Below are 167,844 nucleotides of genomic sequence, written 5' to 3' on the forward strand. Positions count from 1 at the left end.
CCCAGGGTCGCCGCGGCGAACGCGTAGATCACCACGCCCGCCATCATGTTGGGCTCGAGGAACAGCAGCGGCGCCGACAGCACGCCCGACACCGCCCCGACCAGTGCGGCCAGACCCCAACCCAGTGCCAGCACCGTGCCGACTCGAATGCCGACCAGCTTGGCGGACTGCGGATTACACGCCACCGCCCGCATCGCCAGCCCGATCCGGGTGTACCGGAACAGCAGATACAGCAGCGCCATGACCAGCGCGACCACGATCAGAATGCCGAGGCTGCCGTAACCGATGCTCAGGCCGCCGCCGCGTAATGCGCCCTCGGGGAAGGGATTCGGGAACGACTTGGTCTGATACGACCAGATCCAACCCGCGATGGCGTTGATGGTGAAGAACAAGCCGATGGTCACGATCACCAGGGTGATCTCGGGTGCGCCCTCGACCGGGCGGATGACCACCCGTTCGATCAGCATGCCGCCGGCGAACGAGATCACCAGGGTCAGCGGCAGGGCCGCCCAGAACGGCATGACCTGGCTCAGTTGCCAGGCCAGGAACGCCGAGAACATGGCCAGCTCGCCCTGGGCGAAGTTGACGATGCCGGTGAACCGGTAGATCAGGACCAGCGCCAGTGCCAGGCCCGCGTAGATGGCGCCCGCGGACAGGCCCTCCACGAGTTGCTGCAGGAATTCGATCACGGCTTCACCGTGATGCCCAGGTAGGAGCGGGTGACCTGCTCATCGGCGCGGATCTGCTCGGCGGTGCCCGACAACACGATGCGTCCGGTTTCCAGGACGTGCGCTTGCTGGGCCACACTCAGGGCCAGGTGGGCGTTTTGTTCGACGACGATCACCGTGGTGCGTTCCTCTTCGTTGATGGTGCGAACGATCCCGAACAGCTCCTGGGTGACCAGCGGCGACAAACCCAGCGAGGGCTCGTCCAGCAGCAACATGCGGGGGCGCAGCATCAGGGCTCGGCCGATGGCCAGCATCTGCTGCTGGCCGCCGGACAGGCCGCCTGCCGCGTCGCGCTGTTTGTCGCGCAGGATCGGGAAGTAGTCGTAGACGCGAGCCAGGTCGGTTTCCACCGCGGCACGATCGCGTCGGGGATAGGCGCCCAGGCGCAGGTTCTCTTCGACCGTGAGCGGGGCGAAGGTGCCGCGGCCCTCGGGGACATGGGCAACGCCCATGCGCGCCATGGCTTCTGGAGCGCGACCGGACACTTCGTCGCCGTCCAGCAGCAGGCTGCCGCGGACTTTGATCATCCCGCACAGCGCGCGCAGCAAGGTGGTCTTGCCCGCGCCGTTGGGGCCCAGGATCGCGCAGACGGTGCCCTTGTCGACCGAAAAGCTCACGCCATGCAGGACTTTCGCGGCGCCGTAGCCGGCGTGCAGGTCGGTGATCTTCAAGAACTCGCTCATGCCGCAGCCCCTAGATACGCACGGATAACGGCCGGATTCTGTTGAACCTCTTCGGGTTTGCCCTCGGCGATGACCTGGCCGAACTCCAGGCAGATCACCCGGTCGCAGGTGCCCATCACGAAGCCCATGTGGTGTTCGACCACGATCACGGTCAGTTTCAGGTCGGCCTGCAGGGCACGCAGGCGCTGCGCGAATTCGTCGACTTCGCCGTGGCTCAGGCCGTTGACCGGCTCGTCCAGCAGCAGCAGTTTCGGCCGCACCGCCAGCGCCCTGGCCAACTCGATGCGCTTGAGCGTGCCGAACGGCAGCCCGGCGGCGGGGTGGTCGGCGACCGCGGTCAGGTCGAGGCGTTCGAGCAGTTCGTCGGCTTCGGCGCGCAGCAGTTTCTCCTCGCGGCGCACCTTGGGCAGCCGCAGGCCCGCCGACACGAATCCCGCGCAGGCCCGATGGTGGGCGCCGATGAGCACGTTGTCACGCACCGACAGGCGCTGGAACAGGCCCAGGTTCTGGAAGGTGCGCGCGATGCCGAGGCCTGCCAGCGCATCGGGGCGCACGCTGCCCAGGTCGGTGTCGAGGTAGCGCATGGTGCCCGAGGTCGGGCGGTTGCGGCGGGTCATGCAGTTGAACAGCGTGGTCTTTCCCGCGCCGTTGGGTCCTATCAGGCCCACCATCTCGCCGGGCGCGACCGTGAACCCGACGTCCTGCAACGCGGTGATGCCGCCGAAGCGCACCGTCAGGTTGGATATCTCGAGCATGGCGCCAATATTAAATTTGCAGGTCACAGCCCACATTGGACGCTGTGGACCAAGTTTTGCGGCAGGGATCGTCCGCTGCGGACAGTGTGACGTAGTTGACACTCTGAGTGGTGTCATGCACACTCCCCGACTATGTCGCCTGGGTCACAATTGCCTTTTTTGTCCGAATCTGAATCGGTGCAGGCAGAGCGGCAACGGATCGCCGGGTGCGCCTATGACGACGCCGAGGTGATCGCCGACGATGTGATGGCCAAGATCCGCGTGCAGCTGCCCGGATACGCCACCGCCGACCCGGTCGTACTCCAGGATGTGCACGATCAGCTGGCCCGGCTGAGCCGCACGGGTCTGGGTGCGCTGCTCGAACATCGCCGGATCTGTCCGTCCGATATCGCGTATGCCCGTCGGGCTGCCGCGCGCCGCGCTCGCGCCGGGCTGCCGCTGTCGGACTACATCGCGGCGTTTCGCTTGGGCCAGCAGGCCATTTGGAAATCGCTGCTGCGGCACGCCGGTGACACCGAGGCCGGGCGCGAGGCGGTGCTGTCGATGGCGGGGCCGCTGGCCCGCTACACCGACCTGGTCAGCAGTCAGGCCACCGACGCGTACCTGGACTTCCAGCAGTATGTGGCCGCGGAATCCGGGCGCGACAGTCAGGCGCTGATGAACGCGCTGCTCGACGGTGCGTTGCCCGCCAGCGGTCCGCATCTGTCGGTGGCCACCGCGCACGGCATCGGCGCCGAACGGGTCGCGCCCGTGGTTGTGGTGACCGCGGTGGTGCTCGATACCGCCGAACACAGCGGCGACACCGCCGAAAAGCTCGGTGAGGCACGGCAATTGGTCGCGGCGGCGGTGGCGCGCTGCACGGTCAACGGGTTGCGGACGATGTCGGTGGTGCGCGGGTCGGAGATCGTGGCCGTGCCCGCCCTGATGAAAGACGGGCCGGCCGACGGGCTGTGCGAGCGGTTGCGCGAACTGCGCGACAAGCTGGCCGCCGAGGGCGTCACCCTGGCGATCGGGGTGAGCACCGCCGTCACCGAAGTCGCGCAGATTCCGCGCGCCTACCGGCAGGCGCAAGCGGCGTTGGCCCTGCTGCCCGAAGGCGGGGGAGTGCTCGCGCTGCCGCAGCTCACCCCCTTCAAATACCTGCTGTTGCGCGCCGACGAGACCACCCGGCAACTGGTGGACCCGCGAATCAGCAGCGCCCTGGCCGAAGATCGCGCGCGGTGCGGCTCGCTGGCCGAGACCATCCGCGCGTTCGCCGCCGCGGACATGAACCTGCGCGAAGCCGCCGACGCGCTGCACATCCACCTCAATACCGCCAAATACCGGCTGGGGCGCATCCAGGAACTCACCGGCCGCAATGTACGCAGCGTCAACGACCTCGTCGAACTGCTGGTGGCCATCGAACTGCAGACTGTTATAAACGAGGCATGAGCCTTGACCCCGCAATCGCCGACCGCCTCAAGCGCACCGAGGACGGACTGATCGCCGCGATCGCGCAGGAGAAGGCCACCGGCGACGTGCTGATGATGGCGTGGATGGACGACGAAGCCCTCGCCCGCACGCTGGAAACCCGTAAGGCGACCTACTTTTCGCGATCGCGTCAGCAGTACTGGGTCAAGGGCGAAACCTCCGGGCATACCCAGTACGTGCACGAGGTGCGCTTGGATTGCGACGGCGACACGCTGCTGCTGATCGTGGATCAGGAAGGCGCGGCCTGTCACACCGGCACCCACACCTGCTTCGACACCGACGTGCTACTGGCCGCGAACTAGTCGTCGTCGACCAGGATCCGATTCAACCGTTCGGACATGGTCTCGCCGAGTACGGCCAGTTGCGCGGTCTGCTTGTCGGACAGCCCGTCCAGGACCAGCCCGCGCACCGCGGCCACATAGCCCGGCGCCGCGGCGATCACCTTCTCGAAACCGTCGTCGGTGAGCACCGCGTACACCCCGCGTCGGCCCGCGGCGGTGTCGCGTCGCGCCCAGCCCAGACGTTCCAGCTTCGACACCACATGCGACAGCCGCGATAGCGACGCGTTTGCTTTATGGGCCAGGTCACTGAGCTGTAGGCGATGGCCCGCCTCCTCCGAGAGGATGCTCAGCACCCGGAACTCGAAATGGGTCAGGCCGGACTCGCGCTGCAGGCGGGTGTCCAACGCGCCCGGAATCCGGGTCATGAGCGCCACGATCGCCTGCCATGCGCGCTGTTCGACGGGGTCGAGCCACTGGGTCATCGCCGGAACTGCCTCGCGGCGCGGCGACGGATAACAGGGAGTGGGGCGCGCACCTCACCGAGTTTGCCACGACGTCGCTGTGACGTCCGCCAGATCGCGACGGTCGTGAGCTCACTCACACCGTCGCGCGGCTGTGCGGTGGTGCTAGCGGTCGCCGGTCATCGGCGGGGTGGAGCGCTGCGGCGGCTGCTGCGCGGCCTCGGCGGCCTTGGCGGCCTTGTGACGGCTGAGTCCACGCTTGCCCATCAGGCCCAGCACCAGCGCGAACAACAGCGCGGCGATGATCGCGCCGACCAGATTGGCACCGCGGAAAGCGGGGGCGTCGACGTCGAGAATGCGTTCGCCCGCGTGTGCGGCATTGTTGCCACCGAACACGATCGTCAACGTCATCAGATTCGGCAGCGCGCACACCAATGCCACGATCGCCGCCGCGCCCGCGAGGAACTTGCCGCCCTTCTTCTTCCACACCCGCACCGCGAAGATCAGCAGCAGCAACGGCACCAACGTGAACACGATGCCGTACACCAGGCCCCACCAGATGCCCGAACTGAAACTGCCGTGCACGGTGTTGGCCAGGCGCTGCGCCCACCATCGCGGAATGAACGAGGCCAGGATGAAGTAGGCGGCCACCAGCACCACGAGCGTGGCCACCACCATGATCGCCCGGTTACGCCACACGATGGCGGTGGACTTCTGACCGTTCGACTGCACCTCGCCGGTTGTCATTGCCCCAGGGTAAAGGCGTGCGGGGTGCCGGGCGTCGATCCGTGGCCCGGCGTTTCGCCGACGGTGCTACTCGGGGGTGGTGGTGCGTTCGCGCAGGAACGCCAGCGCCTCGTCGGCGTGCACGTTCGCGCGGATCTCGCCGGTGACGATCTTCAAGATCGTGCGATCGGTGTCGATGACGAAGGTGTGCCGTTTGACCGGGGCGATCTTGCCCAGCAGGCCACGCTTCACACCGAACGCGGCGGCCACGGCACCGTCGACATCGGACAGCACCGGGTAATCCAGGCGCTGCTTGGTGGCGAATCCGGCCTGTACCTCGGTGCTGTCGGTGCTGATGCCGACGCACGTGGCGCCCAACGCGGCGAACTCGCCACTGAGATCACGGAAGTGGCAGGCCTCCGCCGTGCACACGGGGGTGTTGGCGGCGGGGTAGAAGAACAGCACGACCGGGCCGTCGGCGAGCAAGCCGTCCAGCGAACGGAGTTGTGCGGACTGGTCGGGGAGCTCGAACTGCGGAGCGGGCTGGCCTGGCTGCATACCCCGACCCTAGCGGGTGAAAAGGGCCCCCGTCCGCGCGTGCGAAGAAGGGCCCTTCCCTGCACCTACTGCGAGAACAGCGCCGCGATATCGGGATTGCGGATCTGCATCACGTCGAGAATGCCGTGCGCGCGCAACAACGGTTCCAGCTCCCGGAGGCGGTCGCTGTGCCCGGCGTACTCGTCGGGGAAGGTCTTCTTGTCCAGATCCTGAATCGCCTTGGCGTAGGTGACGAACGAATTGAGCGCGCTGCGGGCCGACTGCTGGCCGGGACCGTAGTGCTGCTGCGACGGGACGACCACACGGCCGTCCTGTGCGCCCTGGTGCGAGGGGTACAACATTGCTCCTCTCGGGAAGGGGATAGCGCATTCGACATGGAACGCGCGCGAGTGTAGTGAGCCCGGTCACGCCGCGATTGCGCGCGGGGTCGGGTCCGCGCGCACCGAGCGCGGCACGCCTGGGATGATGGGCGCATGCAGGGCGCGTCGACACCAACCACCACGACCCGCGAACAGTTCCGGCTGCTCGCCGCCGAGCACCGGGTCGTCCCGGTGACCCGAAAAGTGCTGGCGGACTCCGAAACTCCGCTGTCGGCCTATTCGAAGCTGGCCGGTGACCGGCCCGGCACCTTCCTGTTCGAATCCGCCGAGAACGGACGGTCGTGGTCGCGCTGGTCGTTCATCGGCGCCGGCAGCCCGTCGGCGTTGACCGTGATCGACGGCGAAGCGGCCTGGTTGGGTGCGGTGCCCGCCGACGCACCCACCGGCGGCGACCCGCTGCGCGTACTGCACGAGACCCTCGAACTGTTGCGCACCGAACGGCTGCCCGGCCTGCCGCCGCTGACCGGCGGCATGGTCGGCTACCTCGGTTACGACGCGGTGCGCCGCATCGAACGGCTGCCCGAACTGGCCGCCGACGATCTGCGGCTACCCGAACTGGTGCTGATGCTGGCCACCGATCTGGCCGCGTTCGACCACCACGAGGGCGCGATCACGCTCATCGCCAACGCGGTGAACTGGGACGGCACCGACTCCAACGTCGACGCCGCCTACGACGACGCGGTCGCGCGCCTGGACAAGATGACCGCCGCATTGGCCACCCCCGCGCCGTCGACGGTGGCGGTGTTCGACCAGCCCGAACCGCAGTTTCTGCGCAGGCGCACCACCGAGGAATTCGGTGCGGGCGTGCGTCGTCTGATCAAGGAGATCGAGGCGGGCGAGGCGTTCCAGGTGGTGCTGTCGCAGCGCTTCGAAATGGATTACACCGGGTCGCCGCTGGCCGTGTACCGGATGCTGCGGGCGTCGAATCCCAGTCCGTACATGTACTTGATGCACATTCCCGACGGGCAGGGTGGCACCGCGTTCTCGATCGTGGGGTCCAGTCCTGAATCGCTGGTGACCGTGAAAGATGGTGTGGCCACGACACATCCGATCGCGGGCACGCGGTGGCGAGGACAGACCGCCGAGGACGACATCCTGCTCGAGAAGGATCTGCTTGCCGACGACAAGGAGAACGCCGAGCATCTGATGCTGGTGGACCTGGGGCGCAACGATCTGGGGCGGGTGTGTCAGCCTGGCACGGTCAAGGTCACCCAGTACCGGCACGTCGAGCGGTACAGCCACGTGATGCACCTGGTGTCGACGGTGTCCGGGCACCTGGCGAAGGGCAAGGTCGCGCTCGACGCGGTGCGGGCCTGCTTCCCGGCGGGGACGCTGTCGGGGGCGCCGAAGGTGCGGGCGATGGAACTGATCGAGGAACTGGAACCGACCCGGCGCGGGATCTACGGCGGGGTCGTGGGCTACCTCGACTTCGCCGGTGACGCCGACACGGCCATCGCTATTCGCACGGCGCTGCTCAAGGACGGGACCGCGTATGTGCAGGCGGGTGCGGGGGTGGTCGCGGATTCCGATCCGATCGCCGAAGACACCGAGGCCCGGAACAAGGCCATGGCGGTGTTGAAGGCGATCGCCGCGGCGCAGACGCTGCGGACCTATGAGGGTGGCGAGCTATGACAGACGCGCCCGCAAGGTCTACCGCAGCCAAGCCGGTCGTCCCTGTCGTGCTGTTGGCATTGGCCGCAGGCGGTTTGTGGGCGGCCTCGCGGATGACGTGGGTGACCGTGCACTCCGCCGACGGGCTCACCGAACCGCGCACCGACAACCTCAACGGTGGCGTGTGGTTCGGCGCGCTCACCCCGCTCGCACTGGTGCTGCTGGCCTCGATCGCGGCCGCGTTCGCGGTCAAAGGCGTGGTCAGGCAACTGCTCGGGGTCGTGATCGCGGTGATCGCGGCGGTGGCCGCGGTGCCGGGGTTCGCGCTGACCGTCGGCGCGGGCAGAACCGCCGAGCGGGCGGGCACCCTGGCCGAGCTGCCGGTGCGCGCGGTCGTGGACAGCGCGCAGGCGCACCTCGGTCCCGCGCTGCTGTCGATCGCCGCCGCGTGTTGCGCCTTGGCCGCGGGCATACTGCTCACCCGTCGCACCGACGAACGCGCCGCCGACACCGGCAAGTACGACAACCCGGTGTTCCGTCGCGCCGACGCCAGCGCCGCGGTGGGCAAGCAGACCACCGCCGCACCGCTTTCCGACCGGGTGCTGTGGGATGCCCTGGACGCGGGCACCGACCCCACCGACCCCGCGCCCGAAACCAGCGACAACAGCAAGCCCGGCGACCACAGACCGTGACCCGGCGACAGTGACCCCCGGCACCCCCGCCGCATCCACACGTGCGGGCGACCCTTATTCTTGATCAGCATCGGTGAGACAGCGCCTGAGGGGACTCTCAGGCGAGAAGTGCGTCTCCCCAGAAAGGATTCGAGCCAGATGACGGTACTCGACTCGATTCTCGACGGGGTCCGGGCGGATGTTGCCGCTCGCGAAGCCCTCCTCGATTTTCAAGCGATCAAAGCTGCTGCCGCCGCGGTCAAAGGACCGCTGGACGCACACGCCGCGCTGCACGAGGACGGTATCGGCGTGATCGCCGAGGTGAAGCGTGCCAGCCCGTCCAAGGGTGCGCTCGCCGATATCCCCGATCCCGCCGTGCTCGCCAAGGCCTATGAAGAGGGTGGCGCGCGGATCATCAGCGTGCTCACCGAGGGCCGCCGCTTCGGTGGCTCGCTCGACGATCTCGACGCCGTGCGCGCCGCGGTGAACATCCCGGTGCTGCGCAAGGACTTCGTCGTCGGCCCGTACCAGATCCACGAGGCCCGTGCCCACGGCGCCGACGTGATCCTGCTGATCGTGGCAGCGCTCGAGCAGGACGTGCTCGCGTCGCTGATCGACCGCACCGAATCGCTGGGCATGACCGCCCTGGTGGAAGTGCACACCGAAGAAGAGGCCGACCGCGCGCTGGAAGCCGGCGCCTCGGTGATCGGCATCAACGCACGCAACCTCAAGACCCTCGAGGTCGACCGCGACGTGTTCGCGCGGATCGCGCCCGGCCTGCCCTCGGAGGTCATCCGGGTGGCCGAGTCCGGCATCCGCGGCACCGCCGACCTGCTGGCCTACGCCGGTGCGGGCGCCGACGCCGTGCTCGTGGGCGAAGGCCTGGTCACCAGCGGCAACCCGCGTGCGGCGGTGTCAGAGCTGGCCACCGCCGGTGCGCACCCGTCCTGCCCGAAGCCCGCGCGCCGGAGCATTCGGTGACGGTGCTGCCCCCGGCGAGCGCCGGTGTCGCCGAGTACTCCGACTACGAACCCGACGCGGGCGGCCACTTCGGCGTCTACGGCGGACGGCACGTGCCCGAAGCGCTGATGGCCGTGATCGAAGAGGTCACCGCCGAGTACGACAAGATCCGCACCGACCGCGGCTTCCTCGACGAACTCGACCGGCTGCAGCGCGACTACTCCGGCCGCCCCTCGCCGGTGTTCGAATGCACCCGGCTGGCCGAACATGCCGGTGGCGCAAGGATCTTCCTCAAGCGCGAAGACCTCAACCACACCGGTTCGCACAAGATCAACAATGTGCTGGGCCAGGCCCTGCTGGCCAAGCGGATGGGCAAGACCCGCGTCATCGCCGAGACCGGGGCAGGCCAGCACGGCGTGGCCACCGCGACCGCGTGCGCGCTGCTGGGCCTGGACTGCGTGATCTACATGGGCGCGGTCGACACCGCCCGCCAGGCTCTGAACGTGGCCCGGATGCGGTTGCTCGGCGCGAAGGTGATCCCGGTGACCTCGGGTTCGCAGACGCTCAAGGACGCGATCAACGAGGCGCTGCGCGACTGGGTCAGCAACGCCGACGACACGTTCTACTGCTTCGGCACCGCCGCCGGACCGCACCCGTTCCCGCTGCTGGTGCGCGACTTCCAGCGCGTGATCGGCCTCGAGGCGCGCGAGCAGATCCAGCTCCCGCACCAGGCCGGCAGGCTGCCCGACGCCGTCGTGGCGTGTGTGGGCGGTGGGTCCAATGCCATCGGCATCTTCCACGCGTTCATCCCCGATGCCGCCGTTCGCCTCGTCGGTTTCGAAGCCGCGGGCGACGGTGTCGAAACCGGAAGGCACGCAGCCACTTTCACCGGTGGCACGCCAGGCGCGTTCCAGGGCGCCTACTCGTACCTGCTGCAGGACGAAGACGGCCAGACCATCGAATCGCATTCGATCTCGGCCGGTCTGGACTACCCGGGTGTTGGCCCCGAGCACGCCCATCTCAAGGACATCGGCCGCGCCGAATACCGGCCCATCACCGACACCGAGGCCATGGACGCGCTGCTGCTGCTGTCGCGCACCGAGGGCATCATCCCCGCCATCGAGTCCGCGCACGCTGTCGCGGGCGCGTTGAAGCTGGGTAAGGAACTGGGCGAGGGTTCGGTCATCCTGGTCAACCTGTCCGGTCGTGGCGACAAGGACATGGACACCGCCGGGCGCTGGTTCGGTCTGTTCGATGACGACGCACAGGAGCACAACCAGTGAGCCCGCAGTCCCGCCTCGCCAACACCTTCGCTACCGCGCGCAGTGAAGGCCGGGCCGCCCTGATCGGCTACCTGCCCGCGGGCTTCCCCGACCTCGCCGGTTCCATCGCGGCGTGCCGTGCCCTGGTCGAATCCGGTTGTGACATCGTCGAAGTCGGCGTCGCCTACTCCGACCCGGTGATGGACGGCCCAGTCATCCAGGCCGCCGCCGAGCAGGCGCTGCGCAGCGGCGTGCGCGTGCGCGACGTGTTCTCCGTGGTCTCCGCGATCGCCGACGCCGGTGGTCAGGCCGTGGTGATGAGCTACTGGAACCCGGTGCTCAAATACGGCGTGGACACCTTCGCGCGTGACCTGGCCGCCGCCGGTGGCGCGGGCATGATCACCCCGAACCTGATCCCCGACGAAGCCGACGACTGGTTCGTCGCCTCGGCGACGCACAACCTGGACCGCATCTTCCTGGTCGCCCCGTCCTCGACCGAAGAGCGTCTGGTCAAGACCCTCGGAGCCTCGAGCGGCTTCATCTACGCGGCCTCGACCATGGGCGTCACCGGCGCCCGCGACGCGGTCTCCTCGGCCGCCCCCGCCCTGTGCTCGCGCATCCGCGCCCACTCCGACATCCCGATCGGCGTCGGCCTCGGCGTCCGCTCAGGAGCCCAGGCCGCCGAGATCGCCGCCTACGCCGACGGCGTGATCGTCGGATCCGCCCTGGTCTCGGCCGTGCCCGAGGGCCTCGACGCGGTACGCGCCCTGACCGCGGAACTCGCCGAAGGCGTCCGTTCGGCGACCGTCCGGTCATAGTCTGACCAACGATGCCCCCGCCGCCGATGCGCGGTCGGGTCTACCGGCCGTACGCGCGGCTCGTCCCGTTGGACGGTTGATCACCACGCTCTGGTCGTGGACCCTTCTCGGGCGATGCTCTGCTGAGAGCGTGGTGATCATTCGTCCAGAACGGGTGTCGTCATGTTTTCGACCTGGATGGTTCGGGCCACGGTCACGCGTTGGTACGCCACTGAACCAACGTGAATTGCCGATACTTCTTCGGTTAGCTGACACATATCTTTCGAGCTGACCGACGGCGGAAGCTGCGCCAAATCCACTCGCCATCAACCTAACTCATCGAAGCTTCCGGCAACCTTCATATCGAAATGTCCTCTCATTCTGTAATTAGCAGAAACACTCGCCAGTAGCCTTCATTCGGTCTCGCTGATTGCGGGCCGGGTCCATCGATCGTTCTCGATCCGGCAGCTCCAGGTCCGCGACCGCGCCCTCGAATTTGGGCAATTTTCACGCCACCAGTGATTCGTGTGCGACCTTATTGCTTGTGCCCGCCTGCGTGCTTCACAAGTTGTAGATCTTTTCCTGCATTTCATCGCTGATGCTGTCCAGTTGATCATCCGGAACTGAGGGCACCTCATATCCGAACTCGGAGATTCTGTTCATGAACTCGATAGGAAGAATGACGTGGTATCGAGAGAAGTAGTATTGAAGATCAGATCGCCATATCCATTCGCCGTCGGTGTAAATCGAACTTGCACCCGGAATGCTCACGTCTGAGTTGAATATATCTCGCGGCGCATCCATAATTGCTGAGATCATGTGCCCGTTGGTGAGGTATCGAAATATTTTTTCTGAGTGCACAACTGGCTCGCTCGCAACGCTATTTCGGATGGATCTGATCGGTGAAACGCTGAGCGGCCAAAATTCTGTAAAATTCCCTGCTATATACATCGTTGCGGGTGGTCGACTCAGGCCAGTCGCAGCTTGTCGATTGGTATGCGAACAGTGATCGAGGAGCCCGGATTTATTCTGAGAAGAATACCATCCGGAAGTGCGTGCAGCAAGGATGGGAATGCAATCTCATCGATCTCGGGACTGCCGACTATAGCAGCTTCCATATTAGTAAATACATCTACAAATGAGGAATCGGCGTCGGTATATATCGGCAACTGTTGAGGTGCGGTGGTCCTGACGAATACAGTGGCATTCATCAGGGCTCGGTTCACCTCACGATCGGATCCGTATCCCGTTGCGGATAGCTGCATCGCAGCCTCAACTGGATCGCGGGGAGCTGGCATCGCGAGCGTTATTGGTGACGGTTTGTAATTTTTGTTTACATGAAAATGGTCGATCACGCATCCGTCGTCGTCGACCTTCCATGCACCCTCGATTCCGTATGGTGGAACGTTGTCCTTAGATTCGAAATACGGATCTAAGGCATATATCCACCCCCCTGGCCTGGTTAGGGCTTCGGCCCGAATCTCGTCGGTAATGATCCTCTCGGGGGATCGGTCATTTCCCATTTCTCAGGCCCCTAATTCTCGCGGTAAACTCGCGCTGTGCGGATGTGGTTGCGAGACGTCCATACTCCCCTTCGGGCACGTCTGCGAATATTTCAACCACGGTTGGCCGAGGACCGCCGGTCCACCGGTATGCACGAATTCCGCCGACCATATTGAGCTGTAGTCCGCTCGGGTATACATCAATGCAGGCACCCTCTATCGCGGGCTCTAAACCCTCGGGCTCCAGGTTATCTCGCACATCGGACAATGCCTCGAATGCGCTGACAGCCGTGCGCGCGTAGGTACGTCCTGCGGCTGTGATGCTCACAGTGTAATCCGTCCCGTTTAGAACGCAGACCGCGCGGCCCTTGACGGGAGAATTTCGACCAATAAGGACGATGTCCCGTTCGCGAACAGGAATTTTGCTGTGGCTATCCACTCACGCTCCTCGGGTCATAGTTCGGATTCCTCACAAAATCGCCCAGCTCCCCTGTTGAATAATTGTACGGTCGTGCGCCAAGTATGTCCTCGCGGGGTATGCCGCCAGGGAAGGCGATTTCTTGCTCGTATGAGGAAATGTGAGGTCCCAATGTTTGATTGACATCAATACCTCCGGGTGATTCTATTTCGTAAGTGTAATGTCCTCCGAATTCTTCGCCGATATCATCCCTTCGTGATGTCCCAACAAAGACGGAAGACGTGTCGTTTTCGACATAGTCTACAAGGTCTGTATGTGAAGCGTCCCTCGGCTGGAAACCTTCCTCGAAGATTACGTCCGGGGGGCGGTTGTCACTACGGTATAGACGCTCATTGGTTGTTCGATTGTGCACATCGATGCCATACGGCTGCGGATCGCTGTCCACTTCTGCGCACGGTTCAGCGGCGGACAGATCGTCGGGGTCGCTCGGCTGGTTAGATCCCACCGCTCCTCGACTGATCGCACCATTTGAATCGAAGTCCGCCGACTCCGATTGGATAGGCGATCCGCCTTGCGGATCGGAGGCTGTAGTGGCCCCGTTCGGGTGGTGGGTTTGCCATTGGCCGTCGGGGGGAATGCGTGGACGGCGAGTGTTGTCTGGGTTGGTGATAGCGGAAGCGCTGAAGACGTTTCCGTTGGCATCGGTCCAGGCAGCTTGGGTCGGCGCGAGGACTTCTACGCCCAGGTGTTGGGCGAGTCGGTCGGCGAAGCCGTTGGTGGAGGCGTCGCAGCCGATGAGGCGGATGGGGGTGACGCCGTCCCAGTTGGAGCGGCGGAGTAGGTCGCCGTATTGCTCGGGGGTCAGGGTTTGGCCGCCGATGATGGCGTGGCCGTCGGGGGTGATGTGGGTGTCGGCGGTGAAGCGGGTGGGGTCGGCGGGGACTCGGTGGGGGAGGTCGCCCATGGTGGGGTCGCCGCGGTGGTGGGAGATGCCGGCGGGGGTTTGTTCGGCGTGGTTGTTGTGGATGGCGTCGAGGTCGACGGTGGGTTCGGTGGTGGCGGACTCGGCAGGGGTTTCTGGGGTGGTGGCGTGCTGGTCGGCCCATGATGGTTGTTGACCGCCGGTCATGGTGGCGCGGTCGATGTCGGCTGCCAGTTGTTGGATGTCGGTGGGGGTGAGTCCAGGGGTGTTTTGGGTTGGGAGGCCGAGGTTTTGGCGGATGGTGTTCGCGAGGTCGGTGGTGGGGGTGTTGCTGAGGTCGAGGTGGATATCGGCCTCGGCGGGGTTGGTGACGGGGACGACGTCGACCATTACCCAGTCGCCGTTGGGGAATCGGTGGCCTTGGTTGAGGGCGTGGTCGATGGTTTGTTGGGCGCTGTCGGTGATCGCGTCGAGGGCAGTTTGGGGTAGGTCGGGGTCGCCGGTGATGTGGGCGGTGACGCGGATGACCTGGATGGGTTGGCCGAATGCGTTGGGATAGCGGGCGACTTGATACGAACGTCCGCCGTAGGGGTTCACGCGGGTCGATCGGTCGTTTTCGGGGGTTCGAGGGCGCAGGGATTCTCGGGCTTGCCGGGTCTGGTCGGCGTTGGCGATTTCCTGCGGGGTGAGGCTTGTGCCGGCGATGGGGCTGTTCGAGTCCGGCGTGCCGGCTAGACCTCGAACGTCTCCGTTGTCGGCCACGTGCCGTTGCGCTGCTGACTCCACGCCGCCCTCGCGGCCACCATCGGTGCCAGGGGTGTGTACGGAGTGGTTTCCAAGGTCGCTTTGTTGATGGTCAGATGCAGGTTCTCCGTTGACGGCGGGGTTGTCGTTGTCGACTCGACTGTCACCAGGTACTCGATCGTCTCCTGGTCTTGCCGGAGCTGTTGCAGTGTCAGCCGATTCAGTGGTGGGTAGACCTGTTCGGCTCGCAGCGGATTCCCCGTTTCGATCGCCGTGTCGTACATTTCCCCGATCGTCTCCAACGCCAGGCTCGGCTGGGTGGTAACCACCCCGGTCTCCTTGTCCACTACGTAGCTCGCCAGGCCTAGACCCATCCCCTTCTCGACCTCCGCCGGGGTCAGAATCTCGCGGCAGATCCATGCGTGTCGGCTCTGGAGCACGCTGAATTCCCGTGTCGGGAATATTCGTGCCAGGTACTGCCGCAGTTGTTCCGCTGTTCGGAGTTGTAGCGGTTCCATTCGCTGCTCCCTGCTGGTCGACCGTCATGAAAGTGAACGAAGTGGACTGAGAAGTCAGGCTCGCCGGGGGTGTGTCGGAGAATGTCGACTGCTGCGGATCCCACCAGACAGGTCCGCTGGCACCGATCGGATAGACGATAGTGGTTGCGTGCGACCCGCCTGCCTGCCACGAGTTGATGACCAGCGCCGACGAACCGGGCCCCATCTGGCTGATCCAGTCATGAAGAGCTTGAAATTGTTGAGGGACAGATTGATTCGGACTCGCGAAGGTCTGCCATTGACCGCCGAGCCACGCTTCGGCACGCCTCGGACCGTGTTCTTCTCCTCGCCGGCTGACTGTTCCGTCGGCATCCAGATCGATGGTTCGGGGCGCGGCGACTTCTGGCCTGCCGTTGAACGATGACAGTGCGGACAGGGACGCGTCCAGGCAGTTGATGTTGCGGCCGGGGACATGTGGCCCACCGTCGTTGATCAGGCCCCCGTAGGGGTTTGTTCTCGGGTCGGCACCGATCATGAACCGGTTTCCGTCGCGGAGGGCGTCTTCGACCGCGTGCTGGTACTGGGGTATCTCGACGCCGCGCAGGTAACCGGGGGCGAATACGCGCGTGCGTGGCATATCGGGCAGTGGGGATGGCGTGTTGGCTCGGGCGATGTCGTTGCTGATCGCGCGGAGGTCGTCGGGGCTCAGAGGCGTATCGGGGGTGCTCCGTGGCAAGCCCATGTGCTCGCGGAGGTCGTTGGAAAGGTCGAACGGATGTTGCTGCAAGTTCAGCCGCAGATCGGCGGCATCCGGGTCGGTCGTCAGCTCGAGATCTACCAGGAATTGGTCGCCGCTGCGGAGCTCCTGGGCGTGATTGAACGCGGAATCCACTGCGCGCTGGGCAAATTCGATCTCCAGGCTCAGCTCGGCCGCAGTCATCAGGTGCGCGTTGGGGATGTGGGCGCGGATGGTAGCTACCGAGACCCAGCGGCTGCCGACCTGGTAGCGGCGAATTCGGTAGGAGGGGCGTGGGTGGGTCGGTGTCTGATTCGCGTCGACGGTGGTGGTGCGGCCGTCGTGGGGTGGTTGAGTACGCAACGCATCGCGCAAGGGGCGGGCGTCGGGGCTGTAGCCGGGGTCGGGGGGTTGGTGAGCGGGCGTCGGTGTCGGAGTTGTTGTGGCCGTGACCGTTTGGGTGAGGTTGACGGTCGGAGTGGAGGTCGACTGCTGGTTAGGGCTGGTTGCAGGGGGTGTCTCGCGGTCCGCTGGCGTGGTTGTTCGCCGAGGCGGGGGCGCAGTCCGATCGGACGGCGCAGTCGAGGTTGCACCGTTTGGTGTTGTACGCACCGGCGGAGGTGTAGTTGACCGCGGGGAAAGCGGCGGTTGGGTGATCGGGGGTGGGGAGGTCGGCGCAGTGCTGGGCGGTGTGGGAGTTGTTGTGGGCGTGGGGAGTGCAGTTTGAGGTGGGGGAGCAGTTGCTGTGGTGGCGGTCGCCGTTGAAGTGTCTGTGGAGGTCGGGCGGGTGGTTTCGGGAGGGGTGGTGCTGGGGTCGTTTTGGGTGGTCTGGGATGGGTTCTGTTGTGCGGTGGGTGGAGTGGCTGGGTTGTTGTCGGTCGCAGGACTTTGGGGTGCGGGGTCCTGGGAAGGGAGATCCAGCGATGAGGTGGGGGCGTTGGGCGTTTCGGTTGTTGGGGTGGTCGCTGTAGGGGTATCGCTGGGAGACTGTGGGCTGGGGTTGGTGGGGGTTGAGGGTGCGGTCTCGGTAGGGCTTTGGGTTTCGGTGGGGGCGTTGCTATTCGGGGTCGACTGAGTTGCGTCGCCCGTTGGCGTGGGGCCGTTGGAGTTCGGGCTGGTTGGGGTGGTGTCGCCTGGCGTGGATGCCGGTTCTGCGGGGTTGGGGGTATTCGTGTTCGGTGATGCCGGGTCGCCAGTGGGGGAAGTTCCGTTCGCGCCGTTGTTATTTGGGGCTTCGGAGGAAGGGGTTCCCGCTGTCGGGGCCTCGGGTGTGCCGTTCTGTGGGGAGGGTGCCCCGTTGGTCGGCGAGCCCTGGTCACCTGGGGGTGTCGAGGGGGATCCGGTGTCGGTGCCGGCAGGTGTGGTGGGGGCGACGTTGGTTGGGTTGCCGGTGTCGGTGCCGGCGGGAGTGGTCGGTTCGCCGCCATTGGCTGCGCTGCCGTTGTCGGGGCTGGCTGGTGGTCGGCCGCCGCCTTCTGGCGGCGCCTCAGTGCCCGAAGGTGTTGTTATATCGGGTGTTTCGGTGTCGAGCCCGGGAACTGTCGGGGCCGTGGCCGTTCCGCCGTGACCGCCTGATTCCAGCGCGGTCTGTACACCTCCGGCACCGGCACTGGTGAAGGTATCGACACCGAAGTCGAGCTGGAATTCCCGATCGTACAAAGCCGCGCCAGCGCCCGCGGCGGCTACCTGGGCGGACACATCAGCGCCGAGTTCGGTGACCGTGCCGCCCACTATCTTGCCCGCGACTTTTCCCGCGGTCGAGGACGCGACGTCGCCCAGAGCGCCCGTGCCACCACCCAAAACCCCGCCGACCGCGCCGCCGACCGCGCCTCCGATAGTCGCCAGACTGAAGTCCTGCCAACCGAACTTGTCTGCAGTGCGGTCACCGTTGGAGACCTGGATCATTCGCGCGGCCAGATCGAGGCCACCTTCTTCCAACGCTTCGAAAGCCGCGCCACGCAACGCTAATCGCGCGGCGGCTTTCGCGGCGGCACGGGAGAGCATGCGGGCGATGAGTTGTTTGATCGCCATCCGGATCGTGACCTGCGCGGCGACTCGTGCGGCGACCCCCGCGACCGCACCGACACCGGTCCACGAAAAGGCAATCGCGGCACCGATTTCGACCGCGGTGACAATCATCGTGCCGATGATCACCAGCTTGGTGTGCTCGATGTCGTTGGCGCCATCGTCGAGCAGCTCGGCCTGAGCTTCACACCATTTACGGACCGCGGCGAACGTTGCCTGGTCTCCAGACAGCAGTTTGTCGCGAAGAGTCGCGATGGAAGTATGGGTTTCGCCTTCGGAGATCGCCGAAAGCACGACATTCAAAACTTTCGCGGCATCGTCGTCGACGGTGTCGAGTGTGTTGGCCATCGCGGTCCAACCGTCAGCGACCCTGCGCATCGCGGTCTCGTCGCCGTCGGGCCAATCACCGGCTCCGAGAACATATTGCGCGATCCACTGCAGTTCATCGGGGATATTGATGCCCATTTACAGCGAACCCGCCGCCTGGCCGATTTCGCCCGCGTGGTTGGTGTCTTGGGCTTGGAAAGCGTTGGCGATGGTGACCATGTTCTCGCCCAGTTGGGTCATCGTCGTCGCTAAACCGGTTACCGCTTTCTGGCCGGGTTCTACGCCGGGGGTGTAGTTCTTCGCGAACGCGGCACCGACCTCGTCACCGCCCCAACACTCACCCTCGGCGGCGATGACCGCGGCCAATGCTCGAGCCGCAGTGGTGATCGTGGACGCGACCGACGCGAACCCGGGTTGGGTGTTGCGCAGGCCGTCGGGGTCGACGTCGACCGAGCTCATCGCAGGTAGCTGCGGTTGCGGAAATAGTCGCCTTCTTCGTCGTCGGAATCATCGACGAGAGTTTCCGGCGCCTGCACCACGGGTTCGGGCATCGGCGGTGGGGGCGGGGTCAGGCTGGCGATGAGGGTTTTTATGCTCGGAGCGCCGGGGACCAGGTCGGATAGGTCGGGCATCGACGCGGAAAGCGGTGCGAGAGCTTGTGTTTGGGCCTGTGTGGTTTGGCGGGTCAGTTCCGTGAGGGCTTCGGTGACCGAACGGCCCAACGATTCCGGTGTCGTGCGTTTGAACGCGTCGGCGGCGATGTGGACTTCCGAGACGCCCGCGATCGTGCCCGACGCACGGACCAGGCCGTCCTGCGACCACACGCTCACCAGCGCCGAGGCTTGGGCTTGGGCGTCGAGCAGGGCGGACTTCTCGGAGTTGAAGGTGTCCAACATCGAATCGATCTGCGCGCGCAACGCGTCGTTCTCCGCCCGAGTGGGGGCCGACCAGTCGTTCATGAAGCCTCGATCCGATAGACAGCACGTTCACGATATTGGACGCACGAAACCAGAATCCGGTTGCATGTTGTGACGGGGATCTCACTAGCCGGCCGCCGTGCAACATCGTTGGCGCGTAGGTCACTTCGGGCCGCAACCGCCATCTCGACGTGCCGGGTAGGGTGATCGCCACGTGATTTCGAGATCGGTGGGAACCGGTAGGCCGCCCGGTGCGTCCAAGAGGTAGACGGGATGTCCTGGAGGGTTCGGCGAGGGAGAGCTGTGCGAAGAGGTCAGATGGTTTCGGCTGTCATGGGCGCGGTCGTGACGTTGCCGATGCTGGTCGGTTGCGGTGGTTCGACAGGTGGGTCGGCTGAGCCGACTACTCGCAATATCGACGAGATCATCGTCTACAACGTGTGCCGGGATCCGGGGATCAGCGATGAGGCGTTGCGGGCGGCGGGGCTGGACCCGGCAACGAAACGGGTGTTCACCGATCCGCCGACTGGAGTGTCGAGCTTCCGGGCATGCAATTGGAAGCCACTCGATGAACGATACGGACCCGTGAACTACCTCGCGTACGTGTACTCGACCAGTCATACGTTGCAGGAGCTGCGCGAGAAGGAAAGCTCGACCGTGCTGGGTGAGACCACCGTCAACGGTCGACCGGGGTTGATCAGCAAGGAACGCAGCAACCCTGAGGGGTGCTACGTCAACTTCAATGCCGAACAAGGCATGTTTCAAGTCAGCGTCAATTGGCTCAGTGAGTACAAGTCTCGCGAAGGTGACACCTGTGCGATCGCGGCCCGTCACGCCGAGGCTATAGAACCGTCCTTGCCGAAGTAGGCTGTCGGGAGTTCGGGGAAAGGGAGAATCGTATGGGTGGGGTCGAAGACCAGCATGCCTACTGGACACAGCTTGGGCAGCAGGCCGTCGCCGGGGTGTTTCGGATGGAACCCGAGCTCGGGGAGGCGCTCCGCGCCGCAGCCAAGGTCTACGCCGAAGGATTGGAAATGGCTAAGATTGACACGGCCGAGTTGGCCAATCTGACGGGTTGGGGTTCGTTGCCGTCGGCGAAGGCCTTGCGCGTCAAATTCGAACAGAAGGGCGTCGGTGGTGGTTCCGACCCCAATGACAATGCCGCGCAACGCATTCAGGACCACATAGACATCGCGTGGCTACAACACGACACGTTCGCCGCCGCGATCGGAAAGCTCGAGCTCGTCGACGAGGAGCGTGCGGCACAGTTGCGGGCTGCGGGAGAGGGCGTCTGATGGGGTGGGGTTGGGAGGAAACCATCGGACTTATCCCTATCGTTGGTGGCATCCTTCCGAGCGGCATCGGCGGGTTTCGGGAATCGCACGAGGCCGCGACCGAGCGTGGCCGACTGGGCGATGCTGCCTCGGATCGATGGGCTCCAGACCGCGCCATCATCAACGACGAATACCAGCGGCTCGGCGGCAACTTCGCGGGAACGCCCGCAGGGAAAGTTGTGGAGCCGGAAGGCTTCGGAACCTGGCCACACTGGATGATCTACAACAAGCTCAACGCGGCGGATGGCGATCCCGGAGTTTCGGCCGCCGATATCAACGCCGGTGCCGACGCCTGGCGTCGGTTGACCACCACGGTCGACGAACTGGTCACGACCTACGATGCCACGATCGCGCGGGTGATCGGCGACATGTGGTCGGGTCAGGCCGCCAACGCCGCCGTCGACGGCGTGCGGGAGTACGCCACCCAGGCCAAGCAACTGCCGACCGCGTTCCAGCTCGTCGCCAATGGGATCGATCTGATGGAGGGCTACCTCACCCAGGCGAAGATGGCTATCCCCGAGCCCGAGGAGCTCAGCACCTGGGACAAGATCGCGGGAACCATTCCGGGCGCTGGGCTGCTCAAGAGCGACAGGCATCAATACAACGAAGCCGAGGCCGCAGCCCAACAGATCATGACCACTGTTTATTCGCCGGGATCGGTGCAGGTCGACGGACAGACCCCGTTCTTGCCGGTCGCCAAGAACACCCTCGGCGAACTCGGCGACGGTGACCGAAATGGCGGCGGCCCTGGAACGTCCCAACCAGGTGGTGGCGATACCGGCGCACCGACAAACCCGGCGACCGCGGCCGCGCCCACCACACAGGACCCGGGCACGGGCGCTCCGGAAACCGCCGAACCGAACTCGGAGATTCCGACTGACGCCGGTGGCGACGGCACGACACCGGCATCGACCACACCGGAAACAACACCGACCACCCCGGCAGGTACGCCGGTTGCCACTCCGAGCGGCGGCACACCGGTCGGTTCGGGTGCACCCGGTTCGGGGTCGCCGTCGGGTGGTACCCCCGGTGCCGGGATTCCCGGCGCGGGCAGCCCTGTCGCCGGTGTTGCGCAGCCGGGTAAGCCTGGCGCCGGATCAGCGGCCGGGGTAGGCAATTCGGCTGCTGCCCGAAGCGCTGGCGCGGGAACGCGCGGAATGTCAGGAATGCCAGGAATGATGGGTGGCGGCGGGCGCGGCAAAGGTGGCGACGACGAGACCGAGCACAAGATTCCCGACTACCTCATTCACGAGCGTGAGTCGGAGTTGATCGGTCAACTTCCGGCGGTCTTGCCGCCCGGCGGGGTCATCGGTTGACCGACAATCTCGCTCCCGGCCTGCGATACCAGTTCGACGGTCTCACCTTCGAGCTCGCACTCCAAGCCAATCGCCGCGACCGGTTCCCGTACCCGCTCAGCTACCGGCGTGAGTTCGCCGAATATCGAGCTGACGACGAGCGTCGACGTGGTGAGGCGGGAATGCGCCTGCGCCGGATCTACGACGAACAGATGCACGCCATGTTCCAGGTCCTGCTGGAACCGCAGGCGCGGGTAGAAATCGAAGGCGTGCACGGGCCGCAGTCTCGAGTTCTGCGCGTCTACGTCGGTATCGCGGGTCCGATCGCGGTGCTGGCAGCCCAACAGCCCGGACCCACCCATGCCCACGGCGGCGACATTGTCGTCTCGACGCATCGCAGCACCGGCATCGCCGCTGACATCACCGCCCGGTTGCCACGCTTGCATGCTGGTGGCCAATCCCGCTTCGATGGCAGACGTGGCGACCTCGATACCCCGGTTTACGCCCGCCACCCCACGCAGTTGTCCCCGACCGAACACCTACGCCGCTTCTTCCACCGCCCGCGCGTCGGCGGCGGCGAGATCACTGTCTATCCCGGCTTCCAGATCGATGCCCGCCCGACTGATGACGGGCGCGCGTTCTGCTGGCTCGACTACCCCGACGACGGCCGTTACCTGCTGCAAAATCACGACAGCGAGAACTTCACCGTAATCCCTGGTGGACCAGAAGAACTCGTGCGCCAGATCGGAACTCGCATCGACATCGTCAGCCGCCCATCGATGACCGCGTGGTAATCGACCAGGGGTTCTGGGCGTTGTCGTCATGTGGGGGACCACGGCCGTTCGGGTCACGGTCACGCATTGGCACGGCTCTGAACTAACGTGGTGGCCGTGAACTCAGTCCTGGCTTACATTCCGAGTCCGCCCCAGGGGGTCTGGCAACTCGGACCCTTCCCGCTTCGGGCGTACGCGCTGTTCATCATCCTCGGCATTGTCGTGGCCATCTGGTGGGGTGAGCGCCGGTGGCGCGAGCGTGGTGGGCAGCCGGGGGCGATTCTCGATGTCGCGATGTTCGCGGTGCCGTTCGGGCTGGTCGGCGGCCGGATCTACCACGTGGCCACCGACTGGCACAAGTACTTCGGCGAGGGCAAGCATCCCATCGAAGCGCTCTACATTTGGCAGGGCGGCCTCGGTATCTGGGGTGCGGTGGCCTTCGGTGCAGTCGGTGCGTGGATCGGATGCCGGATGTACAAGATCCCGCTGCCCGCGCTGGGCGACGCGGTCGCACCCGGTGTGCTGCTGGCCCAGGCGATCGGCCGACTCGGCAACTACTTCAACCAGGAGCTCTACGGGCGCCCCACCGATGTGCCGTGGGGTCTGGAGATCTACGAGCGGTTCGATCCCGAAACCGGGGCGCGCGACATGATGAACGGGGTGTCGACCGGGCGGGTGCTCGAGGTCGTGCAGCCCACGTTCCTGTACGAGCTGGTCTGGAACGTGCTGATCGTCGTGCTGCTGGTGCAGGTGGACAAGCGCTTCAAGATCGGCCACGGCCGACTGTTCGCGCTCTACGTCGCCGGCTACAGCTTCGGCCGGTTCTTCGTGGAACTGCTGCGCAGCGACGAGGCCACTCACATCCTCGGCATCAGGATCAACTCGTTCACCGCGGCGCTGGTATTCCTCGGTGCCATGGCCTATTTCGCGTTGGCGACGAAGGGGCGCGAGACACCCGCGCAGCTGCAACCCGACGGTGAGCCGCGCCCGTGGCCGTGGCAGCTCTCCGCGCTGCGTGCCGCCGGCGCGGCCGACAACGCGGCCGCTGACTCGGATTCGACCGCCGTCGACGTCACGAAAAAGGCGGATTCGGCTGCGCCCGAGTGTGATTCGACCAAGTTCGGCGAGGCGACCGCGCATGTTGCGAAGCGCGCTGGCGGCGAGGAATTGACGCAGACGGCCGAGGTTGATGCTGATACCGCTCGTGACCAGGCCGAACAGGGCGAAGGTGGGGACGTGACGCAGTCGCTGAAGAAGGGCTGACCTCGCGACGGGTGGCGGTATCGACGGGCGTCGGGCAACATAGCCGACGCCCGCGATTTATCGATCGAGTGTCGCGGACAGTCAAGGCGGAACCTGAGAAGACAACGGCCGGTCGAGATAACCACGACTGACCGTAATCGCCGTGGTTGCACCGCCGTTCGGCCGTTGCATTGGCCGGGGGTGCGACGGGATCTCGCGCGAATGTCGGGGAGAAGTGCGGCGGGACCTGTCGTTCACGGCGAAACAGCAGACGATGAGTGAAAAACTAATGTTGTACCATCTCACCTATGGCCTCGAGGGTGGTGAAGCGGGCTTACAAGTACCGCTTCTATCCGACGAGCGAGCAGGCAGACCAGCTCGCTCGTACTTTCGGCTGCGTCCGCTACGTGTACAACCGGGCCCTGGCCGAGCGTTCTCGAGCCTGGACCTGCGAGCAGCGTCGTATCAACTATGTCGACACGAGCAGGATGCTTACGGGGTGGAAGCGCGACCAGGAAACCAGTTGGCTCACCGAGCCGTCGAAGGGGCCACTGCAGGTCGCGCTCCAGCATCTGCAAGGTGCTTTCGACATGTTCTGGCGCAAGCGGGCCGCATATCCAAGATTCAAGAGGAAGGGCAAATCGAAGGATTCAGCCACCTACTTCTCGAACTGTTTCACGTTCCGGGATGGCCAGATCCGGCTCGCCAAGCAGGCCGAACCGCTGGATATCCACTGGTCGCGTCCGCTGCCGTGCGGGGCGGTGCCGTCTCAGGTGACGGTATCGAAGGACTCGGCGGGCCGCTACCACATCGCAATTCTGGTCGAGGAGACGATGCCCTCGCTAGCCGCGTCGAGTCGAACGGTGGGGGTGGATGCCGGGATTACGTCGCTGTACGCGTTCTCGACCGGGGAGAAGGTGCCCAATCCGAGGTACGAGAAGAAGGATCGAGCCCGCCTCGCGAGGGCGCAAAGAGTGTTCGCCAGGAAGGGGAAGGGTTCGGCGAACCGGGCAAAAGCCCGAGTGAAGGTCGCCCGAATTCATGCGCGGATCGCGGACCGTCGTCGCGATCATCTGCACAAGCTCTCGACTCGGTTGGTACGCGAAAACCAAGTGATCGCGATCGAGGATTTGAGTGTGCGGAACATGGTCCGGAATCGTCGCCTAGCTCGCGCGATCTCGGATGCATCATGGTCGCAATTTCGGTCGATGCTGGAGTACAAGGCGGAATGGTACGGGCGCACTGTTGTCGCGGTCGACCGGTTCTATCCGTCGAGCAAGACATGTTCGGAGTGCGGTCGAATCAACGATGCGATGCCGCTGCAGCTTCGGCAATGGACCTGCGTTTGCGGCGTGTCCCACGACCGGGATGTAAACGCCGCCAAGAACATACGGGCCGCTGGGCTGGCGGTCTTGGCCTGCGGAGATGGTGTGAGACCGTCCCGCGGCTGACGCGGGAAGGCTGCTATCGATGAAACAGGAACCCTCTGCTGTGAGGCAGATACCCGGCCCTTCATGGGCTGGGAAAGTCAAGGAGGACATGAGTGACCGACCCCTATAACCCCAATCCCCAGTACGGCCCCGACCTGAACAAGCGACCCGACTCCGGTTCGCAGCCGCAGTACGGTCAGCCCGCCTACGGTCAGCCCTCGGACCCGTACGCGCAGCAACCGGGTTTCGGCCAGCCCGCCGACCCCTACGCTCAGCAGCCACAGCCCGGCTACGGCCAGCCCCAGTACGGCGCCCCGCAGCCCCAATACGGCCAGCCCGTCGACCCGTACGCGCAGCCGGGCTACGGTCAGTCGTACGGCGGCATGTCGCACGGCTACAACCCGAACGATCCAGAGGCGCCTTACGGCCGCGACATCTACGGCGTGCCGTTCTCGGACAAGCAGAAGTTGATGGCCGGCCTGCTGCAGATCTTCCTCGGCGGTTTCGGCGTCGGCCGCTTCTACCTCGGCTATACCGGTATCGGCATCGCCCAACTCGCGATCACCATCGTGTCGCTGGGTTGCCTGGGCTGGATCTGGCCGCTGATCGACGGCATCTTGATCCTCACCGGCAAAGTGCCCGACGTGGAGGGTCGTCCGCTGCGCGACTGAGGCCGGCCGGGCCGACGGCCGTCGACGATCAGGGTGGCCGATCGGGTGACAGCAGGTCTGTGTTGTGACGACAATGGGCGGGGATCGGCACGGGCACAGTCCCGTTCAGTCGATCGAGATCGCGGGGGGCCACGATGGGAGCCCGCACGAGTGGTGGAGGACGCGAGTGACCGATCCCTATAACCCTGGCCCCCAATACGGTCCCGACCTGAACAAGTCACACGACACGGGCGGACAACCGCAGTACGGTCAGCCTGCGCCCGACCCCTACGGGCCGCAGCCGGGTAACGGTCAGTCGTCGCACCAATACAGCCAGCCGCAATACCCCCAGGCGCCCTACGGCCAGCCACTCAACCCGTACGCGCAGCCGATGGGGCCCGGGTTCGGTGGGCCCGCGACGCCGAACACAGGTGTCCCACTGGTGACGATCGGCGATATCGCGGTCGTCGACGGATTCGTTGTCACACCAGCGGGTTCGTTTCCGGTGCGAGGCGCGACCTGGACCGCGACCGATATGTCGCAAACCTCGGAGAGCATGCCGGCCTACGCCGTCGTGTTGGCCATTCTCTTCATCTGGATGTGCTTCCTGAGCTTGCTCTTCCTGCTGATCAAGCAGCGCACGGTCACCGGGTACGTCCAGGTGACCGTGACCGGTACCGACGGTCGATTCCACTCGACGATGATTCCGGTACAGGACCAGTTCACCTTCCCCGCCATCATGCACAAGGTGAATTACGCGCGTTCGCTCAGCGCGATGTGATCGTGCGAGTTCGTGGCGACGTCGGCTCACGCGAGTTTCGATCATGATGAGCGATACTCTGTGTCGGTCCGTGGCGGCGCCGTAGCGTCGCTGAGCCTGCGCGTGCTGATACGCGCAGCGGAGAAAGGGATTGTCCGTGCGCAAATTTGTTGCCGCCGCTGTACTCGCTGTCGTTGCCGCGACGGGTCTGTCGGCCTGCTCGTCCGCGTCCGACCCCAACGTGTTGAAGGTGGGTACCGAGGGCACGTACGCGCCGTTCAGCTACCAGGAGAACGGCACGCTGACCGGCTATGACGTCGAGGTGGCGCGCGCGGTCGGTGAGAAGCTGGGCAAGAAGGTCGAATTCGTGCAGACGCCGTGGGACTCGATCTTCGCGGGGCTGGAGTCCAAGCGGTTCGATCTGGTCGCCAACCAGGTCACGGTGAACCCTGAGCGTGCGGCGAAATACTCGCTGTCGCAGCCGTATACGACGTCGGAGGGTGTGATCGTGACCAAGTCCGACAACACCTCCATCACGTCGCTGGCAAGTCTGGCGGGCAAGACCACCGCGCAGTCGGCCACCAGCAACTGGAGCAAGGTCGCCTCGGGCGCGGGTGCGAAGGTCGAGGCGGTGGAAGGTTTCGTGCAGGCCGTGCAGCTGCTCAAGGCCGGTCGCGTGGACGCCACGGTCAACGACACCCTCGCGGTGGGCGAGTACACCAAGAAGACTGGTGACACCGGCATCAAGATCGCCGCGCAGACCGGCGAGACCAGCAAGCAGGCTTTCGCCGCCCGCAAGGACGACACGAAACTGACCGCCGACGTCGACAAGGCGCTCGAGGAACTGCGTGCCGACGGCACCCTGGCGAAACTGTCGGAGAAGTACTTCGGCACCGACGTCAGCAAATAGCGGATGGATCCCGCTACCTGGGAGCTGATCCGGCACAACCTGGTGCCGATGCTGAAGGCCACGGTGACGATGACGTTGCCGCTCACCGCCATCAGCTTCGTCATCGGCCTGGCCATCGCGGTCGGGGTGGCGTTGGCGCGGATGTCGTCGCGGCGGGCACTGTCGGTGCCCGCCCGCTGCTACATCTCGATCATCCGCGGCACCCCGCTGCTGGTGCAGCTGTTCATCGTGTTCTACGCGCTGCCGCAGTTCGGGATCGTCATCGACCCGTTCCCGGCGGCGGTGATCGCGTTCAGCCTCAATGTCGGCGGATACGCCGCGGAGGTGGTGCGCTCGTCGATTCTGAGCGTGGCGCACGGGCAGTGGGAAGCCGCGGAATCGCTGGGCATGAATTACGTGCAGACCCTGTGGTACATCGTGTTCCCGCAGGCCGCGCGCATCGCCGTGCCCCCGCTGTCGAACACGCTGATCTCCCTGGTCAAGGACACCTCGCTGGCCTCGACCATCCTGGTCACCGAACTGCTGCGCACCGCCCAACTCGCGGCCGCGCCCACGTTCGACTTCTTCGCCCTCTACGGCGTCGCGGCGATCTACTACTGGGTGATCTGCCTGATCCTCGGCTTCGGCCAAACCCGCCTGGAAACAAGACTTTCCAGACATGTCGCTGTTCGGTGACGCGTGTTCTCGTGAACAGAAGTAGAATGAAACGTTCAACCCCCTAGGCGAAAAGACTCGGCGGTTCCCGAGTACTAGGGTGGGGGGCGTGATGCGACGGACGAAGATTGTGTGCACCCTGGGGCCGGCCACTGCCACCCAGGATCGTATTCGGGAGCTCGTCGAAAGCGGCATGGATGTGGCGCGGCTGAACTTCAGCCACGGCGACCACGCCGACCACGCCGACAACTACAAGATGGTCCGCGCGGCGTCGGACGAGACCGGCCGCGCGGTCGGCATCCTCGCCGACCTGCAGGGCCCCAAGATCCGGCTGGGCCGTTTCACCGACGGCAAGACCGTGTGGGCCACCGGCGAGCAGGTGCGGATCACCGTCGACGAGGTCGACGGCACCCACGATCGCGTGTCCACGACCTACAAGGAACTCGCGCAGGACGCCAAACCCGGCGACCGGCTGCTCGTGGACGACGGCAAGGTCGGCCTCACCGTGGAAGCGGTGGACGGCAACGACGTGGTGTGTCGGGTCACCGAGGGCGGGCCGGTCAGCAACAACAAGGGCCTGTCGCTGCCGGGCATGAACGTGTCGGTGCCCGCGCTGTCGGAAAAGGACATCGCCGACCTGGAATTCGCGCTGGCGCTGGGCGTGGACTTCATCGCGCTGTCGTTCGTGCGCTCGCCGTCGGACATCGAGCTCGTGCACGACATCATGGACCGCGTGGGTCGTCGCGTCCCGGTGATCGCCAAGCTGGAGAAGCCCGAGGCGATCGAGAACCTCGAGGCGATCGTGCTGGCGTTCGACGCGGTGATGGTCGCGCGCGGTGACCTCGGTGTCGAGCTGCCGCTGGAACAGGTGCCGCTGGTGCAGAAGCGCGCGATCCAGATGGCGCGCGAGAACGCCAAGCCGGTCATCGTGGCCACCCAGATGCTCGAGTCGATGATCGAGAACTCGCGCCCCACCCGCGCGGAAGCCTCCGATGTGGCCAACGCGGTGCTCGACGGCGCCGACGCGGTGATGCTGTCGGGCGAGACGTCGGTGGGCGCCTGGCCGATCGACGCGGTGCGCACCATGGCCCGCATCGTGACCGCGGTGGAATCGGAAACGTCACGGGTACCACCGCTGACCCACGTGCCGCGCACCAAGCGCGGCGTGATCTCCTACGCCGCCCGCGACATCGGCGAGCGCCTCAACGCCAAGGCCCTGGTCGCGTTCACCCAGTCCGGTGACACCGTGCGTCGCCTGGCGCGGCTGCACACCCCGCTGCCGCTGCTGGCGTTCACGCCGATCCCCGAGGTGCGCAGCCAGCTCACGCTGACCTGGGGCACCGAGACGTTCATCGTGCCGATGGTGGACACCACCGACGCGATGATCCACCAGGTGGACCAGGCGCTGCTGTCGCTGGAGCGTTATCGCAAGGGTGACCTGGTGGTCATCGTCGCCGGTTCGCCTCCGGGTACCGTCGGTTCCACCAACCTGATCCACGTGCACCGCATCGGCGAAGAGGACCACTAGTAGTGAACAGCTCGATCGAACTCGAAACCACCCAGGGCGAGCCGACACCCGATCTGCGGGTGTTGCTCGACCTGCTCGATCTCGAGTCGATCGGCGAGGACACCTTCTTGGGCAACCATCCCGAGAAGGTGTGGAGTCGCACCTTCGGCGGGCAGCTGGTGTCACAGGCGATCGTGGCGGCCGGCCGCACGGCGGGGGAGCGGCCGCTGCACGCGGTCAACGCGCATTTCGTGCGCGGCGGCGATGTGAAGAAGCCGATCGAGTACCACGTGCAACGGCACCGCGACGGTCGCGCGCTGGCCAACCGCACGGTCACCGCCAGCCAGGACGGCCAGGAACTGTTCGTGATGCTGGCCGCGTTCCAGGACTTCGGCAAGGGCCTGGAACACTCCCACGACGGCCCCGACGTGCCCGATCCCGAAACGCTGCCGCGGATCGAGGAGAGCTTCGTTGGCTTCGAGGACAAGCTCGAGATGTTCATCAACGCCCCGCACCCGATCGACATGCGCTACACCAACGACCCGGCATGGATTCTCAAGGGCACCGGCGAGAAGCTCAACCACAACCGGGTCTGGATGCGCACCGACGGAATGCTGTCCGACGATCCGCTGCTGCACACCGCGGCACTGGGCTATTCGTCGGACACCACCGTGCTGGATTCGATCATCACCACCCACGGTTTGTCTTGGGGGCTGGACCGAATTCTCGCGGCGACGGTGAATCACTCGATCTGGTTCCATCGCCCGTTCCGCTTCGACGAGTGGGTGCTGTACTGCACCGAATCGCCGGTGGCGGCGGGCTCGCGGGGACTGGCCACGGGCCGGTTCTATTCGCGCACAGGCGAATTGATCGCCACCACCGTGCAAGAGGGTGTCATCCGGCACTTCCCGGCTCGCGGCTGAACAGGGCCGTACGGGCCGCAGTCCTACCGGCTCAACGCAATTCGTGGTCCAGCTGCGGGACGACCACGTCGGTGCGTTGATGCGCGCGCAAGAGGAACGGCACGCCGTGGCCGGGTTGTGGTGGGGTGGCGCCGTATACGGCCAGCGCGAGACCGTGTTCGAGGTCGGCGATGTCGGCGTCGGTGAGATCGTCGGGTGCACCGACCAGACTCAGCGCGATCTCGTACGTACTCTGCGCGCCGGGGTCGAGGCCGGGATGGCTACCGCGCCACTGTGATTCGAGGTCGTGATGGACCGGATCGTTCGCGTCGACGGGCAGGGTGAACCGCCAAGCGTACACGTCGCGGTCCTGGACGTGGTCGTGCACCGCTGTGCGGACATCGGCGACGATGCGGTCCAGGGTCTCCGGCGTCACGTACACGTGCAGCGAAACATCCGAAATGCGTTTCGGCAAGTCTGTCGTCCCGTCGTGTGTCGAACCTGCAAGGGGTAACCGCCACGTTCGCGCCGAAGTGTAATCCCTGCGCGCCGTGGCGAACAGGCCTTCGTCAGCGCCTGCGCTGGGCGGCGAGGAACGCCGACAGCGGTCCCTGCTGATCGGGTCCTATCACCAGGCCGCCGCGATCGTCGCCGCCGGACAGTTTCGTCTGTTCGTGCGGGGCCAGCGCACCCAGCACGGGAAACAACAATTCGGCGATGCGATCGCCCACCTCGAGAAAGGCCTGCGGGGAAAGTCCGATCGGGTCGGCGATGTTCTCCCGGCTCACATAAGCCAGGTTGTCGCGCGCGTGATGCAGCGCGGCAATGGATTTCGCGCCGGTGACTTTGGCGATGCGGTGCGCCTCGGCCAGCGTGAAGGTGCGCGGTCCGGTACCGAACGCCATTTCGCCGACTTGATCGCGCAGCGAATCGGTCATCGTCAGCACCAGGTCGGCGCGATCGACCATCTCCGGCTTGAGTTTTCGCGCCTTGAAACCGGTGGTGTCGCCGCCCAGGCCCGCGATGGTCTCGGTGGCCAGCGGCTCGGGCGGAAAGCCCACCAGCGCACGGGTACCCGCGCTCTCCGCGGTGAGGCCGGGTAATCCGTGCTCCGCCGCGAACGCCACGGTGAGCCGTTCGGCGATCACGGAACGGCAGACATTGGAGTTGCAGACGAACAGCACGTGCATACCGCTACCGTAATCGGGTCGATTGTCACGCAGTAGGTCGGAATTGTAACCATCACAAGCGCGGTACTACTTATTCACCTTTCGGTTGGATGCCGTACATGAATCGTGATGCGCAAATCTGTTGTGTGTGACCGTGATACCCGTGAGATATGGTCTGGAAACCTCGAAGTGATATGTGTTGGTCGTCACTTCTTCCGATCGCGATAATGCTATTCGGTAATAACTGCCGACGCGACCGTGGGAGGGTGGCGCCGGAGACCGTGGGCTGGGTGCGCGACGGGGCCGTCGAACGGCTCCGTTCGCCGCGCGGAGCAGGCGGTTCGCGTCTCGGCGCGTCGGCACGCTATAGTGACCGCGGTGCGCCGGGTTGGCGGAATTGGCAGACGCGACGGTCTCAAAAACCGTTGTCCGAAAGGACGTGTGGGTTCGATTCCCACACTCGGCACCAAGGGCGGAAGCGCGGGATCTGCTCCGCGCTCCGCGGGGGAGTAGCCCGCGCCCAGTGTGCGCGATCTCATCGCAGGCGCAGTCTGAAGCGCGGTCGCGAAAGGTACTGTTTACAACGCCCGGTCGTGGTGTGATCGACGGGCATCTCCAATCCAGAGGGGTCGAACCTATGAGCACCAGTGCAGCCGGCGCCACCCGTGAGGCCGCGGCCAAGCGGGTCGTCGTCGCGGAGGACGAGGCCTTGATCCGGATGGATCTGGTCGAGATGCTCAAAGAAGAGGGCTACGACGTCGTCGGTGAAGCGGGCGACGGACAGCAAGCCGTCGAGCTCGCCGAGGAACTTCGCCCCGATCTGGTCATCATGGACGTGAAGATGCCGCGCCGTGACGGCATCGACGCCGCCGCCGAGATCGCGTCCAAACGTGTTGCGCCCGTGGTGATTCTGACCGCGTTCAGTCAGCGCGATCTGGTCGAGCGGGCCCGCGACGCCGGTGCGATGGCGTACCTGGTGAAGCCGTTCACCAAATCCGATCTGGTGCCCGCGATCGAACTGGCCGCGAGCCGTTTTCACGAAATCACCGCGCTGGAAACAGAAGTCGCGAATCTGTCAGACCGTTTGGAGACGCGCAAACTGGTCGAGCGGGCCAAGGGCGTGCTCATGCAGACCCAGGGATTGTCGGAACCGCAGGCGTTCAAGTGGATTCAGCGCACCGCGATGGATCGCCGCACCACCATGAAGGCGGTCGCGGAGGTCGTGTTGGAGAACCTCACCCCGCAGTAACGCGCTTCTGCTCTTACTGCCGCAGGGTCCGAAAGCAGAAAATGTTTACGTAAACGAAACAATAACGTTAACTATTGCTGGACACGAAGCGTCCGACATGATGCGAATGTTATGCGGATCTAACACAGCGGCGATATGTTCTCTGCGGGCTGAACGTGGTCAGCCCCCCCGGCGAACCCGGGGAGCACAGGACATAGAGGTGAGACGTGCTCAGTTCGACATGGCGCAGTCGTTCGACGCGAGGAGTTCTGGTAATCGGAGCTGCCGCGTCGTTGGTGTTGTCCGGATGTAGTGACAAGTCGTCCGATGGTGGCGGTGGCGGCAACACCGATCTCTCGATCCAGTCGGTTGTACAGCTCGATACCAAGGGCAAGGCCGTCGCGACGGGCGACGCCGGTACCGCCGCGGATCCCGCAGGCGATGGCAAGGCCAAGTGCGCGCCGGTGAACCTGGCCATGGCGGGCCCGCTGACCGGCGGTAACGCCGCGCTCGGCCTCAACATCATCATGGGCGTGAAGGTTGCGCTGGACAAGCACAACAAGGCCAACCCGGATTGCCAGGTCTCGGTGAAGCAGTTCGACACCGAGGGCAAGCCGCAGGTCGCGACCAATGTGATCCCGTCCATCGTCGCCGACCCCAGCATCGTCGCGCTGATCGGCCCGACCTTCTCGGGTGAGACCAAGGCGACCGGCCAGATCCTCAGCGAAGCGGGCATGCCCACGCTGACGGCGTCGGCCACCAACCCCTCGTTGACCACCAACGGCTGGAAGACCTTCTTCCGTGGCCTGGGCAACGACGACTCGCAGGGTCCGGCCGTGGCCAACTACCTGACCGGCGAAAAGGGCTTCAAGAAGATCTGCGTCGTGCAGGACAACACCGATTACGGTGTCGGCCTGGCCAAGGCGTTCACCACCGCCGCGGGTTCCGCGGTCGACCCCTCGTGCGCGACCAACATCAAGGAAGGTGACAAGGACTTCTCCGCAGCGGTTTCCCAGCTGTCCGCGGCCAAGCCTGACGCCATCTTCTTCGCCGGCTACTACGCCGAGGGTGCGCCCTTCGTGCAGCAGCTGCGTTCGGGCGGCGTGACCGCGACGTTCGTGTCCGCCGACGGCACCAACGACCCCGAGTTCGTCCGGCAGGCGGGTGCTTCCTCGAAGGACGCGCTGCTGTCTTGCCCGTGCAGCCCGGCGCCGGAGAAGTTCGCCGCCGATTACAAGGCGCTCAACGGTCAGGCGCCCGGCGTCTACTCCGTCGAGGGCTACGACCTGGCCACGATTCTGCTCAAGGGCATCGACTCGGGTAAGGTCACGCGCGCTGAGCTCGTCGACTACGTCCGTAGCTACAGCGGCACCGGCCTCGCCCGCAACTACAAGTGGAGCGAAACCGGCGAACTGGACAACATCCAGATCTGGATGTACCAGGTCAAGTAGTACATACGACGTGTGCACCGGTGCGCGTGGCAGCAATGCCGCGCGCACCGTTGTCCTGACGCGAGAGAAATCATGACATCAGCGGCTTCGCTCGGTGTGGCCCTGTTAGCCGAGGGCTCCATCGATTTCAACGTCACCGGGGTGATCGACCAATTCTGGCGATTGACCGTTGACGGCCTTACCTACGGCTCGATCTACGCCTTGGTCGCGGTGGGCTACACCCTGGTCTACGGCGTGCTTCGCCTGATCAACTTCGCCCACTCCGAGATCTTCATGCTCGGCATGTTCGGCACCTATGTGGGCCTGGAACTGTTGGGCTTCGCGCCCAGCGGCAACGTGTATTCCCAAGGTGTCCTGCTCACCGTGCTCTATCTGGGCGTGGCGATGCTGTTCGGCATGATGGTCTCCGGCATCGCCGCGGTGGGCCTCGAGCGAATCGCCTACCGACCGCTGCGCAAGCGCGGCGCGAAGCCGCTGGCGTTCCTGATCACCGCGATCGGTATGTCGTTCGTGATCCAGGAGTTCGTGCACTACATCCTGCCCAAGATCAAGCCGGGCCTGGGCGGTTCCAACGCGCAGACCGGTATTCGTCTGGTGGAGCCGAAGGTGCAGTTCAGCTTCCTCGGTGCGCAGGTCACCAACGTCGCGCTGGTGATCTTCGCCTCGGCGATCGTGCTCGCGGTGACCACCGAGATCGTCATCAACCGCACCAAGTTCGGCCGGGCCATCCGCGCGGTGGCCCAGGATCCCGACACCGCGACCCTGATGGGTGTCTCGCGGGAGAAGGTCATCGTGTTGACCTTCCTCATCGGCGGTCTGCTCGCCGGTGCGGCGGCGATGCTGTACACGCTCTACATTCCCACCGGCATCGTCTTCTCGGGCGGCTTCATCCTCGGCATCAAGGCGTTCAGCGCCGCGGTGCTCGGCGGCATCGGCAACCTGCGCGGCGCGCTGCTGGGCGGGCTGATCCTCGGTGTGTCCGAGCAGTACGGGCAGATCCTGTTCGGCACCGAATGGCGTGACGTGGTCGCCTTCGTGCTGCTGGTGACCGTGCTGATGTTCCGACCGACCGGCATCCTCGGCGAGAGCCTGGGGAGGGCACGCGCATGACCGACCTGACAAAAGACTCGAAAACCCCGGAAGCCCCGAAAGCTCCTGTGGCACAACAGGATCGACGTGGCCTCGGCGACGCGCTGCGCGTGTGGTGGGACGGACTGTCGCGTCCGGCCCAGTGGGCTGTGGGCGTACCGATCCTGGCGGTGCTCGCGCTGCTGCCGCTGTTCCCGCCCCCGCTGCTGGACACCCCCGGTGTGAGTTTCGGCGGCGTGATGGCGCAGTTCGCCATGTACGCGCTGATCGCCATCGGCCTGAACGTGGTGGTCGGCCAAGCCGGTCTGCTCGACCTGGGCTACGTCGGCTTCTATGCCGTGGGTGCCTACACGGTCGGCCTGCTGACCAGCCCGAACAGCCCGTGGAACCAGACCGACGCCAATGGTTGGCTCACCTCGGGCTGGGCCTGGCTCGCCTGCTTGCCGATCGCGGTCGCGCTCACCGCGCTTGCCGGTCTGATCCTGGGCGCGCCGACCCTGCGCCTGCGCGGTGACTACCTGGCGATCGTGACGCTGGGCTTCGGCGAGATCGTGCGGCTGATGGCCGACAACCTCGGCGACCTGACCAACGGCAGCCTCGGGCTGTCCAAGATCGCCTACCCGGAGGTCGGTGAATCCGAGAAGCACCCCGGCGGGTTCTTCTCGCCCGGCAACCTCGGCGACCCCAGCAGCTGGAACCCCCTCGACCGGGCGAGCAACGGCACCTGGTGGTTCTGGCTCGGCATGGTCCTGGTGATCGTGGTGCTGCTGATCGTGGGCAACCTCGAGCGCAGCCGCGTCGGCCGCTCCTGGGTCGCCATTCGCGAAGACGAGGACGCCGCCGAGATCATGGGCGTGCCGACCTTCAAGTTCAAGCTGTGGGCGTTCGTGATCGGCGCCTCGGTCGGCGGTCTGTCGGGTGCGATGTACGCCGGTCAGGTCACCTACGTGAACCCCCGGCAGTTCGACGTCGTGCTGTCGATGCTGTTCCTGTGCGCGGTCGTGCTCGGCGGTTCGGGCAACAAGCTCGGTGTGATCGTGGGCGCGTTCCTCGTGGCCTACCTGCCGATGCGCTTGCAGTCGGTGCAGCTGGTGTCCAACGAGTCGACCGGCTACCTGCTGCTCGGCCTCGATGTGGCGCTGCTGGTCGGGCTGTGGCTGCTGTGGCGCTGGCGCAAGGACGTGCTCGGCGTGTGGGCCAAACGCTCGGTGGTCGGCGCGATGGTCGCCGCGGCGATCTTCGGCCTGCTGCTGCTGGGCAGTGTGCTGCTGTTCCGCAAGGGCGGCGCGCAGAACCTCGGTGACCTGAAGTACCTCTACTTCGGCATCGCGCTCGTGGTGATGATGATTCTGCGGCCACAGGGTTTGTTCCCTGTGCGGCAGAAGCTGCTCGCTTACGGCAGACAGGTGTACCAGGCCGTCGTGCGTAAGCCGGCGACCGAATCGATCGGAGCAGGGCAATGACGGGGCCGGGCGCGGGAGACGCGCTGTACGACAACGACGACATGGCGGCGGGCTACCAGCCCCCGCCCGAGGTCGAGCCCGTGGGCGAGGTCGACGTCACCGCGGTGATGCCCGAGCTCGCCGATGCCGAGACCGTGGCCGAGGTGGTCGCGCCGCATCGTGCGATCTCCACCGCCGTGGGCGAGCCGCTGCTGCGCACCGACGGTCTGACGGTGAAGTTCGGCGGTCTGACCGCGTTGGACGACGTCAGCTTCGAGATCCGCCGCGGCGAGATCCTGGGCCTGATCGGCCCCAACGGCGCGGGCAAGACCACCTGCTTCAACGCGATCACCGGCGTCTACAAGCCGTCGGGCGGCACGGTGACCTTCGACGGTCAGCCGTTGGCCAAGACCAAGCGCAACGAGATCACCCGCATGGGTATCGCGCGCACGTTCCAGAACGTGCGGCTGTTCGGCGAGATGACCGCGCTCGAGAACGTGGTCGTCGGTACCGACGCGCGCCACACCACCTCGGTGCCCGGCGCGGTGTTCCGTACGCCGAAGTTCAAGCGTGAGGAGCGTGATGCCATCGAACGCGGCATGGCGCTGCTCGAGTTCGTCGGCATCGCACCGCGCGCGGTGGAGAAGGCCCGCAACCTGTCGTACGGCGATCAGCGCAGGCTCGAGATCGCGCGTGCGCTGGCCACCGAGCCCAAACTGCTGTGCCTGGACGAGCCGGCCGCCGGATTCAACCCCAGCGAGAAGTCGGCGCTGATGGACCTGATCCGCAAGATCCGCGACGACGGCTACACCGTGCTGCTCATCGAGCACGACATGCGCCTGGTCATGGGCGTGACCGACCGGATCGTGGTGCTGGAATTCGGCCGCAAGATCGCCGACGGCCTGCCCGCCGAGGTGCGCGAGGACCCGGCCGTGATCGCGGCCTACCTCGGCGTGCCCGACGCGGACACCATCGAAGAGGTGCGCGAGGAATCCGTCACCGCCGCCGAAGAGGGCGCTACCCCGCCGCCGATTCCGGCGACCGTGGTGGTGGAGACGGCCAAGGATGAGGTCGTCGTCGAGAAGCCGGTGCCGCTGCTCGAGGTGCAGGACATGGTCGTGAACTACGGCCGTATCGAAGCGCTGCACGGCATTTCGCTGTCGGTGGCCGAAGGCGAACTGGTGACCCTGCTGGGTGCCAACGGCGCGGGCAAGACCACCACCATGCGGGCACTGTCGGGTCTGCTGCCGTTGACCTCGGGACGAATCCTGTTCCAGGGCAAGGACATCTCCGCGATGAAGGCGCACGACCGGGTGGTCGAGGGTCTGATCCAGGCGCCGGAGGGTCGCGGTGTGTTCCCCGGTATGACCGTGGCGGAGAACCTCGACATGGGTTGCTACGGCAGGCCTTTCGAGACGAAGGCCGAGTACCAGCAGACGTTGGACTGGGTCTTCGAACTGTTCCCCCGTCTGGCCGAACGGCGCAAGCAGGTCGGCGGCACCATGTCGGGCGGCGAGCAGCAGATGCTCGCGATCGGCCGTGCGCTGATGGCGCGTCCGAAGCTGCTGCTGCTGGACGAACCGTCGATGGGCCTGGCGCCCATGGTGATTCAGCAGATCTTCCGGATCATCAGCGAGATCAACCGCCAGGGCACCACGGTGCTGCTGGTGGAGCAGAACGCCCAGCAGGCGCTTACGCGCAGCGATCGCGCGTACATCCTGGAAACCGGCGAGGTCACCAAGACCGGCCCGGGTGCGGCGCTGCTGACCGACCCCGCGGTGATGTCGGCCTACCTCGGCGTCGACTGATCTTTCCGCAGATCCACCGTTCCGGCCCCGTACTGCTCATCGAGTGGTGCGGGGCCGGAACTGTATTCGGTGCTTGTGCGCGCTGTGTCCGCGTGCTAATTTAAGTGTATGCACATACAGATACCTACCGGGAGGTGACACGGTGAGCCGTGAAGTGAGCGCGGATTGGTCCCGAGTGGCAGCCTTTGCGGCCGCGGTGGACGTGAGTCTGGGCAAGTGGCTGGCGGATCAGCACGGCATCGGACTGACCGAGTATCGCGCCGTCGCGCACCTGAGTGCCGCCGCCGACAAAGAGTTGCGGGTCAACGACCTCGCCGTGCAGGTCGGGCTGAATCAGAGTTCGGTCACCCGTCTCGTCTCGCGGCTCGAGGCCAAGGGGCTGGCGATTCGGGACCTGTGTCCCGACGACCGTCGCGGGGTGTACGCGGTCATCACCGAAAAGGGGGAGTCGCTGCTCCACGATTCCCGCGCCGCCTATGACGAGCAGGTTCGCGAGCTGCTGGGCAACGCGGGCAAGCACTTTCCGCACTTCGACCTGATCCAACTGCGTCGGTCGCTGGCCGCCGTCGGTGACTTGATTCCCTGATCGGCCTCATGCCGATCCCCGCCGGGAACTCCTACCCATATACATGCATGTACATACAGTAACTAGAGAGGAAATCATCATGAGCTGGATCTACCTGGGCATCGCCGTGATCTTCGAAGTCATGGTCGCCCTGGCCGCGAGCAACGCCAAAGGCTTCACCCGCGTCGGCTGGACCGTGGCCACGCTGATCAGCGGCTCGATCGCCACCTTCTTCCTCAGCCTGGCGCTGCTGACCTTCGACGTCGGCGTCGGCTACGCCCTGTGGACCTCGATCGCGGGCGTCGGAATCGTCGTGGTCGGCACCCTGTTTCTCGGGCAACGGCTGGACTGGAAGAAGCTGCTCGGCATCGCGATCGTCGTCGGCGGCGTCGTGGGCCTGCAACTCAGCGGCGCAGCGTAAAGCACCCCTCATACTCCCGATTCCAGCGATAGGACACCTCTCATGACTACTTCCACGAACAACAACACCGGCGCCTGGCTGATGATGCTGCTGGCGGGCGTGTTCGAAGTCGGCTACGCCCTCAGCGTCGGTGGCAGCGAGGGATTCACCGTGCTGCCCTGGTCGATCTCGGCAGGCATCTTCTTCCTGCTGACCCTGTTCGCCCTGAGCGTGGGCCTGAAAACGATCGACGTCGGCATCGGCTACGCGGTCTGGGCCGGCATCGGTGCGGTCGGCGCCGCCCTGCTCGGGCCGGTCTTCTTCGATGAAACCCTGACCCCGATGCGCGCGTTCTGGCTGGCGGTCATCGTCGGCGGGGTGGTCTGGCTCAAACTCGCCGACAGCATCGGACAGTCCGACGACATCGGCGTCCAGGCCGAGCCCGCGCTCGCGGCACGATAGCCGCTGCACGGCAGCATCCCAGGTCAGGCCACGGAGCCGACCTGGGATCGTGCCGTTGGACCTGCCGCGCCACACGTTCTGTCAGTGGTGGTCCCTACACTCATTCCCGTGAGTTCACCGACGACTGCGCAGGCATCGACAACGACCACTGCTCCCGACGGCGAGCGGCCCACGCTGCTGCTGCTGGACGGACATTCGATCGCCTATCGCGCGTTCTTCGCGCTACCGGCGGAGAACTTCAAAACCGTCACCGGCCAGACCACCAACGCGGTGTACGGGTTCACCTCGATGCTGATCAATCTGCTGCGCGACGAGAAGCCCAGCCACGTGGCCGCGGCATTCGACGTGTCCCGCAAGACCTTCCGCACCGAGGCCTACCCGGAGTACAAGGCCAACCGCAGTGCCACCCCCGATGAATTCCGTGGACAGGTCGAACTCACCAAAGACGTGCTCGGCGCGATGGGCATCCCCGTGATGGCCATCGACAACTACGAAGCCGACGACGTGATCGCCACCCTCACCACCCAGGCGATGGCCCAGGGCTATCGGGTCCTGATCGTCACCGGCGACCGCGACGCGATCCAGCTGGTCAACGACGACGTGACCGTGCTCTACCCGAAGAAGGGCGTCTCGGACCTGACCCGGTTCACCCCGGCGGAGGTGGAGTCCAAGTACGGCCTGACGCCCGCGCAGTACCCCGACTACGCGGCCCTGCGCGGCGACCCCAGCGACAACCTGCCCGGCATTCCCGGGGTGGGGGAGAAGACCGCCGCCAAGTGGATCCGCGAATACGGTGACCTGGCGACCCTGGTGGACCGCGTGGATCAGGTGAAGGGCAAGGTCGGCGACTCGCTGCGCGCGAACCTGTCCAGCGTGGTGCTCAACCGTCAGCTCACCGAGATGGTGCGCGAGGTGCCACTGCCGTACACCCCCGACCAGCTGGCCAAGGCGCCCTGGGATCGCGACAAGATCCACCAGCTGTTCGACGACCTCGAATTCCGGGTGCTGCGCGACCGACTGTTCGACACCCTCGGTTCCCCCGAGCCCGAAGCCGAATCAGGTTTCGAGATCAGCGGTGCGGCGCTGTTACCGGGCACGGTCGCAGACTGGCTGGCTGAACACGCCAAAGCTGGTGCGCGCCACGGACTTTCGATCGTCGGAACCGGCACGCCCGTGCACGGCGACACCCGCGCGGTGGCCATCGCGGCCGCCGACGGGGAAGGCGCCTACATCGACCTGACCACGCTGACCCCGGAAGACGAAACAGCGCTGGCCGCGTGGCTGGCCGACCCCGCCGTCGGCAAGGCCTTACACGAGGCCAAGTCCGCGGGCCATGCCCTGCGCGGGCGCGGCTTCACCCTGGGCGGCCTGGTCACCGACACCGCCCTGTCGGCCTACCTGGTGCGCCCCGGCCAGCGCAGCTTCAACCTCGACGACCTGTCGCTGCGGTACCTCAAGCGCGAACTGCGTGTGGAAACCGGTGACACGGGCCAGATGTCGCTGCTGGACGACGAGGACACCCTCGCCGCCGATGTCGCCCGCGAGGAAATGCTGCGCGCCCGCGCGGTCGCCGACCTGGCCGTGGCGCTGGACACCGAACTGGCCGCCATCGAATCCACCCCGCTGCTCGAGGAGATGGAGCTGCCGCTGCTGGGCGTGCTCGGCCAACTCGAGGAAGCCGGCATCGCCGTCGATGTGGCCCAGCTGGAAAATCTGCAGCAACAGTTCGCTGACCGCGTCGCCGAGGCCGCCAATTCCGCCTACGACGTGATCGGCAAACAGATCAACCTCGGCTCGCCCAAACAGCTGCAAGTGGTGCTGTTCGACGAACTGGATATGCCCAAAACCAAGCGCACCAAAACCGGGTACACCACCGACGCCGACGCGCTGGAATCGCTGTTCGAGAAAACCGGCCACGCCTTCCTCGAACACCTGCTCGCCCACCGCGACGCCACCCGCCTCAAGGTCACCGTCGACGGCCTGCTCAAGTCGGTATCCGACGACGGCCGCGTGCACACCACGTTCAACCAGACCATCGCCGCCACCGGTCGCCTGTCCTCCACCGAGCCGAACCTGCAGAACATCCCGATCCGCACCGACACCGGCCGCCAGATCCGCGACACGTTCGTCGTGGGCCCCGGCTTCGCCGAACTCATGACCGCGGATTACAGCCAGATCGAAATGCGCATCATGGCGCACCTGTCCGGCGACGCGGGCCTGATCGAAGCGTTCAACTCCGGCGAGGACCTGCACACCTTCGTCGCGTCCAAGGCCTTCGACATCCCCATCGCCGAGGTGAGCCCGGAGCTGCGCCGTCGCATCAAAGCCATGTCCTACGGCCTGGCCTACGGTCTGAGCTCCTACGGCCTCAGTGCCCAGCTGAAAATCAGCACCGCCGAGGCCAAAGAGCAGATGGACGTGTACTTCGACCGTTTCGGCGGCATCCGCGACTACCTGGCCGACGTGGTCGACCAGGCCCGCAAGGTCGGCTACACCCAGACCCTGTTCGGCCGCCGCCGCTACCTGCCCGACCTGGACTCGAGCAACCGTCAGCGCCGCGAATCCGCCGAACGCATGGCACTGAACGCCCCCATCCAGGGCACCGCCGCCGACATCATCAAGGTCGCGATGATCAACGTGCAGAACGCGATTCGTGAAGCCGGCCTGCAGTCGCGCATGTTGCTGCAGATCCACGACGAACTCGTATTCGAGGTGGTCGACGGCGAACGCGAAGCATTGGAAGCCCTTGCCCGCGAACAGATGTCGGCCGCGATCGACCTGTCGGTCCCGCTGACCGTTTCGGTGGGTACCGGCCGCAGCTGGGACGCCGCCGCGCACTAGCGCTGGACACAACGATGGGCACCACCCTGAAAAGGGTTGGTGCCCATCGTCGTCAGGTAACGCGGATTACGCGTTGACAGTCACCGCGACCGCGTCGTCGGCGATCGAGTAGCTGATCGAGCCGTTCTCGAAGTGGCTGATCTTGCCGCCTTCGATGTCCTGCTCGTCGGAGGTCGGGTAGCCCAGACGGCCGCCCGCGCCGCCTTCGGCTTCCCAGGCCTGGCGGATGGCGCCGTAGACGATCCAGGTGCCGGTCGGGAGCGAGAAGTAGATGACGCCGCCGGTGAACTCCTGGAACTTGCCGCCGTTGGGGGCGTCCTGCTCGGCCGAGATCGGCTCACCCAGAGGGCTGGACGCGCCACCGGCTTCGTTGTAGTGATCGCCGATGGTCCCCGTGACTTCAAATGCCATGTCGAACAATTCCTTTCACGCAGAAACAAGTGGTCTAACGGCCGCGACCGTACCGCGCGAAAGCCCGTTCGTGGCGGCGACGCGCGGGAGATTCACGATATGGTCACATTGTGTTAGCCACGCGGTTGCTCCACGCGAAAAGTGGCACCACCGCACCATTCAGCTACCTACCAGCGTGTATTGCCTTGTCGCTCAGGCGTTTCGCATGCTGACGATGTCGCCCGCCAAAGCTGCTACGGCACCGATGATTTCGGCCACCAGCTCCTCGGGAACGCCAGCGTCGGTCAGTGCCGCGACCAGATGTCCGGCCACCCGATCGAAGTCGTCCTGCGAAATGCGCAGTCCCGCATGGGCGGCCCGCATCGGCTTGCCGGTGTAGGCCGCGGGACCACCCAGCGCTTCGGCGAAGAACGCCACCTGCTGCTTGGTGATGTGGTCGTTGTCCACCTCGGTGAAGAACCCCCGCAATACCTCGTCGGCCAGGATGCGCGCGTACAGATCGTCGACCACGGTCACCAGGGCCGCCTCGCCGCCGATCTGCTCATAGATGCTGGTCATGGAAATCTCCTCCCGCGGAACCCATCCCACTGGGCCCCAGACCATTCACGCTAGGGCGCAAGCGAACTCGCGCACGGCGGGGAGATCCGAACGTGTCCGGGACGTGATCGGACAGACGCTGGTCCACGCACAGCGGTGCGCCGGTGGACAACCTTCGCCACGGACAACCGATCCGATGCCCGCAACTGTGATCTGAACAGGGTTGCGGGCACCTCCCAGCGACCGCGCGCAACTGTGGCAGCATCGGGCCGATGACCGCCCCCGTCATCGCGACCCCACTGCCCGACTGCCTCGACATCGAGCAGGCCTTCGCGAGGTCGTGGCCGGTGCGCCTGGGCGATACCGGCGGCGACGACCGTCTGCGCCTGGACGCGGTCGCGCGCTACCTGCAGGACATCGGCTTCGACCACCTCGACGCGGTGGCGGACGGCGACACCCATCAGGCGTGGATCGTGCGCCGCACCGTTATCGACGTGTACGAACCGATCATGTTCGGCGACCGTGTGCAGCTGCGCCGCTGGTGCGACGCGCTGTCGAATCGCTGGTGCGACATGCGCATTCAGCTCCGCGGCGAGAACAGCGGCCACATCGAGGCCGCCACGTTCCTCATTCACATCGACCCCGTCGCGGGCCGCCCCGCCCGCATGAGCGACGCGTTCATGGCGCCCATGCTGGCCAGCACCACCGAACACCGCCTGCGCTGGAAAGCGGCACTGTCCGAACTCGACGATCCCGACACCGAGGTCGTGGCCTTCCCGCTGCGCGTCACCGACGTCGACCGACTGGGTCACGTCAACAACGCCGTGTACTGGGAGGCGGTCGAGGAGGCACTGTCCGCGCACCCGGACCGCCACCGGCTCCCGTACCGGGCGATCGTGGAGCATGTGGGCCCGGTGATGATCAGCGACAAGGTCGAGTTGCGTACCCGGCGTGGACCCGACGGGTTGCGACTGCAACTGGACGTGGACTCCTCGGCGCGCGCACTGGGTTCGGTGCACCCGCTGCCCTGAGGTGCTCGCCGCCCCGTGAACCGATCCTGAGCTGCGGTGATGGTACTCACGAGTAGACACGGCGTAGAGGGAACAAGGTTGCGGTTTCGCGACGATCGCCCTATCCTCGACAGCGTGCCGAATCCCGCCCGCTTTGCCGCGTCGCTAGTCGCTGACCGCGACCGCGCGGTCGCTGCTGCGCAGACCGCGCCGGCAGCCGCACGGCAGATTCTCGTAGTACTTCGCCGTAGCGGGGTCTGATTCGGACCAGCCCCTACGCTGCGGGCTGATTTTTCATCGTTTAGCTGGTCCCATCCTGCCAACGAAGACATCTTCGGGAAGACCTCACCTGCAATGACGCTGACACTGGACCATGCCCTGCTCGCCGCCGCCCCCAAGGGCCTGCGCACCGAGCTCCTCGACCTCGACCCCGCCGCCTTCCAGGACCGGTACACCCGCACCGACGGACCCATCACCCTCGGTGAATGGTCTTGCTCGGGAACGGATTTCACCGCCACCCTGGAACTGGCCGACCACCTGCGCACCGTCATCGCCACCGGAAGCCCGGTGGCGGCGATGACGTCGGCGCTGTACGACGAGGGCTACCCCCTCGAGATCCTGCACTTCCACCAGCGCCCGACCGCCGACGGCACCGCCACGTTCGTGCAGTGCGAGGTCAACGGCCGTCGCCGCTGGGCGGTGGCCACCGCCGCCACCGGCGCGGAGTCGACCGTGCGCGCGATGATCGCCGGTGTCAACCTGCTCGCGGGCTGACACCCGCACCAATGCACGCAGGGCCCGTTCACCTCGAAAGGTGAACGGGCCCTTGAAGTTTCGCGAGCGCTGTGTTACTCGGCGGGTGTGGATTCCGCCTGCTCGGCGATCTGCTTGCGCACCTGCTCCATGTCCAGGCCCTTGATCTGCGTGACCAGATCCTCGAGCGCGGCGGGCGGCAGCGCACCCGGCTGCGCGAACACGAGCACGCCCTCGCGGAAGGCCATGATGGTCGGGATCGACTGGATGTTGGCGGCGGCGGCGAGTCCCTGCTCGGCCTCGGTGTCGACCTTGCCGTAGACGACGTCGGGGTGCTTCTCCGACGAGGTCTCGAAGGTCGGCGCGAAACTCTTGCACGGGCCGCACCAGGCGGCCCAGAAATCGACGAGGACCACGTCGTTTCCGGTGATGACTTCGTCGAAGTTCTGCTGGGTCAGCGTCTGGGTAGCCATGACGTCCTCTCCTTGTCGGTGTCCTCGGCTGTAACGCCGCGGCGTGCCTCTATCTTCCCCCGATCACCACGTGCTGCGACTTCCCCACTGCGCGCAGTCGGCGAATCCCCACTACAACGGCCGGAAATTAGCGAACGGCCGCGTGTCAACTGCCCCGCGCGACCGCCGTCCACGGCGCAGGCGCGAAGATGATCGGGTGAACGCGACGAGCCTGCGGCTGGGAGTCATCGACGGCGACGGCATCGGCCCCGAAGTGGTGGCCGCGACCCGAGCGGTCGTCGACGAGGCCATGGGCGCGGCCGGACTGTCCCCGGTGACGTGGGTGCCGCTGCTGATCGGCCACGACGCCATCGCCGCCTACGGCAGCCCGCTGCCCGAACAGACCCTGGTCGCTCTCGAAGACCTCGATGCCTGGATTCTCGGCCCGCACGACAACGCGTCCTACCCCACGGACATGCGCGTGGCACCGGGCGGCGCGATCCGCAAACGCCTCGGGCTCTACGCCAACATCCGCCCCGCCGCCGCGTTCGCCGGGGTGCGCGCGCTGTCACCCGCCATCGACCTGGTGATCGTGCGCGAGAACAGCGAGGGCTTCTACGCCGACCGCAATATGTTCGCCGGATCGGGGGAGTTCCGCCCCACCGAGGACGTGGCGATGGCGGTCGCGGTGATCACCCGCAAGGCCTGCGAACGGATCGCGCACCAGGCCCTGCGGCTGGCGCGGGGTCGACGCAAGCGGGTCACGATCGTGCACAAGGCCAATGTGCTGCCCATGACAACGGGGCTGTTCCGTGATGTCTGTTACGAAGTCGCGGCCCAGTATCCGGATGTGACGGTGGACGACGAACACGTCGACGCGATGGCCGCGCACCTGGTCCGCGACGCGAGCGGGTTCGACGTGATCGTCACCGAGAACCTGTTCGGCGACATCCTGTCCGATCTGGCCGGTGAACTCAGCGGCTCGCTGGGCATGGCCGCCTCGCTGAACTGTTCCGACACGCGCGCGATGGCACAGGCCGTGCACGGCGCGGCGCCGGGTCTGGCCGGACGCAACCGCGCCAACCCCGCGGCACTGCAACTGTCGGCGGCAATGTTGTTGCGGTGGTTGGCCGTTCGCGACAACGACCGACCGCTGCACGATGCCGCCGACCGCATTACCCGCGCGGTTGCTGCGACGCTGCAGGCCGGGATCGCGACCGCGGATCTGGGCGGTCTTGCTTCCACCAGCGAGTTCACCGAGCAGGTCAGGGCGCGCGTACACCGTAGGTGAAACGACCCCTTTCACATTCGCTGATTAATCTTCGGTTACTGTCGCACCACGCTGTGTCCGGTTCGCATACATTGCCAAACAGGCGCTGACACGTGGCCGGCGTCGACGTGAAATGTGGAGGCTCCTTTGTCTGTTCGTACTGTCCTCGGCCGTAGCGCCGTGCGGCTGATGTGTACCATCGCCGGCGGTGCTCTGTTGTTGACCGGTTGCACCCAGAACACCGAGGGTGACGGCACCACGGTGGAAACGGTGTCGGCGGAGAAGGTCGACGCGCTGGCCGCGGCGGTCCCCGACAAGGTGAAGCAGGCAGGCAAGTTGGTCGTGGGCGTGAACGTGCCGTACCAGCCCAACGAGTACAAGGACGCCAGCGGCAAGATCGTCGGCTTCGACGTCGACCTGCTCAACGCCGTCGCCGCGACCCTGGGTCTGACCGTGGACTACGTCGAGTCCTCGTTCGAGAAGATCATCCCCGCCATCCAGGCAGGCACCTACGACGTGGGCATGTCCTCGATCACCGATTCCAAGGAACGCGAGCAGCAGGTCGATTTCACGACCTACTTCTCCGCGGGCATCCAGTGGGCCCAGCAGTCCGGTAAGGCGATCGACCCGAACAACGCGTGCGGCAAGAAGGTCGCCGTGCAGTCCACCACGGTCGAGCACACCGAGGAGATCCCCGCCAAGAGCGCCAAGTGCGTGGCCGAGGGCAAGCCCGCCATCGACATGAAGGCCTTCGACGAGCAGAGCGCCGCGACCAACGCGCTGGTGCTGGGCCAGGTCGACGCGATGTCGGCCGACTCCCCGGTGACCGCGTACGCGATCAAGCAGAGCGGCGGCAAGATCGAGTCCGCGGGCCCGCTGTTCGACTCCGCGCCCTACGGCTGGGCCGTGCAGAAGTCCTCGCCGCTGGCGGTGTCGCTGCAGAAGGCGCTGCAGCACCTGATCGACAACGGCAAGTACGGCGAGATCACCACCAACTGGGGTGTGCAGGACGGTCAGATCAAGACCTCGGTGATCAACGGTGCAGTGAGCTGACGTGACCGACAGGAAAGACACGGGGCAGGTGCCCGGACCGGGCACCGAACCCGAACCGATCAAAGCGGTCCCGCTGCGCAGGCCGGGCCGCTGGATCGCGGCGGCCCTCATCCTGATCCTGGTGGGGTTGTTCGTCTACGGTGCTGCCACCAATCCCGCCTACCGGTGGGACACCTACGGCAAGTACCTGTTCGACAGCCGCATCACCCAGGGCGCGATCGTCACCCTGGAACTCACCGTGCTCGCGATGGCGATCGCGGTGGGTCTGGGCACGGTCCTCGCGGTGATGCGTCTGTCGCCGAACCCCGTGCTGCGGACCGCGGCGTGGGTGTACCTGTGGGTCTTCCGCGGCACCCCGGTCTATGTGCAGTTGGTGTTCTGGGGCCTGGTGCCCTCGATCTACAAGCAGATCGACCTGGGCGTGCCGTTCGGCCCGCAGTTCTTCCACTTCGACGTGCAGAACCTGCAGGCCGCGTTCCTGTTCGCGGTGATCGGCCTCGGCCTCAACGAGGCCGCGTACATGGCCGAGATCGTGCGCGCGGGCATCAATTCGGTGGGCGAGGGTCAGCGCGAAGCGTCGGTGGCCCTTGGCATGTCGTGGACGCAGACCATGCGCCGCACGGTGTTGCCGCAGGCCATGCGGGTGATCATCCCGCCCACCGGCAACGAACTGATCGGCATGCTCAAGACCACTTCGCTGGTCACCGCGATTCCGCTGAGCACCGACCTGTTCGGCCGTGCGCGTGACATCTACGGCGTGAACTTCCAGCCGATTCCGCTGCTGCTGGTCTGTGCCACCTGGTACCTGGCGATCACCAGCATTCTCATGGTCGGCCAGTACTACTTGGAACGCCATTACTCGCGCGGTGCCACCCGGCAGCTCACGGCCAAGCAGCTGCAGGAACTGGCCACGGCGCAGGCGGCGGTGAAGGCGAAATGACCGAACCACAAGTGCTCGTCCCGCCGATGGTGCTCGCGGACCGGGTGTGCAAGAACTTCGGCGCGCTGCAGGTCCTCAAGGGCATCTCCCTGGAAGTACAGCGCGGCAAGGTACTCACCCTGGTCGGGCCGTCGGGCTCGGGCAAGTCCACCTTCCTGCGGTGCATCAACCACCTCGAGCAGGTCAACGCCGGACGGCTGTACGTCGACGGCGACCTGGTGGGCTACCGGGAGAAGAACGGCAAGCTGTACGAAATGCACGAACGCGACGCCGCGCTGCAGCGTCGCGATATCGGCATGGTGTTCCAGCATTTCAACCTGTTCCCGCACCGCACGGCCCTCGAGAACGTGATCGAGGCGCCGATCCAGGTGCGCGGGCTGCCCAAGGCCGAGGCGATCGCCCGGGCCGAGGAACTGCTCGAGCGGGTCGGTCTGTCGGCCAAGCGCAACGCCTACCCGGCGCAGCTGTCGGGCGGTCAGCAGCAGCGGGTGGCCATCGCGCGTGCGTTGGCGATGGACCCCAAGCTGATGCTGTTCGACGAGCCGACCTCGGCACTGGACCCCGAACTGGTCGGTGAAGTGCTCGCGGTGATGCGCGAGCTGGCCGATTCGGGCATGACGATGGTGGTGGTGACCCATGAGATGGGGTTCGCCCGCGAGGTCGCCGATGAGCTGGTGTTCATGGATGCCGGTGTTGTCGTGGAGTCGGGTCCGCCGCGTGAGCTGCTGGCCAATCCGCAGCACGAACGGACGCAGGCTTTCTTGTCTCGTCTGCTCTGAGATCTCGGCTATGACAAGACGGCCTCGCGAATCGGCGGATTCGCGGGGCCGTCTTGGCGTTCACGAGGTGGGTTTCAGCCGGTCCATAGAAGCCTGTGCCTGGGCGATGCGGCGGATGATGGCCAGCGCGGTGTCGCCCAGGACCGTGAGCACGACGACCGCGTCGACGATATCGTCGCGGTCGCCGGCCGACAGCGCGGCCGCCACGTCGTTCTCCGCGATCACCCGCGCACCGTCGAAATAGGTCGGCATGGCGGTGGTGGCCCAGTCGCGGTAGCCCAGTTGTGCCAGGCGAACGAGCACGCTGGCGAGGTTGTCGACAGCTTCGAGGCTGTGGTGCCGGCTCCAGCCGCGCCGGTCCATCTCCGCGCACACGGTCTGGTGCGCGCGATCCCATTCGGCGTCGTGCACGGCGGGCACGGGGGGCGATACGCTGTCCTGCGCCACTCCGAGCACGCGGAACAGCGGTGTCTCCGGGGAGTCGATCGCGTCGAGGACGTCGGCGACGGTGGCGACCGGAATTCCGCCCACCTCGATCAACGCGCGGATCAGGCGCAGTCGGCGCAGGTGCTCTTCGCCGTAACTGGCCTGGTTGGGGCTGGTGCGTTCACCCGGTGGCAGCAGGCCCTCACGCAGGTAGTACTTGATGGTTGCCACCGCGATGCCGCTGCGTTCGCTCAACTCCGAGATCCGCACTGTCGCCTTTCGATTCGGTTCCTACCCCTTGCCTACGCCACCCATAGCGGATAGTCTAGCTATCCATAGCGGATAGTAAAACTATCTACATAGGGGAGATTCGCATGTCCGTCCTGACTGCCGCCGATCCATTGCCCAGCCGACGTGCGCCGATGCACCGGCCGCTGCTCTACTTCGCCGCCGCCAATGCCGTGCTGCTGGTGGTCGCGCTGGTCGGGATGCTGGTCGACGACCGGATGATCGCCGGGTCCACCGCCTGGTTCAAGCCGGCCAAGTTCGCGATGTCGTTCGTGCTCTACAGCGTCGCGCTGGCGTGGTTGCTCTCGTTGCGGCCCAAGCCTTCTCGGCTCGCCTCTGGGATGGCCACGGTGATCGTGATCGTCGGGGTGATCGAACAGGTGATCATCTTCGGGCAGGTCATCCGCGGGACGCGCAGCCACTACAACACGACCACGACGTTCGATGGGGTGCTCTGGGTGATCATGGGCTCGTCCATCGTGGTGCTGTTCCTGGCGACCTTGGTGATCGCCGTCGGCCTCGCACGCGGCCGGATCGGTGATGTCGCGGCCACCTGGTCGATTCGGCTCGGCCTCGCGATCACGTTGGTCGGGCTGGCGCTGGGCTTTCTGATGCCACAGCAGGAGTCCGGGGTCGAGGGAATCGAGGGCGCGCACACCGTCGGCGCACCGGACGGAACCGCAGGCATGCCGTTGACCGGGTGGAGCACCACCGACGGTGACCTGCGGATTCCGCACTTCGTCGGCATGCACGCGCTGCAGTTGCTGCCGTTGTTCGCGGCGCTGCTGGTGGTGCTCGCGCCACGGATTCCGTTGCTGCGGGAGGTGCGGGTTCGGCTAGGGTTGATCATCACCGCGTCGGCGGGGTACGCGGCGCTGGTCGCGCTGGTCACCTGGCAGGCGCTGCGTGGTCAGTCGCTGATCCACCCTGATCAGGCCACGCTGACTGCCGCGGCGGTGATCGTCACCGGAGTCGTTGTCGGAGTGTTGATCTCGGTCGCGAGTGCGGCCGGTGTTCGAAAGGTGGCCACCGTATGAGCGCGCTGTTCGATCTGGTCTTCTTTGTCACGGTGCCGTTCTGGGCGCTGATGATCTTCGCTCCGACTTGGCGCTGGACCCGCACCATCATCTCGTCGCCGTGGATTGTGTTGGTGCCCTTGGTGATCTGGGCCATCGTAGCGATCCCGGTCTTCGGACCGATCTGGTCGTTGGTCACCTCGCCGTCGCTGGACGCGATCACCGACGCCGCCGCGGATCCCGCCGTGCTCACCGCACTGTGGGCGCAGATCATCGCCTGGGATCTGTTCCTGGGGCGGTGGATCTACCTCGACAGTCGGGAACGCGCCGTGCATCCGCTGTTGATGGGGCCGGTGCTGGTCGGCACGATTCTGTTGTCGCCCATCGTGTTTCCGGTCTACCTGCTGATCCGCGAATTCGCTCGGCGATCGACACCGAGTGCGTCTGCGACACAAGGTGTTCCGGTCAGTACCTGAAAAGTGGCCGGATCGCCGACCCCGCGGGTCGGGACGTGAGCCGGACTTCCGAGTCCGGCTCACGTCTGCGAGTGGCTCAGCCCTCGTCGAAAGTCGTATCGCGCGAAACCTTTTCCCAGGCGACTACATCCGCACGCACGGCATCGAGATGATCGAGCACGGCATCCACCGAGTCCGAGCCCAACGGCAGTCGCAACGGCGTCTTCTCCGCGGCCAGCGCGGCGCGAATGGCGGCAGCGGCCTTGGCCGGGTCGCCGGGCTGGGTGCCGTCGCCGCCCTCGACCATGCGCCGAGTGGCACCCGCGGTCTCGGCGTAGACATCGGACTCGGGGCTGAACGCGGCCGCACCCGGCCCGAACAGCCCCGTGCGGAAGGCGCCCGGTTCCACGATCAACACCTTGATTCCGAACGGTTCCACCTCGGCGGCCAACGCCTCTGACAGCCCTTCCAGCGCGAATTTCGTCGCGCTGTACGCGGAGAATCCGGCGAACGACAGCTGCCCGCCGACGCTGCTCATCTGCACGATCGCACCGCCGCGCTGTTCGCGCATGTGCGGCAGGACCGCGCGGGTCAGGGCGGCGGGGCCGAACAGGTGCAGGTCGAACAGGGCGCGCAGTTCGGCCTCGGTGGTCTCCTCGACGGCACCGACATGCGTGCGGCCCGCGTTGTTGACCAGCACGTCGATGCGACCGTGCCGGGCCACGACATCGGCCACGACCTCGTCGATCCGCGCGATGTCGGTGACATCGAGGGCGATCGCCTCGAGCTGATCGGGGTGCGCGGCGACCAGATCGTCGAGGGCGGCGGTGCGGCGGGCGACGGCGACGACGATGTCGCCCGCGTCGATCGCCGCCTGCGCGATGGCCCGGCCGAAGCCGCTGCTCGCACCGGTGACCAGCCAGATCTGCGGGACGCTCATCAGGTTCTCCTTGTGTCCGTTGAGGTTTCGTCTTCGATCCTGCCGTCGCGTCGACGTGCCGTCCAAGACCCTGTGTGATAACCATCAGTTATGGATGTGCACGGGCGAGACCTGCGGTACTTCGTCGCGGTGGCCGACCACCTGAGCTTCACCGCCGCCGCCGAAGCCCTGTACATCTCCCAGCCCGCGCTGAGCAAACAGATCCGTGCACTCGAAAGACAGGTGGGCGCTGAGCTTTTCGTGCGAGACTCGCGCACGGTCGCGCTGAGCCCCGTCGGCACCGCACTGCTTCCGCACGCGCTGCGTCTGCTCGCCACCTGGGAAATGGCCGAGCTCGCTGTGGAATCGGCCAAAGCCACCCAAGGTGCGGCACTGGCGATCGGCATCAGCACCAGTCCCGGACGTGGACTGCTCCCCGCCGTCCGCTCCCGCTTCACCACCGCCTTCCCCGACGCGAAACCAGTTCTGCGACTGGTGGGTTGGGACGATCCGACCGCCGGACTGGCCGACGAATCCGCCGACGTCGCGTTCGTATGGCTCCCACTGGTCGACAGCGACCGCTACCACTGCCTCGTGGTCGCGACCGAACCCCGCGTGGTCGCCCTGCCGCAGTCGCACCACCTCGCCGACCGCGAGCACCTCGACTTCACCGACCTGCTCGACGAACCCTTCCTCGCGCTCCCGACATCGGCGGGCGTGCTGCGCGACTACTGGCTCGCCCTGGACGCACGTGCCGGCCGCGCACCGATCATCGGCGCCGAGGTGTCCAGCACCGAGGAAACTTACGAGGCGCTGGTCAACGGCGACGGCATCGTGCTGCTCGCCACCGGCAACGCACCCCTGGTGACCCGCGACGGCGTGGTGACCAGGCCAGTGCACGGCGTGCCCCCGTGCGAACTGGCATTGGCCTGGCGGCGTGACGACAAGCGCCCACTGGTGCGCGGCTATGCGCAGGCGTGCGCGCTCGTCGTCGGCGAACGGGCGCCTACAACGGCATGAGGTGGTGTTTGCACGGCGCTTGCTCGACGTGCTTGTCGCCCAACAGCCGCAACGCCTTTCGCAGTTCCAGCCGGGTACTGGACGGTTCGATGACCGCGTCGATGTACCCGCGCTCGGCGGCGATCCACGGGGTCGCGATCGCGGCATTGTAGAAATCGACCATCTGCTGCCGCACCGCCGGACGTTGCGCCTCCGGAACGGCCGCGAGTTGCTTGCGCTGCGTCAAACCCACCGCGGCCTCGGCACCCATCACGGCGATCCGCGCGGTCGGCCAGGCCAGATTGATATCGCCGCCCAGTTGCTTGCAGCCCATCACCGCATAGCCGCCGCCGTACGCCTTGCGCACCACCACGGTCACGATCGGCACGGTGGCCTCGACCACCGCGTAGAAGAACCGGCCACCGCGCTTGATGACACCGATCTTCTCCTCCTCGACACCTGGCAGCACGCCCGGCGTGTCGACGATGAACACCAGCGGAATGTCGAACGCGTCGCACAGGCGGATGAAATGCGCGGCCTTGTCCGAACAGCGTGCGTCGATCGCGCCACTGGACACCAGCGGTTGATTGGCGATCACGCCGACGCTGCGCCCGTCGATCCTGGCGAACCCGGTGATCAGGTTGCGGGCGGCGCCGTCGCCGATCTCGTGGAATTCCCCGTCGTCGAAGATCCGCAGCAGCACGTCGTACATGTCGTACCCGGTGCGGTCGGAATCGGGGATGAGCGTGTCGAGTTCGCGATCGGACTCGGTGAGTTCCGGTTCCAGACCCGGGTTCACCAGCGGTGCCCGCTCGAAACAGTTCGACGGCATGAAACTCAAATACGTGCGCACCCACTCGAACGCGGCCTTCTCATCCGCGGCCACGTGATGGATATTGCCGTTGTGCGCCTGGTTGAACGCGCCGCCCAGCTCGTCGAGGGTGACCTCCTCGCCGGTGGTCTCGCGAATGACCTCGGGCCCGGTCACGAACATGTACGCCGACTCGGTAGCCACCAGCACATCGGTGTTGATCGGCGAATACACTGCGCCCGCAGCACATTTGCCCAACATCACCGACACCTGCGGCACCACCCCCGACAGCCGCCGCTGCCGCCTGCTCATCTCCGCGTACCAGGCCAGCGACGTCACCGCGTCCTGCACCCGCGCGCCGCCGGAGTCGTTGATCGCCACGAACGGGCACCCGATATCGGCCGCGCGATCCATGGCCATGGCGACCTTGCGCCCGAACATCTCACCCACCGAACCTCCGAACACGGTCTGGTCGTGGGCGATCACCACCACCGGCCGCCCATCGATGCGCCCGTGCCCGGTCACCACACCGTCGCCATACAGCGCGTCGGCCGCACCGGGCTGTTTCACCAGCGCGCCGATTTCGATGAAACTGTGCTGGTCCAGCAGTATTTCGATGCGTTCGCGCGGACTCGGAATCCCTTTCGCCGCCCGCTTGGCGACCCCCGCACCCCCCGCCGGTTCCCGCGCCGCCGCCAGATTGTCCCGCAGCTCTTGCAGTTTCGCAGCAGTCGTCGACTCCACCACGCACGCCCTTCCCTCGTCCTGGTCGAGCTCTCCTTCATCGGTTAGCCACAGCGTAACCCGATGGTGTGACAGCAATCACCGGCACCGTGATCCTGACGCTGCGGCGTGCTCAGGAATTGCCGTCCGGATCCGATTCGTGGGAGCCGAAGGCAAGGCGGAATTGGCCGAGCAGCACCTTGGCGGCGGGGCTCAGGGGGCGGTCGATGCGCCAGGCCAGGGCCAGTCGACCGTGGATCGCAGGCTCGACGATGTCGAGGGTCCGGACGCCGAAGGCGGCGGCCTCGGCCGGTGTGAGGGCCGGGACGATGGCGGTGCCCAGACCACGGGCGGCGAGTTCGAGCAGCAACGGGGGAGCGGCGGCTTCGAAAGCGACAGTCGGCGTGAAACCCGCTGCGGCACAGGACTGTTCGAACACACCGCGGATGCCGGTGCCCTTCGTGAGGCAGATCAACCGGCGGTCGACCAAGGACGCCAAAGCGATCGTGCCCGCGGACTCCGCCGGATCGACCGGTGCGTCGCAGGCGACAGCGGCGACCAACGGCGTCTGCAGAACCACCTGCACACCGATGCCGGAACCCAGTGGCGCACCGGTCAATCCGGTCAGGGCGATATCGAGCTCATCGTGTTCGACTGCGGCCAGCATCGTTTCGGCCGTGTCCTCGGTGAGACTGATCCCGACCTGCGGATGATCATGATGGAAATCGGCCAACACCCCCGCGACATCGAACGTCTCCGACGCGGCCCCCGAGATCATGCCCACCCGAACATGCCCCCGCAGCAACCCGGTGAACTCCTGCACCGTGTCCCCGATCCGTTCCGCGGCGACCAACGCGGCCCGCGCGTGCTCGAGCACCGCGGCACCGACCTCGGTGAGCGTCACCGCGCGAGCACCCCGATCGAGAAGACGCTGCCCGAGCTCACGTTCGAGCTGCCGGATCTGGGTGCTGAGCCCCGGCTGCGTCAAGTGCAACCGCTCCGCGGCCTTCGTGAACCCGCCCTCGTCGACGACCGTCACGAAGTACCGCAGCTGCCGCAATTCCATAACTGTCAATTATAAGGAGTAGAAGATCTATCTCTTGGACTTATCGCATGAGCCCGCGCAGAGTCGAAGGCATGACGAATACCGCACTGCAGTCGAACTTCGCCGGGCCCGTGTTCACTCCGGGCGATGCCGGATATGCCGAGGAAGTCGCCGGGTTTCAAACCGCGTACACCCACCGTCCTGCGTTCGTGGTCGGCGCCCTGCACGCCGAGGATGTGCGGTCGGCGGTGGAATTCGCTGGACGGCAAGGGCTTCCGGTTGCCGTGCAGGCGACCGGACACGGGTTATCGGTGGCCGTCGAAGGTGGAGTGCTCATCACGACCGGGCGGATGGACGTCATCGCCATCGACCCGGGGGCACGGACCGCGCGCGTGGGTGCCGGTGTGCGGGCGGGAGCGTTGGTCGAGGCTGCCGCTGGATACGGGTTGGCGCCGTTGAACGGGTCGTCGCCGTCGGTGGGGGTGGTGGGGTATGTGCTCGGGGGTGGGATGGGGTTGTTGGCGCGCGAATTCGGTTATGCCGCAGATCATGTGCGGTCGATCGACCTGGTCACCGCTGACGGCAGAATGCGCACGCTGCACCCGGAAGACGAATTGTTCGGGGCGGTACTGGGTTCGGGCGGCAACTTCGGGGTGGTGACCGGACTGGAACTGGACTTGATGCCCGTCGCCGAAATCTACGGCGGGCAACTGGTTTTCGACACGCCGCTGGTCGACGCTGCCCTGGAAACCTGGCGCCGGTGGACCGCCACCGTGCCGAGCGAGCTGACCTCCACGATCGCGGTGGTGACCTACCCCGACATCCCGCCGGTCCCGGAATCGTTGCGCGGCCGCCACGTTGCCTCGATCCGGGTCGCCTTCGACGGGTCGGACGAGGAAGGCGAACGATTGGTGGCCCCGCTGCGCGCGATCGGGGATCGGCTGCGCGACGACCTGTGCACCATGCCCTACGCCGAATCGCACACCATTCACAGCGACCCGCCCTTCCCACACGCCTACGCCGCGACCAACGCGCTGCTGTCGGAGTTGACCCCGCAGGCGCTGGCTGCGCTGCGAGCCCTGACCGCTCCCGGCGGACCGGTTTCCGCGGTGATCGACATCCGCCACCTCGGCGCGGCGCTGCGCCACGGCGGGCCCGCCTCGATCGACCATCGCGACGCCGAATACATCGTGCGGGTAATCACCGATCCGGGCGAGGCAGACGCTGCGCCCGAAGGGCTGGCGATGGTACGAAATGCCTTGGCGCCCTGGACAATCGGACACAACCTTGCCTTCCTTTACGGTGCGGGCGGGGCAGCCGACCCGGCCCAAACCGCCGCCGGGTACTCGCCCGACACCTACCGGTGGCTGACATCGGCGAAAGCGAAGTACGACCCGCACAACATGTTCCGTGCCAACCGCAACATCGTTCCGGCCACCTGAGATCCATTGCCGAGCTCGCCGACATCTACTATCGTGGTGATATCACTGAGATATCGGAGGATGTCATGGAGCTACGGTCCGCGTTCCGCGTCAACGGGTTCGTTGTGTTACTGGGGTGGCTGGTGTTCATCGTGCTGTTCGGGGTCGCCACCGTCCTCGCGTTCATCTCCGCTACCGAGCACGGCGGTGGCGCACTCGCCTGGGCCGGTGCGATCGCGGCCGTCGTCGCGATGCTGGTTGTGTCGTTGCTCGCCACCGGGCTGACCATCGTCAACCCCAACGAGGCGAAGGTCGTCACCTTCTTCGGCCGGTACATCGGCTCGGTCAGCGACCCCGGCTTCTTCTCGGTGGTCCCCCTGGCCGACCGTAAATCCATCTCCCTGCGGGTGCGCAACTTCGAAACCCAGAAGCTCAAGGTCAACGACGCCGACGGCAACCCCGTCGAGATCGCGGCCGTGGTCGTCTACAAGGTCGTCGACAGTTTCAAAGCCGCTTTCGCCGTGGACGATTACGAGGAATACGTCGCCACCCAGTCCGAAGCCGCCGTGCGCCACCTGGCCACCACCCACCCCTACGACGCCCACGACGCCACCCGCACCAGCCTGCGCGACGGCGCCGAGGTAGCTGAAGAACTCACCGTCGAACTGGGCGAACGCACCCTCACCGCCGGCATCGAAGTCATCGAAGCCCGCATCACCCACCTGGCCTACGCCCCCGAAATCGCCCAGGCCATGCTCGTACGCCAACAGGCCGCCCAGGTCGTGGCTGCCCGCACCCAGATCGTCGAAGGCGCCGTCGGCATGGTCGCTTTGGCCCTGGACCGCCTCGCCGAACAGGGCACCGTCGAACTCGACGAGGAACGCAAAGCCAACATGGTCTCCAACCTGCTGGTGGTCCTGTGCGGCGACCGCGCCGTCCAACCCGTGGTCAACACCGGATCCCTCTACGCCTGAGCCACCCCATGACCCCGCCGAAGAAGGACCCCAAAAAGATCCTGCTGCGGCTCGACCCGGCCGTCCACGAAGCCCTGGCCAAGTGGGCGGCCGACGACCTACGCAGCGTCAACTCCCAAATCGAATACGCCCTACGCCTCGCCCTGGAGCAGGCGGGCCGAAAACCCAAGCGCGACTAGCGGATCAGCCGACGCCGAGCACGCGCGACAGCAGACGCTGGCGGGTTCGGGTGTCGGACTTGGCGAGCACGGCTTTGACGTGGTCGTTGATCGTGTGTTCGGACAGGAACAGTTCGGCCGCCAGTTCGTGGGAGTCCAGGCCGGTCGCGAGCAGGGTCAGGACCTGGGATTCTCGGGTGGACAGGGCGTGGGCTCGGGCGAACAGGTCGAGGCGTTCGATGGCGGTGCTCGGCTCGAGGGCTACGGCGATGTCGGTGCCGAGACGGTCGGCTTTCACGGTGAGCCAGCGGTTGCCGCCCAGGTGGACACGGGAGGTGGCGGGGCCGAGCGGGGTGCCCGCCTCGGTGGCGAGCAGGGCGGCGGCCGCGTTGTAGACCGAGGCGGGCACTGGTGGGATCGGTTCGTCCGGGGGGAGCAGGCGCAGCAGGGAATCGGCGGCGGCCGCGGTCTGGGACCGCACCCGCAAGGTGTTGTCGAGGAGCACGACAGCGGGGCCCAATGATGGGAGTCGGTCGTCGGATTCGACGAAGGTGGCTCCGACTGCACGGCGCAGACCGGCGGTGACGGGGGTTGTGAGCGTGCCGATCACGTCGAGTTCTGCTGTGGTGAAAGGGGATTCGGTGTAGCGGAGCAGTTCGAGAAAGCCCCAGCAGCCGTAGCGGTCGGCGAAAGTGACAATGGCGGAATCGGTGATGCCGAGTTCGCGTTGCGCGGTACGCCACAGCAGCGAGCGGTCGGGGTCGCCCTCGGTGGCCCCCAGCAGCGAGTGGGCGCCGCTGCCGCGCACTGTGTCCCAGCGATTCAGCGGGGTGAGATAGCGGGCTCGGATCAAGTCCGGCAGGAGACCGAAGTCCAGGCCGGGCACATCGGCCAGCGGCGCCGTCGCGACCGCGGTGACGGGGTCGGTGAGCGCGAAGACATGACCGGTGAACGGGATCGTCGTGCGGATCTCGGCCAGGACGAGTTCGCGCAGTCGTTTGGCGGAGTGCGCGGTCTGGCACACACGGCCGATCCGGTCGGCCAAAGAACTCGGCACCCGTCCAGCCTACGGCGGAAAACCCCCAGGATCAGGGATGTCGGTGGTACCCGTGACCGGCCGATGATCGAGGTACCCCATCGGCACGACTACGGAGGCCATCATGACCGTCACCCTGCACATCGACAACACCGTTCGCGACTACGACGAGTGGAAGTCCGCGTTCGACCAGTACGAGCGGTTCCGCGCCGACAACGGCGTGCGCACCTACCGCGTCGGTCGCGTCGACGGCACCCCGGAGCGGATCCTGGTCGACCTCGATTTCGACGACCGTCCCACCGCCGAGGCGTTTCGCACCGCCCTGGCCACCGTGTTGGCCACCCCGCGCAGCCGCGCAATGGTGACCAGTCACCAATCCTGGCTCGTCGACTTGGTCGAGGAGCGCGTACCCGCCTGATCGACGCGCCAAACGACCCAGCGGCACAACCGAACTCGACACCGCCGGTAAATTGGTTCGGTGCCCATCTCGTTCGACATTCCTGGAATGCAACAGTTGGACGACACGACCTGGGGGAATCCGGCCACTCGTGACGTCGTCGCGTTGAACTATGTCAACGGCGCGCCCGATCTTCCCGCGCGACTGGATGATCTGAAGCGGCTGCGCCGGCGGCTGTCGGAGCACCACGCGCGCACCGGATGTCTGATCGAGGCGTTCGTGGTGTGGGTGGATCGGTTGCCCGCGTTGTTGCGGGTGGAGAAGACCCAAATGCCCGGGCCGCGGGGGGAATTGGTGTTCGCGGCATCGATCGTGGTGCCCAAGGACCGGTGTTCGGCGGTGTTCCAGATCATCTGCCCGGAGACCGGAGTGCCGGGGGCGCGGGAGACCGCGGTGGGGCGGCGGTTCCGGCGCGACCAGATGACGCCGCCGCACCCGTACGCGCCAGGCCTGCGCGGGCGGCTGCCCTTTCTGCTGTCCGACGACGTCCGCTTCGACGCCGAATTCCCCCAGCACGCGCTGACCAGGGCCCGCCGCTGGGTCGCCGACACGGTGCCCAGCGTGCGGGTCGACCCGTCGTTCGCGGCGCTGCCGCCGTTCTAGGGCTTCTCGGCGATGAAGATGGCGGTGCCGGGGAAGATCTGCCCGCGCAGCGGCGACCACTGACCCCATTCGCGATCGAGCCACTCCGGCCAATCCGGTTCGACGATGTCGACCAGGTGCAGGCCGGCGCCGACGATCTCGCGGACCCGGTCACCGATCGTGCGATGGTGCTCGGCGTACGTCGGCACGCCGTCGGCGTCCACCTCTACATAAGGAGTGCGGTCGAAGTACGGGATCGTGGCGGTGAGCCCGGCCTCGCCCGGATCATCGGGGAAAATCCAGCGCATCGGATGGTTCACCGAGAACACCCAGCGCCCACCGGGCCGCAGAACTCGCGCCACCTCGCGCATCACCAACGCCGAATCGGCCACGAACGGCACCCCGCCGAACGCCGAACAGGCCAGATCGAACGACGCGTCCGCGAACGGCAACGCCTCGGCCCCGGCCTGAACCAGCGGAACCCGCGGCCCGCCCCGCTCCATCGCGGCCACGCCACGCTCGAGCATCCCCCTCGACACATCCAGCCCGACCGGCAACGCCCCGTGCCCGGCCAACCACCGCGAACACGGCGCCGAACCACAGCCGATCTCGAGCACGGTCTTGCCGACGATGTCACCGAGAAACCCCATGTCACCCTCGTGCAGCCCCTCCGGACACCACACGAACTCACCACCGGGGGAGTCCACCCCGAGGAAGTCGGCGTGCGTCTGGTGATACTGCTCGGCATCGGCGTCCCACCAGCGCCGATTCGCCCGCTCGCTGTCGCGCGAGTCGATCTTGGTACGGGCGATCGCTGAAGTACCCAGCAGCGCGTTGGCCTGCGCGTGGCGTTCGTCGTCGGACACGGCCCAAGCCTAGCGAGGCCCGAGACAACCGATTCGACCGCCGAACCCGAACGAATCGCCGTACGATTCAGGCGAAGTAGCAAGGTTCGGGGGATCGCGTGATGACCAGTCAACCGCTGTCGACCGACGGGACCCTGGCCGCGCGGATTCACGCCGTAGCCGATCGGGCGGGTCTCGGCGCGCAAAGGTCCATACACCGGGCCGCGCCCCCGTCGCTGTGGCGCATCGCGAAGTTCGCCCTGCCGTTCATCGCGCTCGGCGCGTTGGCGATCTACCTGTACTTATACGGCCCCGAGGGCTCGTTCTGGGTGATGGGGTTGTTCTTGATGACACCCTGGCTGGCTTGTGGTGCCGTGGTCGTCACCCTGGGGCATCGGCGCCTGACCTATGGGTCGAACTCACGACTGGACCTGTTCGACCAAGGCGTCGTGCACTGCCTGCGAGGTCAGCCCCGAGCGGTTCGGTATGACGCGACCCGACTGTTCGAGCGGACCCAGCCTCGACGGCACTCGACGACGGGCGAAAAGGTCGTCACCCTCACTCTCACCGGCAGCGATGGCGACGAGATCGAGGTGACCGAGATGTACGAAGGGCAGCGAGCATGGGCGCCCGCCATCCGGGCCGCGGTGTTGGTCAGTCAACTGCCGACCGCCCTCGCGGCGATCGAATCGGGCCGTCGGGTGGAGTTCGGGGATCTGTGGCTGACCGCGACCGAGGTCGGCGACCGCAAGAAACGAGTGCCTATCGCCGAGCTCACGGCGACGTCGGTAATCCTCGACGACATCCTCTTCATCGAGGCCGGCCGGCGGAAGTTGAACGGCTCGGTCATCAGCAAGACGCCCAACTACGTGGTGTTCCGTGCCCTGCTCAACCACTTGCACGGCGGCCCGATCTAGCGGTCGCGCGTCGTGTCGGTGTGGCGTGGGGGGTGGTTTGCCCGTGTCCGCGACGGTCGCGTACGCTGATGCACGCTGAGTTGATCTAGCGGCAAGTGCGGCGGTCCGTGCGATACTTACCCGTATCCCTATCGTCGCATCATCGCGGTGATCTCGCAGCGTACCGAAAGTTCCAATGTCCGCAACCGACCACAATCCGTCCGGAGCAAACCCACATATGCCCACCACCGTCACCTCGCCGCAGGTAGCCATTAACGACATTGGCTCCGCCGAGGACTTCCTGGCCGCCATCGACGCAACGATCAAGTACTTCAACGATGGTGACATCGTCGAAGGCACCATCGTCAAGGTCGATCGTGACGAGGTCCTGCTGGACATCGGTTACAAGACCGAAGGCGTCATCCCCTCCCGCGAGCTCTCCATCAAGCACGACGTCGACCCCAACGAGGTCGTTTCCGTGGGCGACGCGGTCGAGGCCCTGGTCCTCACCAAGGAGGACAAGGAAGGCCGCCTGATCCTGTCCAAGAAGCGGGCGCAGTACGAGCGCGCGTGGGGCACGATCGAGGAGCTCAAGGAGAAGGACGAGGCCGTCAAGGGCACCGTCATCGAGGTCGTCAAGGGCGGCCTGATCCTTGACATCGGCCTCCGTGGCTTCCTGCCCGCCTCGCTCGTCGAGATGCGTCGTGTCCGCGACCTCCAGCCGTACGTCGGCAAGGAGATCGAGGCCAAGATCATCGAGCTCGACAAGAACCGCAACAACGTGGTTCTGTCGCGTCGCGCCTGGCTCGAGCAGACCCAGTCCGAGGTTCGCTCCGAGTTCCTGCACCAGCTCCAGAAGGGCCAGGTCCGCAAGGGCGTCGTGTCCTCCATCGTCAACTTCGGTGCCTTCGTGGACCTGGGTGGCGTCGACGGCCTGGTGCACGTCTCCGAGCTGTCCTGGAAGCACATCGACCACCCGTCCGAGGTTGTCGAGGTCGGCAACGAGGTCACCGTCGAGGTTCTCGACGTCGATCTGGACCGCGAGCGCGTCTCCCTGTCGCTCAAGGCGACCCAGGAAGACCCGTGGCGTCAGTTCGCCCGGACCCACGCGATCGGTCAGATCGTGCCCGGCAAGGTCACCAAGCTGGTTCCCTTCGGTGCCTTCGTGCGCGTCGAAGAGGGCATCGAGGGCCTGGTCCACATCTCCGAGCTGGCCGAGCGCCACGTCGAGGTCCCGGACCAGGTTGTGGCCGTCGGCGACGACGCCATGGTCAAGGTCATCGACATCGACCTCGAGCGTCGTCGTATCTCGCTGTCGCTGAAGCAGGCGAACGAGGACTACAACGCCGAGTTCGACCCGTCGAAGTACGGCATGGCCGACAGCTACGACGATGCGGGCAACTACATCTTCCCCGAAGGCTTCGACCCCGACACCAACGAGTGGCTCGACGGGTTCGACAAGCAGCGTGAAGAGTGGGAAGGCCGTTACGCCGAGGCCGAGCGTCGCCACAAGATGCACACTGCTCAGATGGAGAAGATGGCAGCCGACGCTGCCGCCGAGGCCGCCGCTGGTGGTCCCGTCGCGGGCAACTACTCCTCCGAGACCGGTGGCGCCGCTCCTGCGTCCACCTCCGGTCCGGCCGAGACCACGGGCGGCTCGCTGGCCAGCGATGCCCAGCTCGCGGCTCTGCGGGAGAAGCTCTCCGGCAACGCCTGATTCAGGCTCTAGCAGTACACCGAAGGCCCCGATCCGATTGGATCGGGGCCTTCGGCCTTTGTGTAAGAAAGCCTTTGTGTAAGAAACGTGTGGCGGGATCAGTTCGCGGCGGCGGGGGCCCAATACACCGAGGCCAGATAGGGCCGCTTGCGCATCGCGGCGAAACTGTGTCGGGCGGGGGAGAGCAGGGTACTGAACCAAGACCGGCGGTACTGCGCCAAAGTCGTTGCCACCGCGGGGTATTCGATGCAGTGCACACCGCCCGGCATACCGAGGCGGTGGCGAGCCGTCCGCTGATTCCTGGTACCCATGATCATCCCGTCGGTAGTCGTGCGGCCTTGACGCCTGGGCCGAAGATTAATCCACGCGACGCGCCCGAGTGGGGACCTGCGCCGTTGTGCGCGTGGGCGTGTCGAGGTAGGTGCCCCGGCGTGGGCGGCGGGATGCGAGACTGGGGACCATGTTGCGGATCGGCCTCACCGGAGGCATGGGAGCGGGTAAATCCACAGTGGCGCGGGCCCTGGTCGACCTCGGGGCGGTGCTCATCGACGCCGACGCGATCGCCCGCGAAGTCGTCGCGCCCGGCACCCCCGGACTGGCCGCGCTGGTCGAGGCGTTCGGCGAGCAGATCCTGTGCGCCGACGGCAGTCTGGACCGGCCCGCGCTGGCGGCGGTCGCCTTCGCCGACGATGTGTCGCGCGGCAAACTCAACGCCATCACCCACCCGCTGGTCGGCGCCCGCACCGCGGAGCTGATCGGTGACGCCGCCGCCGATGCCATTGTGGTGCAGGATATTCCGTTGCTGGTGGAGAACGGGCTCGCGCCGCTGATGCAGCTGGTCGTGGTGGTCGGTGCCGAAGAACAGACCCGGCTGCGCAGGCTGGTCGAGCATCGCGGGGTCGACGAAGCCGACGCGCGCGCCAGGATCGCCGCGCAGGCCACCGACGATCAGCGGCGCGCGGTGGCCGATGTGTGGCTGGACAACAACGGCGCACCGGAAGTGATCAAGGCGCAAGTGCGGAACCTGTGGGAACAGCGGTTGGTGCCCTTCGAACGCAACCAGCGCGACGGTGTGCGCGCACGGGCTGCGTACGAACTGGTCACCGATCCGGAATGGGATGTGCAGGCGCGCAGGCTCATCGCCCGGTTGCACCTGGCCTGCGGGGCCGCCGCGGTGCGCATCGATCACGTCGGCTCGACCGCGGTGCACGGCCTGCCCGCCAAGGACATCATCGACATCCAGGTCACGGTGCCCGATCTCGCCACCGCCGAATCGCTGACCGGCACACTGACCGCGGCCGGTTTCCCGCTGGCGGCAAACGTGACCCACGACAATCCCAAGCCGGGCCCCGACGATCCCGACGGCACCGACCTGGACCGGTGGGGGAAACGCCTGCACGGCAACGCCGATCCGGGCCGACCCGCCAATATTCATCTGCGCGTACAGGATTCACCGGGACAGCGGTTCGCCCTGGACCTGCGCGATTGGCTGCGCGCCGACGACAGCGCGCGTGCCGAGTACCTGGCGGTCAAGCGCGGCGCCGAACTCGCGGCGGCCGGACTGGACGTCGACGCGGCCGGTGCAGCCTATTACGGTGTCAAGGAGCCGTGGTTCGACGCGGTGTATCCGGTGGTGACCCAGTGGGCTCGCGCCCGCGCGTGAACCACCCGCACATCTGTTAAACATCAATGTTTCGGAAAACGTCCGCACGCGTCGCGCGCTGTGTAAGTTGTGCGAAGTCACTAAACGGTGACTCGATTCACAGGGGAAGTTGTAGCGCGTATGACAACACAACACCGTCAGTTCGGCCGTGCGGGCTTCGGCATCACCGCCCTCGGTGCCGTCGCCGCCAGCATCGTGCTGGCCGCTCCGCAGGCCTCGGCCTGGGTGGGCAACCTCGGCGTGGCCGGAACCGACCACAAGGTCGGTTGTAGCTACAAGCTGACCGCCGCGGTCGAGGTGGACCGGCTGACCTCGGTGAAGTTCACCGACAACGGCGTGGACATCCCGGGCAGCCCGGTGTCGCCGTCGGTGCTGTCGGGCACGGTGAGCATCACCTGGGAGCCGACCACCGCGGGCCAGCACAAGCTCGAGGCGCGTCAGCTGCTGATCAGTGACTCGATCACGGTCACCGTCGGCGAAGCGGCTGCCACGGGCAGCGCGGGCTGCGGCGGCGGCCTGGCCGACCTGCTCGGCAACCTGTCCTGAGCTAGTACCTTCGCACCGCCCGGACCCCGCGTGGGTTCGGGCGGTTCGTCGTTTCAACGCCAGGTCAGGTTCATGCCGAGGGTGGCCAGCCAGTCCTCGAAGCTGTAGTTGTGCGCGGCGATGCCGTCCACCGCGGCGGTCGCGTGTTCGATCGCGGCCTGGCAGTCCGCGGTGTCGAGCAGGCCGGTGGAATGCGCGACCAGCAATTCGTCCACGTCCACGAGCCGGACATCGCGGTGGGTGCGCACCAGCAGGTCCAGGTAGTGATCGACCCCACGGATGAGCGTGGGCGACTCCCAGGTGAACGAGCCGACGTCGACGTAGACGTCCTGCCACTGCTCCACGCCCGGGTTGTAGTGCAGTTTCGACGCCCGCAACGACAGTTCCGGCAGCACCCACGACTCGAGGTAGTGGAAGCTGGCGTGATCGGAGTGGCGACCCATATACAGCCCCCACGGCAGTTCCCGGTAGATCTCCACCGGTCGCACGAAGCCCTTGGGGTCGGTGTTGGTCCGCGCGGCGACGTCGAAGTACTCGACCTTCGGTGGATGCACGGTGGCTGCCTGCGTCATGAGCGCAGAATCTACCGGCTGACCGCCCGTGCAGCGCGCTCGGTGAGTGCGGGGGAATCGTCGGCACTCAGAATGTGTCAGTGGTCGCGCCTAAGCTTGGTCCATGGCATTCGCAACCGAGATCCCGGCGGAAGGGTACGAAGAGCGGGGTCACCCGATCGCCCATTCCGAGCACCGTCCTGTCGGCGACATCGAGCGCGCGGGCAACAAGTTCGAGGTGGTCAGTGAGTACAAGCCCGCGGGCGACCAGCCCGCGGCCATCGCCGAGCTCGAGAAGCGGCTGAACGCGGGCGAGAAGGACGTAGTCCTGCTGGGTGCCACCGGTACCGGTAAATCCGCGACCACGGCCTGGCTGATCGAGAAGTTGCAGCGCCCCACGCTGGTGATGGCACCGAACAAGACCCTGGCCGCCCAGCTGGCCAACGAGTTGCGCGAGATGCTGCCCAACAACGCGGTCGAGTACTTCGTGTCGTACTACGACTACTACCAGCCCGAGGCGTATATCGCCCAGACCGATACCTACATCGAGAAGGACAGCTCGATCAACGACGACGTCGAGCGGCTGCGGCACTCGGCGACCTCGAGTCTGCTGTCGCGTCGCGATGTCGTGGTGGTCGCGTCGGTGTCGTGCATCTATGGCCTGGGCACCCCGCAGTCGTACCTGGATCGGTCGGTGCAGCTGGAAGTCGGCGGCGAGATCGACCGCGACGCGCTGCTGCGTCTGCTGGTGGACGTGCAGTACACCCGCAACGACATGTCGTTCACCCGCGGCTCGTTCCGGGTGCGCGGCGACACCGTCGAGATCATCCCGTCCTACGAGGAGCTGGCGATCCGCATCGAGTTCTTCGGTGACGAGATCGAAGCGCTGTACTACCTGCACCCGCTCACCGGAGATGTTGTGCGACAGGTGGATTCGGCGCGCATCTTCCCGGCCACGCACTATGTGGCGGGACCCGAGCGGATGGAGCGCGCGGTCGCCGACATCGAGGCCGAACTGGCCGTGCGGCTCGAGGAACTGGAACGGCAGGGCAAGCTGCTCGAAGCGCAGCGGTTGCGGATGCGCACCGAGTACGACCTGGAGATGATCCGTCAGGTCGGGTTCTGCTCGGGCATCGAGAACTACTCGCGGCACATCGATGGTCGGCCGGCCGGTTCGGCGGGCGCGACGTTGATCGACTACTTCCCCGACGACTTCCTGCTGGTGATCGACGAATCGCATGTCACGGTGCCGCAGATCGGTGGCATGTTCGAAGCGGACATGTCGCGCAAGCGCAACCTGGTCGACTTCGGCTTCCGGCTACCGTCTGCCATCGACAACCGCCCGCTGACCTGGGAAGAGTTCGCTGGGCGGATCGGTCAGGCGGTGTATCTGTCGGCGACGCCGGGCAAGTACGAGCTCGGGCAGGTCGGTGGCGAGGTCGTCGAACAGGTCATCCGCCCGACCGGGTTGGTCGACCCGAAGATCGTGATCAAGCCGACCAAGGGCCAGATCGACGACCTGGTACACGAGATCCGCGAACGGGCCGAACGCAACGAGCGCGTGCTGGTCACCACGTTGACCAAGAAGATGTCCGAGGACCTCACCGACTACCTGCTCGGTCTGGGCATCAAGGTTCGCTACCTGCACTCCGAGATCGACACCCTGCGCCGCGTGGAACTGCTGCGCGAACTGCGCCTGGGCGAATTCGACGTACTCGTGGGCATCAACCTGCTGCGCGAGGGCCTCGATCTGCCCGAGGTGTCGCTGGTCGCGATCCTGGACGCCGACAAGGAAGGCTTCCTGCGATCGAGCACCAGCTTGATCCAGACCATCGGCCGCGCGGCCCGCAACGTGTCCGGCGAAGTGCACATGTACGCGGACAAGATCACCGACTCCATGCAGCACGCGATCGAGGAAACCGACCGTCGCCGCGCCAAACAGGTCGCCTACAACGAAGAGCACGGTCTCGACCCGCAACCGCTGCGCAAGAAGATCGCCGACATCATGGACCAGGTGTACCGCGAGGCCGAAGACGAAGTGGCCGTGGGCGGTTCGGGCCGCAACGCCAGCCGCGGCCGACGCGCGCAGGGCGAGCCGGGCCGCGCCAGCGCGGGCATCTACGCCGATCGCGACGTGAAGTCGATGCCGCGCGCCGAACTGGCCGCCCTGGTCACCGAACTCACCGCGCAGATGATGAACGCCGCGCGCGAACTGCAATTCGAGTTGGCTGGTCGATTACGCGACGAGATCGCCGACTTGAAGAAGGAGTTGCGCGGCATGGACGCCGCGGGGCTGAGCTGACGTTCGATGCCGAACCCGACCCCGCGGCGCTGTCAGCCCTGCTCCGCCATCCAGACGGCGACGCGGCGGTCGGCCTCTTCCCTGGAGACGTCCTCGACACGGGTGATCACTGCCCAACGGTGGCCGAACGGGTCGATCACCACGCCGAAGCGGTCACCGGTGACAAAGGTCTGCGGTTCCTCGGCGCTGCGGGCACCGTGCTCGAGGGCCAGGGCGATCACCGCGTCCACGTCGGGGCAGTAGTGCACGATGGAGGTGTGCACCCAGTCCTCGGGGGCGCGAACGTTGTTGTCGGGGATCGGCATTCCCACCTGCAGGGTGGAATCGCCGATGAGCAGTTCAGCGTGCGCGGGCTGCCCGTCGGGCCGATCGGCGCGGCTCAGTACCTTCGCGCCGAAGACCGCGCAGTAGAAGTCGATGGCCGCGTTGCCGTCGGGCACGGCCAGGAAACAGGTGATGGAGTGGTAGTCGTCCGGAATGGGGGCAACGTGATCGGTCATGACTATGCACCAGCACCCGCACCGGTGGATTCGTCAACGGGGTGTGCACCAACCCGCACTACGCGCTGGTGACCCGGAGCCGACGATCCGGACCTGGCAATTCTGGCCGTGAACTCGGCTATTTCGACCAGGCCCATTTCAGCCGCGAATTCGCCGCCGAGATCGGCATGCCACCACTGGAATACGCCCGCACGGCACAGGCGTCGCGGGCGATCCCCGCCGCCCGCTGATTCCGCGTCCACAACCTCGAAATGCCGGAAACGCCGCCTGTGGATTGCCCCGCTTTTCCGGGTGATGTGACCGAAGTCCCAGTCGCGCAGCATCGTTGATCGTGTTGTGATAGGCCACAGTTTTTCCGGTAACCGGACATGTTGTCGCAGGTACGTCTGTTCGCTGGTGGCCGAGATCGCGCGGACAGTGCACAGTGTGGTCGACACTCCCGATGTGATCTGTTGCGATTTCTGATAAATCGGCCCGAATTGGCGTTAGGGTCGAGCCGATTGCCGCGCTGACGCTCGATTCCCGAGTGCCGCAGTGGGGCACTGACCAGTTGGAGGAGAGATGACCGCCTACCGGACCATTGTCGTCGGTACTGATGGCTCGGATTCGTCGTACGTGGCAGTGGAAAAGGCCGCGGCTCTGGCCGGGGACGCGGACGCGACTCTCGTGCTGGCCTGCGCCTACTTCCCGACCGACGACCGCGATGTCGCAGCCGCCGCCGATGTGCTCAAGGACGAGGCCTACCAGGTCCGTGGCTCGGCCCCGACCAACGAGATCCTGATCGTCGCTCGGGAGAAGGCCATTGCCGCCGGTGCGAAGAACATCGTCGACCGCGCGATTGTCGGCGAGCCGGTCGATTCGCTGCTCGACCTCGTCAACGAGGTCAAGGCAGACCTGCTCGTGGTCGGTAACCGAGGCCTGAACACCCTCACCGGCCGCCTGCTGGGCTCCGTCCCCTCGGACGTGGCCCGCAAGTCCCGCTCGGACGTGCTGATCGTGCACACCGTACGGTAACCGCCTCCCCGCGCCTCTAGGCCAGACCTAGGTGGAAGTCGAGACCGTAGGCGGCTGGAGGTAGGGCGAGGGGAAGGTCGGCCAGTCCCCGGTGAGTTACCCATGTGCTCGCGAAATCAGGGGAGACTCGCACAAAGAGTGTGGCGTCGCGGATCAGCGCGACGCCACATTCTTTATGTGGCGAAGTGCGCGGCGAGGCTCTCGGGCAGCTTGTCGGTGTGCACGACGGACAGTCGCTGCGTGGCGCGCGTCAACGCGACGTACAGATCGTTGAGCCCGCGCGGTGACTCGTCCAGGATCGCCTGCGGCTCCACCAGATACACGCGGTCGAACTCGAGCCCCTTCGCATCGTGCACGGTGAGCACCTGCACGGATTCGCCTGCCAGCGAAGACAATTCGGGAACCAGGGCAGCAGGCGCGAGAACCGCGCTGGTGCCGGGACCGTGTTCGTCTTCGATCAACCGAGCCAGCCGACCGGCAACCTCGGCGGCCGAAACCTTATATGCGCGTGGGGGATTGCCGGTCTCACGCACCGAACGCGGCACCGAGGTGTCGGGATCGATCGCGGCGAGCACATCGGCCGCCACTGCCATGATCTCGGCGGGCGTGCGGTAGTTGACCGTGAGCTCCGTGAGCTTCCACCGTTTGGCCACATAGGGTTCCAGCACGTGCTGCCAGGACGACGCGCCCGCCGGGTCACCGGTCTGCGCCACGTCGCCGACCACGGTGATCCATCGATTGGGGATGCGCCGCATCACCATTCGCCACGCCATCTCCGAAAGTTCCTGTGCCTCATCGACGATCACGTGCCCGTAGGTCCACGTGCGGTCGCCCGCGGCGCGTTCGGCGGTGGTCTGCCGGTTGCTGAACTCCTGGCGCTGGGCCAGCTGGGAGGCGTCGATCAGGTCGTAGGCCATCAGGATCTCGGGGTCCAGTTCGTCCTCGATGTCCTGCGGCGCGGAACCGGTGAGGATGTCCAGTGCGTCCTGGGCCTCCTCGATCTGGGCCCGCCAGCGCCGCCGTGACCGTTCGCGTTCCTCGGTGTCGTCCACGCCCAACAGTTCGGCCAGCTCGTCCAGCAGCGGGGCGTCGGCCGCGCCGAAAGTGCCGTCGTCGGACCGCACCAGCTCCGCGCGATCTTCCGGGCTCAGTGTCTTGGCGGCGCGGTCCAGCCGCGCGGGGTCGGCGAGCAGATCGGCGAGCACATCCTGGGGTGACAGGACCGGCCACAGCGCGCTGATCGCCGCCTGCACCTGCGGGTCGGCGCGCATCTCGTCGCCGATCTCGGTGAGGTCCGCGGAGCTGAGCAGGCTGGTCCCGCCCGACAGATCCGACCCCATCGTGGCGGCGAGCTGGTCGGTGAGCGCGTCGATCACCGACGACGCGAAGATCGGCCGCGCCAGGTTGTGCGGGCGCCGCGACGACCGCGCCCGGCCACGCGCGCGAGTGGCGATCTTGCGATCCAGCAGCACCGGATACCCGTCGAAACTCAGCCGAATCGGTTCCGTTGGCACTTCCTGTCGGTCGCGCACCGCTTGCTTGAGCACCTCGAGCATGTCGAGGGAGCCCTTGATCTGTCCGGCGCGCAGCGAATCCTCGCGCACCGCTTTCACGCCCGGATACAGGTCGCCGATGGTCGACAGCAGCACACCGGTCTCGCCGAGCGAGGGCAGCACCTGGCCGATGTAGTCGAGGAAGGTGGCGTTGGGGCCGATGATCAACACGCCGGCCTTGGCCAGCTGCTGCCGGTAGGTGTAGAGCAGGAACGCCGCGCGATGCAGCGCGACCGCGGTCTTGCCCGTGCCCGGCCCACCCTGCACCACGAGCACGCTCTTGTGCTCGGACCGGATGATCGCGTCCTGCTCGCTCTGGATCGTCTCGACGATGTCGTTCATGTGCCCGGTGCGCGCGGCATTGAGCGCCGACAGCAGCGCGCTCTCGCCACCCACCCCGTCGTCGGTGCCCACCACCCCGTCGCGTTCGGCGGTGTCGAGATCGAGGTACTCGTCGTTGATCGCGGTCACCGACCGGTTGCGCGAACGGATGTGCCTGCGCCGGGTGACGTTCTCGGGGTTGGCGGTGGTGGCCAGGTAGAACGGGCGGGCCAGGGGAGCGCGCCAGTCCAGCAGCAGCGGCTCGTAGTCGTTGTCCTCGTCGAGGATGCCGAGTCGACCGATGTAGCGCGCGTCGTCGTCGGTGTTCTCCAGGTCGATGCGGCCGAAGCACAGCCCGTGTTCGGCGGCGTCGTATTTGGCCAGGTCCTCGTTGTAGAGCTGGCTGAACGACTCACGCTCACTGCGCGCCTGCGGGGTGCCACCCGATTCCAGCAGCACCGTTTTCAGCCGGTTCTGGGCGTAGCCACGCATGGCGTCCAGGCGGTCGTAGAGCACCGAAAGGTGCTGCTGCTCCTGTTCGATCTCGCGGTTGTGCGCGCCGGGTGTGGCGGCGGCACGATCTTCGGCGAGGCGGTCGGGCAAAACAGGACTCCTTTATTCGCCGGCATGTCACCGCGTTGAGAACAGAGTTGTCGAGTCTACGTGTCCGCGGCAGCGTCGGGTGCTACCGGGAAGACTTCGTCGCCCAGGATCGGCGTGAAGTGCTCGACCACCGGGAAGGGCTCATAGAAGTGATGCAACAGCGCACGCCAGCGCAGATATTCCGGCGACTGTCGAAATCCCACGGTGTGGTCGGCCAACCGCTCCCACCGCACCAGCAGCAGGTAGGTATCGGGCCGTTCGACGCATCGCGACAACGACAACCCGCCGAAACCGGGCATCGCGGCGATGATCGGATACGCCTGCGCGAAGGCCGCTTCGAAGGCGGCGTCGGCACCGGGGCGAACGGGCAGCAGCGCGTGTTCGACGATCACGCCGACCAGTCTGTCAGGAGGCGTGGGTGTTGTTCGCGCGTCGATTCGCACCGAGACCCAGCTCACGGTGCGCCGACGGTTTGTCGCGGTACATCGCCAGGTCGGCGTCGTGCAGCACCGCCTCGGGGGTACGGTTCTCGTGCGGTCCCAGTTCGGTGATGCCCACCGACGCGCTGACTTCCAGGCGATGGCCCTTGGCGATGATCGGCTCCGACATCGTGACCCGCAGCCGTTCCACCAGCGCGGGCAGATCGGCGCGATCGGGATGACCCGCGAGCAGTACCAGGAATTCGTCGCCGCCCAGCCGCCCGACCAGATCCTCGCTGCGCAACGCCTGCTGCAATCGCTGCGCCACGATCTGTAGGACCATGTCGCCGATGGCGTGCCCGAGGGTGTCGTTGATGGCCTTGAAACCGTCGAGGTCGATGAACAGCACCGTGGTGACCAGGGTGCCGCCCTCATCGGCCAGCGCCGCCGACAGCTGCGACAGGATCAGCGAACGGTTCGCCAACCCCGTGAGCGCGTCGTGGGTGGCCTGGTATTCGAGTTGGCGCCTGCTGGCCCGGAACGCGGTGATGTCGGCGAACGACGACACCCCCGCCGACTCCGGACTGTCGGGAGTGAGCAGTCGACAGTTGCACGACAGCCACACCTGTTGCCCGTCGGCGCGATCGACACCGAACACGAACTGGGTCACCGCCTCGCCGGTGGCCAGGGTGTGCGCCATCGGGTGCTTGCCCGGCGACAGCGGCTTGCCCTCCCGGTCGATCATCGTCGCCGGCAATTCGTTGATGTGCAGGCCCAGCACCGGCTCGTTCTCGTCGATGCCGAGGATGCGCCGACCCGCGGGGTTCAGCGATTCCAGGCGACCGTGCTGGTCGACCACCAGCACCCCTTCTTCCAGCTGCGACACCACGGTCGTGAAATACGCTTCGGCCTGCCGCGCGGACGCTTCGGCGGCGCGTTGCGCGGTGAGATCGTGCACCACCACCTGGAACGCGAGTTTTTCCTGCCACACCGTGAGCACCGACACCGTCTGCACCGGCACCGTGCGCCCGTCGACGCGAATGAGATCCATTTCGGTGGGTGGGGACGCCGAGCCCGCCGCGGTGAGCTGGTTGATCCGTTCGAGCATGGGCGCCACAGAATCGGGATGAACAAACGTGGTGATAGACAGCCCGAGCAGCTCCTGCGCCGACCGTGCGTGCAGCAGGCGAACCATGGCCGGGTTCACGTAGACGATGGTGCCGGATTCGTGCACGCAGATCGCGTCGGGAGTGTGTTCGACCAGCGACCGATAGCGCATCGCGAGCTGTTCGGCGCTCGCCGCGTCGGTCATGTCTTCTCCCACTGCGAAAACCCCCGTTCTGGGCCTGGTCTGCGTACGGCATCCCGGACTAGTCTGGTGATCCTTCATGAAGATCCGCGAGGAGCGATGTGAAACCGGATGTGCTCACAGGCGGCATGGCCCACCGACCCGATTCTATGTCGATCGCGGGGATCGGTGTCGTGTCCGGTTACGGGTGGGGTCGCGAGTACCTGTGGCAGGGACTCATGGGGGTCAAACCGGCCGCCCGTTTGTACCCCGGTTACGGGCCTGGACGCGATGAACACGCCTGGGTCGGGCGCATTCCCGACGGCGGCGACCCGGCGCACGGGACCGGCCTGTTCGGGCGTGCCGTGTACGCCGCGGCCAGTGAGGCGATCGCCGACGCGCACGCGCGCGGCTGGCGTGACCAGGGCCGCACCGTCGGTCTGATCCACGCGTTCACCTTGGGCGATGTGGCGGATTGGCGAGATTTCTACCTGCTCGACGACGGCCATCGCCGGTCCCGCGACTACCTGCGAATGCTGCCGTCCACGCCGATCTCGGTGGTGATGCAGGAGTTCGGTTTCCACGGCCCCGCGATGAACGTGTCCGCGGCGTGTAGTTCCGGCAATGTCGCGCTGCTGACGGCGAAAATGTGGCGTGACACGGGTGTGGTCGACGATGTGTTGTGCATCACGACCGACCTGTCCGCCACCCCGGACATGCTCGAACACTTCGTCGGCATGGGTGCCGCGGTCGCGGACGCGGACCCGTTCACCGCGTGCAGGCCCTTCCAGGACGACACCCTCGGATTCACCATGTCGGAGGCGTCGGTGGGGTTGCTGCTCACCGACGCGGTCGACCGGCCGTATGCCCGCGTGCTGGGCGGCGCGATGACCAACGACGCCTTCCACGTGGTGTCGGTGGATCCCTCCCACGCCCAGATCATCGCCTGCGTGCGACGCGCACTGGAGGTGACCGGGATCGACCCCGCCGACGTGGCGTACTTCAACGCGCACGGCACCGGCACCCGGCAGTGCGATGCCGCCGAACGCGACGTGATGACCACGGTGTTCGACGACCGCCCGGCCATCACCGCCCTCAAACCGCTGGCGGGACACTGCCAGGGCGCTTCGGCGGCGATCGAGGTCGCCGCGGTGGCGATGTCGTACGAGCGGGGAATCGTCGCCTCGGCCCCGATCGTGGCGCCCGCGCACCCGCGTCTGCTCGACGGTCCGACCCCGATGAACGACGGTCTCACGCTGAAGCTGTCGATGGGAATGGGCGGTAACAACGCGGCGGTCGTGTTGGCCCCGGCCTGAGCAGTGTCCGTCGCCTGAGCGGTCTCGGTCCTCGCGTGAGCGCTGTCAGTCCTCGGCGGCGTCGGGTCCGGCGGCGAGGGCGAACCCGCCGATCGTCGGTGTGTCTTGCGGCAGCGGCACCGCCCACCGCAGCTGGGTGCCCGTCATCTCCGGGTGCTTGCCGTCGGCGTCGGGATGCGCCGCCGGACCGACCTCGAAGTAGCCGCCCGCCTCCTGCGCGCGCTGCTCCAGATTGCGCAGCCCGCTGCGGATGACGTGGTTGGGAATGCCCCACCCGTTGTCGGACACCATGATCACCAGATCGTCGGCCACCTCGATCACGATCGCGACGGTATCGGCCCCGGAGTGGCGCACCGCGTTGCTCACCGCCTCGCGCACCACCGCCTCGGCGTGGTCGGCCAGTTGCGGATCCAGCACCGACAGCGGGCCCGACACCTGGATCGTGGCGCGCAGCGCGATGTCGGCGGTCTGCCGTCGAATCGCCACCTCGAGGCGCTGCTGCAACCCTTCGCTGTGGCCGGGGCCGCTGGCGTGCAGGTCGAAGATGGAGGTGCGGATCTCCTGTACGACTTCCTGCAGATCCATGATCACCGTCGAAAGTCGTTGTCGCACATCGGGAACCACGGCTTTTGGCATGGTCGCTTGCAGGGTCAGGCCGATCGCGAACAGGCGCTGGATCACGTGGTCGTGCAGGTCGCGCGCGATCCGGTCGCGGTCGGCGACGATGTCGAGTTCGCGCATGCGTCGTTGCGCGTCGGCAAGACGAACGGCCAGCGCCGCCTGATCGCAGAAAGCCGCTGTCAGCTCCAGCATTTCGTCGGTGTACGGCGCGAAACCCGGCGGACGCACCGTCACCAGCACACCGAGCGTGGCGTCGGAGGTGCACAGCGGCAACACCAGAACCGGTCCCGCACCGAAGGATTCGGCACCGGGGATCTCCACGCCCAAGGTCACCGTCGCGGCATCGTCGTAGCGCAGCGGGGTGCGTCTGCTGAACGCCTCGCCCATGGCCGTGCCCGCGATCGGCACGGTCTGCCAGTCCTGCCCGGCATCGGGTCCTGTCCACTGCGTGATCACCAATTCGGTGATCTCCCCGGGCAATTCGTCGGGCACGGGCACCGACGCCAGAAACGCCTGATGCGAGCCGGTCAGCTTGCGCGCGTGGTCCACGACATGGGCGAGCACCCGATCGGATTCGGTGCCTGCCAGGAACTCGGTCGCGATATCGCGGGTGGCCTCGATCCACGCCTGCCGGGTGCGGGCCTGCTCGTAGAGCTGCGCGTTGTCGACCGCGATGCCCGCCGCCGCGGCCAACGCCAGCACCAGGACCTCGTCCTCCTCGGTGAACGGCTGCCCGTCGACCTTCTCAGTGAGGTAGAGGCTGCCGAACACCTTGTCCCGAATGCGTACCGGCACACCGAGAAACGTGTGCATGCGCGGATGACCCGCGGGAAAACCGGCGGCCGCGGGATGGGTGGTGACGTCGTCCAGGCGCAGCGGCGCGTTCTCGGCCAGGATCGGGTCGAGCACGCCGTGCCCGACCGGCACCTCCTTGATCAGGTGCCGCAGGTGTTCGGGAATGCCCTCGTCGATGAACTGCGCGACCTGCTGATCATGTCCGCGCACGGCAAGCCCGCCGTACCGCGCGTCGACCAGATTCATCGCCGTGCGCACGATCGAGCGCAGCGTTTCGTCCAGGTCGAGCCCCGCGGTGACGGTGAGCATGGCCTCCACGAGGCCGTCCATCCGATCGTGCGAACCGATCATCACATCGACTCGATCGGCCACCTCGCCGAGCAGTGTCCGTAATCGCTGCTCCGATACGGTGCGGCCCACCGAATTGCGGCCGTTGCGACCGTCATTCGTCATCGCCGTTTCCCGTCGCCACTTTCTCGTCGAAACAAGTTATCGCGAAGTCTAGTCCGCGCGGCGTTGCGGCACCGGCGGTGTGTGAAGCTGCGAAGGCCCGCACGGGTTCAGTGACTTTCGGCCCTTCACCGGGCGGTTCAACAGTGGTGGCATTGGGCACCGGGAATTGGATCGAGAAGTGGGGCACATGATGAATTCGTTGTCGAGCACCCAGCACTGGACGACCGCCGCGGACCCGGAGCTTGCCGTGACCACGCGTGGCGAAGTGCCGGCCCAGGATGTCACCCGTGCTGTTCGCGCTATCACCCGTGTCATGCGCAGGCACCACCTCGACAGTCCGGCCAGGGTGCGCGTCACCGCGCCGGAGGGTTGCGAGGAGCAGACCCTCGTGCAGGCCAACATCCGCACCAACGACACGTTGACCCGCGTGCAGGTCACCGGCCCCGGCGGTTTCGCGGTCACCTTCGCCGCCGAACGCCTGGACCGTCAGCTGGCCCGTCGCGCGGGCAAGGAATCGCGCGGCGCGTGGCCCGATCCGGCGCGTCGCCCGTTGGCCCAGGTCACCGAGACCCGCTCGATCATCCGTCGCAAGGACTGCGCCCTGATGACCGGCACCCCGCTGGAAGCCAGCACCGTGCTCGACGCGATGGACTACGACGCCTACCTGTTCATCGACGCCGACACCGGCGAGGACGCCATCGTCACCTGGGCCGACCCGCACGGTGTCGCCCTGGCCAGGCAGCGCCACACCGCCGCGGCCTTCGGTTCGGTGGATTTGCCGCTGACCGCGAGCGCGATGCCGGTGCGGGTGGTCCAGGACGCGGCGCCGGTGTACGCCGAGGACGAAGCGTCCAACGCGCTGTGCACCGCCGGGCTGCCCTACCTGTTCTTCACCGACAGCCACACCGGTCGCGGCAACCTGCTCTACCGCCGCTACGACGGGGACCTGACCATCGTCGTCCCGTCCTGATTCACGGCTCGCGCAGTTTGGTCGCCAGCACCGCGGCCTGGGTGCGACGTTCCACCCCCAGTTTCGCCAGCAGTCGCGAGACGTAGTTCTTCACCGTTTTCTCCGCCAGGAACATCCGCGCGGCGATCTGCCGGTTGGTCAGGCCCTCGCCCAGCAGTTCCAGCAGTCGGCGTTCCTGGTCGGTGAGCCCGGCCAACGGCCCGGACGGCTCGGCGCTGCGGCGCAGCCGGGCGCGCAGGGCGTCGGCGGCGCGGGTGTCGAGCAGGGAATGGCCCGCGCCGACCTGTTTGATCGCGTCGGCCAGCTTCATCCCGTCGATGTTCTTGACCACGTACCCGCTGGCCCCGGCCAGAATCGCGTCGAGCATGGCGTGCTCGTCGGAGAACGAGGTCAGGATCAGACAGTGCAGGTCGTCGAACTCCGCGAGCAGGTTGCGGCACAGTTCGATGCCGTTGCCGTCGGGCAGCCGGACATCGAGGACCGCGACGTCGGGGCGGGTTTCGCGAATGCGCACCATCGCCTCGGCGACGCCGCCTGCCTGACCGATCACAGTGAGTTCTGGATCACCCTCGAGTAGGTCGATCAACCCACGCCGCACGATCTCGTGGTCGTCGACCAGAAACACCTCGAGCACACCGGCTCCTTCATCATGTCGAACGATCCACCCTTGTGGTCCAACATAATCCGCGCATCCGGGTTGTGGGGGGTGGTCGGCGAACGCGGTTCCACTCGAGCTCCGCGCGCATGTCCGGTTCACGGGGCTTCACGTTCGCGTACCGAAACTTGTCAGACCCTCGGCCTAGCATTGTCGGCGGGGGAATATGTCCGGTCGGCGGATGACGATGGAGAAGGGATTCACCAGGTGGCGGAACGCCTCACTGTGCGCGGAGCTCGGGAACACAACCTGAAAGGTGTGGACCTGGATTTGCCGCGCGACAGCCTGATCGTGTTCACCGGTCTGTCCGGTTCCGGGAAGTCGAGCCTGGCGTTCGACACGATCTTCGCCGAGGGGCAGCGCCGCTATGTCGAATCGCTGTCGGCCTACGCGCGACAGTTCCTCGGACAGATGGACAAGCCCGATGTCGACTTCATCGAGGGCCTGTCGCCCGCGGTGTCGATCGACCAGAAGTCGACCAACCGCAACCCGCGGTCCACGGTCGGCACCATCACCGAGGTCTACGACTACCTGCGCCTGCTCTACGCCCGCGCCGGTACGCCGCACTGCCCGGTGTGTCACGAGCTGATCGCCAAGCAGAGCCCGCAGCAGATCGTCGACCAGGTCCTCGCCATGGACGAGGGCCTGAAATTCCAGGTCCTTGCGCCGGTGGTGCGTACTCGCAAGGGCGAGTTCGTCGACCTGTTCGACCAGCTCAAGACCCAGGGCTACTCGCGAGTGCGGGTCGACGGCGTGGTGTACCCGCTGTCGGATCCGCCGAAGCTGAAGAAGCAGGAGAAACACGACGTCGAGGTGGTCGTCGACCGTCTGTCGGTCAAGGCCGCCTCCAAGCAGCGCCTCACCGACTCGATCGAAACCGCCCTGCGCCTGGCCGACGGCATCGTCGTGCTCGATTTCGTCGACCGCGACGAACACGCGCACGACCGCGAGCGCCGCTTCTCCGAACGCCTGGCCTGCCCCAACGGCCACCCCCTCGACATCGAGGACCTCGAGCCCCGCTCGTTCTCCTTCAACTCGCCGTACGGCGCCTGCCCCGACTGCACAGGTCTGGGCATCCGCAAGGAGGTCGACCCGGAACTGGTCGTGCCCGACCCGGACCTGAGCCTGGCCGAGGGAGCGATCGCCCCGTGGTCGCGCGGTCAGACCGCCGAGTACTTCAACCGGTTGCTGTCGGGTCTGGCCGAAGCGGTCGGCTTCTCGATGGACAAGCCGTGGCGCGAACTGCCCGCCAAGGCCCGCAAGGCGGTCCTGGAAGGCAGCTCCGACCAGGTCCACGTGTCCTACACCAACCGTTACGGCCGCAAGCGCTCCTATTACGCCGATTTCGAAGGCGTGATGCCGTTCCTGCAGCGGCGCATGGACAACACCGAGTCCGAGCAGATGAAAGAGCACTACGACGGCTACATGCGCGACGTGGCCTGCCCGGTCTGCGACGGTTCGCGCCTGCGCCCGGAGATCCTGGCCGTCACCCTGGCCGCGGACGGCACCGACAAGTCGATCGCCGAGGTCAGCGAACTGTCCATCGGCGACTGCGCGCACTTCCTGAACTCGCTGACCCTGGGGGAGCGGCAGACCGCGATCGCCGGTCAGGTGCTCAAGGAAATCCAGGCACGTCTGGGCTTCCTGCTCGACGTCGGCCTGGAATACCTGACCCTGTCCCGCGCCGCCGCGACCCTGTCCGGCGGTGAGGCCCAGCGCATCCGCCTGGCCACCCAGATCGGTTCGGGCCTGGTCGGCGTCCTGTATGTCCTGGACGAACCGTCGATCGGCCTGCACCAGCGCGACAACCGCAGGCTCATCGAAACCCTGCTGCGTTTGAAGAAGCTGGGCAACACCTTGATCGTGGTCGAACACGACGAGGACACCATCCGCGCCTCGGACTGGGTGGTCGACATCGGCCCCCTGGCCGGCGAACACGGTGGCCGCGTGGTGCACAGCGGGCCGTACGAGGATCTGCTCAACGAGCCCGAATCCCTCACCGGCGCATACCTTTCCGGCCGCGAGCAGATCGAGTTGCCGCTGGTGCGCCGGGCGATCGACAAGAAGCGCAAGCTCACCGTCGTCGGCGCCACCGAGCACAACCTGCAGAACGTGGACGTGGCGTTCCCGCTCGGCGTGCTCACCGCGGTCACCGGTGTCTCGGGCTCGGGCAAGTCGACCCTGGTCAACGACATCCTGGCCACCGTCCTGGCGAACAAGCTCAACGGTGCCCGTCAGGTGCCCGGCAGGCACACCCGGATCAACGGCCTCGACAACCTCGACAAGCTGGTCCAGGTCGACCAGTCGCCGATCGGTCGCACCCCGCGCTCGAACCCGGCCACCTACACCGGCGTCTTCGACAAGATCCGCACCCTGTTCGCCTCCACCACCGAGGCCAAGGTGCGCGGCTACCAGCCGGGCCGGTTCTCGTTCAACGTCAAGGGCGGCCGCTGCGAGGCCTGCTCGGGCGACGGCACGCTCAAGATCGAGATGAACTTCCTGCCCGACGTGTACGTCCCGTGCGAGGTCTGCCACGGCGCCCGCTACAACCGGGAAACCCTCGAGGTGCACTACAAGGGCAAGACCATCGCCGAAGTCCTGGACATGCCGATCGACGAGGCCGCGGACTTCTTCGAGGCGATCGGCTCGATCCACCGCTACCTCAAGACCCTGGTCGAGGTGGGCCTTGGCTACGTGCGCCTGGGCCAAAGCGCGCCGACCCTGTCCGGTGGTGAGGCGCAGCGCGTGAAACTGGCCGCCGAACTACAGAAACGCTCCGCCGGGCGCACCATCTACATCCTCGACGAGCCGACCACCGGCCTGCACTTCGAAGACATCCGCAAGCTGCTCAAGGTGATCAACGGACTGGTCGACAAGGGCAACACCGTGATCGTGATCGAGCACAACCTCGATGTGATCAAGACCGCCGATTGGGTCATCGACATGGGCCCCGAGGGCGGCTCGGGCGGTGGCACCGTGGTCGCCACCGGCACCCCGGAGGACATCGCAGCGGTGTCGGACAGCTACACCGGACAGTTCCTCAAGGAGGTCCTTGCCGCACCGGCGCCGAAGAAGCCCGCCGCGAAAAAGGTAGCCAAGAAGGCCGCCCCCGCGGCGAAGAAGGCACCCGCCGAAACCGCTGCGGCCAAGCGTGCGTCGCGAAAGGCGGCCGCGCTGCGCTGAGTCGGGCTACGGTTGGCGGTGATCTTGTCGAAACCGCTACGAACTGAAACACCGGTGGGTAACATTGCGCGCACCGTCCCCGGAGCACCGGACAGTAGCGGTTTGTCGACGGCTCGATCGTCGTGTAGTTCGAAAGGAACGTCCTCATGGATGAAGCCACCACGGCGCTCATCGGCCAGATTCTCGGTTTCCTCGCAGGCGGGTCTTCGTTGGCTTACGAGCCGACCAAGCCCACCGCCTGATTTCCACGCTCGAAAGGAAACGCCTGTAATGGATACCGGAAGCGCGGCGCTGTTCACCGCACTCGCCAACATGATCTCCTCCGGCTCGGCCGTGTCGGTCACCCCCGGTGGCCCCGCCCCGGCCCCGGTCCCCGTGGTCTGAGTCGCGACCTCGCGGCTATAAGCGAAGATCCGCCGACGCACACCCAGCGTCGGCGGATCTTTTCGTTGAACAGGACTCAGTGCACCGGACCGGTGTACTTCTCGCCCGGACCCTGGCCCGGCGCGTCCGGCGTCGAGGACGCCTCGCGGAACGCGCGCTGCAGCGACTGCAGTCCGTCGCGGATCGGACCCGCGTGCGGACCCAGGTACTCCACCGACGCCGTGACCAGCCCGGCCAGTGCGGTGATCACCCGACGCGCCTCGTCCAGGTCCACGTTGGTGCCCGCACCGGGGCGCTCCTCGGCCAGGCCCAACTTCTCCGCGGCCGAACTCATCAGCATCACCGCGGCCCGGCTGATCACCTCCACAGCGGGGATGTCGGCCAGGTCGCGCACAGGAGGATCGAGCTCGTCAGTCATGCTGATCAGGCTATATCGACGCCGATCACGCGGGCCAACGCCGGGCCGATTCGGTGATAGCCGCACACCATGCTAGACTTTTCGCTGACGACCGCCCCTGGATGTGTCATGCATCCGTGGGGCAGATAAGTGGAGCCCGACTCCCACCGTTACCGGCGAGCAATCGTACTGGATAAACGGTCCCGGTCACCCGTTCATTGTGACGGGTTTCCCGTGTGCCTCGGCATGTGGGGGTCGATGATCGAGCCCAGCAGGGCACGGTTGTCGGCGATCGGTCGACATCGGGCCCCGTAGTGGAGAAATCCGCGACGGGGCTTTCGTGTTGAAACAGGGGTTGCAGTTATTGCGTGCGGTCGTTAAGACGACACCGCTTGACCTAGGAGGCCCCATCAGCACTGAGACCCGCATCAACGATCGCATCCGAGTTCCCGAGGTTCGTCTCATCGGACCCGGCGGCGAACAGGTTGGGATCGTGCGTGTTGAAGATGCACTACGCGTCGCGCTCGAAGCCGATCTCGACCTCGTCGAGGTAGCACCCGATGCCCGTCCGCCGGTCTGCAAGATCATGGACTACGGCAAGTTCAAGTACGAGACCGCGCAGAAGGCGCGCGAGTCCCGTAAGAACCAGGTCCAGACCGTGATCAAGGAGCAGAAGCTCCGTCCCAAGATCGACGACCACGACTACGAGACCAAGAAGCGCAACGTCGTTCGCTTCCTCGAAGCCGGGTCCAAGGTCAAGGTCACGATCATGTTCCGTGGTCGCGAGCAGTCGCGTCCCGAACTCGGCTTCCGGTTGCTTCAGCGTCTGGGCTCCGACGTGGCAGAACTCGGCTTCGTCGAGACCTCGGCCAAGCAGGACGGCCGCAACATGACCATGGTCCTCGCCCCGCACAAGGGCGCGAAGACGCGGGTGAAGGCTCAGCAGGACTCTTCGGCGCCGGCGGCAGTACGCCAGCCGCTGCCGACCGGTCCCGTCAGTGCCGAACCGGCCGCGCTGGTCGAGTCCGCACCGGTCGAGCAGGCCGCGCCTGCCGAGCAGGTTGCGCCGGCCGACCCGCAGTAAAACGATTTCAACGACTAGATAGAGGAATCCATGCCGAAGAACAAGACCCACAGCGGCGCCAAGAAGCGATTCAAGGTGACCGGCCGGGGCAAGCTGCTTCGCGAGCAGGCGAACCGTCGCCACCTCCTGGAGCACAAGTCCTCTCGCCGGACTCGTCGTCTGGAAGGCACGGAGTCCGTCGCTTCCGTCGACGTCCCCCGCGTGAAGCGGCTGCTCGGTCTCGCCTGATTTTCAGGCTGTAGACCGTCGCAACCCGACGATTGCGCGGCCGGGATAACCGGACGCCGACAACTACCGAATTCGGGCGCCGCCGCGCCCCCCAATGATCAAGGACTACCACAGTGGCACGCGTCAAAAGGGCCGTAAACGCTCAGAAGAAGCGCCGTTCCATCCTCGAGGCCTCCAAGGGCTACCGGGGTCAGCGTTCGCGTCTGTACCGCAAGGCCAAGGAACAGCAGCTCCACTCGCTGACCTACGCCTACCGTGACCGTAAGGCACGCAAGGGTGATTTCCGCAAGCTGTGGATCGCTCGTATCAACGCCGCCGCGCGTCTGAACGACATCACCTACAACCGCTTCATCCAGGGCCTCAAGGCCGCTGGTGTCGAGGTGGACCGCAAGATCCTCGCCGAGCTCGCTGTCTCCGACGCCGAGGCCTTCGCCGGCCTGGTGGCTGTCGCCAAGGCTGCGCTGCCCGCCGATGTCAACGCCCCGGCCACCGCTGCCTGAGGTTGACAACACACAGTGATCTGTCGGAACGACCCGTGGACGCGCTCTCCGAGCGCAATCCGCGGGTCGTTTCCGCTGTCAAGCTCCAGCGCGCGGCCCAGCGCCGCAAATCCGGCCTCTTCCTGGCCGAGGGTGCCAACGCCGTCTCCGCCGCTCTGGAGACCGGCCGAGTCCGCGAGATCTTCTATTCGCTGGCCGCCGCCGGACGCGACAACGCGCTGATCGCCGGCGCCACCGCCGACGGCGTTCGCACCACCCTGGTCACCGATCGCGCCGCCGAACACCTCGGCGAAACCGTGACGGCGCCGGGTCTGGTCGCGGTCTGCGAGACCCTGGACGTGCCGCTGGGTGAGATCCTCGACCGCGGCCCGCGCATGCTCGCCGTCCCCGTCGAAATCGCCGAACCCGGCAATGCGGGCACCCTGATCCGGGTCGCCGACGCGGTCGGAGCCGACGGCGTGGTGCTGGCGGGGGAGACCGTCGACCCGCACAACGGCAAGTGCGTGCGTGCCAGCGCGGGCTCGCTGTTCCACGTCCCGGTCGCCCGCAGCCGCGATATCACCGCGACCCTCGACGCCCTGTCCGCGGCAGGCATCACCATTCTCGCCACCGCGGCCAACGGTGAAGTCGACCTCGAAGACGCCGACGAAATCCTCGCGGGCCCGGTCGCCTGGTTGTTCGGCAACGAGGCCCACGGCCTCGACCCCGCCGTCGCCGCGCGGGCCGACCACCGCATTCGCATCCCCATCCACGGCCGCGCCGAAAGCCTGAATCTCGCTGCGGCAGCGGCGATCTGCCTCTACGCGAGCGCGCGCGTGCAGCACGCGAAGTAGGTCGCGCCCGGCTGGCGCCGCTCAGTCGGGTGCGGCGACGCCGCGAAGATCGGTGAGGATTTCGGTGGCCCACGGCAGGGGGATCGCGTTGCTGCCCGCGACCTGCATCGCGGTCATGATGGTCAGCAGCATCCCGGTGGCGACGAACTCGCGGCAGGCCGCGGTGTCGGCGCCGGTGAGGTCACCGATCAGCTGATACATGCGCCCGAATCGCTCGCGCATGTGGTCGCCGATGATCGGATCGGCGCTGGCGGCCACGCCGTGCAACAGCACAAGGGGAAGTTCGCGTTCGGCCAGGAAGACCTCGAAGCCCTTGCCCAGAGCGTGCAGTGCCTGCGTGGGATCGGCATCGGGGGCGATCTCCGCGCCACGGAACACCTCTTCGATGCGGGCGCAGACCTCGAGCAGGCAGGCGACGAACAGTTGCTGCTTGGTGCCGAACAGTCGGATCACGTACGGCTGCGAGACGCCCGCGAGCCGGGCGATCTCATCGGTTTTCGTTGCGGCGTAACCGGATTCGGAAAACGCCTGGATCGCCGCTTCGAGCACTTGCGCGCTGCGTTGCGACGCGGTCATCCGGGTTCTCGTCACGCGGTCTCCACCTCCTCGATCGATTGCCTCTTGACATGTTATCAGTCGATGCATAACTATGGGCAGGGTAGTTATCAGTCAATAACAACTTAGGGCTGGACATGACGCAAACACTCGAATCCGGCGACGCTGCCGCAGTAGCGCCGATCTCCGGGGCGAAGGCCAAGCCGCTGGGCGCGGTCATCGCCGCCGTCGGCATCCCGATGTTCATGGTGACGCTGGACAACCTGGTGGTCACGAACGCCCTCCCGGTGATCAAAGCCGAACTGGGAGCATCACTGTCGGACCTGCAGTGGTTCATCAACGCCTACACGTTGTCTTTCGCGGCCCTGCTGCTGTCGGCGTCCGCGCTGGGTGACCGGATCGGCCGTCGGCGCGTTTTCCTGGCCGGAATCGGCATCTTCGTCGTCGCCTCCGCCGCCTGCGCGCTGGCCACCGAACCGTGGATGTTGATCGCGGCCCGCGCGGTGCAGGGCGTCGGTGGCGCGGCGGTGATGCCGCTGTCGCTGACCCTGCTCGCCGCCGCGGTTCCCGCGAAGATGCGCAGTGCCGCGATCGGCATCTGGGGTGGCATCGCGGGCCTGGGTGTCGCGGTCGGTCCGGTGGTCGGTGGGGCAGTGGTCGACGGTCTGAACTGGCAGTGGATCTTCTGGCTCAATGTGCCGATCGGCCTGCTGGCATTGCCCTTCGCCGCCCGGATGCTCACCGAATCACGCGGTGCCGCAAGGAAACTCGACTACCTCGGCGTGCTGCTGTCCGCCGGTGGTGTGCTCGCGCTGGTGTGGGGCGTCATCCACGGCGCCGACGACGGTTGGACCGCACCGCAGGTACTCACCGCGCTGATCGGCGGTGCCGCGCTGCTAGTGGCGTTCGTCGTCTGGGAAACCTACGTCACCGACCCGATGCTCCCGCTGCGCCTGTTCACATCCCGCGGCTTGAGCCTGAGTTTCATCGTGTCGTTCGGTTTCTCCTCGGGCGTGTTCGGTTCGATCTTCCTGCTGGCCCAGTTCTTCCAGGTGGTTCAGGGCTATTCGCCGCTGGAATCCGGCATCCGCACGATGCCGTGGACGATGGTCCCGATGGTCGTCGCACCGCTGGCCGGCCTGATCGTCGACCGGGTCGGTGCCCGCACGCTCATCGCGACCGGCCAACTCTGCCTTGCGATTTCGCTGGCCTGGATGGCGATGATCACCACCGCCGACGTCCCGTACCTGGCCTTCGTCGCCCCCTTCGTGCTCGGCGGCATCGGCATGGGCCTGACCTTCGCCCCCTCCTCGACCATCGTCATGGCCAGCGCTTCCCCCGCCGACCAGGGCATGGCCTCGGGAATCAGCAGCACCGTGCGCGAAGTGGGTGTGGCCATGGGCATCGCCGTGCTGGCCTCGGTCTTCGCCTCCTATGGCTCCTACACCGACCCGCAGGCCTACGTCGACGGCCTGGTCCCCGCGGTCTGGGTGGGTGCCGGGCTGGTCGCCTGCGCGGCGGTGGTGGCGGCGTTCCTTCCCCGGCACAACAAGCCCGCGGAATAGCCGCTGACCGGTTCCCGCAGCAGGTGGTTGTCGCGCAACGGCACGACAACCACCTGCTGCGCATCCTCATAGATAACGTCCCCCGGCACCGCGGATTCCACCCGCTCCCACGCCACCCCGTGCGCATCGAGAATCGCGAGATACCCCGCCACCCGCTCGATCATTCCCACCGCACTCGCCTTGAACCACGAGGCCGCACCCGGATGCAATTCCCGGTCGTACACCCGAGGATCCACCTCGCTCGGATCCACCAAATGCTCACTGAACCAATCATTTCCGAGCCGACGAAACCGCACTTCTTCCGCACTAAGCTGCCCCCGCGCCCACAACCCGTTCACCATCCCGAACACCCCCGGAAACCGGCCATGCCGATCGGCCCGCGCAGCCTGGAACCGAACAAACAGTCGGTCACCACGCGATTCGCCCCCACGGCCGTTCATCCGACACTATCCGGATGCTGCCCCTGCTCCGGAGCCGCCTGCTGCCCGGGCCGCTGCGCACACAACCCCGCCGCCCGCTGCAAAGGCCGCCGCCCCGCAGGCCGAATCCCGTACCCACACAACGCAAGCCCGCTCCCCGCCACGGTAAGCCGACCACGCCGCCCCTGCGGCGACGTCGAATCGCAAGTCTGTTCAGCCATCGAGTCATCCTGTTCTCGAGTCGAACACGCTGGTGCATTTGCTCATTAGGACGCACCCCAACCCCATTCGGTTCCCTCGATTTCCGAATACTTTTCGATTGCCCCGAGAATCGGTCGATTTCGGGCACAAAGCCGGGCCTTGCGCGTGTGCGCGGACGGACGTGCCAGTCGACGCGGTGGGTTGTGGCGTCGGCACCTCGCCGAGATGAGTTGGTCGATCACCGGTCCGGCCAGGTCGCGGTATCGTTGACCACGGCAGTCCGCACGAATGGAGCTAGGCGCATGTCCCTTCCCGCGATGCATCCCCGGCCCGGCAACCTCCGCGAGGTCGCCGAGGAGATCGAGCGCGCGACCGGTCTGCGCGTCGAGATTCTGGGAGGGGCGCTCGTGATGTCACCGACCCCGCGTGGGAAACACGCGGGTTCCATCCGTCGACTGCGTCAGCAGTTGGAAGCATCGATGCCCGACGGGCTGGCCGCGTACGAGGTCACCTCGATTGCGATGCCCGATGATTTCGACGACTACTGCACCCCTGACCTGGTAGTCCTTCCCGACACCTGGGACAACGACGATGACTGGCTCGCCGACCCGCTCGATGTCGAACTCGCCGTCGAAGTGATCTCGAAGTCGGAGCGGGCGGCGCAGATCAACGGCAAGAACGGCTGGTACGCCGCAGCGGGCGTGCGGGCGCTGCTGGTGATCGACCCTCGTGTCGGTCGGTGGGCACTGTTCGCCGGGCCCGCCGCAGGAGGCTACGCCGAACTGATCGAAGGCGAGTTCGGCGATCCGATCGCTCTTCTCGGTCCGTTGACGATGGCGCTCGACACCGCTTGTTTGCCTCGATACGACCAGTAGTCGGCCCTCGTGGCCCCACCGGCGTGCGGAGGCCGAACCCGATTCACCCGGACCGGTCAGTCCACATCCAGACCCCGTCGACCTGCGCTGATCCCCCCGCGAGTAATCCGGATGAATCGCGCGAACCCCATCCCATAGGATTTACGCAGCACCGATGCGGGATGGCAATGACGCGCCCGCGAACCGATCCCCAGGGGAGAGTCGAACAATCGTGGCCGACGACAACAGTGGAGTCGAGCAGAGTGCCTCTTTGACCGAGGAGGCGCTGGCAGCAGCGGCGGCCGAGGCGGAGAAGGCGTTCGCGGCGGCGGGCGACCTGGATGCGCTGGCGGTCGCCAAGACCGACTACATCGGCGGTAAGTCGCCGATCGCGTTGGCGCAGCGTGGGCTGGGCAGTGTGCCCAAGGAAGAGAAGGCCGAGGCCGGTAAGCGGGTCAACGTCGCGCGGAAGCGGGTCTCCGACGCGTTCGAGGCACGCCGTGCCGCGCTACTGGAAGAGCGCGATCAGGCCGTGCTGGTGTCGGAGAAGATCGACGTCACCCTGCCCGCTCGCCGCGCACCCGTGGGCGCACGGCACCCGATCACCGTGATCTCCGAGCAGATCGCCGATTTCTTCATCGGCATGGGCTGGGAGGTCGCCGAGGGTCCCGAGGTCGAGACCGAGCACTTCAACTTCGACGCGCTGAACTTCCTGCCCGATCACCCGGCGCGCACCATGCAGGACACCTTCCACATCGCCCCCGAGGGTTCGCGCCAGGTGTTGCGCACCCACACCTCCCCGGTGCAGGTGCGTTCGATGCTCGAGCGCGACGTGCCGATCTACATCGCGTGCCCCGGCCGCACCTTCCGCACCGACGAGCTCGACGCCACTCACACCCCGGTGTTCTCCCAGGTGGAGGGTCTGGCCATCGACAAGGGCCTGACCATGGCGCACCTGCGCGGCACCTTGGACGCGTTCGCGCGCGCCATGTTCGGGCCCGACACGCGAACTCGTATGCGCCCCAACTACTTCCCGTTCACCGAACCGTCGGCCGAGGTCGACGTGTGGTTCCCGAACAAGAAGGGCGGCGCGGGCTGGATCGAGTGGGGTGGCTGCGGCATGGTCAACCCGAAGGTGCTCATCGCCAGCGGTATCGACCCCGAGGTGTATTCCGGGTTCGCGTTCGGCATGGGCATGGAGCGCACCCTGCAGTTCCAGACCACGATCTCCGACATGCGCGACATCGTCGAGGGTGACGTGCGGTTCACCCTGCCGTTCGGCATCCGGTCCTGAAGAGAGAGCGAAACGTCAAGTGCGAGTAGCGCAGTCCTGGCTGACCGAGATCCTGCAGCGCACCACTCCCGAGTGGTCGGTGTCCGCGGAAGAGCTCGACGCGGGCTTCGTCCGGGTGGGTTTGGAAGTCGAAGAGGTCGACAAGCTCGAGCCGATCGGTGGCAGTATCGACAAGCCGCTGGTGGTCGGCCGTGTCGCCGAGATCACCGAACTGACCGAGTTCAAGAAGCCGATCCGCTTCTGCAAGGTCGACGTCGGCAACCCCGACTTGCAGGAAATCGTGTGCGGTGCACGTAATTTCGCGGTCGGTGACCTCGTGGTCGTGGTGCTGCCCGGCGGTGAACTGCCCGGCGGTTTCAAGATCTCGTCGCGAAAGACGTACGGGCACACCTCGAATGGCATGATCTGCTCGGTCGCCGAACTGGGCATCGGCAAGGATCACGACGGCATCCTGGTGCTCGAGCCCGGTTCCGCGCAGCCCGGCGACGACGCGAATGTGCTGCTGGGCACCGATGACACGATCATCGAGCTCAACATCACCCCCGATCGTGGTTACTGCTTCTCCGTGCGCGGTCTGGCTCGCGAGCTGGCGTGCGGTTTCGACCTCGAATACGCCGACCCGGCCGTGCGCACGCTGCCCGAGTCCGACGCGCTCGCCTGGCCGGTGCGACTCGAATCCGATTCGGACTGCACACGTTTCGGCGCGCGCCGCGTCACCGGCATGAACCCGGATGCGGTGAGCCCGCTGTGGTTGCAGCGCAGGCTGATGCTGTCGGGCATGCGCCCGATCTCTCCGGCCGTGGACGTCACCAACTACGTGATGCTCGAACTCGGCCAGCCGCTGCACGCCTTCGACGCCGCAAAACTGCACGGCGGCTTGGTCGTTCGCTCCGCGCACAAGGGCGAGACCCTGCGCACCCTCGACGACACCGAACGCACCCTCGACGCCGAGGACGTGGTGATCGCCGATGATTCCGGCGTGATCTCCCTGGCCGGTGTGATGGGCGGCGCGAGCACCGAGGTCGGCGCCGAGACCACCGATGTGATCCTGGAAGCCGCCAGCTGGAACCCGCTGCGCGTCTACCGCACGTCGCGCAGGCACAAGCTGTCCTCGGAAGCGGGCAAGCGCTACGAGCGTGTGGTCGATCCCGAGATCAATATCGCCGCCCTGGACCGGGCCGCGACCCTGCTGGCCGAAATCACCGGCGGCACCATCGAATCCGTGCTCACCGACATCCGGGTTCCGCTGGAACCGGTGGCGCCGATCGCGATGGACATCGACCTGCCCGACCGTGTCGCCGGCGTCACCTACCCCGCGGGCACGTCCGTGCGCAGGCTGGCTCAGATCGGCGCGACTGTCGATATCGAGGTCAACGACGCGGGCAAGACTCAGGTCCTGGTGACCCCGCCGAGCTGGCGTCCCGATCTCGCCCAGCCCGCCGACCTGGTCGAAGAGGTGCTGCGGCTGGAAGGTCTCGAGCAGATCCCGTCGGTGCTGCCGACCGCCCCCGGTGGTCGCGGCCTGACCGCGCTGCAGCAGCGTCGTCGCGCGGTGAGCCGGGCGCTGGCCTTCGCCGGTGCCGTGGAGGTGCCGCCGCCTGCGTTCCTGCCCGGTGGCGTGTTCGACGTGTGGGGTCTGGACGCGCACGACCCGCGCCGCAACACCACCCGCGTGCTCAACCCGCTCGACAGCGACCGCCCGGAACTGGCGACCACGTTGCTGCCCGGTCTGCTGGAAGTGGCCGCGCGCAACATCTCTCGCGGTTCGCGCGATCTCACCATCTACGGGATCGCCCAGGTGGTGCAGCCCGGCGAGCAGACGCACGCGATCGACGCACTGCCGGTGGACCGTCGTCCCACCGACGAGCAGATCGCCGAGTTGAAGGCCTCACTGCCCGCTCAGCCCGTGCACGTCGCCGCGGTGCTCAGCGGCAAGCACGACCCGCGTGGTCCGTGGGGCCAGGGCCGTCCGGCCGAAGCCGCCGACGCCTTCGCCCTGGTCGACGACATCGCCGACGCGGCCGGTGTCACCATCGAACGCCGTGCGGCGGTCTACCTCCCGTGGCACCCCGGCCGCTGCGCCGAGCTGCTGGTCGACGGCGTAGTCGTCGGCCACGCAGGCGAACTGCACCCCGCCGTCCTCGAACGCGCGGGCCTGCCCCCACGCACCTGCGCGCTGGAAGTCGACCTCGACGCCCTGCCCCTGAACCAATCTTTGCCCGCACCGACCATTTCGGCTTTCCCCGCCGTCCTGCAGGATGTCTCGATCAGCGTCGACAAAACCGTCCCCGCCGCCCAGGTCGAATCCGCCCTGCGCACCGGCGGCGGCGACCTGCTCGAGAACATCACCCTGTTCGACGTCTACGAAGGCGCCCAAGCAGGTGAGGGCCGCAAATCCCTCACCTACGCCCTCCGCTTCCGCGCCCCCGACCGCACCCTCACCGAAGACGAAGCCAGCGCCGCCCGCGACGCCGCCGTAGCCTCGGCCACCACCGCAGTCGGCGCGGAACTGCGAGGCTAGTTCCTCCCTCGACACCGAAGGCCGCCCGGCTCCACCGGGCGGCCTTCGTCGTGAGCGGTTGTCCCTCAGCCGATTTCGCGCATGCCGAGGATCACCTGGTGATCTTTCAATTCGACTCGTGGATCGTGGTGATCCACGAGTTCACTTCGGAGACAGCGTCGCCGAGGGAGAGTTCGATCCCGCCGGAGGCCGCGGCTTTCGCGAAGTCGTCCTGCCAATGCGGATAGGTCGTAATGGTCGGCGGCCACGAGCGAGTGGGCAGCCCGAGATGTCGAGCTTCGTGGGCACGTGCCTCGAACACCGCGGTTCCCGCAGCGCGGATCTCCGAAAGGGTCGGACATCCGGTGTCGGCCGCGAGGTCTCGGATAAGGAGCAAGTCGACGACGTCGCGGGGGCGATCGTTGACCGAGGTCGGTGGGTTGTGCGGGTCGGAGGCGGCGTGGAACTTCTGTGCGATCTGGAAACGCATGGCGATCCCGACGAGGTGGTCAGGGTCTGGCAGGCCGAACCCGCTCAACGGTGGTGGTTCGATCGCCTCGAAGTCGTCGCCGATGCCTGCCTCGTCTGGTGAGACTTCGAACTGGATGCGACGCCAGGTGGTACCGCGGATCTCCAAGATGATGTCGAATCGACGCGGCTTGATCAGCTTGGTGGGCACGTCGATCACTTCGACTTCGCCGCGCCGCAGCGTCAGCGGTCCCCACGGATCGGCGAGGGCCTGTTCGAGCGACAGGATGAACTCGTCCAGGTCGCCTCGGACGAGCCCGTCGACGTCCTTGGTCGCGCGAGCGGTCACGTCCAGCCGATGCTGAAGTAGCGTTCCGCCCTTGAGTAGGAACAATTGTCGCCCGTCGGCGTCGAGCGCGCGCTGGACTGCGGCAATCGCCACCGACGACGCGACCAGCCAACCGAGGCGTCCGGCTCTGGCATCGCTACCGAGTTTGCCTTCGGCCTGGTTGATCCAGTTGTTGAGTACCGTTGTATTGACCGGACCCTTCGGCTTGGGTGTCAGGGTCCGCAACATCGTGGACAGTGGCGAGCTGGTGTGTTCATCGGGCATGGCGTGCCTCCAATGCGTCGGTCAGAGCAACTCGTTCGGTGGTGGTTATGCGGCCCTGCGCATGTCCGCGCTCGATCGCCTGCCGTAGTAGATAGGTCGGCGTTCCCGTGGCGATGCATTGTTCGATCGCGGTTTTCGGCGTGACCGTGGGGATATCGTGGGCCCACCCGATCTGGGATTCGGAGAGGTCCTGGTTGTGGATGACGTAGTCGTCACCACCGGCCCGACGTAAGCGACGCTGTCTGCCGACGGTGATATGTACCTGGTGAGGATTGACGTCGCTGATGCCGTACAGATCTAGTGCGGTTTCGTGACTCAGGCACGCCTCGGGCGCCCGCGTCCACAGCGCGGCGAGCATGAGTCCGTCGTACTCACCGGCTGGGTATTTGGGGAAGCGGTACACGCCATGGGCGACGCGCGTCAGCGTGCCTCGGTGCACGAGCATCTGCAGTCCGTGCTTGCTGAGCTCGAGATCCGCGGCTTGTCGAGCTGTGACGAACCCGTGCTGCGTGGTCGCGATGTCCCACAGCTGGTCCCTGGCCAACTCCCTGGGTGCCATGCCAATAGTGTAACGCAACCATTACACTATTGGCGCACAGATCCGCAGGGAGTGTCTCTGAACTCCGCCTGGATTTCGGCATTGTTGGTGGTTGGTCGGATTCGACACAAGGCGGTCGGTCGTTGTGTTGTGCGCGACGCGAACTTTGGTGAGTTGGGGGCGACGGGTTGGGCTGGGTGGGTGCTCGGGATAGGTTGGTCGATGTGTCGATGATGAAAGGTGCCAATGTTGCGGTGCCTGCCTCTGCGGTCCGGGTCGAATTGGGTTGGCAGTCGGGGCCGGGGGTGCCCGATGCTGATGCTTCCGCGTTGTTGTTGGCGGGGGCGAAGGTGCGGTCCGATGACGACTTCGTGTTCTACAACCAGGCCGTGCATCCTTCGGGGGCGGTTCGGCATGAGGGAAAGCAGCAGGGGCACACCGTTGTCGACGCGTTGACGGTGAATCTGGGGCAGGTCGAGTCGCAGATCGAGCGGATCGTGCTGGCGGCGTCGGCGGACGGGGGCACGTTCGGTCAGTTCCGGGGGCTCTACATTCGGGTGATCGATGCCGCGAACGGGGCGGAGGTCGCGCGGTTCGACAGCAGTGGCGCGACCACGGAGACCGCGTTCGTGCTGGGTGAGTTGTATCGACGGCAGGGTGCGTGGAAGTTCCGGGCGGTCGGGCAGGGGTATGACAGTGGGTTGGCCGGGCTGGCAACCGATTTCGGCATCTCCGTTGACGACGCACCTTCGCCGCCGGCCCCGCACCAGCCGATGCCGCCGCAGCAACAGTCCTATCCCACCCCGCCGACCCCGCCGTTCATCCCCACACCCCCGCCGGTGCGCCCACAGCAGCCCACACCCCAGCCCCCGCACCACAATCCCCAATTCGCCCAGCCCACAACACCTCCCGTGAACTTGGCGAAGGTTTCGCTGACCAAGGAAGCGCCCAGCGTCTCGCTGACCAAACACGGCGCCACCGGCGGTGTGATGCGGGTGAACCTGAACTGGACGTCGATGGCGGCGACGGGGAGTCTGTTCGGCAAACTGCGCGGCAAGAACATCGACCTGGACCTGTGCTGCTTCTTCGAATTGTCCAACGGCGCAATCGGTTCCGTGCGCGCGCTGGACCGCCGGTTCGGCGCGCTGTTCGAACCCCCGTTCATCCACCTCGATCAGGACGATCGCACCGGCGCCAGCATCACCGGCGAGAACCTGTCGATCAACCTCGACTACACCCAGTTCTTCCGTCGCATTCTCGTGTTCGCTTCGATCTATGAGGGCGCCAAGGACTTTCGCAATGTGCACGCCACCGTCACCCTGCATCCGGTGAACTCCGCACCGATCGAGATGACCCTGGACGGCTGCACCGACAACTCCCGTGACGCGGTGCTGTTCGCGGTGGACAACGTCAACGGCGAGTTCGTGGTGCGGCGCGAGGGCACCTTCGTGCGTCCGCCCGCCGGTCAACCCGGCGGTGGCGTGGTGGAGATCGCGCGACTGTTCAACTGGGACTTCGGTTTCCAGGCGGGCCGCGGCAAGTGATCCGCCACCCCGCGACCCGCGTGCTCAACGCGCTGGTCTACCACCCCGACAAGCACCTCGCCCAAACCCCCGAGGCGCTGGGCTTGGACTACCGCGACCTCACCCTGCGCACCGCCGACGGCGTGGACATCCACGGCTGGTTCGTGCGCGCGGACCGCCCCCGCGGCCACATCCTGTACGCGCACGGCAACGCGGGCACCATCGGCGACCGGGTCTCGATCATCGCCCTGCTGGTCGACGCCGGTTTCGACGTGCTGGCGTTCGACTACCGCGGCTTCGGCCACAGCGCGGGCACCCCGAGCGAACACGGCACCTATCTCGACGCCAGAGCCGCCCGCCAAGCCCTACTCGACCAACCCGACGTCGACCCCGACAAGGTCTTCTACCTGGGCAAATCGCTGGGCGGGGGAGTCCTGCTCGAGCTGGCCGCCCAGTTCCCGCCCGCGGGCATGATCCTGATGTCCACGTTCAGCGGGATGCGCGCGGCCGCCCGTTCGGTCTACCCACTGCTGCCTGCGCCGCTGATCCCCAACGCCTACCCGAGCCTGCGCCACATCGCGAAGCTGCGCGTGCCGGTGCTGATGATGCACGGCGACCGCGACGAACTGCTCCCGATCGCCCACGCGCAACGCCTGTACGCCGCCGCGCGGGAACCGAAACAGCTGATCGTGGTCCCCGGCGCGGGCCACAACGACGTGATCGACACCCTCGGCCCGCAGTGGGCGAAAATCATCGGCGACTGGGTCGACAACTCCGTGTAGCCCGCCAGATCCCGCGTAGCCCGCAGGACCCCGCGCGATTTCGAGAAGTCCGCATGATTCCGCGTCGCGGGCCAGATTCTGCGTAGCCTGGCGGTATGAGCGAAACGAGCGAACTCCTGGGCCGCATGGCTGCGCTGCCCGACGACGAGCTGGTTTCGGTGCTGCGCGCCGCCGTCGCGTCCCGCCCCGGACTCGGCGCGGTGGCCGCCGCACTGGCCCAGGCCGAAATCAGTCATTCCGACACCGGCACCCCTGTGACTCTGGACACGACCGTCATCGACGCCGATGTGGTCCCCGTCGCATCCGAGCAGGTCGCGGGCACATTGCCGGTACCGCCGGTACCGTCCGGGCTGCCGGATCCCGCCGCACCCACTCCGACCGGCGGGTATTCCACATCTGGCGTGCCGACATTCGACTCCGTTCGGGATAAGGTCGAGCAGCGCTTCGGCACCGCGCAGGGGATGGACGAGCTGGACCGGCACACTCCCGCGGGTCGCAGCGTGGACGAACAGTGGGAGGCGCGGCAGAAATCCGCGCGACAGCGTCTGGATGAGATCCGGAAATCGGTGCACGGCAACGATTCCGACACCTGAGCCAAGCGTCCTCCCCTCGAAGCAACGACCGTGATGGGTGGACACAGACAATGACGCAGGCGCGCCAAATCGCCGACCGACTACTCGACGCGCAGGTGGACTTCCTGCTCGCCGAGGTGACCGGTGAACGGTTCGCCGAGGTGATCGCTCGCGACGTGGCCGCGGTGCTCGCGGTGGGCGAGACGATCCGTTTCGGCGACGTGGTCTCCCTGGAACAGGGCAACGACACTGTCGCGACGGTGTTCGATCGCATCGGCGGCAGCCCGGTGATCGCCGATACCGTCGGCGTGTTCGCCGATGCGATCTACGACCACATCGCGGCCGACACCGACTACACCCTCGGCGATGTCGTGGACCGTGAACCGGTGGAAGCGTTGCTGGAGAAGATCTTCGGGATGCACCAGGCGCAGGAACGCATCCTGGACCGCCTGACCGAGAGCCCGCTGGTGGCCACGGTGGCGTCGCGTTTCGTCGACAAGTTGATCGGCGATTTCATGCAGGCCAATCGGGAACGCGCGGAGAAGATTCCGGGTGTGTCCTCGCTGATGTCGCTGGGCCAGTCCGCCGCGAACCGCGCCAAGAAGGTCGCCGCCGACAGCACCTTCGTGGGTGACCTGGCAGGCAAGGGCGCGCTGTTCGCGCTCAAGCGCACCAACAACGCCATCCGCGACATGCTGCGCGACGCCCCCGTGCACTCCGCGGCCATGGAGTTCTGGGACCTGCACGCCGATGAGTCGGTCTCGGGCCTGCGCGACTACCTCACCCAGAAGGACCTGCACGAACTGGTCCAGATCTGCTACGAGATCGCGGTGACGACCAGGGAGAAGGAGTACTTCGGACTGCTCGTGCGCGAGTGTGTGGAGGTGTTCTACGCCAGGTACGGCAACCACACGTTGTCGGCGATGCTGCCCGAACTGGGCTTGAGCGCCGAGGACATCAGCGCCGAGATCCTGCGCTACGGGCCCGCGGTGATCGAGTCGGCCAAGCGCAATGGTGTGTTGGCCGGGCTGATCCGGGAACGTCTCGAGCCGTTCTTCTACTCCGAGCAGGTGCTGGAAATTCTCGGCGGCGAGTAATTCCGCACGAATTCATTGACACGCCTGCGCTTCTCACTTGTGCGCGGGAATATCGCGACCGGTTGTGATGTCCATCATTCCGGTCGCGATTGTCGTATGCCGACATGAAACATGTTGTGCGTCACAACATCTCGTGACCTGTATGTATACAGCAGTGAAACGCGCTGCCACCTCGTCAACGGCCCCGCTGTGAGGCTTCGGCTACATAGAAGCCGTTGCATTACCGGCATGTTGAGATCACTGCACGAATACCTGTTTTACACCGTTCCGAATTGACCGAGCACTGCGCGCAGTGCAAGTTTGCACCTGACTTTCCCTGGGCCACCACAAAATTCATCGCGGTGGCAATACAAAGGAGCAGGTGTGCGCGCACGTTCCCGGCCGACCCCGACCGGAACCCGATCCGACGACGGTGCTGCCACCGCGGGCGCCGGGCTGATCCGGCCGCGCACGATTTCCGGTCAGCTCGGCCGGATCCTGGCGGTGTCGCTGGTGCTGGTGCTCGGACTGCTCGGGTTGACGATGTCCACCCAGGTCAGCGCTTACCGGCGCAGCGGGGAGACCGTGGACGCGGTGGCGGTGGCGCTGGCCGCGCAGGATCTGGTGCAGCAGGTGCAACGCGAGCGTGGGTTGAGCAACGGTCTGCTCGGTGGTGATCAGCGACTGAGTCGACCCGTCACCGACCAGCGGGTGGGCACCGACGCGGCGCTGCGCGCGGTGGTGAACACCCTCTCCGACAACCCGCCCGGCGCCGGCGAGGTGCGGTCGGCCCTGGGGCACGTGGCGGGACTGCCGTCGATTCGCTCGCAGGTCGACAATCGCACTGTCACCCGGCAGGCGGCGTTCCAGTTCTACACCGACGGCATCGACGCGCTCAATCGCCTCTCGCTGGGGCTGGATCAGGCGCGCGACCCGGCCGTTCGGCACGGGCTGCAGGCTCTCTATGCCCTGGGTGACGCCAAGGAATTCGCCGCTCGCGAACGCGGGTTCTTGAACGGGGTGTTCGCCGCGGGGGAGTTCGCGCCGGGGGAGTACGTGCAGTTCCTCGACATCCGCGCCGCGCGCAATGCCGCGCTGCTCGCGTTCGGCCGTGACGCGACCTCCGACCAGCAGGCGCGCCTGGACGCGGTGCTGGCGAGCGAGAATGCCACGCGGGCAACCAGTTCCGAGAACATCGCGATCGCCTCGACGTTGGGGCCGCTGGTCGAAACGGTCGATCCGGCGGTGTGGTGGGCGCAGATGACCGCGGTCATCGACGAGCAGCGCACCGTGCAGCAGACCATCGGCGACGACATCCGGGCGCGCGCGGCGGACCTGCGCCGCGTCGCCGCGCTGACACTGGCCGGATTCGCGCTGGCCGCGTTGCTCGCGATCGCCGCCGAAGTCGCCCTGGTCTTCGCCGCCATTCGCGCGATCGTGCGCCCGCTGGCGCGACTGGCCACCGAGGCCGACGATGTCGCGTCGGTGCGACTGCCCGAGGTGATCGCGGCCTGGCACGGTGGCGCCGACGCCGCCCCCGACCCGCCCGCGCCGGTGCGCACACCGCCCGGTGCCAGCGTCGAAATCGCCGCGGTGGCAGGCGCTTTGGACCGGGTGCAGACCACCGCGTTCGAGCTCGCCTCCGAGCAGGCGCTGGTGCGGCGCAACACCACCGAGTCGATGGCCAACCTGGCCCGGCGCAATCAGAACCTGGTGCGCCGCCAGTTGGGGCTGATCAGCGAATTCGAACGGGAAGAACTCGACCCGAAGGCGCTGTCGAACCTGTTCGAACTGGACCACCTGGCCACCCGGATGCGGCGCAATGCCGAGAGTCTGTTGGTGTTGGTCGGGCAGGCCAGTCCGCGCCGGTGGGCCGAACCGATCGCGCTCACCGACGTGATCCGGGCCGGACTGTCCGAGGTCGACGACTACCGGCGCGTGGTGCTGCGCCGAGTCGACGACATCGCCGTGACCGGGGCGGTTGTCAGCGAATTGGCGCACATTCTGGCCGAACTCATCGAGAACGGGTTGGCGTTCTCGCCGCCTGATCTCGAGGTCGAGGTGTATGGGCGCAAGGTCGCCGGGGGTTACCTGCTCGCCGTCGTCGACCACGGCGTGGGGATGCCCGCCGAGCAACTGGCCGAAGCCAATGCGCGGCTGCGCGGTGAGCAGGATTTCATCGTGGCCTCGACCCGATACCTGGGTCACTATGTGGTGGGTCGGTTGGCGGGGCGCCTGGGCATCGAGGTCGAGCTCAACACCTCGCCGGTCAGTGGGATCGTGGCGCGGTTGCTGTTGCCACCGAATCTGCTTGCCGACGAAAGTAATTCGGTCGAACCGGGTACGCGCGCTACGGAAGCGCCTGTCAGCCATCACGCGGTGCAGCAGCCGGGCGTTGGCGCACACTCTGCTCGCGTGGAGCGGTCGGGAAGTGCGCCCGCTGACCACGTGCAGCAGTTGGGAGATGCGCCCGCTGATCACGTGCAGCAGGTGGGAAGTTCGGGTGCTGATCACGTGCGCCAGTTGGGAAGTGCGCGCCCTGATCAATCGGCCGTTCCCGCGCACTCAGCTCACCGAGCGCAGCCTGTCGCCGCCGTGCGCTCCGTGCCAGTAACACCAACGGACGAAACCCCCTACACCGCACTGATTTCCGGCCGCAATGGCCACGCAGCAGGACCCTCGGACACCCCCTCCATCGAGCGCACCCGCAACGGCCTGGTCAAACGCAGCAAACGAACCAAGATCACCGGCTCCCCGGACCGCCCCCGCCGAACGCAAGCCGATCGCCCGCCGACCCCCGAACGCACCCCCGACCAGACCCGCACCATGCTGTCGTCCTTCCGCACCGGCCACGAACGCGGCGGTGCACCCGAAACTGCTTCCATCCCAGTCGATCCCACCACCGATCGGACCCGACCCCAGGAGCTACGGTGACCACCCACCTACCCACCGCCGACCCGCACACCTTCAACTGGATGCTGGGCAACTTCGTCCGCAACACCGACGGCGTGCGCGACACCGTCGCCGTCTCGTCGGACGGCCTGCTCATCGCGATGTCCGACGGCCTGGACCGCACCGGCGCCGACCGCCTGGCCGCCATGGTGTCCGGCCTGTCGAGTCTGGGTCGAAGCGCTTCGCGCAGTTACGATTTCGACGGCCTGAAGCTGATCATGATCGAGATGAAACGCGGCTTCCTGCTGGTCTCGGCACTGGGCGACGGCAGCTGCCTGGGCGTGATCGCCGACGGCGGTTGCGATGTCGGTCTGGTCGGCTACGAGATGGCGGTGCTCGCCGAACGTGCGGGCGCACTGCTTGACCCGCTGCTGATCAGCGAACTGCGCGAGACCCTGCGCAGATGAGATACCCCGACGGCCCCCGGCTGCCCGACCCGCGCATGATCCCGGTCACCCACGCCACGGGTTGGCGCGACACCTCGGTCCCGCACGACCCGGCCGACATCGACGACAGCCAGGACAGTTTCGTGCGCCCGTTCGTGATCACCGCGGGCCGCACCGTCCCGGTTCTGGACGGTCTGCGCATCGAAACCCTGGTGCACGCACCACCTTCCGCGCTGTCGGCGCCGCTGCGCTTCGAGGAACGCACCGTGGTCACGCTGTGTCTGGGACCGCACTCCATCGCCGAAATCGGTGCCGCGCTGCGGGTTCCGATCGGCATCGCCAAGGTGATCGTCAGCGATCTGGCGGCGGCGGGGCATGTGACCGTCCGTGACGCGCCGGAACTGTCGACCGCCGCCATCGAGAGGATCCGCGACCTTGTCCGCGCACTCTAACGCCCCCGCCATGCCGTCCTCGGTGAAGATCGTGGTCAGCGGCGGTTTCGGCGTCGGCAAGACCACCTTCATCGGCGCCATCTCCGAAATCGAACCCCTGGTCACCGAAGCCGCGATGACCGAGGTCTCCGTCGGCATCGACGACCCCGGCCGCCGCGCCGAAAAGACCGCCACGACAGTGGCTTTGGACTTCGGCCGGATCACCCTGGACCAATCGCTGATCCTGTACCTGTTCGGCACCCCCGGCCAGGACCGCTTCGTGTTCCTGTGGGACGACCTGGTCGACGGCGCCCTCGGCGCGGTCATCGTCGTGGACACCAGCCGCGTCGAAGACTGCTACCCGGTCCTGGACTACTTCGAAGAACACCACACCCCGTTCGTGGTGGTGGTCAACCGCTTCGACGACGCCCGCCACTTCGACCTCGACGAAGTCCGCGAAGCCCTCGGCCTGGACGACTGGACCCCCGTGCTGCACTGCGACGCCCGCAACCGCGACTCCGTCCGCGACGTCCTGGTAGCCCTACTGGAACAGGTCTTGCTGCACCGAGTCCAACCCCGCCACCGCGAGGTGAGCTGACCCGCGAACCTACTGAGAACCGCCCGTCGACCGCGACTCCACCGGGCGCAACGCCGCCACGATCTCGTCGGTGAGCAGGATGCCCGCCAGACCGTGCGCGTGTTTTTCGCGGCGGACCAGGGAGACGACGTTGTTGCTGAAAGCGTCGCGGACCGGGCGGAAGGCCAGGGTGCCGTCGCGTAGTTCCTCGGCGGCGTCGAATTCGCTGAGGAAGGCGATGGCCTCGCCGGAGGTGGCGAGGCGCTTCATCGTTTCGATGGAGTTGGTGTGGAACGCCGGCTGGATGTCCAGGTCCGCGTTGGCGAAGGCCTCGGCGACGATGCCGTGGATCACCATCGAGCGGTCGGCGAAGATCAGTGGGTAGGGCGCGCACTGGGCCAGCGGCACCGTGTCCATGCGCAGCAGCGGGTGGTGCGGGCTCACGACCACGCCCAGGCGGGTGTTCATCTGCCAGCAGACCTCGACCTGCGTCGAGGTGGGGATGTTGAACGCCAAGCCCAGGTCGGCTTCGCTGTTCTCGACCGCGTGCAGCACCTCCAGCGTGGTCATGGTGCGGATCGAGATCCTGACCTGCGGGTGGCGGGCCCGGAACGACGTCGCCGCCGCCGCGACCACGCTGCTGGCCAGGCCGGTCATCGTGGCGATCACGACCTCACCACTGCCCAGCGCGTGCAGATCGCGAATGTCGGCGACCGTCTCGCGGTATTGCTGCAGGGTGCGGCGGATATGGGCCAGCAGCGCCTCGCCCGCGGGGGTCGGGCGCATCCCGCGCGGCAGCCGTTCGAACAGCTGCTGATCGAGTTCTGCTTCCAGCAGCAGGATTTGGCGATTGATCGCCGAGGGCGCCACGTGCAACCGTGCCCCGGCCGCGCGAATGGACCCCAGCCGCGCGACCTCGTCGATGTACTGCAGTAACCGCGAATGCAACACCGTGCACCTCCTGCGGCGAGTGTACGAAAAATCAGTACACCTCGTGCAAAAACGGATGCTTGTCAGCAACGGTACCCATGGCGTTCTATCAATACAGACGAGTGAAGCCGGTCACATCGACTGGTCGGCTCGCAGGTACGAGAACACAGACGTGAGGACCACCATGCTCGAGCAGAATTCGACGACCGGCACCGCGCCCGCGGGTGACAGCGACGTTGCGGACCAGGACGATCACGTGCGCACGATCTTCGCCATCCTGGAAGGCGAACACGAAGCCGACCTGTTGCTGCACAACCTCAACATCCTCGATGTTCATAGCGAAACCGTCTATCCCGGATCGCTTTTGGTGCACGGGGACCGCATCATCGCGCTGAACCCCGACGAAGAGATCGTGCGGGTGCGCGAAACCTTCGACGGGGAGGGCCTTTACGCGATCCCGGGCCTGATCGACGCGCACCTGCACTTCGAATCCCAGCTCGCGCACCCGGCCGCCTTCGGCGAGGCGATCGTGCCCAGCGGCACCACCACCGTGTTCGGTGAGACACTCGACTTCGCCAGTGCCGCAGGCGATGAGGCCGTCGCCGCCGCCGAGGCGCTGTTCGCCGACCACGAGAAACTGCCGTACCGGCTGTACGCGTTCGCGCCGGGCAAGAAGTCCACGCCCGAGGTCACCGAGGCGATGCTGGCGATGGAGCCGGTGATCGGGCTGGGCGAGCTGGCGCACCTGTCGTACATGACCGGCAATGCCGAGGACTTCCGTAAGTCCGCACTGGGCCGGGCGCGCGCGGGCGTGGTGAACTGCCACTGGGGTGTCACCTCGCTGTCGGACATGCTGCTGAACTACATGCCCGCGATCGGCGTGGACAACAACCACGACGTGTGGAACGAAGCCGACATCGAGAAGAGCATCCGCTACGGCCTCAACACGCAGATCAAGTTCGGTGTCGGCAGCCCCGAGGTGATCCGAACCATGTTGCGCGCCATCGTGAAACGGCGCTGGCCCGCCGAGAACTTCCAGCTCTGCGCGGACAACATCTCGGTGAACCGGGTGCTGCGTCAGGGGCACATCGACTGGGTCATCTCCCTGGCCATCGAGATGGGCATGCCGCCGATCACCGCGATCAAGATGGGCACGCTGTACACCGCGCGCTCGTTCCACAAGGACCGCGATCTGGGCTCGTTGAGCCCGGGCCGGTTCGCCGACATCGTGCTGACCGACAGCCTGTCCAAGATCAATCCGCGGTACGTGTTCAAGGGCGGCCAGCTGGTGGCCAAGGATCGCAAGCTCGTCGCCGAAGTGGACATCGACTACTCGGTGCTGGCCAAGCAGCCCAAGCCGGGTCTGGCCGACCTGCGCGTGGACCAGCTCGAACTCACCCCGATCGAGATCTCCACCGACGGCACGCAGGCGAAGGTGCTGCTGTTCGACGTGTACGGCCGCGGCCATCTCAAGTTCGCGCAGGAGATCTGGGTGCCGTTCCGCGACGGTGCTGTGGTGCCCGAATACGAAGGCGCGCTGCTGAATCGGATCTCGGTGGTGCAGCGCTACGCCGACGGCGAGCGGCACACGGTCAACGGCCTGTTCAAGGGCGTGTCGATCGATCGTGGCGCGGTCTCCACCTTCTGGCCGGCCCCCAAGGCCTACTTCGTGTCCGTCGGCACCGACCCCGCCGAGATACACGGCAATCTGCAGCAGCTCGACGCGCTGGTCGGCGGTTGCATCGTCACCGAGGACGGTGAGGCGAAAGCGACACTTCCGCTGGATTTTTATGGCGTAATGGCCGACATGAACCTCGCCGAGCTCGTCGAAGCCACCCGGTCCATCGACGACGCGCTGGCGAAGTTGGGCAATCACAACGAAGGCGAAGCGGTGGTCAACAAACTCCTGACGCTGTTCATCTCCCTCGACCGCTTCGGGTTCATGAAGTAGCCCGGAAAACAGATCAAGGGACGAGAGCGTTATGCAACACGATAAAGCCGCAGATGTCGTGGACACCGGCAACAAAGTGCGCCGCTGGATCATCTACGTGCTCGGGATCTATATCCTGACGCTGGGTCTGAGCTTGGCCATCAGGGCGGGGATCGGCATTTCCCCGCAGAGCAGCCTCACCCGAACGATGACGTTGATCTTCCCCGAGTTCACCCAGGGCAATTTCAACCTCATGCTCGAAATCATCATGCTGCTGCTGACGTTCTTGATCGCCCCCAAGGCGTTCAAGGCCGTGCACCTGCTGTCGATGATCCCGGCGTTGGTGCTGGCCCTGCTGCTGGACTTCAACCTGGGCATCACCGCGTGGATCAAGCTGGAGCCGTATCAGGCCGACGTGGCGCTGCTGCTGCTGGCCGACGCGATGCTGGCACTGGGCCTGTTCATGATGATCAGGGCCAACCTGATCCTGATGCCGATCGACCTGTTCGTCAACACCATTCAGCAGCTGACCGGCCGCAAATGGGGCAATATCAAAACCATTTTCGACTGCACCCTGCTGGCCCTGTCCGCGACCATCGGCCTGATCTGCTTGGGCTCACCGCATTTCATCCGCGAGGGCACGCTCATCAACGCCATTCTGGTCGGACAGTACGTGAAGTTGTATTTCTTCCTGTACGGGAAGTACACGGCACGAAAGGCAGCCGTTCCGGCTGTCGCCTGACCGCCCGATAAACCGCAGCCGTAAGTCCACCGAGGGCTTACGGCTGCGGTCGTGTGTCAGCGGCTGCCGTACGGCATGCCGAACAGGGTGGCGAACTTCGCGGCGAGGGTGTCGCCGAGGAAATCCAGTGCGCCGGGGGTGGCGGCCATGGTGCCCGCGTCGTTGATGGTGCAGCCGGGGGTGGCGGGGATGCCGTCGAGTCGGTCGCGCAGCCACAGCAGCGCCGCGGGCCCGCCGACGACTTCGGCGACGATGTGTTCGCTGGCGTGGTCGCGGGTGTAGGTGAGCGAGGTGGCGGGGTCGCGACAGTAGGTGTCCACGAGGGTGTCGGTGGCGTGCAGCGGCAGGATCTCGTCCCAGGCGGAATGCCACACGAACATCGGCATGTCGGGCACGGTCTTGCCCATTCTGGTGTCGTCGAGCATCGCGGCCACCGGTGCTTCCAGCGGGGGGTCACCGTCGGCGGCGATCATGCCGGTCAGGTCGAGAAACGGCAGCAGCATCGACTGGTACTGCACGCACAGCGGTGATTTGAGCGCGGTCAGTGTCTTACCGAGCGGGTGCAGGCGCTGGTCGAGATAGGCGGCGAAGTCGGGGTATTCGCGGGTGAGTCCGATGATGGCGGCGAAGACCAGGCCCGAGGTCGCCTGGTTGTCCGACATCCGCAGTGCCGCACCGAGATCCGCGCCGACCCCGCCTTCGGCCGCGCCGACGATATTGAGCTCGGGCGCGTACAACGCGTGCAGTTCCGCGGCATGCCCGGTCGCGATGGAACCGCCGGAATAGCCGTAGAGCCCCACGGGAGCGGTCGGTCCGGCTTCGAGCGGCGCGAAACTGGTCGCGGCGCGAATGCCGTCGAGGGTGATCCGCCCCGCCAGCGGACCGGCCGCATACGCGGAGTTCGGGCCCTGATGATCGGGCACGACCACCGCCCATCCCTGCGCCAAAGCTGCTTGGGCGAACAGGAATTCAGCAGGAACGACGATCTGCCCGGCCAAGGGTGCTACCGAAAGATGTTGCAGCGCATACGAAGGCGCGCAATAGCCCGCAGTCGAGTCTTCGGCCAGCTGCACCGACAGCAGCTTGCGCGGTTGCACCGCCTGCCCGCGCGGCTTGATCAGCGTGGCCACGGCCGGGATCGCCTCGTCGCGGCTGTTGTTGGACCGGTACGACACCTGCCAGGCGTCCACATCGAGGGGCAACAGACCGAAATCGGCGACGTTGACCTGCCGGACCGCGATGATCGCGCCGGGCGCGGTGGCCGCCACCACGTGCGCGGGCGGCAGATAGAACCCGGCATCCAGTTGCGGCGGCAGCGGAATCGTCGGGGCGGGCGCGACCGGCGGCACCTGCGCGGTGGCGGGGCCGGCCATGGTCGCCGATGCCACCACGATCACCCCCGCGAACAGGGAAAACCAGCGTGCGGCAGTGCGTGATCTCATCGCGCGAAATCCTTCGTATCCATTGAGACCGCATCGTCTCAAGAGAGAACTATGGCACGCGAGTGACGCACGTCGCAATCACTTCTGAGGTCCTTCCACGGCGGTCAGCGCGTTGAGCAGCGTCGAAAACACCTCTACCAGCACATCGACCGACGGTCGCGGGTCGTCCAGACTCCACTGGTGTACCGCCCCGTTGACGGCGCCGATGAACGCCGCCATCGCCACCCGCCACCCGCCGGGAGGTTCGCGCACATCGTCGCGCCCGGCCGCGATCGCGACCACGACCTCGCCCCACCGGTCGCGGATCTGCGCGCGGTGCTGCTCCACCGTCGCGCTCACCCCGACGATCTCCACGAAGGCGACCTTGGCATAGCGCAGGTCGCTGGTGATGGCCTGGGTATAGGCCCGGATCGCCGCGTCGACCAGGTCGCGATGGTGGGTGGGATCGGTGACGGCCAGCGCCGCGGCCACCGCCTCCTGCGCACGCCCCTGCACCCAGTCGTACACCGCGACAAGCAGTTCCTCGCGATCGGCGAACACCTCGTAGAACTGCCGACGCGACAGCCCCGCGGCCGCGCACACGTCGGTGAGCGAACTGTTGGCGTAGGACTTGTCCGCGAACACGCTCAACCCGGCCTCGATGAACAGCGCGCGCCGCTCGATCTGCCGTTCGGCCACCGAGGTACCGCTGTAGTTGTGTCGAGTCCGGGTCACCCGCCCGACCTTACTGTTCGCGTTCGGCCCCTACACTCGGCGCCGTGGGCGAACAGAAACAGCGGATGCTGGCAGGGGAACTGTATCGGGACAACGATCCCGAGTTGGTCACCGAACGTCAACGCGCGCAACGTTTGTGCGATGAGTTCAACGCGACGGGGTCCGACGAGACAGGTCGGCGCACGGAGTTGCTGGGGGACCTGCTGGGCAAGCTGGGGCCGGATTCGTGGATCATGCCGCGCTTCCAGTGCGACTACGGGTATCTGATCGAAATCGGGTCCAACAGTTTCCTCAACTACGACGCGATCCTGCTGGACTGCGCCCCCATCACCATCGGCGACGACTGTTCGATCGGGCCGCGCGTGCAGTTGCTCACCGCCCTGCATCCGATGGACGATCACGAAAAGCGCAGGCAGCGTTGGGAATCCGCGGCGCCGATCCGGATCGGGAACAACGCGTGGTTCGGTGGCGGGGTGATCGTGTGCCCCGGCGTGACCATCGGCGACAACGTGGTGGTCGGTGCGGGCAGCGTGGTGACCCGTGACCTGCCCGACCGCGTGTTCGCGGCGGGCAATCCGGCGCGGGTGATCCGGCAACTGTAGGTTCGCTGGCTACTGTGGGAGGCCAGGCGCCCGCGCACCGCCGGTGCCCGACCCGAGGAGACCGAATGCGCCACGGCGAAGATCTCTCGCTGACCCACGTGATGCTGCTCGTGGGCGACCAGGACGAGGCTCTGACCTTCTATCGCGACCTGATCGGACTGCAGGTCCGCACCGACATGCCCTTCGGCGACAACCTGCGCTGGCTGACCGTGGGCCCCGTGGACCAGAAACACCTGGAATTCGTGCTCGAGGTGCCCGAAATGGCCCCTGACCCGGCCTATCAGGAGGCGGCCAAGGCCCGCATCGCCAGCGGCGTGCAGTCCACGATCATCTTCGCCACCGACGACCTGGACGGCACCTTCGTGCGCATCCGCGACGCCGGCGCGGAAGTCGCCCAGCCGATCGTGAACCAGCAGTACGGTCGCGACTGCGCGTTCCGCGACCCGTGGGGCAATCAGATCCGCTTCAACGCCCGCCACGCGCACCACGGCTGACCGGCGACATGCGGACCGGGCGCGGCGTCGGGTCGCGCCCGCCCGCGCGCGGCCATACCCTGGCGACCATGGGCGAATCGCGAAACGAGATGGAACCCGAAGCCACCCGGCCGCTGCGCGAGGACATTCGATTCCTCGGCGGCATCCTGGGCGACACCATCCGCGACCACGAAGGTCCGCAGGTGTTCGACCTGATCGAACGCGTGCGGACCGAGGCGTTCCGGGTGCGCCGCGAGGAAGTGCGGCGCAGCGCGGTCGCCGACATGCTCGACGGCACCCCCACCGAGGTCGCGATCCCGCTGATCCGCGCGTTCAGCTATTTCGTGCTGCTGGCGAACCTGGCCGAGGACATCCAGCGCGATCGACGCCGCGCGGTGCACGTGGCGGCGGGGGAGCCGCCGCAGGAATCGTCGCTGGCCGCCACCTACGACAAGCTCGACGCGGCCGGCCTGGACGGCGCGGTGGTGGCGGACCTGCTCACCGACGCGCTGGTGTCGCCGGTGATCACCGCGCACCCCACCGAAACCCGCAGGCGCACAGTGTTCGACGTGCAATCCAAGATCACCGAGCTCATGCGTGTGCGCCGCCGCCTCGAGCCCGGCGATCCCAGCTTCGACGAGTCCGAACTGAAGATCCGCCGCGAAGTGCTCACCCTGTGGCGTACGGCGCTGATCCGGTTGGCGCGCTTGCGAATTCAGGACGAGATCTCCGTCGGGCTGCGCTACTACGACCTGACGCTCTACGACGTGATTCCTGAGATCAACGCTCAAGTTCGCGCCGCGCTGCGTGAACGGTGGCCCGCCGAGGATCTGTTGCCACGTCCGATTCTGCGGCCCGGTTCGTGGATCGGTGGCGATCGTGACGGAAATCCTTTCGTCACAGCGGAAGTCGTACACACCGCCGCCGAGCAGGCCGCCGCCTACGCCTTCGGCCGGTATCTGGACGAGTTGGTCGAACTCGAGAAGACGCTGTCGCAGTCTGCGCGGCTGGTGCAGGTGACACCGGCGGTCGCCGCGCTGGCCGCTGCGGGCTATCCCGACCAGGGACTGTTCGCCGATGAACCGTATCGCCGTGCGCTGCACGCGATTCGGGCCCGCCTCAGTGCCACGGCCGAACTGGCACTGGGCGAACTGCCCGAGCACGGTTTCGCCTCCGACGCCGCCCCGTATCCGACACCGCAGGCCGTGCTGGACGATCTCGACGCGATCGACGAATCCATGCGACTCAGCGGCGACGGCCTGCTCGCCGACGACCGCCTGGCCGCGCTGCGCCACGCCATCGAAACCTTCGGCTTCCACCTGCAGGGTCTGGACATGCGCCAGAACTCGGAGGTGCACGAACAGGTCGTCACCGAACTGCTGGCCTGGGCGGGCGTGCACCCGGACTATCCGAGTTTGTCCGAAGCCGAACGCGTCGAGCTGCTGGCCGCTGAATTGCGCACGCGCCGACCACTTCTGGGACCCAATGCCCAGCTGAGCGAGCTCGCCACCAAAGAGCTGGGCGTGCTGCTCGCCGCCAAGGACGTCATCGACACCTTCGGCGCCGCCGCGATCCCGAACTACATCATCAGCATGTGCACGTCGGTCAGTGACATGCTCGAAGCGGCTCTGCTGCTCAAGGAAGCCGGCATCCTCGACCCCGGCACCGCCGACACCGCACCGCACTGCCCCGTCGGGATCGTCCCGCTGTTCGAAACCATCGAGGACCTCAGCGCCGGTGCCGCGACTTTGGCTGCGGTACTGGATGTTCCGGTGTACCGCGAGCTGGTCGTGGCAGCCGATATGCGCCAAGAGGTGATGCTCGGCTACTCCGATTCCAACAAGGACGGCGGGTATCTCGCCGCGAACTGGGCGCTGTACCGCGCCGAACTGGACCTGGTGGAGGTGGCCAGGAAATCGGGAATTCGGTTGCGGCTGTTCCACGGTCGCGGCGGCACCGTCGGTCGCGGCGGTGGCCGCAGCTACGACGCCATCCTGGCCCAACCCGCGGGCGCGGTCCAGGGTTCGCTGCGGCTGACCGAACAGGGTGAGGTGATCGCCGCCAAGTACTCCGAATCCGGTGCGGCACACCGCAACCTGGAATCACTGATCGCCGGCACGCTCGAATCGACGCTGCTGGACGTGGAGGGCCTGGGCGACGACGCCGAACCGGCGTACGAGATCCTCGACGACCTCGCCGCCCGCGCCCGCGCCGCCTACGCGAACCTGGTCCACGAGACCCCGGGCTTCGTCGAATACTTCCGCGAATCCACTCCGGTCGCCGAGGTCGGCGACCTCAATATCGGCAGCCGCCCCGCCTCCCGCAAACCCACCAACTCGGTATCGGACCTGCGCGCCATCCCCTGGGTGATGGCGTGGAGCCAAGCCCGGGTCATGCTGCCCGGCTGGTACGGCACCGGCACCGCGCTCGAAGACTGGGTCGGCGACGACCCGGCCCGCCTCGCGCGCCTGACCGACCTCTACCAGCGCTGGCCGTTCTTCAACACGGTGCTGTCGAACCTGGCGCAGGTCATGGCCAAAAGCGACCTCGATATCGCCGCCAGCTACGCCGACCTGGTCACCGACAAGACCCTGCGCGACACCATCTTCACCATGATCACCGACGAACACGCGCGCACCGTCCGCATGTACCTCGCGGTCACCGGCCACACCGAACTGCTCAGCGACAACCCGTCACTGGCCGAATCGATCCACAACCGCTTCCCCTACCTGGAACCCCTGAACCAACTCCAGGTCGACCTGCTGGCCCGACTGCGCGGCGGCGACGACTCCGAACTGGTGAAACGAGGCATCCTGCTCACCATGAACGGCCTCGCCACCGCCCTGCGTAACTCGGGTTAGCTCTACCCAACGTGGATGGGCCGAATCGGCGACGGTCACCGCGTCGACCGAAGTTGCGCCCGAAACCCGCCGGGCGTCACGCCATATTCGCGAACGAAAGCCTGATGCAGGCCGACGGTGCTGCCGTAGCCGACAGCCCCTGATATCCGCTCGAGCGGCAGCGTCGTATCAGCCAGGAGGCGTTTGGTTTCCAGCAGTCTGCGGGCACGAAGGTAGGCGGCAGGTCGAGTGCCCACAGTGGCGGTGAACTCTCGGGTGAAGGTCGACTCGGACATGCCGCTCAGGTCGGCGAGTGTCGGCACGGTCCAGGACTGCTCGAACCGACTGTTGATCGCCACCAGGGTCGGGGCCAGTCGAGGATTGCGGATCGCCCGTCCGAGCACGGTGTCGGTGGTGGCCAGCGCCAGCCGAAGCCCGAGCACATAGGCCAGTTCGAACGCGCGCAGCCGCACTGTCTCGGCCCCTGCCCCCGGTCTATCGGATTCGTCGAGAATTCCCGCAAGGAGATGCTGTAGGAGTTGTTGGCCTGCCAGCTGAGATGCTCGCACAATCAGTACATCGGGCAGTAGCTGGTACAGAAGTTGCGCTGCGGTGGGGTCGTAATCCAGTCCCGCGCACAGCATTCGACCAACTGGGTTCGCCGTGGCGTCACCGAGCGTGAGTACCGCGGACGCGCCAGGTGACCGTTGGGGCAGCAAGTCACTGATGTACGGCGCGGTGGCGCGGTGCTCGCCGGAGACGACGTGTGCGGCACCGCGCGGAAACATGGCCAGGTCACCGGATGCGAGGGTATGGCGGGATCCGTTCGGGAAGGTGACCACCGCGTTCCCGGTGAGCATGTAGTGCATCAGCGCGCGTGGTTCGGGGCGTCCTCGAACGGCCCAGCCCGGATGCAGGTGCCAGTCCGAGTGGTAAGCACCGTGCAACCGCAGCGGCGCGAGCACTGTTCCGAGGACATCGTCATCCATGCCGCAAAATCATAGTTTTTTGGCGAATCCCTTTGTTGTTCAGGTACTGGTTCGCGGGCAGGCTGACTGTCGTGTCCTACACCGAACTCGACGTCGCGGTGCTCACTGCCAGCGGCACCCAGAGCACAGCCATCGCCAACGCCCTCACCGTCGCCGGAGCCTCCGTGCGCGCACTGACCCGCGCCACCGCGCCACTCGATTCCTCGTCTGCCCTCGCCGCCACTCTCGAAGGTGCCGATGTCGTCGTCTATACCGCCCCATTGGACTACACCCCCGCAGTCGCCGAGTTCGCTGCGAACGTGGCCGCTGCCGCCGCCGCGGCCGGGGTCCGCCGGGTGGTGTACAACGCCAATACCCGCATCCCCAGTGAGTCGACCGGTGCGGCCGGGTTCGAGTCGCGCCGCGACACGTGGCAGATCCTCACAGCGGGCTCGGTTCCGGTCACCGCGGTTGAACCTGCCATATACCTGGAGAACCTGCTTGCTCCGGGCGTCCTGAGTGCCGAGCCCGTCGGCGGTGGACTGGTGCTGCGCTATCCGCTGCCCGCGCAGGTCCCGGTGTCCTGGATCTCGCTGGCCGATCTCGGCCGAGTCGTCGCTGCTGCCTGCACACAGGGACGCCCCGGGGAAATCGTTCACCCGGGACCACCCGCGATCACCGGCCAGCAGCTCGCCGATACCGTTGCCACCACACTCGGCGTGCCGGTGGGCTTTGCGTCTGTCGATCCGGCTGCCTTCGAGCGAGGCCTCGGCATCGCGATCGGCGCAGGTCCGGCCGCCGGGGTGGCGTCGATCTACCACTGGCTGGCCGAACATCCCGACAGCCGAGCCATGTCGCCAGATCCCGGCAGGCGCTCCGTATGGCTGCCGTCTCCCACACCGATCGCCGACTGGGTGGCCGAAAACCTGACCGCTGCCGGCTCGCTGGGACTCCCGCCGCGATGAGCGAGGCCCTCACCACGCCGCAGAATGTCACCTGATGATCGCGGTCACCAGCATTCGCACGTTCGCCGCCGGGCCCGTCCGGTGGACGCTCGCGCTCACTCAGTTTCTGCTCATCCTCGACACCGCGGTCCTCAATGTCGCCGCACCGCACATCGCCGCCGACGTCGGTCTCGGTTCCGCCGCGCAGAGTTGGGTCATCAACGCGTTCGTGATCCCGTTCGCTGGGCTGCTTCTCGCCGCCGGTTACCTGGCCGATCGTTACGGACCTCGACGCACAATGACGTGTGGACTGGTCGTGCTGGCCGCTGGTGGCGTCCTCGGTGTCGTCGCTGTCGACACCGTTACCGTGCTCGCGTCCCGGGTCGTGCAGGGCGTCGGCGGCGCACTCGCGGGTGCCGCGGCGATGTCGCTGCTGTTGCACCTTTTCGCGGGTGCCGACCGGGCGCGCGCACTTGCCTTGTACGCCACCATGGCTGGGGCCGGCGGTGTCGCGGGCACCATCCTCAGCGGAACCTTCACCGATTGGTTCGGTTGGCGATCCCTGTTCGCGCTCAACGTTATCGGTGCCCTGGTGATCGCCGTGGCGGTCCGCCGTGTCGTACCCGCTGACCTGGTCCGCGCCGACCGCTTCGGTAGCCGGTCTGTACTGGGGGCGACCGTGTTGACCGTCGCTCTCGCCGCCACCGCCTACGCCATCACGAACCTGGCCATCTATTCGTTGCGGTCTCCGCATATTTGGGGCGCTGGCGTTCTCGCCGTGGCGGCCACCACGGTGTTCGTGCGCGTCGAGACTCGAGCGGCTCGGCCGATCATTCCCCGACCGGTCTGGGGTAACTGTCGGCTGCTGACCGCGCTCGTGCTCGCGGCCGCCGCCCAGCTCACCCTGACGCCGCTGTTTCTGCTGGTCAGCGTCTATCCCCAGCAATATATGGGCTACAGCGCAACCTCGGCCGGCCTCGTGCTGCTGCCGATGTCGGTGCTCATAGTTGTCTTCGCGCCGAACCTTCCGGCATTGGTCGGCCGGTTCGGATCCCGCAACGTCATGATCGCGGCCTTCGGGGTGGTCGCGGTCGGTGCGGGGGCGCTGGCGATTCTTCTCGATCCCAGCCGGGGCTATCTCGTCGCGATACTCGGCCCCACGCTGCTGATCGGCTGTGGTGTGCCCGCGGTCGCGATGACCACGAACATTGCGACTGCCGCCGCGGCCGGTGATACTCCGGCCGGTGCCCTCGCTGGATTGCTCACCACGGCACAGCAATTCGGCGCGGCGATCGGTCTCGCCGCCATCCCCGCGATCGCCGCGGCCCGCAGCGGTGGCTACCTGCTTGCCTTGGCCACGATTGCTGCCTTCGCGGGGATTGCCGCGCTCGTCGCAGGGATTCGAGCCAGACCATAATGCGGCGGTGACCATGAACGGCTTCGGTCACCGCCGCGCATAACTTCGGCTAACCGACTACAGGCAGACGGTGATGGTGAATGGGCCGACCGGGATGCCGGTGCAGATCGAGACCGAGCCGACGACCGGCTGCGCGGTGGCGGCCGTGGCGGGTCCCGCGGCGATCGCGGTGACCGACAGGGCGAGGGCGGCGACGGCGAGCGGGCGGGCGAACGTGGCGAACATAGGCACAATCCTCGGGTAGAGCGGGGCGAACACCCCCGTGTGGGGGCGGCCCCATCTCAACACGCCGGTGCGCGCGGTGTCCGCGACATGGTGGGAATTGTGGTGGCTCAGTCGGACACGACGGCGATCGCGTCGATCTCCACCAGCATGTCGGCGCGGGGCAGCACGGTCATCACGGTGGTGCGCGAGGGCAGCACGCCGTTGGTGGTGTGCTTGGTGACGAACTCGCCGTACGCGTCGTTCATGATCGCGAAATCCTCACGCTTGGTGAGGTAGACGCGCAACATCATCACATCGTCGAAGGTGGCACCCGAGGCGTCGATGATCGCCTTGACGTTCATCAGCGTGCGGGTGGTCTGCGCGGCGACATCGCCGGGGTGCAGGTACTCGTTGGTCTCGGGGTCGACCGGGCCCTGACCCGACACCTGAACGAACGGGCCCTTGCGCACACCCTGGGAGAAGGTGTGGGCGGGGGCGGGGGCGTCGGAGGTGCGTACGGCGGTCTTGTCGGACATGAGGTTTCAGCCTTTCCTCGCGGTGACGGCTCGGCGGGGGTCCCAGCCGAGCTCGGTGGAGATCGCCTCGGCGGTCGCGGTGACCTGCGGCAACAACGCCAGCACCTGATCATGGTCGAGCAGCACGTCGGGAACCGAGACCGACACGGCCGCGACCACGGATCCGATTCCGTCGCGCACCCCGACGCCGATGCAGTTCACGAAGCTCTCGTGCTCTTCATGGTCTTCGGCGAACCCCTGCGCGGCGACCAGCGACAATTCGGCCAGATACTGCTCGGGGGTGCGCAGGGTGCGCGCGGTGAACGGGTGGTAGTCCAGTCGGGCGGCCACCGCGGGCCATTCGGCGCGGGGCAGCGCCGCGACCAGTACCTTGCCCACCGCGGTGCAGTGCAGCGGTGCGGGCCTGCCGATGCGCGAGTACATGCGCACCGCCTGTTCGGCGTCGACCTTGTCGATGTAGACCGCGTCGCCGGATTCGTAGGCGGCCAGGTGCACGGTCTGCCCGGTGGCCGCGCCCAGCGCGCGCAGATGCGGGCGGGCGACGGTGCGCACGTCACGGTTTTCCAGTGCGCGACTTGCCAATTCGAACATGCGGGTGCCCAGCGAATAGCGGTGGGCGTTGTCGCGCACGACGAACCGGTCGGCCTGCATGGTCTGCAGTAGTCGCAGCACCGTGGACTTGTGCACGCCCAGACGCACCGCCAGATCATCCAGTGACTGCGAATTCTCGCCCAGGGCAACGAGAATGGACAAGGCCCGCGACACACTTTGACTCATGTGCTGATCGTTTCATCCAGGGCCGCGGGGTAGCGCAGCCCGGCCCACGTCCGGTCCGGAAGCACGGCCAGGCGTTGAATAGCTTGTGAGGGCGGCAGTTTCGCAGAATCGCCGGTGGCGGTGAGGGCAGACGCGGCGCACAGGTGGCCGTAGCGCAGGCGGGTGCGCAGGTCGGCGCCGTGCAACAGGGCAGCGAGGTAGCCGCCGGCGAAAGCGTCACCGGCGCCGATACGTTCGGTGATGTCCAGGGTCAGCGCGGGCACGTCGATCGCGATCTTGCCGTCGAAACCGGTGACGGTGTGCTTGTCGTTCTTGACGATCAGCTGGGTCGGCTCGGGAAACAGTGCGCGCAAAGCTGCCGGGTCGCCGGTGCCGAAGATCTCCTCGGCCTCGTCGGCGCCCAGGAACACCACGTCGGCGCCGCGAATGTGCGCGGCGAGTTCGTCGGCGGCTTCGTCGATGCGCGAACCCCACACTGCCGGACGGTAATTCAAGTCGAAACTGATCAGTGTGCCGTTGCGTGGCCGCGCGAGTAGTGCGCGGGTGAGTTCGGTGGCCGACTCCGACAGAGCCGGGGTGATGCCGGTGAAGTGCACGAGATCGGCACCGTCGAACAGGCTCGGTGTCAGATCGGCGGGGGACAGGGCGCTCGCGGCCGACCCGGTGCGGTAGTAGTGCATGCGACTGGCGTGCGCGGGCAGATCGTTCGTCTCGCCCGAACCCGCGCCGCGCTCCTTGACGTAGAGACCCGTGGGCCGCGTCGGATCGATGGCGACCGCGTCGACATCCACCCCCTTGGCCGCTAGATCCGCGATCAGATAGCGGCCGAAACCGTCCTCGCCGACCCGCGACAACCACGCCGCCGACACGCCCAACTGGGCCAGCACCACGGCCACATTGGCCTCCGCGCCACCGGCCCCGCGCTCGAACTGCGCGGACTGCTCGAGCGGCCCCGCGCCCGCGATCAACACCGCCAATCCCTCGCCCACAGTGACCGCCCTGGGCCGGTCGACTGTTGCCTGAATCACCTTGTTTGCCCTTTCGTGCTTGCGGTCACTGCCTTCTAGATGCACAATAACGAGCAGAAACATTCAGCGCAACCACCGTTGCACACACTGCAATGTTTGCTTGATATGACTGATCGGGCCGTTACCCAGGGGTTCGGTCGACGAGGAAGGGATGCTGTGATCATCGACAACGACGTCGTCGACGCGCTGGCGCACGAGTTGCTCGGACCCCACGACAAGAGCGTGCCGCCCGCCGCCTGGGGTCACACCGTGCGCGAATATCTGTCCGGCGCACCCGAACTCACGCACTGGCAGACACCGCTGCTCACCCTGGACCGCGCCCGCCTCGACGCGAACCGCGACCTGATGGCGCAGTGGACTGCCACCGCAGGTGTCGCGCTTGCCCCGCACGGCAAGACGACGATGGCGCCGCAGCTGTGGCGCGAACAGTTGATCGCGGGTTCGTGGGGGATCACCCTGGCCACCGCGTGGCAGGCGCAACTGGCACGGTCGTTCGGTGTCGGTCGGATCATGCTCGCGAACGCCCTGGTCGATCCGGTCGGATTGGTCTGGGCGGCAGCGGAATCCGCGCGCGACGCCGACTTCGAGTTCTACTGCTGGGCCGACGGCGTGGCCACGGTCGAACTGATGGACAAGATCCTGCGGGAGACCGCCGCGAGCCCGCGCGTGCGGGTACTGGTCGAACTGGGTGGACCGCACGGTCGGACCGGCGCGCGCACCCGAGCCGAGGCGCTGGCGGTTGCCGCCGCCGTTGCAGCCAGCGAGCGACTGACCCTGGCCGGTGTCGCGGGCTACGAGGGCGCGCTGGCACACGATCGCACCCCCGCGGGCATCGCGGCGGTGTGCGGTTACCTGCGCGAACTCGCCACCCTGCACACCGAACTCGCTGCGACAGGTGCCTATTCGGGTCCGTCGCTGATCACCGCCGGCGGCAGCGCGTATCCCGAACTGGTGGTCGACGAGCTTGCGGGCCTGGCCGACGCATCGACCACGGTGGTCCTGCGCAGCGGCGCGTACCTGGTCCACGACGACGGTTTCTACGCCGGGATCTCCCCGCTCGCCGCGCCCGCTGTGGACCCCGGCTTGCGTGCGGCGATGCACGGGTGGGCGCGCGTGGTGTCACGACCGGAACCCGAACTGGCCCTGCTCGACGGCGGCAAACGCGATTTCCCCTTCGACGAAGGTCTGCCGGTGCCGCAGCAGGTCATCGGCGGCACGCTGCCCCCCGGTGCGGTGGTGACCGCCCTGAATGATCAGCACACCTTCCTGCGCCTGCCCGGAGCTGCATCCACTGATCTGCCGGTGGGTTCGGTAGTGCGGCTGGGCCTTTCGCACCCGTGCACCGCCTTCGACAAGTGGCGCCTCATCCCCGTCATCGACAGCGCCGACGCGGTGAATCCGCGCGTGGTCGACCTGATCCGCACCTACTTCTAATCGGATGACCATGACCCCCTTGCTCTTTCGTGACATCGACATCGTCGACGGCACCGGCGCCCCGCGCACGCGTAGCGATGTCCTGGTCCGTGACGGCCGCATCGCCGAGATCGCCCTGCCAGGCACCATCGACTCCGCCGATGCGAGAGTCGTTGCGGCGGAACCGGGTTCGGTGCTCGCGCCCGGATTCATCGACATGCACGCGCATTCCGACCTGTACCTGCTCACCCACCCCGACCACCTCCCGAAGATCACCCAGGGCGTCACCACCGAGGTGATCGGCCAGGACGGGCTGTCCTACGCACCCATCGACGACGCCGCACTCGCGGTGCTGCGCAGGCAGATCGCGGGCTGGAACGGCAATCCCGCCGACTTCGATTTCAGCTGGCGCACGATCGCGCAGTACCTGGACCGCCTGGACGAGGGCATCACACCCAACGCGGCCTACCTCGTTCCGCAGGGCACGCTGCGGATGCTCGTGGTCGGCAATGACCAGCGCGCGGCCACCGCCGGGGAGATCGACCGGATGTGCGCGCTGCTGGCCGAAGGTTTCGAACAGGGCGCGGTCGGCATGTCCAGCGGACTGACCTACACGCCCGGAATGTACGCCGACACAGGCGAACTCGCCGCACTGTGCCAGGTGGTCGCCTCCTATGGCGGCTTCTACGCACCGCACACCCGCTCGTACGGTGCGGGCGCGCTCGAGGCCTACGCGGAGATGATCGGCCTGGCGAAAGCCACCGGCTGCGCGCTGCACCTGACCCACGCCACCATGAACTTCGGCGTCAACCGTGGGCGCGCACCGGAATTCCTGGCCATGCTCGCGATGGCGCGCGCCGACGGTTGCGACATCACCCTCGACACCTACCCGTACCTGCCGGGTTCGACCACGTTGTCGGCGCTGCTGCCCAGTTGGGCGATGTCGGGCGGGCCCGACGCGGCACTGGCCCGCCTGGACGATCCGGGGCAGCGGGCCAGGATCATCGCCGATGTCGACGTCAACGGGTCCGACGGCTGCCACGGCGTCACCGTCGAATGGGAGACCATCCAGATCAGCGGGGTCGGCGACGACGCGCTATCGGACGTCGTGGGCCGTACGGTCGCCGAGATCGCGGCCGATCGCGGCATCGCACCTGTGCAGGTGTTCTTCGACCTGCTGCGCCGCGATCAGCTCGCCACCACGATCCTGCAGCACGTGGGCCACGAGGAGAACGTGCGCGCGATCATGGTCGACCCAGGCCACATGGGCGGCAGCGACGGCCTGCTCGTGGGCGCCCGCCCGCACCCGCGCGCCTGGGGCACCTTCCCGCGCTACCTGTCGCGTTACGTGCGTGAACTGGGCGTTCTCGGGTTGGAGGAGTGCGTGCACCACCTCACGGGCAGGCCCGCGCAACGCCTGCGCCTGGACCGACGCGGCCTGGTGCGGCCCGGTTTCGCCGCGGACCTGGTCGTGTTCGATCCGGCAACGATCCACGACACGGCCACCTTCGAAGATCCCAAGCAGCCCGCGCGTGGTATCCAGCATGTGCTGGTCAACGGCGAATTCGCGCTCGAGAACGGCACCGCGACCGGTGTGCGCGCCGGTCGCGCCCTGCGCCTGGACACCACGCGAAAGGAAACCCGATGAACCCGCTGTTGAGCTCGTCATCGCCGGCCATGGAGGTGATCCGCGCCGACCGGGCTCTCACCGTGGTCCGCGCCCCTTCCATACCCGATCCGGCCGCGCTGGCTGCCGCGCTGGCCGGTGCCGGTTTGCGTGCGGTCGAACTGACCTTCACCACCCTCGGTGTGCTCGACGCGATCAGCAAGGCCGGTACGGTCACCGATGCGGTGATCGGGGTCGGCACCGTCACCACCCGCGCTCAGGCCGAGGCTGCCATCGAGGTCGGCGCGCAGTTCCTGGTGACACCCGCACTGCGCCCCGAGGTCGCGGAAGTGGCTGTGGCGCACACGATCCCGGTCATCATGGGTGCCTTCACGCCATCGGAAGTGCTGGCCGCAGCCGAAATGGGTGCCGCGGCCGTCAAGATCTTCCCGGCCCGCGCGCTGGGCCCGCAGTACCTCAAAGACCTACTCGGGCCGTTCCCGAACATGTTCCTGATCCCCTCGGGCGGCGTGAATTCCCACAACGCCCGCGATTTCCTCCGGGCGGGCGCGATCGCTGTCACCGCGGGCACCGAAGTGGTGGCCCCGCTCGACGTCGAAACCGCCCGCTGGTCCCACATCGGCTCCAAGGCCGCACATTTCGTCCATTCGCTTGATTGAGAGGTTGTTCCATGGGCGCCACCGTCGACTGGTTGCGCACCACCACCCCCGGGTTGCTGGTGCTGTGCGGTCTCGCGATCGCAGTACTGCTCATCGCCATTATCAAAGTCAAACTGGAGCCGTTCGTCGCGCTGCTGTTGACCGGCCTGCTGCTGGCTCTGGCGGCCGGACTCCCGATCTCCCAGATCGTGGGTACACCGCTCAAAGCCGGTGAGTCACTGCTGGAAACAGGCTTCGGCGGCATTCTCGGACACATCGCGGTCATCATCGGATTGGGCACCGTACTCGGCGCGATCCTCGAAAGATCCGGCGGCGCCGACGTTCTCACCGACAAACTCCTGAAAGTGTTCGGCGAGAAGGGCGCTCCCATCGCGATGGGCCTGCTCGGCCTGATCTTCGGCATCCCGGTGTTCTTCGACATCGGCATCTTCGTGCTCGCGCCCCTGATCTACGTCGCCGCCAAACGCGGCGGTCGCTCGCTGGTGCTGTACGCCATGCCGATGCTGGCCGGCCTGTCCATGACGCACGCCTTCCTGCCCCCGCACCCCGGCCCCGTCGCCCTGGGTGGTCTGCTCGGCGTGAGCCTGGGCTGGCTGATCATCATGGGATTCGTCTGCGGCATACCGGGTTTCATCGCCGCGGGCATCGTGTGGGGCAGCTACATCGGTAAGCGCGTGATGGTGACGGTGCCCGAGGAATTCGTTCCGCTCGAGCCCGAATCCACCGACGAGGGCTCCGGCGGCACCGCGGTGGTGACGAAATCCCCGCCCTCGGTCGGATTGATCGGTGGCATCATCGCGATCCCGCTGGTGCTGATCCTGGGTGCCACCTTCGGTTATCAACTGCTGGACAAGGATTCGGCCCTGCTGCAGGTGCTCACCTTCTTCGGCACCCCCGCGGTCGCGTTGCTGATCACCGTGCTCGTGGCGTTCTATCTGCTCGGGATCCGCCGCGGTTCCACGGTGCAGGAACTGAGCACCATCACCGCCGAATCGCTCAAACCGGTCGGCATGGTGCTGCTGGTGGTCGGCGCGGGCGCGTTCTTCGGCAAGGTCATCTCCGCCACCGGCATCGGCACCGCACTGGCCGAAACCATGTCCGCGGCAGGCCTGCCGATCATCGTGCTGGCCTACCTGATCAGCTGCGGTCTGCGCATCGCGCAGGGTTCGGCCACGGTCGCCATCGTCACCACCGGCGGCATCGTCGCGCCGCTGGTCGCGCAACAGCACTACTCGCAGATGTCCATCGCGCTGATCGCCATGGCCATCGCGGCTGGCTCGATCATCCTCAGCCACGTCAACGACGGCGGTTTCTGGATCATCGCGAAGTACTTCAACATGACGGTGAAACAGACCCTGCAAACCTGGACGGTGCTCGAAACCATCCTGTCCGTAGTGAGTTTCGCGGTCGCTGCGTTGTTGTTCTCGATCGTCTGACAACCGTTCTACCGAGCCGGGCTGTCCCCACGGGTCAGCCCGGCTTCGTATGCGCAGATCGCCGCCTGCACCCGGTTGTCCAGGCCGAGACGGCGCAGAATCGCGCTGACATGGAACTTCACCGTCGCCTCCGCGAGGAACAGCGCACGCCCGATCTCGGCGTTGGACAATCCGCGCCCGACCAGTGCCAGGACCTCCCGTTCGCGCTCGGTCAGTGCGTCGACGCGGGCGCGGGCCGCGGGGTCGGCAGCATCGCGTGCACAACGGTGTCCCCCCCGGGGGGCGACAACTAGCGAACCCCCCCGCCAGCCCGGTAGATTCCATCGCCTCGTCCAAATAGGTCTCGATAGCGGCAGCAGTCATGGCCGGGCCCGGCGCGGCGCCCGCACTCGACGACAAGGCCGAAAACAATGGCCGCCGTGATGAATACGCGATACATGGCCCCACCGTACGAACGCGCGCGACCCTCTCGGATCTGACGAACGACCACCACCGACCCAGACGAAAGTCGGGAATCGCCCGGTCGTTCAGTCGAGCAGTGCGCGCGTCAGCCGAGCGAGCGCACCACGCGGATCGTTAGCCGCGTCCGCACCGGTGAGATGCTGGCCGGCGCGGGGTCAGGACTGTCTCGATCGCGCCGCGTGGAGGTCGTCGTGCCACGCGCACGCCGCGCGATGATCGTGGCTGGGGATGATTCGGACAGCACCGCGGATCGCGTGGAGGCGGTGGACGGTTCGCCAGGTTTCGGTGCGGTCGTTGTCGGCCAGGATGCCCGGATACCCCGACTTCTGCCGCAGTTCCTCGACCTGCAGGTTGTGCCAGACCGCGTCGCCCGGGAGCAGGACCGGGCCGCGTTCGGTGCGTAGCAGCAAGCCGATGCTGCCCGGGGTGTGGCCGGACAGGTCGACGAGCAGCACCGCGCCGTCGCCGAACAGGTCGTGGCTACGCGCGAAGGTGAGGACCGGCGGCCCGTCGAGGTCGTAGCGGTCGAGTGGTCGGTCCCGAACGGCTCGTCGCACACCGCCGACCGGCGCCACCGGACCGGCCATGGCCCAGTCGTGCTCGGGCCGGTGTAGCCGCAGCGGCAAGTCGGGCAGATCGAGCAGGCCGGCGACATGGTCCCAGTGCAGGTGTGTCGGCAGTGCGAAGTCTATGGTTTCCGGATCAATAGCGCTGCGGTGCAACGATTCCCGGATATCGATGATGTCTTTTGGGGGCCTTACCGCGAGGCGCAGGATGTGGGGGAGTTCGGCCACCACCTGGCCCTCGACGTCGGCGCAGATGCCGGGGTCGACGAGAAAAGTCGCCTTCGGATGCCGGACGACGAAGGCCATCATCGCGGACTCGATTCGGCGCGGAGCGAAGATGCCTTCCACGATGGCAGCCGTTGGCACGCTTTTGGCGTTCTGCGCCAGCACCGTCAGCTCGACCGTCGTGGTGCCGCGGGGCAGGCCGTGGTCGGGCAGCGAGGCCAGGAACCTGCGGTCGGGTCGTCGCGGACGGACAGCGCCCGTCACCGCCGACCCCACCGACCGGCAACACCGCCACGCATCCAGTGGCGCGACAGCGTCGATCATCTGTGTTCGATTGTCGTTGTGTCCCATGCGAACTACGCTACAACTTCAGGTCGACCTGAAGTAAAGGGGTGAATGTGCCCGAAACAGCCGCGGCACGCCGCATCGGTGACGCCGCCGCCGAACTCGGCGTCGCCACGCACGTCCTGCGCCACTGGGAGGACGTGGGCGTGCTCGTCCCACCTCGCGCACCCGGTGGTCAGCGGGTCTACGGCAACGAACTGATGGTCCGAGCGCGACTCGTCCAGCTCTGTCAGCGGGCCGGGATGTCCCTGGCCGAGATCAAGGATCTGTTCGCCACCAGGTCGCGCACCCGCCGCGTGGCAGTGTTCGCGGACAAACAGACCGAACTGCAAGCTCGCGTCGACGACCTCACCCGAACCATCGACTTTCTCGCCCACGTACTGCGCTGCACCCATCCGATCGTGGACCAATGCCCGGACTGCGTCGAGTTCAGCCGGGCCTCGCACAGGTAGGGCGCATCGACGCGATGCCGGTGTCGTCTACGTGCTCGTCGACAGTCGGTAGCGGGCGAGCATGGCGGCGGCGGTGGTCGTCATGGTCGCGCGGAGCTCGGGAGGGCCGATGACCTCGATGTGCTGGCCCAGGGGGAGCAGGGCGTGGGCGAGGACTTCGTAGGACTCGGCGGGGATCGTGATGTCGGCCCAACCGTCGGAGTCGGGAGGTCCGAGGGAGGCGAGGGCTTCGCGAACGGCGGCGGGGTCGTTCATGAGGCGCAGCAGGCTCAGGTGGGCGGTGCGGATCCGGCAGTGGGCGCTGACTCGCAGCATCGATCGTGCGAATTCCTCGGCTGCGGATCGCCAGTGGTCGGCGAGGTCGAAAGATGGTGGGCGGGTGAAGGAATCGCCGGTCGGTGCGGCGGTGGTTAGGCGGCTTGCTCGGTACGAGCGGATGTCGGCGTCGTCGCGGGCGATCAGGTACCAGGTGCCTGCTTTCATGACCAGGCCGAGCGGGTCCAGGGTTCGTTCGACGGTTCGGTCGCGGCGCTGGTAGGTGATCGTGAGGCGGTGGTCGTGCCACAGGGCTTCGGCAACCGTTGCGAGGGTGGGGGTTTCGTCGGGGTGTTGGAACCAGCCGGGCATGTCGATGTGGACGCGTTCGGCGATTCGGGTTGCGCGGCCGCGTAATTCGGGTGGGAGGGCGGCGAGCATTTTCAGTTGGGCGGTGGCCAGGACGGTGCCGAGGCCTAGGTCGGCTGCCGCGCCGGGCAGGCCCGCGAGCAGGACGGCGTCGGCTTCGTCGGAGGTGAGGCCGGTGAGGCGGGTTCGGTAACCGTCGATCAACCGGACTCCGCCGCCGCGGCCCGGTTCGCAGTACACCGGAACGCCCGCCTCCGACAGTGCTTCCACGTCCCGGTACACCGTGCGCACCGACACCTCCAGCTCCCGTGCCAGCGCGCCCGCGGTCGCACCGCCACCTGCTTGCAACAGCAGCAGCAACTGCACCAACCTGCTCGCCCGCATATCCCGAGGCTAGCCGCAAACCCTGACACAAGATGTCAAGTTTGCGCCGTACCGTTCGAGTTATGACCACGTGGAGCCAGTTCACCGAAGAAGCCCCGAGCATCGCCGCGGTGTTCCGACGCCGCCACCAGGCCACGGGCAACCTGTGCCTGTTGGGCACCCTGCGCGCCGACGGGTCACCGCGCATCAGCCCGATCGAACCGATGATCTTCGAAGACATGCTCGTGCTGGCCGGGATGCCGAACACCCGAAAATTCGACGACCTCGCCCGCGACCCACGCTTCTGTCTGCACACCGCCACCGTCGACACCAAGGTCTCCGACGGCGACGCGAAACTCTTCGGCACCGTCACCGACCTGCACGACGAAGCCGTCCACGCCCGCTTCGCCCAAAAACTGTTCGACGACAGCGGTTTCGACATCCGCGGCGAGAAGTTCGACCACTTCTACGTCGCCGACCTCACCGGCGCCTCCACGGTCGAAGTGGACGACGACCACCTCGACATCACCGTCTGGAAGCCCGGTTCGGGCGAAACCGTCGTCCGCAAAGACTGAGTCACCGACCTGGACAATTGATCACCAGGCAACCACGCAAACATCGCGCGAGAAGGAAAATCCGCCATGGCCTGGTGATCAACTGTCCAGTGGGTCAACTGGGCTGTTCAGCGTGCGGAAGGCTCGGGATCGGCCGCCAGGACGCCCGTCGCGAGGGCCAGCGCATGGTCGATTCCGGGGCATTCGTGTGGTCCCGCGCCGAAACCGAGCCCTGGATGGCGCAGATCGAGCTCGGTGACCGCACCGTCGACCACACGACGGGTCGACCGCAGGGGCGGTGTCGTTGCCATGATCACCTCAGGTGGTTCGCCGCAGGCGCGGGCCGCCGCGATCAGTTCGCCGGTCGCCGCGCAGGCCTGCACGAGAACGCAGATGCGCGCCGCGGTCGCCTCGTCCGCGACCCCACCGCACGCCGCCACGAGTTCGCGCACCGCTGCGTCGGCGGATGGTGTGACAGGTACGTGCGGTTGATAAGCCGCGGCCACCTCGGCTACCGAGTCGGCGAGATCCGAGGGAAGTCGCATGGCGCGCAGCAAGATTCGGACATGAGCAAGTGGTCCATCGTCACTCCCGGCCAGCTCATCGATGTCGATCCGATCCAGCTCCGCGCACACGGCGGCACGCCTGCGTGCATGGTCGGCACCGTCGCAAAACCTCGGTACATGAGCGCGAAGCCAGGCGATACCAGGCTCGGACATCGCGGGCACGGGCGGCATCGGCGCGGTAGTTAGCAGTTCGCGGACGAGAACAGGATCGCTGATCACCCCATGACCGTAAACCCACGAAGTCGACGGGGCGCGTTATCGGCTCGGCATCATGCACCCGCATCGTCTCGGGTGTCGGACGCGCGCGAGGTGCGCTGGATCAGCACGGATGGTGTGCCACGATGGCGTACATGGAGCTGCTCGCTTCCGCTGCCGAGGGTCCCTCGCCGATCGTGTCGCTGTTCTGGATCGCGCTCATCGCAGTGGTCGCGCCGCTGGTGTCGCGGCTGGTCAAGGGGTATCTGCCGGATGTGGTGATCCTGCTCGTGGCGGGGGCGGTGCTCGGGCCGCATGTGTTGGGGTGGGCGGGTAGCAGCGGCGGGGTGGACCTGGTCAGCGAGTTGGGGCTGGGGATGCTGTTCCTGCTGGCGGGGTATGAGTTGGATCCGCAACTGTTGCGTGGGCGGTCGGGGCGTACGGCCTGGGTTGTGTGGTTGGTGTGTCTGCTGTTCGCGTTCGCGATTGTCGTGGTCGCCACGGACAAGTCCAATGGCACGCGGATCGCGGTCGCCATCGCGTTGACCTCGACCGCGCTGGGCACGCTGCTGCCCATTCTCAAGCAGTCCGGCATCGTCGATACGCCGCTGGGTCGCGCGGTGATGACGCACGGCGCGGTGGGGGAGTTGGGGCCGATCGTGGCGATGTCGGTGCTGCTGACCAGCAGGAATATCGGCAGCGCCGTGGTGATCGTGCTGATGTTCGTGGTGGCCGCGGCGGTGGTCGGGTTCGTGCCGGTGCGGTTGTTCGACCGGATGCCCGATCTGGGTACCGCGCTGGCCAAGCTGGGCGGAGGTACCTCGCAGCTGCCGGTGCGCGGGGTGGTGTTGCTGCTGATGGTGTTGATGGTGGTCGCGGAGGTCTTCGATCTGGATGTGGTGCTCGGCGCGTTCGCGGCGGGCATGATTCTGCGGCGGCTGATCGCGGCGGGGCACCCGGATGTGGATTCGTCGCTGGAGGCGATCGGGTACGGGTTGCTGATCCCGGTGTTCTTCGTGGTGTCGGGGATGGGCATCGACGTGGCGGCGGTGGGCCGCAATCCGGCGCTGTGGCTGTGGTTCGTGGTCACCATCGCGATCGCGCGCGGAGTGCCCGTGTGGCTCAGCGAACGTTTCGTGCCGCGCGGCGACAACTTGCCGACCGGACGCGAACGCGTCGAACTGGCGCTGTACGCGGCCACGGGCCTGCCGATCATCGTCGCGGTGACCCAGGTCGCCACCCACACGGGCCTGTTGACCGCCGAGGTAGCCTCGATCCTGGTGGCCGCGGGCGCGACGACCGTGCTGGTGTTTCCGCTGGTGGCGCGCCTGATCGGAGCCCATGCGGCAAAACCGGTCACACCCGCGCATGAATGAGCTTGCATAATCGTGCATAATCATCACATGGTTGATTCGTCGGGAGGACCCGTGCTTCGGGTGGCGGTTGCCGGTGCGAGTGGGTACGCCGGTGGCGAAGTGTTGCGTCTGCTGCTGGGGCATCCCGAATACCGAGCGGGGCGCCTCGAGATCGGGGCGCTGACCGCCGGTTCCAACGCCGGTACCGCGCTGGGCGCGCTGCAGCCGCATCTGCTGCCGCTGGCCGACCGGATCCTCGACGAGACCACCCCCGAAATCCTGGCCGGGCACGACATCGTGTTCCTCGGCCTGCCACACGGCCAGTCCGGCGCGATCGCCGCCGCTCTGCCCGACGACACGGTCATCATCGACTGCGGCGCCGACTACCGGCTCACCGATCCCGCCGCCTGGGAGAAGTACTACGGCAGCGCGCACGCGGGTAGTTGGCCCTATGGCCTGCCCGAACTGCCCGGTGGGCGCGAACAGCTCACCGGCGCCCGGCGGATCGCGGTGCCCGGCTGCTACCCGACCGTGGCCAGTGTCGCGCTGGCGCCGGCGATCGCCGCCGGAATCATCGAACCCAGCGTGAATGTCGTTGCGGTGAGCGGTACGTCGGGCGCGGGCCGCAAACTCGACGTGGGTCTGCTCGGTTCCGAGGTGATGGGCAGCGTGCGTGCGTACAGCATCGCGGGCGCGCACCGGCACACCCCCGAGATCGCCCAGAACCTGAAAGCCGCAGGCGGCGTTGACGTCTCGGTGTCGTTCACACCGGTGCTGGCGCCGATGCCGCGTGGCATCCTCGCCACCTGCACCGCCCCGGCGAAAGTCGACGCCGAGCGGGCGCGTGCGGTGTATGAAAAGGCCTATGCCGACGAACCTTTCGTGCACCTGCTGCCCGAAGGGATGCTGCCGCAGACCGGTTCGGTGCTCGGCTCCAACGCCATCACCCTGCAGGTCACCGTCGACGAGGATGCCGGTCTGCTCGTGGTGATCGGCGCGATCGACAACTTGACCAAGGGCACCGCGGGCGCCGCGGTGCAATCGATGAATCTGGCCGTCGGATTCGACGAGACCGCAGGACTTTCCACCGTAGGAGTGGCACCGTGACGACCCCTGATCCGCAGACCCCGGACCACGGCAAACTGATCCACACCCAGGGCGTCACCGCGCCGCTGGGTTTCCGCGCGGCGGGCATCGCGGCCGGCATCAAGGCCAGCGGCAAACCGGACCTGGCGCTGGTGCTCAACGAGGGCCCCGAGTACTCCGCGGCCGGTGTGTTCACCAGCAACCAGGTCAAGGCCGCGCCGGTGCTGTGGTCGCAGCAGGTACTGAAGACCGGTCACCTGCGCGCGGTGATCCTGAACTCCGGCGGCGCGAACGCCTGCACCGGCCACGGTGGTTTCCAGGACACCCACAAGACGGCCGAGGAACTCGCTGCCGCACTGAGTAATTGGGGCACCGAGACCGGGGCGGGCGAGATCGCGGTCTGCTCCACCGGTCTCATCGGCGACCGCCTGCCGATGGACAAGCTCATCCCCGCGATCACCGAGATCGTGCACGAGATGGGCGGCGGCATCACCGGCGGCACCGACGCCGCCCACGCCATCATGACCACCGACACCGTGCCCAAGGAGTCGGCGTTCCACAGCGAGGACAAGTGGAACGTCGGCGGCATGGCCAAGGGCGCGGGGATGCTCGCGCCGTCGCTGGCCACCATGCTCGTGGTGCTCACCACCGACGCCGTGGCCACGCCCGAACAGCTGGACTCCGCGCTGCGCAAGGCCACGAAATACACCTTCGACCGGCTCGATGTCGACGGCTCCTGCTCCACCAACGACACCGTGCTGATCATGGCCAACGGTGCCAGCGGAGTCGCGCCTTCGCAGGAAGATCTCGACGCCGCGGTGTTCACCGTGTGTGACGATCTGGCCGCGCAGTTGATGGCCGATGCCGAGGGTGTCACCAAGCGGGTGCAGGTCACTGTCGCGGGTGCGGCTTCGGAGGACGAGGCGCTCACTGTTGCTCGCGCTGTTGCTCGCGACAGTCTGGTCAAGACCGCGCTGTTCGGTTCCGATCCCAACTGGGGTCGCGTGCTCGCCGCCGTCGGCATCGCGCCGGTGACCCTGGACCCGAACCGAATTGCCGTGTCGTTCAACGGCAATCCCGTCTGTGTCGACAGCGTCGGCGCGCCCGGCGCTCGCGACGTCGATCTGTCCGGCGAAGACATCGACGTGCTGATCGAGCTCAATGTCGGTGACGGCACCGCGATGGTGCGCACCACCGACCTCTCCCACGCTTACGTCGAAGAGAACTCGGCGTACAGCTCATGAGTGTCGTGCACAGTCTCTCGGCGCTGGACAAAGCCCACGTGCTCGCCGACGCGCTGCCGTGGCTGCAGAAGTTCCGCGACAAGATCGTGGTCGTGAAATACGGCGGCAACGCCATGATCGACGACGAACTCAAGTCCGCCTTCGCCGCCGACATGGCGTTCCTGCGCACCGTCGGCGTGCACCCCGTGGTCGTGCACGGCGGTGGCCCGCAGATCAACGCCATGCTGAAAAGGCTCGGTATGGAAGGCGAATTCCGTGGCGGCTTCCGCGTCACCACCCCTGAGGTGATGGATGTGGTGCGGATGGTGCTGTTCGGTCAGGTGGGCCGTGAGCTGGTCGGGCTGATCAACGCGCACGGCCCGTACGCGGTCGGCATCTCCGGCGAGGACGCGCACCTGTTCACCGCCACCCGGCGCACCGTCGCCGTCGAGGGCGTCGCCACCGACATCGGTCTGGTCGGCGACGTCACCGAGGTCAACCCCGGCGCCGTACTCGACCTCATCGACGCGGGCCGCATCCCGGTGGTCTCCACCATCGCCCCCGACGCCGACGGGATCGTGCACAACATCAACGCCGACACCGCCGCCGCCGCACTGGCCGAAGGCATCGGCGCGGAGAAACTGGTAGTGCTCACCGACGTCGAAGGCCTCTACACCGACTGGCCGGACCGCTCCTCGCTGACCAGCCGGATCGACACCGACGCGTTGGCGAAGTTGCTGCCGCGCCTGGATGCGGGCATGGTGCCGAAGATGGAAGCGTGTCTGCGCGCCGTGCTCGGCGGGGTCCCCAGCGCCCACGTGATCGACGGGCGCGTCCCGCATTCGGTCCTGCTGGAACTGTTCACCGGAGAAGGAATCGGAACCATGGTGACCCATGAGTGAGACAGACAAGCTGCAGCAGCGGTGGTCGGCCGCGATGATGGACAACTACGGCACCCCGAAGGTCGCGCTCGTGCGCGGCGCGGGCGCGGTGCTGTACGACGCCGACGGCAAGCGCTACCTCGACTTCCTCGGCGGCATCGCCGTCAACAGCCTTGGGCACGCCCACCCCGCGATCCTCGAAGCGGTCACCCAGCAGCTGGGAACCCTTGGCCACGTGTCGAACCTGTACGCCAGCGAACCGGTCATCGAACTGGCCGAGAAGCTGCTTGCCCACTTCGGCGACGGTGAGGGCAAGGCGTTCTTCTGCAACTCCGGCACCGAGGCCAACGAGGCCGCGTTCAAGATCGCGCGCCTGACCGGACGGTCGAAAATCGTTGCCGCCGAAGACGCTTTCCACGGCCGCACCATGGGCGCGCTGGCGCTGACCGGTCAGCCGGCCAAGCGGGCACCGTTCGAACCGATGCCGGCCGGCGTCGTGCATGTGCCCTACGGTGACGCCGACGCGCTGGAAGCCGTCGTCGATTCCGACACTGCCGCGGTGTTTCTCGAACCGATGATGGGGGAGAGCGGCGTTGTCGTGCCGCCGCCGGACTATCTCGCGCGTGCTCGCGAAATCACCTCGCGGGCAGGGGCATTGCTGATCCTGGACGAGGTGCAGACCGGAATCGGCCGCACCGGAACGTTTTTCGCGCACCAGGCGGCGGGCATCGTGCCCGATGCGATCACCCTGGCCAAGGGCCTGGGTGGTGGCCTGCCGATCGGTGCCGTACTTGCACAGGGCCGGGCCGCCGAACTGCTCACGCCGGGCCTGCACGGCACCACCTTCGGCGGCAATCCCGTCTGTGCCGCAGCGGCTTTGGCGGTGCTGCGCACGATCGACTCCGACAACCTGCTCACCCACGTGGATTGGGTCGGCAAGCGGCTGCGTGATGGCATCGCCCTGCTCGAACATCCCGAAATCGACCACGTGCGCGGCGCGGGCCTGCTCATCGGCATCGTGCTGCGCAACGACATCTCCGCGTACGTGGATGTGCGCGCGCGCGAAGCCGGTTACCTGCTGAACCCCGCCAAGCCCAACGTGATCCGGTTGGCGCCACCGCTGGTGCTCACCGAAACTCAGGCCGACAATTTCGTCGCCGACCTGCCCGAGATCCTCGACAAGGCCGCCGCCGATGCTAAGGGAGCGACCGAATGACCCTGCGTCATTTCTTGCGTGACGACGATGTGAGCCAGGCCGAACAAGCCGAAATCCTCGCCATCGCCGCCGAATTGAAGAAAAACCCCTTCGCGCACCGGCCGTTGGACGGCCCGCGCGGAGTCGGGGTGATCTTCGAGAAGAACTCCACCCGCACGCGATTCTCGTTCGAACTGGGCATCGCCCAGCTCGGCGGGCACGCGGTGGTCGTGGACGGGCGCGACACCCAGCTGGGTCGGGAGGAAACCCTCGGCGACACCGGCAGCGTGCTGTCGCGCTACGTGGACGCCATCGTGTGGCGCACCTTCGAACAGTCGCGCCTGGACGAAATGTCGGTCACCGCAACGGTTCCCGTAGTCAACGCGCTGTCCAACGAGTTCCACCCCTGCCAGGTGCTGGCCGACCTGCAGACCATCAGTGAGCGCAAAGGCTCCCTGGTCGGCCTGAACCTGACCTACTTCGGCGACGGCGCCAACAACATGGCGCACTCGCTGCTGCTGGGCGGTGTCACCGCGGGCATGAACGTGACCGTGGCCGCGCCCCCCGGCTTCGAGCCGCTGCCGTGGATCCTCGACGCCGCCGCCAAGCGGGCCGCGGAAACCGGTGCGACCGTGTCGGTGACCAACGATCCGGTCGTCGGCGCGACCGGCGCCGACGTGCTGGTCACCGACACCTGGACGTCCATGGGCCAGGAAAACGACGGCCTCGACCGCGTCGGCCCGTTCCGGCCCTTCCAGCTCAACACCGAACTGCTGTCGCGCGCACACCCGGAAGCGATTGTGCTGCACTGCCTTCCGGCACACCGTGGTGAAGAGATCACCGACGAGGTCATCGACGGTGGACACAGCGTGGTCTGGGACGAGGCCGAGAACCGCCTGCACGCCCAGAAGGCGCTGCTGGTGTGGCTGCTCGCGAAAGCCGCCGCGTGACACCGCGAACCGGGGCCGGCTCGGAGTCCGGGCGATGAGTGTTCCCGAGAAGGGTTCGCCCGCGATCGCCCGCACCCGCGCCGGCCGCCAGTCCCGCATCATCGAACTGCTGACCGCGCATTCGGTCCGCAGTCAGACCGAACTGGCCGCGCTGCTGTCGGCCGAGGGCATCGAAACCACCCAGGCGACTCTGTCGCGTGACCTCGACGAACTCGGCGCGGTGAAACTGCGCGCGGCCGACGGCGGCGCGGGCGTGTACATCGTCCCCGAGGACGGCAGCCCCGTGCGCGGCGTCACCGGCGGCACCGGCCGCCTGTCCAAACTCCTGGGCGACCTGCTCGTCTCCACCGACGCCAGCGGCAACCTCGCGGTCCTACGCACCCCACCCGGCGCCGCCCACTTCCTGGCCAGCGCCCTGGACCGCGCCGCGCTGCCGTTCATCGTCGGCACCATCGCAGGCGACGACACCATCGCCGTCATCGCCCGCGAACCCCTCACCGGCGCCGAACTGGCCGCGAAAATCGAAAGCCTGGCCTGATCGCGCGAATGTGCCACAGCACCGCGTAGATCGCCCAGGCCGACGCTGCCGCCTGCACCGCGCCCACGATCGCGTGCCGGACCAGGTCGTAGGTGCTGACCTGGGCAATCGGGTCGTCGATGGCGAGCATCGCACCGAGAACGGGCGCGGCGAGTAGGACGGCGACGACCGCCCGGTTCGACCGAACACGTTCGGTGCGACGGACACGGCGGACTATCAGGTAGGCCACTACCGCCGTTCCGGCGACCGACGAGATGTAGCCGACCACGTTATAGGTCTTGTGCGGCTCGACCACCGATGTCCGCAACAGCGACCAGTGTTCGACCGCGAAACCGTTTGTCTGCGTGAAGGAATCCCACACCACATGCGTCGCCGCGCCTAGCGCAACCGCGGCGACCGTCAGCACCGCCGTGCGTACGGTCATGGAATCCGGTTGTCGGCCCAGCGAGAACGGCACCAGTGCCCGCAGGGGTTCCTCGGACACACGAAAAGCCAGCAGCAGTGCGAGACCGATCAGCAGGTCCCACCACGCGACACCGATCAGCGAATGAGTTGTGGTGCCGGACAGGGGAATTGGTAGGTAGTAGACCGCGTCGGGGGCAACCGAACCCGCGACCAGGGCGGCAAGGGGGAGATGTCGCGCGAAGGGCAGCACTGCTGCCGGGTGGGCGAACGTGATCGGCACTCGCTCCACCGTAATGGGTTGCGCTACCCGAAGACTCGGGTGTGCGGGTTCAGTCTCGGGTGAGGCGCTGCCAGGTCCAATCCACGCGGACGTCCAGGGGGGAATCGGGGGTGACCAGGCGCGGGTCGGTGTTCAGGCCGTTGGGTGGGCCTGATTGGGCCTCCACCGACAGGGACTCCTCGGGCAGGGTCCATACGACCACGTCGTGCACCGGGCTGGTGATGGTGAATTCCAGGAAGCCGGGCCAGGTGAGGCGGGCGAGGACGCCGTTCGGCATGCCGAAGCAGTCGTCCCATGGTGCGGGGGTGGGGGCGATCTTGCGGCCGGTGGGTAGGTAGTCGTCGCCGCGTTCGCACTGCCAGGCCGGGTCGAAGTCCAGTTCCAAGGGGCCGGTGGCGGGTGGCACCGAGCGTAGGAACCACGGATGCCAGCCGCCCTGTGCCGGGAAGGGGTCGTGGTCGGTGGCGATGCGCATCTGCAGGGTGAGGCCGGTGTCGGCGAGGGTGAACGTCTGGGTGACGGTGCCCGCGAACGGCCACGGGTCATCGAGGCGGTGGCGCAGGGTGGCCTCGGTCGGCGACGACGCGACGACCTCCCACGCCCCGTCACGCGCGGTCCCGTGAATGCTGTGCGGGCCGTTGTTGATCGGCATCTGATAGGTGCGATCGCCGACCGTGAGCTCGCCCAGACCCAAACGTCCCGCCCACGGCGCCATGACGAAACAGCCGGTGCCCGGGTCCTGGCGCAGCAGCTCGGTGCCGTCGACGGTGAGACTGTGGATCGCGCCGCCGTCGTCCGGAGCGATCGTGAGCGTCGCGTCGCCTGCGGTGAGCCGCACATCGTCGGTCATGGTTCGCACAGTAGTGGCGGTGATGCGCCGTGCGCGGCAACTCGCGCCGAAAACCGCACGGCGACACGGCCCGGGATCAGTTGAACGGGTACTGACCGCCGCCCGCGCCGCCGCCGTGATTGTTCGGCGTGGCGACATCGATGATGTCCTGCACCAGCGCGACCACGGCGCGGCCGACATCGAGAACACCGTTGCCCAGTGTCGAGAATTCTTGTGCGATGTAGTGGAGCATCTTGTTCGTCCTCACGTGTGGCGAGCCGAATAGTGCTGTCTCAGCGTCATAGTGCTGTCTCAGCGTGCCACACGTGCGGGGTCAGGAGGCGAGGAAGTTCAGGATCAGCGTCGTCAGCGGGAGGGTGAGCTCGACGGTGGTGTGTATGACGTACAACCCCAGGTTGGCCACCGCGTTGTAGTTGTCGGACAGGTACTGCAGGGCGTCATCCATGGTGTGCTCCTTGCGTCGAAGTGGTCAGGCGCGTCGAATGGTCAGGCGAAAAATCCCTGGAGCAGGGGAGTGCCGAGCTCGATCACGGCCTTGGCCACGTTCAGACTCATGTTTCCCAAGCCGATGACCACCGTCCCGATCAGGTCGTAGTTGGCCTCGGCGAAATCACGTAACGACTGCATGATGGCTCCTTTGGTCCCGACCGGCGAGTATCAGCTGTGACCAGCGTCTCATAGCCGAGCGTACCCGCCAAGGCGCGCGGCGGTATCGTCGCAGGTGATCGTCTATTTCAGTCAGATCCGCCGCGGGCTCGCACCCCGGTTATGAATGAGATTGCATCATCGTGCATAATCATTTGTAGCAACGGCGACAGCCGAAGGAAGAACCCACGTCGAGGAGCACAACAAACATGTCCGATCGCGTCGTACTCGCCTACTCCGGTGGGCTTGACACCTCCGTCGCCATCAGCTGGATCGCGAAGGAGACCGGTTCCGAGGTGGTGGCCGTGGCCATCGACCTCGGCCAGGGCGGCGAGGACATGGAAGCCATCCGACAGCGCGCGCTGGACTGCGGCGCCGTGGAGGCCATCGTGGTCGACGCGCGCGACGAGTTCGCCGAGCAGTACTGCCTGCCCACCATCCAGGCCAACGCCATGTACCAGGGCCAGTACCCGCTCGTGTCGGCCATCAGCCGCCCGCTGATCGTCAAGCACCTCGTCGAGGCCGCCAAGTTCCACAACGCCACCACCGTGTCGCACGGCTGCACCGGCAAGGGCAACGACCAGGTCCGCTTCGAGGTCGGCATCGGCGCCCTTGCCCCCGACCTCGAGGTCATCGCCCCGGTCCGCGACTACGCCTGGACCCGTGAGAAGGCCATCGCGTTCGCCGAGGAGAACAAGCTCCCGATCAACGTCACCAAGAAGTCCCCGTTCTCCATCGACCAGAACGTGTGGGGCCGCGCGGTGGAGACCGGGTTCCTCGAGGACCTGTGGAACGCGCCCACCAAGGACGTCTACGACTACACCGCCGACGCCACGGTGAACTTCGAAGCGCCCGACGAGGTGATCATCAGCTTCGAGAAGGGTGTGCCGGTCGCCATCGACGGCAAGCCCGTGTCCGTGCTGCAGGCCATCGAGGAGATGAACACCCGCGCCGGCCGTCAGGGTGTCGGCCGCCTCGACATGGTCGAGGACCGTCTCGTGGGCATCAAGAGCCGCGAGATCTACGAGGCACCCGGTGCCATCGCGCTGATCACCGCGCACCAGGCCCTGGAAGCCGTCACCATCGAGCGCGAACTGGCCCGCTACAAGCGGCAGGTCGAGCAGCGCTGGGGCGAGCTGGCCTACGACGGCCTGTGGTACTCCCCGCTCAAGCGCGCCCTGGACGCGTTCATCACCGACACCCAGCAGACCGTCACCGGCGACATCCGCATGGTGCTGCACGGTGGGTCCGCGGTGGTCAACGGGCGTCGCTCGGACCAGTCGCTCTACGACTTCAACCTGGCCACCTACGACGAGGGCGACACCTTCGACCAGTCGCTGGCCAAGGGCTTCGTCCAGATCCACGGCCTGTCCTCGAAGGTCGCCGCCCGCCGCGACCTCGCCTAGGCTCCCCCGCCTCTCCGCGTCTTTTGCCGGTCGCGGGGTGGTGGTTGCGTGACTCGCCGGGCTCACCTCTGGGACGTGTGAACGTTCTGGGCGTGCCCGGTGAGTTACCCATGTACTTGCGAGATCAGTCAGCACCAAACATACGCTCGACAAGCCAACCCGAGAGAGGGCACTGATGACTCACGTCGGAACCAACGAAGGTGCGCTCTGGGGTGGGCGATTCACGTCCGGGCCCGCCGAGGCGATGGCGGCGTTGAGCAAGTCGACGCACTTCGACTGGGTGTTGGCGCCCTACGACATTCGCGCGTCGAAGGCGCACGCTCGGGTGCTGCACAAGGCCGGGCTGCTCGCCGATGACGATCTGCCCGCCATGTTGGCCGGGCTGGACGCGCTCGCGGCCGATGTCGCTTCCGGTGCTTACGGTCCTGCCGACTCCGACGAGGACGTGCACGGTGCGCTCGAGCGGGGGCTGATCGAGCGGGTCGGGACCGAGCTCGGTGGTCGGTTGCGGGCCGGACGCTCGCGCAACGACCAGGTGGCGACCCTGTTTCGGATGTGGCTGCGCGACGGTGTGCGTCGCGTCGCCGCCGGTGTGCTCGATGTGGTCGACGCGCTCGTCGCGCAGGCTGCCGCGCACCCGGACGCGGTGATGCCGGGCAAGACTCACCTGCAGGCCGCCCAACCGGTGCTGCTGTCGCATCACCTTCTCGCCCACGCACATCCACTGCTGCGCGATCTGGAACGCCTGCGCGACTTCGACAAGCGGGCCGCCATCTCCCCGTACGGTTCGGGTGCGCTGGCCGGTTCCTCGCTGGGTCTGGACCCCGAGCAGATCGCCGCGGAGCTGAATTTCACTGCGTCGGCAGCGAATTCGATCGACGCGACCTCCTCGCGTGACTTCGCCGCCGAGGCCGCGTTCGTGCTGGCCATGATCGGTGTCGACCTGAGCCGGATGGCCGAAGAGGTCATCATCTGGAGCACACCGGAATTCGGCTACGTCACCCTCGCCGATGCCTGGTCCACCGGTTCCTCGATCATGCCGCAGAAGAAGAATCCCGATGTCTCCGAACTGACTCGCGGCAAGGCCGGTCGACTGATCGGCAACCTCACCGGACTGCTCGCCACGCTGAAAGCCCAACCGCTGGCGTACAACCGGGATCTGCAGGAAGACAAAGAGCCGGTCTTCGACTCCGTCGCCCAGCTCGAACTGTTGTTGCCGGCCATCGCGGGGTTGGTCGGCACCCTCACCTTCCACACCGACCGGATGGCCGAATTGGCCCCTGCCGGTTTCACTCTCGCGACCGACATCGCGGAATGGATGGTGCGCCAAGGTGTTCCGTTCCGCGTCGCCCACGAAGCGGCCGGCGCGTGCGTGCGCGTGGCCGAAGCGCGCGGGGTGGGCCTGGCCGACCTCACCGACGAAGAGTTCGCCGCCGTCGATCCCGCCCTGACCGCGGGCGTGCGCGACGTGCTCACAGTCCAGGGCTCGATCGCCTCCCGCAACGCCCGCGGCGGCACCGCAGGCGTGCGGGTGGCCGAGCAACTCGACGAGGTCCGCAAGACCGCCGACGACGCCCGCGCCTGGCTCAGCTGAAGGTCGAGGTCGCGCCCGGTCGATGCGTAGGTCGGGATAGCGCCACCGGGCGGGCATCGAGAGACGAGTCCGGTCGACGCGCGAACGGGCTCGAGCCCAGGCGGCGCCGGATACGAGTCCAAGACGATGCGTGAACCGAGCTCGGGTACGAGTTCGGTCGATGCCTGGATCGGGCTAGAGGTCTGGTTCGGTCCGGACTCGGAATCCGGTATCACGCAGGGCGAACAGCACCTCGTCGCGGTGGGTGGCGCCCCGCGTTTCCACGGTGAGCGACACCTCCACTTCGTCGACGTCCAGCCACGGACCCGTTCGCGAATGCACCACGTCGACCACGCTCGCGCCGGCCCGACCGATCACGGCCAACAGCGCGGACAGCGCTCCGGGCCGGTCGTCGATGGTGACGCGCAGGGCCATATAGCGGCCCGCGGCGGCGAGGCCGTGGCCGATGACGCGGGTCAGCAGCAGCGGGTCGATATTGCCGCCGGACAGCACGACCACCACCGGACCGGGCAGGTCGTGCAGCGCCGACGTCAGCAGCGCCGCGACACCGGCCGCGCCGGCGGGTTCGACGATCAGCTTGGCTCGTTCCAGGCACAGCAGCAGCGCCTTGGACAGCGCGTCCTCGTCGACGGTGACGATCTCCGACACCAACTTCGCGACATGCCCGAACGGCACCGCGCCGGGCAGGCCGACCGCGATGCCGTCGGCCATCGTCGACATCTTCGGCACCCGAACAGGTTTGCCCGCCACCAGCGACTCCGGCCACGCCGCCGCCTCGGCCGCCTGCACCCCGATCACCCGCACGTTCGGCGCCAGCGCGTGCAAGGCCACCGCGATGCCCGCGAGCAACCCTCCGCCACCGGTCGGCACGATCACCGTGCCCACATCAGGGACCTGTTCGAGTATTTCCAGCGCGACCGTGGCCTGACCTGCCACGACATCGGCGTGGTCGAACGGGTGGATCAGCGTCGCGCCGGTGCGCTGCGCGAATTCCTGTGCGGCGACCAGAGATTCGTCGATGGTGTCGCCCACCAGATGTACCTCGGCACCATAGGCACGCGTAGCCACCAGCTTCGGCAGCGACGCCCCGACGGGCATGAACACCGTCGAGGTGATCCCGAGCTCACTGGCCGCCCACGCCACCCCTTGCGCGTGATTGCCGGCGCTGGCCGCCACCACGCCCCGAACCCGGTCCGCCACCGGCAGATTCGCGATCCGGTTATAAGCCCCACGCGGCTTGAACGATCCGGTGCGTTGCAAATTCTCACACTTGAGCAGCACCTGCGTGCCCGCACGCTCCGACAACACCCGCGACCCCACGGTCGGCGTCCGCCGAATCACCGGCGCCAACAGAGCGGCGGCGGCCTCGATCTGCTCCAGTCCCACGGTCTCCATTCGCCACATAGTGCCAGGCTCGGCCGCGGTGCCGGGTGGATCCACGTATTGGGGGCGTCAATGCGCTGTTCGGCGCAGATCACCCTGCTGGACGTGTGATCACCAGGCTTCTGTGCAGAATCCTTCTCGGGCGATGTTTGCGTCAGAGCCTGGTGATCGACTGTCCAGTCAGCGTTCCTTGGCGATGTTGTGGGCGATGGTGCTCAGGCGGGTCAGGCGGGCGTCGCCCAGGGGTGTGAGTTTGCCGCCGAGGCGGTTGGTGACGAACGCCAGGGACAGACCGGTCTCGGGATCGGCGAAGGCGCCCGAGCCGCCGAGGCCGAAGTGGCCGAAGGCGGAGATCGGGTCGGACTTGGACGGTTTCATGGGCACCCCGTGAAAACCCATCGCCCAGGGGATGCGGAAGGCCAGCACGTAATCGGGGGTGAAGACCTGACGGGCGGCGAAGCGGGGGATCGCGTCGGGGGACAGGATGCGGGTGCCGTCGAGTTCACCGCCGTTGGCCAGGGCGGCGTACACGCGGGCCAGGGCGCGGGCGGAGAACACGCCGTTCACGCCCGGCATCACCGAATCATGCACGCGCGCATCGACTATCAGGTCCGCGAAGCCGCGCGGAGTGGTTTCCGCGGCCGCGGCGAAGCGGGTGCGGGTAAGCAGATCGGAGCCGGTGTCCCAGTCCATGCCCGCCGCGCGCAGGCGGGGGAAGGTGGTCGCGATGCGATGTCGTTGGTCGTGGGGAACACGGAACCAGAGTTCTTCGGCACCAAGCGGTTCGGCGAGTTCGGTGCGCACGACGTCGACGAACTCGCGGCCGGTCACCCGCTGCACGATCTCAGCGGCCAAGTGCCCGTAGCTGATTCCGTGATAGCCGCTGGTGACCTTGTGGCGGGGGTCCGGAGTGGCCGCGGCCAATGCCTCGGTGACAGCCTTGTCGTCGAGGAAACTCTCGACCGGACCGGGCAGTAGTCCACGTAAACGGTGCAGGCCGGCGCGGTGGGTGAGCACGTCGCGCACGGTGATATCGGCCTTGCCTGCCGCCGCGAACTCCGGCCAGTATTCCGCCACAGGGCTGTCGTAATCGAGCTGCCCACGATCGGCCAACTGGTGAATCACCGTGGACGCCACGCCTTTTCCGGTGGAGAAACCCAACGCCACCGAGTCCGCGTTCCACGGCACACCCGGGCTGGCTTGCCCCGCCCACACGTCGACCACCGGCTCGCCGTGCAGGTACACGCACAGCGCGCCGCCCCCGTGCGAGGGCTTGCGGAACAGGCTGTCGAACACCGTCACCAAACGCACGAAGCGGCGATCCACCGACTGTGTTGTCGAAACTCCCATCCCCCGAGCATGCCATCGCACACAAGCGACCGGTCGGTACGGTGATCGTTTCCCAACCGTCACATCGAACAGTCCGCGCGCAATACGCCGTCCATAGCCTGTGTGCATGCCCCCGAGACGACGATCGGCGCTGCTGGCAAGGCTGGTGGTCGACGAGCCAGGCCGACCGCAAGTGATTCTCGGTGAACTGCGCCGGGTGATCCTGGACGGCGCCGTCCCGCCGTGCACGGTGATTCCGCTGCGCGAAGTAGCCGAACTGTTCGGCGTGAGCCACATCCCGGTCCGCGAGGCGCTCAAGACCCTGATCGGAGAGGGGCTGGTCACCCACCGGCCGCAGCGCGGCTACGAGGTAGCCCAGCTCACCGCCCGTGAACTGCGCGAAATGTACATCGTGCGAGACACTTTGGAGACGGCGTCACTGGCCGCGGCCGCCCTGCACGCGAACGACGACGAGCGCGCGCACCTGCTCGCGGTCAACGACCTACTCGAACGCGCCATCCTCGACGACGACCCGGCGACCTACCAGCGCCAGTCCCGCAGTTTCCACGTCGCGCTGACCAGACCATCGCGCATGTTCCGGCTGCTGTACATGCTCGAAGCGGCCTGGAATGTCACCGAGCCGGTGCAATCGATGGTGCACATCGACCGACTCGACCGCGAACGCCTGCACAGCGACCACATCGCCATGCTCGACGCCTTCCTCGCCCGCGACGTGGACCGCCTCCTCGCCGCCGCCGAGGAACACCACCGCAGACTGGAATCAGTGATCGCGACCCTGCCGACCGACACGGGATTGCTCGCGCCCGAAGATATATCTTCGGTGCAATAGGGCCGAAATTCCCGAGAAACTGCGGCGCAACTGCTGAAACTTACCGTCAGCTCAGCAGATACACCCTTTCGGACGGGAACGATCATGACCGACCTCATCAAGTCCGCGGTGGTTCCCGACGGTGAACCATCCGCCTACGACCCGCGACTGACGAATTCCGATCTCGCGCCGCTGCGCAAGCAGACCTGGGGCACCTACAACATCTTCGCGTTCTGGATGTCGGACGTGCACAGCGTCGGCGGATATGTCACGGCGGGAAGCCTTTTCGCCCTCGGCCTGGCCAGCTGGCAGGTGTTGGCCGCGCTGCTCATCGGCATCACCATCGTGTACTTGTTCTGCAATCTGGTGGCCAAACCGAGTCAGCTGACCGGCGTGCCGTATCCGGTGATCTGCCGCAGCGCGTTCGGTGTGCTCGGCGCGAATATTCCCGCGATCATCCGTGGGCTGATCGCGGTGGCCTGGTACGGAATTCAGACGTTTCTCGCGTCGGCGGCACTGGATGTCGTTCTGGTGAAGCTGTTTCCGGGATTGGCACCCTATGCCGTCACCGCCGACTACGGATTCGCCGGGTTGTCGGCGCTGGGGTGGGGCAGTTTCCTGCTGCTGTGGGTGGTGCAGGCGTGCGTGTTCTGGCGCGGCATGGAATCCATTCGCAAGTTCATCGACTTCTGCGGTCCCGCTGTGTATGTCGTGATGTTCGTGCTGTGTGGGTATCTGATCGCCGAGGGCGGGTGGAGTGCGATCGACCTGAACCTGGGCGAGGTGACCTACACCGGGTGGGCGTCGGTGCCGGTCATGCTCGGTGCGATCGCGTTGGTGGTGTCGTACTTCTCCGGGCCGATGCTCAATTTCGGCGACTTCTCCCGCTACGGAAAGAGTTTCGCGGCGGTCAAGCGCGGCAATCTGCTCGGGCTGCCGGTGAACTTCCTGATGTTCTCGCTGCTGGTGGTGATCACCGCGTCGCTGACGGTGCCCGTGTACGGGCAGCTCATCACCGACCCGGTCGCCACCGTCGCCGAGATCGATTCGACGTTCGCGATCGTGCTCGGTGCTCTCACCTTCACTATCGCCACCATCGGCATCAACATCGTCGCCAACTTCATCGCCCCGGCCTTCGACTTCTCGAACGTGAGTCCGCAGCGGATCAGCTGGCGAGCGGGCGGCATGATCGCCGCGGCGATCGCGGTGTTCCCGGTGCTGGCCAACAGCCTGCCGGGCATGCACACCGCCGCCCAGTACAGCTGGTTCATCGGCTGCGGGATCGGGTTCGCGGTCTACTACGCGCTGACCGGTGCCAAGCGCGCGGCTGCTGTCGGGGAGGGCGGTGCCTGATGCGGATCAGGGTCATCAATCCGAATACCACGCGGGCGATGACCGACACGATCGAGCGGTGTGCCCGGGCTGTCGTCGGCCCGGGCACACTGCTGGACGCGGTGACGTCGGAGTTCGGGCCGACGTCGATCGAGAGCCACTACGACGAGGCGATGAGCGTGCCGGGGGTGCTCGCCGCGATCCGGCAGGGGGAGGCCGAGGGTGTGGACGGGTATGTCATCGCCTGCTTCGGCGATCCCGGGTTGGACGCGGCGCGAGAACTGGCAACCGGGCCGGTGATCGGGATCGCGGAAGCGGCCATGCACGCGGCCAGTCATCTGGGGCGCGGGTTCAGTGTGGTCACCACGCTGGGGCGCACGATCGGCCGGGCACAGGATCTGGCGGAACGCTATGGGATGCAACGGTTCTGCCGTGGGCTGCACGCGTGCGAACTGCCGGTGCTCGCGCTGGACAGCGATCCGCACGCGCGCGAGATCGTGACGCGGGCGTGCCGGGAGGCGGTCGCGCAGGACGGATCTGACGCCGTGGTGCTGGGTTGTGCGGGAATGGCCGAGCTGTGCGCGCACATTCGCGACGAGATCGGGGTGCCGGTGATCGACGGTGTCGCGGCGGCCACCCTCACCGTGCAGTCCCTGGTCACACTGGGGCTGCGGAAGTCGGGTAGGGGAGAGTTCGCGACACCGCCGGCGAAGTCCTATACGGGTCTGCTGGAGACGTTCGGTTCGTGAATGATGTTCAGGCGGCGACGGTTTCGGTGTTCAGGGCGTGCAGGACCGCGTCGAGATCGTCGACGTCGACGACCAGGCGGGTGAAATCGGGTCCCTCGAGGTCGATTCGGACGGCGCTGCCACCGAAGGTGGTGTCCCAGAACTCTTTGCGGCCCTTGCCGCGGTAGACGCCGGCGGCGATCACACCGGGGATGAAGGTGCCGGGCGCGCGGACCCACGGCGGGCGCAGGTCCACTTCGGCGGTGGTGATCTCGGTGATGGCGGCGCGGTCGATCACGACCTGTTGGCGCAGGGCGAGCAGGCGATGCCCTCCGAGCACATTGACCGTCACCGTGTCGTCGTTTATCTCGACCTCGACCATCGCTACCTCCACTACCTGCTCGTGCGAACCGTTCGAAGACCAGCCTGGTCGGGCGGCCTGTTCGGGGACTGTGGTGCACCTGTGAGTTCGCCAAGGAACTGAGATACATAGACAGATATAGATATGCGCATCAGAGCGGTGGTGCGCCTGGGCAAGGAGACGGAAAGGAGCGGGGAGGTCAGGGGCGGTGGGCTTCGGCGATGTCGAGGACCTGCGGCAGCCAGGGGGTGTACTTACCGGGGTTGGCTGTCATGTCGACCCGCACCGCCTGCGGGGGAATCCACGCCCAGCAGGCGATCTCCGTCGGATCGGGCCGCGGGGGCAGGCTGCCGACCGAACCGATCAGCACGTGGTCGTATTCGTACTCCACGCGCCCGGTGGACTCGTCGCCGGCGCGGTAGGTGAACACGCCCACCTCCGACAGTTCGGCCGTCATTCCGAACTCCTCACGCAACCGGATCGCGGCGGCCTCGGTCACAGCCTGGCCGGGCGTGGGGTGCCCGCAGCAGGTGTTGGCCCACTGCAGCGGGAACCGGGTCTTCACCGCGGCGCGCTGTTGCAACAGGACGTTGCCGCGACGGTCGAACAGCAGTACGGAGAAGGCGCGGTGCAGGATGCCGGGGGGTCGATGGGCTTCGTCCACCGAGCACGCCCCGGTCGCGACGCCGGTGTCGTCGACCAACTCCACGAGCATGGTTTCGCGGTCGGTCGAGGTGTCGGCGGGCGTTGGGGTCACCCGGTCCACTTTATCGGCGCGCGGAATGGGTGCGCCGACAGGCGGTGTGACGTACGTCGGGCGAGCATGCGGCCTGTCACAGCCGACACATAATGGAGGTCCGGTGTGGCAAGCTCAGATGAGCACATCGGGGTGTGTGAGGTGTGTCACTGAGAATAGGTAGGGCCAGGTGGGAACGGTGGATATCAGTCCAAAAGGTGTGGTCGGTTCGGTGCAGCGGTTGCTGGCTACCGCGCAGAACGGGCTGGAGGTGATCCGCTTCGGCGGGTTGTCACACGATGTGGAGTCGTCGCCTTTCGAGGTCGTCGAGCGTCGACGCATGTATCGGCTGCGCCACTACTTCCCCGATGACACGACGCCCGGCCGTCCGGTGGCACTGCTGGTGCCGCCGTTGATGGTGAACGCCGACATCTGGGACGTCAATGCCGCGGGCGGCGCGGTCGGTATCCTGCACGCCAGCGGAATCGACTGCTGGGTCATCGATTTCGGCTCACCCGCCACCGAGGAAGGCGGCTGGGAACGCGACCTGGCCGACCATGTGCTCGCGGTGAACTCCGCCATCGACACCGTCTGCGAAGCCACCGGCGCGCAACTGCACCTGATGGGGTACTCACAGGGCGGCATGTTCGCCTACCAGACCACCGCCTACCGGTACGGCAAGGGCGTGGCGTCGATCGTCACGTTCGGCAGCCCGGTCGACATCGTCGCGGGGATGCCGTTCGGGCTGCCCTACGGTGTGGTCTCCGAGGTCGCGGACTTCCTGGCCGACCATGTGATGCACCGGCTGCCGATCACCGAATCCATGGTGCGCATCGGCTTCCAGATGTTGGACCCGGTGAAGACCGCCAAGTCGCGCATCGACTTCCTGCTGCAGTTGCACGACCGGGAAGCGTTGCTGCCCAAGGAACGTCAGCGTCGGTTCCTCAACAGCGATGGCTGGGTGGGGTATTCGGGTCCCGCGGTGGCGGATCTGCTCAAGCAGTTCGTCGCGCACAATCGGATGATGCTGGGCGGGTTCGTGATTCGCGATCACCCGGTGTCGCTGGCCGAACTGAAGTGCCCGATTCTGGCGTTCGTCGGCGAGGTCGACGACATCGGTCAGCCTGCCGCGGTGCGGGGGATCGTGCGGGCCGCGCCCAATGCCGAAGTGTACGAAGCCAGTTTGGTCGCAGGGCATTTCGGCTTGGTCGCCGGTTCCACGGCCACCAATCACACGTGGCCGATGGTGCGCGACTGGATCGCCTGGATGGACGGCAACGGCATGTTGCCCGAGCAGATCGTGCCCATGCAGGAGCACGTCGCCAGCAACGCGCCGCGCACCGCCGCGACCCGGATGATGCATACCGCCGCCGGTCTGGCCGAAGCGGGCGCGGGCGTAGGCAAGGTGTTGGAAGGTATCGCGGGCAACACTATTCGCGGTTCGATCGAAATGGCCGGCGAGGCCGCACGCGCGCTGCCCCGGCTCACGCGACTGGGCATGATCCAGCCGCACACGCGGATTTCGCTGGGCAAACTGCTCACCGAACACGCCCGTCGCGCGCCACAGAAGGACCTGGTGCTGTTCGACGACCGTGTGCACACCAATGCCGCCGTCGAGGAACGTGTCGACAATGTGGTGCGTGGCCTGATCTCCGTCGGCATCCGGCCCGCCATGCGGGTGGGCGTGATGATGGAAACGCGGCCCAGCGCACTGGCTTCGGTGGCGGCGCTGTCGCGCATCGGTGCCGTCGCGGTGCTGCTGGCGCCGGGCGCGGAACTTGACCGGGCCATCGAGCTGACCGGCGTGCAGACGCTGATCACCGACCCCGAGAACCTGCGGACCGCCGCCGCGACCGCTGCCAGGGTGCTCGTGCTCGGTGGCGGCAAGGGTCGACAGCTGGCGGTGCCGACCAGCGATCGGGTGATCGACCTCGAACAGATCGACCCGGCGCAGGTGCGAGTGCCTGCCTGGTTCCGGCCGAATCCGGGTCTGGCGCGCGAACTGGCGTTCGTGCTCGTGCTCGGCTCCGGTGACCGCCTCGAGGCGAAGTACATCACCAATCACCGCTGGGCGCTGTCGGCATTCGGTACCGCGAGCGCCGCGGACCTGGACCGTCGCGACACCGTATATTGCCTTGCGCCACTGCATCATTCGTCCGGTCTGCTGGTGAGTCTGGGTGGCGCGATCGCCGGTGGCAGCCGCATCGCGCTGGCCCGCCCGGTGGACATGGATCCGGGTCGGTTCGCCGAAGAGGTGCATCGCTACGGCGTCACCGTGGTCACCTACACGTGGACCATGTTGCGTGACCTGCTCGACGCCCAGGTCTTCCCGGTCGGCCACACCCATCCGATCCGGTTGTTCATCGGTTCCGGTATGCCCGCGGGTCTGTGGCGGCGCACCGTGGAACAGTTCGCCCCGGCCAGCGTGCTCGAGTTCTACGCCTCGATCGACGGCGACGTGGTGCTGGCCAATGTCACCGGCGCCAAGATCGGCTCCAAGGGCAGGCCCGTTCCCGGCACCGCGCGCGTGGAACTGGTCGCCTACGACCCGGTCAGCGAGCAGATCCTGGTCGGCGAGGACGGGTTCGCCCGCCGCTGCGCCGACAACGAACCCGGCCTGCTGCTGGGCAAGGCCGTCGACGGTGGCGACATCTCCGACGGCGGGTTGCGCGGCGTGTTCCAGGCCGGCGACGCCTGGTGGCCCACGGAGAACCTGTTCCGCCGCGACAGCGACGGCGACTACTGGCTGGTCGACCGCCGCGACACGGTGATCCGCACCGCGCGCGGACCGGTGTTCACCCAGCCGATCGTGGACGTGCTCAACGACATCACCCCGGTCGACCTCGAGGTGGCGTTCGGGCTGAAGACGCCCGCGGGCACGATCGCCGCGGCCGCGCTGAGCGTGCGCGCGGGGTTCCGGATCGAACCGGGCGATGTCACCGAGGCGATGCGCGGCCTGGACCGCGGTCAGCGTCCCGACCTGGTGTACGTCGTGGACGAGATTCCGCGCAGTTCGAGTTTCCGGCCGTCGGCCTCTGCGGTGCAAGCCGCGGGTCTGCCGAAGGCCGGGCCGGGCACCTGGATCTACAACCGGGAAACCGAGACCTACGAGGTGCTCACCGACGCGGCAGCGGCAGAGCTGTTCGGCGGGAACTGACCCACCGGCCGCAGTTTTCACATGACAAAGGCCGCCCGGCAGAATCGGGCGGCCTTTGTCGTAGGTTACGTCTGGTAGGCGGTGACCGCGTCGATCACACGACTCAGCTGATCCTCACGCAGCAACGGCCACAGCGGCAGTCGCACGATCGTGGCCGAGAAGTTCGCCGACCGCGTGCACGGAACCGGCGTGCGGCCGTACTTGAGACCGGCCGGGCTGGAATCCAGCGGAATGTAGTGGAACGGCGCGACGATGCCCTGACCGGCGAGGTGGGCGATGATCCCGTCGCGGCTCTCCTCGGTCGGCATCCGCAGGTAGAACAGGTGCGCGGTGTGGCCGGCGTCGGCGGGCACCGTCATCGGCCGCACATCGTTGCGAGCCGCCCAGTCGGGCAGCGCGGCCGCGTAGGTGTCCCAGACGCGGTGCCGGTTGGCCTGGATGGTGTCGAACTCGGCCAGCTGCGCGTCGAGCACGGCGGCGTTGAGTTCGCTGGGCAGGTAGCTGGAACCGATGTCCTGCCACGAGTACTTGTCGACCTGGCCGCGCAGGAACCGCGCGCGGTCGGTGCCCTTCTCCCGCATGATCTCGGCGCGACCCATCAGGATCTCGTCCGACAGCAGCAGCGCGCCACCCTCACCGCAGTGCACGTTCTTGGTGTCGTGGAAACTCTGCGTGCCCAGCGTGCCGATCGTGCCGAGCTGACGGCCACGCCAGGTGCCGCCGAGCCCGTGCGCGTTGTCCTCGATGATCGCCACACCGTGCTGGGCGGCGAGGTCGAGCAGCGGCTGCATGTCCGCGGCCACGCCGCCGTAGTGCATCACCACGATCGCCTTGGTGCGGTCGGTGATCGCGGCGGCCGCGGCGGCGGGATCGATGTTGCCCGTGGACTCGTCGATGTCGACGAACACGCACGTCGACCCGCGCAACGCCATCGAGGTGGCCGCGGAGGTGAACGCGAAACTGGGGACGATCACCTCGTCGTCGGGGCCCAATTCCAGCAGCAGGGCGCCCAATTCGAGCGCGTGCGTGCACGAGGTGGTCAGCAGCGCGTGGTCGGCGCCGGTGATGGCCTTGATCTTCGCGGTCGCCGATTTGGTGAACTGGCCGTCGCCGTGGCTGTGATCGGAATCGAGCACGGCCATCAGGTTCGGGCGTTCGGCGGCAGCGCGGAACGGCCTGCTGAAGATGATGCGGTCGCTCACTCGCGGTGGCCCTTCTCCGTCGCGGCTGCCGGCACCGCGGCGTCGACTCGATGGTTCACGGCCGGCGCGTGCATCGTATCCGGGCGCGGTGTCGGGGTCTGCACGGTGAGGTACAGCGGCTTGCCGACCAGGATGTGCAGGGCGACACCGAGATACTCCGCGATCAGACCCAGCGAGAACAGGGTCGCGCCCGAACACAGCAGCATCACCACGATGATCGACGCCCAACCCTCGGGGTCGTGATTGTCCTGGGTCAGCGTCTGCACGATGACCACCGCGGCCATGACCACCCCGGCCAGGGCCAGCGTGATCCCGAGCATGCTCACCAGGCGCAGACCACGAGTGCCGCTGCACAGCACCATCTTCCAGAACAGCGAGAACAGGCGGCGATAGTTGTAGCCGGACTCCTCGCGGCCCTCCGCGCGCAGCACCACCGGCACCGACACCGCGTTGCCGACCACCCAGGTCAGCGCCACGTCCAGGTACACGCCGTTGGCGGCGACCTCGGCCAGCTGGCGGCCGATATCACCGCGGATCAGCCGGAAGCTTTCGAAGCGCGTCGAATCGGGGAACGCGAACACCGTGGCCAGCACCACTTTGGCGCCGCGCGAGGTGAGATTGCGCAGGAAACCGTGCGGGCGGGTGTTCGACGGCTTGGAGTAGACCAGGTCCGCGCGCGAGGCCAAAGCCGCGTCGAGGAAGTCGGCGATGAACGCCGGGTCGTGCTGACCGTCTTCGTCCATGGTGACGATCCAGTCGGCACGCGCCGCCGCCATCCCGGCGATCGTGGCCGCGTCCTGCCCGAAATTGCGGCTCAACCACACCGCACGCACCTGCGGGTAGGAGCCTTCCAATTCCCGGAGCACGACATCGGAGCGATCGGGACCGTTGTCGTGCACGAGGATGATCTCCGCGATGGCGAAGCGCGCGCCCGCGGCGGTGGTGATCGGGCCCGTCAACCGGTCCAGCTCGGTGACCAGCGCGGCGATCGTTTCCTCACCCCGATATACCGGCACGACCACCGACACCGAATGCACCGGGCTCGACCCGTTCTGGTCGGGCGCGCCCGCACGCACATCAGTGCCGGGCAGAGAAGGTGCGGAAGGAAGCGGCATCGGACACTTTCGGTGTTTATGGCGGCCGGGGCCGCGCGGTTCTCGGCCCTGTGGGCCTCGATCTTCCCTCCCGGCGGGCACTCCTTCGTCGCACCCTCTGGTCAGTCCAGATCGAGGCGGCCGAGAACCCGGTGGGAGAAGACCGTCAGGTGTGGGCACTTTAACACTGCACTATGACAGCTCGACCGTGCCGGATCCCGCTGTGCGCCGGTGCCGATCACCGCACGCGCGTGTAGGGTCTGTTCCTCGTGGTGGAAAGTAGAACCCCGTCCCGTCGTTCCGTCTATATCTGGGGCTTGCTCACCAGCCTCGGCGTGATCGCGGGATATGGCGCGGTTCTGTTGGCCAACGTTCGGCATTTCTATACCGACGACACCGAATCCCAGTACGTCCCACTGTGGGTGATGCTGGGCAACCGTCTGCGCAACGGCGAACTGCCGGTGATGGTGCCCGAGCACTGGATGGCCGGAAACTACGCGATCGAGGAAGCCGGGCTGCTGAATCCGCCGCAGCTGCTGATCGATCTGATCGCGCCCTCGGTGGACAACCTGGTGTTGTACGCGACCGTGGTGAAGCTGATCTTCGCGATCATTCTGGGCCTTGGCGTCTACCGGATCTGTCTCGCCTATGGCTCTCGGGTGCAGTGGGCGGCGCTGGCGGGTGTATCGATTCCGTTCACCGGGTGGCTGCTGTTCTTCGACGAGGCCAGCTGGATGACGGCGTTCACCGGCACCGCGTGGATGGTGCACGCGTGGGCTTCGGGCGTGCGGTACTCGCGCGGTCGCGGCGGGCCTATTCCGGTCTTCGTCTACCTCTACCTGGCGATTTCGGTGCAGTACGTGTTCCCGGCGGTCGAGGCGGGGCTGATGATCGCCGCGGTCGCGGTCGGTGAGCTGATCTACCAGCGGACCTGGCGGCCGTCGCTGAAACTGCTGATGGTGGCGGGTCTGGCGGCGCTCGCGGGCGCGGCCACCTACCTGCCCAGCATGTTGTCGGCGAAGGTGACCTGGCGTGGCACCGCGCAGATCAACAACGACCAGTTCCTCACCGTGCCCTGGTCGGAATCGCTGAACGCCAGCCTGCCCTCGACGCTGCCCGCCTTCACCTCGTGGTGGGGGTATGTGCAGCCGATGCCGGTGGTCTACATCGCCTGGTTCCTGATTCCGGCGCTGGCCTTCATCGACTGGAACAAGGCGCGTGGGGCATGGCGCGAACTGTCGGGTGTCGGAATGTTCGCGATCGCGATGCTGATGTGGACCGCCGGTCCCGGCACCATCGGCCCGCTGCGCTGGCCCGCCCGCGTGCTGCCGATGGTGGCGCTGGGTCTGCTCGTGCTGGTCTGCGTGCTGCTCGGACGCTTCGCGACCTTCAAGGACTGGCGGGCTCGCTCGATCGCGGCGGCGGTGTTGATCGGGCTGCTGTGGGTGCGCACGTTCTCGGCCGACCCGCACAACTGGATCGCGCATGTGGTCGCGGCGTTGGCGATCGCCGCGCTGGGTGCCGCGCTGGTGTGGCTGGCGGTGAACAAGGGGATTTCGGCGGCGGTCGCGCTGGCGATCATCGCCGTCTCGCCGATCGCCTACGTTCAGGTGCAGCGCGCGCAGCCCACGCCGATGAGCTGGAATCTGCCCAGCGACCGGGCCGCGGCGCGTGCGGCGTTCCCCGAATTCGCCGGCACCACGCTGCAGCTGGGTGACCGCGGGCTGATCCAGCCGGGGGAGCGCACCCTCGACGGCGCCTACGGGTCGCTGGTGTTCGGCAACTACGCCAAGGACATCGAGCGCACCTACGTCAGCGGCTACACCCCCAACGGCCACTACTGGTTCGGCGACATGCTCTGCATGCGCTGGGACACCAGCGTGTGCCCCGACGCCTACCGCCGCGCGTTCGCGACCGAACCGTCGACCGGCAAGCCCGTCGTGGATCTGATGAACATCGACCGGGTCGTGCTGCAGCGTGCGCTGTACCCGACCGCGCGCACCGAGCCCGCCCCCGCGGGCTGGCAGTGGGTCGACTACCCCGGCCACGAGAACTACATCTCGGTGCTGGAACGTCAGGACGGGCTGATCTCCACCCGCAACGGTCGGATCTCCGCGGTCGAGAAGGCCACCGCGGTCTCGGCGGGCGAAACCGACACCACCAGCCGCGTCACCGTGAGCTCGGAGAACGGTGGGCGCGTGGTGTTCGCGCGACTGGGCTGGCCCGGTTACCGGGTGACCCTGGACGGCAAGGACATCTCGTTCAAGGTGGTCGCGAAGAGTTTCGTCGCGGTCGACATCCCGGCGGGCACCCGCGACGGTGACCTCGTGCTGACCTGGCGTCCGCCGGGTTGGAAAATCGGCGGCGCGGCGATCGGGCTCGGACTGCTCGGGCTGGCGGTGTTCCAGTGGCTGTATGTGCGTGGACGCAAGTCCGATGGCGACGAACACGACGCACCGGCCGCGGAGTCGCTGGACGAGAACGACATGCTCGCGAAACCCGGCCAGGACGACGCGCTCGCGGACGCGGTGCGATGACGGCCGAGGGGGGAGTGTTGGAAACCCCGGGTCCACTGCTGCGGATCGTGAAACGGCAGGAGTTGGCGTTCGCGATCGTCGGCGGGTTCAACACCCTGCTCGGCATGGCGCTGGTCGTGTTCTGGCTGCACGTGCTCGGCGACGGCAGGCCCGGTCTGGCTGTGGTCGCCGCCTACGCGGTCAGCACGGTGGTGGCGTTCGTGCTGCACCGGACACTGGTTTTCCGGGTGCACGGCCACCTGCTGCGCGACTTCCTCGCCTTCTGCGGCGTGAACGCCGGCGGCCTCGTGCTCAACGTGATCCTGGTGGAACTCGCGGTCACCGTGCTGGGATTCCCGGCCGCGCCCGCCTCGGTGATCGTGATGGGTGTGGTCGCGGTGCTCAGCTTCTTCGGACACCGCTACATCTCGTTCCGCCGGGCGCGGTAGGTTAGGCACATGGCGCACGAATCCACCATCGACGCAACCCTGCTCGGCCTGCTGGCCTGCCCCCAGGACAAAGGCCCGCTGCAGCTGGTGCGCACCGAAGCCGATGCCAGCGTGCTGTACAACCCACGCCTGCGCCGCGCCTACCCGATCGACAACGGCATCCCGGTGCTGCTGATCGACGAGGCGCGCGACGTCACCGACGCCGAACACGAATTCTTCCTCGCCGAATCCTGATCGGGCCGAGTACGCGCACTACGCCGATTGCGGCTTCGCCATCGTGTGGGTGCGCTCGCGCTGAATTACCAACTCGCCGTGTCGATTTCGCCGGTGAGGTAACGCTGGACCACCGGCCCGACGGCGGCGACGACCGCGTCGATCGGCATGGATGCCAGTGGTTCGATGGCGATGATCTTGCGCGCGGTCAGCACGCCCACCATCTGGGCCGCGGCCAGCGAGACCCTGGCCCGCCCGTCGTCCTCGGGGGTGGCGATGCGCACGCGCACCCGTTCCAACACCACCTGTAGCAGGAACGAGCGCGCGAGATTCTGGTCGCCACCGGCGAAAATGCTGCGCACCATCGCGACGATGCCGGGGCCGGCGGGGGAGTCCCATACCGTGACGACCGCGCGCACGATCGTCGAGCCGAGTTCGTCCAGTGGTGCGGCATCGACCTTCTTCAGGGTCGTGTCCGGATCTACCGGAAACTCCACCGCCGCGGCGAACAGTTGCTGCTTGTTGCCGAAATAGTGGTGCACCAGCGCCGGGTCGACATCGGCATCGGCCGCGATCGCGCGAATCGACGTCTTGTCGAACCCGGCACCGGCGAACCGCACCCGCGCCGCCTCGAGAATCGCCAGCTTGGTGTCGGCATTGCCCGGCCTGCGTCCGGTGCGCCCGGATTTCGCTGTGCCGGAACCGGATTCGCCGTCACTCATGGGTGATCCTCTCGTGGTGGGGTTACGGGGTGCGTCGACGCAGAGTAGCCGCGGCCAGACCCAACGCCACCACCGCGAACCCCGCGACCACGGCGATGTCGCGCCACATCGCCCCCGTGGGCTGCGCATGTACCGACACCTGCTGCAGCGCGTCCACCGCGTAACTCAACGGCAGCACATTGCTGATCGCCTCGAGCCAGCCGGGCAACCGATCACGCGGCACCAGCAGCCCGCACAGGAAGATCTGCGGCGCGACGATCACCGGCATGAACTGCACGGCCTGAAACTCGGTGCGCGCGAACGCACTTGCCAACAGGCCCAGCGCCACGCCACACACGGCGTCGACCATCGCGATCAGCATGACCCAGGCGGGATTGCCCGCCGCCTCTAGCCCGAGCAACCAGAACGCGACCACGCACGCGACCGCGGCCTGCGCACCGGCGGCCAGGGAGAACGCGCTGCCGTACCCGGCGAGCAGGTCGAGTTTGCTCAACGGGGTGGTGAGCAGCCGTTCGAGCGTGCCCGAGGTGCGTTCGCGCTGCATGGCGATCGCGGTGATCAGGAACATCACGATGAACGGCAGGATCCCGAGCATGGTGATGCCGACCCGGTCGAACATGGTGAGCGGGGCGTGCGGCGGGCGCGGTGCGTCCTGGTAGATGAAATACAGCAGCGTCATCAGCAGGGCGGGAACCACCAGAATCATTGCGACCGTGCGGTGATCGTTGCGCAGTTGGCGCAGGATCCGGCTCGTGGTGGCGGTGTACGGGGTGGTCATGCGCGCTCTCCCCTCGTGATCAAGGTCAGGAAAGCTGCCTCGAGGTTGTGTTCGTCGGTGCGCTCGCGCAGTTCGTCGGGGCTGAGCTGGGCCAGCAGTTCGCCCTCGCGCATCAGTAGCAGCTTGTCGCAGTGCTCGGCCTCGTCCATGACGTGGCTGGACACCAGCAAAGTCGTTCCCGCCGTGGCCAATTCGCGGAACTGCTTCCACAGCTCCACCCGCAGGACCGGATCGAGGCCGACGGTCGGTTCGTCGAGCACCAGCAGTTCGGGCTTGCCGACCAGCGCGCACGCCAGCGACACCCTGGTCTTCTGTCCACCGGACAGCTGATCGCCGAGGTTGTCGGCATGGTCGGCCAAACCGACTGCGGCCAGGGCTGTTTCGACGTCGGTACGCCCGTACAGCGCCGCGTAGTAGGCGACGTTGTCACGCACGCTGATATCGGAGTAGATGCTCGGCGCCTGCGTGACGTAACCGACGCGACGGCGCAACCCGGCGCTGCCGGCCGGTTCCCCGAGCACGGTGACGGTGCCCGACTCCACCAGCTGGGTGCCCACGATGGTGCGCAACAAGGTGGTCTTCCCGCAGCCCGACGGGCCGAGCAGTCCCGTGATGGAGCCGCGCGGGATATCGAGGGTCAGGCCGTGCAGAACGGGGCGTTTTCCGCGCTGGACGACCAGGTCCTGGACCTGGACGGCGATCGGCGGCGGGGCGGTGTGCGACATGGTCGCCTCAATTCATCGAGTGTTGAATTCACTACGTGATGAATTTAGCGCGATGGCATCGATGTGGCAAGGTCAGTGGCCGTGTCGCGGGGGTGTCGCGGCCTGCTGGCCTGGTTCGACGACGGTGAATTGGCCCATCATTCCGGCGTCCTCGTGCCACAGCAGGTGGCAGTGATACATGTACGGAGTGTTCGGATCGGCAGGTCCGTCGAAACGCAGCGCCAGGGTCGCCGCCGTATTCGGTGGCAGGAAAATGGTGTCCTTGGCGCCGGTCAGCTCAGGTGGGGGCGGGGCGCCGTCGTAGGCGAGCACCCGGAACTGGACATCGTGGATGTGAAAGTTGTGCGGCATCCCGTCGATGTTGTGCACTTCCCAGGTCTCGGTCGTGCCGCGGGTGACGGTCGTGTCGATGCGGCTCATATCCATGCGTACGCCGTTGATCCCGGCCAGAGTCAGTTCGAAACGGCGCTGCACCACCGACTCGGAACCCTCGGGGATCGAGAGCGGGACCAGGGTTTCCGGCAGCGCGGGCGACGGTCTCAGAACCGCGGCCGCGCGAAGTTCGAGCACATCGAACGTGTCGTCGCCACCGGCGAACCGGTTCCCCCAGAAGTTCAGTCCCGCCTCGAGCTTCTCGCTACGCAACACGGTGCGTTCGCCGGGCCGCACCCGCACCACGACCTCGGCCCGCTCGCCGGGCGACAGCTGGATACGATCCACGGTCGCGGGGCGTTCGAGCAGCCCGCCGTCGGATCCGATCATCGCGAACGGGCGGGCATCGTCGAACGCGAAGGTGTAGATCCGTGCGGTCGACCCATTGAGCAGCCGAAGCCGTACCAGTTCGTCCCCGACCTGGTGGTACGGGGTAAGCGTGCCATTGACCATCGTGCGGTCCCCGAGAAAACCGATATCGCGGAAGATCGCGTGCGAACCGTCGAATCGATTGCCGCGCAGTCGCATGTCCTGCACGATCACCGGGATGTCGTCGACGCCGTAGGTGTTCGGGAGCGGTAGTTCGGTACTGGCCGCGTCGTCGATCAGGAACATCCCCGCCAGGCCGCGCCGCACGTGGTCCTCGGTCGCACCGTGGGGGTGTGGGTGATACCACAGTGTCGAAGCAGGCTGGGCCACAGTCCATTCCGGCGTCCACGTCGCACCGGGATCGACCATCTGGTGCGGCCCGCCGTCCATGGCCGCAGGCAGATGCATACCGTGCCAATGCACCGTCGACGGCTCGGGCAACTGGTTGCGCACCTGCACTCTCACTCGTTCACCGCGGGCAGCGCGCAGTGTCGGGCCGAGGTAGCTTCCGTTGAATCCCCAGGTTTCCGTCGCCCGACCGGGCTCGAATTCGGTTGTCCCGGCGCGCATATCGAGTGAGAACGTCCTGGTCCCCTCGGCATCGACGGTCGAGTCGGCCAGCGGTGGGATCTTCAGCGGCTGGTCGAATGTCGTTGTGCCGACGGTGGATACGTCGGCACTGACCCACGTCCAGGCGACTCCGGCGCTGATCGCGGTGATCAGGGTGACAACCAGAGCGCACGCGCCGAGCAGGATTCGACGCAGTCGATGCGGGGGAGAAGCCATGCGTCGACGGTATGGGCGACGGCCTCGCGCCACATCGGGGAGCATCCCTGGGTTCGACCCTGATTCCGCGCCCCGGCACTCAGGGTCTCCGCAGGGATTGACAGGTGACATGGATCACAATCATGACCTGTCACGTTTCGGCGAGCTGCTTTGTCCCATGAACAACCCACCGACAAGGAGCACCGCATGACCACCACCCCGCACCGCATCGTCGTTCTCGGCGCCGGCTACACCGGCATGTTGGCCGCGATCCGGCTGGCTACGCGCACCAGGAAGCTGGATGTGCGGATCACCCTGGTCAACCCGTCGGCCCGGTTCACCGAGCGGTTGCGGATGCATCAGATCGCCGCAGGTCAGGAACTCGCCCATCACGACATCCCGGAGATCCTCGAGGGAACCGACATCGAATTCGTGCAGGGGTGGGTCACCGCGATCGACCCGACTTCGCAGCGGGTGCATGTCGACGGTGTCGGTGAACTCGCCTATGACGAACTGGTCTACGCGCTCGGGAGTGTCACCGACACAACTGTCGTCCCCGGTGTCGCCGAGCACGCTCATACGCTCGACGACCCGCGCCTGGCTGGCGAATTCGCAAGCAGGCTGGACACTCTCGCGACCGAAGGTGGCTGCGTTGCCGTGTGCGGTGGCGGTCTCACCGGCGTCGAAGCGGCGACCGAGATCGCGGAAAGCCACCCAGATGTGCGGGTGACGTTGATCAGCTCGGGGGAGCCCGGGGCGATGATGGGGGACAAGGCTCGCGCGCATCTGAACAAGGTCCTGGACCGGCTCGGCACCGTCCGCGAAATCGGAGTTCGGGTGGCCAAGGTGCTGCCCGACGCGGTCGAGCTCGCCGACGGCACGGTGATCGCGTCGGATCTCACCCTGTGGACGACCGGCGTGCGCGTCTCGCCACTGGCCACCGAAGCGGGAATCGAGACCGATACGCGTGGTCTCATCATCGTCGACCAGACGCTGAAGTCCGTGTCGCACCCCATGATTCACGCAATCGGTGACGCGGCCGGTGTGCGTCAGACGTGGGGTCAGGTGCACGGCACCTGCCAGAGCGGCCTACCCACCGCCGCCTACACCGCGGACCTGATCGCCGCCGAACTGCGCGGCAAGAAGGTGAAGCCGTTCCGCTTCGGCTACTTCCACCAGCCGGTCAGCCTCGGCCGCCGCGCCGCGATCATCCAGTTCACCCACGCCGACGACACCCCCCGCCGCCTCTACCTGACTGGCTGGGCCGCGCGCACGTACAAGGAACTGGTCAGCGGCAGCCCCGTTCCGACCTTCAAGGCCAGCAAGAAGATGACCATGAGCGTGCAATTGTCCAAGGGCGGCAAGGCAACTCGCGCTGCCTGACCGCCCACACTGGCCGAGAAGGGGTTCGTGCGCCATGGTTGATCACATGTCCGACCAGGATCCGTTCCTCGAACACCGCCGCCTGCTCTTCGCTACGGCTTACCGCATGCTCGGCACCGTCACCGACGCCGAGGACATCCTGCAGGACGCCTGGCTGAAGTGGAACGACACCGACCAGACCGCGGTCACCCACCCCAAGGCCTACCTGGTCCGCACGGTCACCAACCTCTCGCTCAACCGCCTTACCTCCGCCCGCGCGACCCGCGAAAGTTACGTCGGCCCTTGGCTTCCCGAGCCGGTGCTGACCTCGCCCGACATCGCCGAGGACACCGAATCGGCCGACACCGTCTCCACCGCCATGCTCGTCGTCCTGGAAACGCTCACCCCCGTCGAACGCGCGGTGTTCCTGCTGCGCGAAGTGTTCGGTTACACCCACGCCGAGATCGCCGAAGCGCTCGACCGGCCCGAGTCGAGCGTGCGTCAGATCGCGCATCGGGCCAAGAACCACGTCCAGGCGCGCCGCCCCCGCTTCGACACCGACAAAGCCGCTCGCGCGCAGGTCACCGCGCGATTCATGGCCGCCTGCGCGGGCGGGGACCTCAACGCCCTGATGGACCTGCTCGCCCCCGATGTCACGTGCTGGTCCGACGGCGGCGGCGTGGTCACCGCCGCGCGCCGCCCCCTGCACGGCCCGGATCACGTCGCCCGCTGGGTCCTCGGCGTTCTCGCGAAACCATCGTCGGCCGGGTTCGAACTGTCCGCCGCCGACATCAACGGCGAACTCGGCGCACTGGCCAGCTTCGCCGGAAACCCCGGCGCCGCTTTCACTTTCGACCTCGTCGACGGTCACATCCAGAACCTGCGCTTCCAGGTCAACCCGGGCAAGCTGGCGGGGCTGTACCAGGGCACCGACCTGCTCGGCTGAGCCCCGTACTCGAACGCGCGGGTGAGTCCGGTCCCGTAATCACCTTCCCGAATAGGCGACAATGGTGAACGTGTCCGCCCAGGAACTGGCCGTCGATCCACCCACCGCCGCGCGTCGACTGCTCGGCGCGACCCTGTGGTCGGACCCGGTGGCACTGCGCATCGTGGAAGTCGAGGCCTACGGCAGCAACCCCGACGGTCCATGGCCCGACCCGGCCGCACACTCCTGGCCGGGGCCGACCGCGCGCAACGCGGTGATGTTCGGCCCCGCCGGGCGACTCTATGTTTACCGCTCCTACGGAATTCACCTGTGCGTCAACGTCACTGGCGGCTACGACGGTGAGGCAGGCGCCGTTCTCATCCGGGCGGCCGAGGTCGTGGAGGGCGTCGACATCGCCCGCGAACGCAGACCGGCCGCCCGTAAAGACACCGACCTCGCCCGCGGCCCCGGCAATGTCGGCAGCGCACTGGGCATCAGCATGTCCGACTACGGAACCGAGCTGTTCGACCCCTTCTCCGCACTGCGTTTGGAGCTGAAACCGCCTGTGCCCGAGGCGGATATAGCGTCCGGTCCACGCGTAGGTGTGCGTCTCGCAGCCGAGGTCCCCTGGCGATTCTGGCTACCGGCCTCGGCCGCCGTCTCGGTCTACCGGCGCAGTCCACGCGCGCCCGAACCGACGCCCTGACAGCGGCTTCGAAATTTGTTCTCGCCGAAGCGATGAGTTCTCGGGGAACGGTCCGTCTTAACCGTTGAACGCGCTACCCCGCCCAGCGCGACCGACCCTAAGGACTCGACATGACCGCCTCCGCACCCTCCGCGAACTTCTCCACCGCCGCCGCCCGCACCCCCGGCAAGATCCGCAACCGCGTCCTGTGGACCCTGCAGATCGTGCTCGGCCTGTTCTTCATCATCGCCTCGGGCGGCCCGAAGCTCGTCATCCCGAACACCCTGATGGAGAACGCCCCCGAGAACCTGACCATCCCGATCGGCCTGCTGATCTTCATCGGCGTCGCCGAGGTCGCAGGCGGTATCGGTCTGATGGTGCGTCGCGTCAGTGGCCTCGCCGCCGCCGGGCTGTCCGTGCTGACCGTGCTCGCCGCCGCCACGCAGGCCTTCATCGCCGACAAGCCCGCGATGGCGATCTTCCCGCTGGTACTGGCCGCGATCTTCGCCTGGATCGCCTACGAACGCCGCGACACCATCACCGCGCTGGTGCGATGAGCCACGCCTCGACACACTGACGATCGCCGGAGCCCGAGAGGTTCCGGCGATCATCGGCGTGCCGAGACATTCGGCTGCGGGGCGGTTCGTTCGCGGAGCCAAGATCACGGTCGCGATCTCGTCGGCGAATCCAAGGCGAATCCGATCGGACATGCGCCGTCCAGATGCGACGATCGAGGTCCACGTCACCAGACCGTATGACCAGGAGCGCCCGTGTTCACTTTCCCCAGCAGCGACGGCACCTCGATCCACGTGCGGAGCTGGCTCCCCACCGAGGTCGAGCCGCGCGGCGTCGTGCAGATCGCGCACGGCATGGGCGAACATTCCAACCGCTACAGCCACCTCGCGCAGCGCCTCGCCGACCTCGGTTTCGCCGTCTACGCCGACGATCACCGCGGGCACGGCCTGAGCATGGGCGCTGTTCCCGGCGACTTGGGCCCCGACGGCTGGAACCTGCTGGTCGCCGACGAGGTCGCGCTCACCGAGATCCTGCGCGAACGTCACCCTGGCCTGCCCGTCACGCTGATCGGCCACAGCCTGGGCTCCTTCGCCGTGCAGCAGTACCTGCTCGACCACTCCGACCTCGTCGACGAGGTCGTCCTGAGCGGCTCGACCGCGGTCGACGGTCTGTTCGGCGAGATCGCGGCCGCGGGCGGCGACCTGACCGGCTTCTTCAACGCCGAATTCCAGCCCACCCGCACCGACGCCGACTGGATCAGCCGCGACGAAGCCCAGGTCGACGCTTATAACGACGACCCGTGGTGTGGTTTCGCCATCGACGACACCAACATGGGCCAACTCGCGGTCAACTCCCAGACGCTGCTCGCGAACCCGAGCACCGTGCGCACCGACCTGCCGATCTACGTGATGGTCGGCGACAAAGACCCGCTCAACGACAAACTGCGCCTGTCGGACCTGCTCGTGCAGCGCTACCGCGATGCGGGCCTGACCGACATCACCTACCAGGTCTACGCCGACGCCCGCCACGAAGTCCTCAACGAAACCAACCGCGACGAGGTCGAAGCCGATCTGCTCGCCTGGATCACCCGCGCACGCGACTGACTTTCCGCATGCGGAAAGATGGGGCAGCGTGACCGGCGACATCTTCGACGAACTGACCTGGCGCGGCTTGATCGCGCAGTCCACCGACCTCGACGAGCTGCGCGCTGCCGCGGCCGCCGAGCCCCTGACGCTGTATGCCGGCTTCGATCCCACCGCCGCCAGCCTGCACGCCGGCCACCTCGTCCCGCTGCTCGCGCTCAAGCGCTTCCAGCTGGCCGGGCATCGGCCGATCGTGCTGGCAGGCGGCGCGACCGGCATGATCGGCGACCCGCGTGACGTGGGCGAACGCACCATGAACTCCACCGACACCGTCGCGGAATGGGCGCAGCGCATCCGCGGCCAGCTCGAACGTTTCGTGTCCCTCGACGATTCGCCGACCGGCGCGCTGATCGTGAACAACATGGACTGGACCGGCCCGCTGTCGACCGTGGACTTCCTGCGCGACATCGGCAAGCACTTCTCGGTGAACGTCATGCTCGCCCGCGACACCGTCAAACGGCGGCTGGAAGGCGACGGCATCTCCTACACCGAGTTCAGCTACATGCTGTTGCAGGCCAACGACTACCTGCAGCTGCGCCGCGAACACGGCTGCACGCTGCAGGTCGGCGGCTCGGACCAGTGGGGCAACATCATCGCCGGCGTCGAACTGAACCGGCGCGTGGACGGCGCGCACGTGCACGCGCTCACCGTCCCGCTGGTGACCGCCGCGGACGGCAAGAAGTTCGGCAAGTCCACCGGCGGCGGCAGCCTGTGGCTGGATCCCGAGCTGACCAGCCCGTACGCCTGGTACCAGTACTTCGTGAACACCGCCGACGCCGACGTCGTGCGTTACCTGCGCTGGTTCACCTTCCTTGGCCGCGAAGAACTCGACGAACTCGAGCAGGCCACCGCGGAACGCCCGTTCGCCCGCGAGGCACAGAAGCGCCTCGCCGCGGAAATGACCACGCTGGTGCACGGCGAGGCCGAGACCCGCGCGGTCGAACTGGCCAGCCAGGCCCTGTTCGGTCGCGGTGAGCTGGGCGAACTGCCGTTGTCCACGCTGAGCGCGGCACTGCGCGAAACCGCGATCGACGGCAAGGTCGCCGAGGTCGTGCCGGGTGAACCGAACACGATCGTGGACCTGCTGGTCGCGTCGGGCCTGTGTGACAGCAAGGGCGCGGCCCGTCGCGTGGTCAACGAAGGTGGGGCGTCGGTGAACAACCAGCGCGTGAGCGATCTGGACTGGACCCCGGCCGACACCGACTACCTGCACGGACAGTGGCTGGTGCTGCGTCGCGGAAAGAAGAACATGGCGGGCGTGCATCGGATAGCCTGACCTCGTTGCGGAGGCCTGAGTCACATCCGTGTGATTCAGGCCCGCGCAGCGGCTGAACGCACCGCGCTGACCTGCGCAGATACGGTGTTGTCCAGGCGATTTGACGCGGCGTTATCCGGCGCGTAACTTATTGGAAGTCAGAGCGACACGGACACAAACCGGAGAGCGCCTGACAGGCCGAGACCGAGTGACCAGGCTTACGATTGACATCGTCTGGGCGTGAGGTTAGGCTGGAACAGTTGCCCAGCGGAAGATCCGGAGCGATGCGGTGATCTACTGGTGCGTGTGTTCTTTGAGAACTCAATAGTGTGTCGATGAATGTCAGTGCCAATAATTATTTATTGGTTCCAATCTTTCATGTACCCCCCGGTCATGGGAGGTTGGACATTGAACAACAGCGAACTTTTTTGCTGGCTGTTCGAATTTGCTAGGTTTTCGGACTCTAGTTAGATAATTTTGATTGCACCTTCGGGTGTTTTCGAGAGTCTTCAACGGAGAGTTTGATTCTGGCTCAGGACGAACGCTAGCGGCGTGCTTAACACATGCAAGTCGAGCGGTAAGGCCCTTCGGGGTAC

167 protein-coding genes, 1 tRNA gene, 1 rRNA gene and 1 pseudogene (1 of these 170 cut by a window edge) are annotated in these 167,844 nt (G+C 66.6%); 107 read left to right on the plus strand and 63 right to left on the minus strand.

Annotation, left to right across the window (positions count from 1 at the left end; translation table 11 throughout):
- The 3 genes in view from ACFWVD_RS18960 to ACFWVD_RS18970 are tightly spaced (each overlapping or abutting the next) and all read right to left on the minus strand, a layout consistent with a single transcriptional unit that may run on beyond the window.
- On the minus strand, positions 1–689 hold the 5' portion of the coding sequence (locus tag ACFWVD_RS18960) for a branched-chain amino acid ABC transporter permease (RefSeq protein WP_379244457.1). It extends 190 nt beyond the left edge of the window; the window shows 689 of its 879 coding nt (coding positions 1–689); its start codon is at positions 687–689; its stop codon lies beyond the left edge, outside the window.
- Positions 686–1,411 (minus strand): ABC transporter ATP-binding protein, encoded by a 726-nt coding sequence (locus ACFWVD_RS18965; protein WP_379244459.1) that lies wholly within the window; start codon positions 1,409–1,411, stop codon positions 686–688. The genes ACFWVD_RS18960 and ACFWVD_RS18965 overlap by 4 nt, the downstream gene beginning before the upstream one ends.
- Positions 1,408–2,166, minus strand: a complete 759-nt coding sequence (locus tag ACFWVD_RS18970) for an ABC transporter ATP-binding protein (protein ID WP_379244461.1) — start codon at positions 2,164–2,166, stop codon at positions 1,408–1,410. The genes ACFWVD_RS18965 and ACFWVD_RS18970 overlap by 4 nt, the downstream gene beginning before the upstream one ends.
- A gap of 159 nt (positions 2,167–2,325) precedes the next feature.
- Between ACFWVD_RS18970 and ACFWVD_RS18975 the strand changes: the two genes are divergently transcribed.
- Together ACFWVD_RS18975 and hisI are read left to right on the plus strand one after the other, a co-directional pair.
- Entirely contained in the window at positions 2,326–3,597 is a 1,272-nt protein-coding gene (locus tag ACFWVD_RS18975) for a PucR family transcriptional regulator (RefSeq protein WP_379244463.1), read from the plus strand.
- Positions 3,594–3,938 (plus strand): phosphoribosyl-AMP cyclohydrolase, encoded by a 345-nt coding sequence (gene hisI / locus ACFWVD_RS18980; RefSeq protein WP_379244465.1) that lies wholly within the window; start codon positions 3,594–3,596, stop codon positions 3,936–3,938. The genes ACFWVD_RS18975 and hisI overlap by 4 nt, the downstream gene beginning before the upstream one ends.
- On the opposite strand, the gene ACFWVD_RS18985 is transcribed toward hisI, so the two are convergent.
- The 4 genes from ACFWVD_RS18985 to ACFWVD_RS19000 all read right to left on the minus strand — a co-directional run bounded on the left by ACFWVD_RS18985 (position 3,935) and on the right by ACFWVD_RS19000 (position 6,003).
- Positions 3,935–4,399, minus strand: coding sequence for a MarR family winged helix-turn-helix transcriptional regulator (locus tag ACFWVD_RS18985; protein ID WP_379244467.1), 465 nt, complete (start codon positions 4,397–4,399; stop codon positions 3,935–3,937). The two genes, hisI and ACFWVD_RS18985, sit on opposite strands and share 4 nt — an antisense overlap.
- Before the next feature lie 144 nt (positions 4,400–4,543).
- Positions 4,544–5,125, minus strand: coding sequence for a permease (locus tag ACFWVD_RS18990; RefSeq protein ID WP_379244469.1), 582 nt, complete (start codon positions 5,123–5,125; stop codon positions 4,544–4,546).
- 66 nt (positions 5,126–5,191) lie between these two features.
- Complete coding sequence (locus tag ACFWVD_RS18995) at positions 5,192–5,662, minus strand: peroxiredoxin (RefSeq protein WP_379244471.1); 471 nt, start codon at positions 5,660–5,662, stop codon at positions 5,192–5,194.
- A gap of 65 nt (positions 5,663–5,727) precedes the next feature.
- A complete protein-coding gene (locus tag ACFWVD_RS19000) occupies positions 5,728–6,003 on the minus strand; it encodes a hypothetical protein (protein ID WP_379244473.1) in 276 nt (91 codons plus the stop codon).
- A gap of 132 nt (positions 6,004–6,135) precedes the next feature.
- On the opposite strand from ACFWVD_RS19000, the gene ACFWVD_RS19005 reads away from it, so the two are divergent.
- The 5 genes from ACFWVD_RS19005 to trpA all read left to right on the plus strand — a co-directional run bounded on the left by ACFWVD_RS19005 (position 6,136) and on the right by trpA (position 11,364).
- Entirely contained in the window at positions 6,136–7,674 is a 1,539-nt protein-coding gene (locus ACFWVD_RS19005; RefSeq protein ID WP_379244475.1) for an anthranilate synthase component I, read from the plus strand.
- Entirely contained in the window at positions 7,671–8,345 is a 675-nt protein-coding gene (locus ACFWVD_RS19010; protein WP_379244477.1) for a TIGR02234 family membrane protein, read from the plus strand. The genes ACFWVD_RS19005 and ACFWVD_RS19010 overlap by 4 nt, the downstream gene beginning before the upstream one ends.
- A gap of 138 nt (positions 8,346–8,483) precedes the next feature.
- Positions 8,484–9,305, plus strand: a complete 822-nt coding sequence (gene trpC, locus ACFWVD_RS19015) for an indole-3-glycerol phosphate synthase TrpC (RefSeq protein WP_379244479.1) — start codon at positions 8,484–8,486, stop codon at positions 9,303–9,305.
- A complete protein-coding gene (gene trpB / locus ACFWVD_RS19020; RefSeq protein ID WP_379244481.1) occupies positions 9,302–10,567 on the plus strand; it encodes a tryptophan synthase subunit beta in 1,266 nt (421 codons plus the stop codon). Before trpC ends, trpB begins: the two co-directional genes overlap by 4 nt.
- On the plus strand, positions 10,564–11,364 hold the full coding sequence (trpA, locus tag ACFWVD_RS19025) for a tryptophan synthase subunit alpha (protein ID WP_379244483.1): 801 nt from the start codon (positions 10,564–10,566) through the stop codon (positions 11,362–11,364). Before trpB ends, trpA begins: the two co-directional genes overlap by 4 nt.
- Positions 11,365–11,904: 540 nt before the next feature.
- Here the strand turns inward: trpA and ACFWVD_RS19030 are convergent.
- From ACFWVD_RS19030 to ACFWVD_RS19040, 3 genes are all read right to left on the minus strand, one after another.
- A complete protein-coding gene (locus ACFWVD_RS19030; RefSeq protein WP_379244485.1) occupies positions 11,905–12,162 on the minus strand; it encodes a hypothetical protein in 258 nt (85 codons plus the stop codon).
- A 149-nt stretch (positions 12,163–12,311) separates the two neighbouring features.
- Positions 12,312–12,866, minus strand: coding sequence for a type VII secretion system-associated protein (locus tag ACFWVD_RS19035; protein ID WP_379244487.1), 555 nt, complete (start codon positions 12,864–12,866; stop codon positions 12,312–12,314).
- Between the two features lie 410 nt (positions 12,867–13,276).
- A complete protein-coding gene (locus tag ACFWVD_RS19040; RefSeq protein ID WP_379244489.1) occupies positions 13,277–16,366 on the minus strand; it encodes a toxin glutamine deamidase domain-containing protein in 3,090 nt (1,029 codons plus the stop codon).
- 1,807 nt (positions 16,367–18,173) lie between these two features.
- Between ACFWVD_RS19040 and ACFWVD_RS19045 the strand changes: the two genes are divergently transcribed.
- Positions 18,174–18,368 (plus strand): hypothetical protein, encoded by a 195-nt coding sequence (locus tag ACFWVD_RS19045; RefSeq protein WP_379244491.1) that lies wholly within the window; start codon positions 18,174–18,176, stop codon positions 18,366–18,368.
- Positions 18,369–18,652: 284 nt separating this feature from the next.
- Here the strand turns inward: ACFWVD_RS19045 and ACFWVD_RS19050 are convergent, their stop codons facing one another.
- Both ACFWVD_RS19050 and ACFWVD_RS19055 read right to left on the minus strand, forming a co-directional pair.
- Positions 18,653–18,973 (minus strand): type VII secretion target, encoded by a 321-nt coding sequence (locus tag ACFWVD_RS19050; protein WP_379244493.1) that lies wholly within the window; start codon positions 18,971–18,973, stop codon positions 18,653–18,655.
- Positions 18,970–19,473, minus strand: a complete 504-nt coding sequence (locus tag ACFWVD_RS19055; protein WP_379244495.1) for a YbaB/EbfC family DNA-binding protein — start codon at positions 19,471–19,473, stop codon at positions 18,970–18,972. The genes ACFWVD_RS19050 and ACFWVD_RS19055 overlap by 4 nt, the downstream gene beginning before the upstream one ends.
- A gap of 276 nt (positions 19,474–19,749) precedes the next feature.
- Between ACFWVD_RS19055 and ACFWVD_RS19060 the strand changes: the two genes are divergently transcribed.
- The 12 genes from ACFWVD_RS19060 to ACFWVD_RS19115 all read left to right on the plus strand — a co-directional run bounded on the left by ACFWVD_RS19060 (position 19,750) and on the right by ACFWVD_RS19115 (position 30,909).
- Positions 19,750–20,298, plus strand: coding sequence for a DUF3558 domain-containing protein (locus ACFWVD_RS19060; protein ID WP_379244497.1), 549 nt, complete (start codon positions 19,750–19,752; stop codon positions 20,296–20,298).
- A 32-nt stretch (positions 20,299–20,330) separates the two neighbouring features.
- Positions 20,331–20,726: a hypothetical protein gene (locus ACFWVD_RS19065; protein ID WP_379244499.1), complete on the plus strand. Its 396-nt coding sequence runs from the start codon at positions 20,331–20,333 to the stop codon at positions 20,724–20,726.
- The gene (locus ACFWVD_RS19070; RefSeq protein WP_379244501.1) at positions 20,726–22,081 is read left to right on the plus strand and encodes a hypothetical protein; all 1,356 of its coding nucleotides are present in this window, start codon (positions 20,726–20,728) and stop codon (positions 22,079–22,081) included. The genes ACFWVD_RS19065 and ACFWVD_RS19070 overlap by 1 nt, the downstream gene beginning before the upstream one ends.
- Positions 22,078–22,854, plus strand: coding sequence for an ESX secretion-associated protein EspG (locus ACFWVD_RS19075; RefSeq protein ID WP_379244503.1), 777 nt, complete (start codon positions 22,078–22,080; stop codon positions 22,852–22,854). The genes ACFWVD_RS19070 and ACFWVD_RS19075 overlap by 4 nt, the downstream gene beginning before the upstream one ends.
- Before the next feature lie 87 nt (positions 22,855–22,941).
- Complete coding sequence (gene lgt / locus ACFWVD_RS19080) at positions 22,942–24,096, plus strand: prolipoprotein diacylglyceryl transferase (protein ID WP_379244505.1); 1,155 nt, start codon at positions 22,942–22,944, stop codon at positions 24,094–24,096.
- Positions 24,097–24,383: 287 nt separating this feature from the next.
- Positions 24,384–25,526: an RNA-guided endonuclease InsQ/TnpB family protein gene (locus tag ACFWVD_RS19085; RefSeq protein WP_379244507.1), complete on the plus strand. Its 1,143-nt coding sequence runs from the start codon at positions 24,384–24,386 to the stop codon at positions 25,524–25,526.
- Positions 25,527–25,618: 92 nt separating this feature from the next.
- Positions 25,619–26,176 carry an NINE protein gene (locus ACFWVD_RS19090; protein ID WP_379244508.1) on the plus strand — a complete coding sequence of 186 codons (558 nt, stop codon included), beginning with the start codon at positions 25,619–25,621 and terminating at the stop codon, positions 26,174–26,176.
- A 166-nt stretch (positions 26,177–26,342) separates the two neighbouring features.
- The gene (locus ACFWVD_RS19095; protein WP_379244510.1) at positions 26,343–26,936 is read left to right on the plus strand and encodes a hypothetical protein; all 594 of its coding nucleotides are present in this window, start codon (positions 26,343–26,345) and stop codon (positions 26,934–26,936) included.
- A 136-nt stretch (positions 26,937–27,072) separates the two neighbouring features.
- Positions 27,073–27,825 carry an amino acid ABC transporter substrate-binding protein gene (locus tag ACFWVD_RS19100; RefSeq protein WP_379244512.1) on the plus strand — a complete coding sequence of 251 codons (753 nt, stop codon included), beginning with the start codon at positions 27,073–27,075 and terminating at the stop codon, positions 27,823–27,825.
- Between the two features lie 3 nt (positions 27,826–27,828).
- Positions 27,829–28,500, plus strand: coding sequence for an amino acid ABC transporter permease (locus tag ACFWVD_RS19105; protein WP_379244514.1), 672 nt, complete (start codon positions 27,829–27,831; stop codon positions 28,498–28,500).
- A gap of 88 nt (positions 28,501–28,588) precedes the next feature.
- Entirely contained in the window at positions 28,589–30,007 is a 1,419-nt protein-coding gene (gene pyk, locus ACFWVD_RS19110) for a pyruvate kinase (protein ID WP_379244516.1), read from the plus strand.
- A 2-nt stretch (positions 30,008–30,009) separates the two neighbouring features.
- Complete coding sequence (locus ACFWVD_RS19115; RefSeq protein WP_379244518.1) at positions 30,010–30,909, plus strand: acyl-CoA thioesterase; 900 nt, start codon at positions 30,010–30,012, stop codon at positions 30,907–30,909.
- A gap of 31 nt (positions 30,910–30,940) precedes the next feature.
- On the opposite strand, the gene ACFWVD_RS19120 is transcribed toward ACFWVD_RS19115, so the two are convergent.
- Together ACFWVD_RS19120 and ACFWVD_RS19125 are read right to left on the minus strand one after the other, a co-directional pair.
- Positions 30,941–31,363: a hypothetical protein gene (locus ACFWVD_RS19120; protein WP_379244520.1), complete on the minus strand. Its 423-nt coding sequence runs from the start codon at positions 31,361–31,363 to the stop codon at positions 30,941–30,943.
- A gap of 94 nt (positions 31,364–31,457) precedes the next feature.
- Positions 31,458–32,078, minus strand: coding sequence for a low molecular weight phosphatase family protein (locus ACFWVD_RS19125; RefSeq protein WP_379244522.1), 621 nt, complete (start codon positions 32,076–32,078; stop codon positions 31,458–31,460).
- Positions 32,079–32,439: 361 nt separating this feature from the next.
- On the opposite strand from ACFWVD_RS19125, the gene ACFWVD_RS19130 reads away from it, so the two are divergent.
- From ACFWVD_RS19130 to polA, 11 genes and pseudogenes are all read left to right on the plus strand, one after another.
- A tRNA-Leu gene (locus ACFWVD_RS19130) sits at positions 32,440–32,526 on the plus strand.
- 168 nt (positions 32,527–32,694) lie between these two features.
- On the plus strand, positions 32,695–33,306 hold the full coding sequence (locus ACFWVD_RS19135) for an ANTAR domain-containing response regulator (protein WP_379244524.1): 612 nt from the start codon (positions 32,695–32,697) through the stop codon (positions 33,304–33,306).
- Between the two features lie 206 nt (positions 33,307–33,512).
- On the plus strand, positions 33,513–34,736 hold the full coding sequence (locus ACFWVD_RS19140) for a branched-chain amino acid ABC transporter substrate-binding protein (protein WP_379244526.1): 1,224 nt from the start codon (positions 33,513–33,515) through the stop codon (positions 34,734–34,736).
- Positions 34,737–34,808: 72 nt separating this feature from the next.
- On the plus strand, positions 34,809–35,846 hold the full coding sequence (locus tag ACFWVD_RS19145) for a branched-chain amino acid ABC transporter permease (protein WP_379244527.1): 1,038 nt from the start codon (positions 34,809–34,811) through the stop codon (positions 35,844–35,846).
- Complete coding sequence (locus tag ACFWVD_RS19150; protein ID WP_379244528.1) at positions 35,843–37,288, plus strand: branched-chain amino acid ABC transporter permease; 1,446 nt, start codon at positions 35,843–35,845, stop codon at positions 37,286–37,288. The genes ACFWVD_RS19145 and ACFWVD_RS19150 overlap by 4 nt, the downstream gene beginning before the upstream one ends.
- 41 nt (positions 37,289–37,329) lie before the next feature.
- Positions 37,330–38,235, plus strand: a pseudogene (locus tag ACFWVD_RS19155) (ABC transporter ATP-binding protein); the annotation flags it as partial.
- Between the two features lie 144 nt (positions 38,236–38,379).
- Positions 38,380–39,075, plus strand: a complete 696-nt coding sequence (locus tag ACFWVD_RS19160; protein WP_379244757.1) for an ABC transporter ATP-binding protein — start codon at positions 38,380–38,382, stop codon at positions 39,073–39,075.
- 142 nt (positions 39,076–39,217) lie between these two features.
- Positions 39,218–39,661: a MarR family winged helix-turn-helix transcriptional regulator gene (locus ACFWVD_RS19165; protein ID WP_379244529.1), complete on the plus strand. Its 444-nt coding sequence runs from the start codon at positions 39,218–39,220 to the stop codon at positions 39,659–39,661.
- A gap of 79 nt (positions 39,662–39,740) precedes the next feature.
- Entirely contained in the window at positions 39,741–40,061 is a 321-nt protein-coding gene (locus ACFWVD_RS19170; RefSeq protein ID WP_379244531.1) for a DMT family transporter, read from the plus strand.
- Between the two features lie 42 nt (positions 40,062–40,103).
- Positions 40,104–40,502 (plus strand): DMT family transporter, encoded by a 399-nt coding sequence (locus ACFWVD_RS19175; protein WP_379244533.1) that lies wholly within the window; start codon positions 40,104–40,106, stop codon positions 40,500–40,502.
- A gap of 108 nt (positions 40,503–40,610) precedes the next feature.
- Positions 40,611–43,343: a DNA polymerase I gene (gene polA, locus ACFWVD_RS19180; RefSeq protein ID WP_379244535.1), complete on the plus strand. Its 2,733-nt coding sequence runs from the start codon at positions 40,611–40,613 to the stop codon at positions 43,341–43,343.
- A gap of 66 nt (positions 43,344–43,409) precedes the next feature.
- Here polA and ACFWVD_RS19185 read toward each other — a convergent pair whose 3' ends face one another.
- The gene (locus ACFWVD_RS19185; protein ID WP_379244537.1) at positions 43,410–43,754 is read right to left on the minus strand and encodes an LGFP repeat-containing protein; all 345 of its coding nucleotides are present in this window, start codon (positions 43,752–43,754) and stop codon (positions 43,410–43,412) included.
- 192 nt (positions 43,755–43,946) lie between these two features.
- A complete protein-coding gene (locus tag ACFWVD_RS19190; protein ID WP_379244539.1) occupies positions 43,947–44,312 on the minus strand; it encodes a group 1 truncated hemoglobin in 366 nt (121 codons plus the stop codon).
- A 251-nt stretch (positions 44,313–44,563) separates the two neighbouring features.
- Here ACFWVD_RS19190 and ACFWVD_RS19195 point away from each other — a divergent pair, with 251 nt between their 5' ends.
- Positions 44,564–45,322, plus strand: coding sequence for an acyl-[acyl-carrier-protein] thioesterase (locus ACFWVD_RS19195; RefSeq protein ID WP_379244541.1), 759 nt, complete (start codon positions 44,564–44,566; stop codon positions 45,320–45,322).
- A gap of 333 nt (positions 45,323–45,655) precedes the next feature.
- Positions 45,656–46,075: a 2-keto-3-deoxygluconate kinase gene (locus tag ACFWVD_RS19200; protein ID WP_379244543.1), complete on the plus strand. Its 420-nt coding sequence runs from the start codon at positions 45,656–45,658 to the stop codon at positions 46,073–46,075.
- A gap of 74 nt (positions 46,076–46,149) precedes the next feature.
- On the opposite strand, the gene trxA is transcribed toward ACFWVD_RS19200, so the two are convergent.
- Positions 46,150–46,527: a thioredoxin gene (trxA, locus tag ACFWVD_RS19205; RefSeq protein WP_379244545.1), complete on the minus strand. Its 378-nt coding sequence runs from the start codon at positions 46,525–46,527 to the stop codon at positions 46,150–46,152.
- Between the two features lie 196 nt (positions 46,528–46,723).
- Here trxA and ACFWVD_RS19210 point away from each other — a divergent pair, with 196 nt between their 5' ends.
- The 4 genes from ACFWVD_RS19210 (at position 46,724) to ACFWVD_RS19225 (ending at position 50,548) form a co-directional block, all read left to right on the plus strand.
- Complete coding sequence (locus ACFWVD_RS19210; RefSeq protein ID WP_379244547.1) at positions 46,724–47,797, plus strand: isocitrate/isopropylmalate dehydrogenase family protein; 1,074 nt, start codon at positions 46,724–46,726, stop codon at positions 47,795–47,797.
- A 168-nt stretch (positions 47,798–47,965) separates the two neighbouring features.
- Positions 47,966–48,829: an ABC transporter substrate-binding protein gene (locus tag ACFWVD_RS19215; protein ID WP_379244549.1), complete on the plus strand. Its 864-nt coding sequence runs from the start codon at positions 47,966–47,968 to the stop codon at positions 48,827–48,829.
- 1 nt (position 48,830) lies between these two features.
- Entirely contained in the window at positions 48,831–49,769 is a 939-nt protein-coding gene (locus tag ACFWVD_RS19220) for an ABC transporter permease subunit (protein WP_379244551.1), read from the plus strand.
- Positions 49,770–49,795: 26 nt separating this feature from the next.
- Positions 49,796–50,548, plus strand: a complete 753-nt coding sequence (locus ACFWVD_RS19225) for an amino acid ABC transporter ATP-binding protein (protein WP_379244759.1) — start codon at positions 49,796–49,798, stop codon at positions 50,546–50,548.
- 60 nt (positions 50,549–50,608) lie between these two features.
- Here ACFWVD_RS19225 and ACFWVD_RS19230 read toward each other — a convergent pair whose 3' ends face one another.
- Positions 50,609–51,229, minus strand: a complete 621-nt coding sequence (locus ACFWVD_RS19230) for a MerR family transcriptional regulator (protein WP_379244553.1) — start codon at positions 51,227–51,229, stop codon at positions 50,609–50,611.
- 119 nt (positions 51,230–51,348) lie between these two features.
- Between ACFWVD_RS19230 and ACFWVD_RS19235 the strand changes: the two genes are divergently transcribed.
- Both ACFWVD_RS19235 and ACFWVD_RS19240 read left to right on the plus strand, forming a co-directional pair.
- Positions 51,349–52,299: a hypothetical protein gene (locus ACFWVD_RS19235; protein WP_379244555.1), complete on the plus strand. Its 951-nt coding sequence runs from the start codon at positions 51,349–51,351 to the stop codon at positions 52,297–52,299.
- Positions 52,296–52,754: an ABA4-like family protein gene (locus tag ACFWVD_RS19240; protein ID WP_379244557.1), complete on the plus strand. Its 459-nt coding sequence runs from the start codon at positions 52,296–52,298 to the stop codon at positions 52,752–52,754. Before ACFWVD_RS19235 ends, ACFWVD_RS19240 begins: the two co-directional genes overlap by 4 nt.
- 76 nt (positions 52,755–52,830) lie before the next feature.
- Here ACFWVD_RS19240 and ACFWVD_RS19245 read toward each other — a convergent pair whose 3' ends face one another.
- Positions 52,831–53,673: an oxidoreductase gene (locus ACFWVD_RS19245; RefSeq protein ID WP_379244559.1), complete on the minus strand. Its 843-nt coding sequence runs from the start codon at positions 53,671–53,673 to the stop codon at positions 52,831–52,833.
- Positions 53,674–53,763: 90 nt separating this feature from the next.
- Here ACFWVD_RS19245 and ACFWVD_RS19250 point away from each other — a divergent pair, with 90 nt between their 5' ends.
- A complete protein-coding gene (locus ACFWVD_RS19250; protein WP_379244561.1) occupies positions 53,764–54,672 on the plus strand; it encodes a LysR family transcriptional regulator in 909 nt (302 codons plus the stop codon).
- Here the strand turns inward: ACFWVD_RS19250 and ACFWVD_RS19255 are convergent.
- A complete protein-coding gene (locus ACFWVD_RS19255; protein ID WP_379244761.1) occupies positions 54,659–56,206 on the minus strand; it encodes an acyl-CoA carboxylase subunit beta in 1,548 nt (515 codons plus the stop codon). The genes ACFWVD_RS19250 and ACFWVD_RS19255 overlap by 14 nt on opposite strands.
- Positions 56,207–56,318: 112 nt before the next feature.
- A complete protein-coding gene (locus ACFWVD_RS19260) occupies positions 56,319–57,251 on the minus strand; it encodes a LysR family transcriptional regulator (protein ID WP_379244563.1) in 933 nt (310 codons plus the stop codon).
- A gap of 71 nt (positions 57,252–57,322) precedes the next feature.
- Between ACFWVD_RS19260 and ACFWVD_RS19265 the strand changes: the two genes are divergently transcribed.
- From ACFWVD_RS19265 to ACFWVD_RS19275, 3 genes are all read left to right on the plus strand, one after another.
- The gene (locus ACFWVD_RS19265; RefSeq protein WP_379244565.1) at positions 57,323–58,672 is read left to right on the plus strand and encodes an FAD-binding oxidoreductase; all 1,350 of its coding nucleotides are present in this window, start codon (positions 57,323–57,325) and stop codon (positions 58,670–58,672) included.
- Between the two features lie 65 nt (positions 58,673–58,737).
- Entirely contained in the window at positions 58,738–59,625 is an 888-nt protein-coding gene (locus ACFWVD_RS19270) for an SPFH domain-containing protein (RefSeq protein WP_379244567.1), read from the plus strand.
- An 8-nt stretch (positions 59,626–59,633) separates the two neighbouring features.
- Positions 59,634–59,804 carry a toxin-antitoxin system HicB family antitoxin gene (locus ACFWVD_RS19275; RefSeq protein WP_379244569.1) on the plus strand — a complete coding sequence of 57 codons (171 nt, stop codon included), beginning with the start codon at positions 59,634–59,636 and terminating at the stop codon, positions 59,802–59,804.
- Between the two features lie 4 nt (positions 59,805–59,808).
- Here the strand turns inward: ACFWVD_RS19275 and ACFWVD_RS19280 are convergent, their stop codons facing one another.
- Positions 59,809–60,840, minus strand: coding sequence for a LuxR C-terminal-related transcriptional regulator (locus tag ACFWVD_RS19280; protein WP_379244571.1), 1,032 nt, complete (start codon positions 60,838–60,840; stop codon positions 59,809–59,811).
- A 103-nt stretch (positions 60,841–60,943) separates the two neighbouring features.
- Here ACFWVD_RS19280 and ACFWVD_RS19285 point away from each other — a divergent pair, with 103 nt between their 5' ends.
- The gene (locus tag ACFWVD_RS19285) at positions 60,944–61,237 is read left to right on the plus strand and encodes a hypothetical protein (protein WP_379244572.1); all 294 of its coding nucleotides are present in this window, start codon (positions 60,944–60,946) and stop codon (positions 61,235–61,237) included.
- A gap of 60 nt (positions 61,238–61,297) precedes the next feature.
- Positions 61,298–61,879 carry a hypothetical protein gene (locus tag ACFWVD_RS19290; RefSeq protein ID WP_379244574.1) on the plus strand — a complete coding sequence of 194 codons (582 nt, stop codon included), beginning with the start codon at positions 61,298–61,300 and terminating at the stop codon, positions 61,877–61,879.
- Here the strand turns inward: ACFWVD_RS19290 and ACFWVD_RS19295 are convergent.
- Positions 61,876–62,724, minus strand: a complete 849-nt coding sequence (locus tag ACFWVD_RS19295) for a class I SAM-dependent methyltransferase (RefSeq protein ID WP_379244576.1) — start codon at positions 62,722–62,724, stop codon at positions 61,876–61,878. The genes ACFWVD_RS19290 and ACFWVD_RS19295 overlap by 4 nt on opposite strands.
- Positions 62,725–62,825: 101 nt before the next feature.
- Between ACFWVD_RS19295 and ACFWVD_RS19300 the strand changes: the two genes are divergently transcribed.
- Positions 62,826–63,620 (plus strand): DUF6585 family protein, encoded by a 795-nt coding sequence (locus tag ACFWVD_RS19300; protein WP_379244578.1) that lies wholly within the window; start codon positions 62,826–62,828, stop codon positions 63,618–63,620.
- Between the two features lie 217 nt (positions 63,621–63,837).
- The gene (rpsA, locus tag ACFWVD_RS19305) at positions 63,838–65,316 is read left to right on the plus strand and encodes a 30S ribosomal protein S1 (RefSeq protein WP_379235224.1); all 1,479 of its coding nucleotides are present in this window, start codon (positions 63,838–63,840) and stop codon (positions 65,314–65,316) included.
- Positions 65,317–65,414: 98 nt separating this feature from the next.
- Here the strand turns inward: rpsA and ACFWVD_RS19310 are convergent, their stop codons facing one another.
- Entirely contained in the window at positions 65,415–65,627 is a 213-nt protein-coding gene (locus ACFWVD_RS19310; protein WP_379244580.1) for a hypothetical protein, read from the minus strand.
- A gap of 149 nt (positions 65,628–65,776) precedes the next feature.
- On the opposite strand from ACFWVD_RS19310, the gene coaE reads away from it, so the two are divergent.
- Positions 65,777–66,979, plus strand: coding sequence for a dephospho-CoA kinase (coaE, locus tag ACFWVD_RS19315; RefSeq protein WP_379244581.1), 1,203 nt, complete (start codon positions 65,777–65,779; stop codon positions 66,977–66,979).
- Between the two features lie 120 nt (positions 66,980–67,099).
- Positions 67,100–67,525 (plus strand): hypothetical protein, encoded by a 426-nt coding sequence (locus ACFWVD_RS19320; protein WP_379244583.1) that lies wholly within the window; start codon positions 67,100–67,102, stop codon positions 67,523–67,525.
- A gap of 53 nt (positions 67,526–67,578) precedes the next feature.
- Here the strand turns inward: ACFWVD_RS19320 and ACFWVD_RS19325 are convergent, their stop codons facing one another.
- Entirely contained in the window at positions 67,579–68,097 is a 519-nt protein-coding gene (locus tag ACFWVD_RS19325; protein ID WP_379244585.1) for a DUF402 domain-containing protein, read from the minus strand.
- Positions 68,098–68,200: 103 nt separating this feature from the next.
- Between ACFWVD_RS19325 and uvrB the strand changes: the two genes are divergently transcribed.
- Positions 68,201–70,378: an excinuclease ABC subunit UvrB gene (gene uvrB, locus ACFWVD_RS19330; RefSeq protein ID WP_379244587.1), complete on the plus strand. Its 2,178-nt coding sequence runs from the start codon at positions 68,201–68,203 to the stop codon at positions 70,376–70,378.
- A 32-nt stretch (positions 70,379–70,410) separates the two neighbouring features.
- On the opposite strand, the gene ACFWVD_RS19335 is transcribed toward uvrB, so the two are convergent.
- The gene (locus ACFWVD_RS19335; protein ID WP_379244589.1) at positions 70,411–70,878 is read right to left on the minus strand and encodes a VOC family protein; all 468 of its coding nucleotides are present in this window, start codon (positions 70,876–70,878) and stop codon (positions 70,411–70,413) included.
- Positions 70,879–70,919: 41 nt separating this feature from the next.
- On the opposite strand from ACFWVD_RS19335, the gene ACFWVD_RS19340 reads away from it, so the two are divergent.
- The gene (locus ACFWVD_RS19340) at positions 70,920–71,108 is read left to right on the plus strand and encodes a hypothetical protein (RefSeq protein ID WP_379244591.1); all 189 of its coding nucleotides are present in this window, start codon (positions 70,920–70,922) and stop codon (positions 71,106–71,108) included.
- Positions 71,109–71,439: 331 nt separating this feature from the next.
- The gene (locus tag ACFWVD_RS19345; protein ID WP_379244593.1) at positions 71,440–71,892 is read left to right on the plus strand and encodes a universal stress protein; all 453 of its coding nucleotides are present in this window, start codon (positions 71,440–71,442) and stop codon (positions 71,890–71,892) included.
- Positions 71,893–72,065: 173 nt separating this feature from the next.
- Here ACFWVD_RS19345 and ACFWVD_RS19350 read toward each other — a convergent pair whose 3' ends face one another.
- Genes ACFWVD_RS19350 through ACFWVD_RS19360 form a run of 3 tightly spaced genes read right to left on the minus strand, consistent with a single transcriptional unit; the run spans position 72,066 to position 76,100 of the window.
- Positions 72,066–74,369, minus strand: a complete 2,304-nt coding sequence (locus ACFWVD_RS19350) for a HelD family protein (protein ID WP_379244595.1) — start codon at positions 74,367–74,369, stop codon at positions 72,066–72,068.
- Between the two features lie 56 nt (positions 74,370–74,425).
- Positions 74,426–74,761 (minus strand): antibiotic biosynthesis monooxygenase family protein, encoded by a 336-nt coding sequence (locus ACFWVD_RS19355; RefSeq protein ID WP_379244597.1) that lies wholly within the window; start codon positions 74,759–74,761, stop codon positions 74,426–74,428.
- Between the two features lie 13 nt (positions 74,762–74,774).
- Entirely contained in the window at positions 74,775–76,100 is a 1,326-nt protein-coding gene (locus tag ACFWVD_RS19360) for a diguanylate cyclase domain-containing protein (protein ID WP_379244599.1), read from the minus strand.
- A gap of 98 nt (positions 76,101–76,198) precedes the next feature.
- On the opposite strand from ACFWVD_RS19360, the gene ACFWVD_RS19365 reads away from it, so the two are divergent.
- A complete protein-coding gene (locus tag ACFWVD_RS19365; protein WP_379244601.1) occupies positions 76,199–77,392 on the plus strand; it encodes a beta-ketoacyl synthase N-terminal-like domain-containing protein in 1,194 nt (397 codons plus the stop codon).
- Between the two features lie 45 nt (positions 77,393–77,437).
- Here the strand turns inward: ACFWVD_RS19365 and ACFWVD_RS19370 are convergent, their stop codons facing one another.
- Positions 77,438–79,261 carry a GAF domain-containing protein gene (locus ACFWVD_RS19370; protein WP_379244603.1) on the minus strand — a complete coding sequence of 608 codons (1,824 nt, stop codon included), beginning with the start codon at positions 79,259–79,261 and terminating at the stop codon, positions 77,438–77,440.
- Between the two features lie 187 nt (positions 79,262–79,448).
- On the opposite strand from ACFWVD_RS19370, the gene ACFWVD_RS19375 reads away from it, so the two are divergent.
- Positions 79,449–80,231, plus strand: coding sequence for a sigma 54 modulation/S30EA ribosomal C-terminal domain-containing protein (locus ACFWVD_RS19375; protein WP_379244605.1), 783 nt, complete (start codon positions 79,449–79,451; stop codon positions 80,229–80,231).
- A 1-nt stretch (position 80,232) separates the two neighbouring features.
- Here ACFWVD_RS19375 and ACFWVD_RS19380 read toward each other — a convergent pair whose 3' ends face one another.
- Positions 80,233–80,865, minus strand: a complete 633-nt coding sequence (locus ACFWVD_RS19380; protein ID WP_379244607.1) for a response regulator — start codon at positions 80,863–80,865, stop codon at positions 80,233–80,235.
- Between the two features lie 228 nt (positions 80,866–81,093).
- On the opposite strand from ACFWVD_RS19380, the gene uvrA reads away from it, so the two are divergent.
- Positions 81,094–84,069 (plus strand): excinuclease ABC subunit UvrA, encoded by a 2,976-nt coding sequence (gene uvrA, locus ACFWVD_RS19385; protein ID WP_379244609.1) that lies wholly within the window; start codon positions 81,094–81,096, stop codon positions 84,067–84,069.
- A 460-nt stretch (positions 84,070–84,529) separates the two neighbouring features.
- Here the strand turns inward: uvrA and ACFWVD_RS19390 are convergent, their stop codons facing one another.
- Complete coding sequence (locus tag ACFWVD_RS19390) at positions 84,530–84,871, minus strand: DUF1844 domain-containing protein (protein ID WP_379244611.1); 342 nt, start codon at positions 84,869–84,871, stop codon at positions 84,530–84,532.
- Between the two features lie 334 nt (positions 84,872–85,205).
- On the opposite strand from ACFWVD_RS19390, the gene infC reads away from it, so the two are divergent.
- From infC to ACFWVD_RS19410, 4 genes are all read left to right on the plus strand, one after another.
- Positions 85,206–85,934: a translation initiation factor IF-3 gene (infC, locus tag ACFWVD_RS19395; RefSeq protein WP_379244763.1), complete on the plus strand. Its 729-nt coding sequence runs from the start codon at positions 85,206–85,208 to the stop codon at positions 85,932–85,934.
- 30 nt (positions 85,935–85,964) lie between these two features.
- Positions 85,965–86,162: a 50S ribosomal protein L35 gene (gene rpmI / locus ACFWVD_RS19400; RefSeq protein ID WP_056824456.1), complete on the plus strand. Its 198-nt coding sequence runs from the start codon at positions 85,965–85,967 to the stop codon at positions 86,160–86,162.
- A gap of 113 nt (positions 86,163–86,275) precedes the next feature.
- Positions 86,276–86,662, plus strand: a complete 387-nt coding sequence (rplT, locus tag ACFWVD_RS19405) for a 50S ribosomal protein L20 (protein WP_019046423.1) — start codon at positions 86,276–86,278, stop codon at positions 86,660–86,662.
- A gap of 35 nt (positions 86,663–86,697) precedes the next feature.
- The gene (locus tag ACFWVD_RS19410) at positions 86,698–87,495 is read left to right on the plus strand and encodes a TrmH family RNA methyltransferase (protein ID WP_379244613.1); all 798 of its coding nucleotides are present in this window, start codon (positions 86,698–86,700) and stop codon (positions 87,493–87,495) included.
- 21 nt (positions 87,496–87,516) lie between these two features.
- Here the strand turns inward: ACFWVD_RS19410 and ACFWVD_RS19415 are convergent, their stop codons facing one another.
- Positions 87,517–88,086, minus strand: a complete 570-nt coding sequence (locus ACFWVD_RS19415) for a TetR/AcrR family transcriptional regulator (protein ID WP_379244615.1) — start codon at positions 88,084–88,086, stop codon at positions 87,517–87,519.
- Positions 88,087–88,187: 101 nt separating this feature from the next.
- Here ACFWVD_RS19415 and ACFWVD_RS19420 point away from each other — a divergent pair, with 101 nt between their 5' ends.
- Complete coding sequence (locus ACFWVD_RS19420) at positions 88,188–89,615, plus strand: DHA2 family efflux MFS transporter permease subunit (RefSeq protein WP_379244617.1); 1,428 nt, start codon at positions 88,188–88,190, stop codon at positions 89,613–89,615.
- On the opposite strand, the gene ACFWVD_RS19425 is transcribed toward ACFWVD_RS19420, so the two are convergent.
- Positions 89,510–89,866, minus strand: coding sequence for a hypothetical protein (locus tag ACFWVD_RS19425; protein ID WP_379244619.1), 357 nt, complete (start codon positions 89,864–89,866; stop codon positions 89,510–89,512). The two genes, ACFWVD_RS19420 and ACFWVD_RS19425, sit on opposite strands and share 106 nt — an antisense overlap.
- Positions 89,867–90,537: 671 nt before the next feature.
- Here ACFWVD_RS19425 and ACFWVD_RS19430 point away from each other — a divergent pair.
- The 3 genes from ACFWVD_RS19430 to pheT all read left to right on the plus strand — a co-directional run bounded on the left by ACFWVD_RS19430 (position 90,538) and on the right by pheT (position 94,904).
- A complete protein-coding gene (locus ACFWVD_RS19430; RefSeq protein ID WP_379244621.1) occupies positions 90,538–91,110 on the plus strand; it encodes a Uma2 family endonuclease in 573 nt (190 codons plus the stop codon).
- 211 nt (positions 91,111–91,321) lie between these two features.
- Positions 91,322–92,383: a phenylalanine--tRNA ligase subunit alpha gene (gene pheS / locus ACFWVD_RS19435; protein ID WP_379244623.1), complete on the plus strand. Its 1,062-nt coding sequence runs from the start codon at positions 91,322–91,324 to the stop codon at positions 92,381–92,383.
- Positions 92,384–92,402: 19 nt separating this feature from the next.
- Positions 92,403–94,904, plus strand: a complete 2,502-nt coding sequence (gene pheT / locus ACFWVD_RS19440) for a phenylalanine--tRNA ligase subunit beta (RefSeq protein WP_379244625.1) — start codon at positions 92,403–92,405, stop codon at positions 94,902–94,904.
- 106 nt (positions 94,905–95,010) lie between these two features.
- On the opposite strand, the gene ACFWVD_RS19445 is transcribed toward pheT, so the two are convergent.
- Together ACFWVD_RS19445 and ACFWVD_RS19450 are read right to left on the minus strand one after the other, a co-directional pair.
- A complete protein-coding gene (locus tag ACFWVD_RS19445; RefSeq protein ID WP_379244627.1) occupies positions 95,011–95,964 on the minus strand; it encodes a nucleotidyl transferase AbiEii/AbiGii toxin family protein in 954 nt (317 codons plus the stop codon).
- On the minus strand, positions 95,954–96,523 hold the full coding sequence (locus ACFWVD_RS19450; RefSeq protein WP_379244629.1) for a type IV toxin-antitoxin system AbiEi family antitoxin domain-containing protein: 570 nt from the start codon (positions 96,521–96,523) through the stop codon (positions 95,954–95,956). Before ACFWVD_RS19450 ends, ACFWVD_RS19445 begins: the two co-directional genes overlap by 11 nt.
- A gap of 212 nt (positions 96,524–96,735) precedes the next feature.
- On the opposite strand from ACFWVD_RS19450, the gene ACFWVD_RS19455 reads away from it, so the two are divergent.
- The 8 genes from ACFWVD_RS19455 (at position 96,736) to ACFWVD_RS19490 (ending at position 104,822) form a co-directional block, all read left to right on the plus strand.
- Complete coding sequence (locus tag ACFWVD_RS19455) at positions 96,736–98,046, plus strand: TerD family protein (RefSeq protein WP_379244765.1); 1,311 nt, start codon at positions 96,736–96,738, stop codon at positions 98,044–98,046.
- Positions 98,043–98,807 carry an alpha/beta hydrolase gene (locus ACFWVD_RS19460; RefSeq protein ID WP_379244631.1) on the plus strand — a complete coding sequence of 255 codons (765 nt, stop codon included), beginning with the start codon at positions 98,043–98,045 and terminating at the stop codon, positions 98,805–98,807. Before ACFWVD_RS19455 ends, ACFWVD_RS19460 begins: the two co-directional genes overlap by 4 nt.
- A gap of 95 nt (positions 98,808–98,902) precedes the next feature.
- Positions 98,903–99,400: a PspA/IM30 family protein gene (locus ACFWVD_RS19465; RefSeq protein WP_379244633.1), complete on the plus strand. Its 498-nt coding sequence runs from the start codon at positions 98,903–98,905 to the stop codon at positions 99,398–99,400.
- A 50-nt stretch (positions 99,401–99,450) separates the two neighbouring features.
- Positions 99,451–100,476: a hypothetical protein gene (locus tag ACFWVD_RS19470; protein WP_379244635.1), complete on the plus strand. Its 1,026-nt coding sequence runs from the start codon at positions 99,451–99,453 to the stop codon at positions 100,474–100,476.
- Positions 100,477–100,839: 363 nt separating this feature from the next.
- Positions 100,840–103,389: a nitrate- and nitrite sensing domain-containing protein gene (locus ACFWVD_RS19475; RefSeq protein WP_379244637.1), complete on the plus strand. Its 2,550-nt coding sequence runs from the start codon at positions 100,840–100,842 to the stop codon at positions 103,387–103,389.
- Positions 103,390–103,430: 41 nt separating this feature from the next.
- Positions 103,431–103,814, plus strand: coding sequence for a roadblock/LC7 domain-containing protein (locus ACFWVD_RS19480; RefSeq protein WP_379244766.1), 384 nt, complete (start codon positions 103,431–103,433; stop codon positions 103,812–103,814).
- Positions 103,811–104,245 carry a DUF742 domain-containing protein gene (locus ACFWVD_RS19485; protein ID WP_379244639.1) on the plus strand — a complete coding sequence of 145 codons (435 nt, stop codon included), beginning with the start codon at positions 103,811–103,813 and terminating at the stop codon, positions 104,243–104,245. Before ACFWVD_RS19480 ends, ACFWVD_RS19485 begins: the two co-directional genes overlap by 4 nt.
- Positions 104,246–104,276: 31 nt before the next feature.
- Positions 104,277–104,822, plus strand: coding sequence for an ATP/GTP-binding protein (locus ACFWVD_RS19490; RefSeq protein WP_379244768.1), 546 nt, complete (start codon positions 104,277–104,279; stop codon positions 104,820–104,822).
- A gap of 9 nt (positions 104,823–104,831) precedes the next feature.
- Here ACFWVD_RS19490 and ACFWVD_RS19495 read toward each other — a convergent pair whose 3' ends face one another.
- Positions 104,832–105,752 (minus strand): LysR family transcriptional regulator, encoded by a 921-nt coding sequence (locus tag ACFWVD_RS19495; protein WP_379244641.1) that lies wholly within the window; start codon positions 105,750–105,752, stop codon positions 104,832–104,834.
- 163 nt (positions 105,753–105,915) lie between these two features.
- On the opposite strand from ACFWVD_RS19495, the gene ACFWVD_RS19500 reads away from it, so the two are divergent.
- Both ACFWVD_RS19500 and ACFWVD_RS19505 read left to right on the plus strand, forming a co-directional pair.
- Positions 105,916–107,682, plus strand: coding sequence for an adenine deaminase C-terminal domain-containing protein (locus ACFWVD_RS19500; RefSeq protein WP_379244643.1), 1,767 nt, complete (start codon positions 105,916–105,918; stop codon positions 107,680–107,682).
- A gap of 31 nt (positions 107,683–107,713) precedes the next feature.
- Entirely contained in the window at positions 107,714–108,403 is a 690-nt protein-coding gene (locus ACFWVD_RS19505) for a DUF6198 family protein (protein WP_379244645.1), read from the plus strand.
- Positions 108,404–108,459: 56 nt separating this feature from the next.
- Here ACFWVD_RS19505 and ACFWVD_RS19510 read toward each other — a convergent pair whose 3' ends face one another.
- The gene (locus ACFWVD_RS19510) at positions 108,460–109,845 is read right to left on the minus strand and encodes a lipase family protein (protein ID WP_379244647.1); all 1,386 of its coding nucleotides are present in this window, start codon (positions 109,843–109,845) and stop codon (positions 108,460–108,462) included.
- A 78-nt stretch (positions 109,846–109,923) separates the two neighbouring features.
- Entirely contained in the window at positions 109,924–110,559 is a 636-nt protein-coding gene (locus tag ACFWVD_RS19515; protein ID WP_379244649.1) for a TetR/AcrR family transcriptional regulator, read from the minus strand.
- A 65-nt stretch (positions 110,560–110,624) separates the two neighbouring features.
- Here ACFWVD_RS19515 and ACFWVD_RS19520 point away from each other — a divergent pair, with 65 nt between their 5' ends.
- From ACFWVD_RS19520 to ppc, 3 genes are all read left to right on the plus strand, one after another.
- The gene (locus tag ACFWVD_RS19520) at positions 110,625–111,161 is read left to right on the plus strand and encodes a sugar O-acetyltransferase (protein WP_379244770.1); all 537 of its coding nucleotides are present in this window, start codon (positions 110,625–110,627) and stop codon (positions 111,159–111,161) included.
- Between the two features lie 65 nt (positions 111,162–111,226).
- Positions 111,227–111,655, plus strand: coding sequence for a VOC family protein (locus tag ACFWVD_RS19525; protein ID WP_379244651.1), 429 nt, complete (start codon positions 111,227–111,229; stop codon positions 111,653–111,655).
- A 68-nt stretch (positions 111,656–111,723) separates the two neighbouring features.
- Positions 111,724–114,495 carry a phosphoenolpyruvate carboxylase gene (gene ppc / locus ACFWVD_RS19530; protein ID WP_379244653.1) on the plus strand — a complete coding sequence of 924 codons (2,772 nt, stop codon included), beginning with the start codon at positions 111,724–111,726 and terminating at the stop codon, positions 114,493–114,495.
- Positions 114,496–114,530: 35 nt separating this feature from the next.
- Here the strand turns inward: ppc and ACFWVD_RS19535 are convergent, their stop codons facing one another.
- Positions 114,531–115,463 (minus strand): cupin domain-containing protein, encoded by a 933-nt coding sequence (locus ACFWVD_RS19535; RefSeq protein ID WP_379244655.1) that lies wholly within the window; start codon positions 115,461–115,463, stop codon positions 114,531–114,533.
- A gap of 71 nt (positions 115,464–115,534) precedes the next feature.
- On the opposite strand from ACFWVD_RS19535, the gene ACFWVD_RS19540 reads away from it, so the two are divergent.
- Together ACFWVD_RS19540 and ACFWVD_RS19545 are read left to right on the plus strand one after the other, a co-directional pair.
- Entirely contained in the window at positions 115,535–116,407 is an 873-nt protein-coding gene (locus tag ACFWVD_RS19540; protein WP_379244657.1) for an NmrA family NAD(P)-binding protein, read from the plus strand.
- 34 nt (positions 116,408–116,441) lie between these two features.
- Entirely contained in the window at positions 116,442–117,803 is a 1,362-nt protein-coding gene (locus ACFWVD_RS19545) for an MFS transporter (protein WP_379244659.1), read from the plus strand.
- 57 nt (positions 117,804–117,860) lie between these two features.
- On the opposite strand, the gene ACFWVD_RS19550 is transcribed toward ACFWVD_RS19545, so the two are convergent.
- From ACFWVD_RS19550 to ACFWVD_RS19565, 4 genes are all read right to left on the minus strand, one after another.
- Positions 117,861–118,028: a hypothetical protein gene (locus tag ACFWVD_RS19550; protein ID WP_379244661.1), complete on the minus strand. Its 168-nt coding sequence runs from the start codon at positions 118,026–118,028 to the stop codon at positions 117,861–117,863.
- Positions 118,029–118,135: 107 nt separating this feature from the next.
- Positions 118,136–118,543, minus strand: a complete 408-nt coding sequence (locus ACFWVD_RS19555) for a RidA family protein (RefSeq protein WP_379244663.1) — start codon at positions 118,541–118,543, stop codon at positions 118,136–118,138.
- A gap of 6 nt (positions 118,544–118,549) precedes the next feature.
- The gene (locus ACFWVD_RS19560) at positions 118,550–119,320 is read right to left on the minus strand and encodes an IclR family transcriptional regulator (protein WP_379244665.1); all 771 of its coding nucleotides are present in this window, start codon (positions 119,318–119,320) and stop codon (positions 118,550–118,552) included.
- Complete coding sequence (locus ACFWVD_RS19565) at positions 119,317–120,309, minus strand: sugar kinase (protein WP_379244667.1); 993 nt, start codon at positions 120,307–120,309, stop codon at positions 119,317–119,319. The genes ACFWVD_RS19560 and ACFWVD_RS19565 overlap by 4 nt, the downstream gene beginning before the upstream one ends.
- Before the next feature lie 144 nt (positions 120,310–120,453).
- On the opposite strand from ACFWVD_RS19565, the gene ACFWVD_RS19570 reads away from it, so the two are divergent.
- The 4 genes from ACFWVD_RS19570 to ACFWVD_RS19585 are packed head-to-tail and all read left to right on the plus strand — an operon-like array spanning position 120,454 to position 125,483.
- Positions 120,454–121,782, plus strand: coding sequence for an amino acid deaminase (locus ACFWVD_RS19570; RefSeq protein WP_379244669.1), 1,329 nt, complete (start codon positions 120,454–120,456; stop codon positions 121,780–121,782).
- Between the two features lie 10 nt (positions 121,783–121,792).
- A complete protein-coding gene (locus tag ACFWVD_RS19575) occupies positions 121,793–123,409 on the plus strand; it encodes an amidohydrolase family protein (RefSeq protein WP_379244671.1) in 1,617 nt (538 codons plus the stop codon).
- The gene (locus ACFWVD_RS19580) at positions 123,406–124,047 is read left to right on the plus strand and encodes a bifunctional 4-hydroxy-2-oxoglutarate aldolase/2-dehydro-3-deoxy-phosphogluconate aldolase (RefSeq protein ID WP_379244673.1); all 642 of its coding nucleotides are present in this window, start codon (positions 123,406–123,408) and stop codon (positions 124,045–124,047) included. Before ACFWVD_RS19575 ends, ACFWVD_RS19580 begins: the two co-directional genes overlap by 4 nt.
- 11 nt (positions 124,048–124,058) lie before the next feature.
- Positions 124,059–125,483: a GntP family permease gene (locus ACFWVD_RS19585; protein WP_379244675.1), complete on the plus strand. Its 1,425-nt coding sequence runs from the start codon at positions 124,059–124,061 to the stop codon at positions 125,481–125,483.
- Between the two features lie 8 nt (positions 125,484–125,491).
- On the opposite strand, the gene ACFWVD_RS19590 is transcribed toward ACFWVD_RS19585, so the two are convergent.
- Entirely contained in the window at positions 125,492–125,842 is a 351-nt protein-coding gene (locus tag ACFWVD_RS19590) for a response regulator transcription factor (protein WP_379244772.1), read from the minus strand.
- A 258-nt stretch (positions 125,843–126,100) separates the two neighbouring features.
- Positions 126,101–127,087: an MBL fold metallo-hydrolase gene (locus tag ACFWVD_RS19595; RefSeq protein WP_379244677.1), complete on the minus strand. Its 987-nt coding sequence runs from the start codon at positions 127,085–127,087 to the stop codon at positions 126,101–126,103.
- Between the two features lie 47 nt (positions 127,088–127,134).
- On the opposite strand from ACFWVD_RS19595, the gene ACFWVD_RS19600 reads away from it, so the two are divergent.
- A complete protein-coding gene (locus tag ACFWVD_RS19600) occupies positions 127,135–127,533 on the plus strand; it encodes a MerR family transcriptional regulator (protein WP_379244679.1) in 399 nt (132 codons plus the stop codon).
- A gap of 27 nt (positions 127,534–127,560) precedes the next feature.
- Here ACFWVD_RS19600 and ACFWVD_RS19605 read toward each other — a convergent pair whose 3' ends face one another.
- A complete protein-coding gene (locus ACFWVD_RS19605; protein ID WP_379244681.1) occupies positions 127,561–128,541 on the minus strand; it encodes a helix-turn-helix transcriptional regulator in 981 nt (326 codons plus the stop codon).
- A gap of 62 nt (positions 128,542–128,603) precedes the next feature.
- On the opposite strand from ACFWVD_RS19605, the gene ACFWVD_RS19610 reads away from it, so the two are divergent.
- Positions 128,604–129,095, plus strand: coding sequence for a pyridoxamine 5'-phosphate oxidase family protein (locus ACFWVD_RS19610; protein ID WP_379244683.1), 492 nt, complete (start codon positions 128,604–128,606; stop codon positions 129,093–129,095).
- Between the two features lie 107 nt (positions 129,096–129,202).
- On the opposite strand, the gene ACFWVD_RS19615 is transcribed toward ACFWVD_RS19610, so the two are convergent.
- Positions 129,203–129,859, minus strand: a complete 657-nt coding sequence (locus ACFWVD_RS19615; protein ID WP_379244685.1) for a hypothetical protein — start codon at positions 129,857–129,859, stop codon at positions 129,203–129,205.
- A gap of 131 nt (positions 129,860–129,990) precedes the next feature.
- On the opposite strand from ACFWVD_RS19615, the gene ACFWVD_RS19620 reads away from it, so the two are divergent.
- Genes ACFWVD_RS19620 through ACFWVD_RS19650 form a run of 7 tightly spaced genes read left to right on the plus strand, consistent with a single transcriptional unit; the run spans position 129,991 to position 137,063 of the window.
- Positions 129,991–131,211 (plus strand): cation:proton antiporter, encoded by a 1,221-nt coding sequence (locus tag ACFWVD_RS19620; RefSeq protein WP_379244774.1) that lies wholly within the window; start codon positions 129,991–129,993, stop codon positions 131,209–131,211.
- 27 nt (positions 131,212–131,238) lie between these two features.
- Entirely contained in the window at positions 131,239–132,297 is a 1,059-nt protein-coding gene (argC, locus tag ACFWVD_RS19625; protein WP_379244687.1) for an N-acetyl-gamma-glutamyl-phosphate reductase, read from the plus strand.
- Positions 132,294–133,520 carry a bifunctional glutamate N-acetyltransferase/amino-acid acetyltransferase ArgJ gene (gene argJ / locus ACFWVD_RS19630; RefSeq protein ID WP_379244689.1) on the plus strand — a complete coding sequence of 409 codons (1,227 nt, stop codon included), beginning with the start codon at positions 132,294–132,296 and terminating at the stop codon, positions 133,518–133,520. Before argC ends, argJ begins: the two co-directional genes overlap by 4 nt.
- On the plus strand, positions 133,517–134,401 hold the full coding sequence (gene argB, locus ACFWVD_RS19635; protein ID WP_379244691.1) for an acetylglutamate kinase: 885 nt from the start codon (positions 133,517–133,519) through the stop codon (positions 134,399–134,401). Before argJ ends, argB begins: the two co-directional genes overlap by 4 nt.
- Positions 134,394–135,596, plus strand: a complete 1,203-nt coding sequence (locus ACFWVD_RS19640) for an acetylornithine transaminase (protein WP_379244693.1) — start codon at positions 134,394–134,396, stop codon at positions 135,594–135,596. The genes argB and ACFWVD_RS19640 overlap by 8 nt, the downstream gene beginning before the upstream one ends.
- Positions 135,593–136,525 (plus strand): ornithine carbamoyltransferase, encoded by a 933-nt coding sequence (gene argF, locus ACFWVD_RS19645; RefSeq protein WP_379244695.1) that lies wholly within the window; start codon positions 135,593–135,595, stop codon positions 136,523–136,525. The genes ACFWVD_RS19640 and argF overlap by 4 nt, the downstream gene beginning before the upstream one ends.
- Before the next feature lie 34 nt (positions 136,526–136,559).
- A complete protein-coding gene (locus ACFWVD_RS19650) occupies positions 136,560–137,063 on the plus strand; it encodes an arginine repressor (RefSeq protein WP_379244697.1) in 504 nt (167 codons plus the stop codon).
- Here ACFWVD_RS19650 and ACFWVD_RS19655 read toward each other — a convergent pair.
- The 5 genes from ACFWVD_RS19655 to ACFWVD_RS19675 form a co-directional block, all read right to left on the minus strand.
- Positions 137,020–137,748, minus strand: a complete 729-nt coding sequence (locus ACFWVD_RS19655) for a DUF4184 family protein (protein WP_379244699.1) — start codon at positions 137,746–137,748, stop codon at positions 137,020–137,022. The genes ACFWVD_RS19650 and ACFWVD_RS19655 overlap by 44 nt on opposite strands.
- A gap of 49 nt (positions 137,749–137,797) precedes the next feature.
- The gene (locus ACFWVD_RS19660; RefSeq protein ID WP_379244701.1) at positions 137,798–138,598 is read right to left on the minus strand and encodes an aldose 1-epimerase; all 801 of its coding nucleotides are present in this window, start codon (positions 138,596–138,598) and stop codon (positions 137,798–137,800) included.
- Between the two features lie 76 nt (positions 138,599–138,674).
- Positions 138,675–138,830 carry a hypothetical protein gene (locus ACFWVD_RS19665; protein WP_379244703.1) on the minus strand — a complete coding sequence of 52 codons (156 nt, stop codon included), beginning with the start codon at positions 138,828–138,830 and terminating at the stop codon, positions 138,675–138,677.
- 81 nt (positions 138,831–138,911) lie between these two features.
- Complete coding sequence (locus ACFWVD_RS19670) at positions 138,912–139,043, minus strand: hypothetical protein (RefSeq protein ID WP_379244705.1); 132 nt, start codon at positions 139,041–139,043, stop codon at positions 138,912–138,914.
- Between the two features lie 41 nt (positions 139,044–139,084).
- Complete coding sequence (locus ACFWVD_RS19675; RefSeq protein ID WP_379244707.1) at positions 139,085–139,225, minus strand: hypothetical protein; 141 nt, start codon at positions 139,223–139,225, stop codon at positions 139,085–139,087.
- A 227-nt stretch (positions 139,226–139,452) separates the two neighbouring features.
- Between ACFWVD_RS19675 and ACFWVD_RS19680 the strand changes: the two genes are divergently transcribed.
- The gene (locus ACFWVD_RS19680) at positions 139,453–140,649 is read left to right on the plus strand and encodes an argininosuccinate synthase (RefSeq protein WP_379244709.1); all 1,197 of its coding nucleotides are present in this window, start codon (positions 139,453–139,455) and stop codon (positions 140,647–140,649) included.
- 175 nt (positions 140,650–140,824) lie between these two features.
- The gene (gene argH, locus ACFWVD_RS19685) at positions 140,825–142,243 is read left to right on the plus strand and encodes an argininosuccinate lyase (RefSeq protein WP_379244711.1); all 1,419 of its coding nucleotides are present in this window, start codon (positions 140,825–140,827) and stop codon (positions 142,241–142,243) included.
- 174 nt (positions 142,244–142,417) lie between these two features.
- On the opposite strand, the gene ilvA is transcribed toward argH, so the two are convergent.
- Positions 142,418–143,647 (minus strand): threonine ammonia-lyase, encoded by a 1,230-nt coding sequence (gene ilvA / locus ACFWVD_RS19690; RefSeq protein ID WP_379244713.1) that lies wholly within the window; start codon positions 143,645–143,647, stop codon positions 142,418–142,420.
- 159 nt (positions 143,648–143,806) lie between these two features.
- On the minus strand, positions 143,807–144,976 hold the full coding sequence (locus tag ACFWVD_RS19695; protein WP_379244715.1) for a serine hydrolase domain-containing protein: 1,170 nt from the start codon (positions 144,974–144,976) through the stop codon (positions 143,807–143,809).
- 106 nt (positions 144,977–145,082) lie between these two features.
- On the opposite strand from ACFWVD_RS19695, the gene ACFWVD_RS19700 reads away from it, so the two are divergent.
- The 3 genes from ACFWVD_RS19700 (at position 145,083) to ACFWVD_RS19710 (ending at position 147,865) form a co-directional block, all read left to right on the plus strand.
- Positions 145,083–145,805 (plus strand): GntR family transcriptional regulator, encoded by a 723-nt coding sequence (locus ACFWVD_RS19700; protein WP_379244716.1) that lies wholly within the window; start codon positions 145,083–145,085, stop codon positions 145,803–145,805.
- An 84-nt stretch (positions 145,806–145,889) separates the two neighbouring features.
- Entirely contained in the window at positions 145,890–147,137 is a 1,248-nt protein-coding gene (locus ACFWVD_RS19705; protein WP_379244718.1) for an NCS1 family nucleobase:cation symporter-1, read from the plus strand.
- Positions 147,137–147,865 (plus strand): aspartate/glutamate racemase family protein, encoded by a 729-nt coding sequence (locus tag ACFWVD_RS19710; protein WP_379244720.1) that lies wholly within the window; start codon positions 147,137–147,139, stop codon positions 147,863–147,865. Before ACFWVD_RS19705 ends, ACFWVD_RS19710 begins: the two co-directional genes overlap by 1 nt.
- A gap of 7 nt (positions 147,866–147,872) precedes the next feature.
- Here the strand turns inward: ACFWVD_RS19710 and ACFWVD_RS19715 are convergent, their stop codons facing one another.
- Both ACFWVD_RS19715 and idi read right to left on the minus strand, forming a co-directional pair.
- The gene (locus ACFWVD_RS19715; RefSeq protein WP_379244722.1) at positions 147,873–148,226 is read right to left on the minus strand and encodes a hypothetical protein; all 354 of its coding nucleotides are present in this window, start codon (positions 148,224–148,226) and stop codon (positions 147,873–147,875) included.
- Positions 148,227–148,404: 178 nt separating this feature from the next.
- Positions 148,405–148,962: an isopentenyl-diphosphate Delta-isomerase gene (gene idi / locus ACFWVD_RS19720; protein ID WP_379244724.1), complete on the minus strand. Its 558-nt coding sequence runs from the start codon at positions 148,960–148,962 to the stop codon at positions 148,405–148,407.
- A gap of 178 nt (positions 148,963–149,140) precedes the next feature.
- Here idi and ACFWVD_RS19725 point away from each other — a divergent pair, with 178 nt between their 5' ends.
- Entirely contained in the window at positions 149,141–152,098 is a 2,958-nt protein-coding gene (locus tag ACFWVD_RS19725; RefSeq protein ID WP_379244726.1) for an AMP-binding protein, read from the plus strand.
- 65 nt (positions 152,099–152,163) lie between these two features.
- Here the strand turns inward: ACFWVD_RS19725 and rffA are convergent, their stop codons facing one another.
- Complete coding sequence (rffA, locus tag ACFWVD_RS19730; protein ID WP_379244728.1) at positions 152,164–153,300, minus strand: dTDP-4-amino-4,6-dideoxygalactose transaminase; 1,137 nt, start codon at positions 153,298–153,300, stop codon at positions 152,164–152,166.
- Complete coding sequence (locus tag ACFWVD_RS19735; RefSeq protein ID WP_379244776.1) at positions 153,297–154,337, minus strand: glycosyltransferase; 1,041 nt, start codon at positions 154,335–154,337, stop codon at positions 153,297–153,299. The genes rffA and ACFWVD_RS19735 overlap by 4 nt, the downstream gene beginning before the upstream one ends.
- 329 nt (positions 154,338–154,666) lie before the next feature.
- Here ACFWVD_RS19735 and ACFWVD_RS19740 point away from each other — a divergent pair, with 329 nt between their 5' ends.
- From ACFWVD_RS19740 to ACFWVD_RS19750, 3 genes are read left to right on the plus strand one after another with little or no spacing between them, the layout of a single operon-like run.
- Positions 154,667–156,931 (plus strand): hypothetical protein, encoded by a 2,265-nt coding sequence (locus tag ACFWVD_RS19740; protein WP_379244778.1) that lies wholly within the window; start codon positions 154,667–154,669, stop codon positions 156,929–156,931.
- Positions 156,928–157,359 carry a GtrA family protein gene (locus ACFWVD_RS19745; protein WP_379244730.1) on the plus strand — a complete coding sequence of 144 codons (432 nt, stop codon included), beginning with the start codon at positions 156,928–156,930 and terminating at the stop codon, positions 157,357–157,359. Before ACFWVD_RS19740 ends, ACFWVD_RS19745 begins: the two co-directional genes overlap by 4 nt.
- 9 nt (positions 157,360–157,368) lie before the next feature.
- Entirely contained in the window at positions 157,369–157,593 is a 225-nt protein-coding gene (locus ACFWVD_RS19750) for a Trm112 family protein (protein ID WP_378609692.1), read from the plus strand.
- A gap of 65 nt (positions 157,594–157,658) precedes the next feature.
- On the opposite strand, the gene ACFWVD_RS19755 is transcribed toward ACFWVD_RS19750, so the two are convergent.
- The 4 genes from ACFWVD_RS19755 to ACFWVD_RS19770 all read right to left on the minus strand — a co-directional run bounded on the left by ACFWVD_RS19755 (position 157,659) and on the right by ACFWVD_RS19770 (position 161,384).
- The gene (locus tag ACFWVD_RS19755; protein ID WP_379244732.1) at positions 157,659–158,294 is read right to left on the minus strand and encodes a TetR family transcriptional regulator; all 636 of its coding nucleotides are present in this window, start codon (positions 158,292–158,294) and stop codon (positions 157,659–157,661) included.
- A 22-nt stretch (positions 158,295–158,316) separates the two neighbouring features.
- Positions 158,317–159,072, minus strand: a complete 756-nt coding sequence (locus ACFWVD_RS19760) for an ABC transporter permease (RefSeq protein ID WP_379244734.1) — start codon at positions 159,070–159,072, stop codon at positions 158,317–158,319.
- Entirely contained in the window at positions 159,069–159,797 is a 729-nt protein-coding gene (locus ACFWVD_RS19765; RefSeq protein ID WP_379244736.1) for an ABC transporter ATP-binding protein, read from the minus strand. Before ACFWVD_RS19765 ends, ACFWVD_RS19760 begins: the two co-directional genes overlap by 4 nt.
- A 72-nt stretch (positions 159,798–159,869) precedes the next feature.
- Positions 159,870–161,384 carry a multicopper oxidase family protein gene (locus ACFWVD_RS19770; RefSeq protein ID WP_379244738.1) on the minus strand — a complete coding sequence of 505 codons (1,515 nt, stop codon included), beginning with the start codon at positions 161,382–161,384 and terminating at the stop codon, positions 159,870–159,872.
- 186 nt (positions 161,385–161,570) lie between these two features.
- On the opposite strand from ACFWVD_RS19770, the gene ACFWVD_RS19775 reads away from it, so the two are divergent.
- From ACFWVD_RS19775 to ACFWVD_RS19805, 7 genes are all read left to right on the plus strand, one after another.
- Positions 161,571–162,746 (plus strand): NAD(P)/FAD-dependent oxidoreductase, encoded by a 1,176-nt coding sequence (locus ACFWVD_RS19775; protein WP_379244740.1) that lies wholly within the window; start codon positions 161,571–161,573, stop codon positions 162,744–162,746.
- A gap of 46 nt (positions 162,747–162,792) precedes the next feature.
- The gene (locus tag ACFWVD_RS19780) at positions 162,793–163,671 is read left to right on the plus strand and encodes an RNA polymerase sigma-70 factor (protein WP_379244742.1); all 879 of its coding nucleotides are present in this window, start codon (positions 162,793–162,795) and stop codon (positions 163,669–163,671) included.
- A gap of 70 nt (positions 163,672–163,741) precedes the next feature.
- The gene (locus ACFWVD_RS19785; protein ID WP_379244744.1) at positions 163,742–164,356 is read left to right on the plus strand and encodes a DNA-3-methyladenine glycosylase; all 615 of its coding nucleotides are present in this window, start codon (positions 163,742–163,744) and stop codon (positions 164,354–164,356) included.
- A gap of 110 nt (positions 164,357–164,466) precedes the next feature.
- A complete protein-coding gene (locus tag ACFWVD_RS19790) occupies positions 164,467–164,892 on the plus strand; it encodes a DoxX family protein (protein ID WP_379244746.1) in 426 nt (141 codons plus the stop codon).
- 213 nt (positions 164,893–165,105) lie between these two features.
- Positions 165,106–165,954 carry an alpha/beta hydrolase gene (locus tag ACFWVD_RS19795; RefSeq protein WP_379244748.1) on the plus strand — a complete coding sequence of 283 codons (849 nt, stop codon included), beginning with the start codon at positions 165,106–165,108 and terminating at the stop codon, positions 165,952–165,954.
- A 28-nt stretch (positions 165,955–165,982) separates the two neighbouring features.
- A complete protein-coding gene (gene tyrS / locus ACFWVD_RS19800; protein ID WP_379244750.1) occupies positions 165,983–167,269 on the plus strand; it encodes a tyrosine--tRNA ligase in 1,287 nt (428 codons plus the stop codon).
- Between the two features lie 488 nt (positions 167,270–167,757).
- Positions 167,758–167,844: ribosomal RNA gene (locus ACFWVD_RS19805) — 16S ribosomal RNA — on the plus strand; the annotation flags it as partial.

The sequence above is a fragment of the Nocardia sp. NPDC058666 genome (genome assembly GCF_042714895.1).
GTDB lineage: Bacteria > Actinomycetota > Actinomycetes > Mycobacteriales > Mycobacteriaceae > Nocardia.

Coding starts and splice junctions, on each gene's coding strand:
- ACFWVD_RS19430 (WP_379244621.1), top strand. CDS start 90,538: ATGTCCCTTCCCGCGATGCATCCCCGGCCCGGCAACCTCCGCGAGGTC.
- rpsA (WP_379235224.1), top strand. CDS start 63,838: ATGCCCACCACCGTCACCTCGCCGCAGGTAGCCATTAACGACATTGGC.
- ACFWVD_RS19245 (WP_379244559.1), bottom strand. CDS start 53,673: ATGAGCGTCCCGCAGATCTGGCTGGTCACCGGTGCGAGCAGCGGCTTC.
- ACFWVD_RS18995 (WP_379244471.1), bottom strand. CDS start 5,662: ATGCAGCCAGGCCAGCCCGCTCCGCAGTTCGAGCTCCCCGACCAGTCC.
- ACFWVD_RS19500 (WP_379244643.1), top strand. CDS start 105,916: ATGCTCGAGCAGAATTCGACGACCGGCACCGCGCCCGCGGGTGACAGC.
- ACFWVD_RS19275 (WP_379244569.1), top strand. CDS start 59,634: ATGACCCCGCCGAAGAAGGACCCCAAAAAGATCCTGCTGCGGCTCGAC.
- ACFWVD_RS19710 (WP_379244720.1), top strand. CDS start 147,137: ATGCGGATCAGGGTCATCAATCCGAATACCACGCGGGCGATGACCGAC.
- ACFWVD_RS19790 (WP_379244746.1), top strand. CDS start 164,467: ATGACCGCCTCCGCACCCTCCGCGAACTTCTCCACCGCCGCCGCCCGC.
- ACFWVD_RS19060 (WP_379244497.1), top strand. CDS start 19,750: ATGGTTTCGGCTGTCATGGGCGCGGTCGTGACGTTGCCGATGCTGGTC.
- ACFWVD_RS19055 (WP_379244495.1), bottom strand. CDS start 19,473: ATGAACGACTGGTCGGCCCCCACTCGGGCGGAGAACGACGCGTTGCGC.
- ACFWVD_RS19240 (WP_379244557.1), top strand. CDS start 52,296: ATGAGCGCGCTGTTCGATCTGGTCTTCTTTGTCACGGTGCCGTTCTGG.
- ACFWVD_RS19665 (WP_379244703.1), bottom strand. CDS start 138,830: ATGCTCCACTACATCGCACAAGAATTCTCGACACTGGGCAACGGTGTT.
- hisI (WP_379244465.1), top strand. CDS start 3,594: ATGAGCCTTGACCCCGCAATCGCCGACCGCCTCAAGCGCACCGAGGAC.
- ACFWVD_RS19150 (WP_379244528.1), top strand. CDS start 35,843: ATGACCGACCTGACAAAAGACTCGAAAACCCCGGAAGCCCCGAAAGCT.
- ACFWVD_RS18985 (WP_379244467.1), bottom strand. CDS start 4,399: ATGACCCAGTGGCTCGACCCCGTCGAACAGCGCGCATGGCAGGCGATC.
- ACFWVD_RS19185 (WP_379244537.1), bottom strand. CDS start 43,754: ATGGCATTTGAAGTCACGGGGACCATCGGCGATCACTACAACGAAGCC.
- ACFWVD_RS19640 (WP_379244693.1), top strand. CDS start 134,394: ATGAGTGAGACAGACAAGCTGCAGCAGCGGTGGTCGGCCGCGATGATG.
- ACFWVD_RS19310 (WP_379244580.1), bottom strand. CDS start 65,627: ATGGGTACCAGGAATCAGCGGACGGCTCGCCACCGCCTCGGTATGCCG.
- ACFWVD_RS19040 (WP_379244489.1), bottom strand. CDS start 16,366: ATGACTGCGGCCGAGCTGAGCCTGGAGATCGAATTTGCCCAGCGCGCA.
- ACFWVD_RS19585 (WP_379244675.1), top strand. CDS start 124,059: ATGGGCGCCACCGTCGACTGGTTGCGCACCACCACCCCCGGGTTGCTG.
- ACFWVD_RS19480 (WP_379244766.1), top strand. CDS start 103,431: ATGCTGGGCAACTTCGTCCGCAACACCGACGGCGTGCGCGACACCGTC.
- ACFWVD_RS19445 (WP_379244627.1), bottom strand. CDS start 95,964: ATGCCCGATGAACACACCAGCTCGCCACTGTCCACGATGTTGCGGACC.
- ACFWVD_RS19105 (WP_379244514.1), top strand. CDS start 27,829: ATGGATCCCGCTACCTGGGAGCTGATCCGGCACAACCTGGTGCCGATG.
- ACFWVD_RS19450 (WP_379244629.1), bottom strand. CDS start 96,523: ATGGCACCCAGGGAGTTGGCCAGGGACCAGCTGTGGGACATCGCGACC.
- ACFWVD_RS19545 (WP_379244659.1), top strand. CDS start 116,442: ATGATCGCGGTCACCAGCATTCGCACGTTCGCCGCCGGGCCCGTCCGG.
- trpC (WP_379244479.1), top strand. CDS start 8,484: ATGACGGTACTCGACTCGATTCTCGACGGGGTCCGGGCGGATGTTGCC.
- ACFWVD_RS19360 (WP_379244599.1), bottom strand. CDS start 76,100: ATGACCGACGCGGCGAGCGCCGAACAGCTCGCGATGCGCTATCGGTCG.
- ACFWVD_RS19580 (WP_379244673.1), top strand. CDS start 123,406: ATGAACCCGCTGTTGAGCTCGTCATCGCCGGCCATGGAGGTGATCCGC.
- ACFWVD_RS19555 (WP_379244663.1), bottom strand. CDS start 118,543: ATGTCCGACAAGACCGCCGTACGCACCTCCGACGCCCCCGCCCCCGCC.
- ACFWVD_RS19045 (WP_379244491.1), top strand. CDS start 18,174: ATGAGTTGTTTGATCGCCATCCGGATCGTGACCTGCGCGGCGACTCGT.
- ACFWVD_RS19485 (WP_379244639.1), top strand. CDS start 103,811: ATGAGATACCCCGACGGCCCCCGGCTGCCCGACCCGCGCATGATCCCG.
- argF (WP_379244695.1), top strand. CDS start 135,593: ATGACCCTGCGTCATTTCTTGCGTGACGACGATGTGAGCCAGGCCGAA.
- ACFWVD_RS19700 (WP_379244716.1), top strand. CDS start 145,083: ATGCCCCCGAGACGACGATCGGCGCTGCTGGCAAGGCTGGTGGTCGAC.
- ACFWVD_RS19135 (WP_379244524.1), top strand. CDS start 32,695: ATGAGCACCAGTGCAGCCGGCGCCACCCGTGAGGCCGCGGCCAAGCGG.
- ACFWVD_RS19510 (WP_379244647.1), bottom strand. CDS start 109,845: ATGAGATCACGCACTGCCGCACGCTGGTTTTCCCTGTTCGCGGGGGTG.
- rpmI (WP_056824456.1), top strand. CDS start 85,965: ATGCCGAAGAACAAGACCCACAGCGGCGCCAAGAAGCGATTCAAGGTG.
- ACFWVD_RS18970 (WP_379244461.1), bottom strand. CDS start 2,166: ATGCTCGAGATATCCAACCTGACGGTGCGCTTCGGCGGCATCACCGCG.
- ACFWVD_RS18965 (WP_379244459.1), bottom strand. CDS start 1,411: ATGAGCGAGTTCTTGAAGATCACCGACCTGCACGCCGGCTACGGCGCC.
- ACFWVD_RS19760 (WP_379244734.1), bottom strand. CDS start 159,072: ATGACCACCCCGTACACCGCCACCACGAGCCGGATCCTGCGCCAACTG.
- ACFWVD_RS19065 (WP_379244499.1), top strand. CDS start 20,331: ATGGGTGGGGTCGAAGACCAGCATGCCTACTGGACACAGCTTGGGCAG.
- ACFWVD_RS19465 (WP_379244633.1), top strand. CDS start 98,903: ATGAGCGAAACGAGCGAACTCCTGGGCCGCATGGCTGCGCTGCCCGAC.
- argC (WP_379244687.1), top strand. CDS start 131,239: ATGGTTGATTCGTCGGGAGGACCCGTGCTTCGGGTGGCGGTTGCCGGT.
- ACFWVD_RS19300 (WP_379244578.1), top strand. CDS start 62,826: ATGACCAGTCAACCGCTGTCGACCGACGGGACCCTGGCCGCGCGGATT.
- ACFWVD_RS19550 (WP_379244661.1), bottom strand. CDS start 118,028: ATGTTCGCCACGTTCGCCCGCCCGCTCGCCGTCGCCGCCCTCGCCCTG.
- ACFWVD_RS19520 (WP_379244770.1), top strand. CDS start 110,625: ATGCTGGCAGGGGAACTGTATCGGGACAACGATCCCGAGTTGGTCACC.
- ACFWVD_RS19455 (WP_379244765.1), top strand. CDS start 96,736: ATGAAAGGTGCCAATGTTGCGGTGCCTGCCTCTGCGGTCCGGGTCGAA.
- ACFWVD_RS19375 (WP_379244605.1), top strand. CDS start 79,449: ATGATGAATTCGTTGTCGAGCACCCAGCACTGGACGACCGCCGCGGAC.
- ACFWVD_RS19195 (WP_379244541.1), top strand. CDS start 44,564: ATGACCGCCCCCGTCATCGCGACCCCACTGCCCGACTGCCTCGACATC.
- ACFWVD_RS19420 (WP_379244617.1), top strand. CDS start 88,188: ATGACGCAAACACTCGAATCCGGCGACGCTGCCGCAGTAGCGCCGATC.
- ACFWVD_RS19575 (WP_379244671.1), top strand. CDS start 121,793: ATGACCCCCTTGCTCTTTCGTGACATCGACATCGTCGACGGCACCGGC.
- ACFWVD_RS19390 (WP_379244611.1), bottom strand. CDS start 84,871: ATGACTGACGAGCTCGATCCTCCTGTGCGCGACCTGGCCGACATCCCC.
- ACFWVD_RS19715 (WP_379244722.1), bottom strand. CDS start 148,226: ATGGTCGAGGTCGAGATAAACGACGACACGGTGACGGTCAATGTGCTC.
- ACFWVD_RS19535 (WP_379244655.1), bottom strand. CDS start 115,463: ATGGATGACGATGTCCTCGGAACAGTGCTCGCGCCGCTGCGGTTGCAC.
- ACFWVD_RS19670 (WP_379244705.1), bottom strand. CDS start 139,043: ATGGATGACGCCCTGCAGTACCTGTCCGACAACTACAACGCGGTGGCC.
- ACFWVD_RS19175 (WP_379244533.1), top strand. CDS start 40,104: ATGACTACTTCCACGAACAACAACACCGGCGCCTGGCTGATGATGCTG.
- ACFWVD_RS19320 (WP_379244583.1), top strand. CDS start 67,100: ATGACAACACAACACCGTCAGTTCGGCCGTGCGGGCTTCGGCATCACC.
- ACFWVD_RS19695 (WP_379244715.1), bottom strand. CDS start 144,976: ATGGGAGTTTCGACAACACAGTCGGTGGATCGCCGCTTCGTGCGTTTG.
- ACFWVD_RS19200 (WP_379244543.1), top strand. CDS start 45,656: ATGACGCTGACACTGGACCATGCCCTGCTCGCCGCCGCCCCCAAGGGC.
- ACFWVD_RS19705 (WP_379244718.1), top strand. CDS start 145,890: ATGACCGACCTCATCAAGTCCGCGGTGGTTCCCGACGGTGAACCATCC.
- ACFWVD_RS19560 (WP_379244665.1), bottom strand. CDS start 119,320: ATGAGTCAAAGTGTGTCGCGGGCCTTGTCCATTCTCGTTGCCCTGGGC.
- ACFWVD_RS19525 (WP_379244651.1), top strand. CDS start 111,227: ATGCGCCACGGCGAAGATCTCTCGCTGACCCACGTGATGCTGCTCGTG.
- ACFWVD_RS19035 (WP_379244487.1), bottom strand. CDS start 12,866: ATGGGAAATGACCGATCCCCCGAGAGGATCATTACCGACGAGATTCGG.
- ACFWVD_RS19745 (WP_379244730.1), top strand. CDS start 156,928: ATGACGGCCGAGGGGGGAGTGTTGGAAACCCCGGGTCCACTGCTGCGG.
- ACFWVD_RS19235 (WP_379244555.1), top strand. CDS start 51,349: ATGTCCGTCCTGACTGCCGCCGATCCATTGCCCAGCCGACGTGCGCCG.
- ACFWVD_RS19270 (WP_379244567.1), top strand. CDS start 58,738: ATGGAGCTACGGTCCGCGTTCCGCGTCAACGGGTTCGTTGTGTTACTG.
- ACFWVD_RS19010 (WP_379244477.1), top strand. CDS start 7,671: ATGACAGACGCGCCCGCAAGGTCTACCGCAGCCAAGCCGGTCGTCCCT.
- ACFWVD_RS19125 (WP_379244522.1), bottom strand. CDS start 32,078: ATGCACGTGCTGTTCGTCTGCAACTCCAATGTCTGCCGTTCCGTGATC.
- ACFWVD_RS19755 (WP_379244732.1), bottom strand. CDS start 158,294: ATGAGTGACGGCGAATCCGGTTCCGGCACAGCGAAATCCGGGCGCACC.
- coaE (WP_379244581.1), top strand. CDS start 65,777: ATGTTGCGGATCGGCCTCACCGGAGGCATGGGAGCGGGTAAATCCACA.
- ACFWVD_RS19780 (WP_379244742.1), top strand. CDS start 162,793: ATGTCCGACCAGGATCCGTTCCTCGAACACCGCCGCCTGCTCTTCGCT.
- argB (WP_379244691.1), top strand. CDS start 133,517: ATGAGTGTCGTGCACAGTCTCTCGGCGCTGGACAAAGCCCACGTGCTC.
- ACFWVD_RS19680 (WP_379244709.1), top strand. CDS start 139,453: ATGTCCGATCGCGTCGTACTCGCCTACTCCGGTGGGCTTGACACCTCC.
- ACFWVD_RS19335 (WP_379244589.1), bottom strand. CDS start 70,878: ATGACCGATCACGTTGCCCCCATTCCGGACGACTACCACTCCATCACC.
- ACFWVD_RS19085 (WP_379244507.1), top strand. CDS start 24,384: ATGGCCTCGAGGGTGGTGAAGCGGGCTTACAAGTACCGCTTCTATCCG.
- uvrB (WP_379244587.1), top strand. CDS start 68,201: ATGGCATTCGCAACCGAGATCCCGGCGGAAGGGTACGAAGAGCGGGGT.
- ACFWVD_RS19160 (WP_379244757.1), top strand. CDS start 38,380: ATGGTCGTGAACTACGGCCGTATCGAAGCGCTGCACGGCATTTCGCTG.
- ACFWVD_RS19325 (WP_379244585.1), bottom strand. CDS start 68,097: ATGACGCAGGCAGCCACCGTGCATCCACCGAAGGTCGAGTACTTCGAC.
- ACFWVD_RS19765 (WP_379244736.1), bottom strand. CDS start 159,797: ATGTCGCACACCGCCCCGCCGCCGATCGCCGTCCAGGTCCAGGACCTG.
- ACFWVD_RS19070 (WP_379244501.1), top strand. CDS start 20,726: ATGGGGTGGGGTTGGGAGGAAACCATCGGACTTATCCCTATCGTTGGT.
- ppc (WP_379244653.1), top strand. CDS start 111,724: ATGGGCGAATCGCGAAACGAGATGGAACCCGAAGCCACCCGGCCGCTG.
- ACFWVD_RS19215 (WP_379244549.1), top strand. CDS start 47,966: ATGTGTACCATCGCCGGCGGTGCTCTGTTGTTGACCGGTTGCACCCAG.
- ACFWVD_RS19750 (WP_378609692.1), top strand. CDS start 157,369: ATGGCGCACGAATCCACCATCGACGCAACCCTGCTCGGCCTGCTGGCC.
- ACFWVD_RS19345 (WP_379244593.1), top strand. CDS start 71,440: ATGACCGCCTACCGGACCATTGTCGTCGGTACTGATGGCTCGGATTCG.
- ACFWVD_RS19770 (WP_379244738.1), bottom strand. CDS start 161,384: ATGGCTTCTCCCCCGCATCGACTGCGTCGAATCCTGCTCGGCGCGTGC.
- ACFWVD_RS19505 (WP_379244645.1), top strand. CDS start 107,714: ATGCAACACGATAAAGCCGCAGATGTCGTGGACACCGGCAACAAAGTG.
- ACFWVD_RS19595 (WP_379244677.1), bottom strand. CDS start 127,087: ATGGGACACAACGACAATCGAACACAGATGATCGACGCTGTCGCGCCA.
- ACFWVD_RS19570 (WP_379244669.1), top strand. CDS start 120,454: ATGACTGATCGGGCCGTTACCCAGGGGTTCGGTCGACGAGGAAGGGAT.
- ACFWVD_RS19145 (WP_379244527.1), top strand. CDS start 34,809: ATGACATCAGCGGCTTCGCTCGGTGTGGCCCTGTTAGCCGAGGGCTCC.
- ACFWVD_RS19675 (WP_379244707.1), bottom strand. CDS start 139,225: ATGCAGTCGTTACGTGATTTCGCCGAGGCCAACTACGACCTGATCGGG.
- ACFWVD_RS19030 (WP_379244485.1), bottom strand. CDS start 12,162: ATGATCTCAGCAATTATGGATGCGCCGCGAGATATATTCAACTCAGAC.
- ACFWVD_RS19190 (WP_379244539.1), bottom strand. CDS start 44,312: ATGACCAGCATCTATGAGCAGATCGGCGGCGAGGCGGCCCTGGTGACC.
- argH (WP_379244711.1), top strand. CDS start 140,825: ATGACTCACGTCGGAACCAACGAAGGTGCGCTCTGGGGTGGGCGATTC.
- ACFWVD_RS19005 (WP_379244475.1), top strand. CDS start 6,136: ATGCAGGGCGCGTCGACACCAACCACCACGACCCGCGAACAGTTCCGG.
- ACFWVD_RS19250 (WP_379244561.1), top strand. CDS start 53,764: ATGGATGTGCACGGGCGAGACCTGCGGTACTTCGTCGCGGTGGCCGAC.
- ACFWVD_RS19650 (WP_379244697.1), top strand. CDS start 136,560: ATGAGTGTTCCCGAGAAGGGTTCGCCCGCGATCGCCCGCACCCGCGCC.
- ilvA (WP_379244713.1), bottom strand. CDS start 143,647: ATGTGGCGAATGGAGACCGTGGGACTGGAGCAGATCGAGGCCGCCGCC.
- ACFWVD_RS19620 (WP_379244774.1), top strand. CDS start 129,991: ATGGAGCTGCTCGCTTCCGCTGCCGAGGGTCCCTCGCCGATCGTGTCG.
- ACFWVD_RS19470 (WP_379244635.1), top strand. CDS start 99,451: ATGACGCAGGCGCGCCAAATCGCCGACCGACTACTCGACGCGCAGGTG.
- ACFWVD_RS19370 (WP_379244603.1), bottom strand. CDS start 79,261: ATGACGAATGACGGTCGCAACGGCCGCAATTCGGTGGGCCGCACCGTA.
- ACFWVD_RS19260 (WP_379244563.1), bottom strand. CDS start 57,251: ATGGAATTGCGGCAGCTGCGGTACTTCGTGACGGTCGTCGACGAGGGC.
- ACFWVD_RS19285 (WP_379244572.1), top strand. CDS start 60,944: ATGACCGTCACCCTGCACATCGACAACACCGTTCGCGACTACGACGAG.
- ACFWVD_RS19050 (WP_379244493.1), bottom strand. CDS start 18,973: ATGAGCTCGGTCGACGTCGACCCCGACGGCCTGCGCAACACCCAACCC.
- ACFWVD_RS19660 (WP_379244701.1), bottom strand. CDS start 138,598: ATGACCGACGATGTGCGGCTCACCGCAGGCGACGCGACGCTCACGATC.
- ACFWVD_RS19170 (WP_379244531.1), top strand. CDS start 39,741: ATGAGCTGGATCTACCTGGGCATCGCCGTGATCTTCGAAGTCATGGTC.
- ACFWVD_RS19610 (WP_379244683.1), top strand. CDS start 128,604: ATGACCACGTGGAGCCAGTTCACCGAAGAAGCCCCGAGCATCGCCGCG.
- ACFWVD_RS19265 (WP_379244565.1), top strand. CDS start 57,323: ATGACGAATACCGCACTGCAGTCGAACTTCGCCGGGCCCGTGTTCACT.
- ACFWVD_RS18990 (WP_379244469.1), bottom strand. CDS start 5,125: ATGACAACCGGCGAGGTGCAGTCGAACGGTCAGAAGTCCACCGCCATC.
- trxA (WP_379244545.1), bottom strand. CDS start 46,527: ATGGCTACCCAGACGCTGACCCAGCAGAACTTCGACGAAGTCATCACC.
- ACFWVD_RS19000 (WP_379244473.1), bottom strand. CDS start 6,003: ATGTTGTACCCCTCGCACCAGGGCGCACAGGACGGCCGTGTGGTCGTC.
- ACFWVD_RS19225 (WP_379244759.1), top strand. CDS start 49,796: ATGGTGCTCGCGGACCGGGTGTGCAAGAACTTCGGCGCGCTGCAGGTC.
- ACFWVD_RS19605 (WP_379244681.1), bottom strand. CDS start 128,541: ATGCGGGCGAGCAGGTTGGTGCAGTTGCTGCTGCTGTTGCAAGCAGGT.
- ACFWVD_RS19775 (WP_379244740.1), top strand. CDS start 161,571: ATGACCACCACCCCGCACCGCATCGTCGTTCTCGGCGCCGGCTACACC.